216 protein-coding genes and 7 tRNA genes (2 of these 223 only partly in view) are annotated in these 226,901 nt (G+C 66.4%); 126 read left to right on the top strand and 97 right to left on the bottom strand.

The features are described 5' to 3' along the window. Positions 1-371: the 3' end of a malate synthase A gene (gene aceB, locus ABUA37_RS09890; RefSeq protein ID WP_349899012.1), read on the top strand. The gene continues 1,243 nt to the left of window position 1, outside the view; 371 of the gene's 1,614 nt are visible here — the last part of the coding sequence; its start codon lies beyond the left edge, outside the window; it ends in the stop codon at positions 369-371. Here the strand turns inward: aceB and ABUA37_RS09885 are convergent. Continuing rightward, on the bottom strand, positions 368-805 hold the full coding sequence (locus tag ABUA37_RS09885) for an Lrp/AsnC family transcriptional regulator (RefSeq protein WP_349899010.1): 438 nt from the start codon (positions 803-805) through the stop codon (positions 368-370). The two genes, aceB and ABUA37_RS09885, sit on opposite strands and share 4 nt — an antisense overlap. Positions 806-997: 192 nt before the next feature. On the opposite strand from ABUA37_RS09885, the gene ddaH reads away from it, so the two are divergent. Continuing rightward, positions 998-1,861 (top strand): dimethylargininase, encoded by an 864-nt coding sequence (gene ddaH, locus ABUA37_RS09880; protein WP_349899008.1) that lies wholly within the window; start codon positions 998-1,000, stop codon positions 1,859-1,861. Positions 1,862-1,933: 72 nt separating this feature from the next. Here the strand turns inward: ddaH and ABUA37_RS09875 are convergent, their stop codons facing one another. Next, positions 1,934-2,422: a GNAT family N-acetyltransferase gene (locus tag ABUA37_RS09875; protein ID WP_349899006.1), complete on the bottom strand. Its 489-nt coding sequence runs from the start codon at positions 2,420-2,422 to the stop codon at positions 1,934-1,936. Between the two features lie 71 nt (positions 2,423-2,493). Between ABUA37_RS09875 and ABUA37_RS09870 the strand changes: the two genes are divergently transcribed. After that, on the top strand, positions 2,494-3,510 hold the full coding sequence (locus ABUA37_RS09870; RefSeq protein ID WP_349899004.1) for a Gfo/Idh/MocA family protein: 1,017 nt from the start codon (positions 2,494-2,496) through the stop codon (positions 3,508-3,510). A gap of 16 nt (positions 3,511-3,526) precedes the next feature. On the opposite strand, the gene ABUA37_RS09865 is transcribed toward ABUA37_RS09870, so the two are convergent. Further along, positions 3,527-4,246, bottom strand: a complete 720-nt coding sequence (locus tag ABUA37_RS09865) for a FadR/GntR family transcriptional regulator (RefSeq protein WP_349899002.1) — start codon at positions 4,244-4,246, stop codon at positions 3,527-3,529. A gap of 100 nt (positions 4,247-4,346) precedes the next feature. After that, entirely contained in the window at positions 4,347-5,954 is a 1,608-nt protein-coding gene (locus ABUA37_RS09860; protein WP_349899000.1) for an MFS transporter, read from the bottom strand. A 57-nt stretch (positions 5,955-6,011) separates the two neighbouring features. Between ABUA37_RS09860 and ABUA37_RS09855 the strand changes: the two genes are divergently transcribed. Further along, a complete protein-coding gene (locus ABUA37_RS09855; protein ID WP_349898998.1) occupies positions 6,012-6,608 on the top strand; it encodes a TetR/AcrR family transcriptional regulator in 597 nt (198 codons plus the stop codon). On the opposite strand, the gene ABUA37_RS09850 is transcribed toward ABUA37_RS09855, so the two are convergent. Then, the gene (locus tag ABUA37_RS09850; protein WP_349898996.1) at positions 6,582-7,814 is read right to left on the bottom strand and encodes an alpha-hydroxy acid oxidase; all 1,233 of its coding nucleotides are present in this window, start codon (positions 7,812-7,814) and stop codon (positions 6,582-6,584) included. The two genes, ABUA37_RS09855 and ABUA37_RS09850, sit on opposite strands and share 27 nt — an antisense overlap. Further along, on the bottom strand, positions 7,807-8,544 hold the full coding sequence (locus tag ABUA37_RS09845; RefSeq protein WP_349898995.1) for a FadR/GntR family transcriptional regulator: 738 nt from the start codon (positions 8,542-8,544) through the stop codon (positions 7,807-7,809). The genes ABUA37_RS09850 and ABUA37_RS09845 overlap by 8 nt, the downstream gene beginning before the upstream one ends. 200 nt (positions 8,545-8,744) lie before the next feature. Between ABUA37_RS09845 and ABUA37_RS09840 the strand changes: the two genes are divergently transcribed. Then, positions 8,745-11,006 carry a glycoside hydrolase family 3 N-terminal domain-containing protein gene (locus tag ABUA37_RS09840; protein ID WP_349898993.1) on the top strand — a complete coding sequence of 754 codons (2,262 nt, stop codon included), beginning with the start codon at positions 8,745-8,747 and terminating at the stop codon, positions 11,004-11,006. Between the two features lie 138 nt (positions 11,007-11,144). On the opposite strand, the gene ABUA37_RS09835 is transcribed toward ABUA37_RS09840, so the two are convergent. The 8 genes from ABUA37_RS09835 to ABUA37_RS09800 all read right to left on the bottom strand — a co-directional run bounded on the left by ABUA37_RS09835 (position 11,145) and on the right by ABUA37_RS09800 (position 21,198). Next, positions 11,145-12,569, bottom strand: coding sequence for a rhamnulokinase (locus tag ABUA37_RS09835; protein ID WP_349898991.1), 1,425 nt, complete (start codon positions 12,567-12,569; stop codon positions 11,145-11,147). 96 nt (positions 12,570-12,665) lie between these two features. Beyond that, complete coding sequence (locus tag ABUA37_RS09830; RefSeq protein WP_349898989.1) at positions 12,666-14,756, bottom strand: bifunctional aldolase/short-chain dehydrogenase; 2,091 nt, start codon at positions 14,754-14,756, stop codon at positions 12,666-12,668. 34 nt (positions 14,757-14,790) lie between these two features. Beyond that, positions 14,791-15,957 (bottom strand): L-rhamnose isomerase, encoded by a 1,167-nt coding sequence (gene rhaI / locus ABUA37_RS09825; protein WP_349898987.1) that lies wholly within the window; start codon positions 15,955-15,957, stop codon positions 14,791-14,793. Further along, positions 15,954-16,337 (bottom strand): L-rhamnose mutarotase, encoded by a 384-nt coding sequence (locus tag ABUA37_RS09820; protein ID WP_349898986.1) that lies wholly within the window; start codon positions 16,335-16,337, stop codon positions 15,954-15,956. Before ABUA37_RS09820 ends, rhaI begins: the two co-directional genes overlap by 4 nt. A gap of 112 nt (positions 16,338-16,449) precedes the next feature. Further along, positions 16,450-17,493 carry a rhamnose ABC transporter substrate-binding protein gene (gene rhaS, locus ABUA37_RS09815; RefSeq protein WP_349898985.1) on the bottom strand — a complete coding sequence of 348 codons (1,044 nt, stop codon included), beginning with the start codon at positions 17,491-17,493 and terminating at the stop codon, positions 16,450-16,452. An 84-nt stretch (positions 17,494-17,577) separates the two neighbouring features. Then, the gene (locus ABUA37_RS09810; protein WP_349898983.1) at positions 17,578-18,624 is read right to left on the bottom strand and encodes an ABC transporter permease; all 1,047 of its coding nucleotides are present in this window, start codon (positions 18,622-18,624) and stop codon (positions 17,578-17,580) included. Further along, positions 18,617-19,648 (bottom strand): ABC transporter permease, encoded by a 1,032-nt coding sequence (locus ABUA37_RS09805; RefSeq protein ID WP_349898981.1) that lies wholly within the window; start codon positions 19,646-19,648, stop codon positions 18,617-18,619. Before ABUA37_RS09805 ends, ABUA37_RS09810 begins: the two co-directional genes overlap by 8 nt. Beyond that, entirely contained in the window at positions 19,645-21,198 is a 1,554-nt protein-coding gene (locus ABUA37_RS09800; protein ID WP_349898979.1) for a sugar ABC transporter ATP-binding protein, read from the bottom strand. Before ABUA37_RS09800 ends, ABUA37_RS09805 begins: the two co-directional genes overlap by 4 nt. A 185-nt stretch (positions 21,199-21,383) precedes the next feature. Between ABUA37_RS09800 and ABUA37_RS09795 the strand changes: the two genes are divergently transcribed. Continuing rightward, entirely contained in the window at positions 21,384-22,391 is a 1,008-nt protein-coding gene (locus tag ABUA37_RS09795) for a LacI family DNA-binding transcriptional regulator (RefSeq protein ID WP_349898977.1), read from the top strand. A 9-nt stretch (positions 22,392-22,400) separates the two neighbouring features. On the opposite strand, the gene ABUA37_RS09790 is transcribed toward ABUA37_RS09795, so the two are convergent. The 4 genes from ABUA37_RS09790 to ABUA37_RS09775 all read right to left on the bottom strand — a co-directional run bounded on the left by ABUA37_RS09790 (position 22,401) and on the right by ABUA37_RS09775 (position 25,849). After that, entirely contained in the window at positions 22,401-23,120 is a 720-nt protein-coding gene (locus ABUA37_RS09790; protein ID WP_349898975.1) for a FadR/GntR family transcriptional regulator, read from the bottom strand. 77 nt (positions 23,121-23,197) lie between these two features. Beyond that, positions 23,198-24,502: an MFS transporter gene (locus ABUA37_RS09785; RefSeq protein ID WP_349898974.1), complete on the bottom strand. Its 1,305-nt coding sequence runs from the start codon at positions 24,500-24,502 to the stop codon at positions 23,198-23,200. Positions 24,503-24,507: 5 nt separating this feature from the next. Further along, positions 24,508-24,924: a MarR family winged helix-turn-helix transcriptional regulator gene (locus ABUA37_RS09780; protein ID WP_349898973.1), complete on the bottom strand. Its 417-nt coding sequence runs from the start codon at positions 24,922-24,924 to the stop codon at positions 24,508-24,510. Between the two features lie 58 nt (positions 24,925-24,982). Next, positions 24,983-25,849: an IclR family transcriptional regulator gene (locus tag ABUA37_RS09775; protein WP_349898971.1), complete on the bottom strand. Its 867-nt coding sequence runs from the start codon at positions 25,847-25,849 to the stop codon at positions 24,983-24,985. A gap of 106 nt (positions 25,850-25,955) precedes the next feature. Between ABUA37_RS09775 and ABUA37_RS09770 the strand changes: the two genes are divergently transcribed. The 15 genes from ABUA37_RS09770 (at position 25,956) to ABUA37_RS09700 (ending at position 40,070) form a co-directional block, all read left to right on the top strand. Beyond that, the gene (locus ABUA37_RS09770; protein ID WP_349898970.1) at positions 25,956-26,630 is read left to right on the top strand and encodes an ABC transporter permease; all 675 of its coding nucleotides are present in this window, start codon (positions 25,956-25,958) and stop codon (positions 26,628-26,630) included. Further along, positions 26,623-27,654 (top strand): ABC transporter ATP-binding protein, encoded by a 1,032-nt coding sequence (locus ABUA37_RS09765; protein WP_349898969.1) that lies wholly within the window; start codon positions 26,623-26,625, stop codon positions 27,652-27,654. The genes ABUA37_RS09770 and ABUA37_RS09765 overlap by 8 nt, the downstream gene beginning before the upstream one ends. A 50-nt stretch (positions 27,655-27,704) precedes the next feature. Then, positions 27,705-28,427, top strand: a complete 723-nt coding sequence (locus ABUA37_RS09760) for an ABC transporter permease (protein WP_349898968.1) — start codon at positions 27,705-27,707, stop codon at positions 28,425-28,427. Positions 28,428-28,533: 106 nt separating this feature from the next. Further along, positions 28,534-29,475: a glycine betaine ABC transporter substrate-binding protein gene (locus ABUA37_RS09755; RefSeq protein ID WP_349898967.1), complete on the top strand. Its 942-nt coding sequence runs from the start codon at positions 28,534-28,536 to the stop codon at positions 29,473-29,475. Further along, the gene (gene fae, locus ABUA37_RS09750; RefSeq protein ID WP_349898966.1) at positions 29,475-29,984 is read left to right on the top strand and encodes a formaldehyde-activating enzyme; all 510 of its coding nucleotides are present in this window, start codon (positions 29,475-29,477) and stop codon (positions 29,982-29,984) included. Before ABUA37_RS09755 ends, fae begins: the two co-directional genes overlap by 1 nt. 64 nt (positions 29,985-30,048) lie before the next feature. After that, positions 30,049-30,987 carry an NAD(P)-dependent oxidoreductase gene (locus tag ABUA37_RS09745; RefSeq protein ID WP_349898965.1) on the top strand — a complete coding sequence of 313 codons (939 nt, stop codon included), beginning with the start codon at positions 30,049-30,051 and terminating at the stop codon, positions 30,985-30,987. Continuing rightward, positions 30,984-32,480 carry an NAD-dependent succinate-semialdehyde dehydrogenase gene (locus ABUA37_RS09740; RefSeq protein ID WP_349898963.1) on the top strand — a complete coding sequence of 499 codons (1,497 nt, stop codon included), beginning with the start codon at positions 30,984-30,986 and terminating at the stop codon, positions 32,478-32,480. Before ABUA37_RS09745 ends, ABUA37_RS09740 begins: the two co-directional genes overlap by 4 nt. Positions 32,481-32,482: 2 nt before the next feature. Beyond that, a complete protein-coding gene (locus tag ABUA37_RS09735) occupies positions 32,483-33,259 on the top strand; it encodes an SDR family oxidoreductase (RefSeq protein ID WP_349898962.1) in 777 nt (258 codons plus the stop codon). A 49-nt stretch (positions 33,260-33,308) separates the two neighbouring features. Continuing rightward, complete coding sequence (locus tag ABUA37_RS09730; protein WP_349898960.1) at positions 33,309-34,772, top strand: FAD-binding oxidoreductase; 1,464 nt, start codon at positions 33,309-33,311, stop codon at positions 34,770-34,772. Between the two features lie 4 nt (positions 34,773-34,776). Beyond that, positions 34,777-36,240, top strand: a complete 1,464-nt coding sequence (locus ABUA37_RS09725; RefSeq protein WP_349898958.1) for an FGGY-family carbohydrate kinase — start codon at positions 34,777-34,779, stop codon at positions 36,238-36,240. Positions 36,241-36,305: 65 nt separating this feature from the next. Then, positions 36,306-37,190, top strand: a complete 885-nt coding sequence (locus tag ABUA37_RS09720; RefSeq protein ID WP_349898957.1) for an alpha/beta fold hydrolase — start codon at positions 36,306-36,308, stop codon at positions 37,188-37,190. 7 nt (positions 37,191-37,197) lie between these two features. Then, positions 37,198-37,626 carry an HIT family protein gene (locus ABUA37_RS09715; RefSeq protein ID WP_349898956.1) on the top strand — a complete coding sequence of 143 codons (429 nt, stop codon included), beginning with the start codon at positions 37,198-37,200 and terminating at the stop codon, positions 37,624-37,626. A 68-nt stretch (positions 37,627-37,694) separates the two neighbouring features. Then, positions 37,695-38,744 carry a lipoate--protein ligase family protein gene (locus ABUA37_RS09710; protein ID WP_349898955.1) on the top strand — a complete coding sequence of 350 codons (1,050 nt, stop codon included), beginning with the start codon at positions 37,695-37,697 and terminating at the stop codon, positions 38,742-38,744. Positions 38,745-38,796: 52 nt separating this feature from the next. Continuing rightward, positions 38,797-39,084, top strand: coding sequence for a hypothetical protein (locus ABUA37_RS09705; protein WP_349898954.1), 288 nt, complete (start codon positions 38,797-38,799; stop codon positions 39,082-39,084). Positions 39,085-39,218: 134 nt separating this feature from the next. After that, complete coding sequence (locus ABUA37_RS09700) at positions 39,219-40,070, top strand: DNA-methyltransferase (protein WP_349898953.1); 852 nt, start codon at positions 39,219-39,221, stop codon at positions 40,068-40,070. A 3-nt stretch (positions 40,071-40,073) separates the two neighbouring features. Here ABUA37_RS09700 and ABUA37_RS09695 read toward each other — a convergent pair whose 3' ends face one another. Further along, positions 40,074-40,469, bottom strand: coding sequence for a RidA family protein (locus ABUA37_RS09695; protein ID WP_349898951.1), 396 nt, complete (start codon positions 40,467-40,469; stop codon positions 40,074-40,076). Positions 40,470-40,571: 102 nt separating this feature from the next. Here ABUA37_RS09695 and ABUA37_RS09690 point away from each other — a divergent pair, with 102 nt between their 5' ends. Together ABUA37_RS09690 and ABUA37_RS09685 are read left to right on the top strand one after the other, a co-directional pair. Continuing rightward, the gene (locus tag ABUA37_RS09690; protein ID WP_349898950.1) at positions 40,572-40,952 is read left to right on the top strand and encodes a Fe-S oxidoreductase; all 381 of its coding nucleotides are present in this window, start codon (positions 40,572-40,574) and stop codon (positions 40,950-40,952) included. Positions 40,953-41,085: 133 nt separating this feature from the next. Next, entirely contained in the window at positions 41,086-42,420 is a 1,335-nt protein-coding gene (locus ABUA37_RS09685; protein WP_349898949.1) for an MFS transporter, read from the top strand. Here ABUA37_RS09685 and ABUA37_RS09680 read toward each other — a convergent pair. The 6 genes from ABUA37_RS09680 to ABUA37_RS09655 form a co-directional block, all read right to left on the bottom strand. Then, complete coding sequence (locus tag ABUA37_RS09680) at positions 42,417-43,418, bottom strand: LacI family DNA-binding transcriptional regulator (RefSeq protein ID WP_349898947.1); 1,002 nt, start codon at positions 43,416-43,418, stop codon at positions 42,417-42,419. The two genes, ABUA37_RS09685 and ABUA37_RS09680, sit on opposite strands and share 4 nt — an antisense overlap. 208 nt (positions 43,419-43,626) lie before the next feature. After that, entirely contained in the window at positions 43,627-44,667 is a 1,041-nt protein-coding gene (locus ABUA37_RS09675) for a LacI family DNA-binding transcriptional regulator (RefSeq protein WP_349898946.1), read from the bottom strand. Between the two features lie 6 nt (positions 44,668-44,673). Further along, positions 44,674-46,110, bottom strand: coding sequence for a GH1 family beta-glucosidase (locus ABUA37_RS09670; protein ID WP_349898945.1), 1,437 nt, complete (start codon positions 46,108-46,110; stop codon positions 44,674-44,676). Continuing rightward, on the bottom strand, positions 46,110-47,000 hold the full coding sequence (locus tag ABUA37_RS09665; RefSeq protein ID WP_349898944.1) for a carbohydrate ABC transporter permease: 891 nt from the start codon (positions 46,998-47,000) through the stop codon (positions 46,110-46,112). Before ABUA37_RS09665 ends, ABUA37_RS09670 begins: the two co-directional genes overlap by 1 nt. Beyond that, positions 46,997-48,097 carry a carbohydrate ABC transporter permease gene (locus ABUA37_RS09660; RefSeq protein WP_349898943.1) on the bottom strand — a complete coding sequence of 367 codons (1,101 nt, stop codon included), beginning with the start codon at positions 48,095-48,097 and terminating at the stop codon, positions 46,997-46,999. The genes ABUA37_RS09665 and ABUA37_RS09660 overlap by 4 nt, the downstream gene beginning before the upstream one ends. Positions 48,098-48,162: 65 nt before the next feature. After that, entirely contained in the window at positions 48,163-49,488 is a 1,326-nt protein-coding gene (locus ABUA37_RS09655) for an ABC transporter substrate-binding protein (RefSeq protein ID WP_349898941.1), read from the bottom strand. A gap of 291 nt (positions 49,489-49,779) precedes the next feature. Here ABUA37_RS09655 and ABUA37_RS09650 point away from each other — a divergent pair, with 291 nt between their 5' ends. Further along, positions 49,780-50,580, top strand: a complete 801-nt coding sequence (locus ABUA37_RS09650) for a M15 family metallopeptidase (protein WP_349898940.1) — start codon at positions 49,780-49,782, stop codon at positions 50,578-50,580. A 56-nt stretch (positions 50,581-50,636) separates the two neighbouring features. On the opposite strand, the gene pgm is transcribed toward ABUA37_RS09650, so the two are convergent. Beyond that, on the bottom strand, positions 50,637-52,274 hold the full coding sequence (gene pgm, locus ABUA37_RS09645) for a phosphoglucomutase (alpha-D-glucose-1,6-bisphosphate-dependent) (RefSeq protein WP_349898938.1): 1,638 nt from the start codon (positions 52,272-52,274) through the stop codon (positions 50,637-50,639). Positions 52,275-52,444: 170 nt separating this feature from the next. Here pgm and pheA point away from each other — a divergent pair, with 170 nt between their 5' ends. Genes pheA through ABUA37_RS09630 form a run of 3 tightly spaced genes read left to right on the top strand, consistent with a single transcriptional unit; the run spans position 52,445 to position 54,161 of the window. Beyond that, positions 52,445-53,416, top strand: a complete 972-nt coding sequence (gene pheA / locus ABUA37_RS09640; RefSeq protein WP_349898937.1) for a prephenate dehydratase — start codon at positions 52,445-52,447, stop codon at positions 53,414-53,416. Then, positions 53,416-53,877, top strand: a complete 462-nt coding sequence (locus ABUA37_RS09635; protein WP_349898936.1) for a hypothetical protein — start codon at positions 53,416-53,418, stop codon at positions 53,875-53,877. The genes pheA and ABUA37_RS09635 overlap by 1 nt, the downstream gene beginning before the upstream one ends. Further along, positions 53,874-54,161, top strand: a complete 288-nt coding sequence (locus ABUA37_RS09630) for a hypothetical protein (protein WP_349898935.1) — start codon at positions 53,874-53,876, stop codon at positions 54,159-54,161. Before ABUA37_RS09635 ends, ABUA37_RS09630 begins: the two co-directional genes overlap by 4 nt. Here the strand turns inward: ABUA37_RS09630 and ABUA37_RS09625 are convergent. Beyond that, the gene (locus tag ABUA37_RS09625) at positions 54,158-55,126 is read right to left on the bottom strand and encodes a diacylglycerol/lipid kinase family protein (RefSeq protein WP_349898934.1); all 969 of its coding nucleotides are present in this window, start codon (positions 55,124-55,126) and stop codon (positions 54,158-54,160) included. The two genes, ABUA37_RS09630 and ABUA37_RS09625, sit on opposite strands and share 4 nt — an antisense overlap. Positions 55,127-55,168: 42 nt before the next feature. Here ABUA37_RS09625 and serS point away from each other — a divergent pair, with 42 nt between their 5' ends. From serS to ABUA37_RS09600, 5 genes are all read left to right on the top strand, one after another. Further along, a complete protein-coding gene (serS, locus tag ABUA37_RS09620) occupies positions 55,169-56,434 on the top strand; it encodes a serine--tRNA ligase (protein ID WP_349898932.1) in 1,266 nt (421 codons plus the stop codon). Beyond that, complete coding sequence (locus ABUA37_RS09615) at positions 56,434-57,246, top strand: HAD family hydrolase (RefSeq protein ID WP_349898930.1); 813 nt, start codon at positions 56,434-56,436, stop codon at positions 57,244-57,246. Before serS ends, ABUA37_RS09615 begins: the two co-directional genes overlap by 1 nt. Positions 57,247-57,381: 135 nt before the next feature. Next, a tRNA-Ser gene (locus ABUA37_RS09610) sits at positions 57,382-57,466 on the top strand. Positions 57,467-57,511: 45 nt separating this feature from the next. After that, complete coding sequence (locus tag ABUA37_RS09605; RefSeq protein WP_349898928.1) at positions 57,512-58,759, top strand: LCP family protein; 1,248 nt, start codon at positions 57,512-57,514, stop codon at positions 58,757-58,759. A gap of 6 nt (positions 58,760-58,765) precedes the next feature. Next, positions 58,766-59,833: an acyltransferase family protein gene (locus tag ABUA37_RS09600; RefSeq protein WP_349898927.1), complete on the top strand. Its 1,068-nt coding sequence runs from the start codon at positions 58,766-58,768 to the stop codon at positions 59,831-59,833. On the opposite strand, the gene ABUA37_RS09595 is transcribed toward ABUA37_RS09600, so the two are convergent. Then, positions 59,830-59,955, bottom strand: coding sequence for a hypothetical protein (locus ABUA37_RS09595; RefSeq protein WP_349898926.1), 126 nt, complete (start codon positions 59,953-59,955; stop codon positions 59,830-59,832). The genes ABUA37_RS09600 and ABUA37_RS09595 overlap by 4 nt on opposite strands. A gap of 192 nt (positions 59,956-60,147) precedes the next feature. Between ABUA37_RS09595 and ABUA37_RS09590 the strand changes: the two genes are divergently transcribed. After that, a tRNA-Ser gene (locus tag ABUA37_RS09590) sits at positions 60,148-60,237 on the top strand. 92 nt (positions 60,238-60,329) lie between these two features. On the opposite strand, the gene ABUA37_RS09585 is transcribed toward ABUA37_RS09590, so the two are convergent. After that, a complete protein-coding gene (locus ABUA37_RS09585) occupies positions 60,330-61,163 on the bottom strand; it encodes an alpha/beta fold hydrolase (RefSeq protein WP_349898925.1) in 834 nt (277 codons plus the stop codon). Positions 61,164-61,307: 144 nt separating this feature from the next. On the opposite strand from ABUA37_RS09585, the gene ABUA37_RS09580 reads away from it, so the two are divergent. Then, positions 61,308-61,380 (top strand) — tRNA-Arg (locus ABUA37_RS09580). A gap of 158 nt (positions 61,381-61,538) precedes the next feature. Here ABUA37_RS09580 and ABUA37_RS09575 read toward each other — a convergent pair. Then, positions 61,539-62,147 (bottom strand): DUF3761 domain-containing protein, encoded by a 609-nt coding sequence (locus ABUA37_RS09575; RefSeq protein WP_349898924.1) that lies wholly within the window; start codon positions 62,145-62,147, stop codon positions 61,539-61,541. A 426-nt stretch (positions 62,148-62,573) separates the two neighbouring features. Further along, entirely contained in the window at positions 62,574-63,143 is a 570-nt protein-coding gene (locus tag ABUA37_RS09570; RefSeq protein ID WP_349898923.1) for a TetR/AcrR family transcriptional regulator, read from the bottom strand. Between the two features lie 82 nt (positions 63,144-63,225). On the opposite strand from ABUA37_RS09570, the gene ABUA37_RS09565 reads away from it, so the two are divergent. After that, entirely contained in the window at positions 63,226-64,653 is a 1,428-nt protein-coding gene (locus ABUA37_RS09565; RefSeq protein ID WP_349898922.1) for an MFS transporter, read from the top strand. 261 nt (positions 64,654-64,914) lie between these two features. On the opposite strand, the gene ABUA37_RS09560 is transcribed toward ABUA37_RS09565, so the two are convergent. Beyond that, complete coding sequence (locus ABUA37_RS09560; protein ID WP_349898920.1) at positions 64,915-66,879, bottom strand: MDR family MFS transporter; 1,965 nt, start codon at positions 66,877-66,879, stop codon at positions 64,915-64,917. Positions 66,880-67,034: 155 nt separating this feature from the next. On the opposite strand from ABUA37_RS09560, the gene ABUA37_RS09555 reads away from it, so the two are divergent. Genes ABUA37_RS09555 through ABUA37_RS09545 form a run of 3 tightly spaced genes read left to right on the top strand, consistent with a single transcriptional unit; the run spans position 67,035 to position 69,770 of the window. Continuing rightward, the gene (locus ABUA37_RS09555; protein ID WP_349898918.1) at positions 67,035-67,955 is read left to right on the top strand and encodes a pseudouridine-5'-phosphate glycosidase; all 921 of its coding nucleotides are present in this window, start codon (positions 67,035-67,037) and stop codon (positions 67,953-67,955) included. 1 nt (position 67,956) lies between these two features. Beyond that, positions 67,957-68,814 (top strand): carbohydrate kinase family protein, encoded by an 858-nt coding sequence (locus ABUA37_RS09550; protein ID WP_349898917.1) that lies wholly within the window; start codon positions 67,957-67,959, stop codon positions 68,812-68,814. A 47-nt stretch (positions 68,815-68,861) separates the two neighbouring features. Continuing rightward, positions 68,862-69,770: a hypothetical protein gene (locus ABUA37_RS09545; protein ID WP_349898915.1), complete on the top strand. Its 909-nt coding sequence runs from the start codon at positions 68,862-68,864 to the stop codon at positions 69,768-69,770. A 5-nt stretch (positions 69,771-69,775) separates the two neighbouring features. On the opposite strand, the gene ABUA37_RS09540 is transcribed toward ABUA37_RS09545, so the two are convergent. Beyond that, a complete protein-coding gene (locus ABUA37_RS09540; protein WP_349898913.1) occupies positions 69,776-70,231 on the bottom strand; it encodes a MarR family winged helix-turn-helix transcriptional regulator in 456 nt (151 codons plus the stop codon). A gap of 351 nt (positions 70,232-70,582) precedes the next feature. On the opposite strand from ABUA37_RS09540, the gene ABUA37_RS09535 reads away from it, so the two are divergent. Beyond that, on the top strand, positions 70,583-74,425 hold the full coding sequence (locus ABUA37_RS09535; RefSeq protein WP_349898912.1) for a P-loop NTPase fold protein: 3,843 nt from the start codon (positions 70,583-70,585) through the stop codon (positions 74,423-74,425). Between the two features lie 652 nt (positions 74,426-75,077). Here ABUA37_RS09535 and ABUA37_RS09530 read toward each other — a convergent pair. From ABUA37_RS09530 to ABUA37_RS09485, 10 genes are all read right to left on the bottom strand, one after another. Further along, positions 75,078-75,683, bottom strand: a complete 606-nt coding sequence (locus ABUA37_RS09530; protein WP_349898911.1) for a PadR family transcriptional regulator — start codon at positions 75,681-75,683, stop codon at positions 75,078-75,080. Positions 75,684-75,780: 97 nt separating this feature from the next. Then, complete coding sequence (ligM, locus tag ABUA37_RS09525; RefSeq protein ID WP_349898910.1) at positions 75,781-77,193, bottom strand: vanillate/3-O-methylgallate O-demethylase; 1,413 nt, start codon at positions 77,191-77,193, stop codon at positions 75,781-75,783. Between the two features lie 63 nt (positions 77,194-77,256). Then, positions 77,257-78,138, bottom strand: coding sequence for a formyltetrahydrofolate deformylase (purU, locus tag ABUA37_RS09520; RefSeq protein ID WP_349898908.1), 882 nt, complete (start codon positions 78,136-78,138; stop codon positions 77,257-77,259). Continuing rightward, positions 78,138-78,944, bottom strand: coding sequence for a methylenetetrahydrofolate reductase (locus ABUA37_RS09515; RefSeq protein ID WP_349899315.1), 807 nt, complete (start codon positions 78,942-78,944; stop codon positions 78,138-78,140). Before ABUA37_RS09515 ends, purU begins: the two co-directional genes overlap by 1 nt. A gap of 187 nt (positions 78,945-79,131) precedes the next feature. After that, positions 79,132-80,337, bottom strand: coding sequence for an MFS transporter (locus tag ABUA37_RS09510; protein ID WP_349898906.1), 1,206 nt, complete (start codon positions 80,335-80,337; stop codon positions 79,132-79,134). Between the two features lie 71 nt (positions 80,338-80,408). Further along, positions 80,409-81,902, bottom strand: coding sequence for an aldehyde dehydrogenase family protein (locus tag ABUA37_RS09505; RefSeq protein ID WP_349898905.1), 1,494 nt, complete (start codon positions 81,900-81,902; stop codon positions 80,409-80,411). A gap of 144 nt (positions 81,903-82,046) precedes the next feature. After that, positions 82,047-83,003, bottom strand: coding sequence for a VOC family protein (locus tag ABUA37_RS09500; RefSeq protein WP_349898903.1), 957 nt, complete (start codon positions 83,001-83,003; stop codon positions 82,047-82,049). Between the two features lie 30 nt (positions 83,004-83,033). Beyond that, positions 83,034-84,098 (bottom strand): PrpF domain-containing protein, encoded by a 1,065-nt coding sequence (locus ABUA37_RS09495; RefSeq protein ID WP_349898902.1) that lies wholly within the window; start codon positions 84,096-84,098, stop codon positions 83,034-83,036. Positions 84,099-84,106: 8 nt separating this feature from the next. After that, entirely contained in the window at positions 84,107-84,820 is a 714-nt protein-coding gene (locus ABUA37_RS09490) for a 4-carboxy-4-hydroxy-2-oxoadipate aldolase/oxaloacetate decarboxylase (protein WP_349898900.1), read from the bottom strand. Next, positions 84,817-85,572, bottom strand: coding sequence for a PIG-L deacetylase family protein (locus ABUA37_RS09485; RefSeq protein WP_349898899.1), 756 nt, complete (start codon positions 85,570-85,572; stop codon positions 84,817-84,819). Before ABUA37_RS09485 ends, ABUA37_RS09490 begins: the two co-directional genes overlap by 4 nt. Positions 85,573-85,713: 141 nt before the next feature. Between ABUA37_RS09485 and ligM (ABUA37_RS09480) the strand changes: the two genes are divergently transcribed. Then, entirely contained in the window at positions 85,714-87,120 is a 1,407-nt protein-coding gene (gene ligM / locus ABUA37_RS09480; RefSeq protein WP_349898897.1) for a vanillate/3-O-methylgallate O-demethylase, read from the top strand. A 66-nt stretch (positions 87,121-87,186) separates the two neighbouring features. Here ligM (ABUA37_RS09480) and ABUA37_RS09475 read toward each other — a convergent pair whose 3' ends face one another. After that, positions 87,187-88,557: an aminomethyl transferase family protein gene (locus tag ABUA37_RS09475; RefSeq protein WP_349898896.1), complete on the bottom strand. Its 1,371-nt coding sequence runs from the start codon at positions 88,555-88,557 to the stop codon at positions 87,187-87,189. Between the two features lie 97 nt (positions 88,558-88,654). After that, the gene (locus ABUA37_RS09470) at positions 88,655-89,311 is read right to left on the bottom strand and encodes a GntR family transcriptional regulator (RefSeq protein ID WP_349898895.1); all 657 of its coding nucleotides are present in this window, start codon (positions 89,309-89,311) and stop codon (positions 88,655-88,657) included. 97 nt (positions 89,312-89,408) lie between these two features. Between ABUA37_RS09470 and ABUA37_RS09465 the strand changes: the two genes are divergently transcribed. Further along, positions 89,409-90,173, top strand: coding sequence for an NAD(P)-dependent oxidoreductase (locus ABUA37_RS09465; RefSeq protein WP_349898894.1), 765 nt, complete (start codon positions 89,409-89,411; stop codon positions 90,171-90,173). Positions 90,174-90,180: 7 nt separating this feature from the next. Here ABUA37_RS09465 and ABUA37_RS09460 read toward each other — a convergent pair whose 3' ends face one another. Both ABUA37_RS09460 and ABUA37_RS09455 read right to left on the bottom strand, forming a co-directional pair. Continuing rightward, complete coding sequence (locus tag ABUA37_RS09460; RefSeq protein WP_349898893.1) at positions 90,181-91,293, bottom strand: 5-methyltetrahydropteroyltriglutamate--homocysteine S-methyltransferase; 1,113 nt, start codon at positions 91,291-91,293, stop codon at positions 90,181-90,183. Between the two features lie 39 nt (positions 91,294-91,332). Further along, on the bottom strand, positions 91,333-92,214 hold the full coding sequence (locus ABUA37_RS09455; protein ID WP_349898892.1) for an IclR family transcriptional regulator: 882 nt from the start codon (positions 92,212-92,214) through the stop codon (positions 91,333-91,335). Between the two features lie 266 nt (positions 92,215-92,480). Between ABUA37_RS09455 and ABUA37_RS09450 the strand changes: the two genes are divergently transcribed. From ABUA37_RS09450 to ABUA37_RS09430, 5 genes are read left to right on the top strand one after another with little or no spacing between them, the layout of a single operon-like run. Continuing rightward, complete coding sequence (locus ABUA37_RS09450) at positions 92,481-93,263, top strand: ABC transporter ATP-binding protein (RefSeq protein ID WP_349898891.1); 783 nt, start codon at positions 92,481-92,483, stop codon at positions 93,261-93,263. Next, a complete protein-coding gene (locus tag ABUA37_RS09445) occupies positions 93,250-93,960 on the top strand; it encodes an ABC transporter ATP-binding protein (protein WP_349898889.1) in 711 nt (236 codons plus the stop codon). The genes ABUA37_RS09450 and ABUA37_RS09445 overlap by 14 nt, the downstream gene beginning before the upstream one ends. 3 nt (positions 93,961-93,963) lie before the next feature. Then, positions 93,964-94,845, top strand: a complete 882-nt coding sequence (locus tag ABUA37_RS09440) for a branched-chain amino acid ABC transporter permease (protein WP_349898888.1) — start codon at positions 93,964-93,966, stop codon at positions 94,843-94,845. Beyond that, on the top strand, positions 94,845-95,930 hold the full coding sequence (locus ABUA37_RS09435) for a branched-chain amino acid ABC transporter permease (RefSeq protein WP_349898887.1): 1,086 nt from the start codon (positions 94,845-94,847) through the stop codon (positions 95,928-95,930). The genes ABUA37_RS09440 and ABUA37_RS09435 overlap by 1 nt, the downstream gene beginning before the upstream one ends. 22 nt (positions 95,931-95,952) lie before the next feature. After that, a complete protein-coding gene (locus ABUA37_RS09430; protein WP_349898886.1) occupies positions 95,953-97,221 on the top strand; it encodes an ABC transporter substrate-binding protein in 1,269 nt (422 codons plus the stop codon). An 80-nt stretch (positions 97,222-97,301) separates the two neighbouring features. Here the strand turns inward: ABUA37_RS09430 and ABUA37_RS09425 are convergent, their stop codons facing one another. Then, positions 97,302-98,051: a winged helix-turn-helix domain-containing protein gene (locus ABUA37_RS09425; RefSeq protein WP_349898885.1), complete on the bottom strand. Its 750-nt coding sequence runs from the start codon at positions 98,049-98,051 to the stop codon at positions 97,302-97,304. Positions 98,052-98,361: 310 nt separating this feature from the next. Then, positions 98,362-98,997, bottom strand: a complete 636-nt coding sequence (gene upp / locus ABUA37_RS09420; protein ID WP_325518691.1) for a uracil phosphoribosyltransferase — start codon at positions 98,995-98,997, stop codon at positions 98,362-98,364. 26 nt (positions 98,998-99,023) lie between these two features. On the opposite strand from upp, the gene tadA reads away from it, so the two are divergent. Next, entirely contained in the window at positions 99,024-99,491 is a 468-nt protein-coding gene (tadA, locus tag ABUA37_RS09415) for a tRNA adenosine(34) deaminase TadA (RefSeq protein ID WP_349898884.1), read from the top strand. A gap of 15 nt (positions 99,492-99,506) precedes the next feature. Here the strand turns inward: tadA and ABUA37_RS09410 are convergent, their stop codons facing one another. After that, positions 99,507-100,469 carry a cation diffusion facilitator family transporter gene (locus ABUA37_RS09410; protein ID WP_349898883.1) on the bottom strand — a complete coding sequence of 321 codons (963 nt, stop codon included), beginning with the start codon at positions 100,467-100,469 and terminating at the stop codon, positions 99,507-99,509. Between the two features lie 75 nt (positions 100,470-100,544). Between ABUA37_RS09410 and proC the strand changes: the two genes are divergently transcribed. After that, positions 100,545-101,381 (top strand): pyrroline-5-carboxylate reductase, encoded by an 837-nt coding sequence (gene proC, locus ABUA37_RS09405; RefSeq protein ID WP_349898882.1) that lies wholly within the window; start codon positions 100,545-100,547, stop codon positions 101,379-101,381. Positions 101,382-101,388: 7 nt separating this feature from the next. Here the strand turns inward: proC and ABUA37_RS09400 are convergent, their stop codons facing one another. After that, the gene (locus tag ABUA37_RS09400; RefSeq protein ID WP_349898881.1) at positions 101,389-102,060 is read right to left on the bottom strand and encodes a potassium channel family protein; all 672 of its coding nucleotides are present in this window, start codon (positions 102,058-102,060) and stop codon (positions 101,389-101,391) included. Then, the gene (locus ABUA37_RS09395) at positions 102,053-103,477 is read right to left on the bottom strand and encodes a TrkH family potassium uptake protein (protein ID WP_349898880.1); all 1,425 of its coding nucleotides are present in this window, start codon (positions 103,475-103,477) and stop codon (positions 102,053-102,055) included. Before ABUA37_RS09395 ends, ABUA37_RS09400 begins: the two co-directional genes overlap by 8 nt. A gap of 85 nt (positions 103,478-103,562) precedes the next feature. Here ABUA37_RS09395 and ABUA37_RS09390 point away from each other — a divergent pair, with 85 nt between their 5' ends. Both ABUA37_RS09390 and ABUA37_RS09385 read left to right on the top strand, forming a co-directional pair. Further along, positions 103,563-104,102 (top strand): ArsR/SmtB family transcription factor, encoded by a 540-nt coding sequence (locus ABUA37_RS09390; protein WP_349898879.1) that lies wholly within the window; start codon positions 103,563-103,565, stop codon positions 104,100-104,102. A 124-nt stretch (positions 104,103-104,226) separates the two neighbouring features. Next, positions 104,227-104,421 carry a helix-turn-helix domain-containing protein gene (locus ABUA37_RS09385; RefSeq protein ID WP_349898878.1) on the top strand — a complete coding sequence of 65 codons (195 nt, stop codon included), beginning with the start codon at positions 104,227-104,229 and terminating at the stop codon, positions 104,419-104,421. A gap of 68 nt (positions 104,422-104,489) precedes the next feature. Here the strand turns inward: ABUA37_RS09385 and ABUA37_RS09380 are convergent, their stop codons facing one another. Beyond that, positions 104,490-105,431 (bottom strand): J domain-containing protein, encoded by a 942-nt coding sequence (locus ABUA37_RS09380; RefSeq protein ID WP_349898877.1) that lies wholly within the window; start codon positions 105,429-105,431, stop codon positions 104,490-104,492. A gap of 104 nt (positions 105,432-105,535) precedes the next feature. On the opposite strand from ABUA37_RS09380, the gene ypfJ reads away from it, so the two are divergent. After that, complete coding sequence (gene ypfJ / locus ABUA37_RS09375) at positions 105,536-106,429, top strand: KPN_02809 family neutral zinc metallopeptidase (protein WP_349898876.1); 894 nt, start codon at positions 105,536-105,538, stop codon at positions 106,427-106,429. 26 nt (positions 106,430-106,455) lie between these two features. On the opposite strand, the gene ABUA37_RS09370 is transcribed toward ypfJ, so the two are convergent. Both ABUA37_RS09370 and ABUA37_RS09365 read right to left on the bottom strand, forming a co-directional pair. After that, complete coding sequence (locus tag ABUA37_RS09370) at positions 106,456-106,617, bottom strand: hypothetical protein (protein ID WP_349898875.1); 162 nt, start codon at positions 106,615-106,617, stop codon at positions 106,456-106,458. Positions 106,618-106,748: 131 nt separating this feature from the next. Then, on the bottom strand, positions 106,749-107,495 hold the full coding sequence (locus ABUA37_RS09365) for a helix-turn-helix transcriptional regulator (protein ID WP_349898874.1): 747 nt from the start codon (positions 107,493-107,495) through the stop codon (positions 106,749-106,751). A gap of 166 nt (positions 107,496-107,661) precedes the next feature. On the opposite strand from ABUA37_RS09365, the gene ABUA37_RS09360 reads away from it, so the two are divergent. Continuing rightward, a complete protein-coding gene (locus tag ABUA37_RS09360) occupies positions 107,662-108,996 on the top strand; it encodes an MFS transporter (protein WP_349898873.1) in 1,335 nt (444 codons plus the stop codon). A gap of 71 nt (positions 108,997-109,067) precedes the next feature. Next, complete coding sequence (locus ABUA37_RS09355) at positions 109,068-109,451, top strand: RidA family protein (RefSeq protein ID WP_349898872.1); 384 nt, start codon at positions 109,068-109,070, stop codon at positions 109,449-109,451. Positions 109,452-109,492: 41 nt separating this feature from the next. Here ABUA37_RS09355 and ABUA37_RS09350 read toward each other — a convergent pair whose 3' ends face one another. From ABUA37_RS09350 to ABUA37_RS09340, 3 genes are read right to left on the bottom strand one after another with little or no spacing between them, the layout of a single operon-like run. Further along, positions 109,493-110,224, bottom strand: coding sequence for an IclR family transcriptional regulator (locus ABUA37_RS09350; RefSeq protein WP_349898871.1), 732 nt, complete (start codon positions 110,222-110,224; stop codon positions 109,493-109,495). A 7-nt stretch (positions 110,225-110,231) separates the two neighbouring features. Continuing rightward, on the bottom strand, positions 110,232-111,797 hold the full coding sequence (locus ABUA37_RS09345) for an N-acyl-D-amino-acid deacylase family protein (RefSeq protein ID WP_349898870.1): 1,566 nt from the start codon (positions 111,795-111,797) through the stop codon (positions 110,232-110,234). Between the two features lie 24 nt (positions 111,798-111,821). After that, the gene (locus ABUA37_RS09340; RefSeq protein ID WP_349898869.1) at positions 111,822-113,108 is read right to left on the bottom strand and encodes an alanine racemase; all 1,287 of its coding nucleotides are present in this window, start codon (positions 113,106-113,108) and stop codon (positions 111,822-111,824) included. Between the two features lie 175 nt (positions 113,109-113,283). On the opposite strand from ABUA37_RS09340, the gene ABUA37_RS09335 reads away from it, so the two are divergent. Next, positions 113,284-113,916 (top strand): bifunctional 4-hydroxy-2-oxoglutarate aldolase/2-dehydro-3-deoxy-phosphogluconate aldolase, encoded by a 633-nt coding sequence (locus ABUA37_RS09335; protein WP_349899314.1) that lies wholly within the window; start codon positions 113,284-113,286, stop codon positions 113,914-113,916. Beyond that, a complete protein-coding gene (locus ABUA37_RS09330; protein WP_349898868.1) occupies positions 113,916-114,323 on the top strand; it encodes a rhodanese-like domain-containing protein in 408 nt (135 codons plus the stop codon). The genes ABUA37_RS09335 and ABUA37_RS09330 overlap by 1 nt, the downstream gene beginning before the upstream one ends. Before the next feature lie 73 nt (positions 114,324-114,396). Here the strand turns inward: ABUA37_RS09330 and ABUA37_RS09325 are convergent, their stop codons facing one another. Further along, positions 114,397-115,083 carry a response regulator transcription factor gene (locus ABUA37_RS09325; protein WP_349898867.1) on the bottom strand — a complete coding sequence of 229 codons (687 nt, stop codon included), beginning with the start codon at positions 115,081-115,083 and terminating at the stop codon, positions 114,397-114,399. Continuing rightward, on the bottom strand, positions 115,080-116,300 hold the full coding sequence (locus ABUA37_RS09320) for a sensor histidine kinase (protein ID WP_349898866.1): 1,221 nt from the start codon (positions 116,298-116,300) through the stop codon (positions 115,080-115,082). The genes ABUA37_RS09325 and ABUA37_RS09320 overlap by 4 nt, the downstream gene beginning before the upstream one ends. A 109-nt stretch (positions 116,301-116,409) precedes the next feature. Here ABUA37_RS09320 and ABUA37_RS09315 point away from each other — a divergent pair, with 109 nt between their 5' ends. The 5 genes from ABUA37_RS09315 (at position 116,410) to ABUA37_RS09295 (ending at position 122,778) form a co-directional block, all read left to right on the top strand. Beyond that, positions 116,410-117,474: a hypothetical protein gene (locus ABUA37_RS09315; RefSeq protein ID WP_349898865.1), complete on the top strand. Its 1,065-nt coding sequence runs from the start codon at positions 116,410-116,412 to the stop codon at positions 117,472-117,474. Between the two features lie 65 nt (positions 117,475-117,539). After that, entirely contained in the window at positions 117,540-119,000 is a 1,461-nt protein-coding gene (locus tag ABUA37_RS09310) for an efflux RND transporter periplasmic adaptor subunit (protein ID WP_349898864.1), read from the top strand. Beyond that, entirely contained in the window at positions 118,997-119,674 is a 678-nt protein-coding gene (locus ABUA37_RS09305) for an ABC transporter ATP-binding protein (RefSeq protein ID WP_349898863.1), read from the top strand. The genes ABUA37_RS09310 and ABUA37_RS09305 overlap by 4 nt, the downstream gene beginning before the upstream one ends. Further along, positions 119,671-120,903, top strand: a complete 1,233-nt coding sequence (locus ABUA37_RS09300; RefSeq protein WP_349898862.1) for an ABC transporter permease — start codon at positions 119,671-119,673, stop codon at positions 120,901-120,903. Before ABUA37_RS09305 ends, ABUA37_RS09300 begins: the two co-directional genes overlap by 4 nt. Positions 120,904-121,062: 159 nt before the next feature. Further along, entirely contained in the window at positions 121,063-122,778 is a 1,716-nt protein-coding gene (locus ABUA37_RS09295; RefSeq protein WP_349898861.1) for a phospholipase C, read from the top strand. Positions 122,779-122,932: 154 nt separating this feature from the next. Here ABUA37_RS09295 and ABUA37_RS09290 read toward each other — a convergent pair. From ABUA37_RS09290 to ABUA37_RS09280, 3 genes are all read right to left on the bottom strand, one after another. Beyond that, positions 122,933-123,005, bottom strand: a tRNA-Phe gene (locus ABUA37_RS09290). Positions 123,006-123,056: 51 nt separating this feature from the next. Next, positions 123,057-123,130, bottom strand: a tRNA-Asp gene (locus tag ABUA37_RS09285). A 21-nt stretch (positions 123,131-123,151) separates the two neighbouring features. Then, positions 123,152-123,224: transfer RNA gene (locus ABUA37_RS09280), tRNA-Glu, on the bottom strand. A gap of 193 nt (positions 123,225-123,417) precedes the next feature. On the opposite strand from ABUA37_RS09280, the gene ABUA37_RS09275 reads away from it, so the two are divergent. Next, a complete protein-coding gene (locus ABUA37_RS09275; protein ID WP_349898860.1) occupies positions 123,418-124,737 on the top strand; it encodes a peptidoglycan DD-metalloendopeptidase family protein in 1,320 nt (439 codons plus the stop codon). 131 nt (positions 124,738-124,868) lie between these two features. Continuing rightward, entirely contained in the window at positions 124,869-126,194 is a 1,326-nt protein-coding gene (locus tag ABUA37_RS09270) for a peptidoglycan DD-metalloendopeptidase family protein (protein ID WP_349898859.1), read from the top strand. Positions 126,195-126,304: 110 nt separating this feature from the next. Here the strand turns inward: ABUA37_RS09270 and ABUA37_RS09265 are convergent, their stop codons facing one another. Next, the gene (locus tag ABUA37_RS09265) at positions 126,305-126,796 is read right to left on the bottom strand and encodes an inorganic diphosphatase (RefSeq protein ID WP_349898858.1); all 492 of its coding nucleotides are present in this window, start codon (positions 126,794-126,796) and stop codon (positions 126,305-126,307) included. Positions 126,797-126,839: 43 nt separating this feature from the next. On the opposite strand from ABUA37_RS09265, the gene tilS reads away from it, so the two are divergent. Then, positions 126,840-127,919 (top strand): tRNA lysidine(34) synthetase TilS, encoded by a 1,080-nt coding sequence (gene tilS / locus ABUA37_RS09260; protein ID WP_349898857.1) that lies wholly within the window; start codon positions 126,840-126,842, stop codon positions 127,917-127,919. A 4-nt stretch (positions 127,920-127,923) separates the two neighbouring features. Then, entirely contained in the window at positions 127,924-128,475 is a 552-nt protein-coding gene (gene hpt / locus ABUA37_RS09255; RefSeq protein WP_349898856.1) for a hypoxanthine phosphoribosyltransferase, read from the top strand. Positions 128,476-128,635: 160 nt separating this feature from the next. Here hpt and ABUA37_RS09250 read toward each other — a convergent pair whose 3' ends face one another. Continuing rightward, positions 128,636-128,923 carry a GIY-YIG nuclease family protein gene (locus ABUA37_RS09250; RefSeq protein WP_349899313.1) on the bottom strand — a complete coding sequence of 96 codons (288 nt, stop codon included), beginning with the start codon at positions 128,921-128,923 and terminating at the stop codon, positions 128,636-128,638. Between the two features lie 305 nt (positions 128,924-129,228). On the opposite strand from ABUA37_RS09250, the gene ftsH reads away from it, so the two are divergent. The 12 genes from ftsH (at position 129,229) to ABUA37_RS09190 (ending at position 139,782) form a co-directional block, all read left to right on the top strand. Next, positions 129,229-131,226 (top strand): ATP-dependent zinc metalloprotease FtsH, encoded by a 1,998-nt coding sequence (gene ftsH / locus ABUA37_RS09245; protein WP_349898855.1) that lies wholly within the window; start codon positions 129,229-129,231, stop codon positions 131,224-131,226. Between the two features lie 16 nt (positions 131,227-131,242). Further along, the gene (folE, locus tag ABUA37_RS09240) at positions 131,243-131,893 is read left to right on the top strand and encodes a GTP cyclohydrolase I FolE (protein WP_349898854.1); all 651 of its coding nucleotides are present in this window, start codon (positions 131,243-131,245) and stop codon (positions 131,891-131,893) included. After that, complete coding sequence (gene folP / locus ABUA37_RS09235; protein WP_349898853.1) at positions 131,890-132,789, top strand: dihydropteroate synthase; 900 nt, start codon at positions 131,890-131,892, stop codon at positions 132,787-132,789. The genes folE and folP overlap by 4 nt, the downstream gene beginning before the upstream one ends. After that, on the top strand, positions 132,786-133,151 hold the full coding sequence (folB, locus tag ABUA37_RS09230) for a dihydroneopterin aldolase (RefSeq protein WP_349898852.1): 366 nt from the start codon (positions 132,786-132,788) through the stop codon (positions 133,149-133,151). The genes folP and folB overlap by 4 nt, the downstream gene beginning before the upstream one ends. Then, a complete protein-coding gene (gene folK / locus ABUA37_RS09225; protein WP_349898851.1) occupies positions 133,148-133,675 on the top strand; it encodes a 2-amino-4-hydroxy-6-hydroxymethyldihydropteridine diphosphokinase in 528 nt (175 codons plus the stop codon). The genes folB and folK overlap by 4 nt, the downstream gene beginning before the upstream one ends. Continuing rightward, positions 133,675-134,157 carry a DUF3180 domain-containing protein gene (locus tag ABUA37_RS09220; protein WP_349898850.1) on the top strand — a complete coding sequence of 161 codons (483 nt, stop codon included), beginning with the start codon at positions 133,675-133,677 and terminating at the stop codon, positions 134,155-134,157. Before folK ends, ABUA37_RS09220 begins: the two co-directional genes overlap by 1 nt. A 19-nt stretch (positions 134,158-134,176) precedes the next feature. Then, positions 134,177-134,659, top strand: a complete 483-nt coding sequence (locus ABUA37_RS09215; RefSeq protein WP_349898849.1) for a PH domain-containing protein — start codon at positions 134,177-134,179, stop codon at positions 134,657-134,659. Continuing rightward, a complete protein-coding gene (locus ABUA37_RS09210) occupies positions 134,656-136,203 on the top strand; it encodes a PH domain-containing protein (RefSeq protein WP_349898848.1) in 1,548 nt (515 codons plus the stop codon). Before ABUA37_RS09215 ends, ABUA37_RS09210 begins: the two co-directional genes overlap by 4 nt. Then, positions 136,200-136,913 (top strand): Rossmann-like and DUF2520 domain-containing protein, encoded by a 714-nt coding sequence (locus tag ABUA37_RS09205; protein WP_349898847.1) that lies wholly within the window; start codon positions 136,200-136,202, stop codon positions 136,911-136,913. Before ABUA37_RS09210 ends, ABUA37_RS09205 begins: the two co-directional genes overlap by 4 nt. A gap of 50 nt (positions 136,914-136,963) precedes the next feature. Further along, on the top strand, positions 136,964-137,824 hold the full coding sequence (gene panC, locus ABUA37_RS09200) for a pantoate--beta-alanine ligase (RefSeq protein ID WP_349898846.1): 861 nt from the start codon (positions 136,964-136,966) through the stop codon (positions 137,822-137,824). A gap of 166 nt (positions 137,825-137,990) precedes the next feature. After that, positions 137,991-139,436, top strand: coding sequence for a lysine--tRNA ligase (gene lysS / locus ABUA37_RS09195; RefSeq protein WP_349899312.1), 1,446 nt, complete (start codon positions 137,991-137,993; stop codon positions 139,434-139,436). 169 nt (positions 139,437-139,605) lie between these two features. Continuing rightward, a complete protein-coding gene (locus tag ABUA37_RS09190; RefSeq protein WP_349898845.1) occupies positions 139,606-139,782 on the top strand; it encodes a hypothetical protein in 177 nt (58 codons plus the stop codon). Positions 139,783-139,788: 6 nt separating this feature from the next. Here ABUA37_RS09190 and ABUA37_RS09185 read toward each other — a convergent pair whose 3' ends face one another. Continuing rightward, positions 139,789-140,763: a pirin family protein gene (locus ABUA37_RS09185; RefSeq protein ID WP_349898844.1), complete on the bottom strand. Its 975-nt coding sequence runs from the start codon at positions 140,761-140,763 to the stop codon at positions 139,789-139,791. Between the two features lie 52 nt (positions 140,764-140,815). Between ABUA37_RS09185 and ABUA37_RS09180 the strand changes: the two genes are divergently transcribed. Continuing rightward, the gene (locus ABUA37_RS09180; RefSeq protein WP_349898843.1) at positions 140,816-141,472 is read left to right on the top strand and encodes a HutD/Ves family protein; all 657 of its coding nucleotides are present in this window, start codon (positions 140,816-140,818) and stop codon (positions 141,470-141,472) included. A 67-nt stretch (positions 141,473-141,539) separates the two neighbouring features. Here ABUA37_RS09180 and ABUA37_RS09175 read toward each other — a convergent pair whose 3' ends face one another. The 3 genes from ABUA37_RS09175 to ABUA37_RS09165 form a co-directional block, all read right to left on the bottom strand. Next, positions 141,540-141,764 (bottom strand): helix-turn-helix domain-containing protein, encoded by a 225-nt coding sequence (locus ABUA37_RS09175; protein ID WP_349898842.1) that lies wholly within the window; start codon positions 141,762-141,764, stop codon positions 141,540-141,542. Positions 141,765-141,894: 130 nt separating this feature from the next. Next, on the bottom strand, positions 141,895-142,527 hold the full coding sequence (locus ABUA37_RS09170) for a hypothetical protein (RefSeq protein WP_349898841.1): 633 nt from the start codon (positions 142,525-142,527) through the stop codon (positions 141,895-141,897). Further along, a complete protein-coding gene (locus ABUA37_RS09165; protein WP_349898840.1) occupies positions 142,527-143,162 on the bottom strand; it encodes a hypothetical protein in 636 nt (211 codons plus the stop codon). Before ABUA37_RS09165 ends, ABUA37_RS09170 begins: the two co-directional genes overlap by 1 nt. 451 nt (positions 143,163-143,613) lie before the next feature. Here ABUA37_RS09165 and ABUA37_RS09160 point away from each other — a divergent pair, with 451 nt between their 5' ends. From ABUA37_RS09160 to ABUA37_RS09145, 4 genes are all read left to right on the top strand, one after another. Next, entirely contained in the window at positions 143,614-146,097 is a 2,484-nt protein-coding gene (locus ABUA37_RS09160) for an ATP-dependent Clp protease ATP-binding subunit (RefSeq protein WP_349898839.1), read from the top strand. Between the two features lie 92 nt (positions 146,098-146,189). Next, positions 146,190-146,690, top strand: coding sequence for an amino-acid N-acetyltransferase (locus ABUA37_RS09155; RefSeq protein ID WP_349898838.1), 501 nt, complete (start codon positions 146,190-146,192; stop codon positions 146,688-146,690). A 13-nt stretch (positions 146,691-146,703) separates the two neighbouring features. Beyond that, a complete protein-coding gene (locus ABUA37_RS09150) occupies positions 146,704-147,306 on the top strand; it encodes a hypothetical protein (RefSeq protein WP_349898837.1) in 603 nt (200 codons plus the stop codon). Between the two features lie 133 nt (positions 147,307-147,439). Beyond that, a complete protein-coding gene (locus ABUA37_RS09145) occupies positions 147,440-147,841 on the top strand; it encodes a TraR/DksA family transcriptional regulator (RefSeq protein WP_349898836.1) in 402 nt (133 codons plus the stop codon). Between the two features lie 9 nt (positions 147,842-147,850). Here the strand turns inward: ABUA37_RS09145 and radA are convergent, their stop codons facing one another. Further along, on the bottom strand, positions 147,851-149,218 hold the full coding sequence (radA, locus tag ABUA37_RS09140; protein ID WP_349898835.1) for a DNA repair protein RadA: 1,368 nt from the start codon (positions 149,216-149,218) through the stop codon (positions 147,851-147,853). A 25-nt stretch (positions 149,219-149,243) separates the two neighbouring features. Then, on the bottom strand, positions 149,244-150,002 hold the full coding sequence (locus tag ABUA37_RS09135) for an SGNH/GDSL hydrolase family protein (RefSeq protein WP_349898834.1): 759 nt from the start codon (positions 150,000-150,002) through the stop codon (positions 149,244-149,246). Between the two features lie 187 nt (positions 150,003-150,189). On the opposite strand from ABUA37_RS09135, the gene ABUA37_RS09130 reads away from it, so the two are divergent. Next, a tRNA-Ser gene (locus tag ABUA37_RS09130) sits at positions 150,190-150,279 on the top strand. Positions 150,280-150,480: 201 nt separating this feature from the next. Beyond that, positions 150,481-152,259, top strand: a complete 1,779-nt coding sequence (locus tag ABUA37_RS09125; protein ID WP_349898833.1) for a sensor histidine kinase — start codon at positions 150,481-150,483, stop codon at positions 152,257-152,259. A gap of 39 nt (positions 152,260-152,298) precedes the next feature. Here ABUA37_RS09125 and ABUA37_RS09120 read toward each other — a convergent pair whose 3' ends face one another. Continuing rightward, positions 152,299-153,168: an NmrA family NAD(P)-binding protein gene (locus ABUA37_RS09120; protein WP_349898832.1), complete on the bottom strand. Its 870-nt coding sequence runs from the start codon at positions 153,166-153,168 to the stop codon at positions 152,299-152,301. A 79-nt stretch (positions 153,169-153,247) separates the two neighbouring features. On the opposite strand from ABUA37_RS09120, the gene ABUA37_RS09115 reads away from it, so the two are divergent. After that, positions 153,248-153,808 carry a TetR/AcrR family transcriptional regulator gene (locus ABUA37_RS09115; RefSeq protein WP_349898831.1) on the top strand — a complete coding sequence of 187 codons (561 nt, stop codon included), beginning with the start codon at positions 153,248-153,250 and terminating at the stop codon, positions 153,806-153,808. Here ABUA37_RS09115 and ABUA37_RS09110 read toward each other — a convergent pair. Next, positions 153,743-154,363 (bottom strand): TetR/AcrR family transcriptional regulator, encoded by a 621-nt coding sequence (locus ABUA37_RS09110; protein WP_349898830.1) that lies wholly within the window; start codon positions 154,361-154,363, stop codon positions 153,743-153,745. The two genes, ABUA37_RS09115 and ABUA37_RS09110, sit on opposite strands and share 66 nt — an antisense overlap. An 85-nt stretch (positions 154,364-154,448) precedes the next feature. Between ABUA37_RS09110 and ABUA37_RS09105 the strand changes: the two genes are divergently transcribed. Both ABUA37_RS09105 and ABUA37_RS09100 read left to right on the top strand, forming a co-directional pair. Next, positions 154,449-155,417 carry a zinc-dependent alcohol dehydrogenase family protein gene (locus tag ABUA37_RS09105; protein ID WP_349898829.1) on the top strand — a complete coding sequence of 323 codons (969 nt, stop codon included), beginning with the start codon at positions 154,449-154,451 and terminating at the stop codon, positions 155,415-155,417. 64 nt (positions 155,418-155,481) lie between these two features. Then, positions 155,482-156,057 (top strand): MarR family winged helix-turn-helix transcriptional regulator, encoded by a 576-nt coding sequence (locus tag ABUA37_RS09100; RefSeq protein WP_349898828.1) that lies wholly within the window; start codon positions 155,482-155,484, stop codon positions 156,055-156,057. A 3-nt stretch (positions 156,058-156,060) separates the two neighbouring features. Here the strand turns inward: ABUA37_RS09100 and ABUA37_RS09095 are convergent, their stop codons facing one another. The 10 genes from ABUA37_RS09095 to ABUA37_RS09050 all read right to left on the bottom strand — a co-directional run bounded on the left by ABUA37_RS09095 (position 156,061) and on the right by ABUA37_RS09050 (position 167,534). Further along, positions 156,061-156,525: a MarR family winged helix-turn-helix transcriptional regulator gene (locus ABUA37_RS09095; protein WP_349898827.1), complete on the bottom strand. Its 465-nt coding sequence runs from the start codon at positions 156,523-156,525 to the stop codon at positions 156,061-156,063. Continuing rightward, positions 156,522-157,757, bottom strand: coding sequence for a 2-hydroxyacyl-CoA dehydratase family protein (locus ABUA37_RS09090; protein WP_349898826.1), 1,236 nt, complete (start codon positions 157,755-157,757; stop codon positions 156,522-156,524). The genes ABUA37_RS09095 and ABUA37_RS09090 overlap by 4 nt, the downstream gene beginning before the upstream one ends. Further along, entirely contained in the window at positions 157,754-158,857 is a 1,104-nt protein-coding gene (locus ABUA37_RS09085; protein ID WP_349898825.1) for a 2-hydroxyacyl-CoA dehydratase family protein, read from the bottom strand. Before ABUA37_RS09085 ends, ABUA37_RS09090 begins: the two co-directional genes overlap by 4 nt. Continuing rightward, positions 158,854-160,098 (bottom strand): CaiB/BaiF CoA transferase family protein, encoded by a 1,245-nt coding sequence (locus ABUA37_RS09080; RefSeq protein ID WP_349898824.1) that lies wholly within the window; start codon positions 160,096-160,098, stop codon positions 158,854-158,856. Before ABUA37_RS09080 ends, ABUA37_RS09085 begins: the two co-directional genes overlap by 4 nt. After that, the gene (locus ABUA37_RS09075) at positions 160,095-161,261 is read right to left on the bottom strand and encodes a CapA family protein (protein WP_349898823.1); all 1,167 of its coding nucleotides are present in this window, start codon (positions 161,259-161,261) and stop codon (positions 160,095-160,097) included. Before ABUA37_RS09075 ends, ABUA37_RS09080 begins: the two co-directional genes overlap by 4 nt. Next, the gene (locus tag ABUA37_RS09070) at positions 161,258-162,106 is read right to left on the bottom strand and encodes an alpha/beta fold hydrolase (RefSeq protein WP_349898822.1); all 849 of its coding nucleotides are present in this window, start codon (positions 162,104-162,106) and stop codon (positions 161,258-161,260) included. Before ABUA37_RS09070 ends, ABUA37_RS09075 begins: the two co-directional genes overlap by 4 nt. Continuing rightward, positions 162,103-162,948 carry an ATP-binding cassette domain-containing protein gene (locus tag ABUA37_RS09065; protein ID WP_349898821.1) on the bottom strand — a complete coding sequence of 282 codons (846 nt, stop codon included), beginning with the start codon at positions 162,946-162,948 and terminating at the stop codon, positions 162,103-162,105. Before ABUA37_RS09065 ends, ABUA37_RS09070 begins: the two co-directional genes overlap by 4 nt. Beyond that, complete coding sequence (locus ABUA37_RS09060) at positions 162,945-164,945, bottom strand: dipeptide/oligopeptide/nickel ABC transporter permease/ATP-binding protein (RefSeq protein WP_349898820.1); 2,001 nt, start codon at positions 164,943-164,945, stop codon at positions 162,945-162,947. Before ABUA37_RS09060 ends, ABUA37_RS09065 begins: the two co-directional genes overlap by 4 nt. Next, positions 164,942-165,883, bottom strand: coding sequence for an ABC transporter permease (locus ABUA37_RS09055; protein ID WP_349898819.1), 942 nt, complete (start codon positions 165,881-165,883; stop codon positions 164,942-164,944). The genes ABUA37_RS09060 and ABUA37_RS09055 overlap by 4 nt, the downstream gene beginning before the upstream one ends. A gap of 70 nt (positions 165,884-165,953) precedes the next feature. After that, positions 165,954-167,534: an ABC transporter substrate-binding protein gene (locus ABUA37_RS09050; protein WP_349898818.1), complete on the bottom strand. Its 1,581-nt coding sequence runs from the start codon at positions 167,532-167,534 to the stop codon at positions 165,954-165,956. A gap of 115 nt (positions 167,535-167,649) precedes the next feature. Between ABUA37_RS09050 and ABUA37_RS09045 the strand changes: the two genes are divergently transcribed. Further along, positions 167,650-169,047, top strand: coding sequence for an alpha/beta hydrolase domain-containing protein (locus ABUA37_RS09045; protein WP_349898817.1), 1,398 nt, complete (start codon positions 167,650-167,652; stop codon positions 169,045-169,047). A 12-nt stretch (positions 169,048-169,059) separates the two neighbouring features. On the opposite strand, the gene ABUA37_RS09040 is transcribed toward ABUA37_RS09045, so the two are convergent. After that, entirely contained in the window at positions 169,060-169,656 is a 597-nt protein-coding gene (locus tag ABUA37_RS09040; protein WP_349898816.1) for a TetR/AcrR family transcriptional regulator, read from the bottom strand. A 106-nt stretch (positions 169,657-169,762) separates the two neighbouring features. Between ABUA37_RS09040 and ABUA37_RS09035 the strand changes: the two genes are divergently transcribed. The 5 genes from ABUA37_RS09035 to ABUA37_RS09015 all read left to right on the top strand — a co-directional run bounded on the left by ABUA37_RS09035 (position 169,763) and on the right by ABUA37_RS09015 (position 174,285). Continuing rightward, on the top strand, positions 169,763-171,022 hold the full coding sequence (locus ABUA37_RS09035; RefSeq protein ID WP_349898815.1) for an MFS transporter: 1,260 nt from the start codon (positions 169,763-169,765) through the stop codon (positions 171,020-171,022). 109 nt (positions 171,023-171,131) lie between these two features. Next, positions 171,132-172,550, top strand: a complete 1,419-nt coding sequence (locus ABUA37_RS09030; protein WP_349898814.1) for a ferredoxin reductase family protein — start codon at positions 171,132-171,134, stop codon at positions 172,548-172,550. Continuing rightward, entirely contained in the window at positions 172,547-173,029 is a 483-nt protein-coding gene (locus tag ABUA37_RS09025; RefSeq protein ID WP_349898813.1) for an FMN-binding protein, read from the top strand. The genes ABUA37_RS09030 and ABUA37_RS09025 overlap by 4 nt, the downstream gene beginning before the upstream one ends. Next, positions 173,022-173,798, top strand: a complete 777-nt coding sequence (locus ABUA37_RS09020; protein WP_349898812.1) for an FAD:protein FMN transferase — start codon at positions 173,022-173,024, stop codon at positions 173,796-173,798. The genes ABUA37_RS09025 and ABUA37_RS09020 overlap by 8 nt, the downstream gene beginning before the upstream one ends. Before the next feature lie 25 nt (positions 173,799-173,823). After that, the gene (locus ABUA37_RS09015; RefSeq protein WP_349898811.1) at positions 173,824-174,285 is read left to right on the top strand and encodes an SRPBCC family protein; all 462 of its coding nucleotides are present in this window, start codon (positions 173,824-173,826) and stop codon (positions 174,283-174,285) included. 48 nt (positions 174,286-174,333) lie between these two features. Here the strand turns inward: ABUA37_RS09015 and ABUA37_RS09010 are convergent, their stop codons facing one another. After that, a complete protein-coding gene (locus tag ABUA37_RS09010; RefSeq protein ID WP_325516570.1) occupies positions 174,334-174,462 on the bottom strand; it encodes a hypothetical protein in 129 nt (42 codons plus the stop codon). Between the two features lie 228 nt (positions 174,463-174,690). On the opposite strand from ABUA37_RS09010, the gene ABUA37_RS09005 reads away from it, so the two are divergent. After that, on the top strand, positions 174,691-174,867 hold the full coding sequence (locus ABUA37_RS09005) for a CsbD family protein (protein ID WP_349898810.1): 177 nt from the start codon (positions 174,691-174,693) through the stop codon (positions 174,865-174,867). A 59-nt stretch (positions 174,868-174,926) separates the two neighbouring features. Here the strand turns inward: ABUA37_RS09005 and ABUA37_RS09000 are convergent, their stop codons facing one another. Next, a complete protein-coding gene (locus tag ABUA37_RS09000) occupies positions 174,927-175,556 on the bottom strand; it encodes a DedA family protein (RefSeq protein WP_349898809.1) in 630 nt (209 codons plus the stop codon). Positions 175,557-175,558: 2 nt separating this feature from the next. Continuing rightward, a complete protein-coding gene (locus ABUA37_RS08995) occupies positions 175,559-176,329 on the bottom strand; it encodes a hypothetical protein (protein ID WP_349898808.1) in 771 nt (256 codons plus the stop codon). Positions 176,330-176,693: 364 nt separating this feature from the next. Between ABUA37_RS08995 and ABUA37_RS08990 the strand changes: the two genes are divergently transcribed. From ABUA37_RS08990 to ABUA37_RS08980, 3 genes are read left to right on the top strand one after another with little or no spacing between them, the layout of a single operon-like run. Continuing rightward, on the top strand, positions 176,694-178,523 hold the full coding sequence (locus ABUA37_RS08990; protein ID WP_349898807.1) for a glycosyltransferase family 2 protein: 1,830 nt from the start codon (positions 176,694-176,696) through the stop codon (positions 178,521-178,523). Beyond that, positions 178,520-179,263 (top strand): HlyD family efflux transporter periplasmic adaptor subunit, encoded by a 744-nt coding sequence (locus tag ABUA37_RS08985; RefSeq protein WP_349898806.1) that lies wholly within the window; start codon positions 178,520-178,522, stop codon positions 179,261-179,263. Before ABUA37_RS08990 ends, ABUA37_RS08985 begins: the two co-directional genes overlap by 4 nt. Beyond that, positions 179,260-181,248, top strand: coding sequence for a glycosyl hydrolase (locus ABUA37_RS08980; RefSeq protein WP_349898805.1), 1,989 nt, complete (start codon positions 179,260-179,262; stop codon positions 181,246-181,248). The genes ABUA37_RS08985 and ABUA37_RS08980 overlap by 4 nt, the downstream gene beginning before the upstream one ends. Positions 181,249-181,305: 57 nt before the next feature. Here ABUA37_RS08980 and ABUA37_RS08975 read toward each other — a convergent pair whose 3' ends face one another. Continuing rightward, entirely contained in the window at positions 181,306-182,085 is a 780-nt protein-coding gene (locus tag ABUA37_RS08975) for a DNA-formamidopyrimidine glycosylase family protein (protein ID WP_349898804.1), read from the bottom strand. Between the two features lie 254 nt (positions 182,086-182,339). Between ABUA37_RS08975 and ABUA37_RS08970 the strand changes: the two genes are divergently transcribed. The 4 genes from ABUA37_RS08970 to ABUA37_RS08955 all read left to right on the top strand — a co-directional run bounded on the left by ABUA37_RS08970 (position 182,340) and on the right by ABUA37_RS08955 (position 185,126). After that, entirely contained in the window at positions 182,340-183,368 is a 1,029-nt protein-coding gene (locus ABUA37_RS08970) for a hypothetical protein (protein ID WP_349898803.1), read from the top strand. Positions 183,369-183,489: 121 nt separating this feature from the next. Beyond that, positions 183,490-184,197, top strand: a complete 708-nt coding sequence (locus tag ABUA37_RS08965) for an ABC transporter ATP-binding protein (protein WP_349898802.1) — start codon at positions 183,490-183,492, stop codon at positions 184,195-184,197. Continuing rightward, positions 184,190-184,948 carry an ABC transporter permease gene (locus tag ABUA37_RS08960; protein WP_349898801.1) on the top strand — a complete coding sequence of 253 codons (759 nt, stop codon included), beginning with the start codon at positions 184,190-184,192 and terminating at the stop codon, positions 184,946-184,948. Before ABUA37_RS08965 ends, ABUA37_RS08960 begins: the two co-directional genes overlap by 8 nt. A 28-nt stretch (positions 184,949-184,976) precedes the next feature. After that, positions 184,977-185,126: a type II toxin-antitoxin system YoeB family toxin gene (locus tag ABUA37_RS08955; RefSeq protein WP_407075374.1), complete on the top strand. Its 150-nt coding sequence runs from the start codon at positions 184,977-184,979 to the stop codon at positions 185,124-185,126. A gap of 2 nt (positions 185,127-185,128) precedes the next feature. Here ABUA37_RS08955 and ABUA37_RS08950 read toward each other — a convergent pair whose 3' ends face one another. Then, on the bottom strand, positions 185,129-189,826 hold the full coding sequence (locus ABUA37_RS08950; RefSeq protein WP_349898800.1) for an Lhr family ATP-dependent helicase: 4,698 nt from the start codon (positions 189,824-189,826) through the stop codon (positions 185,129-185,131). A gap of 107 nt (positions 189,827-189,933) precedes the next feature. Here ABUA37_RS08950 and ABUA37_RS08945 point away from each other — a divergent pair, with 107 nt between their 5' ends. After that, positions 189,934-190,338 carry a low affinity iron permease family protein gene (locus ABUA37_RS08945; RefSeq protein ID WP_349898799.1) on the top strand — a complete coding sequence of 135 codons (405 nt, stop codon included), beginning with the start codon at positions 189,934-189,936 and terminating at the stop codon, positions 190,336-190,338. A gap of 27 nt (positions 190,339-190,365) precedes the next feature. Here the strand turns inward: ABUA37_RS08945 and ABUA37_RS08940 are convergent, their stop codons facing one another. Next, a complete protein-coding gene (locus ABUA37_RS08940; protein WP_349898798.1) occupies positions 190,366-190,992 on the bottom strand; it encodes an alpha/beta hydrolase in 627 nt (208 codons plus the stop codon). Between the two features lie 97 nt (positions 190,993-191,089). On the opposite strand from ABUA37_RS08940, the gene ABUA37_RS08935 reads away from it, so the two are divergent. Continuing rightward, positions 191,090-191,632 carry an NUDIX hydrolase family protein gene (locus tag ABUA37_RS08935; protein ID WP_349898797.1) on the top strand — a complete coding sequence of 181 codons (543 nt, stop codon included), beginning with the start codon at positions 191,090-191,092 and terminating at the stop codon, positions 191,630-191,632. Between the two features lie 277 nt (positions 191,633-191,909). Here ABUA37_RS08935 and ABUA37_RS08930 read toward each other — a convergent pair whose 3' ends face one another. Beyond that, complete coding sequence (locus ABUA37_RS08930) at positions 191,910-193,424, bottom strand: DEAD/DEAH box helicase (protein ID WP_349898796.1); 1,515 nt, start codon at positions 193,422-193,424, stop codon at positions 191,910-191,912. A 267-nt stretch (positions 193,425-193,691) separates the two neighbouring features. Further along, positions 193,692-194,306, bottom strand: coding sequence for a DUF1684 domain-containing protein (locus ABUA37_RS08925; RefSeq protein ID WP_349898795.1), 615 nt, complete (start codon positions 194,304-194,306; stop codon positions 193,692-193,694). A 109-nt stretch (positions 194,307-194,415) separates the two neighbouring features. Here ABUA37_RS08925 and ABUA37_RS08920 point away from each other — a divergent pair, with 109 nt between their 5' ends. The 4 genes from ABUA37_RS08920 to ABUA37_RS08905 are packed head-to-tail and all read left to right on the top strand — an operon-like array spanning position 194,416 to position 197,449. Continuing rightward, positions 194,416-194,718, top strand: coding sequence for a DUF427 domain-containing protein (locus tag ABUA37_RS08920; RefSeq protein WP_349898794.1), 303 nt, complete (start codon positions 194,416-194,418; stop codon positions 194,716-194,718). A 29-nt stretch (positions 194,719-194,747) separates the two neighbouring features. After that, on the top strand, positions 194,748-195,284 hold the full coding sequence (locus ABUA37_RS08915; protein WP_349898793.1) for a 2-phosphosulfolactate phosphatase: 537 nt from the start codon (positions 194,748-194,750) through the stop codon (positions 195,282-195,284). A gap of 9 nt (positions 195,285-195,293) precedes the next feature. Beyond that, on the top strand, positions 195,294-196,226 hold the full coding sequence (locus ABUA37_RS08910; protein ID WP_349898792.1) for an ABC transporter ATP-binding protein: 933 nt from the start codon (positions 195,294-195,296) through the stop codon (positions 196,224-196,226). A 2-nt stretch (positions 196,227-196,228) separates the two neighbouring features. After that, positions 196,229-197,449 carry an ABC transporter permease gene (locus ABUA37_RS08905; RefSeq protein WP_349898791.1) on the top strand — a complete coding sequence of 407 codons (1,221 nt, stop codon included), beginning with the start codon at positions 196,229-196,231 and terminating at the stop codon, positions 197,447-197,449. Positions 197,450-197,452: 3 nt separating this feature from the next. Here ABUA37_RS08905 and ABUA37_RS08900 read toward each other — a convergent pair whose 3' ends face one another. Then, a complete protein-coding gene (locus tag ABUA37_RS08900; RefSeq protein ID WP_349899311.1) occupies positions 197,453-199,354 on the bottom strand; it encodes an APC family permease in 1,902 nt (633 codons plus the stop codon). 139 nt (positions 199,355-199,493) lie between these two features. Here ABUA37_RS08900 and ABUA37_RS08895 point away from each other — a divergent pair, with 139 nt between their 5' ends. Continuing rightward, entirely contained in the window at positions 199,494-199,946 is a 453-nt protein-coding gene (locus tag ABUA37_RS08895; protein ID WP_349898790.1) for a hypothetical protein, read from the top strand. 10 nt (positions 199,947-199,956) lie between these two features. On the opposite strand, the gene ABUA37_RS08890 is transcribed toward ABUA37_RS08895, so the two are convergent. Beyond that, positions 199,957-200,562, bottom strand: a complete 606-nt coding sequence (locus tag ABUA37_RS08890; RefSeq protein WP_349898789.1) for a CGNR zinc finger domain-containing protein — start codon at positions 200,560-200,562, stop codon at positions 199,957-199,959. A gap of 21 nt (positions 200,563-200,583) precedes the next feature. Between ABUA37_RS08890 and ABUA37_RS08885 the strand changes: the two genes are divergently transcribed. Then, positions 200,584-201,000, top strand: a complete 417-nt coding sequence (locus ABUA37_RS08885) for an SRPBCC domain-containing protein (protein WP_349898788.1) — start codon at positions 200,584-200,586, stop codon at positions 200,998-201,000. A 56-nt stretch (positions 201,001-201,056) separates the two neighbouring features. Further along, complete coding sequence (gene argG / locus ABUA37_RS08880) at positions 201,057-202,499, top strand: argininosuccinate synthase (protein ID WP_349898787.1); 1,443 nt, start codon at positions 201,057-201,059, stop codon at positions 202,497-202,499. 50 nt (positions 202,500-202,549) lie between these two features. Here the strand turns inward: argG and ABUA37_RS08875 are convergent, their stop codons facing one another. Continuing rightward, positions 202,550-203,005 carry a SprT-like domain-containing protein gene (locus tag ABUA37_RS08875; RefSeq protein ID WP_349898786.1) on the bottom strand — a complete coding sequence of 152 codons (456 nt, stop codon included), beginning with the start codon at positions 203,003-203,005 and terminating at the stop codon, positions 202,550-202,552. 74 nt (positions 203,006-203,079) lie between these two features. Here ABUA37_RS08875 and ABUA37_RS08870 point away from each other — a divergent pair, with 74 nt between their 5' ends. Together ABUA37_RS08870 and fdxA are read left to right on the top strand one after the other, a co-directional pair. After that, a complete protein-coding gene (locus ABUA37_RS08870; RefSeq protein WP_349898785.1) occupies positions 203,080-203,760 on the top strand; it encodes a helix-turn-helix transcriptional regulator in 681 nt (226 codons plus the stop codon). Between the two features lie 61 nt (positions 203,761-203,821). After that, positions 203,822-204,172, top strand: coding sequence for a ferredoxin (gene fdxA, locus ABUA37_RS08865; protein WP_349898784.1), 351 nt, complete (start codon positions 203,822-203,824; stop codon positions 204,170-204,172). 34 nt (positions 204,173-204,206) lie between these two features. Here the strand turns inward: fdxA and ABUA37_RS08860 are convergent, their stop codons facing one another. Then, the gene (locus tag ABUA37_RS08860) at positions 204,207-205,355 is read right to left on the bottom strand and encodes a PQQ-dependent sugar dehydrogenase (protein WP_349898783.1); all 1,149 of its coding nucleotides are present in this window, start codon (positions 205,353-205,355) and stop codon (positions 204,207-204,209) included. A 241-nt stretch (positions 205,356-205,596) separates the two neighbouring features. Next, complete coding sequence (locus ABUA37_RS08855) at positions 205,597-206,457, bottom strand: spermidine synthase (protein ID WP_349898782.1); 861 nt, start codon at positions 206,455-206,457, stop codon at positions 205,597-205,599. An 84-nt stretch (positions 206,458-206,541) separates the two neighbouring features. Between ABUA37_RS08855 and speB the strand changes: the two genes are divergently transcribed. The 15 genes from speB to ABUA37_RS08780 form a co-directional block, all read left to right on the top strand. Further along, entirely contained in the window at positions 206,542-207,567 is a 1,026-nt protein-coding gene (gene speB / locus ABUA37_RS08850; RefSeq protein WP_349898781.1) for an agmatinase, read from the top strand. 283 nt (positions 207,568-207,850) lie between these two features. Further along, the gene (rpoB, locus tag ABUA37_RS08845; RefSeq protein ID WP_349898780.1) at positions 207,851-211,351 is read left to right on the top strand and encodes a DNA-directed RNA polymerase subunit beta; all 3,501 of its coding nucleotides are present in this window, start codon (positions 207,851-207,853) and stop codon (positions 211,349-211,351) included. A 39-nt stretch (positions 211,352-211,390) separates the two neighbouring features. Further along, positions 211,391-215,272, top strand: coding sequence for a DNA-directed RNA polymerase subunit beta' (locus tag ABUA37_RS08840; RefSeq protein ID WP_349898779.1), 3,882 nt, complete (start codon positions 211,391-211,393; stop codon positions 215,270-215,272). A gap of 250 nt (positions 215,273-215,522) precedes the next feature. Next, on the top strand, positions 215,523-216,176 hold the full coding sequence (locus ABUA37_RS08835) for a hypothetical protein (protein ID WP_349898778.1): 654 nt from the start codon (positions 215,523-215,525) through the stop codon (positions 216,174-216,176). Positions 216,177-216,369: 193 nt separating this feature from the next. Beyond that, positions 216,370-217,998, top strand: a complete 1,629-nt coding sequence (locus ABUA37_RS08830) for a GspE/PulE family protein (protein ID WP_407075373.1) — start codon at positions 216,370-216,372, stop codon at positions 217,996-217,998. 49 nt (positions 217,999-218,047) lie between these two features. Then, positions 218,048-219,493, top strand: a complete 1,446-nt coding sequence (locus ABUA37_RS08825) for a type IV pilus twitching motility protein PilT (RefSeq protein WP_349898777.1) — start codon at positions 218,048-218,050, stop codon at positions 219,491-219,493. Further along, positions 219,493-220,722, top strand: coding sequence for a type II secretion system F family protein (locus tag ABUA37_RS08820; protein ID WP_349898776.1), 1,230 nt, complete (start codon positions 219,493-219,495; stop codon positions 220,720-220,722). The genes ABUA37_RS08825 and ABUA37_RS08820 overlap by 1 nt, the downstream gene beginning before the upstream one ends. 153 nt (positions 220,723-220,875) lie before the next feature. Continuing rightward, complete coding sequence (locus tag ABUA37_RS08815; protein WP_349898775.1) at positions 220,876-221,313, top strand: type IV pilin protein; 438 nt, start codon at positions 220,876-220,878, stop codon at positions 221,311-221,313. A 79-nt stretch (positions 221,314-221,392) separates the two neighbouring features. Beyond that, positions 221,393-221,827, top strand: a complete 435-nt coding sequence (locus ABUA37_RS08810; RefSeq protein ID WP_349898774.1) for a type IV pilus modification PilV family protein — start codon at positions 221,393-221,395, stop codon at positions 221,825-221,827. Between the two features lie 70 nt (positions 221,828-221,897). Next, positions 221,898-222,422 (top strand): hypothetical protein, encoded by a 525-nt coding sequence (locus ABUA37_RS08805; protein ID WP_349898773.1) that lies wholly within the window; start codon positions 221,898-221,900, stop codon positions 222,420-222,422. Then, the gene (locus ABUA37_RS08800; RefSeq protein WP_349898772.1) at positions 222,422-224,194 is read left to right on the top strand and encodes a hypothetical protein; all 1,773 of its coding nucleotides are present in this window, start codon (positions 222,422-222,424) and stop codon (positions 224,192-224,194) included. Before ABUA37_RS08805 ends, ABUA37_RS08800 begins: the two co-directional genes overlap by 1 nt. 1 nt (position 224,195) lies before the next feature. Beyond that, positions 224,196-225,011, top strand: coding sequence for a prepilin peptidase (locus ABUA37_RS08795; RefSeq protein ID WP_349898771.1), 816 nt, complete (start codon positions 224,196-224,198; stop codon positions 225,009-225,011). Between the two features lie 11 nt (positions 225,012-225,022). Continuing rightward, positions 225,023-226,072, top strand: a complete 1,050-nt coding sequence (gene pilM, locus ABUA37_RS08790; protein ID WP_349898770.1) for a type IV pilus assembly protein PilM — start codon at positions 225,023-225,025, stop codon at positions 226,070-226,072. Beyond that, positions 226,069-226,743 carry a hypothetical protein gene (locus ABUA37_RS08785; protein WP_349898769.1) on the top strand — a complete coding sequence of 225 codons (675 nt, stop codon included), beginning with the start codon at positions 226,069-226,071 and terminating at the stop codon, positions 226,741-226,743. Before pilM ends, ABUA37_RS08785 begins: the two co-directional genes overlap by 4 nt. Next, positions 226,740-226,901, top strand: the start of a protein-coding gene (locus ABUA37_RS08780; protein ID WP_349898768.1) for a hypothetical protein. 537 nt of this gene lie beyond the right edge of the window; only the first 162 of its 699 coding nucleotides appear in the window; its start codon is at positions 226,740-226,742; its stop codon lies off the right edge, out of view. The genes ABUA37_RS08785 and ABUA37_RS08780 overlap by 4 nt, the downstream gene beginning before the upstream one ends.

Raw genomic sequence — 226,901 nt, 5'->3', positions numbered from 1 at the left:
TGACGGATGACGGCGTGCGGGACAACGTCTCGATCGCCGTTCGCTACATCGAGTCGTGGTTGCGCGGTGTCGGTGCGGCCGCGATCGACAACCTCATGGAGGACGCGGCGACCGCGGAGATCTCGCGCAGCCAGGTCTGGCAGTGGATCCACAAGAACACGGTGACTGCCGAGGGCACGCAGGTGACGCGCGAGCACGTCGAGGAGCTGCTCGCTGACGTGATCGAGGGATTCCCTCGAAGCGATGGGGACCGGCTGGACGACGCCGTCGAGGTGTTCCGGATGGTCGCGCTGCAGGAGGAGTTCCCGGCGTTCCTGACGATCAGCGCCTATTCCCGATTCCTGGTGACGGAGAACGCGACCGTCGGTTAGTCGTGAGTGCGGTGGATGAGCTTCGACAGCACGATCGAGCTTCGAGTGTGATCGACGTTGGGCGCGAGCCGCACGCGCTCCAACGCGTTCTCGAGGCTCGTGATGTCGCGGCTGCGCATGTGCACCATGGCGTCGGCACTGCCAGAGACAGTGCCGGCGTCCACCACCTCGGGCACACCGGCGAGGATGCGGCGAAGCTCCTCCGGTGCAACAGTGCCGCGGCAGAAGAGCTCCACGTATGCCTCGGTGGCGAGACCGTCGACCGAGGGGTCGACCTGGATGGTGAAGCCGCGGATCACCTTGTCGGCCACGAGCCGATCCACCCGCCGTTTCACCGCCGAGGCGGAAAGCCCGATCACCTCGCCGATGTCGCCGTAACCGGCGCGTGCATTCTGGCGGAGGAGGTCGATGATCCCGTAATCAAGGCTGTCCATGCCGTCACTCTATGGCGTTTCATTGTGCCCCGGCCAGCATCGACGCAGTTTTAATGCGCCTTGTGAAGAGAAACCCGAGTTGAGTGCGTGCGACACTGGAAGAGGCGTCCCGTTGTCGGGGCTTTCGAGTGACCTGGTCCGCCTCATCCCCGCCGGCCGACTGGTCAGCGATCTCCAGCCGAAAGAGCAGCCATGACGAACACTCTCACCGACAACCAGAAGGCCGCACCCGCGCGTCGCGCAAGCAAGCGCAGCGTGCTGATGTGCAGGCCGGACTTCTTCACCGTGAGTTACCGGATCAACCCCTGGATGCATCCGGAAGACCCGACCGACACGAGTCTCGCGGTCAAGCAGTGGACCGTGCTCTACCAGACCTACCTCGACCTCGGTTTCGACGTGCAGCTGATCGACCCGATCGAGGGACTGCCCGACATGGTCTACGCGGCCAACGGCGGCTTCGTGCTCGACAACATCGCCTATGGCGCGAGCTTCACCTACGCCGAGCGCCAGCCGGAGGGGCCCGCCTACATGGACTGGTTCCGCGCAAACGGCTACGAGGTGCACGCCCCAGAGCAGATCAACGAGGGCGAGGGCGATATCCTCCTCGTCGGCGATGTCATTCTGGCAGGCACCGGCTTCCGCACCGCGACGGCAAGCCACGAGGAGCTCGGCAAGCTGTACAAGCAGGACGTCATCACCCTCGAGCTCGTGAACCCCAGCTTCTATCACCTCGACACGGCCATCGCCGTGCTCGATCCCTCGCCGGAGGCCGGAGAGAAGGCCAACATCGCCTACCTCCCCTCCGCGTTCAGCGAGTCGAGCCTCGAGATTCTGCGCGAGCGCTATCCCGACGCGATCCTCGTCACCGAAGAGGATGCCGCCGTGCTCGGCCTCAACTCCTACAGTGACGGCTACAACATCGTGATCGCCGACCGCGCCAAGGACTTCGAGCGCCAGCTGCGCGAGCGCGGCTACAACCCGATCGGTGTCGACCTCTCCGAGCTCCTGCTCGGTGGTGGCGGAGTCAAGTGCTGCACGCTGGAGCTGCGCCGCTGAGCGTGTTCAGTCGCTGAGCTTGTCGAAGTGCGTCGGTGCGGTGCCCTTCGACAGGCTCAGGGAACGTAGGGCTCAGTCCTGCGCGCCGAACCAGACGTAGCGCAGGTCGGGCTGCTTCTCTTCGTTCCTGCTGCCGGCGTTCTGCTCGGCGATGACGAACCCGTGCCGCTCGTAGAAGCGCTGCGCCCCTGCGTTGGTGGCAAAGGTGCGCAACTGGAGGCCATCCGGGCGTTCCCGCTTGGCCAGTTCGATGAGCCTCGAACCGATGCCGAGTCCGGCCGCCTCCGGTCGCACGTACAGCTGGTCGATCCAGTCCTCGTCGAGCACGAGAAGCGCGAGAACGTGACTGCTCTCTGCCTCGGCGATCCAGACGTCGCAGTGCGGGATGAGTCCCGTCTCCACCCAGCGTTTGATCTCCTCGTCGGAATGGACGGCCGCGGGGATGGCGCCGATGGAGGCCTCGCGCGAAAGGATCAGCACCTCGGCTGCGGCTACCGCGTCTGCGGCGCTGGCCCGGCGCAGATCAACTGAGCCCGCCTGCCAGGCCACGGTGTCCGTCATCCTCTTATTGTCCGTCGGTCAGCGCGCGAGCGCTCGCCCCAGTTCGCGGGGGCTGCTCCTAGGCTGGGCGCATGACCTCACTCCCGCAGCCCCGTGTCACTCCGCTTCGAGGGGGGCCGGTTCTGCGCTGGGGTGTGCTCGCGCCCGGCGAGATCGCGAGGGACTTCGTGACGACCCTGCACTCGAACACCGACCAGCGAGTGCATGCCGTCGCCTCACGCTCCGCCGAGCGGGCGGCGACGTTTGCGGCGACGCACGGCATCCCCCGCAGCTACGACGCCTACGAGCAGCTGGTTGCCGATCCGGCCATCGACGTCGTCTATATCGCGGCTCCGCACAGCGAGCATCGAACGCTCGCGCTGCTCGCGATCTCGGCAGGCAAGAACGTGCTGATCGAGAAACCCATCGCCGTGACCGCGTCGCAGGCCGAAGAAATCGCTGCGGCAGCGGCATCCGCGGGGGTATTCGCCATGGAGGCCATGTGGTCGCGCTATCTTCCCCAAGCGGATGTCATCGCGCAACTGCTGGAAGCCGGAAGGCTCGGCGACGTGCAACTCGTGTCCGTCGACCTCGGCTGGCAGTTCCCCTTCGACCGCGCCGCCCGCATCTTCGAGCCGAAGCTCGGCGGAGGAGCGATGCTTGACGCGGGTGTCTACAGCCTCTGGTTCTCGCAGTTCGTGCTTGGCGCGCCGAAGACAGTGCTCGCCACCGGCAGCCTCGCGGCCACCGGCGTCGATGCCCAAAGCGCTGTGGCACTAACCTCGGCGAGCGGCGCGCAGGCCTCGATCACCACGAGCATCCTCGTCAACACCGCGGGGCTCGCCTCGATTTACGGCACGGATGCTCGGCTCGAGTTCGAGAGCGGCTTCGTGTTCCCGGCGCGCTTCCGCCTCGTGACCGCCGATGCGGAGCTCAGCTGGCGAGACGAGTCCGGGCTTCAGGGTCGCGACGGCCTCGCCTGGGAGGCGGTCGCGCTCGCGAACTACGTCGCCGAGGGCAGAAAGCAGTCGCCCGTGCACTCGCTCGCCGACTCCATTGCGCTCATGCGCACGATCGACGAGGTTCGAGCGCAGCTCGGCGCCGTGTGATGCGCGAGCACCGCGCTCAGGGGGTTTCGGAGACGAGCTTCGTGCGGTTGTAGAACCCGGAGATGTGCTCGTCCATCAGCTGGGCCGCGAGCTCGCCTTCGCCCGCGTCGATCGCGTCGACAATTCCACGGTGCTGCGCGCGCAGCCTTGCGGCCGTCGAGAACCAGTTGCTCAGGTCCTCCTCGCTCGCGAAAGCTCCCTCTTCGAGCGAGCGGCGGATGCCGGTCATCACCGCGGTGATGACCTGGTTGCCCGAGGCCTCGGCCAGTGCGAGGTGGAACTTGCCGTCGAGAACGAGGAATTCGCGGGGCTTGAGCTCCAGGTCGTCCATCGCCTCCAGCAATTCGTGGACGAGAGTGAGGTCGACGGCATCGCGACGTTCAGCGAGGTCCTTCACCGCGGCGCATTCGAACAGCAGACGGGTGCGCGCCATGTCGGTGGTCTTGAAGCCCTGTGCCGCGACCTGCAGGCGCATGAGCGCGCCGAGCCCGCCCGTCGGCGAGGCCAGCACGATGCCCGTCGAGCCGAATGTGAGGCTCGGGCGCACGCTGATGAGACCGAGAACCTCGAGAACTCGCATCGCTTCGCGCACCGAACGCCGCTTCACGTGCAGGTGCGATGCGAGCGAACGCACCGAAGGGATGCGGTGGCCAGCGCGCACCGAACCGGCCGCCAGCCTGTCTTCGAGCAGTTCGACGACCGACATCCACTCGTGTGCGGCCCCGTTGCCATCCATTGTTGTCCCCCAGAGTGTCGCTACCGACACGTTGCAGACAGCTTAGGGAGCACTCTCGAAGCGCGGAAGGCCCCACTTCGCGCCACGTACGGGGCTCGTGTTAGGCGGTCACGTCCTCAGAACGGGCCACCGAACGGGTGCCTGAACGATTGCGCTCGCCGAGCGAGAGGGTGGCGAACCAGCCGATGACGAGGAACCCGGCGGCCGAGTATGCGGAGAGGCGAGCGGCATCCGAGAAGGCGATTCTCGCCTCCTTGGCGACATCCGCCGTCTTCTCGTTGTCACCGAGACCGGGAATTGCGGCACCCGCGCTGTCGACGACGAGGTTCAGGAACTTGTCCTGCACCGGACTCGGCAGGGTTTGTGTGTCGAGTCGTGCGCCGAGGCCGGAACCGAGCGAGCTGAACAGGATGGTGCCGAGGATGGCGATGCCGAGAGCCGAGCCGATCTGCCGCGCGGTGCTCTGCGTGCCGGACGCCTGGCCGCTCTGCTCGACGGGAACCTCTGCGAGAACGACGCTCGTCACCTGGGCGCTCGTGAGGCCGATGCCGATGCCGTAGACGAACAGGGCCGGAGCGAGCGCGAGCCACGAGGTGTGCGGGTTCAGCACCACACCGATGGCGACGACGCCCGCGATCTCGAGGATGATGCCCAGGCGCACGATGGCGATCGGCGACATGCTCTTCGACAGCCCACTCACCATGCCGCTGGCCAGGAAAGAGCCGACCGCGAGGGCCAGCAGAAGCAGGCCAGCGCCGAAGGCGTCGAAGCCGAGCACGTTCTGCATCCACATCGGCAGCACGAAGAGCACGCCGAGCTCGCCAAGGCTCACCACCATGGCGACGAGGTTTCCGTTGCGGAACGAGGGGATGCTGAAGAGGTCGAGCGCGATCATCGTGCTCTTGCCCAGTCGCCTGCGGCGGTTGGCCCAGAGCACGAACAGCACGCCGGAGGTGATGCTGAGCGCGAAGAACAGGGGAATGGGCGAGAGCGTGAGCGGCCAGTTCCAGTCGCCGAACGCCGCCTTGTCAGTGGCGAGCCACCAGCCGTAGCTGCGACCCTCGATGAGGCCGAACACGAGGGAGCCGGCCGCGAGGACGGACAGGAGCGCGCCGACGACGTCGAGCTGGCCCGCCGAGCGGTCGCGGGATTCCGCGATGGTGAAGAGAACACCGACGACGACGAGGATGCCGAACGGCACGTTGACGCCGAACGCCCAGCGCCAGGAGAAGTCGGCGGTCAGCCATCCGCCTAGCAGCGGGCCCACCGCGGCCATACCGCCGATGACCGAACCCCAGATCGCGAAGGCGATGGCGCGATCCTTGCCGCGGAACGTCGCGTTGATGATGGAGAGCGTGGTCGGCAGCACCATCGCGCCACCGACGCCCTGGATGACGCGGGCGAAGATGAGCATGTCGCCGTTGGGTGAGACGCCGGCCAGGATCGACGCGAGCGTGAACACGGTGACGCCGAGCGCAAGCAGCCTGCGGCGCCCGATGCGGTCTGCCATGGTGCCGAAGAGCACGAGCAGCGCGGCGAAGACGAGCGTGTACGACTCTTGCACCCATTGCACCTGTGCGGAGTTGATCTTCAGTTCGTCGACGATGGACGGGATCGCGACGTTCACGATCGTGGAGTCGACGATGATGAGCGAGATGGCGATGCTGATAAACAGCAGGCCAATCCAGCGGGTGCGGGTCGAAGTCATTCGCCCATACTAACCGACACCATGTCGGTATCTTGCCGCATGCGTGATAATTGGTTTATGCCGAAGATCAGCGCTCCGACGGTCGCGGTGCACCGCGAGCGTCAGCGAGCCGCGCTGGTCGCCGCCGCGGAGGCGGAACTGATCGAGCACGGGGTCGCCTCCGTGACTCCGGCAGCCGTCGGCAAACGAACGGGCCTCGCGCGCAGCAGCGTCTACGAATACTTCGGTTCGGCATCCGATCTGATCGCCGAGGTCGCCGTCTCGGCCTTTGAGCAGTGGGGCTGCGAGATGGCTGCGTCGCTCGCCTCGAGCGCGCCCGGCATCGACAGGCTCGTCGCCTACGTGCGCCACACCCTGCGGATGGTCGCGGAGGGCAAGCACGACATCGCCGAGGCGCTGCAGGGCGTGACCTTTTCAGACGAGCAGAACCTGCGTTTCATGCAGCTGCATCGAGAGCTCATGAACCCGGTGAGCGATGCCGTGCGGGAACTCGGACTCTCCCAGCCGGAGCTGCGTGTCGAACTGATCCAGGGCGTCGTGGATGCGGCAACCCGGCAGGTTGCGCGGGGTGCGGACCCGACCCTCGTCTCCGACTACGCGATCGCTCTGCTCACCGGAGCAGACTGGTTAAGCGAGCGGAACGAGTCGCTGTAGCTGCGTCACGTGGCCAGGCTCAAGCTCTTCGAGCGAGTTCACGCCGAGCAGGCGCATGGTGCGCTCGAGCTGCGTCCTCAGGATCTCGATCGCGCGGTCGACGCCCTCGCGTCCGCCTGCCATGAGCCCATAGAGGTAGGCGCGACCGACGAGGGTGAAGCGTGCGCCGAGGGCGATCGCGGCGACGATGTCGGCGCCAGACATGATGCCGGTGTCGAGCAGGATTTCGGTGTCTTTTCCGACCTCACGAACGACCTGCGGCAGCAGGTGGAACGGGATCGGCGCACGGTCGAGCTGGCGCCCGCCGTGATTGGAGAGCAGGATGCCGTCGACGCCCATGGCCGTGAGCTTGCGGGCGTCATCCAGGTTCTGCACGCCCTTGACGACGAGCTTGCCCGGCCACTGGTCCTTGATCCAGGCGAGGTCCTCGAACGTCACCGTGGGGTCGAACATGGTGTCGAGCAGGTCGGCGACGGTGCCCGACCAGCGGTCGAGGGAGGCGAAGGCGAGCGGCTCGGTGGTGAGGAAGTTGATCCACCACGCCGGCCGCGGAATCGCGTTGACGATGGTCTTCGGCGTGAGCGACGGCGGGATGGTCATGCCGTTGCGGGCATCCCTCAGCCGTGCGCCGGCGACGGGAACGTCGACCGTGACGAGCAGCGTGTCGAAGCCGGCCTTCGCCGCGCGATCGACGAGCGCCATCGAGCGGTCGCGGTCCTTCCACATGTAGAGCTGGAACCAGTTGCGGCCGTGCGGGTTGGCCGCCTGCACGTCCTCGATCGCGGCGGTGCCCATCGTCGAGAGCGAGAACGGGATGCCGGCTGCGGCAGCCGCGGATGCTCCGGCGATCTCGCCCTCGGTCTGCATCATCCGGGTGAAGCCGGTGGGTGCGATGCCGAACGGCAGCGCGACCGGGGCGCCCAGCACATCCCATCCGGTGGACACGGTCGAAACGTCGCGCAGGATGCTGGGGGAGAACTGGATGTCTTCGAAGGCCTGACGGGCGCGCGCGAGCGAGATCTCCGCCTCAGCCGCGCCCTCGGTGTAGTCGAAGGCCGCCCGAGGGGTGCGGCGCTGGGCGATGGTGCGCAGGTCGTAGATCGTCAGAGCCTCCTCGAGGCGACGCGTCTTCGCGTTGAACTCCGGCTTTTTGAACTTCATCAGCGGAGCCAGGTCGCGTGGGCGGGGGAAGCGGCGGTCAACCATGATCGGGTCTTTCGGTGTGGTGGGTGGTGGTGAGGTGTGTCTCGGCGTAGTAGCCGGAGATGTGGTTGTGCACGTGTTCGGTGGCGGTGGCGCGGTCGCCCGCGACGATGGCTGCCAGGATGGCGCGGTGCTCCGATCGCAGTCGGTCGACCGTCGCCGTCCAGTCGGGCAGGCCCGCAGCCCCCTCGAGCACATAGCCCTCAATCGACGAGCGCAGGCCGGTCATCATGGTCGCGACGACCTGGTTCTCGGATGCCTCGGCGAGGCTCAGGTGGAACTGGGCGTCGAGCGCCAGGAACTCGGCCTGCGTGAGACGCGAGTCGTCCATCGCGCGCAGCAGCCGCTCGGTCGGCGCGAGGTCGATCGTGTCGTTGCGTTCTGCGAGCTCGCCGACCACGGCGGTCTCGAGCAGCAGTCGGGTGCGCACGATTTCGCCGACCTGGAATCCGCGCGCGGCCACCTGCATGCGCATGAGGGCGCCGATCGCGTTCGATGGCGAGGCGATGATGATGGCGCCGGACTGCGGGCCGGACCCGGTCTGGGTGCGAATGAGCCCGAAGACCTCGAGCACCCGCAGGGCCTCGCGAACGGAGGAGCGGCCCACGTTCAACTCGGTGGCGAGCGCTCGTTCGGGCTGCAGGTGGTCGCCCGGCGCGAGTTCGCCCGAGAGCAGCCGGCCCTCGATGGAGTCGAGAACGATCTTCCAGGCGCGGGCCTCTGCATCCGCCATGTTCCTCGCCCTTCGTAGACTGTGGTCAGACCACTTGGTCTGACCACAGCCTACACCCGGGCGGTGAGGTGCGATGCCTGGCGGGTGTCGGCGCAGCTCGCGCGGGGGTGACCCTGCTGGGGTAGCGTCGTAGTCACACGCAGGCAGCGACGTCGCGGAGGTTCGCGGCGCATCCACCCACGCACGAAAGCTACCGACACATGACCGACGCATACCGCGACGCAGAGCTCCCGATTGAAGAGCGCGTCGCCGACCTCCTCTCCCGGCTCACCCTTGAGGAGAAGGCCGGTCAGCTCTCGCAGTACTTCCATTTCGGGGAGGTCGAGGGACCGGATGTTGACGTGCACCCCGACCAGCAGGAGGCGCTCGGACTAGACCCTCACATGGTGGAGAACGCCGTCGCTCGCGGCGGCGCAGGCTCGGTGCTGTTCGTCAAGGAGGCGGCGCTTGCCAACAAGCTGCAGCGCCTCGCGGTGGAAGAGAGTCGGCTCGGGGTCCCGCTGATCTTCGGCTTCGACGTGATCCACGGCATGCGCACGATCTTCCCCGTGCCCATCGCGCTCGCCGCGAGCTGGTCGCCGAAGACCATCGAGTCCGTCCAGTCCGCCGCCGCGCGCGAGGCTCGCGCCCTCGGCATCCACTGGACGTTCGCGCCCATGGTCGACATCGCTCGCGACCCGCGCTGGGGTCGCATCATCGAGGGGGCGGGCGAAGATCCCGTGCTCGGGGCCGCGGTCGCCGCCGCTCAGGTGCGCGGCTTCCAGGGCTCGTTCGGTGCGGAGAACGTGCTGGCCGGTCCGAAGCACTTCGCCGGATACGGCGCGGCGCGTGGGGGTCGCGACTATGAGGAGTCCGACATCTCGGATTCGGAGCTGTGGAACGTGTACTTCCCGCCGTTCCGCGCGGGCGTCGAGGCCGGTGCCGCAAACATCATGGGCGCCTACATGGACCTGAACGGCGTCCCGGCCTCCGCGAACCGCTGGCTGTTCACGGATGTGCTTCGCGGCGACATGGGCTTCGACGGCTTCGTCGTGTCGGATGCCAACGCGGTGCAGTCGCTCGAGGTGCAGCACTTCGCGAAGGACCGCACCGATGCGGGCGTTCGCGCGATCAAGGCGGGCCTCGACATGGAGATGTGCATGGTCGACCCGGCGTTCTCCCGCCTGCCGCAGGCGGTGGCCGACGGCCTCATCACCGAGGCCGAGATCGACGTGGCCGTGCGCCGCGTGCTCACCGCCAAGCTCCGCCTCGGACTGTTCGAGAACCCCTACGTCGACGAGGTCACGAGCGAGACGATCCTCGGTGGCACCGAACAGCGCGAACTCTCGCGGGCCGCGGCCGAGCAGACATTCGTGCTGATCAAGAACGACGGTGCGACCCTTCCGTTGCGAGCGGATGCGCTGAACTCGGTCGCCGTGATCGGTCAGCTGGCCGACAGCAAGCGCGACACCCTCGGTCCGTGGATCTTCGCGCAGGACACCGAGGAGACTGTCACCATCCTGGACGGACTACGAGGTCGGCTCGGGGGTGACGCGAAGGTCGCGCACGCCCCAGGCGCCAGCATCCCGGAGCGCGTCTTCACCTCAATGTTCGACCGAATGGACGACACCGTTCCGCACACCCCAGCGGACTATGACGACGATGCAGAGATCGAGCGCGCGGTGCAGCTCGCCGCCGACTCCGACGTGGCCATCGTCGTCGTCGGCCAGCGGCAGAACCAGATCGGCGAGAAGGCATCCGTCTCCACGCTCGACCTTCCCGGCCGCCAGCAGGAACAGCTCGAACGCATCGTCGCCACCGGCACTCCCGTCGTGCTGCTCGTCATGTCGGGCAGGCCACTCGACCTGCGCTGGGCGAGTGAGAACGTGCCCGCGATCGTGCAGGTCTGGTACCCGGGCACGCGTGGTGGCGAGGCCGTGGCATCCGCCCTGCTCGGCGACATCTCGCCCGCTGGACGCCTGCCGTTCACCTGGCCACGACACGTCGGCCAAGTGCCGATGGTGCACTCGCACTACCGCTCCTTCCAGCCGGATGAGAGTGGCGAGCGCTACTGGGACGAGCCGAGCACGCCCCTCTACCCCTTCGGCCACGGGCTGTCGTACGCGCACTTCGAGTACTCGAACCTGCGCCTCGATCGCTCATCGATCGGCATCGGCGAGACGGTGACCCTCTCCGTCGACGTCACCAACAGCTCCGACCGAGACGCGGATGATGTGGTGCAGCTCTACATTCACCAGCGCTACGGAACGTCGTCCCGACCCATTCGCGAGCTCAAGGGCTTCGAGCGTGTCTCGGTCGCCGCGGGATCGACGACCTCGGTCAGCTTCACGCTCGGCCCGGGCCAGCTGCGGTACTGGAGCGCGGTGACCCGCGGCTTCGTGCAGGACATCACGACGATCGACCTGTGGGTCGGCGGCAGCTCGGAGGCCACCCTGGCCGCGGTGCTCGAAGTCACCGCCTGACACCGCCGCGGCGCCCTGCGTAAGTCAGCACCCTGCATAACTCAGGCTGTTTGCGCGTGAGTTCGCCGGCGCTGCCGGAAATCTCGGGGTCCCGTGCGCGGCGCCGCCAATCTGCCTGAGTTACGAAGTGATCGCGGGTCAGCGCGCGGGCTGCGGCGTGAACGCGACGGGGCGGAAGGCCGCCGCGACGAGAGCGCGCAGCGTTTCGAGGTCTCCGCGCACCGCGCCCTGGGCGCGCGCCTGCACGAGCACATTACCGATCGCGGTCGCCTCGACCGGGCCGGCGAGCACCACAAGGCCGCTGCGGTTGGCCGTGAGCTGGCAGAGCAGCTCGTTCTGCGAACCGCCCCCGACCAGGTGGATGACCGAGACGCGCTTTCCCGACAGCTCTGAGGCGGTGTGCACGGCCGTGGCAAAGGCATCCGCAAGGCTCTCGAGAATGCAGCGCACGAACTCGGCTCGGCTCTGCGGCACAGGCAGCCCGCGCTCGGTCAGCCACTGCGCAATGCGCGTCGGCATGTCGCCCGGGGCCAGGAAGCGCTCGTCGTTCGCGTCGAAGAGTGGCACGGTCGAGGTGACAGCGGCGGCCGCGCCGAGCAGCGCGCCCAGGTCGATGGGTGCGTCCTCCCGTTCCCACGCGCGCACTGACTCGCTCAGTAGCCACAGCCCCATCACGTTGTGCAGAAACCGCATCCGGCCGTCGACGCCCCCCTCGTTGGTGAAGTTCGCGAGACGGCTCTCCTCGGTGAGCACGGGTTCGTCGAGCTCGACACCGACAAGCCCCCAGGTGCCGCAGGAGATGTAGGCGAAGTCGTCGGTGGTCGCGGGAATGGCGACGACCGCGGATGCCGTGTCGTGCGACCCGACGGCGGTCACCGACACCGCCAGTCCGGCCCCGATCTCGACGGCCACCCCCGGCAGCAGCCCGCCGACTGTGACGCCGGCACCCGTGAGCGCGGGGAACATCGCACGCGGGAGCCCGAGGCGCGCGACGAGCTCGTCGTCCCAGTCGCCGGTGGCGAGGTTCAGCAGCCCCGTGGTCGACGCATTGCTGCGCTCGGCCCGATGCTCGCCGGTGAGCCATAAGTTCAGCAGGTCGGGCACGAGCAGAAATTCGTCGACGTCGCCCAGACGCCCCGAGAGGCGGTCGGCCGTCAACTGGTACAGCGTGTTGAAGGGCAGGAACTGCAGCCCGTTGCGCGCGTACAGCTCGGTGGGGCTGACCACGCCGTGAACGGATGCCACGGCGGCCGCAGTGCGCTCGTCGCGGTAGTGGAACGGCTCGGCCAGCATCCGCCCGCCGCTCAGCAGCGCGTAGTCGACGGCCCAGGAATCGACGCCGATACTGAGCACGCCGGGCTCTTCGCGCAGGGTGGAGGCGAGGCCGCCGATGACCTGGCGGTAGAGACCGGTGATGTTCCAGTGCAGGCCGTCTAGCGCCGTCACGGGCCCGTTCGGAAAGCGCGCGACTGGCCGCAGACTCAGTTCGTTGTGGCCGACGTAGCCGAGCATGACCCGCCCGCTCGTCGCGCCGAGGTCGACCGCCGCGACCGCGCTAGTCATTCCCAGGCCCAATTTCACGTCGACGGCTGCCGTTTGTCGCGAGGGCTGTCGTTCGAACAGCGGCCCTCGCGACAAACGACAGCCTTCGGGAAGTGGTCATCGCAGGAAGGCCGCCGCGACCCCGGCATCCACCGGGATGTGCAGCCCGGTCGTGTGGTCGAGGTCGGAGGAGCAGAGCACGAACACCGCGTTCGCGACGTTCTCCGGCAGTACCTCGCGCTTGAGCAGCGTGCGCTGCGCGTAGTACTCGCCGAGCTTCTCCTCCGGCACGCCATACACGGCGGCTCGCTTCGCACCCCAGCCTCCGGCGAAGATGCCGGAACCGCGCACCACCCCGTCGGGGTTGATGCCGTTGACGCGCACGCCGTACTCGCCGAGCTCCGCCGCGAGCAGTCGCACCTGGTGCGCCTGATCAGCCTTGGTCGCGGAGTATGCGATGTTGTTGGGCCCGGCGAAGACCGAGTTCTTCGAGGAGATGTAGACGATGTCCCCGCCGAGCTTCTGGTCGATCAGGACCTTCGCGGCTGCACGGCTGACGAGGAACGAACCCTTGGCCATCACATTATGCTGCAGGTCCCAGTCGGCGACCGTGGTCTCGAGCAGCGACTTGGAGAGCGAGAGTCCCGCGTTGTTGACGACCAGGTCGAGTCCGCCGAACGCGAGAACCGCGGCGTCGACCGCGGCCTGCACCTGGCGCTCGTCGGTGACATCCGACTGGACGCCGATCGCGACATCCGTGTTCCCAAGCTCGGCCGCTGCAGCCTGCGCCTTCTCCAGGTCGAGGTCGGCGATCACGACGCAGGCACCCTCCGCGGCGAGACGCGTCGCGATGGCCTTGCCGATACCGGATGCCGCACCCGTGACGAGCGCAACGCGCGATGCGAGCGGCCTGGGCTTCGGCATCCGCTGCAGCTTGGCTTCCTCGAGCGCCCAGTACTCGATGCGGAACTTCTCGCTCTCGGGAATGGGCGCGTAGCTCGAGATGGCCTCCGCGCCGCGCATCACGTTGATGGCGTTCACGTAGAACTCGCCAGCGACGCGCGCGGTCTGTTTATTGGCGCCGTAGCTGAACATGCCGACGCCAGGGATGAGCACGATGAGCGGATCTGCGCCGCGCATCGCGGGTACGGGCGCTTCGACAAGCTCAGCGACCGATTCGTTCCCTGAGCCTGTCGAAGGGCCGTTGGCAGCAACCCCGCGTTCGTAGTACGCCTGGTAATCGGCGCGGTACTGCTCGTGCAGCTCCCGCAGTCGCGCGATCGTCTCTTCGACGGATGCCGCCGCCGGCAGGTCGAGCACGAGCGGCTTCACCTTGGTGCGCAGGAAGTGGTCGGGGCAGCTGGTGCCGAGAGCTGCGAGGCGGGGGTGCTCGGAGCGCGACAGGAAGTCGAGCACGACCTCGGCATCCGTGAAGTGCCCCACCTGTACCCGGTCGGTGGAGACCAGGCCCCGCAGCGTGGGTGCGATCGCTGCCGCCTTCGCGCGACGCTCTGGCTCCGTCAGAGCGCTGTAACCATCAAGGACGGTTCCGAAGGGGTCGGTGTCGCCGTGCTCGCGAATGTAGGCGTCGGCGGTCTTGATGATCCACAGGCTATTCGCCTCGGCCTCATCGGAAGTCGCACCCCAGGCGGTGATTCCGTGGCCGCCGAGAATGCAGCCGATCGCCTCCGGATTCTCCCGCTTGATCGCCGCGATGTCCTCGCCCAGCTGCCAGCCGGGCCGACGCCACGGCACCCAGACGACCTTCTCGCCGAAGGCCTTAGCGGTGAGCTCCTCGCCGTCGACCGCGGTCGCGAACGCGATGCCAGAATCCGGATGCAGGTGGTCAACGTGCGCCGCATCCACGAGCCCGTGCATGGCGGTGTCGATTGACGGCGCGGCCCCGCCCTTGCCGTGCAGCACGTAGTCGAAGGCGGCCACCATCTCGTCTTCGCGCTCGACCCCCGGGTACACACCCGAGAGCGCGCGCAGGCGATCGAGCCGCAGCACGGCGAGGCCCTGTTCGGTGAGGGTGCCGAGGTCTCCGCCCGAGCCCTTGACCCAGAGCAGTTCCACCGGTTCGCCCGTCACGGGATCGGTCTCCGTGCCCTTCGCCGAGGTGTTGCCGCCGGCGTAGTTGGTGTTGCGCGGGTTCGCTCCGAGGCGGTTGCTGCGGGCGATGAGTTCGGCTGCCGTGGGGTTGGTCATGGTGCTGTTCCGTTCTGTCGACGAGGTCACGAGATCACGCGCCCCAGCTGGCCTGCTGGCCGCCGACGCGATCGGCGGCGATAGCGGCCTGGTATCCGGATGCCGCATAGGCAGCCATCGGATCTCCAGCCAGCCCGCGGGACTCGCGCCACTCCGCGAGCTGCGGGCGCACATCCGTGTAGAAGGCGTCCATGAGGATGCCGTTGGCCGCGAGCACGTCGTTCGCGGCCTGGGCGGCGGCGAGCGCCTCGGTATCGACCAGCAGCGCCCGCGCGGTCATCTCCTGCACGTTGAGCACGGAGCGGATCTGCCCCGGAATCTTGTCTTCGATGTTGTGGCACTGGTCGAGCATGAATGCCACATCGCCGCCCGTGCCGTAGCCGCCGCCACGGATCACCTCGTACAGGATCCTGAACAGCTGGAACGGATCTGCTGCGCCGACGATGAGGTCGTCGTCGGCGTAGAAGCGTGAGTTGAAGTCGAAGGAGCCGAGTTTGCCGAGGCGAAGCAGCTGCATCACGATGAACTCGATGTTGGTGCCCGGCGCGTGGTGGCCGGTGTCGAGGCAGACCATCGCCCGTTCGCCGAGGGCCGCCACCTGCGCGTAGGAGGTTCCCCAGTCGGGAACATCCGTGTGGTAGAAAGCGGGCTCGAAGAACTTGTACTCGAGCACGAGCCGCTGGGATTCCCCGATGCGCTCGTAGATCGTCGCGAGCGACGCCGCGAGTCGATCCTGGCGTGCACGGATGTCGCCCTGGCCCGGATAGTTAGTGCCGTCCGCGAGCCAGATCTTGAGGTCGCGGGAACCCGTGACGTTCATGATGTCGATGCACTCGAAGTGGTGGTCGATCGCCTTCTGACGGACGGCGGCATCCGCGTGGGTGAGGCTGCCGAACTTGTAGGCGTCGTCCTGGAAGGTGTTGCTGTTGATCGTGCCGAGTGCGACGCCGTGGTCCTCCGCGAAGCGTCCGAGCGCGGCGTAGTCGTCGACCTTGTCCCACGGGATGTGCAGGGCGACCGTCGGAGAAAGTGCCGTGTACTTATTGACCTGGGCGGCATCCGCGATCTTCTCCTGTGGGGTGCGCGGTGTGCCGGGCGTGCCGAAGACCTTGAACCGTGTGCCCGAGTTGCCGAACGCCCAGGAGGGGAGTTCGATGGCCTGCTGCTCGAGCAGGGGCGTGATCGAGGCGAACGTGGTCATGGTTCTGTCCTATTCTCTGTGGTGCTGGTGAGGTCAGCGCTGGCGGATGTCGCCAACTGCTCCTCAAGGTTGAAGATCTCGTCGAGTACGAGAAATCCCGTGTCGGGTGCCTCGTCGCCGAGGTCGTCGAAGAACTCGGCCATCTCGCTCTGCCATCTGGCGTTGACCTCGGTGGCCGCCATACCCGCCTGCGCAGTCTCGAGCGAAGGGGTTTCGAAGTATCCGATGAGCAGGCCATCCGGGCGCAGGAAGATCGAGTAGTTGTGCCATCCGGTGGAGGCGAGGGCGTGCAGCATGTCGGGCCAGACGGCCGCGTGGCGCGCGCGGTATTCGTCGATGCGCGCGGGCTTCACCTGCAGTTGGAAGCAGACTCTCCGCACTGTGCTCCTCTTCCTTCACTCGTCAATGCTGTGGTCTGTGGTGCCGGGCCAGCAGCGTTGCCTGCTTGGCAGCGTGCTGGCCCGGGTCGTGCTGGACTGCGGTGAAGCGGGTCTAGAAGTTGAACTTCGAAATGTTGTCCTTCGTGAAGGTGTACGGGTCGCCGAGAAGAACGGTGCCCTTGTCGCCGACCGTGAAGCTGCCGAGGGAGCCGGCCTTGAAGGTGTCGCCCTTCTTGCCCGTGATCGTGCCATCGATCAGCGCCTTGGCCGCGTAGGAGGCCAGGTAGCCGAGGTCGGCCGGGTTCCACAGTGCGAACGCCGTCACAGTGCCGTCGTTCACGTAGTCGCGCATCTGGTTAGGGGTGCCGAGACCGGTGAGCGCGACCTTGCCCTTGAAGGCAGACGTGGACAGGTAGCGAGCTGCTGCCGCGATGCCGACCGTGGTGGGAGAGACGATGCCCTTGAGGTTGGGGTGGGTGGAGAGCAGTGCTGCCGTCTTGTCGAAGGAGGTCTGGTCGTCGTCATTGCCGTAGACGGTGTCGACGAGCTTCACACTGGGGTGATTTGCTGCCAGATCCTTCTTCATCAGGTCGATCCAGGCGTTCTGGTTCGTCGCGTTCGCCGAGGCCGACAGAATCGCGATGTCGCCGGCATCGCCGATCTCCTTGGTGATCAGGTCGACCTGGATCTTGGCGATGCCTTCTGCGGTCGCCTGGTTGATAAAGATGTCGCGGTACTTCGCATCCGTATCGGAGTCGAACGTGACGATCTTCACGCCGGCCTGCTTCGCCTGGGTGAGTGCGCTGCCGAGCGCGGTCGGGTCATTGGCCGAGAGGACGATCGCTCCGACCTGCTGCTGCGTCAGCGTGTTGATGTAGCTGACCTGAGCGTCTGCGGTTGCGGTTGCGGGACCGACCTCTGCGTAGGTCCCCTTGAACTCCTTTATCGCCTTCTCGCCACCCTTGTCGGAGGTGTCGAAGTAGGCATTGCCGAGGTTCTTAGGCAGGAAGGTGATCTTGTAGTTGTGATCGCCGCCCGACTTGGCGCCTGTAGTGCCCCCGCTGGAACAGCCGGTGGCCACGACCGCGAGGGCGACGGCGGCTGCCGTCAGGCTGAGGGCGCGAGCAAGAGTCTTGCGCTTGGTGTGAAACAACATCTCTGTTCTTCCTTTCGATTGATGGTGCTGAATCGTTTCAGATTCGGCATCCTGTGCAGGTTGCGCTCCTGTGCACGAGAGCGTCTATTTTCTTGCCGGATGGCTCCTCGGTCGCAATCGCCGAAACCAGACAAGAAACTGTGGGGCGAGCACTGAGGCGATGAGCAGCGCGCCGGTGATGATGTTGATTGCGTCCGAACTCACGTTGGCCAGGCGCAGCGAGCTCTGCAACACGCCGATCAGAAGCACGCCACCGATCACTCCGTGCAGAGCACCCTTGCCACCGAAGATGGAGACTCCGCCCAGCAGCACGGCCGCGATGATGGCGAGCTCGAGCCCCATGGCATTGTCACCGCGGGCGCTGCCGTAGCGCAGCGTCCAGAAGATGCCGGCGAGGGCCGAGACTACTCCGGTGAGAAGGAACGAGATGAACTTGCTGCGGTTCACTCGCACGCCGGAGAAGAGCGCGGTGTCTTTGCTGAGGCCAAGCGCGAAAAGTCCGCGGCCGAAGGCGGTGAAGTGCAGCAGAATCGCAAAGATGACGATGAGCGCTACCACGAGCACCATGACGACCGGAATTCCCGACGTTCCGAATCGAGCCTGTGCGAGGTTCTGCCAGAACGGCGGGAACGTCGTGACGGCGGTGGTCCCCAGCAGTCCGACGGCGATTCCGCGAAACAGCGCGAGCGTACCGATCGTCACCGCGAGAGAGGGTAGCCCGGCGACGGTCACGAGGAACCCGTTGATCGTGCCCGCCAGGAGTCCCACCGCAAGACAGCTCAGCATCGCGAGCTCTATCGGCATCCCGGCTTTGGTGAGCACACCGAGCAGGACACTGCTCAGCCCGATCGTGCTGGCAACCGACAGGTCGATTTCGCCCGTGATGATCACGAGCGTCATCGGCAGGGCGATCATGAGGATGGGCGTCGCATCCAGCAACAGAAAGCCGAGGGTTGTCGTCGTGCCGAAGTAGGGAACTACGGCGGATGCGATGATCCACACGACCACGACTGAGGCGAGGATGGCGATCTCCGGCGTGAGCAGCCAGCGCTGCCAGAGCGGTCTGCGGTAGTCCGCGAGGACACCGTGGCGTGCGTTCTCGACGTTGAGTGAGATGGCGGGATTAGTCATGAGAAACCTGCCGTTCTGAGACCAGCCGTCTGGACAGTCGTACCGCGAGCACGCGGTCGAGCACGATCGCGCCGATAATGAGAACGCCGACGACGGCCTGCTGCCAGAAGTCCTGAATGCCGAGGATCGGTAGGGCGCGGTTAATGGTGAGCAAGAGGATCGCGCCGATGGCCGCACCATAGACGGTTCCGCTGCCACCGAAGATCGCGACCCCGCCGATGACCGCAGCACCAACCGCTTGAAGCTCCAGTCCGCTTCCGGTCTGCGAGTTCGTCGTGCCGTAGCGGGCGGCGAAGAGCACGCCAGCCAGCCCCGAGAGGGCACCGCAGAGTACGAAAGCGACCAGCAGGCTGCGTTTGACGTTGAGGCCATAGAGCTCGGCGGCATCCGGGTCTGAACCGATCGCGTACATTTCTCGTCCGCCGCGCTTGTTCCGCAGGTACCAGCCCGCAGCCAAGGCCACCACAACCGCGATGATCGTCAGGTAGGGAATGAACAACAGCGAGTTCGTGCCGAGCGCCAGAAACGGGCGGGGCATGTCGGAGGAGTTGATGCGGTTGCTGCCCGTCCACACGACGTTGATGCCGCGATAGGCATACAGGGTACCGAGCGTGATCACGAGCGCCGGCACCCTGCCGAACGCAACCAGTGCACCGTTGACGAGTCCGAGGAGCGCACCGAGACCGAGTCCGGCGAGGAACACGGCACCGATCGGAATCCCAGGGATGTCGATGAAGAGTCGGCCCGTGAGGTAGGCGGTGAGCCCCACGACGGAGCCGACGGAGAGATCGACATTGCGCGTGATGATGACAACGGCCTGGCCTACGGCGAGCAGGATGAGGATGGACGGCGTCAGGAGCAGGTCGCGGAATCCGTCGGAACTGAACAGGAAGCTCGGGTTTACGGCAGTCGTGACAGCCACCACGACGACAAGAGCCACGAGGATGCCGGTCTCCCGTGCGTGCAGGAACTGCTGCAGGACACGCGTGGCGGTGTTCGGCTTCGCACCGGCGGTCGTGGTCATCGGCTCGAATCCTCGTTTGGTGCGGAGCCAGCGGTCGTCGCCGGTGTGTGAGTCGCGGCGTGCATCACGGACTCTGCCGTCGCATCCGCCCGTGCGATTTCGGCCGTGATCACGCCCTCGTGTACGACGAGCACGCGATCCGCCATGCCGAGCACCTCCGGCAACTCGGACGAGATCATGAGGATCCCCATCCCGCGGCCTGCCAGTTCGGAGATGAGCCTGTGCACCTCAGACTTGGTGCCCACGTCGATGCCGCGGGTTGGCTCGTCGATGATGAGCACGCGCGGATCCGTGGCCAGCCACTTGCCGAGCACGACTTTCTGCTGGTTGCCTCCGCTGAGCGTGCCGGCGAGGGTGTCGAGTGCGCTCGCCTTGAGCTGGAGCCTTGATGCCCAGACCCTCGCCGACTGATTCTCCGCCCGCGATGTGAGGATGCCGAATCGGCTGAGCGCTGCTCGAAGCGGAAGTGTGGTGTTGCGCGCGACCGTTGACTCGAGGATGAGCCCCTGCTTTCGACGGTCTTCCGGTACGAGCCCGAGGCCGAGCAGCATGGCCTTGGCTGGCTGATGCTTCGGGACTCGCCTGCCTTCCACGGCGACCGTGCCGGAGGTGTAGTTGTCAACGCCGAAGACGGCGCGCGCGATCTCGCTGCGACCGGCGCCGACGAGACCGGCCAGGGCGACGATTTCGCCGGAGCGCACTGTGAAGCTCACGTTCGTGAACACACCGGGGGAGGTGAGTCCGTCCACCCGCAGGAGCACCTCGCCGATCTCGGTCTCCTGTTTAGGGAACAGTTCCGTGACGTCGCGGCCGACCATGCGGCGTACGATCTCCTCCTCCGTGACGTCAGCAGTGGCGTCCGTGGAGATGTACTGCCCGTCACGCATGACGGTGATGGTGTCGCTGAGCGCAAAGACCTCGTCGAAGCGGTGTGAGATGAAGACGATGCCGCGGCCCTCGTCACGCAGACTGCGGGTGACAGCGAAGAGGCGTTCGACTTCCACGCCGCTGAGCGCAGCCGTCGGTTCGTCCATGATGAGCACTCGGGCGTCGAGCGAAATGGCCTTCGCGATCTCGATGAGTTGTTGGTCGGCGATGGAGAGTCCCTCGGCGGGGCGGTCGAGATCAACGTGCACCGCGAGGCGTTCGAAGATCTGTGTGGCTTCGAGATGCATGGCGGCGCGGTCGATGCGACCGAAGCGATCCGTGGGCTGGCGGCCCATGAAGATGTTTTCGGTGACCGAGAGGTCGGGAAAGAGCGTCGGCTCCTGGTAGATCACGGCGACGCCGGCCGCCTTAGCCTCCGCGGTAGAAGCGAAGTCCACCGGCTCACCCCGCAGCAGGAACTCGCCGCGGTCGCGCTGGTAGAGACCGGCGATGATCTTGACGAGGGTGGACTTGCCCGCGCCGTTCTCTCCGACGAGCGCGTGGATCGAGTTCATGTCTACTCGGAGGTCTGCGGAAGACAGCGCGACGACGGTGCCGAAGGACTTGGCGACGTCGCGGAGCTCGAGAGCCGCCGGGCCGATAGCGCTAGGAGTCGTCGGCATGCTGTGGGAATCCTCCTCGTTGAGGTGATTGAATCGTTTTAATTGCGATTGGACAGAACTCTATGTCCGGTCGGTCACCGACGTCAAGCCCGACTATGAATCGTTCCACGGCTGTGACACGATGTGCCTGTTACTGGCATCATTCAAGAAGCGCGCGGGTCAAACGTCAGCGGAGAGGCAAGCACATGTCGGTGAGTGTCAAGGATGTCGCTTCCCTGGCTGGCGTATCCGTCGGCACGGTGTCGAACGTTCTCAACCGACCCGAGAAGGTGACCGAGTCCACCGTAGTGCGCGTTCGTGAGGCGATCGCCGAGCTCGGCTTCGTGCGCAACGACGCGGCACGGCAATTGCGCGCCGGCCAGAGCAAGTCGATCGGCCTCATCGTGCTCGACGTGCGCAACCCGTTCTTCACCGATCTCGCCAGGGGAGCAGAAGATGCTGCGGCGCTCGCGGGCCTTTCGGTCATCCTCGGCAACAGCGACGAGAAGGCCGATCGCGAAAGCGCCTACCTTGACCTTTTCGAGCAGCAGCGGATGCACGGGGTCCTGATCTCCCCGTTCGGTGACGTCACACAGCAGCTGGCCAGGTTGCGGGAGCGCGGCATCCCCGCGGTGCTAGTCGATCGCACCAGCGGCGGCACCGCGTACAGTTCCGTCTCCGTGGACGACGTCGCAGGGGGAACTCTCGCCGTCGAGCACCTCATCGCGCAGGGTCGTCGATCCATTGCCTTCGTCGGCGGTCCGATGCAGATCCGCCAGGTGGTCGACCGGCTCGAGGGCGCGCGCAGGGCGAGCGAGAAGCATCCGGATGTCACGCTCGAGGTGATCGAGACCGCCGCGCTCAGCGTGATCGAGGGCCGCGCTGCCGGCAGGGCCATCCTCGATCGTGAGGCCGCCGATCGCCCCGACGCCGTGTTCGCGGCGAACGACCTCATCGCCATGGGAGTGCTGCAGGCGCTCAATATGCAGGGCGCCGTGCACGTTCCGCACGACATCGCCCTCATCGGGTACGACGACATCGACTTCGCAAGCGCGTCGGTTGTGCCACTCTCCTCGATCCGACAGCCGAGCGCGCTCATTGGCAAGACGGCGGTGGAGATCCTCATCCGCGAGGCCGAAGACCCGTCGCTCGCACCCCAACAGGTCGTGTTCCAGCCCGAGCTCGTGGTTCGAGCATCGACGGTCGGTGGCTGAGCGTCGAACTCAGTCGCGATACGGCGTGCTCGGCACGAGATGGGCGTCGGAGTAGTAGTTCGAGATGTGGTTGTGGGCACGTTCTGCCGCAAGCGGACCGTTGCCCTCGATGATGGCCATCGCGATGCCCCGGTGTTCCGATCGCAACCGCTCCACGAGCGTGGCCCAGCCCACCATCCCGAGCGCGCCCTGGAGCGCGTAGTTCGCGATCGATTGGCGAAGCCCGGCCATCACGGCGGTGACGACCTGGTTGTCTGCGGCCTCTGCGAGCGAGAGGTGGAACTGAGCGTCCAGCGCGAGGAATTCGCCCTGAGTGAGTTCCGGCGCCTCCATCGCATCGAGAAGCTGGGTGATCGCGGTCAGGTCGACGGTGTCGGTGTGCGCGGCGAGCTCCTTCACCACTGAGGTCTCGAGCAGCAGCCGGGTGTTCACCACATCCGCCACCTGGATGCCTCGCGCCGCGACCTGCAGCCGCATGAGCGAGCCCATGCCGCCCGAGGGCGATGCGACGATCACGGCCCCGCTGTCGTCGCCACCGTCGTTGCGCACGAGCCCCAGCACCTCGAGCACGCGCAGCGCCTCGCGCACCGAGCCGCGGCGCACCCCGAGGGTCGACGCGAGAGCGTGCTCGGGAGGGAGGCGATCGCCCGGGTGAAGCCGGCCAGACAGCATGTCCTGCTCGATCGATTCGAGCACCACACCCCACGCGCGCGGATCCTTACGCTTCATGCCGTTTCCCCCCGGATCGTCAGTTCGAGCAAAGCCTACAACCCGCCGTGTAACCCGCTGCAAGCCCCCTTTAAGCGTCAGCTCTTGTCGGTGGCCGCCTGCGCTGCGGCCAGCGCCTGCCGGGCCGCCTCGGCATCCCGAGACGCGGCGTGGCTGAGGCTGAATCGGTGCGCGGCGTAGTGCACGCGAAGGCCGCGGTACTTCACGAGCCAGTACAGCCCCACGAGAACCGCCGCCACACCGGATGCCGCAGCAACTCCCAGCCCCCAGCGCGGCCCGAACTGGTTGGCCACCCAGCCCACGATCGGAGCGCCGATCGGGGTGCCGCCCATGAAGATCGCCATGTAGATCGCCATCACGCGCCCTCGCACTGCCGCGTCTGTGCCCAGTTGCACGGCACCGTTGGCGGTCGTCATGAAGGTCTGCGCGGCAACGCCGACGGGAATGAGCGCGAGGGCGAAGAGCCAGAAGCTCGGCATCACGGCCGCGGCTGCGCAGAACGCACCGAAGGCGGCGACCGCGACGAAGAGGTAGCGCATGCGCGGGGTCTCGCGGTTTGCCGAGAGCAGCGCGCCGGTGACCGAGCCGATCGCCATGATCGAGGAGAGAACGCCGAATTCCGCCGCACCGGCATGGAACTCGACCTTCGCCATCGTGGAGATGAAGATCGGGAAGTTGAGGCCGAAGGTGCCGATGAGGGAGATCATCACGAGGATCACGAGGATGTCCGGCCGCTTCCAGACGTAGCGGAACCCCTCGGCGAGATTGCCACGGCGTCGCACTGCGCGCGGCATGGTGCGCAGCTCGCCCGTCCTCAGCATCATGAGCGAGGCGAGGACGGCGCCGAATGTGACGGCGTTGATCAGGAACACCCATCCGGTGCCGATGACGGCCATGAGCAGGCCGGCCACGGCGGGCCCGATCATCCTGGCGACACTGAAGGAGGCGGAGTTGAGGGCGACCGCGTTGGAAAGATTGCGGCGCCCCACGAGCTCCGAGACGAAGGTCTGACGGGCGGGCGAGTCGAAGGCCGCCGCGCATCCGAGCAGCAGCGCGAACACGTAGACGTGCCACAGCTGCACGAGGTTCGTCACCGTGAGCACACCGAGCAGCAGCCCGAGAACGCCCATGGTCGCCTGGGTGACCATGAGGATCTTGCGCTGGCTGAAGCGATCGGCTGCGAGTCCCGTGATCGGCAGCAGGAGCAGCTGGGGGCCGAACTGCAACGCCATCACGATGCCGACGGCAAACGCGTCGTCGTGGGTGAGCTGGGTGAGCACGAGCCAGTCCTGGGCGGTGCGCTGCATCCAGGTGCCGATGTTTGAGACGATCGCCCCCGCCGACCAGACGCGATAGTTGTAGCCGGCGAGCGAACGGAACATGGAACTCACTGGTCGGCGAGCTCCTGCAGAATCGGTGCAGCCTGCTCGAGAATGCGGCGCTGCTCCGCGGTGAGCGCGTTCAGACGCTTGGTGAACCAGGCGTCACGGCGGCGACGGGTCTCCTTGACGAAGCCGCGGCCCGCATCCGACAGATCGAGCGTGATCTTGCGGGCGTCGTCCTCGGCGGTGGCGCGGGTCACGAGTCCGGCACTGACGAGAGCACTCGTCGTGCGGTTCATGCTCGGTGGCGTCACCCGCTCGCGTTCGCTCAGCGATCCGAGCGTCTGTGGGCCGTGGTTGGCGAGTTGGAACAGTACGGAACGCTGGCCCTCGGTCACCTGATCGTCGGCTTGCATGGCCCGGATGCGTCGGGCCAGCCGCTGGATGACCAGCCGCAGTTCGGGAGAGTTATCGCGATTCACGAATAGTTAGCTTAGCAAATTAGCAAGGCTAACGGATCGACCGTGGTTCGACGAGACGTCAGGCTCGCTCCGCCGCCGAGGTGTCTCCCAGTTGCTTCGACAACTCCTGGGCGGCGGATGCGACGAAGTGGCCGAGCGTGTCCAGCCGATTGCCTATCCGCATCTTCGGGGCGCTCACGTTGATGGCCGCCACGATGTGTCCGTTCAGATCGCGAACCGGGGCGGATGCCCCGACGACGCCGGCCTCGAGTTCCTCATCGAGCGTCGCGAATCCGCGTGTGCGAATTCGTCCCAGCTCCTCGAGGAGGCTTTCAAAGTCCCGCACGACGGCTTTGTCTTCCGGCGGCGTGCTCAACACCGAGAGCCCGATGCTGGCCATTTCGGGATCCGTCGCACCGACGATGGGGCGATCCCGGCCGTGCTCCTCGTACCACCGAGCCAGGGATGGTCTGTCCCAGTCGCTCAGGAGCACGCGACCCGACGGCGTGCGCCACGCCGCCGTGGTCACGCCTTCCCAACCAGTGGTGCGAAACTCGTGCGGACTCAGCTCGCTCAGAATCGTCAGCACGTTACCGCCGCGAAGCACGCACAGGTGGGTGGTCTCCCGGGTGGACAGCGCGATCCTGCGTAAGAGGGGCCGCGATTCGGAGACGAGACGGCTGTCGCTTGTTCGGGCGGCCAATGAGTAGAGGCGGGAACCGAGGCTGTAGCTGAGCGTCGACTCGTCCCGGTCGACGAGACCCGCATCGGCCAGCGTGGCCAGCGACCGAGAGACCACGGCCTTGTCCCTGCCGGTGAGCTGGGACACGCGCACCACCCCGAGACCGCGATTCTTCATCGCCTCGGGACCGCCGAGCAGCTCGAGGATTTCGATGTCGCGGGCAAGTCCCGAGCTATTTCTTCGCGGTTCCGCTGACTGTGCCATCTCCATACCGTAACCCGTCGTTGCCATATGGCCAACACCCATTGTCAGAGTGGCATCACATGGCCCTATGGTGGGTGCAGCAAAGTCCACTCGATGGAGAGAAGGGATGGTCATGGACACAGGCTTTAGTTTCGACAACCTGATCTTGTTTCTGAACGACCGATGGTCCGACATCCTCGACCTGGCACTGCAGCACATTGCCGTCGTGGCGATCTCGCTCGCGATCGCGCTCGTGATCGGTGTTGTCATCGGTGTTCTCGTCTGGAACAAACCGATTTCACGGGCCATGGCCCTCTCTGCGGCGGGAATCGCCATCACGATCCCCTCCCTCGCCCTTCTCGCCCTGCTGTCGCCGCTTCTCGGGCTCGGGTGGGGCCCGACCGTCGTGGCGCTCGTCTTCTATTCCCTGCTCCCGATCATCCGCAACACGGTCGTCGGGCTTCGAGAGGTGCCAGCCGACGTGCTCGAGTCGGCGCGCGGTATGGGAATGAGTCGCACGAGGGTCATGCTCACCACCCAGCTGCCCATCGCCTGGCCGCTCATCGTGACCGGGGTTCGCGTTGCAGCGCAGCTCACCATCGGCATCGCTGCGATCGCCGCCTACGTGGCGGGTCCGGGGCTGGGCCAGTACATCTTCACCGGGCTCTCGTCGATCGGTTCGAGGAACGCGATCAACTATGCGCTCACCGGTACAGCAGTGATCATCGTGCTCGCGCTGCTCGTCGACGGGGCGTTCATCCTCATCAGCCGCTACACAACCTCAAGGGGTCTTCGTGCATGAAATAACTGACACCGGCTTTCTGACGGCTATTTCGCAGCAGTCTGCTGGGGTGAGCATCGAACTCGATGCTGTGACCAAGATCTATCCGGGGCAGCCGGCGCCCGCGGTCGAGAACTTCTCCATGAGCATCCAGCCGGGGGAGCTCGTCGTCTTCGTCGGACCGAGCGGGTGCGGCAAGACCACGACGATGAAGATGATCAACCGGATCATCGAACCGAGCTCAGGCAGCATTCGGATCGACGGCAAAGACGTACTCTCGCTCGACCCGAACCAGCTGCGGAGGCACATCGGATACGTCATCCAGCAGGTTGGACTGTTCCCGCATCGCACGATTCGGGAGAACGTGGGCACCGTGCCGACGCTGCTGGGTTGGCCCAAGTCCCGCGTGCAGGAGCGCGTCGACGAACTGCTTCGCACGGTCCAGCTAGATCCCGACACGTTTGGGTCGCGATTCCCGCGACAGCTCTCGGGAGGTCAGCAGCAGCGAGCCGGCGTGGCCAGGGCGCTCGCGGCGAACCCGCCCGTCATGCTCATGGACGAGCCGTTCGGCGCCACTGACCCGATCACCCGGGAGAAGCTGCAGGCAGAATTTCTCAGGCTGCAGGCCGAGCTCGGGAAGACGATCATTTTCGTCACCCACGATTTCGACGAGGCCATCCGCCTCGGCGATCGCATTGCGGTGATGAGCGAGCGAAGCCAGATCGAGCAGTTCGACACACCCGCCAACATCCTCGCTGCGCCGGCGAACGACTACGTCGCCTCATTTATCGGGCAGGGCGCCGCGATCAAGCGGTTGACGCTGATCCCTGTAACTCAGCTTCGCTTGCGTCCCGAGGTCGTCGGTGCGACGGCTGCTGTTCCCGCGGATGCGTCCGTGCGCGACGCGCTGGATCTCCTCGTACTGACCGGCGGGTCAGCCATCAACGTCACGGATGTGGACGGCCGGGTGATGGGTTCTCTCGATCACGCCGCCATCTCTGATGCGCTCGGCGTACGAGCCGTTGCCCCTGGTGATCCGAAATGACGGCGGCAATCAATCTGGAGCAGGCCCGTTCCTCTCGCAGCAAGGAGCGCGTGGCAACAGCCATCCGCTGGGCCGCCGCACCCGTGCTTGTCACGGTCGTACTCCTGGGCACCTGGCTCTGGGTCGGCTCGCTCAAGCTCGACTCCATTGAGATGCGCACACTCAATCCCGAATACATCACCGCTCGCATCCGCGAGCACCTGGTCTTGAGCGTCGTCGCCTCCGCGCTCGTGGCCGTCCTGGCCATTCCAGCCGGCATCCTGGTGCATCGGGCCAGTTCGCGCACCTTCAGGGCCGTTGTTCTGGCGATCGGCAACATAGGTCAGGCCACGCCGGCGATCGGTGTCGTCATCCTGCTCGCTATCGCCTGGCAGACCGGGTTTGGCACGGCCATCGTGGCCCTTGTCGCTTACTCCTTCCTGCCGGTGCTCCGAAACACGATGACCGGTCTCGAGCAGGTGGACTCGGACGTGCGCGAGTCCGCGCGCGGCATGGGAATGACCACGGGTCAGGTGTTGCGCCGCATCGAACTTCCGCTCGCATCCCCGACGATCCTGGCGGGATTCCGTACCGCGCTCGTGTTCTGTGTCGGTGTGGCAACGGTGGCGACCTTCATCAACGCGGGCGGTCTCGGCGACATGATCGTCAACGGACTGAAGCTTCAGCGGTTCCCGGTTTTGCTCGTCGGTGCCGTACTGGTCGCGGCCATCGCCGTGCTGATCGACTGGCTGGCGGGAATCGTCGAAGAGATTGTTCGCCCTCGAGGGCTCTGATCGGTGCGAACTCACCCCACTTCACCACAGCAGTACCAACCCTGCATCACCCGTATCGCGGCAGCCCAACTTCGTGCTCCGCAATCACAACGAAAGAGGAAGATCCATGATCAAGAAGAGGCAATTTTCTGTCATCGCGATTGCTGCGGCAGCCGCGCTGGTGTTCACGGGATGCGCGAGCACTCCGGCGGCTACAGGCTCAGGCGGGAAGAACGCAGAGCTCAAGGGGCTCTCGGGTGACATCGGCTCGAAGGACTTCTCGGAGCAGTACATCCTCGCCTACCTCACGACCGACCTGCTGAACGCACACGGTGCTTCGTTGAAGGCGAACACCAAGCTCGTCGGCTCGCAGAACGTGCGCCAGGCGCTGGAGAACAAGCAGTTCGTGGGCTACTGGGAGTACACGGGCACTGCGTGGATCACCTACCAGGGCAACACCGCGCCGATCACCGATCCGCAGGAGCAGTTCGCCGCCGTCAAGAAGGCGGATGTTGCGAAGGACATCGCCTGGCTCGACCCTGCGCCGCTCAACAACACCTACGCGTTCGCAGTGCGCTCTTCCGAGGGCAAGAAGCTCGGCGTCACCAGCATGAGCGAGGTTGCCAAGCTGCCGAAGAAGGACCAGACCTTCTGCATCGAGAGCGAATTCTCGACTCGCGATGACGGCTGGCCGGGACTCAAGAAGGCCTACGGCATCGATGTGCCGGACTCCAACGTGAAGTTGCTCGACACCGGTCTGATCTACACCGCAACTCAGAAGGGCGCCGACTGCAACTTCGGTGAGGTCTTCGCAACCGACGGCCGCATCAAGGCGCTCAACCTCACCGTGATGAAGGATGACAAGAAGTTCTTCCCGGTGTACCAGGGTGCGTTCTCCATGCAGGCAGCAATCCTGAAGAAGTACCCGGCCATCACGGACATCCTGGGCAAGCTCTCGCCGTTGCTCACGACCGAGCAGATGCAGAAGCTCAACGCGGAGGTCGACGTCGACGGCCGCGACCCCTCCAAGGTCGCGGAAGACTTCCTCAAGAGCAAGGGCCTCATCTGATGTCCTCGGCCACCGCACTGCACATCGGAGAGAGCTTCGTGGGCGACGGAGTCAACGCCGCCCACATCAACATCGTGTTGGGCGAGCGGAACGGACCTGCCGGAGCGGCCTGGGCCACAGCGCTCGCCACGCCGAGCGCCGGCCACGTGCCTTTCGTCGCGGTGCTGAAGCCCTCCCTTCCCGTGAAGCCCATGACCCTGTTCGTCACGAAGTCCGCACCGGTGGACGATGCGCACGGCGTCATGATCTGGGGCCCCGCGCAAGCGGGAGTCGCAGCGGGCGTTGCGGATGCGGTGGCCGACGGCGTCATCCCGGAGTCGTACACCGACTCTCACGCGCTCATTGCCGCGGTCTGGGTGAATGGCGGCGCCAATGACGCAGACGAGGTCTATCGGAACAATCGTCTCGCCACGGCGACGGCACTGCGCAACGGAATGACCGGCGAGCCCGCGCTCGATCGCATCCTCGAAGCGCGCCACGCGCCATCCAACCCCTTCTATACCGCGTAGCCCGTCTATACCGCTCGGGAAATACGTCGCCATCCGCGACAGAAAGCACCACGAAAGAATGAACATGACAACACAGCCGCTTCCAACAGTCGGATTCGTCGGGCTGGGAAGCATGGGCACGGGAATGACCCGCAACCTGCAACAGGCGGGATATCCCCTCGTGGTCAATGACCTGCGACCGTCGGCGGCAAGCGAGCTCGTGGCCGGCGGCGCGAGCTGGGCCGCCACCGCAGCCGAGGTTGCGTCGGCGAGTGATCTCGTCATCACGATGCTGCCGACACCCCGCCATGTTGCCGATGCCGTGTCTGGTCCGGGTGGCATCCTTGAGGGCATTGCGGATGGCGGAACCTGGATCGACATGTCGACGTCGGTTCCCGAGGTAGCGAACGCCGTGCGCGCGTCGACCGAGTCACGCGGCCTGCACATTCTCGATGCACCGGTGAGCGGAATGTCCGTCGGTGCGGCGAAGGGCATGCTGCAGATCTTCGTCGGCGGCGAGGCAGCGGATGTCGCTCGCCTGCGACCCGTGTTCGAGGCGATGGGAGACCCGGAGCGCATCCTGCACGTCGGAGCTCACGGCACCGGGTATGCCGTCAAGCTGATGATCAACCAGCTCTGGTTCTCGCACCTGGTCGCGACGGCCGAGGTGTTGGCCGTTGGGGTGTCGGCGGGAGTCGACCTCGGTGTACTGCGTGACGCGCTCGTGGCGAGTCCGGCGAACAGCAACTTCGTCGAGCACGACGTGCTCTCCATCCTCGAGCACGGCGACTACGACGAGGGATTCGCGCTGGCACTCGCGTGCAAAGACCTCGGCCTCTCGATCGACCTCGCACGCTCTGTCGGCATCTCCGTCGAACTCTCGGCGATCGTCGAGCAGGTGTATCGCAGGGCCCGTAACTCGCAGGGCGACCGCGCGGGCGAGATGGCTCCATTCGCACTGTACGAGCAGATGGTGGGCGGCCCCATGCGGCTCGGCACCGCCGAGGAGGTCACGACACGATGAGCGAACCGACACCGCAGGCCGAAACCGAGCTGCTGGCGCGAATCAACACCTGTCTGTATATAGGTGGTCGTTGGCGTGACTCCTCCTCGGGCGCGACGTTTGCCGTCACCGACCCGTCGACCGGCGCGACACTCGCCGAGGTGGCGGATGCAACCCCGGAGGACGGCGACGCCGCGCTCGCCGCAGCGCATGCCGCCCAGTACGAATGGGCGAAGACGCCACCCCGGATGCGCGCAGACATCCTGCGCCGTGGCTTCGATCTTGTCACCGAACGTGCCGAGGACTTCGCGCTGGCCATGACGCTCGAGATGGGCAAGCCGCTCGCCGAATCGCGTGGCGAAGTCGCCTACGGGGCCGACTTCCTGCGCTGGTTCTCCGAGGAGGCGCCGCGTATCTCTGGCCGGTACTCGACCGCCCCGGATGGAGCGAACCGGCTCTTGGTCGTCAAGCGTCCCGTCGGGCCGTGCCTCTTCATCACGCCTTGGAACTTTCCGCTGGCGATGGCCACTCGCAAGATCGCGCCCGCCGTCGCGGCTGGGTGCACCATGGTGCTGAAGCCGGCCGCTCTCACACCGCTCACCGCGCTGCTTCTCACACAGACGCTGGAGGAGGCCGGACTGCCCGCGGGTGTGCTGAACGTCATTCCGACCACGAGAGCCGGAGCCGTCACGGGTCCCCTCATCCGGGATCACAGATTGCGCAAGCTGTCGTTCACCGGCTCGACCGAGGTCGGGCGCAGGCTGATCGCGGATTCCGCGGAGCAGGTGCTGCGCGTCTCGATGGAGCTCGGTGGCAACGCTCCGTTCATCGTCTTCGAAGACGCCGACATTCCCGCGGCGGTCTCCGGCGGAATCCTCGCGAAGATGCGCAACGGCGGCGAGGCCTGCGTGGCTGCCAACCGGTTCCTCGTGCACGAGTCGGTCGCCGAAGAGTTCACGGCGGCGTTTGTCGAACGGATGCGCGCGTTCACCGCGGCGCGCGGAACACGAGCGGATTCGACCATCGGACCCCTCGTCGACGAGTCCACCAGAGACAAGGTGTCCTCGCTCGTTGAGGGAGCGGTGGAGGATGGCGCCCGCGTCGCGCTGGGCGGAAACTCCATACCCGGCCCCGGGTACTTCTACGAACCGACCGTGTTGACCGGCGTGCCCGCGAACGCGCGAATCCTCGATGAGGAGATCTTCGGCCCGGTTGCGCCGATCACCACCTTCAGCACCGAGGCCGAGGCAGTGAGGCTCGCCAACGCCTCACCCTTCGGGCTAGTGTGCTTCGCGTACACGCAAGACCTCAACCGTGCGCTCCGCCTCGCTGAAGAACTCGACACGGGGATGCTCGGGATCAACGCCGGGGTCGTCTCGAATCCGGCGGCGCCATTCGGCGGAGTCAAGCAGTCAGGACTTGGCCGCGAGGGAGGACTCGAGGGCATCGATGAATACCTCGAAACCCGCTACGTCGGCATCGCCGATCCGTTCGCCTCAATCGGCCAGGAGTGAGCATGGACATCACCGAATTCGGCACCGACTTCTTCTCGCTCGCGGGCAAGCGCGCGATCGTCACGGGCGGCAACTCGGGACTGGGGCGGGCGTTCACGCTCGCCCTTGCCTCCGCTGGTGCCGACGTCTTCGTGCCGAGCCTCGCGGATGACGACGGCACGACCAGGGGCCTCGTCGAGGCGCAGGGGCGCAGATACGAGTTTCTCGCGGCCGACATCACCGAAACCGGCGTTCCGGCTCGGGCGATTGCGCGCTGCACCGAACTTCTCGGAGGAGTCGACATCCTGATCAACTCGGCGGGCATCTGCCTGCTCGATGACGTCGTCGCGTTCGACCGGGACAAGTGGGATCCGATGGTGGCCGTGAATCTCACGGCCGCGTTCGAGTTCGCGCACGAGGCCGCCAGGGTGATGATCGATCAGGGCTCAGGCAAGATCATCAACATCGCTTCGCTGTTCTCGTTCCTCGGTGGGCGCATGTCCCCGGCCTACGCCGCGACCAAGGCCGGCATCGTGGGGCTCACCAAGGCATACGCGGATGAACTCGGCGAGAAGGGAATCCAGGTCAACGCGATCGCGCCGGGTTATTTCGCGACAGCGATCACCGAGCAGACCAGAGAGGATGCGGCGGCCAGCCAGCGCATTCTGGAGCACGTTCCCGCGGCACGGTGGGGCGACCCGGCCGACCTGATGGGCGCCATCGTCTTCCTCGCCAGCCGCGCCTCCGACTATGTCAATGGCCACACGCTCGTGGTCGATGGCGGCTACCTCACGCGCTGAGTCGCAGCAGCAAACCACGTCAGCTTTCATCCACTCATCCAGGAGCATCATGTCCGCATCCCGATCACCCCTCAGCCGCGAGCAGATCGTCTCAGCCCTCGCAGGCCTCCTCGGCACCGATCACATCGACACGGACGAACGCGCGCTGCGCGAGGCCAGCGTCGATCGATTCAAGAAGTACACGGCCGCCCACGACATCTTCGACGGCCCGTTCCCCGCGGCTATCGCGTATCCACGGTCGTCGGACGAGGTGGCTGCGACGCTCCGGTTTGCGAACGAGAACCTCGTCGCCGTTGTGCCGCGCACAGGGCGCACCGCGACCGAGGGCGGCCTCGAGACCGTGATCGCAGACTCGATCGTGCTCGACGGTTCGCGCATGGATGCCATCCTCTCGATCAACGCTGTCGACATGATGGCGACGGTGGAGTGCGGTGTTCCCCTTCAGGTTCTTGAGGATCGGCTCCGCGAGCAGGGCCTGACCACGGGCCATTCGCCTCAGTCGAAGCCGCTCGCACAGTACGGCGGCCTCACCGCGACTCGCTCGATCGGCCAGTTCTCAACCCTGTACGGCGGCATCGAAGACATGGTCGTCGGTCTCGAGGCGGTGTTCCCGGATGGCACCATCAGCAGGATCAAGAACGTTCCGCGCCGAGCGGCTGGGCCCGACATCCGGCACATCGTGGTCGGCAACGAAGGCGCGCTGTGCTTCATCACCGAGGTCACGATCAAGGTGTTCCGATACCAGCCGGAGAACAATCGTTTCTTCGGTTTTTTGCTCGATGACTTCGGCCAGGGCGTCGACGCCCTGCGCGAGCTGATCACGGCGGGGTACCGACCCTCGATCTGCCGCGTGTATTCGCCGGAGGACGCGCGGCAGCACTTCGCCCACTTCTATGCCGGCAAGAGTGTCGTCGTGCTCATGGCGGAGGGGCCAGCCTCGATCACCGCAGCAACGGCCCAGGCCATCGAGGCGGTGTTCGCATCCCGTCCCCACGAGCGGGTGGAGACGAGTCTCATCGAGAGCTGGTTCGGTCGCCTCAATTGGGACCAGGCGGCGATCGATGCCGAGCGCGCCGAGATGGTTGCGAACGCGCACCTCGGTTACACCACCGAGGTCTCCGTGGACTGGTCTCGGGTGAACGATCTCTATGAGTCGGTCATGCGGAGGGTGCGCGAGGAGTTCCCCCGAGCGTCCGATCTCACCATGCTCGGTGCGCACTCGTCGCACAGCTACCAGACCGGCACCAACCTCTACTTCGTCTACGACTACGACATTCATTGCGAACCGCGTGAAGAGATCACCGAGTATCACGAGCCCATCAATGCGATCATCGTGGAAGAGGCGCTCAGGCTGGGAGGCTCAATGGTGCATCATCACGGCATCGGTAAGTACCGCACCGGGTGGACCGAGGTTGAGCACGGGAGCGCCTACTCGATGTTGCGCACCCTGAAGACCGCCTTCGACCCGAACGGCATCATGAACCCCGGCACCATTTTCCCGTTGAAGGACTGAGCAAGTGGCGGCGTACGTCGTAGCGATCGACAACGGTTCGCAGAGCACCAAGGTGTCGATTGTGGATGCCGACGGGCGCGTCCACGCGAGCGCGCGGGTCGGGTTGCGACCGTACCTGCATCCTGCGCCGGGCCACGTCGTGCATCCGGGCGACGACGTGTGGGAATCGATCGCGTCGGCCTGCCGTCTCGCGCTCGACCGTTTCACGGGCGACGCATCCGAGATCGTGGCCGTCGGACTCTGCACCATTCGCTTCTGCCGTGCCATCCTCGATGCCGACGGCCAGCTTGCAGAGCCGATGCTCAGCTGGATGGACTCGCGCGTGGGACGACCGTTCGAACCCAGCGATGCGCAGGCGACGTACGTGACGACCTCGTCCGGATACATCACCCGGAGGCTGACCGGTGCGTTCAGCGATGCCGCGGCCAATTATCAGGGCGTGTGGCCGATTGATCAGAACACCTGGCGCTGGTCCGACGATCCGCAGGCGTATCGAGACACGGGGATGACCCGCGCGATGCTCTTCGACCTCGTCGATCCAGGTTCTCCCCTCGGGATGGTGACGGCGGAGGCCGCAGCGGCAACGGGCATTCCCGAAGGCATCGTGGTCTATGCGACGGCCAATGACAAGGCGGTCGAGGCGCTCGGCTCGGGACTTCGCGGTGAGTCGGAACTCGTGCTTTCGCTCGGTACCTACGTGTCGTCCATGACGATCGGGGACGGATCGGCGAGTGCGGATGCGTTCTGGGTCAATTTCGGCTCACGACCCGGTCAATACCTCTATGAGAGTGAGGGCATTCGACGCGGCATGTGGACTGTGAGCTGGTTTCGCTCGCTTCTCCAGGCCGAGGCGAATGACGCGGAGCAGGAGGATGCGCTCGGGGATCGGCTCTACTCCCTCGAGGAGCGGCTCAACGAGGGTGCAGCGTCCGTACCCCCTGGCAGCGGCGGGTTGATGACGGTGCTCGACTGGCTTGCGCCCGCGAACGCGCAGTATCGGCGCGGGGCACTCCTCGGTTTCGATGGCAGCCAGGGTCGGTTCCATATCTACCGTTCGATCCTCGAAGGCCTCGCGTTCACGATGGCCGACCACGCAGCGGCGATGGAGACCGCGCTCGAACGCCGATTCGACAGCGTCATCCTGAGCGGCGGAGGTGCGCGCTCCCAGCTGATCGCTACCATCATCGCGGATGTCTTCGGCCTGGTTGTGAGGCGGGCAGAGACGGACGACGCGGCGGGCATGGGCGCGGCGATCTGTGCTGCGGTCGGGAGCGGCATGCATCCGTCCTGGGACGAGGCCATCACCAGAATGGTGCGTTACGCGCCTCCCGTGGAGCCGTCGCAGAACCGCGCTGCCGCGTATTCCCGACTGCACCGCGTGCACACCGGACTGCGGGCTAGAACGGATGGGCTGTTCGAGTGGATGACGACGGAACTGCAGTCTCGGGAAGAGCCGGCGCCGGACTGATTCCGAGCACCGGTCGCCGTACACTGGGCCATCGGCATCTTCGCCAGGCAGAGCAGGGAGACATCGTGATCCAGTTCACGGCGGCACGCCAGGACCGCAGCTTCGTGGATGCGCGCGGCGTGAAGGTGCACTTCTACCAGTGGAAGGCGGGCAAGCCGAGGGGGGTCGTGCAGATCGCGCATGGCCTCGGCGACCACGCCGTGCGCTACGAGGAACTCGCGCAGAAGCTCGTCACGGCCGGCTTCTCCGTCTACGCCGACGATCACTACGGCCACGGGCAGACCGGCCTGGGGCAGTGGGCCGGCGACAGCACGAAGCTCGGCAGGCTCGGGCCCGGCGGCATGCGCGGAACCGTAGAATCCGTGCGCGAGCTCACCGACATCATCCGCTCGGAGAACCCCGGCGTCCCCCTCGCGTTACTCGGACACAGCTGGGGCTCGATCATCGCGCAGAAGATCGTGAATCGGCACTCGGGCGAATACGACGCGCTCGTGCTCACCGGCACCGCCTATCGCACGCTTCGCCACATGAACGGTGGCGACCTCAACGCCAAGCACGCCCACCTCGGCACGACGGGCAACGAATGGCTCAGCCGGGATCCGGCCGTCGCGCGCGCGTTCCAGGATGACGAGCTCACCTTCACGGCGCGAGCGCTCCAGCTCTTCGGCCTGTTCGACAGTCTGCGGCTGCTCGGCCGGCCGGCACGCGACCTCCCCTCCGATCTTCCGGTGCTCATCCAGATCGGAAGCGACGATCCCTTCGGCGGCACCGAGAGCGCCGAGCTGCTCGCACAGAGCTACCTCACGCGCAGTGGGCTGAGCGACGTCGAACTCATCGTCTACGAGGATGCGCGGCACGAGATCTTCAACGAAACCAACCGCGAAGAGGTGTACGCAGACACGATCGCCTGGCTCAAGGATCGACTGGGCGCCGGGCGCACGAACGCCTGAGCGCTCGATGGCCAGCATCTTCACCGACATCATCGAGGGTCGCGCCCCGGCACGGATGATCTGGACGGACGATCGTGCCGTCGCGTTCCTCACCATCGAGCCGCGTCAGCCCGGCCACACCCTCGTGGTGCCGCGCCTCGAGGTGGATCGTTGGCTCGACCTGCCTGAGGAGTTGATGGCGCACCTCATGTCGATCGCCCACCAGATCGGTCTGGCCCAGCGCCAGGAGTGGAGCTCCGACCGGGTCGGACTCATGATCGAGGGCTACATGGTGCCGCACGTCCACGTGCACATCTGGCCGTCCTGGTCGCCGTTCGAGTTCCATCCGACGGGCATCGACCGTGCTGCTCGCCCGGCCGCACTCGACGAGGCCGCTGTGCGTCTGCGATCACGCTTGCGCGCACTCGGACACGGCGATCGGGTGCCGCCGGAATAAGCTGGTTCCGCGGCCCCCGCGGGTCGAGCCTGTCGAGACCTCGCCGCCGCATAACCAGAGGGAGCACCATGCACGGCGAGTACAAGGTTCCAGGCGGAAAGCTCGTGGTCGTCGACCTCGATGTCGTCGACGGCGTCATTGCGAACTTCCGGCTCGCCGGCGACTTCTTCCTCGAACCCGACAGCGCGCTCGAGCGCATCGATTCGGCGATCAACGGTCTGCCAGAATCCGCGGATGCCGCCCAGCTCGCGTCCGCCGTGCGGCAGGCGCTGCCCGAGGGTGCGACCCTGCTCGGCTTCTCGCCAGAAGCGGTCGCCGTCGCCATCCGTCGTTCTCTTGCTCACGCGACGAGCTGGCGCGACTACGACTGGCAGCTCATCCATGGCGAGGCCTACGCCCCGGTACTGCAGATGGCGCTCGATCAGGTGCTCGCCGAGGAGGTCGGCGCGGGTCGCCGCAAGCCCACCGTGCGCATCTGGGAGTGGAACGAACCGGGCGTCGTCATCGGAAGCTTCCAGTCGGTGAAGAACGAGGTCGACATGGAGAACGCCGATAAATACGGCTTTCAGGTCACCCGTCGTATCAGCGGGGGCGGCGCCATGTTCATGGAGGCCGGCTCCGTCATCACCTATTCGATCTACGCACCGACCGACCTCGTGCACGGGATGACGTTCGCCGACTCCTACGCCTTCCTCGACGAATGGGTCATCACCGCGCTCAAGTCGCTCGGAATCGACGCGTTCTACCAGCCGCTCAACGACATCACGAGCCCGAAGGGCAAGATCGGCGGAGCAGCCCAGAAGCGCCTCGGCACCGGCGCGGTGCTGCACCACGTGACGATGAGCTACGACATGGACGGCGACAAGATGGTGCAGGTGCTGCGCATCGGTCGCGAGAAGATGAGCGATAAGGGCACCAAGAGCGCCAATAAGCGGGTCGACCCGCTGCGCAGCCAGACCGGCCTGAGTCGTGCCGAGATTATCGAGCGCATGGAGTCGACGTTCAGGGGTCTCTACGGCGCGACCGCCGACGAGGTGACCGCGGACGAGCTCGCGAAGGCCCAGACGCTCGTGGATGAAAAGTTCGGCACGGCCGAGTGGCTCTACCGCGTTCCCTGAGAACACGCACGGTTACGTCGGGATTGTCCCCCGTACGGGTTACCCTTAGCTCGTGAACTGGTGGGTCTTCGGGGGTGTCGTCGTCGGAATCCCGGCGCTGTTCTTTGTGCTGCAGAAGCTCAGGCTGATCGACCTTTCCGGCGCCACCGGCAAGAAGAGTTCGGCCCACGGCGGAGGGCTGATGGGAATCGGCGACGAGGTCTTCGCGCCGGCCAGGCACGAGGCCGCGCTCGAGCTCGACCGCCAGACCAGGATGCCGGCTCCGGCGCCGCTCGCCGGTGATGGCGACAAGGGCATCTTCAACGGCAAGGTCACGATCGACGTCTCCCAGCGCGACTAATCAACCCGCTCTACGGGCGGACCCGCGCACAGGTCGTCGGACATCGAGCCGAAGGCGGGGGCGTGGTGGGCCTCTATGGGCGGAGCCTTCGGCTCGATGTCCGACGACAACCTCGGGGATGGGACAATGGCCCTATGCCCACAGACTGGTCGCCCACAGGAGCCGACCGAGTCATCCAGGGTGACAATCTCAAGGTGATCGCCGGGCTGCCCAGTGCCTCGTTCACCCTCGTCTACCTCGATCCGCCGTTCAATACCGGCCGCAGCCAGGCGAGGCAGTCCACGACGAGCGTGCGCAGCGCATCCGGAACGATCAAGGGGTTCAAGGGAGAACTCTACGAGCGCATCCGCGGCGACCTGATGAGCTACGACGACAGCTTCGACGACTACTGGACCTTTCTCGAACCGCGGTTGGCCGAGGCCTGGCGGCTGCTCGCCGACGACGGCACGCTCTACCTGCACCTCGACTACCGCGAGGCGCACTACGCGAAGGTGCTGCTCGACGCGCTTTTCGGCCGGGAGAGTTTTCTCAACGAGATCATCTGGGCCTACGACTATGGCGGGAAGTCCAAGAGCAGGTGGCCGGCAAAGCACGACACGATCCTCGTCTACGTGAAAAACCCGAGCGGCTACTACTTCAACTCCGAGGAGGTCGACCGCGAGCCGTACATGGCGCCGGGCCTCGTCACGCCGGAGAAGGCCGCGCGCGGCAAGCTGCCGACGGATGTGTGGTGGCACACGATCGTCTCCCCGACGGGCAAGGAGAAGACCGGCTACCCGACGCAAAAGCCGCAGGGGATCCTGCGCCGCATCGTGCAGGCCTCGAGCCGTGAGGGCGACTGGGTGCTCGACTTCTTCGCGGGCTCGGGTACGACCGGGGTCGTCGCGGCCGCGCTCGGGCGCCGTTTCGTGCTCGTTGACCAGAGCCCGGATGCGATGGCCGTCATCCAGAAGCGCCTCGCCAAGGCGGGCGTCGACTTCCAGTGAGTGTCAGTCGATGACCGCGACCGCCTCCACCTCGAGCCGGATCCAGTCGAAGACGAGTCCGCTCACCTGAACGGCGGAGCTGGCCGGCGGTTGCGCGGTGTTCACGAAGCTGTCGCGCACCTCGCGCACGGCCGGAAAGTCGGCCATGTCGATCATGAAGTAGGTGAGCTTGACGACGTCCTCGAAGGTGGCTCCCACGGCCGCGAGGGCGTTGGAGAGGTTGGTGAAGACCTGATGGGCCTGGGCTCTCGTGTCGTTCCGCCCCACGATCTCGCCCTCGGGAGACAGCGCCACCTGCCCAGAGAGGTAGATCGTTCTGCCGCCGGAGGTCTCCGCGACGTGGCTGTAGCCGGACGGCGCGTGAAGCGAGGCGGGGTTGAGGAATCGTGGTGCTGACATTGCTCTCCGATCGACACTGGTGCGGGGAGGTGAAGCTGCCATCATCGTATCCAGTCCGCTGTCTGAACGCCGAGTCGCCCGTTTCGTTACGGTAGGAAGACCATGACTGCCGCCCGTGTGACCAAGACCGTTCTGCTCGACTCCCCGATCAGCAGGGCGGGCTACACCTACGCCACCGCGGTCGGGATGGCCTGGGGTTTCATCTGGAGCACCGGCCACATCGAGCGCCGGAACGGCCTCGTCGTGTTCCGCGGGATGCCGAAGTGGGCGTTCGGTCGGGGCGGCTCCTGCGTCGGAGGTACCTACCTCACCGACGACAACGTCACGGATGACGTGCTCGAGCACGAGGCGGTGCACAAGTCGCAGTGGGCGCGCTACGGCATGCTCCTGCCGCTGCTGTACTTCGTCGCCGGCCGCAATCCGCTCAAGAATCGCTTCGAGATCGAGGCAGGCCTGGAAAAGGGTGGCTACCTCTCCCGCTGAAGTCCGGGGGTTCTTCCGGCACCTGTGGAACAGCAGATGGCCAGACCTCACGCAGCGGGGTATTGCGGGATGTAATGCGACTTATAGCCCAGATAATGCTGTCGAATGGGCGCGGCCGTTCTACGGTTGAGTGATGGCTCCAGACGCTGCTGACGCAGACACCGCGACGGCGCCGATTCCTGTTCTGCTGAAGCCGCCGCGCTGGCGCGACTCCTTCATTTCCCTGCGCATCCACAACTACCGCCTGTACGCGATGTCGCAGTCGATCTCGTACACCTCGGTGTGGATGCAGCGCATCGCGATCGACTGGCTCGTCTTCGAGCTCACCGGGAGCGTCACCGCGGTCGGCATCACCGCAGCTCTGCAGTTCGGCCCGATGCTGCTGTTCGGTCCATTCGGCGGCGTCATCACCGATCGCTTCAAGAAGCGCCCGACCATGATCACCACGCAGACGATCGGCGTCATCCTGTGCGGCGTGCTCGCGGCCCTCGTGTTCACGGGCGTCGTGCAGGTCTGGCAGGTCTACCTCACCGCGTGCCTCCTGGGCTTCGTAGATGTCGTCGATCAGCCCGCGAAGAAGGTCTTCGTCAACGAGATGGTGGGCCAGCGGCACCTCAGCAACGCCATCAGCGTGAACGCCTCGATCTGGCACCTCGGCGGATTGCTCGGCCCAGCCATCAGCGGCGTCATGCTCGCGCTCGTGGGTGCCGGCTGGGCGATCGGCATCAATTCGCTCGCCGGATGTCTCGTGATCGTTGCGCTGCTCGCGATGCGCAAGTCGGAGCTGCTGCCATCCCTCGTGGTTCAGCAGGCGAAGGGGCAGATCCGCGAGGCGCTGCGGTATGTCCGCTCGAAGCCGTCGATCTTCTGGCCGATGGTCATGCTCGCCTTCGTCTACACCTTCGGCATGAACCTGCCGGTGCTGCTCGTGGCCTTCGCCGATAGCGTCTTCCACTCGGGTGCTGCCGGATACGGTCTCTACAGTTCGGCCGCGGCGGTCGGTGCGCTCGTCGGCGCGGTCGCCTCGACCAGGCGCATCACCTTCCGGCTGCGCTTCATCGTCTTCTCGGCCGGGCTGTTTGGGCTGACCCTGATCCTCACGGGCATCGCGCCCGTCCTGAGCGTCTTCCTCGTGGCACTCGCCAGCATCGGGTTCATGCGCATGCTGTTCTCGACCACGGCGGAGGCGGTAGTGCAACTGTCGTCCAACCGCATAATCCGTGGTCGCGTCATGGCGCTGTACTCGATGGTCGCGGTCGGAGGTCAGGCGCTCGGGAGTCCCGTGATGGGATGGCTGGCCGAGGTCGTCGGAGCGCGCGGCGCCATGGCGATCTCGGGTGTCGTGCCGTGTCTGGCCGCCATCGTCGTCGCGGTACTGCTCGCCCGATCCGGCCGGCTGTCGCTGCGCTTCAGGTTGCGCAGGCACTCGAGGCTCATGAGCATCGAGCCGCGCGGCCAGTTCGGCTAGGCCGAGTCGCGAACGATGAGCGTCGTGGCGATCGTCGCCTGCTTGTCGACGTCGCGCCCTTCGATGACGTCGATGAGCATCTCGGCAATCCGCGCGCCGTGGAGGGTGGTGGGCTGTTCCATCGTGGTCAGCGGTGGTTCGGCGTTGATGGCGAACTGATCGTTGTCGACGGTGGTGATGCCGACGTCGGTCGGAACGTTCAGTCCGGCGTCCCGCAGCACGGTCAGGGCGCCCGACGCCATCTGCGACGACGCGATGAAGATACCGTCGAACGGCACCTCCTGCTTCAGGAGGCGCCGCATCGCATACACGCCGCCCACGGGGGTGAAGTCCGCGGATTCGATGGGGCCGGGCGTGAGGCCGGCGGTCTCGAGCGCGGTTCTCCAGCCGGTGACACGGTCGACCGCTGCCACCATGTTTTGCGGGCCAGCGATGGTGGCGATGCGCGTATGGCCGCGTTCGATGAGGTGGCGGGTGGCCGTCGCGCCAGCGCCGACGTTGTCGACGTTGATGTAGCAGGCCTCGTCGCTGTCGATGCCGGTCGGGCGACCGGCAAAGACCACCGGCACGGACTTGCTGAGCAGCAGGTACGAGCTGTCATCCGAATGGTGGGAGATCACGAGCACGCCATCCACGTTGCCATCCTGCAGATAGCGCATGGTCTTCTCGGACTCGGCCGGCGAACCGATCAGAAGGTTGAGCACGTAGTCGGTGTCTTCAAGAAAGGCGGCGGCGCCCTGGATGACAGCGGGGAAGTACGAGTCCGCGAAGAACTTGCTCGCCGTCTCCGGGATGACCAGGGCGATCGAGTAGCTGCGCCGCTTGCCGCTGACACTGCGCCCACGGTCGGGAACGTAGCCGAGTTCGGCTATCGCGGCGGTCACGCGATCGACGACGACCGCCGGCACCTCGCCGGAGGCATCGAGCACCTGCGCCACGGTCGAGCGGGAGACGCCCGCGCGTTCGGCGACCATCTCGAGCGTCGCCGTGGGATCCACAGTGCGCTGATCCCGTTGATCGCCCCGCGCGGCCGATGCTGGGCGTGATCTTCCCCCGGCGCGAAAAAAGTTTCGCATCTCTGGCCGTTCCCCTCTATTGCTGCTGCGCGTCGTTGTCGCTTACTAGACACTAACGAGACGACAACGTTTGTAATAGCTCCGGGTTGCCCCCAGTGTACGTGTCGCGCCGACCGAGTGCCGCTCGATGCTAGGCGGAGTCGCGAATGACGAGCGTGGTCGCGATAGTGGCGTGCCTGTCAACCGGGCGGCCCTCGATGATATCGAGGAGCATTTCGGCCATCTTCGCGCCCTGTTGCTGGGTCGGCTGCTCGATCGTCGTGAGCGGCGGAATGGCGTTGATCGCGAAATAATCGTTGTCGACTGTCGTGACGCCCACATCCGCCGGAACCGAGAGCCCCGCCTCGCGAAGCACGCCGAGTGCTCCGGATGCCATCTGGGCGGAGGCGACGAACAGCCCATCGAACGAAGCATGCTGCTGCAGCAGGCGGCGCATGGCATCGGCACCGCCGACGGGTGTGAAGTCGCCGTATTCGATCGGACCGGGGGTCAGCTTCGCGCCGGTCAGCGCCGAGCGCCACCCGGCGATGCGGTCTGTTCCAGCGGACATGTCTTGCGGCCCGGCGATGGTCGCTATTCGGCTGCGGCCCCGCTCGATGAGGTGGCGCGTGGCCATCGTGCCAGCCTCGACATTGTCGATGTCGACGTAATACGCCTCATCGCTGTCAGACCCGGCCGGCCGGCCACCGAAGACCACCGGCATCGAGCTGCCGAGCTTCAGGTATGAGCCATCATCACTGTGGTGGGAGAGCACGAGCGCACCGTCGACGTTGCCCCGCTCGACGTAGCGCAGCGTCTTCAGTTCGTCACCGGGAGAACCGATGAGGAGGTTGAGCACGTAGTCGCTCGCACCAAGAAAATTGGCTGCCCCCTGGATCACGGCCGCGAAGTAGGGGTCCGAGAAGAACTTGGCGGTGTTCTCGGGGATCACCAGGGCGATCGCGTAGGTGCGCCGGCTTGCGAGCGACCTCGCGGCGCGATTGGGAACGTAGCCGAGTTCGGCGATCGCCGCGTTGACAATCGCCACGACATCCGCCGTGACCTGCGGGGAGGAGTTGACGACGCGCGAGACCGTCGAGCGCGACACTCCCGCGCGGGCGGCGACCATCTCGAGCGTGGGGGCGGACGTCACGGCCAGTTTCGCCTCCTCGGGCTGCGTTACCTCGAACACCACAGCTTAGGACGTAGCCTCGCTTCGGTTCGCGATGATCCTCGCGTACTCACGGCCGCTCTCCTTGACCGTGCGCACCTGGCTGTCGTAGTCGACCCTAACGAGGCCGAAGCGTTTCGCGTAGCCCCAGGCCCACTCAAAATTGTCCATGAGCGACCAGTAGAAATAGCCCTTGACGTCGACGCCCTGGTCGATCGCGTCGAGGATCGCGCCGAGGTGCAGTCGCAGGAACTCCGCCCGCTCCTCGTCGTGCACCACTCCGTCCTCGGCCACGACGTCGTTGTAGGCCGCGCCGTTCTCGGTCACGTAGAGGTCGACCTTCGAGCCGGTGTAGTCATCCTTCACCCGGCGCAGCAGTCGGGTGAGGCCCTCCGGCTGCACCTCCCAGCCCATGGCCGTCACGGGGTAGCCGCGCGGATGCCAGAACACGCCGTCCGTGTCGGGGAACGGCGACGCCTTGGGCCGTGCGCTCGGCGCGGCGGTGGTGATCTCCGGCACCGTCGGCGGGTGCGCGCTCAGCGCCTCGCCGTGGTAATAGTTGACGCCGAGAGCATCGATCGGCGTCGAGATGATCGCCAGGTCGCCCGCCTGCACAACGTCTTCAAAGTGGTGCTGCGCCAGGTCCTCCAGGATGTCCGCCGGGTACTCTCCGCGGAAGATCGGGTCGAGGAAGAAGCGGTTGAACTGGCCGTCGATCTTTCTCGCTGCCTCGACATCACCGGCATCCGTCGGATCGAGCGGGTCGGCCACCGTGAGGTTCAGCGTGATGCCGAGCTTGAGGTTGTTGTCGCGCGCCCGCAGTTCGTTCACCGTGAGGCCGTGCGCCAGCAGCAGGTGGTGCGCCGCGACCATGCCGTCGCGCTTGTTCTGGCGCCCGGGCGCGTGCTCGCCGCCCGTGTAGCCGAGGAAAGACGAGCACCAGGGCTCGTTGAGCGTCGTCCACGCGTCGACCCGGTCACCGAGCCGGTCGTGCACCGCGAGCGCGTACTCGGTGAAGCGCTCCGCGGTCTCGCGGTTGGTCCAGCCGCCCCGCTCCTCGAGCGCCTGCGGAAGATCCCAGTGGTAGAGCGTCAACCACGGCTTGATATCGTTATCGAGCAGTTCGTCAACGAGCTTCGAATAGAAGTCGAGACCCTTCTCGTTCACGGCCCCGCCGTCGGGTCGCACCCGAGCCCAGGAGGTTGAGAAGCGGTAGGTCTGGATGCCCAGGTCGGCCATGAGCTTCACGTCGTCGGCCGAGCGGTGGTAGTGATCGCAGGCCACCTCGCCGCTGTCTGCTCCCACCACGGCGCCGGGCAGGCGACTGAACGCGTCCCAGATGGAATCGGTGCGGCCATCCTCGTGGGCGGCACCCTCGATCTGGTACGCCGCCGTTGCGACACCGAACAGGAAGTCTTTCGGGAAGGTGCGGTTCACGTTGCCTGCCTCTTTCACGTCGGTCATCAGCCTTTCACCGCCCCGGCCATGATGCCGGAGACGAGTTGCTTACCTGCGAGCACGAACAGTACCAGCAGTGGAATCGTCGCCATCACGGCTCCTGCGAGCACGATGGAGTAGTCCACGTACTTCGCGGACTGCAGTTGACTCAGGGCCACCTGCAGCGTCGGGTTCTGTGGCACAACCAGCAATGGCCAAAGATAGTCGGTCCACGCCGTCATGAACGTGAACAGAGCGAGAATCGCCATGGCGGGTCTCGCGGCGGGAACTCCGACGTGCCAGAACGTGCCCAGCATCGTGGCGCCGTCCATGCGCGCGGCCTCGATGAGCTCATCCGGAATGACATCGAGCAGGTACTGCCGCATGAAGAACACACCGAAGGCGGTGACGAGCGTGGGCACGATGACCGCGCCGAGCGTTCCCGTCCAGCCGAACTGCTTCATCAGCATGAACAGCGGGATGATGCCGAGCTGCGTCGGCACGGCAAGCGTGCCGATGACGAAGACCATGAGGCCCTCACGCCCGCGGAACTTCAGCTTCGCGAATGAGTAGCCGGCGAGGGTGGAGAAGAAGACGACGGAGACCGTGATCACGCTGGAGACGATGATGGAGTTGCCAAGCGCGAGCCAGAACGGCACCGTGTCGAGAACATCCGCGACGTTCTTCCAGAACAGGCTTCCAGGCAGGATGGGCGGCCACTGCGCGCTGAGCACGCTGCTCGGGCTGCTGCCGGCGATGTACGACCACCAAAGTGGATACGCGCCACCGACGAAGATGACGATCAGCACCGCGTAGGTGAACCACCCCGGCCGACGGTCGATGCCCATCGACCTGCGCCGCGGCGCCCTGTTCTGTGTGGTTGCGGCAGGCGCCTGCTTGGTCGCGATCGCGCTCATGACTCTCTCTTCGCGTCGTCGGCCGCCGGTGCGGCGGGAACAGTGGATGTGGATCCCGCGGCCAGCGCGCGATCGGCCTCGTAGGCCGCGAGCCGCTTCGACGCCCGTCGCCGACTCACCTTCGCCTCGGTCGTCGCGATGCGCTTCGAGATCAGGAAGTTGAGTACGCCGATGATGACAATGAGCAGGAACAGCAGCCACGCGATGGCGGATGCCTTGCCGAAGTTCTGCCGGTTGAAGGCCATGTCCCAGAGGTAGAGCACCGTGGTCTGGTACTGGCGCTGCGGTCCGCCCGGCGTCGCGCTCGTCGCGTTGAACAGCTTGGGTTCGGTGAAGATCTGCAGGCCGCCGATGGTCGCGGTGATGATCACGAAGATCATGGTGGGCCGGATGCTCGGCAGCGTGATCGAGAAGAACCGGCGCATCGAGCCCGCTCCGTCGAGCGAGGCTGACTCGTGCACGTCGCGCGGCACGGCCTGCATCGCGGCGAGAAGGATGAGCGCGTTGTAGCCCGTCCACCGCCAGTTGACCATGCTGGCGATCGCAATGTGCGAGGGGAACACGTCGGTCTTCCAGGCCACCGGGTCGATGTGGAAGGCCGTGAGCACGTTGTTGATGAGGCCGTACTTCTCATCGAAGGCGCTCGAGAAGATCAACGTCACGGCGACCGGAGTGACCACGTACGGCAGCAGCACGCTCATCCGCCAGAAGGTCTTGGCTCGGATGTTCTGGTCGAGGATCGCCGCGAAGAACGTCGCGGCGATCAGCTGCGGTATCGCCGAGAGCAGGAAGATGCTCATCGTGTTGAACAGCGACTTCCAGAAGAACGGATCGGCCATCTCGGCCGCGTAGTTGGCGAAGCCGACCCAGTCACCGGGTCCGGTGAGCAGGTTCCAGTCGTTGATCGAGACCACGAAGGTGTAGGCCAGCGGGAATAGCCCGATGAGGGCGAACAGGATGAAGAAGGGTGCGATGTAGAGGTACGGGGATGCCTTGACATCGAGGCGGTTGAGTCGCTGCCTGAGGGTCAGCACGTCGGTTTGCCGCGCCTCGGCCGCGGCAGAACGCTGCTTCCGAGAGGTGAGTGTGGATGTCATGGGCTTTGTCTCCGAGAGGGTGAGGCCCCCGGTCGTGAAGACCGGGGGCCTCGGGTGAAGAGGTGCTACTTGTTGATGACGAGCTGCTTGAGCAGGTCCATGGCGTTGGCCCAGGCCTTGTCGCCGTTCGCCTTGCTCGAGTCGAGCAGCTGCACGGACGGGCCGAACACCTGTGACTGGATGACCGAGTCATCCGGACCCTTGAACTGAGCGACGACACCCTTGGCGCGGGAGGCGAGGATCTCGCCGACCGGAGCGTCGTTGAAGAACTTCGACAGCTCGTTCGGGCCGGTCACGCCTGGCTCGGTCTGTCCCTTGAGCGTGCTCGGGAACGTTCCGGCCTTCTCGAAGGCCTTCGTCTGCTGCGCGGGCTCGGTCAGCCACTCGGCGAGTGCCGCGGCCTCCTTCGGGTGCTTCGACGTCTTCGGGATGGTCAGGAAGCTTCCGCCCCAGTTGGCTGCGCCGCCGGGGAACACGTCGGCGAAGTCCCAACCGGAGGTGGCGTCTCCGCCGCCCTGGGTGACGCCGCCCTTGACGTTGCCGAGCATCCAGCCCGGGCAGATCATGGTCGCGAAGCTACCGTCAAGGAATGCCTTGCCCTTGCCCCAGTCCCACTGGGTCTGGTTGGAGGACTGACCGGACGTGGTCGCCGCCGCGAGCTTGGACCAGAGGCCCTTCAGCGTGGCGTTGTTCTGCACGTTGAGCTTGCCATCGGAGGTGTAGTAGCCCTCCTTCTGCTGGTTGACCATGGCGTTCCAGATGAATCCGGACTGGTCGTAGAAGGCCTTGCCGGTCTTCTCCTTGTACTCGGCGCCGACCTTGAAGTAGTCGTCCCAGGTTGCGTCTGCTCCGCCGAGCAGCTTGGCGACACCCTCGCGGTCGCTCGGCATGCCTGCAGCGGCGAAGAGCTTGCTGTTGTAGCAGAGTCCCTCCGGGCCGATGTCCGTGCCGTAACCGATGATGCGGCCGTCCTTATCGGTCATCTGAGCGACCTTCCAGTCGACCCAGCGGTCCTTGATCTTGTTCATGCCGTAGTCGCGCAGATCTTGGAACTGGTCCGAGACCTGCATGACGGCGCTCAGCCATCCCTCTTCGGTGGCCTGGATGTCGGGGAGCCCGGCGCCGGCGGCCTGCTTGGTCTGCCAGTCGGTCTTGGCGTTGTCACCGGTGTCGATGTTCGTCGCCTTGATGGTGATGTTCGGGTGGGCCTTCTCGTACGCCTTGTAGTTGGCGTCGAGACCCATGGTGCCGAAGGTCGTGATAGTGAGGGTGATGTTCTCGTCGGAGCTGCCGCCGGTGGTGCCGCCGGTCGAACATCCGGTTGCCAGCATGGCGATGGCCGAGGCCATGGCGATGCTTGCTGCGAGGGTGGTGCGTCGTGAAAGTTTCACGGTCACTCCTTTGTGTGCGTGGATGGGGGACGATCGATGGGAGCGCTCCCAAATCCAACTGTGGGAGCGCTCTCAGACAATCGCGGTCAGACTATACAGATCACGAGAGCGAAGTCAACGCGGTCGTGGGAGCGCTCTCAGATGATTTCGCTTTCAGGAACCCCTGCGCACGGCGCCGGGCCGGTGAATACGGGCGAGGAGCCGTTATCAAGACGTGACGTTGGAATCCTGAACCGTGGCGCTCGTTGGCGTGCACCTCGGCGTGATCGCGGCCCAACTATCATCATCAGCATGCCCTCAGCGCGAGCCTCCCGTCCGGTCGTCGCGCTGGTGGCCGCCTCGCTCGCGCTCACGCTGACCGGCTGCGCACCCGACAGGGTCCCGGTGCGGCAGGCCAGCGCCTCCGCGTCCGACAGTCCCTCCGCGTCGGTCACCCCGTCGCCCGCGCCGCCGGTCGACAAGCCGAAGTCGTTCTTCAACAAGCACGCGCTCTCGATCGATGACCCGACGAGCATCTGGGTGGTCGCAGACAAGCTCAGACAGCTCAAGCCCGCGAACTACGTACCGCCGGATCTCGTGCAGACCCCGGTGCCACACCTCAACCCACCGACGCTGCGGGCGGCAGCAGCGGATGCCATGGTTGCGATGTTCGCGGCGGCCAAGGCCGAAGGCGCCGGCGGCATGCAGTTGCAGAGTGCATACCGCTCCTACGCCGTGCAGGTGAACGTCTACAACGGCTATGTGCGCAGCGCCGGCCAGGCCGGCGCGGACGCGCAGAGCGCCCGACCTGGCTTCAGCGAGCACCAGACCGGCCTGGCGGCAGACATCAGCGCCCAACCGCTCACGTGTGCACTCGCTGCCTGCTTCGGGCAGACGCCGCAGGGTAAGTGGCTCGCGGCCAACGCCTATCGCTTCGGCTTTCTGCTGCGGTATCCGGCAGACAAGGTCGCGGTGACCGGCTACATGTACGAGCCGTGGCACTTCCGCTACATCGGTGTGGAGCTCGCCACCGAGATGCACGAGACGGGCTTCACGACGCTCGAGGAGTTCTTCGGCCTGCCGCCAGCGCCGGACTACGCGCACGCTCGCTGAGCTTGTCGAAGCGCCGTGCGACAGGCCCAGGGGCGGGATCGTGCCCTTCGACAGGCTCAGGGACCGCTCAGCGCGGCGTCCACGATCGTCTTCGCCTCGGCCTGCACCCGCTTCAGGTGCTCGGGGCCGAGGAATGACTCCGCATAGATCTTGTAGACATCTTCGGTGCCGCTCGGGCGCGCCGCGAACCAGGCGTTGTCGGTGACGACCTTCACGCCGCCGACCGCCGCGCCATTGCCGGGCGCCTCGCTGAGCTTGGCCGTGATCGGGTCACCCGCGAGCTCGGTCGCGGTGATCGCGGAACCGTTCAGCTTGCCGAGGGCGGCCTTCTGGTCTTTCGTGGCCACGGCATCCACCCGCTGGTACGCGGGGTCACCGAACTCGGCGACCAATTGCGCGTAGAGCTGCGAGGGCGTCTTGCCGGTCACGGCGAGGATCTCGCTCGCGAGCAGGGCGAGCAGGATGCCGTCCTTATCCGTCGTCCAGACGGTGCCGTCCTTGCGCAGGAAGCTCGCGCCGGCGCTCTCCTCGCCACCGAAGGCGACCGAGCCGTCGATGAGTCCCGGCACGAACCACTTGAAACCGACAGGAACCTCCCAGAGGCGCCGACCGAGCGAGGTGGCGACCCGGTCGATCATGCTGCTGGAGACGAGTGTCTTGCCGATGGCGGCATCCGTTCGCCACTCTCGCCTGTGCGTGTAGAGGTACTGAATCGCGACCGCGAGGTAGTGGTTGGGGTTCATGAGGCCGCCGTCGGGCGTGACGATGCCGTGCCTGTCGGCATCCGCGTCGTTGCCGGTGAGAATCGCGTACTCGTCCTTGTGCGCGAGCACGGAGGTCATGGCCGAGGCGGAGGACGGGTCCATGCGGATCTTTCCGTCCCAGTCGAGCGTCATGAATCCCCACTGCGGGTCGACGAGCGGATTGACGACCGTGAGATCGATGCCGTAGCGCTCCGCGATGAGCTGCCAGTAGTGCACGCTTGCACCGCCGAGGGGGTCCGCGCCGATGTGAAGGCCGGCACGCTTGATCGCGTCCATGTCGATGATGTTGGCCAGGTCATCCACGTAGTTGCCGCGGAAGTCGTAGGTCTCGACGGCACTCGGCTCCGCGAACAGCACGTCTCGATTGCCGTTTGCGATGAGCTCGTTGGCGCGCTTCGCGATCCAGCTCGTGGCGTCGCTGTCGGCGGGCCCACCGTGCGGCGGGTTGTACTTGAAGCCGCCATCGCGGGGCGGGTTGTGGCTCGGCGTGATGATGATGCCGTCGGCCTGGCCCCCGCTGGTCGAGCCTGTCGAGACCCCGCCGTTGTACTTCAGGATGGCGTGGCTGAGCGCGGGGGTCGGCACGAAGTCGCCGAACTCGTCGACGAGCACGCGCACCCTGTTGGCGACCAGCACCTCGAGCGCGGTCGTCTCCGCGGGCTGGGAGAGCGCGTGGGTGTCGCGGCCCATGAAGAGGGGTCCGGTGATGCCCTGGCTCGTGCGGTAGTCGACGATCGCCTGAGTGATCGCTGCGATGTGGGTCTGGTTGAAGGCCCGGTCGAGCGACGAGCCGCGGTGGCCGGAGGTGCCGAAGACCACCTTCTGCTCGGGGATCGTCACGTCGGGCACGAGGTCGTAGTAGGCGTGAATGAGTTGCTTGACGTCGATGAGGTCGGATTCCTGGGCCGGTTTTCCTGCGCGCTCGTTCATCGTCCCAGTCTTCCATCCGTGCCCGCTCGCTGTGCATAACTCAGGCAGATTCACGGATGCGGCGCCCGCGCGCCGGGATTCGTCGCGCTGGCGAGGCCGCAGCCTGCGTTCTGCAGGAGTTATGCGGCGGGAGAGAGGGCGCCGGAGTCGCTAACCCATAAACTCGGCGTATGCCTGAGCACTCGAGCGCCAACGAGACGTACAGCTATCTCGGGCCGGCCGGTACCTTTACCGAGGCCGCGCTCACGCAGGTGGCCGCCGCGGCGGGCAAGCCGTGGCGTTCGGTCAACAACGTCGGCGAGGCGCTCGACGACGTGGTGGAAGGTCGCTCCGTCGCGGCCATGATCGCGATCGAGAACTCGGTCGAGGGCGGCGTGAGTGCGACCCAGGATGCCCTGGCCACCATCCCGAATCTGCGCATCATCGGCGAGTACCTCGTTCCCGTGAACTTCGTGCTGGTCGCCCGACCGGGAACGACCCTCGCCGACGTGAAGGTCATCAACGCGCATCCGGTCGCGTACGCCCAGTGCCACCTGTGGGTGGATTCGACGCTGCCGGAACACGGGCACATCCCGGCGAGTTCGAACGTCGCGGCAGCGGCCTCGCTCTTTCCCGCGCCGGGTTCCGTGGGCGGCCCGCTGGCCGACGCCGCGATCGCGCCGCCAGGAATCACCGCGCATCACGACCTCGTCGTGCTCGCCGAGAACATCGGCGACAACCCTCACGCCGTCACGCGCTTCGTGCTCGTGGGGCGCACCGCCTCGACCCCCGCGGTCACCGGCGCGGACAAGACGAGCATCATCGCCGAGCTGCCCGACGACCGCGCGGGCGGCCTTCTCGACATGCTCGAGCAGTTCGCCACCCGCGGCGTCAACATGAGCCTGCTTGAATCGCGCCCGATCGGCGACAACCTCGGTCGCTACCGCTTCGTGATCGACCTCGACGGGCACATCCTCGAGGAACGAGTGGCGGATGCCCTGCTCGGCCTTCGCAGGTTCAGTCCGAACGTCATCTTCCTGGGTTCGTATCCCCGTGCGGACGGCACGCCGGTCGTCTTCGACCAGCGCTACCGCGACGAGGTGTTCACCGAGGCACGGGACTGGTTGCGCGGGCTGATCACCGGCGAACCGGAGGGCCAGTAATGGCAGAGCCGACGTTCGACCCGCGGTTCGATCCGGCGTTCCAACGCGGCTATGAGCCCTCCCTGCATGCCCAGAAGGCACCGCGCTCGCGGCCCAGGGTGGATCCCATCGGCGAGCCGCCCGCGTCACCCGAGGTGGTGCAGGCCGAGGAGCCCTCCGTGGAGATCCCGCTCGCGGAGCCTCCGCAGCTGCGGCGCGGCATCAACCCCTACGTCGTCGTCCTGTGGGTGATCGGCGTGGTCTTCACGCTTGGCGGCCCCGCATTGTCGTTTAGCGCCTATTTCTTCATGGTGGGTGGTTTCTCTGCGGGCCTGGTGCAGAGCCAGGGGCTCCAGCTGCTGTTCGCGTACGGCTCTGCGATCGGAATCCCCATGTTCACGGTGGGCCTCGCCACGATCGCGGGTGTCATCTTCTTTTCGGCCTGGCGTTCGTGGCAGCGTCGCAATCGCCCGGCGTCATGACCCGTCACGAAAAGGCCCTCCTGATCGTTGCTGCGGTCCTCCTGCTCGCTGCCTGGGTCTTGTGCAGCGACGTAAATCCTCCGCAGACCGCCAGTACGAACGGTGAGCTGCCGATAGACCATGTGCTCTGGCAATTCCGACAGCAGATGGCACCCCCGCTCGCGCTCGTCGGGCTGGCCTGTTGCGTGAGCGTACTGTTCATGCGCGCCGTGCGCTGGCAGCAGACGCCGATGATTCCCGCCGCGGACGAAGAGCCCGAACAGGAAGAGCCTGCGCAGGGCTAGTCAGCTACCTTCACCGTGAGCGCTCCCGCATCCACCCAGGTGCGCACCGACTGTGCCTCGCCGAACTCGTCGCCGTCGAGCTGGAACTCCTGCGGCTCCGTCACCGCGATGCGCAGCGAGCGTGCCTGAAAGTAGGTGACGTCCTTGACGTCTTTCGAGAGATCGATGATCTTGCGCCCGACGGCCGACTTGCGCAGCACGCCGTTCTCCCAGGTGACCTTGTTCCACACGCGCAGCCAGCCGAACTTTCCCTGGGGCCGCAGCGCTGCGATGTCGAGCAGACCGTCATCCGGCTTGGCGTCGGGAATCAGCAGGATGCCGCCCGGCAGCGTGCCGCAGTTGCCGATGATGATGGTGTGCACGCTGAGCTGCCGCTCCGGGCGATCATCCACGCTGTAGCGCAGCCGAACCGGCTTCAGGCTCGGGAGCGCGCGCACTCCGGCGTCGACGTAGGCCAGCCATCCGACGGCCTTCTTGAGCTTGGAGTCGGTCATGGCGATCATCTTGGCGTCGAGGCCGAGGCCCGCCATGACGAGGAAGACGTTCTCCTCCGTCGTGCCGTCGGGGCGCGTGATCTCGGCGATGCCGAGGTCGATCGTGCGATCGGCGCCGGTGAAGGCGGCCTCGATCGAGTCCTCCATGCTGTTTAGGGGCAGGTTCAGGTTGCGGGCCAGGAGGTTTCCGGTGCCGGAGGGGAGCAGCGCGATCGGAACGCCGCTGTCGCGCAGGCCCTCGGCCACGGCGCGCACCGTGCCGTCACCGCCCGCGGCGATCACGACATCCGCACCGGCGTCGATCGCGCGTCGCGTGGCTCCCTGGCCCCAGTCATCCTCACTGGTTTCGAACCAGTGGGTCTCGCCCCAGCCGCTCTCCGCTTCCGCGTGCGCGATTGCCTTCTCCAGTTTTCGCATGTCGACCTTGATCGGATTGAACACGATCGCGGCCCGCCGCTCGGACGCCGTCACCCAGCCAACGGTACGGCATCCGGCGCCGAATAGACTGGAGCGGTGATTGATCCCCAGCTGCTTCGCGAGAATCCCGACGTCGTACGGGCATCCCAGATCGCGCGAGGAGCATCGGCGACGCTCGTCGACGACGCACTCGCCGCCGATGTCACCAGGCGCAGCGCGATCTCCGAGTCCGAGAGCCTGCGGGCCAGCCAGAAGACGCTCGGCAAAGAGGTTGCGGCTGCCAAGGGCGACGACAAGGCGCGTCTGCTGGCCGAGGCGCAGTCGCTTGCGGCCCGGGTCAAGGAGCTCAGCCAGGCGGCAACGGATGCCGAGGCCGAGTTCTCCAAGCTCGCCGGCTCCATCGCCAACCCGATCATCGACGGTGTCCCCTCCGGCGGCGAAGACAACTTCGTCACGCTACGCGAGGTCGGCGAGAAGGCGAGTTTCGACTTCGAACCGAGGGATCACGTAGAGCTCGCCGAGGGCCTCCGCGCCCTCGACCTGGCCCGCGGCGTCAAAGTCTCCGGCAGCAGGTTCTACTTTCTCCGCGGCATCGGAGCCCGCCTCGAGATCGCGCTCATGAACTTCGCCCTCGACAAGGCGCTCAGCGAGGGGTTCGAGCCGCTCATCACCCCGACGCTCGTTCGGCCCGAAATCATGGCGGGCACGGGCTTCCTCGGCGAGCACTCCGACGAGATCTACTATCTTCCGGCCGATGACCTCTATCTCACCGGCACGAGTGAGGTCGCGCTCGCCGGCTTCCACTCCGACGAGATCCTCGACGTCTCCGGCGGTCCGCTGCGGTACGCCGGCTGGTCCACCTGCTACCGTCGCGAGGCCGGCTCGGCGGGCAAGGACACTCGCGGCATCCTGCGCGTGCACCAGTTCAACAAGCTCGAGATGTTCAGCTACGTGCTGCCCGAGGATGCCGAGGCCGAGCACGAGCGGCTCGTCTCCTACCAGGAGTCGATGCTGCAGGCCTGCGAACTCAGCTATCGCGTGATCGACGTCGCCGCCGGGGACCTCGGCTCCAGCGCCGCTCGCAAGTTCGACATCGAGGCGTGGGTGCCGACGCAGGGAACGTATCGAGAGCTCACCTCCACGAGCAATTGCACGACCTACCAGGCCAGACGGCTCGACATCCGCTATCGCACCGAGTCGGGCAAGACGGCGCCGGTCGCGACGCTGAACGGGACGCTCGCCACGACCAGGTGGCTCGTCGCCATTCTCGAGACGCATCAGCAGACCGACGGCTCCGTGCGCGTGCCCGCTGCTCTTCGCCCCTACCTCGGCGGCCTCGAGGTTATGGAGCCGGTTGCTTGATGGCTGAGCAGCAGGCGGAACCGTGGCTGATCGCGCTCGACATCGACGGCACGGTCATGCTCGAAGACGGCGAGATCACGCAGCCGGTCATCGATGCCGTGCAGCACGTGCGCGACCTCGGTCACGAGGTCATGCTCGCGACCGGGCGATCCGTGTCGATGACGCTGCCCGTGCTCGAGCGATTGGGCATCTCGCCGCACTACGTCGTCTGCTCTAACGGCGCGATCACCCTCGGGCGCGACGCGTCGGCGCCCACCGGGTACGCCCGGGTGAAGGTCGACTCCTTCGACCCCACCGAGGTGCTCACCACGGTGCGGGCGAGCCTAGAGGGGGCCAGCTACGCCGTCGAGGACGAGAGCGGGCTGTACCACTACAGCGGCTACTTCCCCGATTCCACGCTCGGCGCGAGCAGCGTGAAGGCGGAGTTCGACGAGCTGCTCGGTATCGAGGCGACCCGCGTCGTGGTCATTTCGCCCGGGCATGCGATTGAGGACTTCCTGCAGATCGTCGAGCGCATGGGCCTGCGCAAGGTCACCTATAACGTCGGCTGGACGGCCTGGCTCGACATCGCCCCCGACGGGGTCAACAAGGCGACCGCGCTCGAGCGGGTTCGCGAGTGGCAGGGCATCCCGCGCTCGCGAGTGATGGTGGTCGGCGACGGTCGCAACGACATCGACATGCTGGTGTGGGCATCTGAGCAGGGCCGGGGTGTGGCCATGGGCCAGGCTCCGGATGAGGTACGTGCGGTGGCGAACGCGAGCACCGGCACCGATCTGGACGACGGTGTCGCGCGGGTTCTCGCAGGGTTTTAACGGCTGGAACCGTTCATAATCGGATGTCGGAGCGGCAACTCCGGGTGCGCCTCGCGCCGTATTCCGCCGGAGTGCGCGGTCGTATGTCATCATGTGCCCGAGTAACTGCGGTTACAATCGTGCCTTGGGTCTCCGGGAGGGCTGTCCGAGTGGCCGATGGAGCCAGTCTTGAAAACTGGTGGGCGGAAACGTCTCGTGGGTTCGAATCCCACGCCCTCCGCACGCGTCAACTACCAACGGCACCAGGGAACGAAAGGAGCATCTCGTGAGTGAGCTCCGTCCGCGCTCTAATCGAACCTCCAAGCCAGCGGGAACCGCTCGCCACGGCAGGCTGAAGAAGAGCAATCCGTTCCTCACCCTGCTGAAGTTCCTTTCCGCCGGCCTTGCCGTCGTGCTCATCAGCGGCGCCGCGGTTGCCGGCATCTCCCTGACCCAGATCAACAGCAAGATCAAGACCGTCAAGCTCGTGGGTGAGAAGGAAGGACCCCCGCCGGCGCTCGGCTCCTACGAGGGTGGGTTCAACATCCTGCTGGTGGGAAGCGACAGTCGCAAGGGCAGCGGCGAGAAGGGGCCCTCGAGCGAACTCAATGACGTCAACATCCTGCTGCACGTCTCGCAGGACCAGAGCAACGCCGTCGCGGTCAGCATTCCGCGCGACATGGTCGTGCCGATTCCCGCTTGCCCGCGCGAAGACGGCAAGGGCAACTACCACTCGATGGCCGGCCAGCCGATCAACGTCACCCTCTCCTATGGCGGCCTGCCGTGCACCGTCCTCACTGTCCAGAAGCTCACGGGACTCGACATCCAGTACGCGGGTCTGATCACCTTCGAGGGCGTCATCAACATCTCCACCGCAGTGGGTGGCGTTCCCGTCTGTGTCAACGGTCCGTTCCACGATCACTACACGGGACTCACGCTGCCAGCTGCGGGCACCTACAACCTGTCGGGCCACAATGCGCTGATGTTCCTGCGCAGCCGTCACGGCGTCGGCGACGGAAGCGACCTCGGCCGAATCAGCTCTCAGCAGGTGTTCCTCTCCTCGCTCGTGCGCACGGTGAAGAGCAACAGCACGCTCACCGATTTCGGCAAGCTCTTCAAGATCGCGACGGTGGCCTCGGAGTCGATGACCCTGTCATCCGGCCTCAAGAACCTCAACACGATGGTGTCGATGGCGCAGGTGCTGAAGAAGCTGCCGCTCGACCACATCCTGTTCGTGCAATACCCCGGTACGACCGGGGGCACGGGCCTCTACGCGGGCAAGGTGCAGCCGACGACCTCCGTCGCGAACGCCCTGTTTGCGAAGATCAAGGACGACGAGGCGTTCTCGGTCAAGGCCGGTAACACGGGTGTCGGATCGGTCGTCGACCCCAACGCCCCGACGCAGCCGACCGCACCCACGGCGAGTCAGTCACCGGATGCCGGCGCCACCGACCCGGGGACGAATGCTCCCGTGCTGCAGGGCGTGCTCGGGCAGTCGGCGGCGGACTACACCTGCTCGAAGGTGAACAACTAACCTCCGGTGGACAAGCTCACCGAGGTCGCGAGACGCAACAACAACTTCGACGCACTGCGGATCGCGGCCGCCATCGCCGTGATCATGGGCCATGCGACCGACCTTCGCGGACATCCGGAGAACCTGGCGGTGGTGCTGGGACTGCCGGTGAGCCAGCTCGGCGTTGCCGTGTTCTTTGTGATCAGCGGCTATCTCATCACCGGCAGCTGGCAGCGGCGTCCACACCTCCCGCGCTACCTGACCAGCAGGGTGCTGCGGATCATCCCCGGCCTCGCGCTCGTGACCTTCGCGGCTGCATTCATCCTCGGCCCGATCGTGACCTCACTCTCGCCGCAGGACTACTTCGGCAGCGGAGAGACCTACGCGTATCTCCGCAACGCCGTGCTGCTTCCCAACTACGTGCTGCCGGGCGTCTTCGGCAACAACCCTTACCCGCTCGCGGTGAACGGTTCGCTGTGGACGCTTCCTGCAGAATTCGCCTGCTACCTGGTTGTGCCCGTGCTGGGCTGGCTGCCGCGGCGGCTGCGAGTGCCGGCCTGGGTACTGTTCGGTGCCGCATCCGCGGTGCTCTCAACGATGCACCTCGACTTCTTCGGCGCCAGGGTCGAGTCGGCTGCCGCCATGTGGGTCTTCTTCGCCGGTGGAGCGCTCGTGCGGCTGGCACTGCAGCGAAAGCGACTGCGACTGGATGTTGCGGGCGGGCTGCTCATCGCGTGGCTCGCGATCGTGGCGCTCTTGCCCCAATACGGGCTCGCGATCGCGTGGATTGCCCTGCCCTACTGCGTTCTCGCCTTCGGCGTGCAGTCCACTCCGGTCCTGCGTCACGCTTCGCGGTACGGCGATCTCTCCTATGGGCTCTACCTGTGGGCGTTCCCCGTGCAGCAGACCATCGTGCACTTCTTCGGCGTGCTGCCGTGGATGCCGGACGTGACCATTGTCACGCTCATCACGGCGATTTTCGCGTACGCGTCGTGGCACGTCGTGGAGCGACCCAGCATGGACGTGGCGCAGCGGTTGCCGTGGTCACGCGAGCCGATCGTGAAGCCCGAGCCGGTGGGTATCAGCGAAGCCTAGCTGCGCACCTGGCGCCGGTGACCGATGAGCGAAACGATGGCCAGGGAGATGATGACGGTGACGGCGGCGAGGCCCACGATCATGATGCCGAGGGTGCCGGGGTCTGTAGCTGAAATTGACATGGGGGTGCCTGTTTCGGGTGTGTGACGTCGTCCAGATCGGGCCGGGATCGTCGGGTAACTTCCGGTTCTGGGGACAGTTCTGACCCTACTCGGCGGCCCGTTCGAGCGACAAGAACCGCCGGCTCCCCAGTCCGGGGGTGGACCGAATCGGCTATGCAGAAATGCTCCGCTATGATTGCTGACGAACTACCGGGAGTCGTCGCATAGTTCGGCCTAGTGCACCACCCTGCTAAGGTGGAGAACCCTTTTTGGGTTCCGTGGGTTCAAATCCCACCGACTCCGCTCACATCGCTGTACTCGATAAAACTTCTCGCCCTTGCCCTTCGGCAGGGGCGTTTTTCGTCCCCGCGAGTTGCGTCACGTCGCGGCCGCAGTCACTTCGCGAGGAAGGCGAGCAGCACCTCGTTCACCTCCGCGGCGTGGGTCCACAGGAGGCCGTGCGGCGCACCCTCGATCTCGACGTAGTCGGCATTCGGCAGGAGCTTCGCGAAGGGTCGTCCGGTCGAGTCGATCGGCAGGATGTTGTCGGCCGTGCCGTGCACGATGAGCGCAGGCACATCCACCTTGGGAATGTCGCCGCGGAAGTCCTCCAGCCACGTCGGTACGACCGCCGAGGCAGCGAACCAGGATGACCCGGCCGCGACGTTCCAGCTGTTGCGTAGGGCCGCGTCGCTGATGCGAGAACCGAGGGTGTCATCCGTGTTGTAGAAGTTCTTGAAGAAGCTGTCGAACCAGGCGAAGCGATCTGCGGTCGCGGCGGCGAGGATGTCGTCGAAGACGCTCTGCGCTACGCCGTGCGGATTGCCGCTGGTCTGCAGCAGGTATGGCTCGAGCGAGGCGAGGAACGCGGCCTTGGCCACGCGGCCGGAGCCGTAGTTGCCGAGGTAGCGGGCGACCTCGCCCGTGCCCATCGAGAACCCGATGAGCACGACGTCGCTGAGGTCCAGAGTCTCGAGAACGGTGTTGAGGTCGGCGGCGAACGTGTCGTAGTCGTAGCCGATCGTGGGTTGGCTTGACTGGCCGAAACCGCGGCGGTCGTAGCTGATGACGCGGTAGCCTGCCTCGAGCAGGGCGGCGGTCTGGCGCTCCCAGGAGCGGCCGTCGAGTGGGTACCCGTGGATGAGCACGACCGGCTGGCCGGTGCCGTGATCTTCGTAGTACAGATCGATGTCGGTGCTGTTCTCTCGGCCGACGGTGATGAATGACATGCCCGTTCCTTTCGCCAGAATTCGGATCGCTGTGAGATCCACTTAACTCCCGCTCGGCGGGAAGGGGAATGCCTGCTTCCCAGACAGGCGAGCGGCACCCGCAACCGCTGGTATAGTCATCTGGTTGGGTTTTGCCCAGCAGTTGCGCCCGTAGCTCAGCGGATAGAGCAATTGACTACGGATCAATAGGCCGGGGGTTCAAATCCCTCCGGGCGCACTTTCCGAAAGCCCCGTAATCCCCGTGATTGCGGGGCTTTTTTTCTCACGACGGCTCGGGGCTCCATACAAGAACTGCTCGAGCGATGGGAAGGCAGGATCGTCGCGCAGGATGACGCACTCGACGTGCCTAAACCAGTACTGCGCGTGCGGGAAACTTTAGAGCCAGGCTGCTACGCCGCCATGCGACGAGCAAGTCCCTCGTCGAGATTGACTGAAACTATATGTGCCGTCCTTGCACTTCGCTGTTGCGCCGCTTGGAGCGTTCGTAGCGCTCATCGGGCGACACACTGTGTTGCCCGCGCTATTGACATACGTCCCGTTCGTGCAAGTCGCGGGAGGTGGAGGGGGAGGAGGTGCTACGTACGTTCCGACCGTCGTCACCTGGGCCACTGGCGGGGTTGTGACTGAGTCGCTCTGGAGAACTCTGTTCGTTTCAACGCCGTCCGCATATGTGACGAGATAGTTCTTTGTCTCAACTCCTTCGACCCCGACCGTGGTAATGGCGGAGGTTCCCGCTGCCAAGGATGCGCTATCGACGGTCGTGGACTCGAAGGGGACCGCAGCGGTTTCGGCGATGAGCTCGGTCGTGACAACAGGTGTCGGCGTCGGTTTAGGCGTGCGCGTGGGCGCGGTTGTGTGCGTCGGTGAAGCGGAAATTCCCGCTGTCACGTCTGCAGGAGCGACCTTGACGGGATGGGCCGCCCCGAAAGCCGCGGACGCGCCGAGAAGAATCGCGAACGCGACTCCCACGCTGAGGGCTCCCATGGAACGCTTCCGAGGCAGTCTGAGCCAAGTGCGCCGTCGGAAGATCAACCCGTAGGTCGCTGTGACCAGCATGACAAAAGCGACCATAAGGAGCATTGACCACACGCCGCCCGACGCGAGGCTGATCAGTGCCAAAAGGACAGTGGCTACGATCCCGATCCGTGTCGTCAGGGGCAATTTGCGGAGACTGCTAAATCGTCGCCGCGGCTCGGGTGAGGCCGGAACACTCATAGAATTCCTCGATTATCGTAGTATTCCCCAAGTATGTACGGCCTCACCGCTAAGAATCTCGCCCCCATTTAGGGATGGGCATATAGCCAAGTCGATCGCCGTGTCGTGTGGTTTTTGCTTCCCAAGGCGTCGAGCCCGATGGAAGACCTCACCGCCGCCGCGCGAGCAGGGAATGCGGACGCGCGTGTGGGCGCGCTATGACCAACCGCGCCGCAGCCGCGCGAAGATATCCTCGAGCGCTACTCTGGGGGTCGCCGAGCGGCCCGCGAGCTGCGGTGCCTCCAGGATGAAGCGGGCGAGCGGCCGCACGATATCTTCACCCTGAGGGCTCAACTCTTCCAGCAGTACCTCGGTGAGAACGTCTTCGCACTCCACCCAGCGCCGGCGCGCGTACTCGACGAGTACGGGCGTGACTCGGATGATGTCGAGGACCTTTTGTGTCTCATCATCGACGACGCCACCGAAGGGACCTCGGCTCTCGATGAACCGCTCGATGGCGTCCAGCGCATCCGTGCCGGTCGGGCGCTCGCGAACCGCCGCCGCGAGCGCGGCGGCGCGGTTCTCGGATCCGCCGAAGATGAGCGCTTGCTTACCGTCCGGAAAGTGCGCGAAAAGCGTAGTCACCGCCGTATCCGCCTCCGCAGCGACGTCGGCGACGGTGACATTGTCGTAGCCGCGCTCCCGGAAGAGGCGGCTCGCGGCATCCGACAGCGACTTGCGGGTGGCCGCCTTCTTGCGATCCCGTCGACTCATGACCTCGGGCATGTGCCCAAGCATAGCGGCAACCTGGCGCAACTACTTATTCATAGTGATTGCAAAACACTAGTGACTATGGTTATGTGGTCGCATGTCAACAGAACCCGCAACCGTGTCCGCCCCAACGGCCGCCTCTTATTCGCGCGCACTCGTCTGGATCACGCTCGCTCTCGTACTCCTGGCGGACGCGCTCGATCTGATCGACTCGACCGTCACGACCGTTGCCGCACCGACCATCGCTCGCGACATCGGCGGCGGTGAGCTACTCATCAAGTGGCTTGGCGCCTCCTACGCACTCGCCCTCGGCGCCCTCCTCGTTGTGGGCGGCCGGCTAGGTGATCGCTATGGCCAACGGCGGCTTTTCCTCATCGGCATCGCCGGTTTCACCCTCGCGTCTCTCGCCTGCGGGCTCACGGCCACCCCCGCGCTGTTGATAGTTGCTCGCGCCGTGCAGGGCGGGTTCGGCGCATTCCTCATTCCGCAGGGGATGGCGATCATGGTGCGCACTTTCCCGCGCTCGGCATTGAAAACCGCGTTCAACGTGTTCGGTCCGCTGCTGGGGCTCGCTTCGGTCGGCGGCCCCGTGCTCGCGGGTCTCATCATCAGTGCGAACATCGCCGGACTCGGATGGCGCCCGATCTTCCTCATCAATGTCGTCCTCGGCACCGTCGGCTTCGTGGTGGCGCTGTTGCTGCTGCCGAAGGTCGAGGCAGATCGCACGGTCAGGATCGACGGCCTCGCTGCCGCAACCCTCATTGTCGCGATCTTCGCCCTCATCCTCGGTCTGACCGACGGACCCAGCACCGGATGGGACGGCTGGTCGATCCCAGAAGTGGGGATCGGCGTGGTGTTCTTCGGGCTCTTTGTACAACGACAGCGCAGCTCGGTCGATCCTTTGCTCAAGCCAGCCCTGTTTCGCAACCGCGGGTTCGTGTTCGGGCTGATCATCGGGCTGGTCTTCTTCGCGGTCACGACCGGGCTGCTCTACGTCGTCTCGCTATACATGCAAGACACCCTCGGTGCCGACGCCCTGCATGCCGCGTTGACCCTGCTGCCCATGATGTTCGGGCTCATCATCGCCTCCTTCGTCAGCGGTGCGCTGATGGAACGGCTGGGACGCTGGCTGGTCGCGATCGGGTTCATGCTCTCGATAATCGGTGCAGCTTGGCTCTTGATCCTCATCCTCGGCCAAGGCGCGGCGACCTCTCTGTGGGAACTGAGCCCGCCGGTCTTCATCATGGGACTCGGGATGGGTGCGGGCTTCGGCACGATCTTCAATTTCGCTCTGGGCGACGTTGCCGACGATGAGGCCGGCAGCGCCAGCGGTTCGATGGAAGCCGTGCAACAGCTTGCCAGCGGCATCGGTGCAGCACTCGTGACCTCCCTGTACTTCAACGTCGCCACTCCCGGCAGCCCACAAGCAATGGTGTTCACCATCGGCGTCGTGCTCGCGCTCACGATTGTGTGCCTACCGCTCGTCGCGCTGCTTCCCAGGGAGGCACGCGCGGAGGAACGCTGAGGCGTAGCTACGTCAAGCACCTCGTGGCGAACGACGAATCCACTCCGCCACGCAGCAGCAACCGTCGCCGTTGCCCGTCTAAGACGGAAAAGAGCCCCCGGCGTCACGCCGAGGGCTCTTGACCGCATGAGGGCTAGCGGCCCTGCAGGATCGTGTTGAGGTCCACGCTGCGGAGGATTCCGGGGTTCCGCAGGCGCGATCGAGCCAAATCTGGCAGTACGCGGTGAGCGTCGTCGCGCGATGGGTGGTAAAGATCCGACGCTAGTGGGTGAGCGCGCGCTCGCCCTCTGCGTCGCGGTCGGCTTCGTCCGCCGCGTCGGTCTCGGCCTGCGCGTTCGCCGCGTGCGCGTCGTCCGCGGCCTCCTGCAGCGCCGACTTCGCCCTGAGCGGTGGAGTCTTGAAGAACAGGGCGAGCACGAAGGCGAGCAACACGACCCCGAAGGCGAGCCAGTAGATCAGGATGGTGGACTGGGTGAATCCGGTGAGGAACGGTTTCGCGAGCCTCACATCCGCGCCCTTCAGGAACGAGGTGTCGTTGATTGCGCTGCTGCCGCCGACAGACGAGTCGCCCTTCGCTTCGCTGAGCTTCTTGGCGATCGTGGGGGTCGCCTTGTCGAGAACCTGGCTGCGCACCTTCGCGTTCGAGAAGTCCAGCGGCTGGGCCGGAACCTTCGCGTCGGCCACATCCTGCGGCACGCCCTGGGCTACGAGAGCCTGAACCCCGGCGGCGTGTGCCCCCTGCTGGGCGCCGTTCTCGACCCCGGTGACGATCTTCGTGTAGATCAGGTCCATGATGGCCTTGTTCTCGGGCGCGGTTGCCACGCTGGGCGTCGTCGCTGCATTCAGGGCGCTGCGCAGGGTCGGCGTATCCGACAGGGACGTCTGGATGTTCAGCGGCATGATCGTGAACAGCAGCGACAGCATGACGGCGGTACCCAGCGTTCCACCGATCTGGCGGAAGAACGTCGAGGCGCTCGTGGCCACGCCCATGTCACGAAGGCCGACGGCGTTCTGGCTGGCGATGGTGAGCGTCTGCATGAGCTGGCCGAGCCCGAGGCCGATGAGCAGCATTCCGCCCGCCACGAACAGGAACGGCGAGTTGTACTGCAAGAAACTGAGGTAGAGGAAGCCGGCTGCCATCAGCCCGGTACCGAGGATGGGGAACATTCGGTACTTGCCGTTTCGGGCGATCAGCTGGCCCGAGCCTATCGAGGCGATCATGAGTCCGAGGATCATCGGGAGCATCTGGAATCCGCTCTCGGTGGGAGTGGACCCGAGAACGATCTGGAGGTACAGCGGCAGCGTCATCATCGCGCCGAACATTCCGAAGCCGACGAGCACACCGATGATCGTCGCCATAGAGAAGGTCTGCGAGTGGAAGAGTTTGATCGGGATGAGCGCGTCGTCCTTCATCCGGATCTCGATCAGGATGAACGCGATGATCCCCGCGACACCGATGGCGTAGCACAGGATGGCGGCCGGGCTGGTCCAGCCCCAGGTCTGGCCCTCTTCGGCGATGAGGAGCAGCGGAACGAGTCCGACGATGACCGCGGTCGCGCCCCACCAGTCGATGCGAACAGACGTTCCGTGAATCTTGGGCAGGTGAAGGAACTTGAGGACCATGCCGAGCGCCGCGATGCCGATCGGAACGTTGATCAGGAACACCCAGCGCCATCCGGCGATCCAGAGGATCTGGTCGGTTCCGGCGAAGACTCCGCCGATGAGCGGGCCGAGCACGCTGGAGACGCCGAAGACGGCGAGGAAGTAGCCCTGATACTTGGCGCGCTCGCGCGGGGCGAGCATGTCGCCCATGATGGCGAGCGGCATCGACATGAGGCCTCCGGCGCCGAGGCCCTGCAGCGCACGGAATCCGGCGAGTTCGACCATCGACGTCGAGAACGACGACATGATCGAACCGAGGATGAAGATGCCGATGGCGAAGAGGAACAGCGGGCGCCGGCCGAAGATGTCGGAGAGCTTGCCGTAAATGGGCGTGCTGATCGTGGAGACGATGAGGTACGCCGTGGTCACCCAGGCCTGAAGGCTGAGGCCGTGCAGGTCATCGCCGATGGTGCGGATCGCCGTTCCCACGACCGTCTGGTCGAGCGCGGAGAGGAACATCCCCGCCATGAGCCCGAAAATCACGAGCAGGATCTGGCGGTGCGACATCACTGCCGCGGCACCCGTCGAAGCAGGTGGCGCAGACACGGAGGTTGATGCTGACATTCGTCCTCAATACACAAAAAGTAGGGAGCGCAATTGTTGCGCAGGGGTGCAAAGTTACACCGCTTAGACGACAGATTCGGCCGATTCTGGCACTCAGAGGCCGCATATCGCCACAGGCGAACATTGGCGAGGTTCGCGGCTACGATGACGAGACCATGACCTCACCGATCATCGTCTCCGACGCCGTTGCTCTGGCCCTCGCCGAGCACCGTCCCGTCGTGGCACTCGAGTCCACCATCATCTCCCACGGGCTCCCGCGGCCCCGGAACTTCGAGGCCGCGAAGGAGTTCGAACAGATACTGCTGGATGCGGGAGTCACCCCCGCGACGGTCGCCGTGCTCGACGGCGTCCCCCGCGTCGGGCTGGATGCCGAGGGCGTGCGCCGCATCGCGGACGAGGAACTGGCGAAGGCGAGCGTTCGCGACCTTCCGATCCTTGCCGCGGCAGGCGCATCCGGAGCAACAACTGTCGCCGCGACCGCGCACCTCGCGGCCCTCGCCGGAGTGCGCGTCTTCGCGACCGGCGGCCTCGGCGGAGTGCATCGCGGCGCGAGCAGCACCTTCGACGAGTCGGCCGACCTCTCGACCCTTGCGGTCACGCCGATCACGGTCGTGAGCGCCGGCGTGAAATCGGTGCTCGACATCGCGGCGACGCTCGAGCGACTGGAGACCCTCAGCATTCCCGTGGTCGGCTACCGAACCACGAGGTTCCCGAGCTTCTGGCTGAGCGAGTCTGCCCACGAGCTGGACTGGTCGGTCGACTCGGCCGAGCAGGTCGCCGCCATCATGAAGAGCCAGGATGAGCTGGGTCACGGCCAGGGCATCATCGTTGCGAACCCCGTTCCCCACGAGCAGCAGTGGAACCCGGAGGAGCACGACCGCGTTCTGGTCGAGGCACTGGCCGCGGCGGACCGGGCGGGCATGCACGGCAAGGCCGTCACGCCGTTCCTGCTGAGCTACATCGTCGGCGCATCGGAGGGGCGCAGTCTCGAGGTCAACCTCGACCTCGCCCGCAACAACGTGCGACTCGCCGCCCAGATCGCGACCGCCTGGTGCGCGCTGAAGAGTCACGGCTGACGTGAGCGGGCGGCGCATCGTCGTCTTCGGTGATGTCATCGACGACATCGTGGTCGTTCCGAGCGGGCCGGTCAGGGTCGACACCGACACGCCATCGTCGATCCGGCATCGACCCGGTGGCTCGGCCGCGAACGCCGCGGCCTGGCTCGGGGTCGCCGGCGCCGGGGTCGACTTCGTCGGGCTCGTGGGCGAGGGTGACGTCGAGCGGACAGCGCACCTGGCGGCGCATCCGTCTCTCCCCACCGGCGCGATCGTGGTGCTCGTCGACGGCCAGAACCGTTCCATGCTCACCGAACGTGGAGCCAACGCCGCTCTCGGTCCCGACGACGTGACGGATGCGCTGCTCGACACCGCCGCGTTCGTTCACTTCTCCGGTTACAGCGTCTTCGCGAGCGCCGATCCGCAGTCCTTTCGGAGGCTCATCGACCGTGCGACCTTCCGCGGGGTGGCCGTGTCTGTCGACCCGGGTTCGGCCGGCTTCATCGCCGACTACGGTGCCGATCGATTCCTCGATGTGATCGCCGGTGCCGCCATCCTCTTTCCGAACCTCGAGGAGGGGCGCGTGCTCACGGGCCACCATGAGCCCGAAGAGGTGGCCTCGGCGCTGAGCGAACGTTTCGACGTGGTAGCGCTCACCCTGGGCGAGACCGGTGTGATGGTCGCCGAGCGCGACCGGGACTGCCGCTACACCCGCGCGAGCACGGTCGAGATCGTCGATCCGACTGGCGCCGGCGACGCCTTCTCCGCCGGCTTCCTGGCGAGTTGGCTGGGGTCGCGCGACCTCCAGCGAGCCGCGGATGCCGGCGTCGCTCTGGCGGCGCGCGCCGTGGCGATCACGGGCGGTCGCCCTGCCTACTAAGGGGTCGGGACGGTACGCTGAGCGCAGGGGAAGGAGGTTTGTGTCTCATGTCCACGGACCTTCCAGAGGGGGACGATGTCGCGCGCATCCGCGTCGACAAAACTCGCGTGCTCGCGCTCGTCGCGAAACTGGCAGCTGAGCGCGGCATCCGCGTGCTTGCCGTGGGTGGACCGGTATTCGCGGCACAGGGCCTGATCTCACCGCGCCTCTCGCGATCGGCCTCCGTCATCGTCGACATCGCGACGTTCGACGACTTCATGACGGCGGTGCTCGAATCCGGTTGGCGGCTCTCGCCCCTGGTCAGGCGGCCGGCCATGCTGCCGAGCGTCGTTCTCGTGCTGCAGCATCCGGATCACGTCGTGAAGCTGGACGTTTACACCGCCTTCCCTGGCTTCTACATCGAGCCGAAGCGCGCCTTCGCCATCCTCTGGTCGCGGCGCCAGGTGCTCACGCTGCACGGCACGAAGGTGCAGATTCTCGATCGCCTGTCGATGGTGATCATGGCCGTGCACGATCGGCTCGGACCCCAATCCTGGAGCGCGAAGGAGCACAGCTACGATCGCTACCTGATCGAGCAGTTCCGACTGGCGCTGAAGCCGCAGGAACGCAAGGAACTGCTTGCCCTCGTGCAGGCGCTCGCCGCCGTCGAACCGATGCGGCCGTTGCTCGGCGCCCTCGGCCTCGATGCGGGGGAGATCACCCTGCCGAACGAGGTCTATGCGCGCTGGCGACTGAGTGTTCCGAGCGCCAGTCCCGCCGTTCGCACGCTCCTCGCCCTCGTCGAGTGTCCGCCGCAGCGCCGACTCGCACAGTCACTGCGGGTCATCCGGCAGTCCCCGGGCACCGTCGCGAGCGCCCTGCTCGGGTCACCGAGGGCGCTGTGGCTGATCGCGACCTCCCGACGCCGAATGCGCGCGGTGTATCGCGGCATCAAGTCGAAGGAACTGCCGAGCTGAGCAGTTCAGCAGGCCTGCTCGCCGGGAGCAGCGCCCGCTCGCAGCTTGTCGCACAATCGTGTGAGCGTCTCGAGTTCGTCTGGGTTGAGCGCGCCACCCACCCTCTCGTTGATCGAGCGGATGTGGCCGACGGCCGCGCGACGGAAGAGTTCGAAGCCCTGGTCGGTGAGTTCCACCACGATGCTTCTCGCGTCATCCGGGTCTGGCAGCTTCGCCACGAGTCCGCGTGCCGTAAGCCGGTCGATGAGCCTGCTGACGCTCGGCTGGGTCAGCAGGATGTCACGGTTGAGGTCGCGCATTCTGAGACGCCGATCGCTCTGCCGCGACAGCGTGAACAGCACGTCGTACTCGGTGAATGAGACATTGTCGATCGGAAAGTCAGCGCCGAGACGGCGCATCACGGAGACCTGTGCGCGGAAGAGTGCTTCCCAGGCGGCGACGGCCGTGGCGCGCTGCTTCATCGTGGAGCCCTCTGCATGGGACAACTCTAGTAATTCGTCGCCTTAACAGGATTGAGGGCCGGCTTCAGAGGCTAGAAGCCGACCCTCTCCCTTGCACCAAGAGTGTCCTGCAATCACATTCCGCAGAAGCTGCCACAGCAAACAACTTCCGCTCTTGAACTATATAACGGTGAGGTAACGGACCGCTAGTTATGAAACTGTTATTTTTCTGAGAGCTTTGCCGTGGTGGAGGCCGCAACTTGGACCGAGAAGATTTGCCGCTCGCTATAGCCAACTCGACGAAGCCGGCGCTCGTGAAGGGCACCACGACGAATCCCCAAACTGTCGCATCCAGATGGGATGATGTCTCACATGCTCACCGATGATGCCAAGTCGGACTGGACGCCGTGGTTCTTTCCAGACGTTCCTGTCTCCACGGAAGAAGCCGATTCGTTCGGACACCGTGATCTCGCCAATAACCTCGAGACGGCCATCCGGTTCAACCAGGGTCGGGTGATGATCGGGCTGCTCGGCGGCTTCGGTGTCGGCAAGAGCAGCGTCATCCGGCTCCTTGAGGGAAGGCTGGCAGGCGACCGGACGGTGCTTCGGATATCGGCGGAGCGACACGAGATCCCCGTGTTCCATCGGGCTTTCGTATTCGCGTTCGCCGAGGCCGTCGAGCGAGCCAGGCTGCTCAGCCGCGATAAGATCGAGACCGAGCTGGAGGTCCTGAGCTACTCGTCCACCCATCAGTTGACCGACTGGCGGCTCTCACCCGCCGTGCGAGTGCTGTCGCGGCTTGTCGGAAAGATCGGCAGTTCGCTCGCACGCCGTGCGCTCGCTCTTAGCGGCCTCGCGGCGGTCGTTACTGTCATCCTGTTCGTCGTGCTTCTGGGGTTCGGCGTCCCGGTCGCCCAGGAGATCTGGACCTGGCTGATCGGTCTCCTTGCCGTGGCAACCGCAACTCCGGTCATTGCGGTGCTCATCAGCCTGGTGAGCGGTCACGGACTGGCCGCGCTCGGCTCGGCGATCAAACCCGGCATAGTCAACCGCCTCCGCCCCCGCGTCGAAGCAGCAGACGAATACGAGCGGGTCTTCGCCAACCTCGTTCAGCTGATCCCGGAAGAGATCGTGATCGCGATCGACGACGTCGACCGCCTGAGCGCGAAGGACGTCCTGCCCGCGCTCAACGCCATCCGGAGCTTCCAACTGACCTGCGCGCGGCAGCCAGCATTCATCGTGAGTGCTGACGAGGAAGTCATAGCGCGGGCGATCCGGGAGTCGAGCCCGTCGCTTGCGGGCGTCGGAGATGGTGACGATGCGATCGTGGCCGAGTACCTCAGCCGACTTTTTACGCACCGTCAGCAGATGCCGCCTCACGCCTTCGCCGACCTCCGCGCCTACGCTCGACAGCTCCTCACATCGCCGCCGCATCCCACCCTCGGCAAGCTCGCTCCGGATCTCGACTCCATCATTCAGGTGCTCGTGTACGACGGCGTCAAGAACCCGCGGCATGTGATCCGCCTCGTCAACGCCTTCCTCGCGGACTACCGCTTGGCGACCCTCCGCGAGCAACGATCCGGCGTCCAGTCGATGAAGGACGGAACCGTGACCGGTAACCCGAAGGCGCTCGCCCGGCTCGCGGTCCTACGCCTCGATTTCCCTCGGTTCTACCGCGTGTTCGCCACGGACACGCCGCTCCTCATCCGGATCGAGGACGTCGCCCGAGCAGATGCCGAAGATGACACTGCCAAAGCGATCGCTGAGAAGATCGGTATCAGTGACCCGGAGGGGGCGGAGTACAAGGCGCTTGAGGCGTACGTCGCTCGGACCGCCGGATGGGTCGAGGACGTTGACGACCTCCTGCCCTTCATCTACCTCGGTCAGGACGAAATCGACCGAGCTGTCGGAAGCGCCACGGCGCGACGGGTGAGATCCATCCTTACCAACGGTCTCACCGCGGACTTCCTCGCCTACCTCGACGAGCCATCCGAAGAGGAGGACGCCGCTGGTGCCTTCGCTCTCGTCCGCTCCACCGTCGAGGAACTCACCGGCCCAGAGCTCAGCAATGCCTTGACCGTGCTCGACGGAGGCGCCGCTATGACGAGCGCGGAGAAGTGGATGCCCGGCCTCGCAGAATCCTTCGCAACCTCGGTCAAGCGCGCACCGGCACCTGATCTCTCCGTCCGAGGCCTGTCGCGCCTCGCCGCTGCAGCTTCGGGGGCTCAACGGACGACGATCCTCGATGTGCTTCTTGGCCGAGGCCAGTCTGATCTCACCTGGAGCCTGGCGCTCATTGAGAACCGACCTGCGATGGACCCTGCCATCGGCGGCTCCGCCCAGATGAACAGCCGCATTGAATCAGCGCTTGCTCTCTTGGGGCATTCCGGCGACGTCACCCAGTTGGCTCAGATCGGATCCGCCGTGACGGACTCCTCGAACTCTGCGGTGGCGACCGCAGCGCTACGCGCGCACCTCGAGGTGCTCGCTCGCGAACAGGACGCCACCGAGGATATCCGGGCGACAGTCGCAAGGCTCACCCCGGTGGCTGCGCGTAGCCTCTCACTCCCGACTGTGGTCCAGGTACTCGGCAAGATGATCAGCGAGCCGGGTTCGGTCAGCTCCGCGGTCGCGTTCGACGTGCTGAGCGCCATGGACCTGACCGACCCGAAATCCCTCGCGGGACTCGGCTTCGACATCGCCCTCAACTCGGTTTCTACCGATGACTTCGTGGACGGTGTGGACGAAGACTACTTGGCCGGGTGCGCGCCGGTTCTGCTTGCCGCTCTCAAGCACAGCAGCAAATGGACCCGTCCGGTCGATGGCGAGAAGGTGCCGCTTCCCCGCGCGGTGGCGCAACTGTTGGCTCTCGGAACACAGCAATTCAGTTGGATCGATGGTTTCACCGAGCCGCTTTCAGCCTCGCTTCGCGCGTTTCCAGCTGAGCTATCGCCCGTCGTCGAAGTCATCGCGAGGGCCTTCGAGAACTACACCACTCAGTCCTCGCCGCAACGGGAGTGGGACCTAATTGTCTCGACGCTCGACGAGCTCCAAGCGACAGATCGTCAGCTCCTCATCGACACCTTGGTGAGAATGCTCGGCAGCGACGATGACGCTGTGCGGGCGATCGCGGTGGGCAAGTTGCCAGCGTTCCTCAGAACTGTCAATGGTGCCGCGTCGGCCGATGCGATGGCAGCGTCCCTCGAATCCGGTCTCACCCGCACGACGGCGCACCTCCTCGACGCGCTGGAGGTCCTGCTGGATGCGCCGGGCGTGGCCGTGGCGCGCCAGCAGTCAGTCGCGCAGAACATCGCCAACATTCTGCTGCCCTACCCTGCAGTGCGCCCGGCAGGGATCGCTGCCCTTTGCTCCATCTCCTGGCAGCCGGCGGTGAGGCTGCTCGTCGCCCAATGGCTGGCGGGGTATCCCGCCGAGATATCGAAGGATCAGGTGCTCGAGTTCGCACGTCCGATGGAGCCGCTCGCCGCGCCGCCCGTCTTCGCCCCGGTTCTCGAGAATGCCGCCGCCGCGGCTCTCTCAGAGGGGGATGCGCGCACGGCTGCCGCGGCGGTGGGCAACCTCTCGCCCGCCCTGACAGCGGCGGTAGCGGTGCAATCCACCGACGCGATTGACGGGGCGTTGCGGGCGTGGTTGCACGACCTCGTCGGGCAGCGGGACGAGGCGATCGACGCCCTGTTCGCGGTCGTCGGCGACGAAGCGCTCGACCCGGCGACGGTGAAGCGGGTTGTGGCTGCCTACGCGGAATCCGACCAGGAGGCGTTCGACGCACGGGTTATAGCGTTGGTTCAGGACGAATTGGTCGAGCATATCCGATCAGTGAGCGGGCGCGGATGGACACTCTTGCTCGAACGCGCGGGCGATGGTGTCGTCGACGGAGTCGCTGACGTCATCGTCGCGGCCTGGACGAGCGGCTCGTCCAGCGACGTCGTCGCAACCGCGGGACCCGGATCTGCGGCGGCATCGATGAGTCAGCTCGATGTGAAATTGTCGTCCCAGATTCCGACGGCGCTGCAGCGTTGGACCGTGGCGACGCCCAACGACGCAGCTGCCGCGGCCCTGGGCGCGATCGCGCGGGTGGGGACGCAGCTCGCAAAGGCTGCCCGGCGAGAGCTTGACCGCCCAGGTCCGCGCAAGAATGCCGCCTCACGTGCCGCATTCCGAAAGGCCAAGAGCGCGTTCGGCCTGAAGGTCTGACGAGCCATGCATCGGCTGTTTCGTCCCCGCGCGAGGCCGAAGCCTCAGTCCAGCCGCCATGCGAGAGGCCGGGCTCAATTGACCGCGGCCGCTCTGGATAGTTCAAATCGGTCCCATCTATCCAGATCTAGCCTGAGCCTCGACAAGTGCTCGAACTTCTTTTGCCGGCTCTGGACCCTTAGATCTTCTTAAGGCGATCACTGGCGGGTGGCGGGCGCCGGCAAACACGGATCGGCACTCGGATCGACCGCGGCGATGGTCAATCGCGATGCTTCGGCAGCGGATAGTGCTTGCAGTTTCGAGTCGCGCGGGGTTGCTTGATGCACCTCGACCGACCTCCATCCTGGCGGGCTATCTAGTCAAGCTGCTTGCCGAATACGACCTTCGGTTCCACGCCGCCGCAGCGCTGTGGCCGCGTACTCGAGCGTCCAGAGTCGGCGCCATCCCGTCCCCGTGGCAAATATGTCGCGACCGTCTCCCGCGAGTAGCTGGTGCCGGCTCCTGCAGCCAGCCATAGCTCCTCGCCGAGAACCCGCCAGGCTTCGATAGTTCACGCCCGCAGGAGATGACAATTTGCGTGGGACGGATTCTACTTAGAACGTGTCAAACCGTCGGGAAAGGTCCTGATGGGTCTCGCTCGTCGTGACAACCTTTAGTGGACCGGCTCTGAATCCGGGGAACCCTCGAGCCCATCGACGAGTTCCAGCCCGCGCTTCGCCCAGGCGATTTCGCCGCGAGCTCGATCGCACAGGCCCTCATAGGCAAAGTGCTTGAAGGCCACGGTGCGGTCGCGCTCCGCGGGCTCGGTCACGGCGAGCCGTCGCATGAGCATGGGGTTGGTGCGGGTGTCGATCCGATGCAGTTCTCCCTCCCACTGAGCGAGCTCGCCCTCCCACTGCGCAATGTGCGCGTGGAGGAACGCGCGTGCCTCCTCGGGCTTCGCGGCCTCGAGGTAGGAGGCACGCAGGTGGGCGGGGTCGCGTACGCGCTGGTAGTCGAGCGGCGTTCCCATCCAGTCCAGGAAGGCGCGGTGCCCCGCATCCGTCACGTGGTAGACGCGACGCGTTCCGCGCTGACCGCGCACCTGCTCCTCGCCCTCGACGAGCCCCTCGCGCTCCATCTTGCGCAGCTCGGGGTAGATCTGGGAGTCCGGCGCATGCCAGACGTGCCCGACCGAGAGCGAGAACTGCTTTGCGAGGTCGTAGCCAGACACGGGACCGACGCGCAGGATCGCCAGGAGGGCGTAACGCAAACTCACGACGTGCTCCGTTTCGAAGAAATAAGGAGAGGGGGCCCGCCCGCACGCGGGCTCACGGCCCGGGCGCGGCGAACCCCCTCAAGCCTAGGGGTGGGTTCTACTCCCCCTTGTAGCCGGTGCGCCATCCGCCGTGGTAGCTCGCGCGGGCAACCGTGGAGTACGGAACGGGGCTGACGACCGCGCGAACCTCGGTCTGCTCGTGCGGCTCGACCGAAGCCTTCTTGGTGCCGCCATTCGGCTCGCCCCAGACGACCCTGAGCTCGGTGCCCTCGGGAACGTCGGGGTTGACGGTGGCGAGGGAGAGCCCGCGGCGCTCGTTCGAGCTGTAGCCGGTGAACATCGAGTACCCGACGACGGTTCCATCGGAGTCGACGACCGCGTCGTAGTTCGCCGAACCGTAGTTCGCGAGCGGCAGGTCGAAGAACTTGTAGTTCGGTCCGTCGACGTTCAGCAGCGAGGTCCAGACCTTGCCGAGGTCCTCGGCATCCCAGGCCAGCGTGACCTTCTTGCGCTGCGAGGCCGGATCGACCTTCTCGAGCGCGTCGCGCCCGATGAAGTCGTGGTCGAACTTGACGAACGAGCCGTAACCGAGCTCCCAGGGCGTGAGGTAGTAGTCCTCGATGTTGTCGGAGACGAAGGAACCGGCGAGCGTTCCCGTCGCCTCGTATCCATCGGCGGGCAGCCACTCGCGGTAAGCACGCTCCGCCTCGCCCGTGTAGATGGCGGGCAGCGGCGAGGGAATCCAGCCGGACTCGAGCGTGTTCGACGGGTAGGCCCGCGAACCGACGGGCAGCAGTCCGAACTCGGCTCCGGCTTCGACGATCGCGGTCCAGAGGCGGTCGTGGTCGGCGTACGGCCCCCAGATCTCGAGGCCGGGTGCGCCGGCCATTCCGTGACGCAGGGTGCGCACAGTCGTGCCATCGATCGTCATGGTCGACATCGTGAAGAACTTCAGTTGCTCGAGCGGGCCGCCGTTCAGCTTCTCGATGACCTGCCACGCGTTCGGTCCCTGGATCTGGAAGCGGTAGTACTGCCGGCTGACCTCGTGGCCGTATGGGCGCGACGGTGAGCGGCGGTCGACGGTGACCTCGAGGTTCCGATATCCGCCGGTCTCACCGTGGAACATGAGCCAGTTGGATGCGGGCGACCGGCCAACGTAGGTGTATTCGTCCTCGGCCTCGCGGAACAGGATGCCGTCACCGATAACGTGTCCGGCGGCAGTGGTCGGCACATACTGCTTGGCCTTGTCCACGGGGAAGTTCGCGACCGAGTTGATCGCGGTGTCCGAAATTAACTTGATGGCGTCGGATCCCTTGAGGAAGACGTTGTCCATGTGGTGCGACTGGTCATAGAGCACCGCGGTGTCGCGCCAGGCCTTCTGCTCCTTGATCCAGTTCTGGAAGTCCGCAGGGACGACCGGATAGATGTAGGAGCCGATCTGGGAATTGCGCAGAAGATCGACCGGGTTTCCGGCCTCGTCGATGACTTCCTGCAGATTTTTCGCTGCCATGGGTGAACCTCTCTGTTCCGTGAGGCGAGCCGGACGGTCCGGCACGCGGGTCTTGTCGTGCGTTTAGAACACGATCGTTTGATTGCCGTGCCGGATGATGCGGTCCTCCGCATGCCATTGCACGGCACGGGAGAGCACCGCCCGCTCGACGTAGGCGCCGCGAGCCTGAAGCGCCGCGGCATCCATCGAGTGGTCCACCCGGGCGACGTCCTGTTCGATGATGGGTCCCTCATCCAGGTCTTTGGTCACGTAGTGCGAGGTGGCGCCAATGAGTTTCACGCCGCGCTCCTTCGCCTTGCGGTACGGCGCCGCGCCGATGAACGCGGGGAGGAAGGAGTGGTGGATGTTGATGACGGGCACCCCGACCTTCTCGAGGAAGTCGTCGGAGAGGATCTGCATGTAGCGGGCCAGCACGACGAAGTCGACGTTGCCGACGAGGAGGTCGATGATCGCATCCTCGGCCGCCGCCTTGTCGGCACCCTGCGATGGCACGTGGAAGAACGGCACTCCGAAGGAGCGAACATCCTCGGCAGTATTGGTGTGATTGGAGATCACCATCGGGATGGTGACCGGAAGCTCGCCCCTGCGGTGGCGCCACAGCAGTTCGAGCAGGCAGTGGTCCGAGGTGGAGACGAGGATGGCCATGCGCTTCGGCACGGACTGGTCGGTGAGCACCCACTGCAGGCCGAGCGGTGCGATGGTCTTCTCGAGATCCGCCTCGATCTCGGGCATCGCCGCGCTCAGGTCGCTGCGGTGGAAGACAACGCGCTGGAAGAACGCGCCGCCGTTAGCGTCGTCGGAGTACTGGTCGAGCGAGACGATGTTGCCCTGGTTGCGCGTGATGAGGGCGGTCACCGCGGCGACGATGCCGGGCGCATCCGAGCCGTGGACGATCAGGCAGGCGCGGTCCTTCAGCGCCTCGGAGTGCACGGTCAGCAGGCCCATCAGCTCTGCCCCGCGTTGTAGTCGTGCACCCACTGGGCCGTCGCTCGCAGGCCGCCGAAGGTGTAGAAGTGCAGTTTGACCTCGCCCGAGCGTGGGTCGGATGCCAGCAGGCTCGACAGGTCGGTGACGAACTGGTCCGGGCCTGCGGTGCCCATGAGGTTGGTGAGGGAGAAACCGTACTTCTTCACGATCATCGCGTTCGCGCCGATGCCGAAGCGGCGAGCGAAGCCGAGCAGGCGCCTGATGCCGGCCGGTCCGGGTGTTCCGATTCTGATCTCGGTGGTGATGCCTCGGCCGCGCACCTGCTCGATCCACGCCATGACGGGGTCGGTGTCGAAGGCGAACTGGGTGAGGATCACCGCATCCAGCCCCTGTTCCTTGAGCGCCGCCGACTTGTCTTCGAGCGCGGGCCAGAGCACGTCATCCTTGATATCCGGATGTCCCTCCGGGTACCCGGCGATGCTCACCTCACGCACGCCGAACCTCTGCAGCACGCCGCTGCGGATGACGTCGAGCGAGCTGCCGTACGGACCCTCCGGCTCGGCCGGATCTCCGCCGACGGAGAACACGTGCTCGGTGGCATCGACCTCCTGCAGGCGGCCGAGGAACTCCTCGAGCTGGGCCTCGGACTGCAGGCGCCTGGCGGAGATGTGGGGAACGGGGATGAAGCCCATGTCTTTGACAGCCTTGGCCGCCGCGACGCGCATCTCCAGGTCTTCGTTGCCGAGGAAGGTCACGTTGACCTTGGTTCCCGCGGGAATGACGTCGCGCGCCTCCTCGAGGCCGGGGATGTCTTTGCCGGTCATCTCCACCGAGAAGTTGCTGGTGAGATCGAGGGCAGCCGCCCTGTTCGGGACTGGATTCGAGTGTGCCACTGATCGAGGTCCTTTTCGCTGTCAGCAGGAGTGCATCGTCGCAATCCTCGCTTCCACAGTACCTATGTGCATAGGGAATGTCTATAGTCATCCTCGTCGCGGCGAGGCCGCCGGACGCTCAGCGCTCGAGCACGTACCGATCGCCGCCCACGAGAATGCCGGTGATGGCCTGCCCCACCATCGCGACCAGCAGGAGGCCGAGCGACCAGGCCCAGGTTCCCGTCGACGCGTGCAATGATCCGAACAGTACGGGCCCGGCTGCGGCGACGATGTAGCCCACCGACTGCGACATTCCGGAGAGCGCCGCCGCCGTATCGTGCTCGCGAGCGCGCTGCGCCATGAGCGTGAGCGACATGCTCAGCGAAGCACCGGAGGAGAGTCCGATGCACGCGATCCACAGCAGGAGCGCCTGCGGCGCGAAGAGCAGCCCCACCACGCCGACGACGCCGAGAGAGGGGATGACCCCCGGGATCACTCGGCGCGCACGGCCGCGCAGGAGGAGCGGAAGGAGGAGCGACCCCGCGATCGAGAAGAGCTGAAAGGTCATCACGTCGACGCCCGCCACCGCCGCGGAACGTCCTAGCGAGGTCGAGATCGTCGCGAGCCAGGTGACGACCATGTAGAAGATGGATGCCTGGAATGCCATATAAGCCGCGACCAGCCAGGCGACCGGGTCGGTCCAGATGCCCGTGCGCGAATGGGGACCGGAGGGCCGGATCGCCGGCTCGATGCGCGATGTGCGCGAGGCCCACACCCACGCCGCGATCGCGAATGGCAGCAGGATCCCTCCGATCGCGAGGAGCGAGAAGCGCCAGCCGGCCGGGTCCTGCGGCCAGGGAAGGTGGGAGGCCGGCACAGCGAAGCCGGAGGACAGGGCACCGAAGCCGCCGAGCAGCGCGGAGTAGACGGCTGTCATCCCGGCAACGTGCCCGGCGAAGCCGCGCTTCACGACGGCGGGCATCAACACGTTCACGATGGCCAGGGCGAGCCCGAGGAGGGCGGTGCCGATCCACAGGTTGGCCACCGGCCCGGGCAGTGACCGCACGGCCGTGCCGACGGCGAGGGCCACGAGGGACCACAGCATCACCCGCGACATTCCGAAGCGGCGGCTCAGTCGCTGTGCGAACGAGGAGAAAATGCCCCAGGCGAGAAGTGGCACAGAGGCAACGAGGCCGAGCGTGCCGGCGGACATCCCGGTATCCGAGCCGATCTGGGAGAGGAGCGGCCCGATCGCCGTGACCGTTGGCCGCATATTGGCGGCCACGAGGCACACGGCGATCAGCAGGAGCAGGCGGGGCCGCAGTTCTGCCTTGGGGTCGTCCATTCTCGCCTCCACGAGTTGATTGTCGGCGAGGGGGCGGGCCGCGCGGGTTGATCGCGCGCGGCCCGTCCCGGTCAGTGCGCCATGGCGTTCAGGGCATCAGCGTCGATCGTCGCGATCGAGCGGGTGTCCTGGAACGCGCGGATGCCTTCGATCCCCTGTTCGCGGCCGAATCCGGACTGCTTCATCCCGCCGAACGGGGCCCGAAGGTCGAGTCGCGTTGCGCCGTGGTCGTTGACCCAGACGTAACCGCAGACCAGCTGCGATCCGACCCGGTTCGCGGCCTCGGGCGATGCGGTCCAGACGGAACCACACAGGCCGGCCCAGGTGTCATTCGCGGCGGCGATCGCCTCCTCCTCGGTGTCGAAGGGAATGATCGGGATGACGGGTCCGAACTGCTCCTGGGTGACCACGCGCAGGGAGGGGTCGGGGTTCACCACGAGCGTCGGACGCACGAAGTTACCGCCGGCCAGGTCTCCGCCGGGCAGGGTGCCGAACTCGCGAACATCCGCCCCGGCATCTTTGGCCTCCTGGATGATCTCGTCGACGAACGCCTTCTGGGCCGGCTGGTGCAGCGGGCCCATCGTCGTTCCCTCGTCGAGGCCGTAGCCGAGCACGACCTGCTCGAGCCGGCTCGAGAGCCCCGCGACGACCTCGTCGAGGCGCGAGCGGTGCACGTAGACGCGCTTGGCGTTCATGCAGATCTGGCCCGTGGTGTCGTAGATCGCGGCGTAGAGCCTGTCGAGGTGAACGTCATCGAGGATGGCGTCTTCGAGGAAGACCGCCGCATCGTTGCCGCCCAGTTCGAGCGTCACCCTGGTCAGGTTCTTCGAAGCCATTTCCATGATGCGCTTGCCGCCGGCAACGGAGCCGGTGAAGCAGACCTTGTCCACATCGGTGATGAGCGCGGTCATGTTCTTGTCTTCACCGGTGATGATGTTGAGCACTCCGGCCGGCAGCTTCTCCGCGATGCGCTGCACCATGCGCGTGATCGCCAGTGGCGTCGTGGGCGGCGGCTTGACGATGCTCGTGTTGCCAGCGAGCAGCGCGCCCGGAAGCGCCGCGCCCAGAATGGCGATCGGCCAGTTGAATGGCACGATCACCGTGACGACGCCGAGCGACTGGTAGCTCACCTCGGTGGCGACCGGGATGTTCCCGGGTATGACCGGAAGGGTGTGGCTCGAGTCGACCTGGTCGGCGATCATGAGCGCGAGGTTCCAGCGGATCTCGAAGACGAGGGCGTCGATCCAGCCCTCCATCCGGATCTTGCCGTTCTCCTGGGAGAGGATCGCCGCATCCGTGTCTCGGTCGTCGGCGATCCCTGCGATCGCCTCGGCCATCTTCGCGGCCCGTTCCTTCGCGCTCAGCGCTGACCAGGCGGGATATGCCGCGCGTGCCGCCGCGACGGCGTCGGCAACGTCCGCCGGTGTCGCGGATGCCGCCTCGCCGACGATCACTGCCGGTTTGCCCGGATCGGCTACCCGCAGGGTGTTGTCCGTGTGCCGGACTTCCCCGCCGATGAACAGCCCCGTACGCACGGATTCCACCGTGCCCACTGCTTCTGACATTCGATATGCCACCTCTCGCCTAGTGCGGATCTGCTCTGATCCGCCGTGGATCCTGTCTGGATCGCTTTGGTGTCCGGGCCCAACACCCGGGCTACGCCCTCATCCAATCACCTATGCGTACGAATAGGTATGGTCGATGCTGATCTATTGCTCCACCACCGGCGTTCCGTGCGTGTGGAAGGTTTCGATCGTCTTCATTCCCCAGGCCTGGCCCTTCTTGCGCTCCTCCTCCGACCACTCCACGACGGGCTGGTCGGGGTCGAGCAGCAGGCGAGCTCCCGCGTTGGCGAACTCGATGCGGTTGCCGCCCGGCTCCCAGACATAGAGGAAGAAGGTCTGGTTGATCGCGTGCTTGTGCGGGCCCGACTCGATGTGGATGCCGTTCTCGAGGAAGATGTCGGCGGCCTTCAGGATGTCTTCCCTCGTGTCGGTCGCAAACGCTACATGGTGCAGGCGGTTGCCGTGCTTCGTCCAGTCGTCCGAGTACACGACGTCGTAGGACTTGAGGCTGAAGTGGAACCACCACGCCGCAAACTTCCCCGAGTTCAGCCGGATCCGCTCCGACTCGCGCATGCCGAGTGCCTTCGCGAGGAACTCGCCGTTCGCCTCCACGTCCTTCGCCAGGTAGTTGATGTGGTCGAGGCGGCGCGCGTTCACGCCGCGGCCGGGGAAGGCGGAGGCTTGGTTCTTGAGCGCGGGCCTGTCGTCATCGCCCGCGACGTAACGTTCCGTCTCGTAGTAGACGCCCATCGAGTGGCCGTCCGCGTCGTGGAACATGAAGGTGGGTCCGGTGCCGACCTCGCCGTCGACCCAGCCGTCGCCGAACCCTGCCGCCTGAATCGCGGCGACTCGTCGTTCGAGCGCCTCCTGCGATGAGGCGCGGTAGGTGGTGCGGCCGACGCCGGCGGCATCCGAGGCTGTGAGCTTGATCGTGTACAGCTGGTACTCGTCCCAGGCGCGCAGGTACACGGAGTCGCCGTGTTCCGCGACCACGCGCATCGCGAGGAGGTCGCGGAAGAACCACAGGCTCTTTTCCGGCGTGGGAGTCAGCAGTTCGACGTTGCCGATGTGGGCAAGGTCGAATGAAGCGGAGTCGGTCATGAAACTGTCCTCTCTGACAGGTGATGCTGGTTAGGTGCGTGGACGCGGAAAGACCGTGCCCTCAAAGATCTTGCGAGCGGTGCGAAGCGAGGTGGAGCTCGCCCGCCAGGTGCCGCCGTCGTCCTGCCATACCCGCACCTTCGCCGGGAAGGTGCCGGTGGGGTGCTCGATGGGGTAGGTCTCCGAGGCCGGAACGGCGGCGAAGTCCGAGCCGACGGCGCCCGGGATGGTCACGCCCGCGGCGACGGATGCCGCCATCAGCACGCCGATCGAGGTGTGCACTCGCGAGGGGATGAAGGCGCGAGTGCTCACGACGCCGCCGCGGCGCGGTGGCGAGAGCAGGAACATCTTCGGAACGGTCTGCGCGGAGACATCGCCGAGTCCCATCATGCGTCCCGCCGCCATCCGGATGTGCTCAAGCTTGTCCTTCAGCTCGGCTCGGCCCTCGACCTCCGCCGGCGACTCGTCGCCGCTCACCCCGAATTCGTCGGCGCGCAGCAGCACGACGGGCATCCCGTTGTCCACCAGCGTGGCGCGGTGTCCCTCGATCTCGTCGGAGGCGTTGCCCGTGGGCAGCAGGGGCCGATCGCCAGCCGACATCTCGAGCTCGATCGCGCCAGCGGTTCCGGGAACCCCTGCGATCGCCGCCGTGCCGTCGTAGTCCGGTGCGCCGTCGATCACCGCGAATCGTGCCGTCGCCGCATCCCCGGTATTGATCATGCGGATGCGCACACCCGCCTTCGCGTTCGCGGCATCCACGAGCCCGCGCTCGAGAGCGAACGGGCCGACGCCCGCGAGCAGGTTGCCGCAGGTCTGCGCGTCGCTCACCACTGGCGCATCGACCACGACCTGCAGGAAAAGATAGTCGACGTCGAAGTCCGGCTCGCTCGAGCGTGACAGCACGGCAACCTTGCTGGTGAGCGGATGAGCGCCGCCGAGGCCGTCGATCTGCGCTGGGTCGGGGCTCCCCATGATGCGCAGCAGCAGGTCGTCCCGCTCTGCGGCGTCCGCGGGAAGATCGGACGCGAGAAAATAGGCGCCCTTGGAGGTGCCGCCCCGCATCAGGATGCAGGGTATGCCCGTCGTCACGGCCATCTCTCCTCCTACTCCGCGAGAAACTCGTTCTCGGTGAGGTAACGCACGCCGAGGTCGGCGAGCACGGGGCGCAGCTTGTTGCGATCGAGGCTGAGTTCTCCGGCCTGATATGAAGCTCGCGAGGCCGTCTCCTTGGCCACTCTGGCATCGGATGCCGAGAGTACGCTGGCCGCCGAGGCTCGCGGCACGCACAGCACGCCATCGTCGTCGGCAACGATGATGTCGCCCGCGCGCACGACGGTGCCGCCGACGGAGATCGGAACGTTCACCGACCCCGCGGTCGCCTTGACGGTGCCCTGCGCGTTCACCGCCGCGGACCACACGGGGAAGCGCATCCTGCGCAGATCGACGACATCCCGCACGCCGCCCGTGGTCACGAGCCCGCGCACGCCACGGTGCTGAAGTGCCGTGGCGAACAGCTCGCCGAACGAACCGTCCGGGGATGGGGAATTCGTCGTGACGACGAGGATGTCGCCCTCCCGGCACTGCTCGACCGCAGCGTGGATCATGAGGTTGTCACCCGGCCAGTTGAGCACGGTGACGGCCGAACCCGCGATGCGCGCACCCTCCTGGATCGGCCGCACGGCCGCCCCGACGAGACCGCTGCGACCCATCGCCTCGTGCACCGTTGCGACGCCGTGCACGCCGAGGGCATCGATGATCGCGGCATCCGCTCGTTCGATGTCGGTGACGACGAAGCCGGTGCGGTTCACCTCGTTCATTCGAGCACGCTCGTCACCTGGGGGTAATAGCGCATGTAGGCCTCACCCATCGTGTTGGCCGGCAGCCCGAGGTTCGGTCCGGCGTTGCGCTTGACCTGCACACCGCGCCGAACGGCGAGGGAGGTGTAGTACTCCCACATGTGCTTCTGCGCGGGCAGGCACTCCATCGCCTTCTGCTTGAGCGGGAAGGCCTCGGTGATGTCGAGCAGCAGGTTCGGCTTGAAGTCGCACTGCTCTGGCTGGTGCGGCTCGAAGAAGAAGACCGGAGGAGCGCCGATGATCTCCTCCTTAGTGGGGGAGGAGCCGTCGGCGTTGGTCACGCCGATCGCCTGGGCGAGCACCCTCGCCTGCAGCGCCATGCGTGCCGCGGCCGGGTGATCGCCGTTGTATGGATCGACGAGCGGGTGGGTGAGCACGATGCCGGGCTGCACGCGCCGGTAGACATCGACGAGCTTGTCCACCATCTCGGGCGACTCAAGCAGGGGGTAATCACCGGCATCCAGAAACTCGATCTCGGCACCCAGGGCGGATGCCGCTGCCGTGGCCTCGTCACGCCGGATCGCCTTGATCTCGTCGAGCGTCTTGCCCTGCAGCCACTGGCTCGCGGACTCGCCGCGCTCGCCGTAGGACACGCAGACGACGACGGCCCGCTCGCCCCTCATGGTCGCGGCGGCGATGGCCCCGCCCGCGCGCCAGACGAAGTCTCCGGCGTGGGCGCTGACGACGAGCAGGGGGGTGGATGCGTGTGCCATGGGACTCAGAGAACCACACCCTGGCGCAGTGGTCAAGATTATGGTTACAATTTTGTCTACTCAAAAATCACTCTGCGCATAGGTACATCTGTAGTACCGTCGGGAGCGAGACCGCTGGACAACGACGTCGGAGGAAACGACATGGCACGCAATCTTCAGGACCTGCTCGATGAGACCGGCGACACCGTCGGCATGCTGCGCAACTCGCAGCTCGGCACCTACATCTACCCGGTGGTCCCGGCCGAGTTCACCAACTGGCGACGCGAGCAGATCGCCTGGCGTGAGACCGCCGTTCTGTTCGACCAGACCCACCACATGGTCAACTTCTTTATGTCCGGTCCGGATGCGCTCAAGCTCCTGAGCGACACGGGCATCAACAGCTTCGCCAACTTCCCGGTCAACACGGCCAAGCAGTTCGTCCCGACCGCCTCGAACGGCGGCGTGATCGGCGACGGCATCCTGTTCCGTCTCGACGAGGACGACTACGTCTACGTCGGCCGCAATCCGGGAGCCAACTGGCTGCAGTTCCACGCGGAAACCGGCGGCTACGATATCGAGACCCGTTACGACGACCGTTCCCCGTCGCGTCCCTACGGCGCCGCGGTGCACCGCGAGTACTACCGCTTCCAGATCCAGGGTCCGAACGCGTGGCAGATCATCGAGAAGCTCAACGGTGGAGAGCTCGAGAAGGTGCGCTTCTTCCACATGGGCGAGATGACCATCGCCGGCGAGCGCGTTCGCACGCTGCGCCACGGAATGGCGGGAGCACCGGGCCTCGAACTGTGGGGCCCCTACGAGCAGCACGGCAAGATTCGCGACGCGATTCTCGAGGCCGGCCGCGAGTTCGGTATCGAGGCCTGCGGCTCTCGGGCATACTCCTCGAACACTCTCGAGTCCGGCTGGATCCCCTCGCCGCTGCCGGCGATCTACTCGAGCGAGGCCGAGCGTGCCTACCGCGAGTGGCTTCCCGACAACGGCTACGAGGCGATCAACGCGCTCGCCGGCTCCTTCGTCTCGCCGAACATCGAGGACTACTACCTGAACCCCTGGGAACTCGGCTACGGCTCCTTCGTCAAGTTCGACCACGACTTCATCGGCCGCGATGCGCTCGAGAAGATCGACGGGGATGCCCAGCGCAAGAAGGTCACGCTCGCCTGGAACGACGAGGATCTCGCCAAGCTCCTCGCGACGCCCATCAACCGCGAGGGGCGGGGCTACCAGGTCTTCGACCTGCCGAACGCCAACTACGGTTCGTCGAACTATGACGCCATCATCGACGCCAACGGTGACACCGTCGGACTTTCGCTGTTCACGGGCGTCACGGCGAACGAGAAGCGCGGGCTGTCCCTCGCCACGGTCAACCCGGATGTGCCGATCGGCGCGGAGGTGCGCGTGGTCTGGGGCGAGCCGGATGGCGGTTCTCGAAAGACCACCGTGCAGCCGCACGACCAGCTCGAGGTGCGCGCGATCGTCAGCCCCGCGCCCTACGCCGTCACCGCTCGTGGCGAGTACCACGGCGGATGGCGCACGGGCGCGACCGCGGTCTGAGCGAAGTGAGGGCCAGCTGCCCGGTCCATCGACCGGCCAGCTGGCCCTCTCGTTTAGCCGCGGTGCTCAGGCGTTCGAGCGATACACCGTTCGCGCGTAGTCGTGGTACGGCGCGGGTGCCACCGTCGCACGGATGCGCATCTGCCGGTGCCGCGCATCCACCGAGTCCTTGCTCGAAATCGGGTCTTCGCCCCAGACGAGCTCGACCTCCGTACCGTCCGGGATGCCGACGTCGAGTGTCGCGAGCGACATGTACAGCTGGTCGTAGGCGACGTAACCGGCATCGGTCGAGATGCCCACCAGCTCCCCCTCCAGCCTGACCTCGTCCATCTGGTACAGGCCATAGCGCGCCTTCGGGAAGTCGAGGTACTTGCCGGGGACGCCCGGCTCTACCTGGGAGCGCACGACGGCGGCGACGTCCTCGGAGTTCCAGATGAGCGTGACCTTGTGCCTGCGCGGCGACGCGGCCAGTTTCTCGAGGGCCTCACGGCCGTGGAAGTCGTGGTCGAAGCGAACGGAACGGCCGAGGCCGAGATCGTGCGGCGTCATGTAGAAGTCGTGGATGTCGGTCGAGTAGAGCGAGCCGCCGATCGAGCCGGCGCGATCCGCGGGCAGCCACTCTCGATACTCCGCGAAGTCATCGTCGAAGATGGCCGGGAACGGCGTCGGCACCCAACCTGACTCGAGCGGCGACGACGAGTAGGCCTTCGCCCCCACGCGCCGGATGTCGTGCTCGGCCCCGGCATCCATGATCGCGTTCAACACGACCTCGTTGTCAGCCCACGGCCCGAAGAATTCGAAGCCGGGCTGGCCGGCCATCCCGTGGCGCAGCGCCTTGACCGCGCGACCGGCGATGGTCACATCCGCGATGTGGAAGAACTTCACGTCGGGCACCGGGCCGCCGAAGACCTTCTCCATCACGATGTCGGCGTCGGGCCCCTGCAGTTCGTAGCGGTAGAACGTCGGCGGTCCCTGGCGCATGTGCGAGTTGGGGTCGAGCCGCAGGTGCACGTCCTTGCCTGCGGCCTGCGACTTCTCGACGTTGAAGCGCACCCAGTCGATGAGCATGTGGTGCCCGACGAGCACGAGCCCCTCCTCGCCCTCCGCGAGGTAGAAGAGGATGCCGTCGCCGATCAGGTAGCCGTCCTTGTTGACCGAGATCAGCTGCTTGGCCACGCCCGGCCGGAACGTCGCGAAGGTGTTCGGCGAGATCGACTCCAGCATCGGGATGAGGTCGTCGCCCCACAGGAACAGCTGGGTCATGTGATGTGACTGGTCCATGAGCGCCACCGAGGTGTTCCAGGCGCGCTGTTCGTCGCGCCAGTTCGTGAACTCGGGAGCGACCGGGAAGGTGAACGCCGGCCAGTTCTGGTTGCGCAGCAGCTCGACCGGACTGCCGACCCTGGCGATGGCCTGAGCGAGTGATTCTGATGTCATGATGCACCTTTGTTCGAGGGGTGCGATCAGGCTAAGACGGTGGCGGAGGGTGTGTGCTCGCCGATTCCGTTGATCGGAATTCCGCCGCGGCCCGGGGTCAGATGGCGCGGAGGGCAGCGATCACGCTGCGCAGGTGGTCGCGAACCGAGCGCTCGGCCGCCTCCGGATCGCGAGCCACGATCGCGTCGATGATGGCCGCGTGCTCGAGCACAGAGACCTTCGCTCGCGGGGGCCGCGACGACAGCTGGAACTGGTGCCGAACACTCTGGGCGTGCAGGCGGGCGAGCACGGATGACGCCGTGCTGTGGCCGCTCAACTCGCGGATGCGCAGGTCGAGCAGCCGGTTCAGTGCCGAGTACTCGATGAGGTCTCCTTCGGCGACCGAGGCGATCATCCGAGAGCGAAGCCGAAGCAGCTCGTCGGCCTGATCCTCCGTGAGGGATTCCGCACTCTTCGCCGCGCAGAGTCCCTCGACGCCTATGCGCACCTCGAGAATCTCGATGGCCTCCTCGACGGAGATGGCCCGAACGCGCGAACCCTTGTTCGGAAGCCGCTCGACGAGTCCCTCGTTCTCGAGATTGAGCAGCGCGGTGCGAACCGTCGCCCTGCTTGCCGAAAGTGTCGCGCTGAGGTCGGCCTCGATGAGTCGCTGGTTCGGCGCGTAGGTGCCGCGGATGATCGCGTCCCGAATCACATCCGTCACCGACTGATCCGCGGCTGTGTCGCTGATCGCCTGCTGGGTGGTGATCGACATCATGGCCTCCTCTTGGGCGGGCCGGGCACGATCCGCCCTCGACTCAAGCCACTATTGTCTACAATACAGAGGCGGATGCGTCGGTTGGGAGATCACAATGCGCGTGGCGGTGCTGGGTCTCGGCGAGGCGGGACGGATCTACGCCACCGACCTGGTGGCCAGGGGAGTGACGGTTTCTGCCGCCGATCCCTTCGTGGCCGATGCCCCCGCCGGGGTGCGTCACGCGGCGCGGATTGCCGACGCGGTGAGCGATGCGGAGATCGTCCTGAGCCTCGTCGGTGCGAGTGCCGCCGAGAGCGTGCTCGGCGAGGCGCTTCCCGCCATGGCGGCATCCGCGATCTTTGCCGACATGAACACCGGCGGCCCGACCGAGAAAAAGCGACTCGCGGCAGCCGCAGCTGCCGCCGGCATTGACTTTGTGGATGTCGCGATTCTCGCGCCCGTGCCCCGCGCCCGCCTCGACACCTCGCTGCTGCTGAGCGGCTCGGGTGCATCGCGGCTCGAGCCGCTGCTGTCGCAGCTGCAGGTCCCGGTCACGGATGTCGGCCCCGATGCGGGCACCGCAGGTGGCCTCAAGCTGTTGCGCAGCGTGTTCATGAAGGGACTCGCCGCCCTCGTGTTTGAGAGCGTCGAGGCAGCAGATGCTGCGGGCGTGCGCGACTGGGTGATCGATCAGATCTCCTCGGAGCTCGGACCGGATGGCCGCGCCTTGGTCGAGCGACTGCTCGAAGGCACGGTGCAGCACGCCGTGCGCCGCGAGGCCGAGATGCACGACGCCCGCGACTATCTCGAATCGCTCGGAGCGGACCACGCGATGACGGATGCGACCCTGCACTGGTTGAGCGCGATCGCTGCTCGCTAGCCGGGGGTCATCCCCAGACGGACTCCGCGATGGCTACGGTGGCGTCGATCTTCGCCCACTGCTCGTCCGGCGTGAGCACGTTACCCTCCTCGGTCGACGCGAAACCGCACTGCGGGCTCAGGGCGAGTTGCTTGAGCGGCACGATCGTCGCGGCCTCGTCGATCCGGCGGCGAATGTCGGCGGGATCCTCCGGCGTGCCGGTCTTCGTGGTGATGAGGCCGAGCTCGACCACCTTGTCACCCTCCGGTAGGAAGCGCAGCGGTTCGAAGCCACCGGCGCGCTCGCTGTCGTACTCGAGAAAGTAGCCGTCGAACACGGTCTCCCCGAGAAGCTGTTCGGCGACCGGCTCGTACCCGCCGGATGCGATCCAGGTGGAACGGAAGTTGCCGCGGCACACGTGGGTGGTGACGACGAGGTCTTCCGGCTTGTCTCGCAGCGAGGCGTTGATGAGGGCCGCGTACTGCTCCGCGAGCTTGTCCGTGCGCATGCCGCGTGCGGCCGCCTTCTCGAGCTCGGCGTCGGAACAGAGGTAGGCCCAGGCGGTGTCGTCGAACTGGAGGTAGCGACATCCGGCGTCGTAGAAGGCCTGAACGGCAGCGCGGTAGGTGGTCGCCAAATCCTCGAACAGGTCGTCGTGCCCGTCGTAGGGTGACGACTCGAACGCGCTCGGCTCGAGCCGGAAGTCGAGGACCGTGGGGGCCGGGATGCTGAACTTGGGCACCACGCCTGCCTCCTCCGCCACCGACTTGAGGAAGGTGAAGTGGCTCAGCATGGGGTGATCCGCGGGAAAACCGACGGTGCCATCGAGGTGCAGCCCACGGGGTCGCGTCTGCACGCCCTGGAACTGGATGCCATGGTCGAGTTCGACGACGCTCACGCCGTCGAGCATCCCGAAGAAGTCGAAGTGCCACCAGGAGCGGCGGAATTCGCCGTCGGTGGCAAGCTGCAATCCCGCTTGAGCCTCGCGAGCGACCAGTTCGCGGATGGCGGCGTCTTCCACTCTGGCGAGCTCCGCGGCGTCGATCTGACCGGCGGCGAATTGGGCGCGAGCAGAAACGACCGGCTCTGGGCGCAGGAAACTGCCGACGATGTCGGCACGGAACGGAGGGTTCACTGACATGGTCGAGAGTTTACGCTCGGGGCCTCTCCGGTCATCCGCTCATGTCCCCGCTTTACGCGCCGCGGATGGCTCCCCCATCGACTCGAGGTATTCCATCGAGCGTAGGGAGGAATTCACGAGCGGCCGGAAGCGACCTCCGGGCGTGGCGCCGAGCTGGCCGGCGGGAAGGTAGGCGGCACGCATCGCGGCCGAGATCTCCGTCGCCGCGCGAGTGAGGAGCTCGACGTGCGGCAGGGTGGGAGCGTCGTCGTTCGCCACGACGACGCCGATGGCGGCGATCACATCGTGGTGGGCACCGTAGATCGGCACGGCGATGCCGCGCGACTCCTCGTGGATGTGTCCGCCGCACACCGCCCAGCCATCCGCTCGCACCCGGGCAAGCGCGGAGCGCAGCTCTCTCTCATCGACGAGGGTGTGCGCGGTGTAGCGGTGCCGAGGCAGCGCGAGTGCTGCCTCCACGATCTCGGGTTCGGCGTGCGCCAGCAGCACGAGCCCGCTCGACGAGGCGTTCAGGGGGATGCGCCCGCCGACGAGGGTGGCATTGACGACGGCGTCTCGCGCGGAGAGTCGCTCGAGGAAGAGCGTCTCCAACCCACTCAGCACAGCGAGTTGGGCGTGCTGGCGCACTCGCGCGTGCACGGCCTGCAGGTATGGCCGCGCGAGCTCTCGCAATCCGAGCGCACCCGGCGTGCGGCAGGCCAGTTCCCACAGGCGCACGCCGAGACGATAACTCCGGTCCGGCAGGCGCTCGAGCAGTCCGGTCTTCTCGAGCTCCGCGACGATGCGGTGAGCCGTGGACGGCGCGAGGCCCGATCGATCGGCGATGGCCGTGAGGCTGAGAAACGGGTCCGCCGCCTCGAAGGCGTCGAGCACCCGCAGGTGCTTGCTCAAGACGGATTCGCCGTCGGAACCCCGCGCCATGTCGACTCCCTCGTCGTGTTCCGCGCGTCGCGCGAACCTCCGCTCACGCTACCGGTATTTCCGTTGAACCGAATCCCGGCATCCCGCGGTGTTGCCGGCGTGCTTGGATCTCGCCTGACGCCTGCGTTCCGCATTACGAACGGGCATCGATGGCGAAACTCGGTCCAAAATCGTTGACAATCTCGTCTTCGATCTCTAGCGTCATGCAGAAGCGGCCGAAAACAGCCGCAGTCCCCAGCAACGTTGCGACCAGGGAGAGGACACGGATGGCTGCCCGCCTGAGTCTCAAAGACGTGAACCTCAACTTCGGCGGAATCACGGTGCTCGAGGATGTCACCCTCGAGGTCGAACCGAACGCGATCTTCGGTCTCGTCGGGCCAAACGGCGCAGGCAAGACCTCCCTCTTCAACTGCATCAGTGGTCACTACACGCCCACGAGCGGATCGATCATGATCAGCGGGGAGGAGGTGCTGGGCCTCGCACCCTCGCACCTCGCGTCCCACGGACTCGCTCGCACGTTCCAGCATCCGGCCCTGCAGTTGAAGGCGACCGTGTTGGAGAACGTGCTTCTGGGCGGCCACACCCACCTGCCCGGCGGCCCGCTCGGATGGTCGGTTCGCACTCCGCGCACCCGTCGCGCCGAGCGAGAACTGCGTACCGAGGCGCTCGGCCTGTTGGAGCGGGTCGGCCTCGGATGGGCGGCGAACGTCGCTGCGGATGAACTGAGCCATGGCCTGCACAAGAGCGTCGAACTGTGCCGAGCCCTGCTCATGCGACCCGCGCTGCTGCTGCTCGACGAACCGGCAGCCGGACTCTCGCACGGCGAGGTCGAAAGCTTCATCGACACGATCAAGCGGCTGCGTGACGAGGACGACATCACCGTCGTGATCGTCGAACACCACATGGGGCTCATCTCGGCGCTGACCGACCGTGTCGTCGTGCTTGACCACGGGCGCACGCTCATGGATGGCACCGCGGCGGAAGCGCAGGCCGACCCGCGAGTGATCGAGGCCTACCTCGGGAAGGACGCGACCGATGGCGCTGCTTGAGCTCGTCGACGTCACGGCGGCGTACGGCCGGGTGCAGGTGCTCGAGGGCATCTCCCTGGAGGTGCCGGAGGGCGGAGCCGTCGGCATCCTCGGTGCGAACGGCGCGGGAAAGACCACCACGCTTCGAGCGATCAGCGGCACCGTGCGTGCGGGCGGAACGATTAGCTTCGACGGCCGCAGCATCCGGGGCATCGGGCCCGAGCGTGTGGCCGCGCTCGGAATCGCTCACGTGCCCGAGGGTCGCGGCACGCTGGCACAGCTCACCGTGCGCGAGAACCTCCTCGTCGGCGCCTACCTTCGCAAGGATCGCAGAGCAATCCCGGGTGACATCGACTACTGCCTCGAGCTGTTCCCGCAGCTGAAGAACCGCATCGCCTCAAGCGCCGCGGCCCTCTCGGGCGGCGAGCAGCAGATGCTCGCCGTGGCGCGCGCGTTCATGGCCAAGCCCCGATTGTTGCTTCTGGATGAGGCGTCCCTGGGTCTCGCGCCCGGCACCGCGAAGACCGTGTACGAGGCGATCGGCCGACTCCGCAGGGAGTCCGGAATCGCCATGCTGATCGTTGAACAGAACGCCAATCTCGCCTTCACCCTCGTCGATACGGCCACCGTGCTCGAGACCGGACGCAATGCCCTCACCGGCACGTCCGCCGAGCTCAAGGGCATGGACGAGATCCGACGCGCTTACCTGGGAGGCTGACGGATGGGTACATTCCTCCAACTCATCGTCGACGGGCTGTCCACCGGCTCGATCTACGCGGCCCTCGCGCTCGCGATCGTGCTGGTGAACCAGGCGACGGGCCTGATCAACTTCGCTCAGGGCGGCATGGCCGTGCTCAGCGCCTACATCGCCTACGTTCTGGTGCAGCTCGGCCTGCCACTGCTGCTGGCGATCGTGGTCACGATCCTGCTGTCGTTCGTGCTCGGCGCGGTCATCGAGCGCACGCTCGTGCGGCGGTTCGAGCGCGGCGATCCCGACACTGCCGTTGTCGCAACCATCGGCATCCTGACGCTCGTGACCGGCATCTGCGCCTGGCTCTGGGGCTACAACAACCACCAGTTCCCCTCCCTCTTCCCGCTGTCGAGCATCAACTTCCTCGGCGCCGTGATCAGTTGGCGCTCGCTCGGCACCTTCCTCGTGATCGTCGCGATCATGGTCGTGCTGCAGCTGCTGTTCATGAAGACCAAGCTCGGGCTCGCACTGAGGGCGGTTGCCACGAACCCAGAATCCTCCGCCTTCTCCGGGCTTCCCGTGGGCCGGCTGCTGATGGTCGGATGGGGACTCGCGGCGTCGCTCGGCGCGGTGGCCGGAACGCTCGTGGCTCCGCAGCTGACGCTGACGCCCGGGATGCTCGATACGGCCCTGATCTACGCGCTCGCCGCGGTCATCCTGGGCGGCCTGACCAGCCCGGTCGGCGCCGTGGTCGGGGCGTGGCTCATCGGGATTCTCGAGAACCTCGCGGCCGTCTACGTGTCGTTCATCGGCTACGACCTGAAGGTCGCCGTTCCGTTCATCCTGATCCTGGTGATCCTCATCTTCCGTCCGCAGGGCCTGTTCGGCCGGAAAGTTGTGGCGCGCGTCTGATGGCAACGACAAAACTGGCAAAGACCGGGCAGCGCGGGGGATTCTCCTCGATGCTGCAGAACCCCTGGGCGCGCTGGGGCCTCATCGCTCTGGTGGTGGTGTTGCTGCTCGTGCTCCCGCTCGCGCTGCCGCAGTTCGCGAATCAGACCCTCATCCGCATCGGTGTCTACGCTGTCGCCGTGCTCGGCCTGAACATCGTGATGGGCTACGCCGGCCAGGTGCACCTCGGCCAGATCTTCTTCCTCGGTCTTGGCGCCTACGTCACCGCCTACGGCGTAGTGCACGGCTGGAACATCGTGCTTGTCTTCGTCGCCGCCATCGTCATTCCCGGCGCGGTGGGCCTGCTGATTGCCCTCGCCGCCGCACGACTCGGTGGGCTCGCGATCGCCATGGTGACCATCGCGCTGCCGATCGTCGGCGTGCCGCTGGCCAAGCGCTTCTCCGACATCACCGGCGGCTCGCAGGGACTGTCGGCGAGGTTCTCGGATGCGCCCGACTGGTCGGGGCTGTACGACGACCAGTGGCAGTTCTACATCGTTCTCGTGATCTGCGGCCTCTCGTACATCGTCGGGCGCAACTTCGTTACCGGCAAGTACGGGCGGGCGCTCGCGATCGTCAAAGAGAACGAGGCAGTGGCCTCCTCGATGGGCGTGTCGCCCTACCGCTACAAGGTGCTCGCGTTCACCGTCGCCTCGCTGTTCGGCGGCGTGAGCGGATTCCTCTACATGGTCGCGGTGCAATACACCTCTCCCGAGACGCTCGGCTTCGGGCAGTCGATCAGCCTTCTCGCCGCCATGGTGATCGGTGGCGCCGGCAGCATCGCCGGGTCCCTCATCGGTGGTGCGTACTACGTGCTCGTGCCGCAGCTTGCCAACGCGGTCGACCCGAACCTCACCACGATCAGCCAGGGCGTCATTCTTCTCGTGGTGCTCTTCCTGCTGCCCGGGGGGCTCGTCAGCCTCGTCCGGCAGATCCGCAGGCGCACCCGCCGCACAGAAGACAGGTCACCGCGCACGGCGGTGCCGAACCCACAGACGGCTTCGGTGCCGAGTTCCCACGAGGACTCTTCACCGAAGAATCACTGAAAGACAGAGAGGCAAGGACAGCATGAACATTCGAAAAAGATCACGCGGCTTCATAGGCGTCGTCGCGATGACCTCGGTCGCGGCGCTCGCGCTCACCCTCACGGGATGTTCGCGCGAGGGTGGCGGAACCACCTCGAGCAATGGAGCCAAGGCGAGTCCCGGAATCACTGACACGTCGCTCACCTTCGGCATCACGAGCCCGCTGACCGGTGCAACCGCAGGTCCGGGAAACTGCACCGTGGATGGCGCGCTCGCCTACTTCGGAGTGAAGAACGACGAGGGCGGCATCAAGTTCGGCGACGGCAAGACCCGCAAGATCAACATCAAGGCGTACGACGACGGCTACGACCCGCAGAAGGCCCTGGCGAACTTCCAGCAGATGGTCTCGGATGGCGTCTTCGCCGCGGGCCTCGGCCTCGGCACGCCGACCAACCGTGCCTGGCGTGAAGCCGCGATCAGCGAGAAGGTTCCCCAGGTGCTCGTACAGACCGGAGATCCGATCTTCAGCGACACCAAGCAGAGCCCGGAGCAGATCGGACTCGTGCCGACCTACTCGCAGGAGGGCGAAGCGTTCGGCCAGCTGCTCGCCGGCTCGTCGGAGAAGCACACCGTCGCGGTGCTGTACCAGAACGACGACTACGGCAAGGGCTACGTCGAGGGACTGGAGTCAGCGCTCAAGGGTTCCTCGAACGTGACGATCGTCAAGAAGCTGAGCTACGAGGCGACCGACACCTCGGTCGACGCGCAGCTCACGGAACTCGCGGCCACCAAGGCCGACGTGTTCTTCGACGCGATGTCGATCACCCCGCTGGTGATCTCGGCGCTCCAAAAGGCGCAGCAGCTCAAGTGGCTGCCCAGCTGGTTCCTCCCGTCGAACACGTCGAGCCCGGTCGCCATCCTGCAGCCCGGCGGCGGTTCTGCGTTCCCCGGGATCTACTCGGTCGCGTTCTCCGAGTCGTCTGCGAGCCCGGTGTTCCAGGCGAGCGAGCCCGGCAAGGCGTTCCTTGCCGCGATCGCGAAGTACACCAAGCAGTCCGGTGTACCCGCCTTCCCGCACTGCGTGTGGAGCTGGATCGGTGCCGCCACCCTCGAGCAGGCGTTCACGAAGATGAAGGAGCCGACGCGTGACTCGTTCATGAGTGCGCTGCGCAGCATCAAGGGCTTCGAAGCCCCGTTCATGCTGCCCGGTTCCACCATCGACACCACGGTTGATGGCAAGCCGGCCGTGGCCAAGGTGCAGGTGCAGAAGTACAACGGCAAGGGTTACGCCACCGCGGAAAAGTGGGGTTGATCTAACCCAACCGTGACGAAGGCCGGGGTGATCTGCGGATCACCCCGGCCTTTCGCATGCCCGCTCGCTGAGCGGTGCGCTTAGAAGATGTCGGGGCTGGGGGCGCTCGCGTGCCGCACCGAGACATCCGCGTGACGGTCGAAGCGATAGCCGACACCGCGCACCGTGCGCACGATGTCTTCGTAGGCGCCGAGCTTCGCGCGGAGGCGGCGAACGTGCACGTCGATGGTGCGCTCATTCGGCGCATCGTCGTCGCCGACAGACCAGAGCGACGCGATCAGCTCGGCGCGCTCGATCGTGCGGCCCTCGCGAAGCACGAGGTACTGCAGCAGCTCGAACTCCTTATAGGTCAGCGCTGCCGCCTCGTCATCCAGGATGAGGCGCTTGCGTGACAGGTCGACGACGACACCGCCGCGGCGCAGTTCCTCTTCCGGCTCGGACTGCTGGCGGTGCTTGGCGAGAGCGGAAGGGTCCTGCAGGGCAAGCCGGACGACATCCACGTCTCGACCGCCGGCCCCCTCGGGGGCGAGCGCGACGGCAGCGTAGGTCTCGGCCGTCGGTACGAGTTCGCCCGTGAGCTTCTTCAGCGCCTCGACCAGGTGGCCCAGGTCGGTGCCGGCCGCGGCGGCCTTCAGCTCATCGACGCCGACGTAGAGCACGAAGCCGCGTGCCTCGGTGCCCGAGGGCACCGCCCGCAGGCGTGGGGCGTGTGGTGCGGCATCCGGAGCGGGCGCCACGGGCTCGGCCGTCGGCTTTGCCGCGGCGAGATGACCGGCTGCGGCGTGCTGAACCGTGGACGGACGAACGAGATCGGTGGTTGCAAGAGACATCAGTGAATTCCTTGTATGGGGTGAAGGGCCTCTAATGATGAGGGTGTGATCCTTCGGTACTGCGGGTCGTGCGGGTGCGGATGCCGTTCGCTATGAGGAGCGACGTCCGGGAGCATCAGCCGCGACAGCGCAGCAGAGGCTCGACAAGGATTGGCCGATTAGGCACACATTCGACAACACGCGACAGCGCTGCGCGGCATCATCATGCCGGCATCCCCACGGTCCTCATGAGAGGTCAGGGCGCGCGAAGCGATAGTCATAGACCCAACTATCCGACAGTGTGACGCCGTATGTCAAGCGACGGGAGCGGTTACTCGACCGTGCCGTAGAGGCGATCGCCCGCGTCACCGAGGCCGGGAACGATGTAGCCGAGCTCGTTGAGCCGCTCGTCGAGCGCGCCGAGCACGATGGTCACGTCGCGCCCCGCGGTCGCCTTTTCCACGGCAGCGAGCCCCTCGGGAGCACCGATGAGGCACACCGCGGTCACGTCCACGGCGCCGCGTTCGAGCAGGTAGTCGATCGCTGCGATGAGCGAGCCGCCGGTGGCGAGCATGGGGTCGAGCACGAAGCACTGGCGGTTCGAGAGGTCGTCTGGCAGACGCTCGGCGTAGATCGTCGGCTGCAGCGTCGACTCATCGCGCACCATGCCGAGGAAGCCGACCTCCGCGGTCGGGACGAGCTTGACCATGCCCTCCAGCATCCCGAGCCCGGCGCGCAGGATGGGGACGACGAGCGGTCGCGGCTGGCTGATGGCGAGCCCTTTCGCGAGTGAGACCGGTGTCTCGACGGTCACCGGCTCCACGCGCACATTGCGGGTCGCCTCGTAGGCCAGCAGGGTCACGAGCTCCTCCGCCAGCGCACGGAACGTAGGCGACGGAGTGGTCTTGTCGCGTAGCACCGTGAGCTTATGGGTGATGAGCGGGTGGTCGGCAACGTGGACTCGCATAGGCTCAATCTACTTCAGGAGGTGCGATGCCCGGTCATGTGCAGGAGCAATACAAGGCGTGGATGCTCGCTGCGGTCGACGACGCCCGTCGCGCGGTCGAGACCGGCGACGTTCCGGTCGCGGCTCTCGTGCTCGATGCCGAGGGGGTGCTGATCGGCCGTGGACGCAACGAACGGGAGAAGACGGCGGACCCCACCGCGCACGCCGAGATCCTCGCCATTCGTGCGGCCGCCGCGGCCCGGGGTGACTGGCACCTCGAAGACGTCACGCTCGTGGTGACCCTCGAGCCGTGCGCGATGTGTGCCGGGGCGATCCTCAGCGCACGTATTCCGCGCGTGGTGTTCGGGGCCTGGGATGACAAGGCCGGCGCTGCGGGAAGCGTGAACGACCTGCTGCGCGATCGACGGCTTCCGCATCGGGTCGAGGTGATCGCGGGTGTCGAGGCAGAGGCTTGCGGAGCGGTGCTGAAGGAATTCTTCGAGGCGCGTCGATAAGTCGACAGGAACGAGCTAGTCGGAGGCCTTGATGATGATGGCCTCCGTGCTCACACTGCCGTCGGCGCTCGCCACATAGACGTCGGGCTCGATGAAGATGACGCGCGCGATCGGAACGGCCTCGCGAATTCTGGCCTCGAGGGAATTGATCGCGGCAGCGACATCCGCGAGCTTCTTCTTGCTGGCGAACGCGACCTTGGCGCCGACGAGCAGTTCGTCTGGCCCGAGGTAGAGCGTGCGCATGTGGATGAGCGCCTCGACCGAGTCCTCAGCGTTGATGGCGTCGCGGATGAGCACGACGTCGGCCGGCCGTGCGCCTTCGCCGACGAGCAGGCTCTTGGTCTCGATGCCGAGAACGACGGCCACCAGCACGAGCAGGGCGCCGATGAACAGGGTTCCGATGGCGTCGAAGACGACGTTGCCCGTGATCACGGAGAGCCCGACGCCGAGGAACGCAAAGACGAGGCCGGTGAGCGCCGCAACGTCCTCGAGCAGAACCACCGGCAACTCCGGCGCCTTGGCATGTCGGATGAACTGCAGCCAGCTGTCTTTACCGCGGGAGTGGTTGGACTCCTTGACCGCGGTGCGCAGTGAGAAGCCTTCGAGGCCCATCGCGATGAGCAGCACGAGCACCGGCAACCACGCGTTCTCGAGCGCGTGCGGATGCTGCAGCTTATTGACTCCCTCATAGATGGAGAACACGCCGCCGACGCTGAACAGGATGATCGATACCACGAAGGCGTAGACGTAACGCTCCCGGCCGTAGCCGAAGGGGTGCTCCGTGTCGGCGGCCTTGCGCGCGGCCTTGCCGCCGCGCAGCAGCAGCAGCTGGTTGCCGGTGTCGGCGAGGGAGTGCACGCCCTCTGCGAGCATCGAGGCCGAGCCAGAGAAGAACCACGCGAGGAACTTCGTGAGCGCGATGCCCAGGTTGGCGAGCATCGCCGCAATGATCGCTTTGTTCCCGCCAGAAGTGCTCATGCACCAATCCTAGGATGTGCACAAGGCCCCACCCCCGGTTGGGCGCTCGCGGCAACTTGGGGGCAGGATTGGACGATGCAGACCACTTTGCCAGCCATCTCCATCCTCGGCGCGGGCTCCATGGGTGGGGCGATCCTCAGCGGCCTGTTGCAGCCCGGTGTCACGGTCGAGGGCAACATCCGCGTCACGAACCGCACCGAGCAGAAGGCGGCGCTGCTGCGGTCGGATGCCGTGCTCAGCTACGCCACGGAGCAGGACCCCGCCGCGAACCTCGCCGCGGTCGCGGGCGCCAGAGTTGTGATCGTCGCCGTCAAGCCGCAGATGGTGCCGCAGTTGCTGCAGGAGATCGGTGCCGCTCTCGACCCGGGCACGGTCGTCGTGAGCGTGGCGGTCGGCGTGACGATTGAGACCTTTGAGGCTGCCCTTCCGGAATCGGTTGCTGTGCTGCGCGCGATGCCGAACACGCCGGCGATCGTCGGGCGCGGGGTCACCGGCCTGAGCGCCGGTACCCGGTCGAGCGCCGAGGACCTGGCGCTCGCATCCGCACTGTTCGGCACGGTGGGCGAGGTCGTCGTAGTGCCGGAGTCGAAGATCGATGCGCTCAGTACCATCTCTGGCTCCGGTCCCGCCTACGTCTTCTACCTGATCGAGCAGCTCACGCGCACGGCGATCGACCTGGGTTTCAGCGCCGCCGAGGCCGCCACCATGGTGAACGGAACGTTCCTCGGTGCCGCGGAACTCCTCGCCGCATCCGGGCGCTCGCCGGAGGAGTTGCGCCGTCAGGTGACGAGTCCCAAGGGAACCACCGAGCGCGCGATCGCCGAGCTCGAACAGGGTGGGCTCAAGGAGCTGTTCGATCGGGCGACTGAGGCGGCGCTCGCGCGCGCCCGGGAGCTAGCCGCGGGCGCCTAGCGACCGGTTAGGCCTGCAGGGTCGCGAACTTCTCGATGTCGGCCGACTTGCCGCTCACGATGATGAGGTCGTGGTTGGAGACCACCGTGTCCGCCGTGGCATAGGTGAACTCCGTTCCGGGAGACTTCACGCCGACCACCGTGACGTTGTACTTCTTGCGGATGGCGGACTCACCCAGCGTGATGCCGCGAATCGCCTTGGGCGGATACATCTTCACGATCGCGAAGTCGTCGTCGAACTCGATGAAGTCGAGCATGCGACCGGACACGAGATGCGCGACGCGCTCGCCGGCCTCCGCCTCCGGGTAGATGACGTGGTTCGCGCCGATGCGGGCGAGGATTTTGCCGTGCGACTGGCTGATCGCCTTCGCCCAGATCTGCGGAATCTTGAGGTCGACGAGGTTCGCCGTGATGAGCACACTCGCCTCGATCGATGAGCCCACGGCAACGATGGCCACGGAAAAGTCCTGGGCGCCGATCTGACGGAGGGCATCGATGCTGCGGGCGTCGGCCTGCACCGCATGGGTGACCCGCTCCGACCACTTCTGCACGAGGTCCGCGTTCTCGTCGATGGCAAGAACGTCGCGGTCGAGCCGGTCGAGTTGTCCGGCTGCGCCGGCACCGAAGCGTCCGAGGCCGATGATGAGCACGGGGGCGTCGTGGGGAATGCGCTCAACCAACGATGGGCCTCTCTTCTGCGTTGCGGAACAACTGCGGGCGCTCGCTGGCCGCCAGGGCCGCGGCGAGAGTCACTGTACCAACTCGACCTGCCCACATCGTGGCTGCCAGGATGAGCTTCCCCGAGTCGGGCAGCGACTCGGTGAGCCCGGTGCTGAGACCGCAGGTGCCGAAGGCGGAGATGACGTCGAAGAGCACGTCCTGCAGCGGGGCCTTCGAGACCTCCATCACGGCGATCGTCGCGACCGCAACGATGGTCGCTCCCCACAGGACGACGCTGACGGCGAGGCGCAGCACATCCGTGGGGATGCGGCGGCCGAATGCCTGCATGTCGCCGTTGCCGCGTGCCTCGGCCACCGCCGCGAGGAACAGCACGGCGAGGGTGGTGACCTTGATGCCTCCGGCCGTGGATGCCGAACCGCCGCCCACGAACATCAGCATGTCCAGGACGAGCAGGCTTGCGCCGTGCATGTCGCCGATCGGCACGTTCGAGAACCCGCCGGAGCGGGACATGATCGAGAGGAACGTCGCCGTCATCGGACGATCGATCGCGTCCTGGCCCCCGAGCGTCGCCGGGTTATTCCACTCGAGCGAGTACAGCACGATCGCACCGAGCACGATGAGCGCGACGGTGGTGACGAGCGTGAGCTTCACGTGGATGGACAGGCGGCCCGGCATGCGGAACCGCCTCGCCAGGGCGAAGATCACCGGGAACCCGAGGCTGCCGACGAAGACGCCGAGCGCGATTGTGCCCAGCATCCACGGGTCTGTCGCGAAGTCGGCGAGGCCGGAGGTGTGCGGCACGAAACCGGTGTTCGTGAAGGCCGAGGTCGCGAAGTAAAAGCTCTCCCAGACGGCATGCCACGGATCCGCGCCAGCGAGCAGCAGGCGTGGGATGAACATGGCGGTGAGCACGATCTCGATCGCCAGCACGCTGATGGCGACGGTCGCGAGCAGGCCACCGATCTCACCGAGTCGGATGGCCTGCGACTCCGACACCGGTCCGACGTGGATTCGACCCGCGTTCGAGTCGCTCGCGGCCATGAGCCGCGCGCGCAGCCCGAGCTTGCGCGAGACGATGAAGCCCAGCATGCTCGCGAGCGTCATGACGCCGATGCCACCGACCTCGAGACCGATGAGGATGACGACGTTGCCGAACGTCGACCAGTGCGTCGCCATGTTCACGGTGTTGAGACCCGTGACGCAGATGGAGGAGACGGCCGTGAAAAACGCGTCGACGATCGGAGTGGGCGTGCGGGATGCCGTGGCTATCGGCAGCGACAGCAGGGCTGTGAACACCAGGATGAGCGTGGTGAAGATGAGGATCGCGAATCGTGCGGGGGAGGATGCCGCGAACCGATCGATGAGGTCGCGCAGCCTGGAGAGCACGGTACCTCGCGGGGCGCGCTTGGTGCGCATGATTCCCCTCGCTTTCCAGCATCGTCAGCGTCGTTGCGGCAGCTTGTCATGGTACTCCAGACGACCGTGCAGGTAGCCTGTTGAAATGGCTGACATTTTCGATGTGATCGCGGACCCGACGAGGCGTGACCTGCTGCAGGTGCTTCTGGAACGTCGGGTCGCATCCGACTCGGAATCGCACGGCCGCGGCGGCGAGATCAGCGTCGGTGAGATCGTGGAGAAGCTCGGACTCAGCCAGCCGACCGTATCGAAGCACCTGAAGGTTCTGCGTGATCACGGTGTCGTGCACGTTCGCGAGGAGGGCCAGCACCGCTACTACGCGCTCGACCCGGTCCCTCTCGAGGAGCTCGAAGACTGGGTCATTCCGTTCCTGAGTGCAGACTTCGGCGCAGACGACGACGGAACCGCGGTGTTCTCGGCATGGTCGGGAGTGCAGGTTCCCGCCCCGTTGCGCCGGGCGGCAGACACCCTGCAGCATCCGGCCGAGGCGGGCGCCGCGGTCGGTCGCAAGGTCGCGGAGGCGTCGTTCCAGACGGTGAATGCGCTGCACGATGCATCGCAGGGAGTGGAGCGCCGCGTGATCGATCCGATCAAGAAGAAGCTCGGCAGAAAAGACGGTAGGTAATCCCGCCGTCTGGCCCCTTGCCAGTGAGTCTCATCTGCCCCTAAAGTGACAATTCAGCACTCCAGTAACATCGGTGGGGTGCACGAGGTCCCGCACCTGCACGGGACGCTAGGGGCTCCAATCAATGGCACGCGATCTTTCTGAGGTGCGATTTCTCACAATTGCTGAGGTCGCGGACATGATGCGTGTGTCCAAAATGACTGTGTACCGCCTGGTGCACGCCGGCGAACTGCCCGCCATCCGATTCGGTCGCTCGTTCCGAGTGCCCGAATCCGCAGTCGAGGCGGCCATCGACACCCACATCGCCGACGTCGGCTAGCGTCGTTCGCCCGATTTGTCGTTCCCTGAGCGTGTCGAAGGGACACGACCGGCTCAGCGACCGTGCTCTCAGACGAAGCGGATGGACGCCTGCAGCCGGGTGCGTATGTCGAAGAGCTCGTTGCCGCCGATGGGTGCTTCGCCCGGAAGCCCCGTGCGCATGAAATCGGGCAGCCTGGACTGCTGAACCAGCACCGAGGGGATGCCCTTCACGCGCCCGAGCAGGGTGAGCGACTCCTCGGTAGCGTCATCCGGCACCGTGATGGCCAGTGCCGTGAAGCGCACGCGCGCCGGACGTTCCACCGACTTCGCGCGAGCGGCCAGGGAGTGGAACGGTCGCTCGCCGTCGATCGCCTCACCGATCAGCTCGCTCTTGCGCACTCGCACGGGCGCGCCCCAGTCCTCGGACTGCACGGCGAAGAGTCCGGCGGGGCCGAGCACGACGTGATCGAGCTTGCCCGCATCCGTCTGAACGTCGTGCCAGACCGTGTACGCGATGCCGAGCCCCGACAGCGCGCGAGCCGAGGCCTCCTCGGCCAGGGCGTCGGCGAGCAGGTGGCGCAATTCCCGCGGCGCCGAGCGCACGAGCGCGGGGTCGTACGGGTCGTCCAAGGTGGCGCCCCGGCCGACCCACTCGCGGATGGTGGTCAGGTACCGCTCGCGGTTCCAGCCACCCGGATGTCCGTAGGAGCGGGCGGACGGCCGCGAATCCCTGAAGGTGCGCGGCGCTCGCTCCTCCCACGAGTTCTCGCGTGATGCGGCGCCCGCCCCGGCGGGCCGCGACCCGCTGCTGGGCGCAGAATGGCCGCGGTCGTAGATGGCGCGGCTCGCGGGGGTTCCGATTCGCTCCCAGGCGCGCTGCACGGCGTGGAAACGGGCGTCGGAGCCGCCGGTGTCGGGGTGCGCCTCGCGCAGCATCCGCCGGTATGCCTTGCGCAGTTCCTCGGTGCTCGCCGAAGCGCTCACGCCGAGCACCTCGTACGGCGTCGCCGCGATGGGGCTGTCAGGCATGGGCATACTTTCGGGTCGAGATGAACAGTATCGAGGGTACTTGCCCGCCATGCGAGTGTGCTTGACCCTGCCGCTCTCGCAGCTTTGGATGCCAGAGTTGGAGTATGAGCTTCAACGACGGCGCGAATATCGGTTCCGGCAGGGCCGGCAGGGCCGGCAGGCGCGGCCGCACGGGCGTCGCGGTGGGCGGCGGCGGAGCGCTGCTGGTCATCGGGCTGTTCGTTCTCTCACAGTTCCTCGGGGTCGACCTCACCGGACTCGCCGGTGGTGGCGGCGACTCGGGAAGCGGCACCTCGCAGCAGCTCGATCAGTGCCAGACCGGAGCGGACGCCAACGCGAGCCTCGACTGCCTCGTCAAGGGAACCGCGGCCGCGCTCGACGCCTACTGGGTCGACGAGTATCCGGCGCTCAAGGCGGGCGCCTACCACTCGCCGGCCCAGGGCGTGCAGCTCTTCACCCAGTCGACGAGCACCGGATGCGGCACCGCCTCGAGCGCCGTCGGCCCGTTCTACTGCTCGGCCGACCAGAACATCTACCTGGACACCGACTTCTTCGCCGAGCTGCGCGACCGCTTCGGCGCGAGCGGAGGCCAGCTGTCGGAGATGTACGTGATCGCGCACGAGTGGGGCCACCACATCCAGAACCTCGCGGGCGTGATCTCGCGAGCGAGCGATGGTGACACGGGGCCGACCTCGAACTCGGTGAGGCTCGAGTTGCAGGCCGACTGCTACGCCGGCGCCTGGGTGGGCTCCGCCTCTACCGTGCAGGATTCGGGCGGCACGCCGTTTCTCAAGCCGGTGACCGATGCGCAGATCCGCGACGCACTGAGTGCCGCATCCGCGGTGGGCGACGACCGCATCCAGGCCGCGAGTGGTCAGGTTCGTCCGGAGACCTGGACGCATGGCTCAAGTGCCCAGCGTCAGAAGTGGTTTCTCGCCGGGCTTCGCGGGAGCGCGACGTCGTGCGACACCTTCGGCGTAGGCGCTGGCGCGCTTTAGCCGACGATGTCGTCACGCCGCTCGTATCAGCTGTTGCTGCTCGAGCCCCGTCTGATGAAGCCCCACAGGGCCGTGATGATGAACAGCACGATGCCGATGATCGCGAGCCAGAGCAGGCTCTTGATCGCGAAGCCAAGGATCGCCAGTACTGCCCAGATGATGAGAAGAATGATCACAAGTGCCAACATTCTTCGATGCTACGACCGGGCGGGCGCCGCTACCAGGGCTGGCGACGGCGGCCGAACTCCGCTATAGGAGTACGATCACGCTCGAGAGTGACGCCCGCGGTGCGTGAGACGATGCGAACGGCGCGACGGTTCTACTCGGCGCTCGCCTGCGCATCCTGGTTGCGGGCCTCTTCGAGGTAGGCGTAAGCCGTCACGCGCGAGATCCCGAGTCGAGCCGCGATGCTTTCGACGCCCTTTCGCATCTGCAGCGCGCCCTGTTGGTCGAGCTTGGTGAGCACCGCGATCCGATCGTCGCGGCTCATCTGGCCCACCGGTTTACCGATCTCGCGGATGGCATCCGTCACCATGGCATCCATGACCGCGAGGAGGTCGTGGCCGAAGAACTCGTTCGGCTGATCCTGCGGAGTGGACGGAGCCTTGGGTAGCAGGACGTCGAGCAGGTTGCGGGCCTCCTGGATCGCGCTGACGTCGAAGTTCACGCAGAGGGCGGCGATGATTTTGCCCTCCGGATTGCGGAAGTAGACCGAGGAACAGCGCAACTGGCGCCCGTCGCTGGTGAATCCCTGGTATCCGAACGCGTTGTGGTCAGCGCCCTGATCGTGCAGCACGCCTATCCCGAGGCTCGACGAGGGGCCTCCCACCTGCCGCCCCGTGATGTGCCCGTTCTCGATGGCCACGATGGTGTGGCCGAGATCTGGATTGGGAGCGGAGAGGTCATGAAGGACGACCTCGCACCCGGGACCTGCCGCAGCAGCCATTCCGTGCATGACGGGCCGGAAGACGCTGAGGATTTCTGCGACGGAGTTGTACGTGCCCATGTGCGCCAACTGGGGCGGAGGTGTGGCCGACAACGGTGGTGCCAATTCTTCCTGGGTCATCAGCCCACCATAATCCGGGAGCTGCTGCGCGAAGCGAGCGAACAAAATGTTAAGCCCATAGACACATTGTTCGCCTTGGTGCTAGCTTATGCAATGGTCACGCCGCGAAACCTGCTCAGGGCGATGCCACAACCCACATCTGCACCCAAGGGCAAGGAGGCTCTCATTGGTCCAGGCACAAAACACTCCCACGACGTGGGCATCGTCAACCACACCGAAGCAACGCCGCATGGTCGCGGCGGGGGCGATCGGCACGCTCATGGAGTACTACGACTACTACCTCTACGGTCTGGCCGCAGCCGTCGTCTTTCCCGCGGTGTTCTTCCCGAATGACAATCCGGCGATAGCCACCCTCGAATCCTTCGCGAGCTTCGCCTTCGGATTCTTGCTGCGACCGATCGGTGGAATCTTCTGGGGCTACATCGGGGATCGCCTGGGCCGGAAGCCAGCGCTCATGGCCACGGTCATCGGCATGGGACTCTGCACGGCGGCCATCGGCCTGACGCCAGGCTACGCATCCATCGGGGTGGTTGCCCCGGTTCTGCTCCTGCTCTTCCGGCTGCTGCAGGGCCTGTTTGTCGGCGGCGAAATGGGAGCGGCTGCGGCCCTCGTCATCGAGCATGCTCCGGTGGGGCGTCGCGGTCTCTTCGGGGCGCTCCTTATCTCGGGAGCGGGAGTCGCGAACGTTGCGTCCGCCGGTCTCATGGCACTTCTCGGTGCGGGTTCCGCGGCGTTCTTCATGGGCTGGGGCTGGCGCATCCCGTTCATTCTTGCCCTCGTGCTCGCGGTGATCGCCGTGATCCTGCGGTCGAAGCTCGAGGAGCCGAAGGAGTTCCAGGAGCACACCGAGTCGATCGAGCTCGGAAAGGTCAAGCGCACGAACCCGCTCGTGGAGGCTCTTCGCCACCCGAAGAATGCCATCCTCGGTATCCTCATCGGGCTGCCGCAGAGCATCGCGGGCTACATCGTGCTCACCTTCGGGCTCGCGTTCCTGGTCTCCAAGGGCACGCACGCGCAGGTCGGCTTCATCGGCACCATGATCGTGGGCGTGCTGCAGATCTTCGCCGCACCCTTCTGGGGATGGGTCTCTGACAAGGTTGGTCGCCGCAGGTTCTACATCGCGGCCGCCATCGCGTTCGCGCTCCTTCTCTATCCCGCATTCGCGCTGTTCAGCACGGATGTTGCCGTGCTGATCTGGCTCGGCATGATCGTCGGCTTCGTCATTCCGGGTGTGGCGATGCAGGGCACCCTGCAGACCCTGCTCACCGAGATGTTCGATGTGGAGGCGAGGATCACGGGCGTCAACATCGGCTACCAGTTCTCGAACATGCTTGGCGGGTTCGCACCTCTCATCGCTACGGCACTCTCGCTGGCGTTCGGTTCTATCTGGCCGATCATCGTCTTCGCGGCGGTCGTCGTTCTGATCGGCGTGATCGGCACGGCGTACGCTTCCTTGCGGCCGGACGTGGAAAACGCCGGTCGCCTGCACGAGTTGAGCTGAGTGTGGCGGCCGGCCGGCTCTGTCGGCCGGCCACCGCATCCAGCCTCACGGAAAAGAAGGAGAAACATCCCATGGCGAAAATCGCCGTCCACACCACGAACGCACCGCAGCCTGCTGGCCCCTACAGCCAGGGAGTGGAGGCGAACGGGTTCTTCTACACGGCTGGCTTCGGGCCGCAGGATCCGGCCACCGGTGCCGTCGCCGATTCGGTCGGCGACCAGACCCGGCAGGTGCTCCGCAACGTGCAGGCGGTACTCGCCGAACGCGGGCTGACAACGGATGACTGCGTGAAGACGACGGTGCACCTCGCCGACCTGGGGCAGTTTGCCGAGTTCAACGAGGCCTACGCGGAGTTCTTCTCCGAGCCATTCCCCGTGCGCACGACGGTCGGCTCGCAGCTGGCGAACATCCTCGTCGAGATCGACGTCGTCGCCGCGCTTCCCGCCAACAAGTAGCGCTCGAGAGTCGCGGCGACGGGCCGTCTACGGCTCTCGCGTCAGCCGAGTTCCAGCGCGATCTGCGCGGCGGTCTGCTGCATCACCGGAATGCGCGGCTTGAGCTGTTCCAAGTCGAGCTTCATACGGATGGCGGTGATGGAGAGCGCGCCGACGACGCCCGCCGAACTCCGGATCGGCACGGCAATGCAGTTCACGAAATCCTCGAACTCGCCATTGTCTGCGGCCCAACCGCGCTCGGCAACGGCATCCAGTTCGGTGTCCAGGGCCTTTCGCGTGGCGAGGGTCGTGGCCGTGTGCTTCTTCCAGACCGTGTCCGCAAGGATCGCGTCGCGCCTGCTCACGTCGAGACCCGCGAGGATCGCCTTACCCACCGCGCTGCAGTGCGGCCGCACGGGGGAGCCGATGCGCGAGTACATCCGCACCCCGCTCGCGTCTTCGATCTTGTCGACGTAGACGATCGAGTCCTCCATGAGCGCCGCGAGGTGCACGGTGTTACCCACGAGCGCGTGCAGCCTTCGCAAATGGCCGTACGACGCCTGCCGGAGGTCGAGGTTCTCGAGGGCGGCCTGCGCGAGGGTCGCCAGATGGAGCGCGAGAGCGTACGTTCCGTCTTTGCGGCGCCGGGCGTAGCCGACCTCTTCGAGCGTCTGGAGTTCGCGGAACATGGTCGAGCGGTGCAGCTCGAATTCGGCCGCCAGTTGCGCCACCGTCTTCGGCTGCGCGGCGATCGAGTCGATGATGCGGGCGGCCCTCTTGACGCTCTGTGACATGGCTCCCCTACCGAACGCGTTCCCGCTTGAGGCCGCGGCCCGGGGCGCTGCTCAGGAGGCTCCCCTGGGCGAGCACGCGTTCCCCGGCGACGATCACGTCATCGATGCCGATGGAATCGCGCAGCGGATCATCGTAGGTCGCGGTGTCGGACACCGTGAGCGGGTCCACAACGATGAGATCGGCCACCCAGTCCGGAGCAACCTTCCCGCGCCGAGCGAGGCCGAATCGCGCCGCCGGCCGTGCTGAGAGGTGACGAACCGCATCCGACCAGGACCAGGTCTTCGTCTCGCGCACGTACTCGCGCAGGTAGCGGGCGAAGGTGCCCCGCGCTCGCGGGTGCGGGTGTGCGCCGATGAAGATGCCGTCGGAACCGCCCATGTGATCGTCGCGCGAGAAGATCTGCGCGAGCTCCGCCACCGTGCGCTCGTGGCGCACCGACATGACCGCGTTGACCTCAAGGCGGGATGCCGCGAGCACATCGAGTGCAAGGTTGATCACGTCCGTGCCCGCCCGCTCTGCCGCCGCCTCCAGGGTGAGCCCGTGCGTCCAGGCGAATTCCGGTGCCGCGACATGACCGAGCGTGATCATCGACGGCCAGTCGACCCCGAGACTTGCGCTGCGTTCGACGACGGGGAACCACTCGCGGCGCAGTCGCTGCCGTTCCGCCGGATCCGTGATGACCTCGACGACGGTATCGACCGGGAGCACGGACAGCTCCGGTGGCAGCAGCGGCATGCCGAGCAGCGTGCAGCCGCGGCCGTAGGGATACGCGTCGAAGGTCGCGTCTACGCCTGCGCGGCCGAGCGCGTCGAGTTGCTCGTGGACGATGCCGGCCTGCGCGTGAAAGTGCGAGATGTGCACTCGGGCGCCGGATGTCGCGGAAATGGTCGCGATTTCCTGAACGCCCGCCGCCGAGTTGTCTTCGTATCCGCCGCGCATGTGCGTGACGTAGATCCCGTCCGCCTGGGCCACCGGCACGCAGAGGGCGGCGATCTCGTCGGCAGCGGCGAAGATCCCCGGAACGTAGTCGAGGCCGGTCGAGAGGCCGACGGCACCATCCCGCATGCCCTGCTCCACGAGCGCGATCATTTCGGCGCGCTGCTGTTCGTCCGCGGGGGTCTTCGACCTGCCGCACACCTCCCAGCGCACGGTACCGGCCGGGACGAGATAGGCGACGTTGAGCCGCGAGTGACCCTCGACGGCCGCGAGATACCCGGCGACACCGCCCCCCGAGTAGCGCGGATGATCGCCATTGATGGCGGCGAAGTACTCCCGCGCGTATGCACCGTTCCCCGGGGCGTATGAGACGCCGTCCTGCCCGGCTATGGCGGTCGTCACGCCCTGCTTCAGCAGCGACTGCTGCACGGAATCGTGCTCGACGAGCCCATCGGCGTGCGAGTGCGCGTCGATGAACCCCGGCAGCACGAAGCGTCCGCGACAGTCGATCACCTCGTCGTCCGGGCGAACGTCGACCTCGCCCACCTCGGTGATCGTGGTACCCACCACGGCGACGTCGGCACGTTGCATTTCCTCGGCATCGACGACCGTTCCGCCGCGCATCACCAATCGCATCCCTGGCCCCTTTCGCACGTGCGGTTAGAAGAACGTGCGCACAAGGTCGACTACGCGGTCGGAGTCCTGCGAGGCCACGACAGGCAGATAGTGCCATTTGTCGAACGTGGTGCACGGATGCGACAGACCGAGCGCGACGACCGAGCCGAGTGCGACATCCTGGGTCGTCAACCGCAGATAGCTGTGCTGGTCGTTCATGCCGCTGATCGAAGCCTCGCTGAGGGTGGACCATTCGCCTCCGAGGTCCTTCGCCACCCGGCGCGGAATCGGAAGTCCCTCGTCGAAGGGGAAGTCGCGCTTGCCGCCGTCGAGCAGGGCGAGACCCGGTTCCGGATGCGATACCACCCGGGAGATTCCGATCATCGCCGAGCGCAGTAGCCCGGGCGTCACCCTGCCGCGCGAGTCGTCCAGCGGCGAGATCTCGCGATAGAAGCCGTCGTCATGCACGATGTACGCGCCGCTGCGGAGCGTCCACAGAGTGTGAGGGTCGGCGGCGATCGCACCGGCGAAGACCTCGGCGACCAGGTCGAAGTACGCGCTTCCGCCCGCCGTCACATAGATGTCGCCGGCATCGTCGTAGAGCTCGCGCAGCGCCTCGTGCACTTCGAGTTGTTGCTCCAGGTAGGCCCGCACTGCATCGGTCGATGCGGGTGAGCGGTCGTGTCCGAGGCTGCCCTCGTACCCGGCGACGCCGGCCAGTCGAAGGACGTCGGAGCTCGCCGCCCTGCGCGCGATCTCGATGGCTTCCGACAGGCTGCGCGCCCCGGTTCGGCCCCCCGCAGCGCCGACCTCGACGCAGACATCCACGGGTCGCGGCGTGCCTGCCTCGCGGAGCACGCGCTCCATCTTCTCGATCGTGGCCACCGAGTCCGCCCAGCAGACGAATCGAAACGTGGGATCAGCGAGCTCGGCGGCCAGGTATCGCAGCGAGCGCTCATCGATGACGGCATTGGCGAGCATGATCGAGTCCAAGCCGAACGTGCGCGCCGTTCGCACCTGCCCCATCGTCGCGAGACTGATGCCGATACTCCCGGCGTCGAGCTGTCGCTGCCACAGCGCGGGGGACATCGTGGTCTTGCCGTGCGGCATCAGTTTGAGTCCGCGCGAGGAACTCCAGGCGGCCATCGTGGCGATGTTGTTCTCGATCGCCTCGTTGTCGAGCGCCACGATCGGCGTCCAGAATCCCGAGAGCCGAGGCTCGCTCGCCAGAAACTCCGTCACGGTCATTCCAAACGCCCGCCCCGGCAGACCCTTGTCGCGCGCTGACAAGCGCTCGTTGCCCAGTTCATCCAAACCCAGCGCACGCGCCATGGTGCCTCCCCAGTGATTTCGGATGCGGGTGAACGAAGCGATCGCCCGCACCGCATCCTCCAATAGTAGGTCCGCCGCGCGCGAGTGCTGTGCAACTGGTGCAACATGGGTTGCAGAGCCCGCACCAAGAGATCCATAGTTGACGAGGACCACCGAAGGAGAGGCTGCACACCGCATGCTCGATAACTCGCAATTCAGCAGCATTTTCAACGCGACACCGCTCATGGCGATTTTGCGGGGCCTTGGCGCGGAACGCAGTCTTGCCGTGGCCACCACGGCCTGGGACCTCGGCATCGATGTCGTCGAATTGCCTCTGCAGACCCCGGATGACCTCGAGGCGCTGCGCGTTGTCGCTGACGCCGGCCGCGAGCGCGGAAAGGTCGTCGGCGCCGGCACGATCGTCTCGGTCGAGCAGGTGCGGGACGCGGTTGATGCGGGGGCGCAGTTCACCGTCAGCCCGGGCCTCGATCTGGCCGTGGTGCGGGCATCGTCCGACGCCGGCCTGCCGCCGATGCCGGGCGTCGCGACGGCGAGCGAGGTTCAGCTCGCGCTGGGGGTGGGCCTCACGTGGCTGAAGGCGTTTCCCGCATCCGTGCTCGGCACCGCCTGGATCAAGGCGATGCACGGGCCGTTTCCGCAGGCGATATTCGTCGGAACGGGCGGCATGACCGCCGCGAATGCGGGCGAGTTCCTGCGAGCGGGCGCCCGCGTCATCGCCGTCGGCTCGGCTCTCGAAGACCCATCGCAACTGCCCAGGCTTGCGGCGCTGCTCGAGAATCGTGAGCCATCCGATGGGGGCGCGCGGTAGTGGCCTCCGCCAGCGAGCTGCTCGCCTTCGTGGATGCCAGGCTCGCGTATGACATCGACACCGTCGCGGCGTCGCACGCTCAGCGGGACGGCAGCGCCCTGATCGTCGATACGCGCAAGCAACACTCGTGGGACCAGGGCCACATAGCGGGAGCTCTGCATCTGCCCACGACGGGCCTCGATGACGGCGTCTCCGTTCTTCCCCGGGACCGCACGCTCGTGCTCTATGGCTGGGGGCCAGGCTGCAACGGAGCCACCCACACCGCGCGCTACCTGCTCGAGCGGGGTTTCGACGTGCGTGAGCTGATCGGCGGCTACGAGTACTGGGTGCGGAACGGCTTTGCGGTGGAGCGCGACGGCATCATCACGCACCAGACGCCCGATCCACTCGTCACGGCCGAACACTGAGTAACTGCGCCCGGCTGAACGCCCTTGGCCGAGACGCGCGACCTACTGATCCGCAGGGTGGCTGGGGCACGACTCACCCCGTCACCCAGTGCGGCTTCAGAAAGCCGCTCTCGTAGGCGAACATGACGGCACCCACGCGACTTCGCGCGCCGACCTTGGTGTAGAGATTTGCCAGGTGCGTCTTGATCGTCGCTTCGCTGAGGAACAGCCTCTTGCCGACTTCGCTGTTGCTCAGTCCCTGAGCGACGAGTGTCAAAACGTCGCGCTCCCGCTCGGTGAGTGCCGTGAGCCGACCGAGGTATTCCGCGGAAACGGATTCGGCCGGGGTGAGTCGAGCGCTGCGTTCCAGGAGCACACGCGTCATGGCCGGGTCGATCAGCGCGTCGCCTCGTGCTGCGCTGCGCACGGCCGCCGCGAGCAGGTCGGGCCCGGCGTTCTTCAGCAGAAAACCGGATGCTCCTGCGCGCGCGCTCTCGCGAAGGTACTCGTCGTCGTCGAACGTCGTGATCATGAGTACCGCATCGGCACTGCCTGCGTCGAGGATGCGCCGGGTCGCTTCGATGCCGTCGATGCCGGGCATCCGGATGTCCATGAGCACGACATCGGGCCGGAGTTGCGCGGTGATCGCGACGGCGGCCAGCCCGTCGGTCGCCGTGCCGACGACCTCAACGTCGGCTTCTGCCTCGAGCATCAGCCGGAACCCGGTGATGATCACGGGTTGGTCGTCGGCGATGACGACCCGGATGGTGGGCCGGGTCACGCGAGTACCGGATTCCCGATTCGAGGCAGCACGGCACGCACAACCCACCCGCCTTCCTTGCGAGGTCCGGCCGAGAGCTGACCGCCGACGGCGCGTGCGCGTTCCCGCATGCCCCGAATGCCGTTCCCGGCATGGGCGCGTGGCGTCGATTCCCTGCGGTGGCCCCGATCTTCCACGCGCACCTCGATGTCGCTTCCCGTCGACGCGAAACTGACGCAGACCTGTTCGGCGTCGGAGTGCAGCAGAACGTTGGTCAATGCTTCCCGCACTATCCGCAGCACTGCATCCTGCACGACCTCGGTGGTCCCGTCGACCTCACCCGTCACAAGCACCTGACGACCACTCGTCCCGAGACGATCGACCAGCTCCTGAAGGGCGACTTCGAACGGCACGGCGGTACTTTCAGCGTCGGGCTGTTGATGCAGCACCTGCACGACCCGCCGCATCGCGGCCAGCGCCTCGTTTCCCTCGACGGCGATCGAGCGAACCGTGGTGCGGAGGTGCGTGGGGTCGCGATCGGCAACCCGGTCCGCCGCCTGCGCGGTCACGACCATGGCGGCGACATGGTGCGCGACAACATCGTGGATGTCGCGAGCGATCGCCGTGCGCACCTCCATTGCCACCCGCTCGCTTTCCGAAGCGCGCAGGACGATGAGTTCGGCGTTCTGCCGGTTGAGATCCTCGGCGATCTGCTGCTGCCGGTGCACGGCCTCTTGCTGGCGGTGCACGGCGTACCCGAGCGCGACGATCGAGGTGACAGTGACGGCGAGCATGACGTCGGTGGAAGGCTGCGGCCAGGAATAGCGATCGGGTATGAGATCGCCCATGACGATGTACGACAGCAGATCGTGATTGACGACGAACGGTATGGCGATCGCGAGGACAGGGATGACGAACCACTTGGTGGCGCCGAACTGTGCCGCGCGAAACGCGACGAGGGCGAGGGGAACGATTCTCACGTCGGGTGCGACGTAGGTCCAGATCAACGGCAGCGCGGCGACGCCGGCCACCACCAGAAGCGTGGATTTCGGGGCCAGCCGTGAGAGCGGCCACGCGGCAGCGGTGGTGATCGCCACGTAGAGGTAGTCGACCGGGCTCAAGGGGAACCACACCGTCGACATCGTCGCGAACATCACGGACAGGGTGAGTGCCAGCCCCATCGCCGCGATCATGACGTCGCGCACGAGCGGCGAGCGACGCGTGAGGAAGTGGGCCACACCGTTACGTTACGCGCCGGTGCACGAGGGGCACCTCATCCGTTGGGTGGAGTGCATTCCACCGTTTCCCCGATGGTCGGGTGCTCATCCGGAGCGAAGGCTGGGAACCATGAAGAGCAACCATCGAAGTCCGCACCGCGCCCTCTTGCTCGGCGGCTCCATCCTTGTCATCGCGAGCCTTGCGGCCTGTTCGAGCCCGGACACAAAGAGCCCGTCGTCCGTACCGACTGTCGGCGCGGGTGCCACGAAGACCGCAGAAACCGCGGTGCTGCCGCTGGACGCCTACATGAACAGCCTCACCGGCCTCTCCGGCAGCCTTGCCGACATCCAGGAGCAGGCCTATCACAAGGATCTCAAGCGCGAGGAACTCATTGCCGCGTGCATGCAGAAGGACGGGTTCTCGTACACGCCCCACGCGGTCAAGCGAACGGAGACCACCGGACAGGTTGGGCCACAGCAGAGCGACCTCGACTCCACGGCATGGGTGCAGAAGTACGGCTACGGAGACGTCTACACGCCCGAGGGCGCGACGGGTGCGATAGATCGGGCCCAGGAAGCGGCCGGTTCGGCCAAATTGTCTGGAGCAACTGCCGCACATGACCCCAACTCCCAATACCGGGCATCCCTTTCCGCTGCCGAACGGAAGGCGTACGACGAGGCTCTGAACGGCACGGAGGCCGCAAATCTCTCTGCGAACGTGGACTGGCAGAAACTCGGTTGCAGCGGTGAGGCCCTGCACAAGGTGCCGAATGAGAACGTGATCATGGGAAGCGCCCAGGGCAAGGCAGTGGAAAGTGCCATGGAAAGTTTCTATAACGGCTACTCGAGATGGCCCGGTGTCGCCGAGGCCGAGAAGGCGTGGGCATCGTGCATGGCCGACAGCGGCTACGCCGGCTATCACGCCCAGAGCGAGCCATCCTTGCAGTTCGCGGGGCGGAACAACGCGCTCTGGGCGAGTGTGAATTCGGACAGCCAGCCGACGACAACCGCGTTGGATGCCCTCGCCAAGGCAGAACGGACCGTCGCCCTGGCAGACCTCAACTGCCGCCAGAAGACCCATTACAGCGGCACCCTGCGAGCCATCACCATCAAGCAGCAGAACCAGTTCATGGCGGACAACAAGGTCGCACTGGACGCCCTCAAGGCGACGGCGACCCAGTCGGGATCCAAGTGATCACGAGACGGCTTTGGCCCCAAGAATGGTTGCGCAGAAAGTGGCCGTTCCGAAGCTGGACAACGATGTTCCGACGCGGTCGGGCGATCTGGATCGGAGCTGCTGCGGGAGCTGTGCTCCTCATCGCCGGGCTTCTCGTCGGCCACTACGCATTGCCGACAAACGCCGCGGGCACCCCGCCGAACGCGGGGCTCATCACGGTGCCGGTGAGCTATGGCCGCCTTCAGAACGTCGTCACTCTTCGAGGCCAGGTCGGCTACGCGAATTCTCTCGACGTGACGGTGGACACGTCGGCGCTGACCGGCACTCCCATCGTCACCGGCCACGTGCCTCAGGTCGGGGCTCAACTCGCCCCGTTGTCCGTCGCCCTCGAAGTCTCGGGACGCCCACTGATGGTGTTGCCAGGAGCGTTGGGCGCCTATCGCACGCTGAAATATGGGATGACCGGTGCGGATGTCGTGCAATTCAAGCAGGCGATGCGGGCGGTCGGCCTCGAAGCCGGCGACCCGGCAAACCCGGTCTTTGATGAGACCGCAGCCCGTTCGATCCCCACGCTGTACGCAAAGATCGGCTACGCCCCGCCCGCGGCAGCTGACGGTATCTCAGACGCGGTGTCTGCGGCCCGCGCCGCAGAACAGTCGGCTGCTGATGCCCTGACCGCGGCCCGGAACGACCTGTCGGATGCCTCGGCCGGACCAACGGCGGTAGCGGTGAGGCAGGCGGATAACTCGGTCAGGAGCGCACAGCGCGCGCTCGACGCCGCCAAGTCCGCGACTCCCACAGATGCGAATGACATCGCCAATCTTCAGGATGCCCTGGATCTGGCAACGATGGAGCGTCGGGCGCTTGATGTCGCCCCGAACACGAGCGCCCAGCGACTGGCCGTGGTATCGGCGACCAGGGCTCTGGCTCAAGCTCGGGCCGACCTCGCGCTCGCTCGCCAGAATGCCCTTCCGGTGCTTCCGCTGAGTGAAGTGCTGTTCGTTCCACAACTGCCGGTGCGCGTCGACAAAGTCGGTGCCCATCAGGGTGTACCGCTCAGTGGTAGCGCCATGACGCTGTCGGGAACGACGGTCGCCTTGACGGGCTCGGCCGACGTCGGAGACGCCAAGCTCCTCAAGACAACGGATGCCGCGACTTTCGCTCTGCCGAGTGGGGGGAAACACGCGGCGACGGTGACGAGCATCACGCCGGGCGCGACTGCCGGTGATCGCCCGACCATCACTCTCACCCCGGCGCCCCTGGACGCGCAGCAGGTCACAGAACTGGCCGGACAGAACGTGAAGGTCGAGGTGCCCGTGGGCGCGACGAAGGGTGCGGTGCTCTCGGTGCCGGAGGCCGCGCTCTCCGCTGGTCCGGGAGGGGAGACTCGAGTGCAGGTGGTGGACGGAGATCCTCGGAACGGCGCGAAGGCCGTGACCCGCCTGGTGGTCGTTGATACCGGGCTGGCCGCGGATGGCCAGGTTGAGGTGACGCCGAAGAGTGGCGAGCTCCGCAAGAAGGATCTCGTGGTGATCGCCCGATGAGCGAACTCCTCGTTGAGCTTCGAGATGTGACCCGCTCATTTCCGGGTCCACCGGAGGTCCAGGCGCTACGCGGCGTCAACCTCGCCATCGAGCGCGGCGACTACCTTTCCATCGTGGGGCCCAGCGGCTCGGGCAAGTCGACGATGCTCAACATCCTCGGATTACTCGACAGGCCCTCCGTCGGCGAGTACCGCCTCGAAGGCGTCTTGACCAGCACCCTCGACGAGCGTTCCCGCGCGGCCGAGCGTGCGCATCGCATCGGCTTCGTCTTCCAGGCGTTCCATCTTCTATCCCGCCGTACCGTGCTCGAAAACGTCATGATGCCGATGCTCTATAACGGCACCCCTCGCGCTGAACGGGAGCCGCGCGCGCTGGCGGCCCTTGAACGCGTCGGACTGGCAGAGCGATCCTCGTTCCTGCCGAACTTTCTCTCCGGGGGTGAACGTCAGCGAGTGGCGATCGCGCGCGCTCTGGCGAGCCGCCCCAGCATCCTTCTGGCGGACGAGCCGACCGGCAACCTCGACCAGTCGACCGCGGGCGAGATCATGGCGCTCTTCGAAGCGCTGAACGCCGAGGGCTTGACGGTTGCCATCATCACCCACGACGTCGAGGTGGCGCACCGCGCATCGCGGTCCGTTCGGATCAGTCGCGGTCGGCTGAGTGAGGTCGCATGAAAGGCGGGGCTCGGTCCGTTGACCGATTCAGGTTCTCGGATGCCGTGGTGGAGGCCACCGCAGACATCAACGCCCGTCCGGTGCGGCTCATCGCAACGGTGGTCGGAACCATCCTCGGTGTGGCAGCACTCGTGGCGACCCTCGGCTTCGCACAGACCTCCGCCGTTCAGATCGCACACCAATTCGCTGCGCTCGCGGGACGTCAGGCGATCGTCAGTCCCATGACCGTGCCCGGACCGAACGGTACGAACATCCCGGTGACCCAGCTGGACTGGGATTCCGCAACCCGGATCGGGCGGCTGAGCGGCGTCGACGACGCCGCACTCCTATCCAAGATCTCGCTCGGCGACAGTGTTGTCTCGGCTGTGACCGTCGATGACCCCTCCGCGCCCATCCTGGAGCAACCGGGGGTGTATGCGGCATCGCCCGGAATCATTCACACCGCCGGAGCGTCCATGGTCGCCGGGCGGATGTTCGATGGCGGGCACGACCGCCGTGGGGCTCGGGTCGCAGTGATCAGCGAGCGTGCCGCCAAGCGACTGGGCGTCGGAGCGATGGGGTCGCAGCCCTCGGTCTTCCTGGGCGGGATGGCCTATTCGGTGCTCGGGATCTACGACCACGCGAAGTACGACGGCGACCTCCAGGACGCAATCATCATCCCCTCAACAACCGCACGCACCGAGTTCGATCTCGCTGCGCCGGACGAGGTGATGGTGAAGCTGGCCGTGAACACCGGACCGATTTTCACCAGGCAGGCGCCGATCGCTCTCTCCCCCAACGACCCCACCGAGATCGCGGTGTCTGCGCCGAGTGGAGTCTCGGGTCTGCAGAAGAGCGTGCAGGGCGATGTCAATCTCGTCTTTGTCATCCTCTCGGTGGTCGTCTTGCTCGCCGGTGGCTTTGGCATAGCGAACGTGACGCTGCTCTCGGTCGTTGAGCGAACCGCCGAGATCGGACTGCGGCGTGCGGTCGGCGCGACGGCGAGGCAGATCGCCGCGCAGTTCGTCGTCGAATCTGCCGTTCTCGGGCTGCTCGGTGGGCTGCTCGGGGCAGCCATCGGCGTCGTCTCCATCGAGGTCTTCGCGCTCGTCCACCACTGGGCGGTGGTCACGAGCCCCGCCATCGCGTTCGGCGGAGTGATGCTCGGCGCTGTGGTCGGGTTGCTCGCAGGAGGTCTCCCCGCGCGGAGGGCGGCCAGAATCGAACCCGTTGATGCGCTGCGCGGGTGAACTCGGCCACCCCCGGTCATCCCACGTTTACCCCGAGTCGAAGTCTCGGGTTTACCCGCGCTTAAGAAGGGAGCCCTAGCGTCACGCTCGCATGAGTTGCGGTACTCACGCGAAGCCGACGGCCTGTCGGATCCGAACAGCAAGTGATTGGATGAAATCATGCCCCATCTACTAAGAGCATTCGCTCCGAGGCGCATACTGACCGCTGCGGCCGCGGTGGCGCTCGCGACCATGGTGGGCTCCCTGCTGGGCGTCGCGTCCACGGCATCGGCCACGCCCCACTCGTTCCCCTCGCACACCGCAACTCCGATCAAACACGTTGTGGTGATCTTCGGCGAAAACGTCTCCTTCGATCACTACTTCGCCACGTATCCGAAGGCAGCGAACACGCAGGGTGAGACCCAGCAGGGTTCGGGCATCGCGGTGGCGCCGTTCACCGCCTCGAAGGATACTCCCGCGGACATCAACACGCTTGCGAGCGCGAACCTGCTGGCCCCGAACAATCCGAACACGATCCAGCCCGCGCGTCTGTCGCCGATGCAGGCGGTCACGTGTGATCAGGATCACAACTACACGGCCGAGCAGAACGCGTATAACAACGGAGCGATGGACAAGTTCGTGGAGTTCACGAGCCGTGACGCCTGCGGCACGAACCAATTCGGCCGGCCGGGCCTGACCATGGATTACTACGATGGCAACACGGTCACCGGGCTCTGGAACTACGCGCAGAACTATGCGATGAGTGACAACCACTTCAGCACGGTCTTCGGGCCGTCGACGCCCGGAGCAATCAACCTCATTTCGGGCCAGACCCACGGAGTCAAGGAATTCACCGCTACCGGCCAGGCAGTGACGCCCTCCGACAGCGACTACACGGTGCGAGCTCCGGATGCCAACGGAGTCGGTACTATGATCAACGACCCCGACCCGGTCTACGACGACTGCTCCAACTCCAGCCACAGCAAGGCGAACAACCTCGCTGGAATGACGGGCAAGAACATCGGTGACCTGCTCAGTGCGAAGGGCGTCAGCTGGGGCTGGTTCCAGGGCGGATTCGCTCCGACGACCCCCGCATCCGGTTCTACGCCGGCCGCCTGCCTGGCGAGCCACACGAACGCTGCGGGAGCGACGGTAGTGGACTACTCACCGCACCACCAGCCATTCCAGTACTACGCGTCCACGGCCAACCCGCACCACGTTGCACCGGCCAGCGATGCGGAGATCGGACACAACGGGCAGGCCAACCACCAGTACGACCTAACCGAATTCACCAAGGTTGTCGACACGAACAACCTGCCGGCGGTGTCCTTTCTGAAGGCCTCGGAGTACCAGGACGGGCACGCTGCCTACTCCGACCCGATCGACGAGCAGAACTTCATCACGACGACGGTCAACCGCATCCAGAAGTCAAAGAACTGGGACAGCACTGCCGTCGTTCTGGCGTATGACGATTCAGACGGATGGTACGACCACGTCGCAGCCGCTGTGAAGAACTCGTCCAACTCCGCCGACGATGCCGCGTGGTGCCTCAACGCGGCCGCGGCCGGCGTTCCCATGGCGGGACGCTACGTCGACCGCTGCGGACCCGGTCCGCGCCAGCCGCTCCTGATCGTCTCCCCGTTCGCGAAGAAGAATTTTGTGGACCACACGCAGACCGACCAGACCTCGATCCTGCGGTTCATCGAAGACAACTGGGGCACCGGCCGGATTGGCGACGCCTCGGCGGATGCCGCAGCGGGCTCGTTCAGCGCCATGTTCAACTTCCACCACGAGCGCAAGGACAAGGTGCTGCTCAACGAGCAGACCGGCGCCGTCGCCACGATCATCCACGGGAACAACGGCCACGGCCACGAGGGCCACGGCCAGGACGACTAACACGTCGCTGAAGGGGTCTGAACCGAGCGCTGCGCGGTTCAGACCCCTTCAGCTTTGTCGCGTGCCGGCGCCGTGGTGCACTGCCAGAGTGCGGCGTCCGCGTTCGTTTTTAACGAGAAAAGGCCACCCACGGTAGAAGCCCGTAGATGGCCAGTGGCTCCGACCGGCGTCGATCCGGTGACCTTTCGATTTTCAGTCGAACGCTCTACCAACTGAGCTACAGAGCCCTGCACTTGTGCAGAAGGCACGGCCGTCTGGCGAGAGATGACCGTGCCTTGCGACCCTGACCGGACTTGAACCGGCGACCTCCGCCGTGACAGGGCGGCGCGCTAACCAACTGCGCTACAGGGCCTAGCTATAAAAAGTGTTTTTGTGACCCCAACGGGATTCGAACCCGTGCTGCCGCCGTGAAAGGGCGGTGTCCTAGGCCACTAAACGATGGGGCCATGAAGAAACATCCTTCATAGCTACCGAGGAACAAGCATAAGGGTGGCACTGCCTTTTGCCAAACGCGCGTTCAGGCGGGCACGGCATCGAGGAGCGCGGGCGCCCACAGGATGGAAAAAGCACCACTCCGGATGCGCAACCGCGTGATCCGCTCATCCGCGGGTACGTTCAACTCGTCATTGAAAGTTCGCAATGCCGGGCGATCGGGCCGGTGTTGCCAGTGGTCCGGGCGGCGCCATGGACGACCGGCGTTCCAGCCGGGGTTGGGGAACGATGAAGCACCTGCCGGGAACTCTCAGCATCCGTGGGAAGCGGCGCCTCAGCGGGCTGTTCGCCTTCGTCGCCATCCTGGGAATGTTCGCGACCGGGGGCGTGGTCGCGGCTCCCGCCGCGTGGGCTGCCGATTACCCGAGCTGGAATGACGTGCTCGCCGCTCGCAACAACGAAGCCGCTGCGAAGGTAGAGGTGGCCAAGGTGCAGGCCTCGCTCGCCGCCCTCGAGGCTGCCGTGGCCTCCACCCAGGCGGAGGCGGAGAAGAAAGGGCAGGCGTACCAGGATGCCCAACTCAAATTCGACGAAGCAGCATACAAAGCGGAGCAACTGAGCACGCAGGCGGAAGCCGCCCGCACGCAGGCGGCCAAATCAAAGCTCCGAGCCGGCCAGGTCGCATCCCGACTCTCTCGCTCCGGCGGCGAAAACCTCACCGCCACCCTCCTGTTCAGTGGCGAGAACGCGGATGACCTCCTCTCCCAGCTCGGGCTCGCGAGCAAGGTGTCCGACCAGTCAGAGGGTCTCTACAGCAAGGCCGTGCAGGATCAGAACACAGCCCAGTCGATGACGGACCAGGCCAATGTTGCCAAGGCCGCGCTCCAGGTGCTCGCGGACCAGGCTCGAGTGGCGCAGGAGGCGGCGCAGGCCGCTGCGGATGCCGCTGCCGCAGCGCTCGCGGAGCAGCAGGCCAACAAGGCGAGGCTCGATGCGCAGCTCGCGACTCTGCAGTCGGACCGCGTGCACGCCGAGTCGGAATACGTCGCCGGGATCAAGGCCCAGTGGGGCGATCTGGCCGGTCTTGGCGCGGGCCAGATCAGCGCGACCGGCTGGGCACGCCCCTCGGGCGGCCACCTCACCAGCGGCTTCGGTCCGCGGGTGTCGCCCTGTTCCGGCTGCTCGTCCTATCACGCCGGGGCCGACCTCGCGCCAGGGTGCAACGCGCCCATCTTCGCCGCGCACAGCGGCACCGTGATCTACGCCGGACCGTTCGGCGGCTACGGCAACTTCGTGCAGATCTCCAACTCAGACGGCAGCGGCATCTCCACGGCGTACGGCCACATCGTCAACGGCGGGACGATGGTGCACAACGGACAACAGGTCGGAGTCGGCCAGCAGATCGCGCGAGTGGGCAGCACGGGCAGGTCCACCGGATGCCACCTGCACTTCGAGGTGCGCTTCAACAACGTGGCGCGCGATCCCGTCTCGTACATGCGCTCGCAGGGCATCGAACTCGCCAACTGACGCCGGCGACACCTACGTCGCCATCTAACGCGCGCCCGCCTCCTGACGACAGTTAGCCAGAGGAATTATCGCCGCGCTCTGGCCAATTCGCGATGCGACGGCTACTGTGGCAGATGTTAACAGTGTTACCGGTGTTACTTGGACCGGGCACCGTGGCGTTTCGGGGGAACATGGACAAGGCACTCATCGCGGGTACGGACCTGCGCTTCGACAGGGCGGCGCTGCGCCGGCTGTATGTGAGCGTGGCTGTGATCGTGGTACTGATCGCGGGGGCGATCGTGGGCCAGCCGACCAGCGCATCCGCCGCGGGATACCCGAGCTGGAGCGATGTGCAGGCCGCGCGCCACAGCGTGGCAGCCAAGCAGGCGGAGATCGCCCGACTCGATTCCCTGATCGGTTCGCTCACGAGCGAGGTCGCTGCCGCGCAGGACCTCGCCAATAAAAAGGGCGCAGAGTTCCAGGCGGCCCAGCAGAAACTCGATGAAGCCGGCTACAAAGCAAACGAGCTGAAAAAGCAGGCGGATGCCGCCAAAGAGAAGGCGGACAAGTCCAAGCAGTACGCGGGCCAGCTCGCGGCGCAGCTCGCCAGGGTCGGCGGCGGAGACGTCAGCACCAGCCTGTTCTTCAGCGGAGACGACGCGAAGGACCTCCTCGCGCAGCTCGGCCTCGCGAGCGTCGTGAACGACAAGTCGGCCTCGATCTACGAGAAGGCCGCGCTCGACGAGAACACCGCCCGCGCTATGGGTAATCAGGCCACCGTGGCGCAGGATGCGCTCAAGGTGCTTGCCGCCGACGCACAGACCGCGCTCGATGAGGCGAATGCCGCATCCGACAAGGCTGCCGCCGCGCTGCAGGCGCAGGAAGCGAACAGGCCGAGGCTCGAGGCCCAGCGCGCGAGCCTTATCGGCAACGTGCAGATCACCGAGGCGAGCTACAACGCCGGGGTCGCGGCGGCCGCTGCTGCCGCCGCTGCGGCTGCCGCGGCCGCGGCTGCCGCTGCCGCGGCGCATCCGCCAACGACGACTCCCGCGGGCAATGTCGTGAGCTCCGGTTGGGCGCTCCCCGCCCGCGGCCCGATTTCGAGCGGCTTCGGCTCACGCGTCGCACCCTGTAGCGGATGCTCGTCATTTCACGAGGGCACGGACATCGCCGGCGGCTGCAACGCTCCGATCTACTCCGCGCACGCGGGAACGGTCGTCTACGTGGGGGTGTACGGCGGCTACGGCAACTACATCCGGGTCGATCACGGCGGCGGAATCACTACCGCCTACGGCCACATCGTCAGCGGCGGCACGCTCGTGCACCGGGGGCAATCGGTGGGCGCCGGGCAACAGATAGCCAGGATCGGCAGCACCGGCAACTCCACCGGGTGCCACCTCCACTTCGAGACGCGCGAGGGCGGCATCGCGACGAACCCCGTGCCGTTCATGGCAGCCCGCGGCATCCGACTCGGCTAGTCGGCTCGCCGCTCCGCTACGCGGCTCCCCGCGCCAGAAGCATCGGGCGCGCGGAAGCGCTTACTGGCGCACCGAGATGCGCGCCGCGGGAAGCGTGACTCGGGAGGAGGTCAGTGACCCTCGGCCTTGAGCTTCTCGAAGCCCGCCTGCACGATGGCCTCGGCCTCTGCCGCGTTGCCCCAGCCCTCGGTCTTGACCCACTTGCCGGGCTCGAGGTCCTTGTAGTGCTCGAAGAAGTGCTCGATCTCCTTGCGGGTGTATTCGGGGATGTCATCGACATCCTGAATGTGGGCCCAGCGCGGGTCCTTCGCCTGCACGGCGATGACCTTCGCGTCTGAACCGCCGTCATCCGTCATGTTGAAGACTCCGACCGGGCGCACGGAGACGCCGACGCCGGGGAAGAGCGGGTAGTTGAGCAGCACGAGCACGTCGACCGGGTCGCCGTCGAGGCCGAGGGTGTTCTCGAAGAAGCCGTAGTCGGTCGGGTAGACGAACCCGGTGAAGAGTTCGCGGTCGAGGTAGACGCGGCCGGTCTCGTGGTCCACCTCGTACTTGTTGCGACTTCCCTTGGGGATTTCGATGACGGCGTCGTAGGCGGCCATGTGCGTGCTCCTTGTTCTGTGGTTGCTGGAATAACGTTACTGGATGACGACTCGGCCCAGACTGACGCCCGCGATCGCCGAGGTGCGACGTGCCGTGCGTGGTGCGGCATCTGCCGAGCAGGTTTCGGGAAATGGGTGTATTCGTCCCGAATGGGGCAACGCGTCGGCCCATTCGGGACGAATTGGCCCCGATTCCGGCGCGCCGCTCGTGCTGGTGGCGCTCAGCGGCGGAGCTGACTCGCTCGCACTCGCCGGTGCCACGGCGTTCGAGGCACCACGGGCCGGGTGCCGGGCTGGAGCCGTCATTGTCGACCACGGGTTGCAAGAGGGGTCGGCGGATGTCGCAGCCAGGGCTGCAGACCAGGCACGTTCGCTGGGGCTCGACCCCGTCATCGTCAAGCGGGTCGAGGTGGGGAGGGCCGGCGGCCCGGAGGCGGCGGCGCGGGACGCGCGCTACGCGGCGCTCGCCGAGGCCGCGGCGGAGACGGGCGCCACGCGGGTGCTGCTCGGGCACACGCTCGACGACCAGGCCGAGACGGTGCTGTTGGGGCTCGCACGGGGAAGCGGGGCTGCGAGTCTCAAGGGCATGGACTCGAGTGCCGGGCTGTATCTGAGGCCGCTGCTCGGCATCCGTCGTTCGGTGACCCGGCAGTTCTGCGCTGACTCGGGCCTCGAACCGTGGGACGACCCGCAGAACGACGAGGAGCGGTTTCGGCGGGTGCGGGTGCGCAACTCGATCCTGCCCGTGCTCGAAGCGGAGCTCGGGCCTGGCGTCGCGGAGGCTCTCGCGCGCACGGCGACCCAGCTGCGCGAGGACAGCGACGCGCTCGACCACTTCGCCGAGGAGATCATCGAGGAGCTTGCCGAGCACGCCGAGGCCGGCATCGCGCTCGCGGTGAAGGCGCTCGAGGCGAACCCACCCGCGCTGCGCCAGCGCATCATCCGTCTCGCCGTCGCCGCGGAGTTCGGGGTGAGTCTCAGCCGAACACAGACGCTCGAGGTCGCGCGGCTCGTGACCGATTGGCACGGCCAGGGGGCGCTCGACCTCCCGGGCATTACTGTTAAACGCGAGGGGCACCTGCTGGTGTTCTCCGCAACCACCTCACCTCACCGGGAGCCCTAGACCCATGGAATTCAGCGACATCGCGGACGACCTCAGCAGCACGCTCCTCACCGAGGAGGAGATCCACGCGAAGATCGCCGAGCTCGCCAGGCGCATCGAGGAGGACTACGCCGGTCGCGAGATCCTGCTGGTCGGGGTGCTTCGCGGTGCCGTGATGGTGATGGCCGACCTCGCCCGCGAGCTCACCATCCCTCTCGAGATGGACTGGATGGCGGTCTCCTCCTACGGCTCCGGCACGCAGTCGTCCGGCGTCGTACGCATCCTCAAGGACCTCGATTCCGACCTGCACGACCGCAACGTGCTCATCGTCGAAGACATCATCGACTCCGGGCTCACGCTCTCGTGGCTGCGCACCAACCTCGAGAGCAGGGGTGCGGCATCCGTCGAGATCTGCGCTTTGCTTCGCAAGCCGGATGCCGCCAAGGTCGCCGTCGACGTCAAGTACGTCGGCTTCGAGATGCCCTCCGCATTCGTGGTCGGCTACGGACTCGACTACGCCGAGAAGTACCGCAACCTGCGCGGCATCGGGGTGCTCGCGCCGCACGTCTACCAGTAGCCCGCCGCCGCGGCAGTTACGCGCTTCGCAGGTCGAACGTCTTCCCGCAGGTCGAGCCCGTTCCGCAGGCCGAGCCCGTTCCGCAGGTCGAGCCCGTTCCGCAGGTCGAGCTTGTCGAGACCTCACCGACGAGTTACTACTTCCCGAGCAGTCCGCCCGCTCAACCCTCTGAAGCGCCTTCGGAGCGAGACCGGCTCAATGCCGGAAGGTCCCCCAGTCGTCCCTCGATGAGCGCGAGTCGTTTCGCGCGACCCCAGCCCTGTACCTGCTTTTCGCGGAGGTACGCCTCATCGATTCGATCGAAGTGCTGCGCGAAAACCAGTGCCACGGGCTGGCGTTTGGCCGTGTACGTGCATCCGAATCCGGCTTGGTGTTGCGCGATGCGCGACTCCAGGTCGCCTGCGCTGCCCACATAGAGCGAACCATCGCCGCATTTGAGGATGTACATGTGTGGCATGGCGACAGAATGGCGGCTTTCAGAACGGCGCGGCCGGTGCAGCTGCGCAACTGTGGATAACTGCCGGCGGTTGTTCGTTGGTGAGGTCTCGACAAGCTCGACCTGCGGGACGGGTTCGACCTGCGGGACAAGCTCGACCTGCGGGAGGGGTCGACCTGCGGAATGGGCTCGCCCTGCGGCCGACCGAGGGCGCATTACGCCGCCAGCAAACATGCAGTGGCCGCCCAGCCCTGGCGCGATACCCTTGCAACCACATTCACCGTCAGAAAGGTGCCGGGCTCGACTCCCGGAACACTATGGATTTCAAGCGCTTTCTCAAGGGCCCGCTGGTGTACATCCTGCTGGCCGTTGTCGTCGCGTCGGTGGGCTTCAGCCTGCTGAGCAGTTCCGGTTTCAAGCAGATCTCCACGCAGGATGGACTGAAGCTGCTCTCGAGCGACAAGGTCGCATCCGCCAAGATCGTGGACAACGAGCAACGCATCGACCTCACCCTGAAGGCCGCTGGCACCCAGGGCAAGCAGGTGCAGTTCTACTACGCCGCGGCGCGTGGGCCCGAGGTCGTCGACGCGGTCAACACCTCGAGCGCGAAGTTCAACGACGAGGTCGACAAGGGCAACTGGTTCTCGTCGACCCTGTGGCTCATCCTGCCGTTCATCGGCATCGGCCTGATCTTCTGGTTCCTGCTCTCCAGCATGCAGGGCGGCGGCAGCAAGGTCATGCAGTTCGGCAAGTCGAAGGCCAAGCTCGTCTCCAAGGAGACCCCGAAGGTGACCTTTGCGGATGTCGCGGGAGCCGACGAGGCGATCGAGGAGCTCGAAGAGATCAAGGACTTCCTCAAGGAGCCGGCGAAGTTCCAGGCCGTCGGCGCGCGGATCCCGAAGGGCGTGCTGCTGTACGGCCCTCCCGGAACCGGTAAGACCCTGCTCGCTCGCGCTGTTGCGGGTGAGGCCAACGTTCCCTTCTACTCGATCTCCGGATCAGACTTCGTCGAGATGTTCGTCGGCGTCGGCGCGAGCCGGGTGCGCGACCTGTTCGCTCAGGCCAAGGAGAACTCGCCTGCCATCATCTTCGTCGACGAGATCGACGCCGTCGGGCGCCACCGCGGCTCCGGCATGGGCGGCGGTCACGATGAGCGCGAGCAGACCCTCAACCAGCTCCTGGTCGAGATGGACGGCTTCGACGTGAAGACGAACGTCATCCTGATTGCCGCGACGAACCGCCCAGACATCCTCGACCCCGCACTGTTACGCCCCGGTCGCTTCGACCGCCAGATCGGCGTTGACGCGCCCGACCTGCTCGGCCGCAAGCAGATCCTCGAGGTGCACGGCAAGGGCAAGCCGCTCGCCGCCGGTGTCGACCTCGAGGTCGTCGCCCGCAAGACGCCCGGCTTCACCGGTGCAGACCTGGCCAACGTGCTCAACGAGGCCGCGCTGCTCACCGCCCGCTCGAACGCCCAGCTGATCGACAACCGTGCCCTCGACGAGGCCATCGACCGCGTCATGGCCGGGCCGCAGCGCCGCACGAGGGTCATGCGCGACCAGGAGAAGCTCATCACCGCGTACCACGAGGGCGGTCACGCCCTCGTCGCTACGGCGATGCGCAACACCGACCCCGTGACCAAGATCACGATCCTGCCGCGCGGCCGTGCCCTCGGCTACACGATGGTGCTGCCGCTCGAGGATCGCTATTCCGTCACGCGCAACGAACTGCTCGACCAGCTCGCCTACGCGATGGGAGGCCGAGTCGCCGAGGAAGTGGTGTTCCACGACCCGACGACCGGGGCATCCAATGACATCGAGAAGGCCACCGCCACCGCGCGCAAGATGGTGACCGAGTTCGGGATGAGCGCGAGCATCGGCTCCGTGAAGCTCAGCTCGGGCTCCGGCGAGATGTTCCTCGGCCGCGACATGGGCAACCAGCGCGACTACTCGGAGCGCGTCTCGGAGCAGGTGGATGACGAGGTGCGCGCGCTCATCGAGAACGCGCACGACGAGGCGTGGAAGGTGCTCAACGAGAACCGCGCGATCCTCGACACGCTCGCGACCGCGCTGCTCGAGAAGGAGACGCTCGACCACATCCAGCTCGAAGAGATCTTCAAGGACGTGAAGAAGCTGCCGGAGCGCCCCCAATGGCTGTCGAGCGACAAGCGTCCGATCTCGAACAAGCCCCCAGTGGCCATGCCTGCAAAGGCCCCGATCGACGGCGACCTGGTCGACGGCGACGTGCAGTCGACCCCGCAGAAGAAGACGCGCGCACCGAGGCCGCGAAAGCGTCCCGATATCGCGACCGCCTAAGCACCGAAGGGGATCCGTGTCCCGCAAGGAATCCGCGCCAGCCAACGACGGCGGGACGCGTCATGCCCCGTGGCAGGGCATCGACCGCGGGCGCATCGAGGCTGCCGTTACGGAGATCCTTGCCGCGATCGGCGAAGACCCCACTCGCCCCGGCCTCGTCAACACTCCGGAGCGCATCGCCCAGGCGTACAGCGAGTTCTTCGAGGGACTCGCGGTTGATCCGCTGAGCCACCTCACCGGCAGCGCCGAGTTCCCGGAGGGATCCGACGAACTCGGCGAACTCGTTCTGCTGCGAGACATCGACTTCCGCTCCGTGTGCGAGCACCACCTTCTGCCGTTCACGGGGGTGGCGCACATCGCCTACGTTCCCCGCACGCGCATCGTGGGCCTCGGCAAGCTCCCCCGGGTCGTCGAGACACTCGCCGCGCGCCCGCAACTGCAGGAGCGACTGACCGAAGAAATTGCGGATGCCCTGCAGGAGGGCCTCGACCCGCTCGGTCTGCTCGTCGTGCTCGACGCCGCTCACGCCTGCGTCTGGTCGCGGGGCGTACGTCAGTTGAACAGTTCCACCGTCACCATGGCCACGCGCGGAACCCTCTCAGAGGCGACCGAGCGAAGTGAGGTCATGGCGCTCATCGGCTCGGCGCGCAGCGAGGTCCAATCATGAGCGTCGAGGGATCGAACCAGCCGCAGTTGACCCCGGGTCGCTCGCGCACCCCCGCCGTGCTGCGCCGCCGCGCGCCCGCGAGCGCGACCGCGCCGGTGATCATGGGCGTGATCAACATGACCCCGGACTCCTTCAGCGACGGCGGCGAATACAACCGGCTGGATGTGGCGGTCGCGCGAGCGGTCGAACTCACCGAGGCCGGCGCCCGTCTCATCGACGTCGGCGGGGAGTCCACGAGGCCGGGGGCCCAGCGCATTCCGCTCGATGAGGAACGGCGTCGCGTCATCCCCGTCATCGAAGAACTGGTGCGGCGCGACATCGTCGTTAGCGTCGACACCATGAACGCCTCAACCGCGCTCGCCGCCGCCGAGGCCGGTGCCCGGCTGATCAACGACGTCTCCGGCGGACTCGCCGACCCCGCGATGGCGAGAGTCGCGGCCGAGACCGGCCTGCACTTTGTCGCGATGCACTGGCGCGGACCCAGCGACACGATGCAGTCGAACGCGGTCTACAACAACGTCGTGCGCGATGTGCGCACCGAGCTGAAGCAGCGCGTCGCCGAGCTGATCGTGGCGGGCGTCGACCCCAACCGCATCATCCTCGACCCTGGTATCGGCTTCGCGAAGAACGCCGAGCAGAACTGGCTCATGCTCGGGCACCTGCGCGAGCTCGGCATCCTCGGCTATCCGCTGCTGCTGGGCGTCTCGCGCAAGCGATTCCTCGGCGACCTGCTGCCCGAGGGCGCGCCGGTCAAGGATCGCGACCGCCCGACCGCGGTGATCAGCGCGCTCGCGGCCGAGGCCGGAGTCTGGGGAGTACGCGTGCACGACGTGGCGGGCACGCGGGCCGCGCTCGACGTGTGGAGCGCGATGCACGGGAATGGAGCCGGGCTATGACCGACGATCTGTTGACTTTGACCGGCCTGCGGGCATCCGGGCATCACGGCGTCTTCGCCGAGGAGCGCGAGAACGGCCAGGACTTCTTCATCGACGTGACGGTGACGCTCGACTTCGCGGCGGCGGCCGAGTCCGATGACCTCGAGCAGACCATTCACTACGGCGTGCTCGCCGAGGAGATCGTCGCCGCGGTGGAGCGCGATCCGGTCGACCTGATCGAGACCGTGGCGCAGCGCATCGCCGACGTCGTCCTCGCGCACAAACCGGCCAAGCAGGTCACGGTGACCCTGCACAAGCCGAGCGCGCCGATCACCGTACCGTTCGCGGATGTCTCGGTCACGATCACCAGGAGCCGCCCGTGAGCTCGCGCGTCGTCATCGCCTTCGGCAGCAACCAGGGTGATCGCGAGGCCACCCTGAAGGCAGCGGTGCTCGATGTCTCGGCGATCGACGGCGTGACCGTCACCGCCGTGTCCGGGCTGGTGGAGTCGCACGCGGTCAAGCTCGCCGGCGTCGACGAGACCGCACCCAGTTACCTGAACGGTGTCGTGCTCGCCGAGACCACTCTCACTCCGGAAGGGCTGCTCGACGAGCTGCAGCGCATCGAGCTCGAGCACGGTCGGGTTCGGCTGGAGCGCTGGGGTGACCGCACCCTCGATCTCGACCTGGTTGCGGTGATCGAGGCCGACGGAACCTGGCTGCAGCAGGCAAGTGAACGGCTCGTGCTGCCGCATCCGCGGGCGTGGCAGCGAGCCTTCGTGCTCGCGCCCTGGGCGCAGCTGGATGCCGAGGCCGAGATCCCCGGGCACGGCCGCATCACCGAGCTGCTGGCCCCCATCGCGCACACGGTCTGGCCGTACGAGTCCGCGCCGCTGGGAGCCGAGTGATGAAGCGCACCCGTGTGAGCACCCTCGTGCTGCTCGGAATCCTCGGCACCGTGAGCGGAGCGTTCATCGAGACGCTGCTCGCCTCGGGCGGCCGGGCGATCATCATCCCGGAGGCTGGGCTGCCGGTGGCGCTCGTCGCAATCGCCGTCATCGTGATCCTGCTCGCGGTTCCCGTGTGGCGGTTTGCCCACGGCAAGTCCAGGGCGCCGGTCGATCCGTACTACGCGACCAGGGTCGTGATGCTCGCCAAGGCCTGCGCGCTGAGTGGCTCGTTACTCACCGGTCTCGGCCTGGGCATGACGCTCTACGTGTTGACGCGCTCGGCGATGCCGAGCGCCGGGTCGATCGGGCTCGCGGTGGCTACGCTTATTGCGTCCGGCATCCTGCTCGCCGCGGGCCTGATCGCCGAACACATGTGCGTCATCCCCCCGGCAGGCCCGGACGACGACGATGACCGGAAGCCCATCCGCGTCAGGCCCTGACCCGAACGCAAGGATCACCGTGAGCAATCGACTGGAACTGGCCGACGTCAGCTGGCGCCGCGTATCGCCCAAGCTCGTCTGGGTGGAGCTCGCCGGCGGTGCCATTGTCACCCTCGTCGCCATCGCGATCGCCGTCGGCATGTGGATCCTGCAGGCGTGGGTACCTCTCGTCATCGTGGGCGTGTTCGCGATCGGCACGATCGTGAAGCTCGCGATCACGCCGCGACGCGTGCGCTCGATCGGCTACCAGTTGCGCGACGACGACCTGCTGTTCCGCCGCGGAATCATGTGGCAGCGCTTCGTCGCTGTGCCCTACGGGCGCATGCAGCTCATCGACATCAACCGCGGGCCGGTGGCGCGCGTGCTCGGCCTGAGCGAGCTCAAGTTCGTCACCGCTGCGGCGGCGGCCGGAGTGACGCTTCCCGGGCTGACCGCGGCGGATGCGGACGAGCTTCGCGACCAGCTCGTCGCACTGGCGGAGAGCCGCCGGGCCGGGCTGTGACCGAGGTACCTCCGCAGGAGGCCGTGGTCGTGCCGCCGGTGGCCGCGGCACTCACCGACGGCGAGTGGCATCGACTGCATCCGGCATCCCCGCTGCTGAGGGGTGGCATCGCGCTCATCGCGATCCTGGGCGTCGTGATCGCGAACCTGCGCGAACGACTCGTCTCGCTCTTCATCCCTCGCTTCGACGAGGGCGGCGATCCCGTCGACTACGTGCTCGAACACGGACTGGTGTTGCAGGCGCTCATCGTGATCTTCGTGCTGCTGATCGTCTGCATCGCGGCCTTCTACCTCTCCTGGCGCATGCACACGTTCCGCATCACCAACGAGGTCGTGGAGGTTCGATCGGGCATCCTGTTCCGCACGAATCGCAAGGCCAGGCTCGACCGCATCCAGGGCATCAACATCGTTCGACCGTTCTTCGCGAGGCTGTTCGGCGCGGCGAAACTCGAGGTCAACCAGGCCGGACAGAACGGCAACCTGCAGCTCTCCTACCTCGGTTCGAGTGCAGCGGATGACCTCCGCCGCGAGATCCTGCGCCTCGCCTCCGGCACACGGCTGGCCGAGCAGCGCGCGGCGGCCGCCACTCCGCAGGGACTCCTCGATCGCCGAGTGGCCGAACTGCTCGCCCCGGAACTCGACCCGGATCTCGCCCCACCGGAGTCTGTGGTGAAGATCCACCTCGGGCGCCTCGTGGGCTCGATGGTGTTCAGCGAGAGCACGGTCATCCTGGTGCTCGCCCTCATTGCCGGTGGCATCTGGATCGGCGCCACCGGCAAGTTCTACGCGCTCATCTTCGCGCTGCCGAGCCTGTTCGGTTTCTTCAGCTTCTACGCGCGCCGCTTCACAAAGGCGCTGCGCTACACGATCGCAGGCACACCCGACGGGGTGCGCGTCGGCTACGGTCTCTTCTCCACGAGCAACGAGACGCTGCCCCCTGGGCGCATCCACTCGGTGCAGGTTCGCCAGTCGCTGCTGTGGCGGCCCGCGGGCTGGTGGGAGGTTCGAGTGAATGTCGCCAGCCACTCCTCGAACAAGGGCGCGGACGGACGTGCGAACACGACCATCCTGCCGGTGGGCAGCTTCGACGATGCCGCGAGGGTGGTTGCGCTCGTGCTGCCCGGGTTCACGCTTCCGAACTTCCCGCACGTCGGTGCGGATGACGGCTTCACCAATTCGCCTCGCCGCGCCGCGTGGTTGCGCCCGTTCTCCTGGCGCCGCAATGGTTTCGCCACCGCACCCGACTGGCTGCTGCTTCGCCGCGGCGCCATCTGGAGGCAACTCGTGATCGTGCCGCAGCCGCGGTTGCAGAGCGTTGCGCTCAGCCAAGGGCCGCTGCTCAGGATGCTCGGCCTCGCCGCCATTCAGCTGCACACGGTGGCCGGCCCGATCCGCGCCGAACTGGGCGCCATCGATCGGGATGCCGCCCTCGCCTTCTTCGGTCAGGTCGCGCAAGAGGCGGTCGCCTCGGCCCAGCGCGACACCTCGCATCGGTGGCGCTCGGGCGAGGGACAGGGACTGACGCCCGACGGGATGGCGGTATGAGCACGCAGGAACGCTCGGGCCGGCTCGGTGTCGGCATCGTCGGCGCGGGACTCGTCGGCCCGGTCATCGGGGCGGCGCTCGCAGGGGCGGGCCACGCCATCGTCGGCATCTCGGCGATCTCGGAGGCCAGCAGGGAACGCGCGGAGGCCATGCTGCCCGGCGCTCCCATCCTCGAGGTGCCGCAACTGATCGAACGCAGCGAACTCGTCGTGCTCGCGGTGCCCGCGGGAGAACTGGTGCAGCTCATCGAGGGACTCGCCGCGACCGGCGCCTGGCAGCCCGGGCAACTCGTGCTGCACACCGCGGCGGAGTTCGGCACCGCGGTGCTCGCGCCCGCCATGGCGCAGGGCGTGATTCCGCTCGCCGTGCATCCGATCATGTCGTTCACCGGCACGACCATGGACCTCAGCCGCATGGTCGACAGTTTCTTCGCCGTCACGGCTCCCGCTCCCGTGCTGCCGATCGGCCAGGCCCTCGTCGTGGAGATGGGTGGCGAGCCGATCGTGGTGGAGGAGTCGAACCGGGCCGCGTTCGCCGAGGCGATCTCGACCGCCGTGAGCTTCTCGACCGCGATCGTGGATCAGGCCACCGGCATCCTCGCCTCGATCGGGGTGGATGCGCCGGGCCGGGTGCTCGGTCCGCTCGTGCGCTCCTCGGTCGAGAACGCGCTGCGTCGAACCGCCGGACCGCCCGACGTCTCGCTGCTCTGACTCTCCTCGGCGAACAATCGGCAGGCGCGGCGGCCCGGTAACATCGGGGTGTGCCAGTTGCCGTAGCCGAGACCATCGCCGAGTTGCGCGCACGGCTCGCGGATGCCAGGGCCGCGGGGCAGAGCATCGCACTCGTTCCGACCATGGGTGCGCTGCACGCCGGGCATCTTGCGCTCGTCGCGCGTGCCCGCGAGGTGGCGGATGTCGTGGTCGTCTCGATCTTCGTCAACCCGCTGCAGTTCGGCCCGAGCGAGGATCTCGATCGCTACCCTCGCGACCTCGACGCCGATGTCGCCAAACTCGCCGGCGTCGATCACGTCTTTGCGCCCTCGGTCGACGAGATCTACCCGGACGGCCCCACCCAGACGCGCGTCGTCGCTGGCGAGGTCGGCGGCCTCTATGAGGGCGCGGCGCGGGCCGGACACTTCGATGGCGTGCTCACGGTCGTGAACAAGCTGCTCAACATCGCGGCCCCCGACGTCGTCGTCTTCGGCCAGAAGGATGCGCAGCAGGTCTTCCTGGTCAAGCGCATGGTGGCAGACCTCAACCTTCGGGTCGCGGTCGAGGTGGTGCCGATCGTGCGCGAGAGCGACGGCCTGGCGCTGTCCAGCCGCAATCGGTACCTCTCCGCGAGCGAGCGCGCGGCAGCGCTGGGGCTCTCGGCCGCGCTGGCTGCCGGGGCTGCATCCGCTGTCGGTGGGGCGGATGCTGTGCTCGAGGCCGCGAGGTCGTCGCTCGCCGCGCAGCCGCCCGCCTCGCAATCACTCGTTAAACTGGACTACCTGGTCGTCGTTGATCCGCAGACGCTGCTCGCTGTCGATGCTGGTTATCGCGGTCGGGCCGTCGTGCTGGTCGCCGCGACCGTCGGAACGACCAGGCTGATCGACAACGCGATCATCCAGCTTGGCTGACGCCCAGCTCTTTCCTCATGCAGACCCCTCGAACCGAGAGCGCGAACAGATGACCACACCACCGGCACACGAGGCCGAGAGCGAGGCCACGGCTCTCGACATCGCCCGCGAGGACGCGGAGGCCCTGGAGGCCGAAGCGGCGTTCGAGGCCGAGGCCTCGCAGCAGATGCAGGTGCGACTCGGCAAGCGCGATCGCCTCATCGAGTCCGGGGCCGGCGCCTACCCCGTGTCGCTGCCGATCACGACGACGATCACCGAGACCCGTGCGCGCTTCGGCGAGCTAGAGCCGGATGCCGCGACCGGCGAGATCGTGGGCCTGGCGGGTCGCATCGTGCACCTGCGCAACACGGGCAAGCTGTGCTTCGCCTCGCTGCAGTCCGGAGACGGATCCCGCATCCAGGCCATGGTCTCCCTCGCGGTCGTCGGCGAGGAGTCGCTCGAATCGTGGAAGGACCTCGTCGACCTCGGCGACCATCTCTTCGTCTCGGGCGAGGTCGTTGCGAGCCGCCGCGGCGAGCTCTCGGTCATGGTGAAGGACTGGCAGATCGCCACCAAGGCGCTTCGCCCGCTGCCCAACCTGCACACCGAACTCAGCGAGGAGACCCGCGTTCGCGCCCGCTACCTCGACCTCATCGCCCGCGAGGGTGCCCGCCAGATGGTGCGCAGCCGGGCGGCGTCCGTCGCGTCCCTCCGCAGCACCTTCGCCGCGCACGGGTATGTGGAAGTCGAAACGCCGATGCTGCAGACCATGCATGGCGGGGCATCCGCCCGGCCGTTCATCACCCACAGCAACGCCTTCGACACCGAACTGTTCCTGCGCATCGCCCCGGAGCTGTTCCTCAAGCGCGCCGTGGTCGGCGGCATCGAGCGGGTCTTCGAAATCAACCGCAACTTCCGCAACGAGGGCGCAGACTCCACGCACTCGCCCGAGTTCGCGATGCTCGAGGCGTACCAGGCCTACGGCGACTACAACCAGATGGCCGACCTGACGCAGGAGATGATCCAGAACGCCGCGATCGCGATCGGCGGCAGCACGGTCGTGACCTGGGCCGATGGCAGCGAGTACGACTTCGGCGGCGAATGGGACCGCGTGAGCATGTACGAGTCGCTCAGCGCAGCATCGGGCCGGTCGATCACCACCGAGACTCCCGTGGATGAGCTGGCCGCCTTTGCGGACTCGCTCGGCATCGAGGTGAAGCAGGCCACCCACGGCAAGTACGTCGAGGAACTGTGGGAGCACTTCGTGAAGGGCGACCTCGAGCGGCCCACCTTCGTGATGGACTTCCCGGTCGACACCTCTCCGCTCGTGCGCGATCACCGCTCGAACCCCGGCATCGTCGAGAAGTGGGACCTCTACGTGCGCGGCTTCGAGCTCGCCACCGGATACTCCGAGCTCGTCGACCCCGTCATCCAGCGCGAGCGCTTCATCGAGCAGGCCAAGCTCGGCGCTGCCGGCGATCTCGAGGCCATGCGGCTCGACGAGGAGTTCCTGCGCGCACTTGAACACGGCATGCCGCCGTCGGGCGGCATGGGCATGGGCATCGACCGGCTGCTCATGGCGCTGACCGGGCTCGGCATCCGCGAGACCATCCTGTTCCCGCTGGTGAAGTGAGGATGCCGTGAGCGATCAGAAAGATCCGCGCAAGATCACGACCAACCGGTTGATTCTCTGGGTGCTCGTCGGCGGCTTCGCGCTGTACCTCATCGGCAGTGGAATCGTGGGGATCATCACGAAGTAGCCGCGGCAGCGACCATCCAGCCTCAACCCGTATCCTTGGTGCGTGGACACATTCTGGGACAGCTGGTTCTTCGTGCTGTTGCCGACCATCCTCGTCGGTCTGATCTTCTGGTTCATCATGCGCGCCGTGATCCACGCCGACCGCACCGAACGCAAGGTCTATGCCGCGATCGAGGCCGAGGAACGCGCGCGGCTCGGCCAGCCCGCTCCGGAGAAGTAACCGCCGCTACTCGCGCGGCCGTAGGCGCACGTTCGGCATCTCGGGCGCAGGCAGCGGCCTGCCGTCATAGCCGCGCACTGCACCGAAGCGGCCAGCTGTGGTGCCGCCGGCCACGACATCCGACTGCCACTGGGCGCGGAACTGCACGATCTCCTCGTGGCTGCGGCCGATGAAGTTCCACCACATCACGATGCTCTCGCCGAGCGGTGTTCCGCCGATGAGCAGCGCCCGCACCGGCGTCGCGCCCGCCTCGAGGCGCAGAGTGGAGCGGCCGGTGCCGAGGTAGCCAAGGTGCGACACCTCAACCCGCTCGCGCTGCACGGTTGCCTCGCCGGCATCCACCAGAACGCCGTGCTCGAAGTCGAGGTCGATCGGCAGGTCGACGGATGCCCCGGCCGGCAGGTCGATTTGCGCACCCACGATCGGGCTGAACGCCGTTGCCGGGGAGAGCTCGCCGAGCAGGGACCCGAGGAAGACCCGCACCGTCGCCGCGCCGAATCGCACGGGTACGGGAACGTAGTGCTCGAAGAGCGGAGCCGTGTGCCTCGTCGCATCGGGGAGGGCAACCCAGAGCTGGGCGCCGTGGAGCGTCGTCGTCTGCGGGGTCGATACCTCCGAGTGCTGGATGCCTCGCCCCGCGGTCATGAGGTTCAGCTCGCCCGGCCGCACCATCGCGTGGTGGTCCGCACTGTCCCTGTGCTCGATCTCGCCGGCGAACAGCCAGCTCACCGTCTGCAGCCCGGTATGCGGATGCGGCGGCACGACCATTCCCCCGGTCGCGGCCACGTCATCCGGCCCGTAGTGGTCGACGAAGCACCACGCGCCGATGAGCGACCTGCGCCGCTGCGGCAGCGTGCGCCGCACGCCCATCGCGCGCGGCCCGCCGAGCGGAACGTCGCGCGGCTCGAGGATGTCGACGACGGCACCGTTGCCGACCGGGTCGCAGACCAGCTCGAGCGGATCCTTCTCCAGGTTGCTCATGCCGGGAGCCTAGCCGGGTGCCCCGCGGGACGAAAGAAGGGAGGATAGGGGCATGGATTACGGCGTGCGAGTGCTGCGCTTCGCCGACTATCCGGTGGTGCCGTGGCGCAACGGCGGGGGAGTGACGCGCGAGGTCGCGGCCTCCGCGGTGGCGATGGCGAGCGCGAATCGCGACCCCGGCGGCGACCTGCCTCCCGTACCGGCGCCGACACCGGCCTGGCGCATCAGCATGGCCACGGTCGATTCCGAGGTCCCCTTCTCTGATTTTGGCGGACGCACGAGACTGTTGGGCGTCGTCGAGGGTGACGGGCTCGAGCTCACGGTGGACGGGCGGATGTCGAGGCTGCGACCCGGGGAGAAGTTCGGTCTCTTCGCTGGTGGGGCACCGGCATCCGCTCGACCCTTGGGCGGTGCGAGTCTCGACCTTGGCCTCATCTTCGATCCGGCTCGTGCTCGCGCGGAGCTTCTGCCGATCGGCGCGGGGGAGCGCGACATCGTGGGGCTGATCTGGTTCGTGGTCTCGCTCGTCGACGGGCTCGAGCTCGCGCTCAACGGCAGCCCCGCGGCCACGCTCGGGCACCGAGACACCGCGGCGCTCGACCTCCGCACCGCGCCGATCGCCCGGTTGTCGCTCGCAGTGCCGACCGCTGCGGCGCCCGTCGCCCCCGCATCCACCCCGGTCGCCTACCTGATCTCGATCGCCTCCTGAGCGTCCGCTCCCTCCGAGGAAAAGCGGGGTGGGCCGTGTCGTGTCGAAGCGAGTCCGGATGTCGCGGTCACTCGGTAGACGCGCGCACCAGCAGTTCCCCGACTTCGCAGTCGAGGGCGTCACAGATGGCGATGAGCGTGGAGAAGCGGATCGCCTTGGCGCGGTCGTTCTTGAGGATCGAGAGGTTGACGATGCTCAGGTCGACCAGCTCGCTCAACCGGGTCAGCGTCATCCCGCGCTCCTCCAGCAGCTCATCGAGCCGACAGTGGATGCCCGTGAGTTCCTCGTTCACGCTCGCGCCCTAACGTGGGCTCCCATGCGCATCGGCTCCGCAGTCACGCGAATTGCGCCGTACGGCTCTTCCCCGGCCTCGTGAACCGCCAGTTGACGCAGCTCAGTGAGCGCAAGCCCGCGCGACACCATCAGACGAGGCCTTCCGTGTCACGTTGCAGGCGCTCGCCGTAGCGGACTACGACAGCGAGCAGAGCGATCGCTGCACCGACCAGCAATGGCATCCAGTCAGCCGGGACGATGGCGGTGGGCATTATGAGTGTGTTCGATGCGGCGGTGGTCACTTCGACGAAAGCGATCTGTTGTGCAATGAGCAGAGCGGCTCGGGAAAGTGTTCCGCCGAGTCCGATGACGATGGCACCAGCGATCAAGCTTCGTGAGAGGTTTCTGCGGAAGGCGAGACCCTGCGAAGCACTCTTCGCGAACCCGGTGACGAGTACTGCGACTGCGATGCTGACCACTGCACCGAGCAATACCCCGAGCGTGTTCCACGCGTGTGGCCACCAACTGAATGCAGATGAAGAGAACGTCGCCTCGCGGAAGTAGCCGAAAGCATCCGGGGCAATGGATGCAGGGGTTGCGGTGGCGTCGGTTGAAAGAACCGGGAAGGTGAACGCTTGCGAATTCGAACCGATGAAGGTGAGTGCCACAAAAACGGAGAGGAGGTTCCAGCCAATGAAAAGTACTGCACCCAGGGTCAGGATGCCCCGGGCGAATGCGAGCGGCCCTCTGATGGGGACGGGTTGTTCATTCGCTTGTGCCATCAGACGAGTCCTTCCGTGTCGCGCTGCAGGCGCGTTCCCACACGAAACGCCATAGCCACGATGAGGAGCACCGCACCACAAGCGAGCGGGACGATGTCGACAGCGATTGCGGAACTGGGCCGGCGCCAGCCATTGTTGTGCACATCGACCGCTATCGTGGCGATCATCTCTTGTCGGGAAAACCACGAGAACAACTGGGCGAGCGCGCTGCCGACGATCAGCGCGGCGCCCGCGCCTCCAACCCAGCGGGTAATGCTTTGGGAAAAGGGGATTCCGCGGAACAGCCGGATGCACAGCAGCAGGACCGCCACCGTCACCGCGATCACCGCGAGGGCGGTGGTTGCTTCTGATGCCGCGGCCCAGAGTCCGGCGAAGTGGGCATGGTACGCGTCCCACTTCGCAACGTAGCCGCTCGAATCGCTTACGGCGACTGAGCCGTTGTCAAGCAGAAACAAGGGTAGGGATGCTTCGAGCGACTTGTCGGCGGCAGTTGTCGCCGCACTCGACCAGTTGGCATCCCGCAGCGGCGACAGCAGGAACACGACCGCACTGACGAACCGAACCGCCATCCAGCCGATCGCCATGACAGCTCCAGCTGCGACTGCTGCCGACACAATCTTCTCCATCGTCTTCATCGGGTGCCCTCCAGATTGTCCAGCGGGCATTCGAGAGATTTCCGAGGCGTTCATGGTTCCCTTTGCAGCCGTGACAACAACGATAATCGTTAACATAACGACTATCGATAACCGTCACAACATCCGCTGGCGTCGGGATGGGAAGGATCGCGCAGAAAAGGAGGAGAAACCGTCGTTGCGGCCGCAAAAGTTCCTCCTTTGCGTGCGGATGATGGCGAACGTCCATCTTTCTGGTCACCCAACGTAGAGACCCGCAGTAGATGCCCGGCCGGGGCACCCGCCTTGGCCATCCGACCCCACCGCGCGGGTGCTCCAGCGACGAGAGGCCCGCCGAATGTGGCTGCACCCCGAGGCCGGTCACGCCTAGGGCGAACACTCGCCAATTGCCCGGCTGGCCTCGTTACTCTCGATGTATCGGCACCACACCGCCACGGTGCCTGAGGAGTCAGAAATGTTCGAAAGATTTACCGACCGAGCCCGTCGCGTGGTTGTCCTTGCCCAGGAAGAGGCAAAGATGCTCAACCACAACTACATCGGCACCGAGCACATCCTGCTCGGCCTGATCCACGAGGGCGAGGGCGTCGCCGCGAAGGCTCTCGAGTCTCTCGGCATCTCCCTGGATGCGGTGCGCGAGCAGGTGCAAGACATCATCGGGCAGGGTCAGCAGCAGCCGACGGGGCACATCCCGTTCACCCCGCGCGCCAAGAAGGTGCTGGAGCTGAGCCTGCGCGAGGCCCTGCAGCTCGGCCACAACTACATCGGCACCGAGCACATCCTGCTCGGCCTCATTCGCGAGGGTGAGGGCGTTGCGGCACAGGTGCTCGTGAAGCTCGGAGCCGACCTCAACCGCGTTCGTCAGCAGGTCATCCAGCTGCTCTCTGGCTACCAGGGCAAGGAGCAGGTCGCCGTCGGCGGCAATGACCAGACCACCGCGCAGGCCGGCTCGCAGATCCTCGACCAGTTCGGGCGCAACCTCACGCAGGCCGCACGCGACGGCAAGCTCGACCCGGTCATCGGGCGCGAGAAGGAGATGGAGCGGGTCATGCAGATCCTCTCCCGCCGTTCCAAGAACAACCCGGTGCTGATCGGTGAGCCCGGCGTCGGCAAGACGGCCGTCGTCGAGGGCCTCGCCCAGGCGATCGTTCGCGGCGACGTGCCGGAGACGCTGAAAGACAAGCAGCTCTACACGCTCGACCTCGGGTCGCTCATCGCCGGCAGCCGCTACCGCGGTGACTTCGAGGAGCGCCTCAAGAAGGTCACCAAGGAGATCCGCACCCGTGGCGACATCATCACCTTCATCGACGAGATTCACACCCTCGTCGGCGCCGGTGCCGCAGAGGGCGCGATCGACGCGGCCAGCATCCTGAAGCCGCTGCTCGCCCGTGGTGAGCTGCAGACGATCGGTGCGACCACGCTCGATGAGTACCGCAAGCACTTCGAGAAGGATGCCGCGCTTGAGCGCCGCTTCCAGCCCGTGCAGGTGCACGAGCCGTCCCTGCCGCACACCATCAACATCCTCAAGGGACTGCGCGACAAGTACGAGTCGTTCCACAAGGTGTCGATCACGGATGGCGCGATCGTCGCCGCAGCGAATCTGGCCGACCGCTACGTGGCCGACCGCTTCCTGCCCGACAAGGCCATCGACCTGATCGACGAGGCCGGCGCTCGCCTGCGCCTGTCGATCCTCTCGGCACCGCCGGAGCTGCGCGAATTCGACGACAGGATCGCGGACGTTCGCGGCCGCAAGGAAGCCGCGATCGAGGACCAGGACTTCGAGAAGGCCGCATCTCTTCGCGACGAGGAGAAGAAGCTGCTCGGTGAGCGCCTGCGTCTCGAGAAGCAGTGGAAGAGCGGGGAGGCCGGTTCGACCGGAACGGTGGACGAGGGAATCATCGCCGAGGTGCTCGCGTCGGCCACCGGCATCCCGGTGTTCAAGCTCACCGAGGAGGAGACCGCGCGCCTCGTCTTCATGGAGAAGGCCCTGCACCAGCGCGTCATCGGTCAGGAGGAGGCCATCTCCTCGCTGTCGAAGACGATCCGTCGCACGCGCGCCGGACTCAAGGACCCGAAGCGCCCCTCCGGTTCGTTCATCTTCGCTGGCCCCACCGGTGTCGGTAAGACCGAGCTGGCCAAGGCGCTCGCCGAGTTCCTGTTCGACGACGAGGATGCGCTGATCTCGCTCGACATGAGCGAGTACGGCGAGAAGCACACTGTCTCCAGGCTGTTCGGTGCCCCTCCCGGGTTCGTCGGCTTCGAAGAGGGTGGCCAGCTCACCGAAAAGGTGCGCCGCAAGCCGTTCTCCGTGGTGCTGTTCGACGAGATCGAGAAGGCTCACCCCGACATCTTCAACTCGCTCCTCCAGATTCTGGAAGAGGGACGACTGACGGATGGCCAGGGTCGCGTCGTCGACTTCAAGAACACCGTGATCATCATGACCACCAACCTCGGTACGAAGGACATCACGGGCACGCCGATCGGCTTCACCTCGGCCTCCGACACCGCCACCGGCTACGACCGGATGCGCGGCAAGGTCGTCGAGGAGCTGAAGAAGAACTTCAAGCCGGAGTTCCTCAACCGCGTCGACGAGACCATCGTGTTCCCGCAGCTCAACGAGGTGGAACTGCTCCAGATCGTGGACCTGTTCATCAAGCGGCTTTCGGACCGCCTGCTGGACCGCGACATGACCGTCGAGCTCACCGTCCCCGCGAAGGAGCAGCTCATCAAGATCGGATTCGACCCGACCTTGGGTGCGCGACCGCTGCGTCGCGCGATCCAGCGCGAGGTTGAGGACCGACTGAGCGAGCGCATCCTGCAGGGTGAACTCAACGCCGGAGACCACGTGCACGTGGACTTCGTCGGTGGCGAGTTCGTGTTCACGACATCACTGCAGCCGGGTCGCGAGGTCGAGGAAGCGGTGGCGGCCGTCGAGGCCTAGGCCAAGCATCAAGAGGGGCGCGACGGGCAACCGTCGCGCCCCTCTTTCTTTCCCCGCCCGGGGTGTGAAGTGCGTGCACGTAGGATTGAGGCGTGAGTTTTACCGTGCGGCCAGCCCGCACCTCAGACGTGCCGCAGGTGCAGGCGCTCATCGAACCACTGGTTCAGCGCCGCATCCTGCTCGGCAAGGATGCGGTGGTCTTCTACGAGGCGATCCAGGAGTTCCGCATCGCCGAAGACGAGAACGGCACGCCCATCGGATGCGGTGCGCTGCACGTCATGTGGGAGGACCTCGGCGAGGTGCGCACCCTCGCCGTCGTACCGGAGTGGCTGCACCATGGCGTGGGTCACGCGCTCCTGGCGCAACTGGAAGCGGATGCGATCGAGCTCGGACTGAGCCGACTGTTCTGCCTCACCTTCGAGGTCGACTTCTTTCAGAAGCACGGATTCTCGCCCATGCTGGAAGACGCGATCGATCCGGTCGTGTACTCGGAACTCGTGCGTTCCTCCGATGAGGGCGTCGCAGAGTTTCTGGATCTTGCCCGAGTGAAGCCCAACACGCTCGGCAATACCCGGATGCTGAAGCGCCTGTAGCTACTCTGGGGGCATGTCGACGTTCAAAAACCCCGTCGGCCCCCAGTCCAGCAAGGTGTACTGGCGCCGGCGGCTCATCGTGGCACTCGGCGTGGTCGCCGTCATCGTGATCATCATCCTGATCGCCGTGCGGCCGGGATCTGCTCCCGCGAAGAAGGCCACGGCATCCGCAACCCCGACGTCGCACGCCACGACGGCCGTGGCGAAGGATGGCGACGCGTGCGCGCCCACGAGGATCAAGCTCGAGGCGATCACCGACAAGACGACGTATGCGGCGTCCGAGAAGCCGAAGATCTCGATGCGCATCACGAACATCGGCACGACGGCCTGCACCATGAACCTCGGCTCGACCCAGCAGGAACTCAAGATCACGAGCGGCAGCGAGACCTATTGGGACTCGAAGGACTGTCAGACCGCCCCGGTCGACTCCGCGCAGGTGCTGAAGCCCGCCGCTCCGCTTACCACGCAGGCGATCGAATGGGACCGCACACGCTCGTCCACGACCACCTGCAGCGCGAGCCGGCCTCCGGTGCCTGCGGGCGGTGCGAGCTACCACCTCACGGTGAAACTCGGCGACATCACCTCGAAAGACACCGCGCAGTTCCTGCTGAACTGACTCGACTGTCGCCCCACTGCGGAGACGCGGGCTGGGCGTTGGCTGGAGTAAAGCTGGGCGTCGGATGTGCGTTTAATGGTCTCACCCTCGGGCCCGCGTTCGTGAGATAGACTCCCCCGAAAGGGGGTAGACCATGACGACGACACCCGTTGTTGAGCGACCGCAGGCAAAGTTGACCGCGCGGCAGGTGGCCAAGCTACGAGCCAGGCTGGTTGACGATCTCGAGCAGACTCGCGACCTTATTTCGCAGTTGATGGTAGACCTCGAGGAAATGCGATCGTCCAGGCAGGATGTCGCTACCGACGATGAGCACGACCCCGAAGGTCCCACCCTCGCGTTCGAGCGTTCGCAGGCGAGCGCCGTGCTCAACGACGCGCGCTCACACTTCGCAGGGATCGAGGACGCCCTGCTTCGGGTGGACGGCGACGACTACGGCGTGTGTGAGAACTGCCACGAACGCATCCCGTTCGGGCGCCTGGAGGCGCGACCGTACGCGCTCTACTGCGTGTCCTGCGCCGAGCGCGCCGAACGCTGACGTTTCGGTCTAGAAGTCGGGAACGTCGACGCGCTCCTGGCTCGCGAAGGCGAGCCTGAGCGCCTCTCGAAGGTGCCCGCTGTGCGCGTCGAGCACGGTAGAGAATCCCAGGCGCGCGGCCTCTGAGGCGCGCCGCTTCTCCTGGGTGACCGGCCGGATCTCTCCGGCCAGGCTGATCTCGCCGACCGCTGCGAGCGTCGCGGGCAGTGGCTGGTCGCGGAAAGCGCTCGCGATCGCCAGCGCGATGGCGAGATCGGCGGCGGGCTCTGTGAGCCGGATGCCGCCCACGGTCGACACGTAGACATCCGCCCCACTGAGCGCCATTTTCGCTCGCCGCTCGAGTACGGCGAGCAGCATCGCGACTCGCGAGGAGTCCACCCCGTTGACGACCCGGCGCGGCATCGGCGCGCTCGACTTGACGATGAGCGCCTGTACCTCGACGGGGAGCGCGCGTCGACCGTCGATCGAGACGGCGACGCAGGTGCCGCTCACGGGAACGGGCGTGCGGCCGGGCATCGAGCTGCGGGAGAGGAACAGTCCGCTCGGGTCGGCGACCTGGGCGATGCCGTCGCCCGTCATCTCGAAGCAGCCGACCTCATCCGTGGGCCCGAAGCGGTTCTTGTGCGAGCGCACGAAGCGCAGTGCGGTCTGGCGGTCGCCCTCGAACTGCAGCACGACATCCACGAGATGTTCGAGCAGGCGCGGGCCGGCGATGGTGCCGTCCTTGGTGACGTGACCGACGAGCAGCACCGGCAGGTTGCGGTCTTTCGAGACGCGGATGAGCGTGGAGGCGACCTCGCGCACCTGCGCCGGGCCGCCCGCGAGGCCATCGGTGAGCGAGCTCGAGACGGTCTGCACAGAGTCGACGATGACGAGCTGCGGATCAACCTGGTCGATCTGGCCGAGGATCGTGGCGAGATCGACCTCAGCCGCGAGGTACAGGGTGGGTTGCAGGGCTCCGGTGCGCTGGGCGCGCAGGCGCACTTGGCTGGCAGATTCCTCGGCGGTGACGTAGAGCACGCGCATGCCGCCGGCTGCCGCGCGCGAGGCGACCTCGAGCAGCAGCGTGGACTTGCCGACGCCGGGCTCACCGCTCAGCAGGATGGTGGCGCCGGGAACGATGCCGCCGCCGAGCACGCGGTCGAACTCCGCGATGCCGCTCGGCCAGTGCGCAACCGAGTCCGACTCGATCTCGGTGATGGGGCGCGCGAGTCGAGCGTCGCTGATGTGCACGGCCTTGACCGACCTGACGATTCCGGTCTGCTCGCCGGCCTCGACGACCGTGCCCCAGGCCTGACATTCGCCGCAGCGGCCGGCCCACTTGAGGGTCGTCCATCCGCATTCTGTGCAGCGGAAATTGGACTGGACCTTGGGCATAGGGCCAGCTTAAGCGAGACCCCCGTCAGTCGTCGTTCGGCGTGGAATCTGCAGCCGGAACGCGCCTGTCGAGGAGGGGAAGGAACGCGGATGCCCATACCCGGTAGCCGCGATCGTTCGGGTGAAAGAAGTCTGCCGCGACCTGGTTGAGCGCGTAGCGCGCGCCGCCCTGCCGCCGGGTCGCAGCGTAGAGCGGAGCCACGTCGAGCCCGAGTTCTTCGGCGACTCGATGCACTATGCCGTTGGCGATCCTCACGTTCCGCTCGGGTGTGCCGAAGTAGAAGGCGGGAACATCGGCGACGATCGCGTGCCTCGGCAGCGCGGAATACAGTTCGCGCAGCTCCCGCTCGAAGCGAGCAGCGTCGAACGCCGCGATGTCGTTCGCTCCGATCGACACGGTGAGCACATCCGGGTGCAGCCGCCGCAGCTTGGGCAGCTGGCTCGCGAGCGCCTCCCGAAGGCGCGCGCCAGATTGGCTGAGGTTCACCACTCGCACGGGCCGGCCGGTGCGAGAGCGAAGGTGTGCGGCGAGCATTCCGACGTAGCTGCGGCCCGGCCTGCTGGCGCCGATGCCCTGCGCCGCCGAATCGCCGACGGCAACGTAGAGCAGCTCGCCCGTCTTGCGCTCCTGCTCGTGCCACCACTTGGCATTGACCGGGATAGCCGCGGTGAGCCGGATGACGGCCGCACGCCGGCGACGCAGCACGAGCGTCCGCGCCACCAGGCCCGCCATCGCGGCGAACACGACGACGGCGAGAGCTGCCCCGGCGATCCACCATCCCATCCGACGACCCTACCCAGCCGCATCGCGAGACCGCCGTGTGCATAACTCAGGCAGAACGCGGCCCGAGCCGCGCACATCCGCTGATCAGGTCGAGATCGGCGCGTTCTGCCTGAGTTATGAAAAAGCCATCGGATGCGCGAGGCGGCCTGGGATGAACCCGCGGTCGCCCTGTACTAAGATCGTCCGCGGTACCGTGTCCGAGCGGCCGAAGGTGCAACTCTCGAAAAGTTGTGTGGGTGAAAGCCCACCGTGGGTTCAAATCCCACCGGTACCGCCATTTTTCTCATTGCGCTGCGCGTCGTCACAGACGACGACCGAGTTCGCGCAGGCCGGCCGCTGCACGCGCTCCTTCCGTTTCCGTGCCGGTTCTGACCCCCTGATAAGCGTCGCGCATGCCGTTCTGAGACATGTAGTATCACTTGATCGGTTCGGGGGAATCATGGTCGGTATTGACGCGCACAGCAGGGGTGCGCGTGTCGTGGGGACACGGGGTCGGGCGCTTGGTGCGCCCTCGGTCGGTGGCGGCTTTGTGAGCCGCGCCATCCGTGTGCTGATCGTCCTCACCGTGCTCCTGAACCTCTTGTACTTCGGCATACTGCTGCTCCCGGGCGACCCGGCGAGTTCGCTCGTCGACGTCTGGCTGTCGCTCGTCGTGCAATGGGTGCCGGTCGGTGTCTTCTGGCTCGTCGCGGCGCGAACGCATTTCGCCAGGTGGGAGGTGATCCTCGCCGCCGCGGGCATGACGTCCAATGCCTTTGGTGAGACCTTCTATGCCGTGGCGATGGACCCCTCGGGTCACCTCGCCTCCCCCTCGTTCGCCGACCTCGGGTATCTGCTCTATTACCCGTTGATGGGAGCTGCCCTCATCGTGCTGGTGCGGCGCCAATCGCGCAAGCTGACCCGCGCGGTGCTCTTTGACAGCACTCTCGCGGTGCTCGGTTCGGCGGCTGTCCTGGCGGTCATTCTCGACCCGGTCTTCGCGGATGCGACAAGCGGAACCACTTTTCTCGACGGCGCGATCGGCGCGCTGTACCCCCTCTTCGATCTTCTTCTCGTCGCCGTCGTCGTGGGCATCTCCGCCTCCCCGGTCTTGCGCATAGGGCCCCGCTGGCAGTTCCTCGTTCTCGGGTTGCTTCTCTTCACGGGTGCGGACATCGTCTACGCCATCCTCAATCACGACGGGACCTACGCGGCCGGCACCCCGCTGGATGCCACTTGGACCGCCGCTGTCGCCTTCACCGCTCTGTGGGTTGACGGCGTGGACCGTCGTCCGAGTGAGGCGCCAACCGCGGCCCGGAACACTCGGCTCCTGTCCGTTCCCGCGATCGCGGTGCTCGCCGGTCTCGGCGTGCTCCTCATCGGCACCCAGACGTCCGTTCCCACGGTCGCCCTGATCCTGGCCAGTGCGGCGGTCGCTCTCTCGGCCGTGCCCGTCATGTTTCGTCAGGCCAACCTGGTCCGCCTGCTCGAGGGCCGGGAACAGGTGGTCGAGCGACTGGAACAGCTCGACAAATCCAAGAGCCACCTCATCGAGGCCGTGAGCCACGAAATGCGCACGCCCCTGACCTCCATCCTGGGCTACCTGGAACTGGTGCTGGACGGAGCACGAGGCCACGTCAGTGAGGACGCCAAGGACATGCTGCGGGTCGCCGACCGCAACGCTCGTCGTCTTCAGAACCTCGTCGGCGACATGTTGATGATGACAACTCTGGAGTCGCGCGGTCGGACGACTATCACTGCACCCGTGGAGATCTCCCGGGTACTCCGTCGCGCGGCGGAGTCGCTGCGTCCCTTTGCGAGCTCACGAGGGGTGGATGTCACCGTCGTCTGCGATGAGTCGGTCGTCGTCGAAGGTGACGAGGCCGAACTCGAACGTGCGTTCACGGATGTGATGGAAAACGCGGTGAAGTTCACGCTCGGGAAGTCGCCGGTTCGGGTCGAGGTCGCAACGTCGAGTGAAGGTGCATCCGTGGTCTCGATCGCCGTGACGGACACCGGTATCGGCGTCCCGGCCGCGGAGATCCCCTACCTCTTCGACCGCTTCTTCCGCGCAACGAACGCCCGCGACAACGTCGTGCCCGGAACGGGTCTGGGGCTCGCCATCGTGAACGGAATCGTGGAGGCACATCGGGGAGCGGTTTCCGTCGCCTCCGTTCTCGGCAAGGGCACGACGGTCAGCATCACGCTTCCGGTGCATCAGGGCGAAGGCGTTCGGGCCGATGCCGTGCGCCGGTGGCGGACCCGCCGCCCGCGCTGACCCGGAGCTACTGGATCGTGCACAATCCGGCCGTGCGAGTCAGCTGGCCGGGGCGAGCACTTCTCGGCACCAGGTGCGGAAGTCGGTGGCTGCTATGGTGGCCACCGCCCAGTCCGCGTCGTAGATGCCGGCATCCTGAGCGGCGAACATCTCGAGGGTGTCTGCGACGGCCCGATCGCTCGCGCCGCGCGAACGGAGCATTCCCTCGAGGTCGGCCATCGTCATCCGCTGGTAGGCGACGGGCAGGCCGAGTTCCTCGCTCATCACCCGCGCGATCTCATTCGGAGTGAGGCGGTCGGGCCCGAAGACGGGCAGGTTCTGCTGCCCCGACCAGCTGAGGTCGCCGAGCAGCTCCGCGGCGTGAGCGGCGATGTCTCGCGTGGCGATCATGGCGAGCGGCTGGTCGGCAGCGCAGGTCAGAGAGAAGGCGCCGTGCTCGCGGATCGCTCCGAGCTGGCCGAGGAAATTCTCCATGTAGAAGGGGAGCGACAGCGCGCGATACGCGGCTCCGGATGCGGCCAGCTCGGCATCCATCGCGAAGGCGGCCGAGAGCACGCCGGCCGGCTGCTGCCATCCGTGGCCGGCACTCGTCGCCGAGACCACATGCCCAACACCGTGGCGACGGATGGCCGCGGCCGCGGCGCGCGCGAACGTGACGTAGTGCTTCTCCGCGCTCGGTGCGGCCGGGTTCGGTGGGACGAGCCAGAACATTCCGTCTGCGCCGGGTAGCGCCGCGTCGAGCACGGCCGCATCCGCGTGGGAGCCCTCGACGATGTCAACTCGCGCGCGCACGCTCGCATCGAGCTGCGACGCGTCGCGGACGATGACGCGCACGTCGACTCCTCGTTCGAGCAGGTTGGTGACGAGCTGGCTTCCGATGCGACCCGTGGGCGTGGTGACGACGATCATTGTTCCTCCGTAACATGAAACTGAATTCCGGTTCCGAATATAACCACGGATGAGCGGGTCGTCAACTAAAGTCGGTTGCATGAGTGCTCCCGAACGATCGCTGCGCGCGGATGCCCGCCGCAACCGGGAGTCCGTGCTCGACGCCGCGAGCGAGCTGTTCGCTCGCCACGGCGACGGCGTGCAGATGGAGGAGATCGCCGGGAAGGCGGGCCTCGGGGTGGGCACGCTCTACCGTCACTTCGCCGACAAGCGAGCCCTGCGAGCGGCGATCATCGGCCGTCGCTTCGAGGCCGTGACCGACCTGGCCCGGGCGGCGGACCGGCTCGACAGCCCCTGGGCGGCGTTCGAGGCTCTGCTCTACGGCTACCTCGAGTCGGTGGCACCCGACGCCGCCTTCCGCCTCGCGATCCTCAGCCCGGACGAGCCCTCCTGGGCCGACATCGACACGGAGAAGAACGCGTTCGGGGCGATCATCGAGCGCATCGTTCAGCGCAATGTCGATGCCGGCCTGCTGCGTGCCGACTTTCGCGCGGGCGACTTCATTCTCATCACTCGGGGTGCGATGGCGAACATGTCAGGGGGCGATGACTGGCGGCGCCACGTCACGCTTCAGCTCGAGGGCATCCGCGGCGCTCGCTGAGCGGCTGAAGCCGTCGATCGCGAGCCGGGCGAAGCGCCGGGCGGCCGCTTCGCGAGCTGAGGGGACGACGGATGCGAGTCCGCGGCCCGCATGCAGCACCAGCACGAGGTCGTTGATGACGAAGTCGGAGCGCAGCCGCCCCTGCTGCCGCGCGCGCTTTGCCAGCTGGTCCAGCATCCCGAGCAGTTCGCGGCGGTGCGCCGAGAATGCCGCAGCGGCGGGGTCGGCGGACATGAACGCGTCGACGAAGCCGCGGTTCTGCACGTTGAGTGCGGTGAGTCGTTCGATAACCGAGGTGAACCCGTGCCAGGCATCGGTGGCGGCGCAGCCGTGCTCGACGATTGTTCTGCAGGTCAGCAGTTCGGCGGCGAAGGCCTCATCGATGAGCGCCTGCTTCGTGGGGAACCTGCGGTACAGCGTCGCCGGGCCGACCTGGGCGTGGCGGGCGATCTCGCGCATCCCGAGATCGAGGCCGCGTTCCGAGAAGAGGGCGCGCGCGGCGGTGAGGATGCGCTCACGGTTCTCCTGCGCGTCGACGCGGAGCAACTGAGGCAAAGGCGATCCCGTCATTCTCACTTCGGCTGAGCGGACGGGGGCGTCCACTACCGTCTGAGAGTACCGCAACGAGAGGGAGGCCGCAGTGCGCGCGATCGCAATTCAGGAGTTCGGAGACCCGAGCGGGATGGCGCTCGTCGACGTCCCCGAGCCGACGCCCGGCGCGGGGCAGGTGCTGGTGCGCACCGCGGCGATCGGAGTCGGCGGAGTCGACGCGATGATCCGGCGCGGAACCCTCGGCTCCGAACATCCCCGGGGCATGGTCCCCGGTAGCGAGGTCGCCGGCACGATCGTTGCCGCGGGCGACGGCGTCGACGCATCCTGGATCGGTCGGCGGGTGTGGGCGTTCACGGGCATCGCCGGCGGATACGCGGAGTGTGCGACGGCGCCGCTCGACGACGTCGTGCCGCTGCCGGAGAACCTCTCCTCGATCGATGCCGTGACACTCGGCAGCGCCGCGCCAGTGGCCCACTTCGCGCTCGCCCACGCGCACTTCGCGCCCGGTGAGTCGGTGCTGGTGCGCGGTGCCGCGGGCAGCATCGGCATCGCAGCGGTGGAGCTGGCCGTGCGGGGCGGGGCGTCCGTCGTCGCGGTGACCACGTCATCCGCCGAGCGTGGGCGGAAGTTGCACGCTTTCGGCGCCACTCGGGTGCTCGATCGCGCCGGAAATCCCTCCGACGAGGCGAGCGGTGCCAGCCCACTTTTCGATGTGATCATCGACATCGTGGGTGGCGCCGAGCTGCCCGCGTTCGTCGATCGGCTGGCCCCCAACGGCCGTCTCGTGCTCGTCGGTGCGGTCGCAGGCTTTCCGCCAGCCGAGTTCGGGATGCGGTTGCTCCAGTCGTTCCAGCAGTCCCGCTCCATCGCGACCTTCAGCCTCGCCACGATCGCGCGGGAGCGGCTGGTCGCCGCCCGCATCGAGCTCTTCGAGGCGGCCGCGCGAGGCGAACTGCACGCCGTCGTGCACGCCATCCTGCCGCTCGATCAGGCCACCGAGGCGCACCGCATGATGGACCGCGGCGAGGTCGTCGGCCGCGTCGTTCTCACGCCATGACGTGATGCGTCTGGGGAGTGTGGTGTGCACCGGTCGGCACGCACAAGAACGGTAGATTATGGGGGTGGACAACGGCGCTCGACTCGATCAATCGACCGCCGACCCCGCCGTCACCGTCGCCCGTCGGCATCGCGCCACGGCACCTCGAGACGCGGTCGGTCGACTGGAGTGGATCACGCAGCGACTCGCGCGCGCTCTGCAGCGTGCTGTGGAGCTCGTCGCATCCGACAACGACATCACGGTGCCGGAGTACCACCTGCTCCTGGCGACCAGCGACGATCTCGGTCGATCCAACGCCGAGATCGCGCGCCTCATGTTCGTGACCCCGCAGTCGGCCAATCGGGTGCTCGCGGGGCTCGAACGTCGCGGATTTGTCGTGCGCGCGGGGGAGGCGTCGCGTGGCCGCACACGCAACACGGTGCTGACGCCCGCGGGGCGTGCCGTGCTGGAGGAGTGCACCAAGCGCATCGAAGACATCGAAGCGCGCGTGATGGCGAGCCTCGATGACGATCAGCGCAACCTCATCCTGCCCGCCCTGCTGCGAGCCGCCGAGACGCTCGCGGGTGGCTACTTCGGCAGCGTCGAGGACGAGCGCCGGGCGAGCGAGAATCGTCGTGCCGCCCAGGCGGATCTCGAGTAGCGCCTAGCGCGGCCAGCCGCCGCCGAGCGCGAAGCGGCAGAACTGCAGCGCCTGTCGCAACTGCTCGATGTCGCCGTCGGGCAGGGCGGAGACCATCTGGCCCTCGATCCACCCGACGGTGGGGCGCAGCCGCCCCAGCAGCTCCTGCCCCGCGTCGGTGACGGTCAGCAACTGGCGCTGGTGGTGCGAGGGGTCGCGCGTGCGGTCGATCAGGCCGCTGTCGAAGAGCTCCGTCGTGACCGTCGACATCGACTGGGCCCGCACGAAGGAGTTCTTGGCGAGTTCGGCCGAGGTGAGGCCCGGGCGGCGCTCGAGCACGGTGAGCGCCGTGTACTGCGTCACGGTCAGCCCGACCTCGCGCGTCACCGATTCGAGCCGCGCGCGAATGGCGAGCTCGACCTGCTTGATGAGGTAGAGCAGCGTGACGGCGTCGCCGGTGCCGGGCGGTCGCAGGATGTCGGCGGTCACCGCGGCAGGTCCGTGATGAAGGCGCTGATCGATCGCTCGACTGCCCCGAGGTCCAGTGTGCGCGGGTCGGCGTTGCTGGCGCGGATCTCGAGCACGGGGATGCCCGCCTCCTCCAGCGCGAGAGTGATGAAGGACGCCCCAGGCACGTCGTCGGCGACGAGGTGCACGACCCCGTCGACCCCGTGGCCCTTGGCCTCCTTCACGTACCATTCCGGCGCGAGCGGAGGCGCGTAGAGCAGGTCGGTGATGCCGACGAAGCGGGCGGCGAGCGTCTCGATCGCGTCGTCGCCGTAGCGGATGTAGCCGTCCGCGGCGATGGCAAGGTACATCGACCAGACGAAGACCGCGCCGAACTCCTCCTCAAAGCGGCGGTACATCGCGGTGTCGCTCCACAGTCCGCGCCCCACCCACATGAGCCGCGTGCGTTCCTCGGGTGCGACCGTGGAACCCGCACCGATCATGGCCGCAACCTCGTCGCGGAGGGCGAGTGCGGCATCCCGGCCCCACTCGCTGCCCCGGTGCCACTGCGGAATCATGACCGCCGGAATCGTGTCTGAGACCCGCACGGGCGTCGGTCGGGCGGCGGCGATGAGGTCGCGCGTCTGCCGGTTGTACTCCTCCTGCTCGTTGATGAGCCGCATGACCCGTTCGAGCTTGTCGAGCTCGAAGGTGCGACCCGTGCGTTCTTCGAGGAACTCGATGAGCAGGCGGTTCTCGGCCGCCATGAGGGCGATCCTGTCTGCCCCGAAGACACGCGTCCACTCGCGCGGTGCGAGCTCCCACCAGTCGCCGTCAGGTGACTCGGCCGCGGTGCGCTCGTAGGCGAAGTACCCGATCGACGGGTCATCCGTCCAGGCCTCGAAGACCTTGCCGGTGGCGTCGCCGCTGAGTTCCGCGATCACGAAGTCCGGCTTCGGCAGGCCGCCCCACGGCGCGTCCTCCGGGTGGAGACCGCGGGATCCGAGCGCGAGCACGTCGTACTGCCTGCTGTCGTCGGGGTAGCCGCTTCTGGCCACGACTTCGAGGCTCGCGGTCGCGGCCTGCTTGGCGGTGACGATGGATGCCCACCACTGGTTGACGACGTAGGGGATGTCCATGGCGCGCAGGATCTCCTGCGGTGCATCCGCGTTCACCAGGGCGAAGATCTCGCCCTCGGCGACGGATGCCTGCAGAGCCGCGAACCACTCGCGCTGGTGTGCCAGCGCGGCCGTCGTGGACTCGAGCCGGGTCATGATGCCGCTCGCAGCGACTCGACAGCGGTCACGATCTGCGCTTCATCCTCGGCCGCATCGCCGCGCAGCATCACCGCGGGCACTCCAGCGAGCCTGCTCTGCAGCCGCCAGTCCCATGCCGGCGCCTCATCATGCGGACGCACCACGCTCAGCAGCCCGCGGGCGCCGGAGGCGAAGATGCCCTCTCGCGTCGCCTGCGCTCGTGCCGCCATGGTCGATGACGCGGATGCGGGTGCCCCGCCCAGGCGGGCGAGCACCAGTTCCCGAAGCAGCGCGTCCCGGTTCTCGTCGAGCCTGGACGGCAGCACGTCGCTCAGGAGGGGGTCGCCCCAGTCGTGATCCTCGCCGACGACGGTCGCGCCCGCGGCTTCGATCGCGCGGTAGAGCTCGTCTCCGAGCGGGGCGCTGCCGGTGAGGAAGACGGGAAACTCTCCCGGGGCCGCGCCGTCCCTCGCCTCGGCCATCGCATCCCGAAGCAGCCCTACCACCTGGGCCGGGGGCAACGAAGCCGCGATCCGGTAGCCGTGCAGTGCGGCCGTGCCACTGAATCGGGCGGCCCGGCGGTGCGTGCGCATGCGTTCGAGCTCGGCGCGCACGACCGAGAGATTGGCGTGGGCGCTCCGCAGCGCGTCGGCCGTGATGGAGGTCGATGCCCAGCGCTCGACGGTGTCCCACATCCGCGCCAGCTGCGTGATGTTGAACGTGATGGTGCTCTCCCTGTGCTGGTGAACCTGGTCCACGAGCTGCACCGGCAGGCCGATGCGGCCTCGGCGACGGAGCTCCTGCAGCGTGTAGTAGAGACGCACCGAGGCGTCGCTGTCGCGGGAGATGAAGAGGCCGGAGAGAAAGTCGAGCTCCCCCGAGAGCACCGCAGCGAGCACGAGCGTGGCCGCGCGATCGATCGCGCGGCCCATGATCGCGTGCGCATCCTCGGTGGGGCATTCGACTGGGGCGATGCGAAACGAATGCGCGCCGGCTGCGGCGATGAGCAGCGAGGGCACGTCGCGCCCCACTATGCCAATGACGGGCCGACCGGATGCCGCGACCGCGGCCGCCCCGGACCGCGCGTCGCGCACGGCCCCCGCGAGTCGCGCCGTCACAGGGCGCCGGCGTCTCTCAGAGCTGCAATGCGCTCGTCGTCGTAGCCGAGGAGTTCGTGGAGCACGGACTCGGTGTGCTCGCCGAGCCACGGTGCCGGACGGTCGAGCGACGTGCTGCTGCCCGAGAAGATGATCGGCACACCGGAGCCGTAGAGCTCCTTGGCCGGGCCGAAGACGGGGTGGCTCAGCTGCTCGACCTCGCCGCGGCTCAGCACCAGCGGGTCGCGCACGGCCTCGCCCGTGTCGCGCACCGGCGCCGCGGGCACCCCGAATTCCTCGAGCCTACGCACGGCCTCGGCGGAGGTGAGGTGCTGCGCCCAGCTCGCGATCATCGCGTGCAGCTCGTCGGCGTTGTGCACGCGGTTGTCGCGGCGGGAGAAGCGCTCGTCATCCGCCATCTCGGGAACTCCGAGCGCCTTCATGACGCCGGAACTGAAGGCATCCGTGGGGCCGCAGAGCGCGAACCAGCCGTCCTGCGTCGCGAAGACGCCGAACGGTGCGAGCCTCGGGACATACGAGCCCGTGCGCAGCGGCATCCCGATGGTCTCGAAGGCGTCGAATGGTTCGCAGGCGACGAGCGAGGTCAGGGTCCCGAGCATCGAGACGTCGACGTGCTGACCCTGGCCGCTGCGCTCACTCTCGAGAACCGCCGCGAGCACACCGATCACGCCGAACAGTGGCGCGACCATGTCCGCGATCGGCAGACCGAATCGCACCGGCGGTTCGCCGGGGCTGCCCGCCGTGAGCATCGTGCCGCTGAGGGCCTGGATGATCGTGTCCATCGCCTTGCCGCTGCCGGGGCCACCCTGCGCGCCGAAACCGCTGATCGAGGCATAGACCAGACGCGGATTGACCTCGTGCAGGGTCTCGAAGTCGACGCCGAGCCGCTTGGTGACGCCGGCGCTGAAGTTCTCGACCACGACATCCGCGGTCTTGGCGAGCTCGAGGAAGACCCTCTTGCCCTCGGGCGTCTTGAGGTTGAGCGTCATGCTCTCCTTGTTGCGACCGCGCAGCATCATCGACACCGACATGTCCTGGTCGCTCGTGCGCCTGGCCTCGAGGCCGTGGTCGCTGTAGTACGGCGCATTGTTGCGCGACGAGTCACCGCCGAGCATGGGGTTCTCGATCTTGATCACCCTTGCACCGAGCCCGGCGAGAAGCAGTGTGGCGTAGGGCCCGGAGAGGGCTGTCGTGAGGTCGAGCACCGTCTTCCCGGTCAGCGGTCGTACGGTGTCGTTCATTCGGTGTCTCCTTGTTTCTGTGACGGATGGATGCGCACCTCGTCGCCCTCCCAGGCGAACTCGGTGTCGAACCCCTCCTCGGCGCTGATGTGCCGGATGTAGTCGATGACGTCGTGGCCGCGCTCGTCGTTGCCGTGCGGCACGGGCCGCGCGCCTTCGTCGATCCAGCACGGGATGATGCCCCAGGCCGGTTCGGCGGCCACCGAGATGTCGAGCACGGCGATGGCCGTGTTGCGGCTCTCGGGGTGGAACGGATACCAGCTGGGCAGGGCGGGGTCGGGTTCGAAGCCGAAGAGCTTGCGGCGGCGTTCGGCCCAGCGGCGCTGCTCGTCCACTCCGGCGGCAGCGGGCGTGAGGGCGTCGGTGACGGTGACGAAATTGCCCAGCCCGTGAAAGATCGCCCTGCCGCGATAGAACTCGACACCGCGCATGATGTGGGCGTGATGCCCGATCACCATGGTGGCGCCGGCATCGACGGCGGCGTGCGCGATCTCGGTCTCGTAGGCGGCCAGCTCCGCTGGCACGTGCACGAGTCCCTTGTGCAGGGCGACGACGAGCACGTCGACCTGCTCGGCAACCGCGGAAATCCGAGCGCGCATCTCGGCCAGGGAGGCGGGGTCGGCGAAGGTGTGCACGCTCGGCGGTCCTCCCGGGTTCGCGCCGATGGCCTCGTAGTGCGAGTAGACGCGCACGTAGGCGCCGCCGGGCCGGCGGCTGGTCGCCCAGCTGTCGCTCGGACCGACGCAGTTGAAGGAGAGCACGCCGATCGTGTGTGCGCCTCGCGACAGGATCACGGGTTCGCTCGCCGCCGCGAGGTCGGCCCCGGCGCCGGTGGTCGCGATGCCCGCATCCCTCGCGGCGGCGATCGTCTCGGCGATGCCCTCGCCGCCGGCGTCACCGATGTGGTTGCCGGCGAGAGTGAGCACGTCGAAGCCGGCGCTGGCGATGACGGCGAGGTGCGCCGGATCGGCCGGCGGTGCCGGCACGTCCACGGTCGCGACGGTGCGCGTGGTGGCGTGCGGCACCTCGAGCTGGCCGATGGTGACATCGGCGGCGCGCAGCAGCGGCGCGGCAGCAGCAAAGAAGGAGTCCGGGTCGGGGCGATCGACGATCAGGTCGCCCACCGCCGCTATGCGCACGGGGCGGGTGGCGACATCCGTCATGAGCGCCTCGGGGGCTGTGCGACGCCGTTGAGCTCGTCGACGAAGACGCGAACCTCGCGTGCGAGGCGCTCGGGCGCCTCTTCGCCCATCATGTGGCCGCTGTCCTCGAACAGCACCGCCTTGGCGCCTCGCACGTTCACGGCCGCCCGCAGCGCCGACTGGGGCGAGATCACCCCGTCGCGCATGGCGGCAAGAATCAACACGGGCACCCGGATGCCGCGATAGACCGCCGCGAGCGCCTCGTCGGTGGTGGCCTCGGGGAATGGTTTGCCCTGGTTGATCTCGGCCTCGTCATCGGGTCGAAGGGCGGCCTCCTCGGCGGCGGCGGCGAAGCGCACCCGCCGGGACTCGATGATCTCGGGGTCGTCGGTCCAGCCCGCCATGTGCTCGAGCATGCCGGTGACGAACTCGGGGTTCTTGCGCTGCTCGATGAAGCGACGACGTCCCTCGGATGATGCCGTGCCACCCTCGCGGTCGTGCGGAGTTCCGACGACCGAGATCAGGGCCTTGAGCCGCTCGGGGTTTCTGCGGGCGATGTGCCAGCCGATTCCGCCGCCGTGCGAGATGCCGGTGTAGATGAAGCGGTCGACGCCCAGCCCGTCTGCGAAGGCGCACACGTCATCCGCCCAGGTGTCGAGCCAGCTCGTCGGCGGGGTGGCCGGATGCGTTGACCGCCCGAAGCCTCGCGCCTGAATCGTGTACACGTGGTACGACGTGGGTTCTTCGGCGAGAAGCTCGGGATACGTGCCGGCCGCGAATCCCATCGCCGAGGACAACACGACCTCGTCGCCCGAACCGAACTCCTCGTACCAGAGCTCACCGTCTCCGACGTTCATCACACTCATTGCTCCCCCTCGTTGCGGCGACGCTGACGTTCTTCTCGCCGAGCGCGCTGCTCGGCGGGGTCTGGAACCGGCGCTGCTGCGAGCAGCGACCGGGTGTAGTCCTCGCGCGGTCGTTCGTAGACCTGCTCGGCCGATCCGAGTTCGACGATGCGGCCCGCCTGCAGAACCGCGATCGAGTGCGAGATGTGGCGAACGACCGAGAGGTCGTGCGAGACGAACAGCAGGCTGAGCCCGAGGTCGCGCTGCAGTTCAGACAGCAGGTTGAGCACCTCGGCCTGCACGGAGAGATCGAGCGCACTGACCGGTTCATCGCAGACGATGAGTCGCGGCGAGAGCATGAGGGAGCGGGCGATGGCGATGCGCTGGCGCTGCCCGCCCGAGAACTGAGCGGGGTAGCGGTGTGCCGCGTCCTCGCTGAGACCGACGCGCTGGAGCAGCATCGCGCCGCGTTCCGTGATCTCGGCCGTGGTCATCCGCTGGCCCCGCGGCACGATGCGACACGGCTCGGCGAGCGTATAGCCGATGGTCTTGCTCGGGTCGAGCGAGCTGTACGGGTCCTGGAAGATCACCTGTCGCTCGGCACCGAGCGCTCGGCGCTCGCCGCGGGACATCCGCGAGATGTCGCGACCCTCGAACAGCACGCGGCCGCTCGTGATCGGCAGCATCCCGAGAATCGCCATGCCCGTGGTGGTCTTGCCGGAACCGGACTCGCCGACGAGTCCCATGGTGGTGCCGGCCGGGATGCTGAAGCTCACGCCGTCGACGGCCCGCTTGCGGCGACGTCCGGTGCCGTGATCGACGACGAGGTCGGTCACCTTGAGGATGGGCTGCGTGTCGGTCACGATTGCACCGCCTCGAGTTCGTCGATGTGGATGCAGCGGCTGGCGCGATCGTCGTCGAGGTGCACCATGGGGATGGGTGCGGGCAGGCAGTCGACCGAGGCCAGCGGGCAGCGTGCGGCGAAATGGCAGCCGACCGGCCACTGGTGCGGCGGCGGAACCGAACCACCGATCGTCGGCAGCGGCTTGCCGGGCTCGGCGCCGTGCGGGTTCGAGCGCAACAGGGCCGTCGTGTACGGATGCCGCGGAGCCGCGAACAGCTCGGCGACAGTCGCGCGCTCCACCACTTCGCCCGCGTACATCACGATCGCGCGGCTGCAGAGGTCGGCGACCACACCCCAGTCGTGGCTGACCAGGATGACGGCCATGCCGGTCTGCTCCTGCAGGCTGCGCAGCAGGTCGAGGATGTCGGCCTGCACGGTCACGTCGAGCGCGGTCGTCGGTTCGTCGGCGATGAGCACCTCGGGCCGGCCGGCGAGGGCCATGGCGATGGCGACGCGCTGCGCCATGCCGCCGGAGATCTCGTGCGGATAGCGGGATGCGACCGCGGGGTCGAGGCGCACGGCCTCGAGCAGCTCCGCGGTGCGCGCTCGGGCACCGGCGCGGCTGACTCGCTCGTGAGCGCGCACCGCCTCGGCGATCTGCGAGCCCACCCGGAAAGACGGGTCGAGCGCCACCATCGGCTCCTGCGAGATCATGGCGATCCGTGCGCCGCGCACCTCGCGCAGTCGCCCGGCAGACATCCCGACCAGTTCCTCGCCGGCCAGACGAATGGAGCCCCCGGTGATACGCCCGTTGCTGCCGAACAGTCCGAGCAGCGCCAGCGCCGTGACCGTCTTGCCGCTCCCCGACTCTCCGACGAGTCCGACGATCTCGCCGGGGAGCACGTCGAAGTCGGCGCGCTGGATGGCGATGGTCTCGCGGCCCGGCGCCCCGAACCCAACGGTCAGCCCTCGAACGGACAGCACGGCGCCCGGTGCGGCCGGAAGCGCCGCCTCCTCGTCCGGGTCCGCACCGGTGACCGCGGGGATGGCATCCGTCTCGGTCAGTGCGTCGGCCGTCACGACCGCTGCGGTCACCGCGGAGGCCGTTCCGCGAGGCGAGCTGTCGGTTCGCGTGCGCGTCGCCGTCGCGAGACCCGCGAGCGTGAAGCGCTCCTGGTTCGCGTCGCGCAGCGCATCTCCGAGGAGACACAGCGCGAGCGTGGTGATGGCGATGATGCCACCGGTCGGCACCAGTAGCCACGGGTCGGTCTGGATGAGCGTGGCCGCCTCGGCGACCATGCCGCCCCAGGTTGGTGCTGGCGGCGGCGGCCCGAAGGCCAGGAAGGCGAGACCGGTCTGGATGCCGAGGGTCGCGGCAGAGAACAGCGTCACCTGCACGAGCAGCACGCCTCGAATCTGCGGCAGAACGTGCGCGGCCATGATGCGCACCTGCCCGAGCCCGGAGACCCTCGCGGCCCCGATGTAGAGCTCCTGCCGCACGGACAGCGCGGCGCTGCGGAACACGCGGATGAATGCCCCGCTCGCGAGCACACCGACGCTCACCATCGCCACGAACATGCTGTTGTCGAAGATCGCGAGTACCGCGAGGGTGATGATCGTGCCGGGGATCGAGAGCAGCACGTCGACGACGTGCAGGATGATGCGGTCGGTGATGCCGCCGACGTAACCGGCGAGAATGCCGAGCGGGATGGCGATGATGAGCATCGACACGACGGCGACGAGCACGCCGCTGAGAGACTCCTGCCCGCCGAACAGCAGCCGGCTGAGCACGTCGCGCCCGAGCGAGTCGGTGCCGAGCAGGTGCGCCGCGCTCGGACCCTGCTTGACGATGCGGAGGTTCTGCGCCAGCGGGTCGTGCGGGGCGATCCAGCGTGCCGCGACCGAGCTGCCGACGATCAGGATGACGACGATGCCTGAGATCACACCGAGCGGCTTGCGCAGCACCCGCTGCACGAGTCCGGCCGACATCGCCCGCGTTCCACTGTTGCGGCTCATCGCACGCGCACCTTCGGATTGAGTACTCCGTAGAGCACGTCGATCACCAGGTTGACGATGATCACGAACAGGGTGAAGAAGACGCCGACGCCGAGCACCACCGGCAGGTCGTGTGACGTGGTCGCCTGGGTGACCATGGTGCCGAGCCCGGGCAGTACGAAGACGTTCTCGACGAAGACCGCGCCGGTGAGCGCGCCGACAACGGTGAGCCCGAGCACGGTCAGGGACGGGAGGGATGCGTTGCGCAGCACGTGCTTCAGCACGATCGAACGCTCGCGAACGCCGGTGGCGCGCAGGACGCGAATGTAGTCGCGAGCGAGCACATCCATCGCGGAGTCGCGCATCTGCTTGGCCACGATGGTGACTCCGCCGAGCGAAAGCGCCGCGACGGGGAGGATGAGCGACAGGAGCCAACCGCCGGGGTTATCACCCAGCTGGGTGTAGCCAGTGGCGGGGAAGATTCGGATGGCGACCGCGAACAGGGCGACCAGGAGGATGGCGACCCAGTAGCTGGGCAGCGCGAGGCCGACGAGGGAAATGGCGTCGAGAAACGTGCCGAGCACTCCGCCGCGCACCGCGCTCAGGAGGCCGAGGCCGGTGCCGAGCACCGCGATGACGAGCGTCGACAGCAGCATGAGCGAGAGCGTCACGGGCACGCGAGCGATGATGAGCCTCAGCACCGGGTCGCCGCTGAACACGGATTCGCCGAAGTCGCCGCGGAAGACGCCGCCGAGCCAGGACGCGTACTGCGACAGCAGCGGCTGGTTCAGCCCGAGCTGCTGCCTGAGCCGCTCGATCGAGTCGGGCGTGGCGTTGGCACCGAGGATCGTGCGCGCCGGGTCTCCCGGAACGAGAGACATGAGGAAGAAGATCGCGATCGAGGAGATCACGATCAGCACAACCGACAGCAGTAGCCGATTGACGATGAGTCGAACCATGGATGCGGTGCTCCCAGAGGGCCCGGCCGGCGAAGGCCGGGCCCCATCGATGGGTGGGTGGAGTTGCCTGCTACTTCGTACGCTTCCAGGCGTACTTCGCGTCAGGCGCCTGTGGCATCGGGTTCGGATTGAGCGCCGATGCGGTCACGTTGGTGATCGTCTTTCCGATCGCGAAGATGTTCTCCGTCGATACCGCCGGAGCGAACACTCCGGCGTCGTTGGCCGCCTTCGTCAGCTTCTCGTAAGCCGCCGTTCGTGCGGACGCACTCGTGCTCGACTGCGCCGCGGTGTAGAGCTCGTTGAGCGACGCGTAGGTGTTGCCGAAGGGGTTGGTGACGCCCGGCTGGGTGAAGTTGGTCACGACCTGTGCCGAGTTCGTGCCGACGACCGGCCAGATGAGCGCGGGGAACTGCTTCGAGAGCGCGCCTTGAATGAACTCGGGAACCGAGTTCTTCACGACCAGGTTGACCTTGATGCCGATCTTGCCGAGGTCGCCCGCGATTGCCTGAGAGATCGTGGTCTGGCTGTCGAGGATGTTCTCCGTCAGCACCGTCAGCTCGAAGCCGTCGGGGTAGCCGCCCTTGGCGAGCAGCGACTTGGCCTTCTTGACGTCGTAGTCGAATCCATAGTTCGCGACGTGACCATCGGTGCCCTTGGCGCCCATCTGCCCGTTCGCCTGCGTGTAGTCGGCGCTGAGGGCCGAGGCGAGTGCGTCACGATCGATGGCCATTCCGATCGCCTGACGCACATCCTCGTTCTTGAGTGCCGGGCTCAGGGTGCCCTGGGTGTCGGCCAGCGTGAGGCCCCAGGTGAAGAAGGGGGCCGTGACGAGCTTGAGTCCGGCGGACTTCACCGCGGCCGCCGTCGTGGGCGAAACACCCGCGAAGTCGACCTGGCCCGTGGTGACGGCGGACGAGACCGCGCTCGGGTCGCCGATCACCTTGACCACGACCTTGTCGAACTGCTGGGCATCCGGGTTGAAGTACTTCTTGTTGCGCACGAAGGTGTACGAGGAGCCGGAGACCGAGTCGGAGGCGGAGTAGGCGTACTGGCCGGTGCCGTCGCTCTGGGTGAGCAGGCTCTTCGGGTCTGAGAGGCCCTTCGGACCGATGATCTGGCCGACGCCCCAGTACTGCGAGAGGTAATACGGCGCATCCGGATAGGCAGACTTGTAGGTGATCACCACGGTGTCGGCATCGGGAGTCGCGATACTGTCGACCGGTCCCGCGTAGCGTGCGTCACCGCCGCCCGCCTTCATCATGTATTCGATCGAAGCCTTCACCGCGGCGGCGTCGAGCTTCGCACCGTCGGTGAACGTGACGCCCTTGCGGATGGTGAGCGTGAGCTTGGTGTTGCCATCCGACAGGGCCCACTTGGTCGCGAGGTCGGGAATGAGCTTGCCGTCACCGGTCTGGTAGATGAGCGAGTCATAGGGTAGTGAGGTGAAGATGGCGCTTCCGCCGGAGCCGCCGAGGGCCGGGTTCAGGCTGATCGGTACGCCGGCGAACTGCGTCGTGAGGGTTCCGCCCTTGCTGCTGGTCGAACCGGTTTTCGACGGGCTGGAAGAACAGGCTGTGGCGCCGAAGACGACCGCCAGGGTGGTGACGGCAACCAGCGCGGTTTTCCACGCGGGTCTGTGTGATGCAGACATGTTGCTCCTTTGCAATGAGTGCGATTACAGAACGACGCGGCTCCGCGTCGAGGATGAAAGTATCAGCTAAGCTGATACTTACGCAATAGGCCCAGCCGTCCCGAGAGGTTACGCAATGACGCGACCCGTTTCCGAGCCGATCCCGATCGGCGGGGGTTCCCTCCCCTTTGGTACCGCCTTCCTACCCGCCCTGAACATGGGCGTCGATCTCTCCCGGTACGGCTACGCGGAGGAAGAATACCTGCTTCGCGGCACCGCGAGCGTGTGGCGCCACGGCGCCAACGGGTCCCACGAGCCGGTGCGCTCCGAGCTGCCGTTCTGCACCAGGGTGCTCGTGCGGCGCCCGGCATCCGGTCGAAGCTCCGGGCTACTGCAGGTCGAACCGCTGCATCCGGATCTCGACTCTGCACTCGTCTGGAACGCCATTCACCCGTGGATCCTGCGCGGGCGGCACAGCTGGATGGGCGTCACCGTGTTCGCGCCCGTCGCGCGCCAGCTCGCGGAGTTCGTCGACCCCGAGCGCTACGCCGAGGTCGACATTCCCGAAGACGGGATGCTCTACGACGTACTGGGCGCGGCGATTCGCTCGGCGATCGCAGGTGATTTCGGCCCGATCGCCGCGGACCGCGTCATTCTGGCGGGCATGTCGGCCACCGGCAGCTTCACGAGGGTGACCCTGCAGGACGGCTTCCACGAGCGGTGGACGCGCGCCGACGGGCGCAGGCTCATCGATGGCTACGTCATCGGCATCTCCTCCGGCGGCGCGGGTGCGGCGGGCTATCCGCCGCTGTCCGCCGAGGATGCCGAGTTGCCGGCCAACGATCGGCGTCGCACCATCGCACCCCGCGATGCCGTCGCGTTCGAGGTGCTGAGCGAGACCGAGGCCGAGACTCACGAGCGGGTGACCCGCGAGGACTCCGACGAGCCCGGATCGCCGTATCGCCTGTACGAGGTCGGTGCGACGGCGCACATCGAGGCGCATCCGAGCGTGCTGACCAACCTGCAGCAGTACGAACGGCGGGGCGGCATTCGGCCGGCCTTCGAGGTGCGGGAGCGTCGCTCCGACGCGCGGTTCGATCTCTATCTTCGCGGCGCATTCGAGGCGATGGAGCGCTGGCTGGTGAACGGCGAACTGCCGCCGCGCGCGGCACGCTTCGAGCACCGCGCGGGTGCCGAGGAACTCGTGCGAGATGCCGACGGCAATGTGCTCGGCGGCATTCGAACGCCGTGGCTCACCGTGCCGACGGCCGCCTATGCGCCGCACAGCACGGCATCCGAGGAGTCGGAGAAGCCGCCGGAGTGGATGCCGTTCGGCGACCCGCAGATGCTGGCTCGCCTCGTCGGCAGCATGCGCCCGTTCCCGATCGCCGAGTTGCGTGAGCGCTATGGCTCGCGCGCCGGCTATCTCGACCGCTTCGCCGCCGCAGTGCGCGACGAGGTGCGTCGCGGCCTGCTGCTCGAGGATGACGCCGAAGAGTTGCTGCGCGAGGCGCCCGAGCGCTGGCGAGGCTAGGCCGCGTTCCGCTCAGACGGTGGGATCGGTGCGCTCGGCCGCTCGGAACAGGTCGTCGACCAGGCCGTCGACCTCCTGCGGCGTGAGCGGTTCCGGGGCGAAGATCGCGCGGTAGGTGATCGGTGAGACCACGTAGTTGATCACCTGATCGGCCGTCGGAACCACCTCGCTGGCGTCCGTGTCGTCTTCCGCCCGCGGATGCACCCGCTCGACGAGAACGGCGGCTTCCTTGCGGCGGTTGATGGTGCAGTCACTCGTGCCGTTGGCCAGGGCGGCTCCGGCCCGCAGCAGGGAGCGGTTCGCAGGCTTGCCGAAGTGCTCCGCGAGCTCGTGCGCCCATCCGCGGATGTCGTCTTCGAACGATCCAGAATCGGGCAGGGCTCGTTCGGGGTCGAGCCGATAGGCCGCCACCTCATTGATGAGGGTGGAGAGGTCGCCCCAGCGCCGGTAGATGCTCGTCGCGTTCACGCCGGCGCGATCGGCGATCAGTGCGACGGTGACGTTTTCTGCTCCGAGTTCCGCGACGAGGGACTCGACGGCCGAGCGCACGGCCGCGACAACGAGCGAGCTTCGCCCGCCGGTGCGCGGAACGCTGGTCTTCTCGGGCATGAATCCATGCTAACGCAAAAAGAGTTGCGATAGCGGAAGAATCGGGTTAGCGTACCTCACGCAACATTTATTGCTTTAGCCACTGATTCTGCTTTTGGAGTGTGTCATGAACGACACGATCGCACAGACGTCCCCCGCACCCTCGCCCACGGAGGCTTCCGTCGGCAGCGGCCCAGAGCGCAGGACGGTCTCGCGGCGACTGGCCTTCGCCGGTTTCTCGGTCATCCTCGTGGTGCTCTTTGCTTCCTCGGCCGCGCCCTCTCCGTTCTTCGTCGTCTACCAGGGCGAGTGGGGCTTCGCCCCCTGGCTTCTGACCTTCGCTTTCGCCGTCTATGCCGTCACGCTGCTCCTCACTCTGCTCACGGTCGGCTCGCTCTCCGATCACGTCGGGCGACGTCCCGTGCTGATCGGTGCGCTCATCCTGGAGGCGCTCGCAATGGTGCTGTTCGCCCTCGCGCCCAACATCGAGACGGTCGTGCTCGCGCGGGCGCTTCAGGGCATCGCCACGGGAGCCGCGACGGGGGCGTTCTCGGCCGCGCTCACCGATCTGGCGCCCCCGCAGAATCGTGCGCTCGGTGCCACCATGAGCGGCCTCGCCTCAGTTGGTGGTCTGGCCGTCGGAGCCATCTTCGCCGGTGTTTCCATCCAGACCGAAGCACGGCCGATCGCCAGCACCTTCCTGGTGCTCGCCGCCCTGTTCGTCGTCGCGCTCGGTTTCGTGCTGGCCGCCCCCGAAACCGTGACTCGGCGGCCGGGCGCGGTGCGCAGCCTGCTCCCGCACGTGGCGGTGCCGTCCCGCGCGCGCACCGAGTTCACCATCGCCATTCCCGTGCTCCTCGCCGGGTGGATGACCGGGGGACTGTTCCTGGGGCTTGTGCCGCAGATTCTGCGCGATGTCTTCGATCTCAGCAGCGGACTCGTCAGCGGAGGCACCATCGCCGTCCTGTCGCTCGTGGGCGTCGCGTCCATCTACGTCAGTCGCCGGATGGCCGGGCGACCGGTCGTCGTCGTCGGATCGCTCGCCCTCGTTCTCGGCGTGAGCGCGGTCGGTGCGTCGATCCTGCTCGGCTCGGTCGCACTGCTCGCCCTGGGCACAGCGGTCACCGGCGTGGGGTTTGGCATCACCTTCGCCGGCGAGATGCGGTTGATCGCGCCCCTGGCCGAGTCGCATCAGCGTGGCGAGCTGTTCGCGGCGATCTACGTCGTGTCGTACCTCTCCTTCGGGGTGCCGGCCATCATTGCCGGAGCCGTCGTGGGCATCTTCCACCTTGTGCCGACCGCGATCGGCTACGCACTGATCGTCGTTGTCAGCGCGGCTGCGGGCGTGATCATCCAGCTCGCGCGGGCGCGTCGGGCCGCTCCATGAGAGATCTCACAGTGGGCGGGGCCCGATTCTCGGGCCTTCAGCCGCCGTACCAAGTCATTCCATAGGATTCGTGCAGCGTGGGTGAAGCGCGTGGTGGTCAACTTTCACCATGTCAATCCAGCAGCTCGCGCCGCCGCCTCGGCCGCGCCAGGCGGCGTCCTCGGGACGGCCGACCGAGCGCTACCGGAGGCGCATGCGTCGTGCCGACCTGCTGGTCGTGATCAGCTGGGTGTCCGTGGCCCTCGTCATCGCACTGTTTCTGTCTCAGAGCATGGCGACCGCCTTCACGACCGCCTCCGACGCGGTCACGTCTCTCGGCATCCTGAGCGGGCTTGTCGGCAGCGACCTGATCCTGATCATGATGGTGCTCGCGGCGCGAGTGCCGATTATCGACCGCACCTTCGGGCACGACAAGGCGATGCTGCTGCACCGAAAGCTTGGTAAGCCGGGGTTCTACCTGTTGCTCGCGCACGGCGCACTGCTGCTCGTGGGCTACGGCATGGCCTCTCGCGTGAACCCGGTTGCCGAGTTCGGGGTGATGTGGGCGACCCTGCCCGACATGCCCCTCGCCTTCCTGGCATTCGCGCTGCTCATCGTTGTGATCGTGTCCTCCCTCGTGGCGGTGCGGCGCAGGTTCCCCTACGAGGTATGGCACGTCATCCACCTGCTCACCTACGCCGCGGTGATCGTCGCCATCCCGCATCAGTTGAGCGTCGGCGGCCTCTTCGTCGAAGGCTCACTGCAGCGCGTCTACTGGCTTGGCCTCTACAGCGTCGTGGCCGGGTTGCTCGTGATCTATCGCTTCCTGCTCCCGATCGTGCGCTCGTTTCGCCACTCACTCCGTGTGCGCCGTGTCGTGCCGGTGGCCGACGGTGTCGTCTCGATCGAACTTTCCGGGCGGCACCTTCGTGAGTTGGGCGCCGCCGGCGGGCAATTCCTGGTGTGGAGGTTCTGGACCGGGAAGACCTGGTGGCACGCGCATCCGCTGTCGCTGTCTGCCGTGCCATCCGAGTCCACGCTGCGCATCACCGTGCGCTCACTGGGCGCGGGTTCCGGCGCTCTGACGTCCCTGCCGGTCGGCACGAGGGTCTCGATTGAGGGGCCCTACGGCATCTTCACCCAGGATGCCCGCACCCGGCCGCAGGCGGTCATGGTCGCGGCCGGCATCGGCGTCACGCCCATTCGCGCCCTGGTGGAGCACGCGGATCTCGCGCCAGGAGAGGCGGTGGTCATCGTGCGGGCGGCGGCCGACCAGCCTCCGTATCTGTGGCAGGAACTCCGCGAGGTATGCGCGGCCAAGGGTGTCGCGGTGTTCCTCGTCGAGGGTTCCCGCTCCCGGGTCGTCGACTCCTGGCAGTCCGCTGACGCGGTGCAGAACGGCTACACGCTCGCCTCGTACGCACCGAATGTCGCGCGCTCCGACCTGTACGTGTGCGGGCCGGCGCGCTGGACAGACCTGGTGATCGAGGATGCTCGCACGCTGGGCCTGGAGCGAGGGCAGATCCACGTTGAAAGGTTCGACTGGTGAGAGTACGAGCGGTGATCGGCGCGGTGCTCGCCTCGGGGGCGGTCATCCTGGGCGGCTGGGAGGTGGGTGCCCAGCACGCCGCCACGGTCGCGACGCCGTCAACCACGCCGAGGTCCACGGGCGCCGCGGCGACCCCCGTGCCGCAGTCGAGCGCGGGTGCGACAGCGTCGGCGTCGGCACCCGCGTCCACGGGAGCGGCCGACGGCACCTACCCTGGCTCGCTCGTCGACACCCCCTACGGCACGGTCAAGGTTTCGGTGACGATTCGCGGCGGTGCGATCTCCGACGTGACCGCGCTCAAGCTGACGGATGACGGCGGGCGCTCCGTGCGCATCAGCCGGGATGCCGCGCCCATCCTCCGCTCCGAGGTGCTCAAGGCCCAGTCGGCGAACGTCGACAGCGTCAGCGGCGCCACGTTCACGACCGACGGCTACCTCACCTCGCTGCAGGCTGCGCTCGACAGTGCACACTTTGGCTGATACCTCGGCGGAGGCGCTGCTGCACCTTCGCTTCGACTCGATGGGAACGGTGGTGTCGGTTTCGGCACGCGCGAACGACGGGCCGGGGTGGACCGACGCCTGCGACGGCGTCGAGCGCGCCTTTCGGATGCTGGACGACCGCTTCAGCCTGTACCGCCCGGAGTCGGAACTGAGCCGTGTCGCCCGCGGCGAGCTCGGCCTCAGCAGCGCGAGCGTCGAGCTGCGCGATGTCTACGCGCTCGCGATCGAGTGGAGGGGCACCACCCACGGCGCCTTCACACCGCACCGTCCGGATGGCGTCGTGGACCTGAACGGCGTCGTCAAGGCGCTCGCGATCGAACGCGCGGGTCACGCGCTCGCGGAGGCCGAACTCGAGGACTGGTGCATCAACGCCGGGGGCGACGTGCTCTGTCACGGGATGGCCGACGCCGGCCGGCTCTGGGCGGTGGGCGTCGTCGACCCGGATGACCGCGGCGCGATGCTGACCTCGCTGGAACTGTTCGGGCAGCATCGGGCCGTGGCGACATCCGGCCTGAGCGAGCGCGGCGACCATGTCTGGCCGAGCGGCCGCGCCGAGCCGCGGTTCGTTCAGGTCACGGTCTTCGCGCCCGACATCGTGACCGCGGACGTGCTGGCCACGGCGATCCTCGCCGCCCCGGCGACGGAACTGGACGAACTGGTGGAGGGCCACGCGGCGGACGTGCTCGCGGTGCTGCCCGACGGCGGACTGGTTGTGACGCCCGGGCTTCGCGAGCGAATCGTGTCGTAGCTTTCGACTGCCATAGGGTTCGAATATGGACAATCGCAGCGCATCTGAATCGATCCTCGTCAACCGCAGACCCGAGGTGCTCTACGGCCTCGTCTCCGACATCACCCGGATGGGCGAGTGGAGCCCCGTCTGCACCGGTGGCTGGTGGGAGGACGAATCGCGCGGCGTCGGCGCCTGGTTCGTCGGCCACAACGAGACGCCCGAGAAGACCTGGGAGACGCGCTCGCAGGTCGTGGCGGATGAGCCCGGTCGTGAGTTCGCCTTCATCGTAGGCGGCGACCGCACCCGCTGGGGCTACACCTTTGAGGCGGTCGACGGCGGAACTCGTATGACGGAGTCGTGGAACTTCCTCCCCGGCGGCGAGGCCTACTTCACCGAGCGCTATGGCGCGGATGCCGAGGCAGAGATCATCATTCGTGCCGAGACCGCGCGCAGCGGCATCCATGACACCCTCGCCGCCATCAAGAAGGCGGCTGAAGCGGCCTGACCTGAAGAGGCGCGGCCCGCACGGGGCGGGCCGCGCCGACCCGTCAGCCTACGCGCCCTTGCGCGGCTTGATGAAGGGGGCGGCTTCTGCCTTCTCCCGCTTCTGGGCCCGCTTGTCCTTCAAAGACAGCTTGGCTTCCTTTTTCGAGTCGTTGCCTCGAGGCGATTTTCCAGCCATGATCACTCCGCTTCCCCAGTTGTACAGATGGCGTGCTTCCGAAGACCATAGCCCATTCCCCTAGGGAAGTCATTTCCTCGCTGATCAGCAAAAATTCCGCACTGTCACACTGTCGGGCTTTGTCAACCCCCTCTGATTCTGCGCGGATACCCAGAACCGAAACCTAGGCTCGAAGAGAACCCGTTGACGGCCGTCGCGGGAACTGTCGAACCGTAGGAGGGGTGCATCATGGGCTTGGATGACAAGGCCGAGAACGCTGCTGAGAAACTCGGAGGCAAGGGCAAGGAGGCCGTCGGCAAGGCGACCGATGACGAAAAGCTGGAAGCCGAAGGCAAGGGCGACCAGTTCAAGGCCAATATGAAAGAGGCCGGCGAAAACGTCAAGGACGCCTTCAAGGGCGACTGAGCCCCACGATCGCGAAGGGGCCCGGCCACTCGGCCGGGCCCCTTCCGTGCGTCAGGACGTCACGCCGTGGCGCGATTGCGCCTCCAGCTGACGATGCCGGCGATGATCGAGGCGAGGATGAAGGCTCCGCCCACGGCGTATGCCGCCGACTTGACCGCCGGGATGCTCGCCGCGAAGTACCCGGTGACCGTGATGAGCACGCCCCACACCAGCGCCCCAACGAGGTTCGCGGCGAGAAACCTGCCGTAGTCCATGCGTGCGATGCCCGCGATGGGCGGAACGAAGACGCGGCCCCAGGGAATGAAGCGAGCGACCACGACGGCCCACCATCCGAGGTTGTCGTAGAACTTCTCGGACTTGATCACGGCGTTCTTGATCCAGCCGCCCCTGCGCCGATCCAGATACGGCCTGCCGTAGTGGCGACCGAGCACGAAGCCGACCTGATCACCGAGGAACGCCGCGATGCCCACGCCTATGGCGAGCACCCAGATGTTGACGCTGCTCGTGCTCGCGGCGACGAGGCCAGCGGCGAAGAGCAGTGAGTCCCCCGTAATGAACGGAATGAAGACGCCGACGAAAAGTCCCGTGCCCGAGAAGACGAGTCCCCACACAATGAGGTAGAAGACGATCGGTCCGAAGGTGTGCAACCAGCTTGCCGCCTGCCCGTCGAGGGCAGCAAGGTGCAGCATTTCTAGCCTTCGGCTTGATCTGCGTGTTCCCGGTCCCGATCCGCGAGGGCGGTCGCACGCTCCGCCAGTCGGCGCTGCACGCTCGCCTGACCATCGTCAATGACCTGCTGGTCGAGCGGCGGATTCTCGTGGTCGTTGCTGCCGTGGTACTTCTCGATGTAGGCATCGAGTGCCGAGCCGCACTCCCAGGATGTGATGAGGTTGTAGCGCGGCTCCGAGCCCGGGTGCCAGGTCGCGTGCCAGAACCGCTGGGTGTCGATGATGACCTGCGCTCCGGCGGGCAGGGGGATGCGGATCTCGGTCGAGGGATCGAAACGCTGTTCGCGGAGCACGAGGCAGGAGTCCGCGTCATCCGTGAGGTTGAAGAAGCCGCGCACGATCCAACCGGAGCCGTCGGGGTTCAGCCGGTTGTTGTCATCCTGGTGCAGGTTGTAGAGGGCGTCGGAGTACGAGTTCGGCTGCAGCTCGATGACGCGGCAGCGACCCACATTCGCCCCGGGTTCCTGCGCGCGGCGGGCGAGGTTCGGCGCCTTGGCGACCTGTGACTCGATCCACACGCCGTCCTTATCGGTGCGGGGTGGCTCCTGGTTCCAGAAGCCGTTGACCTCGATCTCGCCCTTGGCGCTCGCGAGCGGCGCGAAGCGGGTGACGCCGGAGGATTTCCACTCGACGTACTCCAGGTCTTTCCACTCCTGCGGGTCCGCTGACTGGTCGTACCTGTCGAGGATGACGAAGCCCTTTTCGTCGAGAAGTGCCGACTTGACGTAGCTCATTCCGAGCCCCTTCAGCTAAGAGAGCCAGCACGTTTTTACAGGCTCAACTTAGGCAACCCTAACAGTCGGAACGGGTAACATCGCGGCGCCGAGACGGGCCCATTCCGGGCGATTGCTGAGAGAACTCTAATCGCCGAATAGCCTGTGAACGCTTGTCAGCCTTCGGGGGCCCGTGCCTAGTCTGGAAACAGAGCGGACGAGGATGGGCGCCCCTGGAGGCACCGGCCAATTGGGGTTGGCACGGTCACCGAATCCCACATTCCGCTCGCGGGGGAGCTTCCCCCTCTGACGCCAACGACGCCGCTAGTTCAAGACTCGCGACGGGTGCCACTGTGCCCGCCAGAAGGAAATGGAGAACTGCAGCATGACGACTTCCCTGTGGAAGAGCAGCCCCTATCGGGGCCATCGCAGAGGCGAGGAGACACCTCTGCCGCGCAAGCCGGAGAACGGCGCGGTGCACTCGCCCTCCCTGTATCTCTTCGTGCTCATCTCCACCATCGGGATCGTCGCGTACACCGCGTTCCTGCTCAACCCGACGAACCGCGGCGACTGGCTTCCCTACGCGCTCGTCATGTCGGCCGAGCTGTTGCTCGTCGTGCAGGCGCTCTTCGCCATGTGGACGATTCTCTCCGGCGGGCATGACCCACGCAGCTTCACGTTCCATCACGCCCAGGAGCGCCTCTACGACGGCGAGACCATGGACCGTGAGAACACGGCCGACTCGCCCAGGGACTGGCCGATGTTCCTCGGGAATCACCGCATCGGCGTCGATGTCTTCATCACCGTCTACGGCGAAGACCTCGAGGTCATTCGCCGCACGGCAACCGCCGCGGTTGCCATGCGCGGGGAGCACACCACCTGGATCCTCGACGACGGCTCCTCGGATGCGGTGCGAGACCTCGCGGCGGATGTTGGCGCCTGGTACGTGCGTCGCGAAGATCACAGGGGCGCGAAGGCCGGAAACGTGAACCACGCGCTCGGCCACGCCAAGGGTGAGTACTTCGCGATCTTCGACGCGGACTTCGTGCCGAACGAGGACTTCCTTTACGAGACGGTGCCGTTCTTCATCGATGACGACGTCGCCTTCGTGCAGACGCCGCAGACGTACGGAAACATGCACAACCTCGTCTCGCGCGGCGCGGGCTTCATGCAGTCCGTGTTCTACCGCTTCATCCAGCCGGGGCGTAACCGCTTCAACGCCGCGTTCTGCGTCGGCACCAACGTGATCTTCCGCCGCGCCGCGATCGACGAGGTCGGTGGCATCTACACGAAGTCGAAGTCCGAGGATGTCTGGACCTCGCTCATGCTGCACGAGCGGGGCTGGCGATCCATCTACATCCCGGTGACGCTGGCCGTGGGCGATGCGCCGGAAACCGTGGAGGACTACACGAAGCAGCAACTGCGGTGGGCATCCGGTGGTTTCGAGATTCTGATGCGCCGCAACCCGCTGAACCCGCGCCGCAACCTCACGATCGACCAGCGACTGCAATATGCCGTGACCGCCACGCACTACCTGGTGGGCATCACGCCGCTGATCCTCATGATGGTGCCGCCGCTGGAGATCTACTTCGACCTGCGCCCGGTGAACCTCACCGTCACCTGGGTCACCTGGCTGCTCTTCTACCTGGGCTTCTACGGCCTGCAGATCATGCTCGCCATGCACACGATGGGGTCGTTCCGGGTGGAGACACTCGTGCTCGCGACGGTGTCGTTCCCGATCTACCTCAAGGCGTTCATCAACGTGTTCTCCGGCAAGGAGCAGGGCTGGCACGTCACGGGTGCCGTCGGCAAGCGGGTGTCGCCGTTCAACTACATGATTCCGCAGGTGCTCACCTTCGTGTTCCTGTTGCTCACGTCGATCGTCGCGGGCTTCAAGGACTACGGGCACCAGACCTTCACCCTCGCCACCGCGTGGAACGTCACGAACACCGTCGTGTTCGCCGTCTTCATCCTCGCGGCGTTCCGCGAGTCGCACGTGGCACGCCGTGCGCCGGCCAGGGCCCGGGTGTATTCCACCTTCGGCCGCCCGGCCGCGGCGCCGATGCCGCTCCATGCCACCACGTCCGAGGGCGCTCGGCGCTCGCAGCTGCCTGAGCCCGATCTCGTGCCAGCGGGCGCGTTCCGCACCGACGTCCATGACCACGCCGGGGCCGCGAACAGCGCCGACGTCACCAGCAGGGAGATTGCATCATGACCTGGACCAATCGCTTCAAACTCCTGAACGGATTCATCATCGTCCTGGCGATCGTCGCCGCGGCGACCCTCATGCTCAACAAGCGCGAGTCGCAGGTGGCGAGCACCACGGCATCCATCGAGGCGATCTCGTACTCGGTCGGGTCGGACTACGCGGGCACCGTCGTCAAGCAGTCGGTGAAGCAGGGCGACAAGGTCAAGACCGGTGACCCGCTCCTCACCATTCAGAGTGCGAGCCTGATGAGCACCATCTCCACGCTCGCTGCACAGCACAAGACGCTGCCGACGACGACCGCATATGAGGTCGGGTCCGATGGTCTGCTCACACTCATCGCCACGCAGCCCGGAGTCGTCTCGAACGTGCGCGCCACCGTTGGCGGGTTCATCGGCGCGGGTGAGACGCTCGCAACCATCAACCGCAGCAAGTCCCTGTACACGCTCGCGAAGTTCAAGCTCGACCCCTACGACTTCTCGCGCATCGAGAAGGGCGCCGAGGTCGAGATCGTGCTGCCGGATACGCAGAAGATCCTCGGCGAGGTCTCCGTCATCCGAGTGAGCACGGCCGCCGGCCAGGCGAACGCTACCGTCGAGGTGCGCAGCAACGGTCTGGACTACGGAGGTCACGACGGCCTCGTCGAGCCAGGCACACCGGTCACCGCGATCATGCACCTGCGCGACAACGGCCCGCTCTCGGGAGTGACGAACACCTTCCGCACGCTGCTGCTGCAGGTGGGCCTATGAGGGCCGGGCGCGGCGCCGTAGTCATCGCCACCGCTCTCACCGCGGCGCTCCTCGCGGGCTGTGCGACGACCGAGCGCAAGCCCGTCGACAACGGCCACGGGCTCACGGCTGCGCTGTCGAGCATGCCGGAGCGCGAGGTCGGCAAGACGCCGCAGATGCGACTCGCCCACGGGCTCATCCCGCCGACCAATCGGTGGTTCTCCGGCCTCGTCTTCGACAAGCCGCAGCCGGTGTTCCCACTGCCGCTCTCCTTCGCGCTCACCGACACGGGCTTCTCCTTCGGGATTCCCGTCGTACACAGCGGCGCAGACACGATCACGGGCGGCATGCAGCCCGACCTCTCCGTGGATGCGGGGGCGGCCTCGAGCAAGATCGTCGCCTACGACGAGGCCTCGGTCACCATCGACGAGCTGGACTCCGCAGGCACGTCGATCGGCTCCGTCGTCATCGCCGAGGGCTCGCCGCTCGTGAGCTTCACTGCGAAGCAGGACGCGACGCTGAAGCTCCCTCGCCCGCTGACGCGCTCTGGAAACACGTGGAGCGCGAAAGTGCAGGACTCCTACTACGGTCTCGCCACCAAGGGTGAGGTGCAGAAGGACGGCGGTGCCGTCACCCTCGCCAAGGGTCAGTCCGCGGTGTGGTTCGCCGCCCCGAGCGCCGGAAGCGTGGACAGGGTCGCCGCACTCGCGGACCCGCTCGAGTCGACATCCATCAAGCATTCGACCTCGGATAAGAAGGTCGAGACCGCGATCAGCTATCGCAACCGCGGCAATGGCGACACGGCGTTCGTGGCAATGCCGCACCAGAAGGCCGATCTCGATCCTTCCGTGAAGTGCGAGCTGGGCGACTACCCCTCCATCTACGGCACGCTTTCGCTGTGCTCGGGAACGACACTCAAGTGGGCATCGCCGCGCGTCACGGCTGACGACTCGCTGCCGATCGACCGGCTGTCCGCACAGCAGAAGAGCGATCTCAAGGCCCAGGTGGCCAAGGACACGGATGCTGCTCCGCAGTTGCCGACCGACACCTACTTCGGCGGCAAGGCGCTGTATCGGCTTGCCAACCTGCTCGACCTCGCGACCCAGCTCGGGGCCAACGATTCGGCGACGACCCTGAAGAAGCAGTTGGGGACCGCGTTGACGAAGTGGACGGACCCCAAGGGCTGCAAGGGCCGGGATACCGAGTGCTTCGTCTACGACCGCACGATGCGCGGGATGGTCGGTCTCAAGGCGTCGTTCGGCGCCGACCAGTTCAACGACCACCACTTCCACTACGGCTACTTCCTCTACGCGGCGAGCGTCGCCGCGGCCCATGACGCGAAGCTCGCGAAGAAGATCGCTCCGGTGATCAACCTGCTCGCCGCCGACCTCGCCACGAGCAGTCCGTCGAAGAACTTCCCCGTGCGCCGCACGTTCGATGCCTACGCCGGGCACTCCTGGGCATCCGGATACTCGCCCTTCGCGGACGGCAACAACCAGGAGTCGAGCTCCGAGGCCGTCTCCGCCTGGAATGGTCTGGCTTTATGGGCCGGCGTCACGAAGAACGCAGCGCTCAAGGACGAGGCCGAGTGGATGCTGTCGAGCGAGGCCGCATCCGCCAAGGCCTACTGGACGAACTTCGACACCTCGCAGCCGGTGTATCAGGGCTATCAGCATTCGATCGTGCCGCTCAACTGGGGCGGCAAGCGCGACTACGCCACGTGGTTCAGTGCGGATCCCAGCGCCAAGCTGTCGATCCTGGTGCTGCCGATGAGCCCGGTCTCCGGCTACCTCGGCGGTGACCCCGAGCGCATCGAGAGGAACCTCCAGCAGGGCGCTCCGAACGGCTACGACGTGACCCTCGGCGACTACCTGGTCATGTACGCCGCGATGGCGGGGGATGCGCAGAAGGCGCAGGCGCTGAAGGATGCGGAGGCGCTGCCCGATAAGCGCATCGACGACGGCAACTCCCGCAGTTACCTGCTCGCCTGGGTGATGACGCGGTAGCGGTGCTCGCGTCTGGCAGCGCCTCTACCCTCGCGATGGCGCGTCGGCGGATCGCCGTTAGCTCTGGCAGCGCGGACACCAGTACGCGTCTCGCTGCGTGAGCGGGGTTGCGCCGAGCGTGCCGTGCAGGATCGTTGTGCCGCAGCGCCTGCACGGCTTGCCGGCGCGGCCGTAGACCCAGCTCGTTCGGCCCGGCCGCAGGTCGCCGGTGGTGCTGCGGATGGTGCGCTCGCGATTGGCGCGCAGCATCCGGTGGGCGAGCGCGAGCGTTCCGCTCACGTCGGCGACCTCGGCGATCGGTCGCGTCGGCGCGAGGCCGCGCAGGAAGCACAGCTCGTTGGCGTACTCGTTGCCGATGCCGGCGAGGTTCCGCTGGTCCTGCAGAGCAACGAAGACCGGTGTCTCTGGTGCGGCCAGCAGTCTCCGGGAAGCCTCCGCGGCATCCCAGTCGCTGCCCAGGAGATCGGGGCCGAGGTAACCGACGACGCTCTCTTCGGCGCTTCGCGCGACGAGTTCGGTGATGCCGAGCGAGAAGCCCACCGCCTGCCACTCGGCCGTCTCGAGCACGGCGCGTGCCTCGTGAGCGGGGCGTCGCCACGGGGTGCCGTGTCGGTAGAGGTGCCACGCGCCCTCCATCTTGAGGTGGCTGTGCAGCGTGAAGTCGCCGATGCGCATGAGCAGGTGCTTGCCGCGGCTGGCCACCTCGTCGATCGTCTCGCCGCTGAGGTCTGCGGTGGCGAAGGCGGGAACGCGAAGGTCGAACCCGGTGAGCACCTCGCCCTGCAGCGCCGCGTTGAGGTTGTGCGCCGCGAGCCACACGGTGTCGCCCTCGGGCATCGGGCCTCCTCTCGCGGTCTGGCAGAAACCCTAGTCGCCAGCGCTGGGCGTGACCTCGTTGCGCACGTGCTGACCCGGGTGATGCATCCTCTATTCATAACTCAGGCAGTTCGCGACGCTCGCCGCCGCCGAGCCCGCGTTCTCGGTGCGCCGCCGGCCCAGGGCGGCGAATTGCAGGAGTTATGCCATGCGAAGGTCCCCGAGACTGCGCTCGGGCATCCGGTCGACCTCGCGTGGGGGGTTAGAGTCGGCAGATGACGGATGCGACGGGGTCGGATCTTCTGAGCGGACCGCGTGGTCGCCGGGTCTGCCTGTGCCTGCTCGCGTCGACGGAGCCGCAACTGCGGGCGCTCGTGTCGCGCGCGGAGACGGGAAGGGGCGGCTCGGGCATCATTGCTGCGCTGACGGATGTCGTTAGCTGTGCGAGCGAGCGTCTCTTCGAGCGCGCCGAGCTCGCACTCATGACGGCGCTCCTGGAGTCAGTAGACGCGGCACGGTACTGGCAGGAGCCCGACGAGACCGATCGTCTCCTCGCCGATCCGCGAGTCCGGGCTGCTCTTGCGCCGATCGCCGAGGCAGTCGCCGCCTCTCCCGAGACCGCGTGGTGGATGACGCCGCTCGATCGTGAGCGGCAGCGATACGTGCAGTGGCTCGACGAGACGCCCATGGACCCGCCGGCGTTGACCGGGTCGGCCGCACTGCTTGAGCAGTGGAGGGCTCGCACGTTCGCCGACGAACTCCAGTCGCGGGAGCGTCCGCACCCCCTTACGGAGAACGTGTCGGGATACTGGTGGTCGGCGCCTCAACTGGTGCCACTCGTGACCACAACCCGAGCGCTTCCCACGCTCGCCGCGGTCAGGCTCGCGCTCGTCGAAGACAGCTTTGGCTGGCAGCAGGCGCGGGTGTGGCCGCTCCGGCCAGCATCCGACGCTCGCGTCTTCGAGATCACCGGGCCGGATGCCTGGGCCGAGTTGGCGGGCAGGTATCCGCTGGATGTGTCGCTGTCCCGTCGCCACGACTGGTGGAGGGCGACCGGGCACGAGGGCAGCTGGCTGATCCCGGACTGGGCGGCCGTGGCATCCGACTTCGACGCGGTGCACCTCACGGTGTTCGGCTACCTCGCGACCGCGGGCCGAGCCGTTGCCGCAGGCAACTCGCACACAGTGCTCGCCGGATGGAACCCCGACGAGACCCACTGGCTCACAGACGTGCTCGCCGAATCCGGAGCGCCGACCGACTGGCACAGAGAATCGTCAGCGCCGCTCGACTGGATCGCGGTCTGATCCTCGTCAGCATGGGCCGGCGCGGATGTACGCTCAGCCCATGGTTGAGGAAAATCACCCGCCAGAGGCGTCGGTCCTCGCCGTCCAGGACCTTCGCGTGTCTTACGGAAGCAAACATGCCGTGAACGGCGTGAGTTTCAGCATCCGATCCGGCGAGATCTTCGGCCTGCTCGGACCGAACGGCGCGGGCAAGACCAGTTGCCTCAGTGCGATCGAGGGGTTGGTCGTGCCGCGCGGCGGCACGGTGCTCGTCGACGGGATCGATGCGCGCGAGCATCCGTCCGACGCGCGTGGCCGGATGGGCGTGCAGCTGCAGGCGACGAGCTTCCAGCCCGAGCTGAGCATCAGCCAGATTCTCCGCCTGTATGCCGGTCTCTACGGCGTACGGATCTCGCGGGACGAGGTTGAGAGTGCCCTGAAAGCCGCGGGCCTCGCGGAGGAATCCCGCAGACGGTTCAAGCAGCTCTCCGGTGGGCAACAGCAGAGACTCTCGCTCCTGATCGCGACGATTCACGATCCGCTGCTGCTGCTCCTGGACGAACCGACCGCGGGGCTCGACCCCCAGTCGCGGCGTGCGCTGTGGCAGCGCATCGAGCAGGCTCGGGGAGCCGGCCGTAGCATCCTCCTTACGACGCACTCGATGGAGGAGGCTCAGGCCGTCTGCGATCGCGTCGCGATCATCGACAGCGGCGCGCTTCTGACTCTGGGCACCCCGGCGGAGCTGATCGAAAAGCACAAAGTCGATCCGCGCGTGCTCGCCGTCGCGCACGGCGAGGTCACCCTGGAAGACGTCTTCATCGGGCTGACGGGAAGTGAGATCCGTGACTGATCAACCATCGCTAGGCCTCGTGATGGGGTCGCTGCTTCGGGCGGATGGCGCGGTTCTGCTACGCAATCGCACCTCCGGCATCGTGACGGCCCTCGTACCCGTCATCATCGTGGTCGCCACCAGCTTCGGGCAGAAGAGAATTCACACCCTCGGTGGCCCGGACCTGATCATCGGTCTGGCCCTGACGGTGGGACTGATCTCCTCGAGCCTTCTCGGCTATGCCGTGAGCCTGTCGCAGGATCGACAGGCGGGCGTGTTGCAGAGACTGCGGGTGACCCCGGCGCCGAGTTGGATGATCATGTCCAGTCGGCTGGTCATCCAGATCGTCCTCAACCTGGTCGTCGCGGTCGTCGTGGTGATCATCGGGTCGATCGTGCACGGGCTCACCCTGAGCGTGGGGCAGTACGCGCTCGTGCTCCTCATCGCCATTCTGGGCGCGGCCGTCTTCCTCTCGATCGGGCAGGCGCTCGTCGGACTCGTCGACTCCGCGGGCGCGGTCAACGCGATCGGGCGCATCCTGTTCGCCCTGCTCCTGCTGCTCGGTCTGTTCGGCACAACGGGCATCCTCGGCGACACCATCAAGGCGATCGCGGACTGGTCCCCGGTGGGCGCGCTCATGACGCTCTTCGCCGACGCGCTTGCGCTGGCGGCGTGGAGCGGCCAGGACACAAACGCGCTGCTGGCCTGTGTCGTCTACATCGTCGTCTTCGCCTTTGTCGGCATCCGTTGGTTCCGTTGGTCGGTGCGCTGAACCGCGACCCCGTCGGCGGTGACGGACGATCGCGAAGAGGTCGTTATCACCCCGAGCCGTTGAAGCACGGCTTCCACGGTACTGGTCTCGCCGAATCTCCGACGAGCACCGCCTCGTTTACAAGGTCGACGACGGAGAGATTCGCATCGCAGGATGCCGTTATCACTGCGGGCGTTAGGGCTAACCGCGCAGCCGAAGTCCCTGCGGCGTCATGCTGAACCCCGCGGCCGTGAGTGCCGTGCCGAGCGGCGTGCCGATCACGAAGACACCATCCGCCTTCTCGACCTTGAGCCTGCCACCCGATCGACGGATCGTGCTGGCGAGGGATGCGGTTGCCGCAGCCAACGCGGACTCGTCGCTGCCGAAGGTGAGCATCGTCTTGCCGCCGCGTTCGACGTACAGCGTGAGCTCACCATCCACGAGCACCACGAGGGCGCCTGCCTTGCGACCGGGACGATGCCCGCGCTTCTCGGCCTCGGAGGAGTCACGGTCGGTCGGAAGGTTCGACGGCCACGGCAGCGCGGCGCCGTAGGGGTTCGCGGGGTCGGTCGCTGCGAGCGTGATCGAGGTGAGCGGCTCGTTCGAGTCCGGTTCGCGGCTGAAACTGCGCAGGCGGTCCACCGTGGCTCCGGTGGCGAACTGCGCGCCACCGAGACCCTCGACGAAGTATCCACGCCGCGCCCTACCCGACTCCTCGAAGCCGCTGAGCACCTTGTATACGAGCGCGAACCCGCCGCGCACGGACTCACTCACGACCGAACCGCGCGTGACGACGCCGTGGCGTTCGAGGAGCAACTCGGCGGTCGCGAGCGCTCGCACGGTGGGGTCGGCCTCCGCGAGCGGCAAGAGCGACCACCGCCCGGCCGCGCTCGGCGGGCCGGACTGCGACGGCAGCGACGGGCGACCCCTGCCGCGGTACGAACGGCTGCGGGTGACCGCTCGCGGCCTGACCGGCCCTCCGAGATACGACCTCAGCGGCGAGAGTGTGTCGTTCGTGACCAGGCCGCCCCAGACGAGCTCCCACAGCGCGGCGAGCAGCTCGCGATCATCCGTGCTGCCCACGGCCGACGCGAGCTGGCGGAAGAAGTACGCGCCGCCCCCGGCGAGGCTCGCGAGGATCTCGCGCTGCAGCTCCGTCGTCTCATCACCGCTCGGCTCGGCAAGCGTGAGCGGCGCGCTCTCAGCCAGGTGCAGGCTCACCCAGCCGTCGTTGCCCGGCAGGGCCCCACGACCCGACCACATAACTTCACCGGATGCCGTGAGCTCGTCGAGCATGACCGGCGAGTAGTCACGCACTCGCGCCGGCAGCACGAGGGATTCCCACGCGGATGCCGGCAGAGCGACCCCCGAGAGCTGGTCGATCACCTGCACCACACCATCCACTCCCCGCAGCGGCTCGGCCACGTGCTGCCAGGCCGGAAGGAAGCGTCCGAGTGTGGCGGCATCCACCGGCTCGACCTCGTGGCGAAGCGCGGCGAGCGAGCGCGCGCGCAGCCGTCGCAGCACCTCGGCGTCGCACCACTCGCTGCCCGAGCTGCCCGGACGGAACTCGCCCTCGACGACGCGCCGCTGTTGTGCGAGTCGGCGCAGCGTCTCGAGGGCGACGGCGGTGCCGAGACCGAGTCGCTCGGCCACATCGAGCGCGGTGAAGGGACCGTGGGTTCTCGCGAAGCGGCCGACGAGGTCGCCGAGCGGGTCATCGACCGGTTCGATGAACGCGACCGGAACCCCGATCGGAAGCGGCGTGCCCAGGGCATCGCGCAGGCGACTCGCGTCTTCGATCACCGCCCAGCGTTCCGCGCCCGCGATCGTCGCCGCCATGAGGCGGTTCGTGCGGACGAGAGCGGTGAGTTGTGCGTGTAGTTCTGCAGTTTCGCTGGTCGAGCTTGTCGAGACCTCGCCTTGACCATGGAGTTGGGAGATTTCGACGGGCTCAATCAGCGGGGCTGGCGTACTTTGCGCGCGAGCCAGCCAGCTGCGCTCCACAATCTCGTCGAGCGAGAGCGGACCGAGCAGTCGCAGCAGGTCGACCACGCCCTCGATGTCCCGCGCCCGGCGATCGGCGGCGAGTCTCTGCAGCTCGAGCTCCGTCTGCTCGATGACCCCGGCATCCAGCAGCTCGCGCAGTTCGGCGCGGCCCAGCAGTTCGGCGAGCAGGGTGGAGTCGAGGCTCAGCGCGGCCGCCCTGCGCTCGGCCAGCGGCGAGTCCCCCTCGTACATGAAGGCGGCGACGTAGCCGAACAGCAAGGAGCGGGCGAACGGCGACGCCTGCTCGGTCTCGGCTTCGACGATGCGGATGCGACGGCTCTCGATCTCGCCTGCCAGCGTCGTCAGGGCCGGCAGGTCGTAGACATCCTGCAGCACCTCCCGCACTGTCTCGAGCACGATGGGGAAGGTCGGATACCGACTCGCGACGGCAAGCAGTTGGGAGGAGCGCTGTCGCTGCTGCCACAGCGGGGACCGCCTGCCCGGGTTGTACCGCGGCAAGAGCAGGGCCCTGGCGGCGCACTCCCGAAAGCGCGAGGCGAACAGCGCGGAACCGCCGACCTCCTCGGTGACGATCTCGCGCAACTCCTCGGGCTCGAACAGAAAGAGGTCCGCTCCTGGAGGTTCGGCATCGGTATCGGGGATCCGCAGAACCACCCCGTCATCGCTCGCCATGGCCGCGCCGTCGATGCCGAATCGCTCCCGAATGCGCGCGCCTACAGCGAGCGCCCACGGTGCGTGAACTTGCATGCCGTAAGGGGAATGAAGGATGACGCGCCAGTCGCCGAGCTCGTCGCGAAAGCGTTCCACCACGATGGTTCGGTCGGTGGGAACGTGCCCCGTGGCCGCCTTCTGGTCGTTCACGAAGGCGATGAGGTTGTTGACCGCTCGCTCGTCCAGGCCTCCAACTGAGACGCGGGCGCGCACCTCGTCCGCGGAGTGCGTGGACACCTCCCGCGTGAACGCGCCGATCGCGCGACCGAGTTCTGCCGGCCTCCCTATCCCGTCGCCCCGCCAGAAGGGAACCCGCCCCGGCTGTCCGAACGCGGGCGAAACGACGACGCGATCGTGCGTGATGTCCTCGATCTTCCAGCTCGTCGTACCGAGCGCGAAGATGTCGCCCACCCTCGACTCGTAGACCATCTCCTCGTCGAGCTCGCCCACTCGGCCGCCCCCGGTCGCTGAACCTGTCGAAGTGCGGGCGCCGTCCGTCGCCCCCACCATGAAGACCCCGAAGAGCCCGCGGTCAGGAATGGTGCCACCGGAGGTGACCGCGAGGCGCTGTGCTCCGGGCCGTCCCGTGATGGTGCCCTTCACCCGGTCCCAGACGATGCGCGGACGCAGTTCGGCGAACTCGTCGGAGGGATAGCGACCGCTCAGCAGATCGAGCGTCGCCTCATATGCGCTGCGCGGCATGTTCGAGAATGGTGCGCTGCGGCGCACCGTGTCGAACCAATCCTCCACGTCCACCTCGTCGAGCGCGACGGCCGCGACGGTCTGCTGGGCGAGGATGTCGAGCGGATTCTGCGGAATCGCCAGCGCCTCGATCAGCCCGGCCGACATCCGCTCACTCGCGACCGCGGAGTGGAGCAGGTCGGCCCGGTGCTTCGGAAAGATGATGCCACGGGAGACCTCGTTGACCTGGTGGCCGGCTCGCCCGATGCGCTGGAGGCCGCTCGCGACAGACGGCGGCGACTCCACCTGGATGACCAGGTCGACCGCGCCCATGTCGATGCCGAGCTCGAGCGAACTCGTCGCCACGACGCAGCGCAGCCGTCCCGACTTGAGGTCGTCCTCGATCACGGCCCGCTGGTCCTTCGACACCGAGCCGTGGTGCGCCCGGGCGAGCAGGGGCGCCCCGCCCGTGGTCGCGCCCGACTGCCCGATCGACTGCGCCGGGAACGCGGGTTGTGCGCCCTCCGCGTCTCCCGCGGCAGAATCGGTCCCTGGGCTTGTCGAAGGGTCCAACCGCTCCGCATAGATCTCGTTCAGCCGCCCGGTCAGTCGCTCCGCGAGCCGCCTCGAGTTAGCGAAGACGATCGTCGAGCGGTGCTCCAGGATGCGGTCGACAATCTTCTCTTCGACGTGCGGCCAGATCGAACCCTGCGGCGCAGCGCCGGCGGCGGAGCCCTCGAGCGGCGCGGTGGTGCCGAGCTCGGTCATGTCCTCGACCGGAACCACCACGGAGAGATCGAACTTCTTCGTCGACTTCGGAGCGACGATGCTCACCGGTGCGCTGCCGGCCAGGAATCGCGCCACCTCCTCGTGCGGCCGCACCGTGGCCGACAGGCCGATCCGCTGCGCAGGCTCGTCGAGCAGCAGGTCGAGCCGCTCGAGCGAGACCGCGAGATGGGCGCCGCGCTTGGTCGAGGCGACGGCGTGCACCTCATCCACGATCACGGTCTCAACGCCGCGCAGGGTGTCCCGTGCCGCGGAGGTGAGCATCAAATACAGCGACTCGGGTGTGGTGATCAGGATGTCCGGCGGCTTTCGCTGCAGCAGCCGCCGGTCCGGCGAGGAGGTGTCTCCCGATCGCACGCCCACCGTTACCTCCGGCGGCTGCAGCCCCAATCGCTTCGCGGTCTGCGTCACCCCGACGAGCGGAGCCCTCAGGTTGCGTTCGACGTCGACAGCGAGCGCCTTGAGCGGCGAGATGTACAGCACGCGCGTGCGCCGCTGGGCGTCCTCCGGCACCGCCGAGGTGGCGAGCCGGTCGATCGCCCAGAGAAACGCCGCGAGGGTCTTGCCCGAACCGGTGGGTGCGACGACGAGGGCGTGCGAACCCTGGGAGATCGCGTCCCAGGCGCCGGCCTGGGCATCCGTCGGTGCACTGAACGCGCCCGAGAACCACTGCCTCGTTGCCGGGGAGAAGCGCTCGAGTGGGGTGGTCATCCTTCTATCCTCGTGCAGGCCACCGACCGCCCGCGATTCAGGGCGGCGGAGAACACGCCGATACGACTCGCCGCCGTTCCCAAGGAACGCGTGGATATGGTGTGAGCATGTCAAAGCCGCCGATTCTGCCCAGTGAGATCTCAGACAAGGTCGGAGCGTTCGACCGGTTCGCCGAGGGTGCGTCGAGGATCGCCAGCCGGGCGTGGTTCTTCTGCTTCTGCGTGGTGCTCGTGGTGCTCTGGGCGCCGTCGATTCTGCTCCTCCACAGCATCGACACGTGGCAGCTGATCATCAACACGCTCACGACGATCATCACCTTCCTCATGGTCGCGCTGCTGCAGAACAGTCAGACACGCGCCGACCTCGCCGTTCAGCACAAGCTCAACGCGATCGCGGACTCCCTGAGCGACCTCATGGCCGAGCGAGGGCTGGACAAGGATGCCGCCGAGCTGCGCGATGCGGTGGGGCTCGAGCAGCGCGAGAGCACGAGCAACAACTCGGGCAACGACTGAGCCGAGCGCCGAAGCGCCGAAGATTCGCTACGAAGCGGCGCCGCGCAGGAACTCTCCGACATCCTGCAGCTCGCTCGCGTTGACGCCGTGGCCGAGCCCCTCATAGATGCGTTCGGTGAGCCGCGAATGCCCCGGCAGCCACTCGAGGGTGTCGTCGATCAGCCGCGGCCCGATCACCGTGTCTTCGGTGCCGCGCCCCCAGAAAACCGGCGGCCGCAGTGTCTCGAGCTGCGCATCACCGGGGTGGATGCCGCGGGCGACGAATCCGCCGAGGTTGACGCCGCGGCCGAAGCGCTCGGGCGCCAGTCGCAGCAGCTGCAGCACCATCACGCCGCCCTGCGAGAACCCCAGGATGTCGACGCTCGTGCAATCGAGACCGTCGAGCCAGTGCAGCACCGCGTTCGCCGCCTCGTCCACGCTCTCGAGCGAGGGTGCGCCGCCGATGAAGTCGGACTGCTCGAACCAGGCGAAGCCCGGGCCATCGCGGAGCGGTGCACGAACGGATGCGATCACCGGCTCAAGAGGAAGCAGCGGCGAGAGACCAAACAGGTCGCTCTCGTTGGAGCCCTTGCCGTGCATGAGCACCAGGAGCGGCCGACCGGCACGGTCCCGCTCCGGTGCCGACCACTGAACCGCATTCGCGTCTAGCTGCATCACCCCATACTCGCACCAGGCCGCCGTCGTGAGGCAACGCGACCACGCAACGCGCCCCACTTCGCGCGCCCGACCCCGCCGCGCGAGAGAATGGAGCATGAGCTCCGTTGGCACCCCAGATCCCAATTCCGGCTGGCTCTCCGATGAGGAGCTCGCCTCGATCCGCGGCCGGCTCCCGCTACTCTACGTCGAGGGCGTGCCGGTGCGCGTCGACGGTCTCGGCAGGGTGATCGAGGTCGGGATGCTGCTGCGAGCATCCGAGACCGGTTCCATCACACGCACCCTGGTCTCCGGTCGCGTGATGTACGGCGAGACCCTGCGCGATGCACTGTTCCGCCACCTCGAGAAGGACCTCGGTCCCATGGCCTTCCCGCTGCTTCCCGCAAACCCCGTGCCGTTCGCCGTCGCCGAATACTTCCCGTTCCCGGGCGAGAGCCAGTACACGGATGTGCGCCAGCACGCGGTCTCACTGGCCTACGTCGTTCCCGTCACGGGCACCTGTGATCCCAGGCAGGACGCACTCGAACTCACCTGGATGACACCACGGGAGGCATCATCCGACGCGATCGCCGCCGACATGGAGGGCGGCCGCGGTTCCCTCGTGCGTGCAGCGCTCGCCTCGGTGGGCATGCTCCACTAGCGCTCCCGCGCCGCTCGACTCACCCACGCTCGCGCGCTCCGGAGCCCGCCCCAGAGCCAGCCCCCTCTCCGCCCACCGCATCGTCCTCGCGCGCGTCGACCCGTTCCATAACTCCTGCAGAACGCGCGACCGGACAGGGCGTTCGGGACGCCTCGCCCTGTGCCGACGCGAATTGCAGGAGTTATGAAAATTGTGGGTGGAACTTCTCCGCTAGCGCGCGGGCACGGAGACAGCAATGGCCCCCGCTCGAGTGGGAGGGCCATTGTTCCAGCTGCGGTCAGCGACCGCGGCGACGACCGCCACCCTGCGACATGCCCACGAGCCCGCCGCCGGAGCCCGCGCGACCGGCGCCGCTGGAGCGACCGCTGCCCGCGCGAGGTGCACCGGAACGCGGTGCGCTCGAGGAGCCCTCGCCGCTGGCCGTGCTGTAGAAGTTGCGCGATCCGCCGCTGCGCTCGGAGCGAGGAGCCCCGGATGCCGCACCGTCGCGAGCGGCGCGCTTGCGCTGCGCGTTCGCGCCCTGTGAGCGTCCGCCACCGGTGCGCCCGCCCTGCGACTGGCGCGAGCGGCCACCGCCCTGCGGCTGGACCGCCGCGCGCGGAGCCGGCTTGACGTACGCGGCGACCTCGCCCACGAGCGCCGCCACGGCATCCGAGGTGGCGGTCACGTGCTGCGGAACGACGCTGATCTCCGCCTTGCGCAGGAGGGCGGCGGTGTCCTTGCGCTGCGTCGGCAGCACGAGGGTCACGACGTCACCGGCGCTGCCGGCACGCGCGGTGCGGCCGGAGCGGTGCAGGTACGCCTTGTGCTCGGCCGGCGGGTCGACGTGGATGACGAGTTCGATGTCGTCGACGTGAACGCCGCGGGCCGCGACATCCGTGGCCACGAGAACGCGCGACGTGCCCTCGGCGAATGCGGCGAGGTTGCGGTCGCGCTGCACCTGCGAGAGGTTGCCGTGCAGGTCGACGGCCGGGATGCCGGCATCGGTCAGCTGGCGCGCGAGCTTCTTCGCGTGGTGCTTGGTGCGCATGAACAGGATGCGGCGGCCGGTGCCCGAGGCGAGCTTCTTGATGAGCTCGTTCTTGGCGTCGACCGAATCGACCTCGAACACGTGGTGGGTCATGGCGTCGACGTGCGAATTCGCGTCGTCGACGGAGTGCAGCACCTCGTTGTGGAGGTACTTGCGCACGAGTTTGTCCACGCCGTTGTCGAGGGTCGCGCTGAACAGCATGCGCTGGCCGGAGCCTGGCGTCTTGTCCATGATGCGGGTGACGACCGGCAGGAAGCCGAGGTCGGCCATGTGGTCGGCCTCGTCGAGCACGGTGATCTCCACCGCATCCAGCGTGACGAAGCCCTGCTTCATGAGGTCTTCGAGGCGGCCGGGGCAGGCCACGACGATGTCGACGCCGGCCTTGAGCGCCACGACCTGGCGCTGCTGGGAGACGCCGCCGAAGATCGTGGTGATCTTCAGGCCGTAGGCCTCGGCGAGCGGCTCCATCGCGTGGGTGATCTGGGTGGCGAGCTCACGGGTCGGCGCGAGCACGAGGCCGAGCGGGCGACCCGGGCGGCGCTGGCCGCCGGCGAGCGATCCACCGAGGCGCGCGACCATGGGGATCGCGAAGGCGAGGGTCTTGCCGCTGCCGGTCTTGCCGCGGCCGAGCACGTCGCGCCCGCCGAGGGTGTCGGGCAGGGTGTCTTCCTGAATGGGGAAGGGGGAGTCGATTCCCTCCGCCGCGAGCTTCGCTACGAGAGGAGCGGGCACGCCGAGCGTGCCGAAGGTTGTTTCAGACATAGGGATTGTGTGGTGCCTTTCGGGCATCGGATGTTCGGAGCGCGGGGTCACGCATCGAACCGTGGCGAGAGTGACGGTGGTCACAATCGATCGCCGGAGAAAGTGTCTACGAACCGATCTGATTTCGGTGAGGAGAGAAAGTCCTTCGATACGGCGCCGGGGCGCCTACTCAGGACAAGCGTTCAACGACGCAGGGAGTTCAAGCGAACTCGCAAGTACAACCACCCTAGCAGTACGCCGCTGCGGCTGCCCGCGTTGGGTCTCCCGTCAGTACTCGCCGGCGTAGAGCTCGCCCACCGGGATCTCGACGCCCACCGTGTTGCTCGGCGGCGCAAGCGGGCACGCCCACGCTGGGTCGTACGCGCACGAGGGGTTGTAGGCGAAGTTGAAGTCGATGACCAGGGAGTTCGGCAGCTCGCCCGGCCCAAGGTCCGCACCCTTGATGGTGTCGAGCAGGTAGCGCCCACCGCCGTAGGTACCCCCGGGTTGCCCAGCCAGCGCATCCTTCACCGGAACGAACAGGCCGCCACCGTAGGTGGTCAGTCGCCACACATCGAGGGAGCCGACGTCGGGCACCTCGACGCGAGCCAGGCGCTCGAATGGCACCACTCCGTCCGTTCCCGTCTCCACCTCGAGCCGTTCCGGTTCGGCCTCGAGCAGCTCCAGTTCGAAGCGCCAGGCCGGGTCGTACGGTGCGACCGACAGACCGACGAAGGTGCTCCGCTCATCCGGCAGCAGCGGGGTGGCCGAATGCGCCGAGAACAGTCGATCGCGCCCGGTTCGCCACAGCTCGTGTCCGATGGCGGGATCGCCCGCCGCGCGAACCGATGCGTACAGTGCAAAGACGTTTCGTCGCCAGTCGACGACCTCGAGTGCTGTCATCCATCAACGCTATCTCCGCCCCGCCCTTTTCGCCGCTCGGCGAAGGTGGTCCGGGCGGGAATTCGGCCACAGAGCGTAGCGTTGTGATGCACGAGGAAGAGGAGAAACCATGAAGGCAGTATTGGGCGACACGGTTGTCGCAGAAGCACCCAAGGAAGATCTCATCTCCATCGAGGGCAACTGGTATTTCCCGCCGTCGAGCGTGAAGAGCGAGCTGCTTGTCGAGAGCGCGACCCCGTACACGTGTCCGTGGAAGGGCGAGTGCCAGTACTTCAGCGTGAAGGATGGCGACGCGCTCCTGCAGGACCGCGCCTGGAGCTACCCGCACCCGTACCCCACCTCGTTCGAGCGCGTCGGCAAGGACTTCAGCAACTACGTGGCCTTCTGGAAAGAGGTGAAGGTCACGGAGTAACACGGGCCGGTCGCCAATAGCATGGCACGGTGAGTTCACCGCACGACCAGTCCCACTATCAGGTCCGCTTCGACTGGGGCCTCGCCGGCATCCAGACCATTGCGACGGATGCCGACGCCATTGTGCTCGTTGACGTGCTGTCGACGAGTCCCCAGCTTTCGATCCCGGATGGGCCTGCCGCCGTCATCGAGGGCGGCTTCCGCAATCGCACCGCCGTCGCGCGCTGGGTGCTCGACCGCCAGGCCGAGAAGGGTGACCGCGTCTTCGTCGCCGTGATCGCCGCCGGTGATGTCCGGGACGACGGCACCATCCGTTTCGCCGTCGAAGACCTCCTTGCGGCTGGGGCGATCATCGATGCTCTCGCCACCGCCGGCATCGACTTCGTCTCCCCAGAGGGCGCCGCGGCCTGCGCGGCGTTCACGGGTCTCCAACGGGCGATCGCGCACCTCGCCACGGCATCCTCGAGCGGTCACGAACTGACCGCTGCCGGTCGCGGCGACGAGATCGCGGCCGCCACGCAACTCGATGTCGAAGCACAAGTTTTTTCCGTGCCCAGAACCCCGTAGCGTTGAGCGATGCAGACTTCCGCAGAAGCGCTCGTCCACATCGACCACTTCGCCATGAGCTTTGGTAAGACCCGCGTCATCGACGACCTCTCCTTCGACATCAACCGCGGCGAGACCTTCGGCTTCCTCGGCAGCAACGGCTCGGGCAAGACCACGACCATCCGCGCGCTGCTCGGCATCTACCAGCCCACGGCGGGCATCCTGCACATCGACGGCAAGCCGTTCAAGCCAGAAGACGGCAACAGCCTCGGCTACCTCCCCGAGGAACGCGGGCTCTACAAGAAGGAGTCCGTGATCGACGTCATGGTCTACTTCGGGCGACTGAAGGGGCTCACCCATCAGGCCGGGAAGGACTGGTCGATGTCCTACCTCGAGCGCGTCTCCCTCGCGGACAAGGCCGCCATCCGTCTCGACAAGCTCTCGGGGGGACAGCAGCAGAAGGTGCAGCTCGGCGTCACCATCATGAACAAGCCCGAGCTGCTCATCCTGGATGAGCCGACCAAGGGTTTCGACCCGGTGAACCGCCGCCTGCTCATGGACATCATCGAGGACCAGAAGAAGGCCGGCGCCACCGTCATGATGGTCACCCACCAGATGGAGGAGGTTGAGCGGCTCTGCGATCGCGTCATCCTCCTGAAGGACGGCCGTGCCGAGGCGTACGGCACCATTGACGAGGTGCAGGACCAGTACGGCGGAGCGATCATCCGGCTGCGGCATTCCGGCGGCGCCATCCCCCCGTCGAAGCACTACGAGATCACCCTCCAGCAGGCGAACTATGCGGAGCTCGCGATGACGGATGATGCAGACGAGTCGGTCATCCTGCGCGAACTGGTCGACGCGGGAGTGCAGGTGCGCCAGTTCACCACGAGCAAGCTCTCGCTCGACGACATCTTCGTGCGCGTCTACGGCGAAGAGACCGCCAATCGCAACGAGGGGGAGTAATCATGGCCCAGCACAACCTGCGCGTCGTCATGGGGTTCGAGGTGCGCCGCACGCTCACCACGAGGCGATTCTGGATCTCGACCCTCGTGGTGCCCGTCGTCATCGGCATCGTCTTCGCCCTGATCTTCCTGAGCAACTCGTCCACGTCGAGCAGCGTCGACTCGCAGAAGAATTCGAAGCTCGCGTTCTCCTACAGCGACGCATCCGGTCAGATCAATGACGCTATCGCCACCCAGCTCGGGGGCACCAAGGTCACGGATGCCGAGCGAGCGATCGCCGAGGTCAAGTCCGGCAAGCTCGACGCCTACTTCGACTATCCGCAGAACCCGGCCAAGCAGGCGGTCAAGGCCTACGGTGTGGACGAGGGCATTTTCGCCAACGGCAAGTACTCATCGATTGCGACCCAGCTGCTGCAGCTGAGCGCGCAGCAGAAGATCGGTTCTCCAGAGCTGGCCTCGCTCGCCCAGGGGCACGTGGATGTCACCTCCGTCACCTACAAGGACGGCCAGGTCGCCGGTGGCTTCAGTGCGCTCATCCCGCCGCTGTTCTTCCTGCTGATCTTCTACGTGGTCATCCTGCTGCTCGGCAATCAGATGCTCTCGAGCACGCTGGAGGAGAAGGAGAACCGGGTCACCGAGATGATCCTCACCACGGTGAATCCGACGACGCTCATCGTGGGCAAGATCGCGTCGCTGTTCATCATCGGCCTGGTGCAGGTGCTCGTCTTTGTGCTGCCGGTCGTCATCGGCTACCTGTTCTTCAGGGAGTCGCTCGCCCTACCCGGCTTCGACCTGTCGACTCTCAGCTTCGATCCGCAAAAGATGATCGTCGGGGCGCTGCTGCTCATCGGCGGCTTCGTGCTCTTCACCGGAACGCTCGTCGCGATCGGCGCGGCCATGCCGAGTGTGAAGGATGCCGGGGCCTTTTTCGGCATGATGATGGCGCTGATCTTCGTTCCGTTCTACATCGTCACCCTCATCGTGAGCGATCCGAGCGCGTTCATCGTGCAGGTGTTCACCTACTTCCCGTTCTCTGCCCCGGTCACGGCGATGCTGCGCAACGGCTTCGGTTCGCTCGAGCTGTGGCAGTCGGCGATCATCATCGTCGAGCTGTTCGGCCTCGGCTACCTCGTGCTGCGACTGGCCGTGCGCCTGTTCCGCTTCGGCTCGATCGAGTACACCCGCAAGGTCTCGCTCAAGACGGCCCTGGCCCGCCAGAAGTAGCGTTCAGCTGACGTGCACGGTGGGCCGCCGCTTGACCTGCGGCTCGGTCTCGCGCAGCACTTCGCGGGTGACCGGCCCGATCTCGCCGCTTCCCGTGACGAGGAACTTGAACATGTTCGAAATCGGATTGCCTTGGGTCCACTCGAGGTACACGTCGGGCACGGTGCCGGTCTGATCCCGGATCTCCAGTAGTACTGCCGCGATGCTGTTCGGGATGTTGGCGCTGACGACCCGCAGCACCCGATAGCCGTATTTCGTCACGCCCCGCACCACGAGGTCCTCCTCGAAGTCTGAGGAGTCGGAGGGGTAGACCTCGAGAAAGATGACCGGTGTGCGTGACGGGATGTGGCTATAGCGTCGCTCGTCGCGGAGCTTGTTGTGGTACTCGGCCTTGACGTCATCACCCGGCTCATGGGCGACAATCTGCACGGCGTCGTAGGACTCGGCATCCTCGGTCACGAAGCGGAGCGCATCCTCGTCCAGAGTGACCGAGGTGGCACGCAGCTGGAACGAGCGCCGAACGCGCGACACGATCGACACCGTCACGATGCCGACGATGAACAATGCAGCGATCCTCACGCCGTCGGGCCGCTCGATCACGTTGGCCACGGTCGTGTAGACGAAGATCACCGAAATCACGCCGAATCCGATGGTGCGCCACAGCTGTCGCTTGCGCCTGGCCGAGAGCGCGACGGCGACGGATGCCGAGGTGATCAGCACCAGAACGCCGGTCGCGTAGGCCCCGCCCTGCGCATCCACGTTCGCCTGGAACACGAGGGTGATGGCGAACGCGATCGCGATGAAGACGAACACGAGGGGTCGCACGGCGCGAGTCCACTGCGGTGCCATTCCATACCTCGGCAGGTAGCGGGGCACGAGGTTCAGGAGCCCCGCGAGCGCCGAGGCTCCGGCGAACCAGAGGATGCAGATGGTGCTGACGTCATACACGGTGCCGAACGCCGGCCCCAGGTATTCGTGGGCGAGGTATGCCAACGCCCGACCGTTGGCTGAGCCTCCCGGCTGGAACGCCTTCTGCGGGATGAGCAGCGTCGTGACGAGGCTCGAGCTGATGAGGAACCCGCTCATGATGACCGCCGCCGTGGTGAGCAACCGTTTGGTGCCGCGGATGCGCCCTGCCGGATTCGCGTCGGTGTCGTGTGGTCCGCCATGCACCTGTGGCATTACTGCGACCCCGGTCTCGAACCCGGAGAGGCCGAGCGCAAGTTTCGGAAACACCAGCAGTGCGATGCCCACCATGCCCAACGGATTGCCGTGCTGGGCATTCAAGGCGCTCCACCAGTCCGTCACCAGGGTCAGATGTTCCGCGGCATGCCCTATCGCCACGACCACGACAACGAGGTTCAGGATGAGGTACACCGACACCAGAGCGACGGCTACTCCGATCGCATCCTTAAAGCCGCGCAGGAAGACCGCGCCCAGAAGCGTGATCAGCAGCAGGGTCACGAGCACCTGGTTGCCGTGCAGCCATGCAGGGGCGAAAGGATTCTCGATCGCGTGTGCCGAAGCATCCGCCGCCGAGAGGGTGATCGTGATCATGAAGTCTGTCGCTGCGAACCCGAGTAAGACGAGCACGAAGAGCTTGCCAGCCCACCAGGGCAGCAGCTTCTCCAGCATGTGGATGGAACCGGAACCACGCGGGCTCTCCGCGGCCACCCTGCGATAGACGGGCAGCGCCCCGAGAAGAGTGAGCGCCACCAGCACGATGGTCGCGATAGGGGAGAGCAGGCCTGCGGCGAGAGCGGCGATCGCTGGTTGGTAGCCGAGGGTGGAGAAGTAGTCGACGCCGGTGAGGCACATGACCTGCCACCAGGAGCGGGTCTTTTCCGCGGTCTGCGCGTGAGGGCCGACGTGGGATCCGTGCGGGTCGACATAGCCCTGCAGCATCCAGCTGCGGAACGAGCCGCGCGCCGGTTTCAGTGTGCTCACTTGCACACAGTACGGCAGATGTCGACGGGTGGTTCTGCCCCGTGCCGTCCCGGTTTTCGGTGATGTGGGTTCCGTGGCCGAGCATAGGCTGGAGGCTGTGAACAGAACCGCAATTCCCTTCCTTGTTATCGGTGGAATCAGCATCATCGCGGGAGGTATAGTCTCGGCGGTTGCGGCGGCATCACCCAGCTACACCTCGTCCTGGGCTGTCGCCTACATAGTGCTGGTCGCTGGCGTTGCCCAGCTGGTTCTCGGTATCGGACAGGCGGAGCTTGCGTCGACTCAGCCGTCGGCACGAGTGATTGTGGGCGAGGCCGTGGCGCTCAACCTGGCGAACATCGCCGTGCTCGTGGGCACGCTGGCGGTGATGCCCGTGCTGAGCTATGTCGGCGCTGGCCTGTTGGTCATCGCGCTCGTGACTTTCGTCTGGGCGGTGCGGGGCAACCATTCTCGCAACCGGTGGCTGCTGTACGCGTTTCGCACCATCGTGGTGATCCTCGCCGTGACCGCCCCGATCGGCCTCGTGATCGCACGCTCACGTATGGGCTGAGGTGTTTGGCTCAGGCTCCCGTGCCGCGCGCCCGGTGCGCCCGCACCTTCGCGCGGTTGCCGCAGCGCTGCATGGAGCACCAGCGGCGGTTGTTGCTGCGCGACTCGTCGTAGAAGACCAGACCGCAGTCATCCGCTGCACACTGACGGATGCGGATGGCCGACGCCGTGCCGAAGAGTGCGACCGCCTCGCGCGCCATCGCCGAGAGCGCCTGGCTCGCGCGGGCGCGGGTGCGTCCGGCCTGGCGACTGCCGCCGGGCAGGGCGGGCGGGATGTCCGGGGTCGCCGCGAACAGGTTGATCACGTCGACGTCGTCGCGGCCTGGTTGCTCGAGACGGCTGGTTGCGGTCGCGAGACGAGCGATTGCACCGCGCAAGGCCTGCGCATCGACGAGATCGCGGTCGGTGACGGTGCCGTCGATTCCGGTGAACCGCTCGCTGAGCCAGCTCGCGAGGTCATCCGGTGTGTGCAGCCGCTCCCAGGCCGGGTTGTCTCCCATCGCCCCGGTGTAGGCGAAGTCGAGCGCGAGCGATCCGGAATCGAACCACCATCGGTGGCCCTCGCCGGTCGTGAACCACTGCCCCGTCGGGGCGATTTCCGTGGAGGTCTGGCGCATGTAACCAATATAGTGAGTTACATGCCGAGCGCAGCAATGAGTACGGGCCACACCAGGGACGCGGGCTGGGAGGTCGGCGTGCGGCAGACCGTTCCCGCTCCGTTGCCGGTCGTGTGGGAGTTCCTGCTCGGGGAGGGGGTTCCGCTCTGGCTGGGCGAGACGACGCTCCCGCGCGAGAAGGGCGCGGCCTACGAGACCGCGGATGGCGTGGTCGGCACGGTGCGCAGCTACACCGAGGGGTCCAAGATCAGGCTCGGCTGGCATCCGAACGACTGGCCGCACGAGACCACGCTGCAGCTCACGGTCAAGGAGGTTGCGACCGGCACGACCATCGGCATCCACCACGAGAAGCTTGCCGATCGAGATGAGCGGCGCATGATGCTGGGCCACTGGAAGTCCGTGATCGCCGACCTCGCCGACGCGGTCAATCACCTCTGAGCGCGGACTCCGCCGGCGCGAATCGAGGCGGGTCCGCTTGTCCTAGGGTTATGGGTATGTCCAAGGTCTTGAGCAAGCTTCCCGTCGGCGAGCGAGTCGGTATCGCGTTCTCCGGGGGTCTCGACACCTCCTGCGCGGTTGCCTGGATGCGCGAAAAGGGCGCCATCCCGTGCAGCTACACGGCAGACATCGGTCAGTATGACGAGCCGGACATCGACGCAGTGCCCGACCGCGCCAAGGCTTACGGCGCCGAGATCGCCCGCATCGTGGATGCCCGCAGCGCGCTCGTAGAAGAAGGCCTGGTTGCCCTGCAGTGCGGCGCGTTCCACATCCGCACCGGTGGCAAGACGTACTTCAACACCACGCCGCTCGGCCGCGCCGTCACGGGCACGCTGCTGGTGCGAGCCATGAAGGAGGACGATGTCGACATCTGGGGCGACGGCTCCACCTATAAGGGCAACGACATCGAGCGCTTCTACCGCTACGGACTCATGGCCAACCCGCGGTTGCGCATCTACAAGCCGTGGCTCGACGCCGACTTCGTGGGAGAGCTCGGCGGCCGCACCGAGATGAGCGAGTGGCTCGTCGCCCGCGGCTTCCCCTACCGCGACTCCGCCGAGAAGGCCTACAGCACCGACGCGAACATCTGGGGCGCCACCCACGAGGCCAAGCGCCTCGAAGAACTCAGCACCGGGCTGGACATCGTCGACCCGATCATGGGCGTCGCCGCCTGGCGCGACGACGTCGAGATCGAGCCAGAGGTCGTCTCCGTCCGCTTCGAGGCCGGGCGCCCCGTCGCCATCAACGGCGTCGAGTTCACGGATGCGGTTGCCCTCGTCCTCGAGGCCAACGCGGTCGGTGGTCGTCACGGCCTCGGCACCTCGGACCAGATCGAGAACCGCATCATCGAGGCCAAGAGCCGCGGAATCTATGAGGCGCCTGGCATGGCGTTGCTGCACATTGCCTACGAGCGACTGCTCAATGCGATCCACAACGAAGACACCGTGGCCAGTTACCACAACGAGGGCCGCAAGCTCGGGCGCCTCATGTATGAGGGGCGCTGGCTCGACCCGCAGTCGCTCATGCTGCGGGAGTCGTTGCAGCGCTGGGTCGGCTCGGCCGTGACCGGCGAGGTCACCCTGCGCCTGCGCCGCGGAGACGATTACACGATCCTCGACACCACGGGCAGCGCCCTCAGCTACCACCCCGACAAGCTCTCGATGGAGCGGGTCGGCGACGCCGCGTTCGGCCCGGGCGACCGCATCGGGCAGCTCACGATGCGCAACCTCGACATTGCGGACTCGCGCTCACGCCTGGAGCAGTACGCGGCATCCGGTCTCATCGGCGGTGCGACGGCAGAACTCGTCGGCCGCCTCGAGTCCGGTCACGCCGACAACATTATGGACCGCACAGAACCGACGGATGCGGAGGCCGACGCGCTCGAGCGCGCAACCGACGTTGCCTCGGAGGGCGCGGCGTTCGACGCCGGTACCGACTGACCCGGTTCGGTCGCGGAGCCTTCGGCGCGTCTTCCGACTGCGCATCACGATTACCGCACCCGGCGCTGCTGCCACGTGATCGCGTGCGCGGGATCAAACCGCTTCGAGCACTTTCCGCAGGCGAGCGCCCGGGTCGGCTTGCGATACCGGTAGTGCAGGTGGCCGGCGGGACACGTGCCGACCCAGGGCGCGAGCTCGTTCGCGATCGCGCCGTCGTGCAGCCGCTTGCCCTCGTAGCCGAGGTCCGCGGCAACCGTCTTCCACTTAGGTCCGTGCCCCGCGCGCGACCCGGCCATTGCGTGGGCAACCTCGTGCAGCAGCACCTGGTGGATCTCGTCATCCTCGTACCGGCCGGCGAGGTAGCGCGAGACGCTGATGCGGCGGTCGGTGTAGTTGCAGAGGCCCGCGCGAGTCTTGGCATTGTCGAAGCCGAACGACCATGTCGGCTCGAGGTGCAGCGCGATGAGCGCGTTCGCCCAGGTGCGCACTCGATTCAGGTCTGCCACGCCACGACCCTAACCCCGGCATCCGACGTCACGAAGTTGGCGCATCTTTAAGCGTATGGCGGTAGTTTAAAAGGATGGTCGAAGACAGAGGTGTCGAACAGCGTCACGCCGCGCTCGCCTCTCAGAGCCGGCGAGCCGTTCTCGACCTGCTCTCCGCGGCGCAGGAGCCCATGGATGCCGCGGCCATTTCCGCGGGCATCTCCCTGCACATCACGACCGTGCGCTTCCATCTCGAACAGCTCGAGCGCGCCGAACTCATCCATCGGGAGCCCTCGCGCGGCGGCCAGCGCGGTCGCCCCCGCGTGCTGTTCAGCCTCACGCCGGTCGCCCGCAGCGATGAGGGCCACAGGCAACTCGCCGAGGTACTCGCCGACGCGCTCTCCAGTGATCCGGATGGCGGCAGGGCTCGCGCGGTCGCGGCGGGCGAGCGCTGGGCCGACGCGAACACCGCAGATCTCGAGGCAGGACCGGATGGCGACGTCGTCGCTCCGCTGGTGACGGTTCTCGAGCGACTCGGCTTCGATCCTGCGCTGCGCGGCGCGGGCGACGACCGGATGATCGATCTGCTGGCGTGCCCGTTCCGCGATACTGCGGCCGCGCATCCGGAGGTCGTGTGCTCGGTGCACCGCGGACTGATCCAGCGCACGATCAGCACCTTCGGTCGCGAGGGTGACCAGGCGGGGCTGCTGCCGTTCGTCGAGCCGGAGCTGTGCCTCGTTCCCCTGCACCTCGGGCACGCGACGAACGATGCATAAAAAGGAGTAATCTGCTTTTAATAGCCGCGAGTCGTGTCGGCGGGGCAGGAAGAGGGCCAGAGTGACCTACGTCATTGCAGAACCGTGCATCGATGTCATGGACCGGGCGTGTGTCGATGAGTGTCCGGTCGACTGCATCTACGAGGGCGGCCGCTCGCTCTACATCAACCCGGACGAGTGCATCGACTGCGGCGCCTGCGAACCCGTGTGCCCGGTGCAGGCGATCTTCTACGAGGATGATGTGCCCGAAGAGTGGACGCCTTTCGTTCAGGACAACGACACCTTCTTCGCCAAGCCACTCCCCGGGGCGACTGTGGCGCTGGGTTCGCCCGGCGGAGCCGCGAAGCTCGGACCGACCGGCACAGACACGGAGCTCGTCTCCAGCTACGCTCCGCTGGCCGACCGCCAGTAGTCCACCGTCGTTCCCTGAGCCTGTCGAAGGGTAGCTAACCCTCCCGCAGCGGTGCCAACTGCACCTGCAGCAGTTTGTCGTCGCCGGCCTGCGGGCGACCCCGGCCATCCGTGTTGTTCGTCAGCATCCAGATCGTGTCGCCCGGGCCGGGGATGACATCGCGGATGCGTCCGTACTCGTTTGCGAAGTAGTCGACCGCATCGAACCGCTGCCCCGGGTAGATCACCCACAGTCGCCTGCCGCCGAGCGCCGCCATGAACAACGTGCCGTCTACGTAGGCTAGGCCGCTCGGGCTCGCCTCCGAGGTCTTCCACTGCTGCACCGGGTCGATGAAGCCGTCCTTCTTGCCGATGCCCTCCACGGTGGGCCAGCCGTAGTTGCCGCCCGGTTCGATGCGGTTCAACTCGTCCCAGGTGTTCTGGCCGAACTCGGCCGCCCAGAGCTGGTCCTCGGCGTCCCAGGCGAGGCCCTGCGGATTGCGGTGCCCCATCGAGTAGACGAGCGAGCCGGGCGTCGGGTTGTCCTTCGGCACGGCGCCGGTGGGCGTCATCCGAAGGATCTTGCCGTTCAGCGAGGCAGGATTCTGTGCGTTCGCGGTGGTCGTGGCGTCGCCCACCGTGGCGTAGAGCATGCCGTCCGGCCCAAACTTGATGCGCCCGCCGTCGTGGTTGCTCGCCCGCTTGAGCCCGGTGAGCACGCTCTCCTGCGCGCCGAGCGAGTAGCCGCCGGCCGCTCCGAGCAGCGGCATCCGCACGATGCGATTGTCGGATGCGGTGGTCAGGTACGCGTACAACCAGCTCTTGCCGGTCGACGAGGCCGCTTCCTTCGCGTTGCCCTTGAGCCGAGCCGCCCCGAGCACCTCGATGCCCAGCAGCCCGCCCTCTCCGCTGTGCACCACCCCGGGTACCGTGCCGACCTCGCGCAGCGCACCACCCTGCTTTAGCTCGCGAATCGTGCCGCTGTCGCGCTCGCTGATCAGGGAGGATCCGCTCTTCAACCGCACGACTGACCACGGAGCGGCCAGCCCCTGCGCGAGCACGGTCGGCGTTCCAACGGGTTGCACCGGTCCCGCACTCGCCGTGGGCCTGGGCGTGGTCGACGCGGACGCGGACGGTCGCGCGGTCACCGTCGGCGCGGCAGTGCCCGTGCATCCGCTGAGCGCGAGCGCACTGCAGAGCGCCAACGTCGCGATTCGCCTAGTCCCTGTTCGCACGTCTCGCCTCCCGCCTCGTATCTAGCATTGCCGACCGCGCCGTAGCTCGCCAGCTTCAGCCCACTCTTATTGCGAGACCAGTCTGTCGTTGGAGAGCGCGCCGAAGGCGGGGGCGTGGTGGGCCTCTATGGGCGGAGCCTTCGGCGCGCTCTCCAACGACGCCACCCCTACGGAGCCTGCGGTGCGATCCACGACGACACCACGACAAACATCAGTCGTGCCGCGTCCCCACCTGAAACACATTCTTCGACGGTGGCGGCGACTGGATGGCCGTGGCGTCGGTCACGACGGACGCCCCCGCCACGAAGTCGCGCAGTTCGTCGCCCGCAACGAGCTTCGACGGATGCGGCCCTCCCGCGAGCAGGCGCGGCAGCCACTCGAGCGGCAACTCGGTGGCCGAGCCGACGAGCACGATGTTGCCGAAGCGACGCCCCTTGAGAATCTGAGTCTCGGCGAGCGCCGCGGCGTGACCGGTCGCGGCGAGGAGCGTCGCGGCCTGGCCGCGCGCGAAGGCGAGGCCCGGCCCATCCGCGACGTTCGCGACGATGACGCCGTCGGGCTGGAGCAGCGCGACCGCCTCTCGATAGAACTCGATGCTCGTGACATGCGCGGGTGTTCTGGCTCCGCTGAACACGTCGACGACGACGAGGTCAACTGTGCCGCGCAGGCCGCCGGGCAGCTTGCCGAGCACCTCGCGGGCATCCCCGTGCCGCACCCTGATGGACGCCTGCTTCGACCACGGCAACTCGGCCCGCACGAGGTCCACGAGCTCCGTCTCGAGCTCGATCACCTGCTGTCGGGAGCCCGGCCGCGTCGCCTCGATGTAGCGGGGGAGGGTGAGCGCACCGGCTCCCAGATGCACGGCGGTGATCGGACCATCCGGCAGCTGGTCGATCACGTGCCCAATGCGCTGCACGTACTCGAAGAAGAGCTGGGTCGGGTCCTCCAGGTTCACGTGCGATTGGGGAGTGCCGTCGACCACGAGCGTGAAGGCGCCGGGTACCCAGCGGTCGGGCTCGATGACGGCGCGGTATCCGCTGTTCTTCAGGTGAGCCGAGGGGTATTCCTTCACCCCTTGATCATCCCATCCGGGGGTGGCTTCGCAGTGGTCGTCTGGCTACATCCCACGCCGGGCGCTCGCGGGTATGGTCTGAGAATGAGCAATGAAGCCCAGCGCCCGGCACCCGTCAGAAGCCTCCCCGCCGGAATGCGCACGCAACTCGACGCATCCTCTTTTCAGGGGCCGGCCACCTTCGGGATGCGCCCCCTGTTGACCGAGCCGGAGCAACTCGACGCGTGGCAACCGGATGTCGCGATCGTCGGTGCCCCGTGGGACGACAACACCACGAATCGCCCCGGTGCGCGCTTCGGACCGCGCGCCATGCGGGCGAATGCCTACGACCCTGGCACCTACCATCTCGACCTCGGCATCGAGATGTTCGACCACCTCGAGGTGATCGACTACGGCGACGCGATCATGAGCCACGGCATGTGGGAGGCCTCGAAGGATGCCATCCACCAGCGGGTGGGGGAGATCGCCAGCCGCGGCATCATCCCGATCGTTCTGGGCGGCGATCACTCGATTACCTGGCCCGCAGCGACGGCCGTCGCAGAGCACCACGGCTTCGGCAACGTCGGCATGATCCACTTCGACGCCCACGCAGACACGGCCGACCAGATCGACGGTAACCTCGCCAGCCACGGCTCGCCCATGCGGCGCCTGATCGAGTCCGGCGCTATCCCCGGCCACAACTTCATCCAGGTCGGGCTTCGCGGATACTGGCCGGGCGAGGAAGACCAGAAGTGGATGCGCGACCACGGCCTGCGTCACCATCCGATGCAGGAGATCTGGGAGCGCGGCGTCAAAGAGGTGATGAAGGATGTCGTGGCCGAGGCCCTTGACGGCACAGACGCGATCTACCTCTCCATCGACATCGACGTGCTGGACCCGGCCTTCGCGCCGGCAACGGGCACCCCCGCCCCCGGGGGCTTCGCGCCGATCGACCTGCTGCGCGTCGTGCGTCAGATCGTGCTCGACACCAACGTCGTGGCGATGGACGTGATGGAGGTTGCCCCCGCCTACGACCACGCGGATGTCACGATCAACAACGCGCACGGCCTCATCTGGGAGACCCTCGCAGCCCTCGCCTACAAGAATCGGGCCGCCGGTCGCTCAGACTGACGGTCGGTCGCTGAGCTTGTCGAAGTGCCCCCGAAACTGGGCGAACGCCGTGTTTATACTCGCTTTTCCGGAAATGGTCAAGAATCGAGTAGACAACGCCGTTTCGGCGACCTATAGTTGTTCTTTGCGCTCCCAGGAAATCTTTGCCTTCATATTGCGGTCGGCTGCGCGTGCCACGACGGTTCACTCCTCTGGCATATCCCTATGAGGTTCTGGCGAGCCGAGTCATCCATATATCACCGACTGTAACCGGGCTTGTCGAGAGCCCCCGGAGGTTATTTCCTTGGCTGCTGCGCGCAACGCATCCACCACAAAATCCAAGTCTCCCAAGAACGGTCGCTCTGCTGAGCGGCTCTCGTTCGCCAAGATCACCGACACCCTCACGGTTCCGGATCTTCTGGCGCTGCAGACCGAGAGCTTCGACTGGCTGGTCGGCAACGACATCTGGAAGGAGCGGGCTGCCGCAGCGAAGGCTGAGGGTCGCCAGGACCTTCCGTCGCTGACCGGTCTCGAGGAGATCTTCGAAGAGATCTCTCCGATCGAAGACCTCGGTGAGACGATGCAGCTCTCGTTCACCAACCCTTTCCTCGAAGAGAAGAAGTACTCGATCGACGAGTGCAAGGAGAAGGGCAAGACCTACGCGGCGCCCCTCTACGTCGAGGCCGAGTTCATGAACCACCTCACGGGTGAGATCAAGACTCAGACCGTGTTCATGGGCGACTTCCCGCTGATGACCCCGAAGGGCACCTTCGTCATCAACGGCACCGAGCGTGTCGTCGTGTCGCAGCTCGTGCGTTCGCCCGGTGTGTACTTCGACCGCGCGCAGGAGAAGACCTCCGACAAGGACATCTACTCCGCTCGCATCATCCCGAGCCGTGGCGCCTGGCTCGAGTTCGAGATCGACAAGCGCGACCAGGTCGGCGTACGCATCGACCGCAAGCGCAAGCAGTCCGTCACCGTGTTCCTCAAGGCCCTCGGCCTCACGAGCGAGGAGATCCTGGAGGAGTTCAAGGGTTTCGCCTCGATCGAGCTCACCCTCGAGAAGGACAGCATCCTCACCAAGGAGGAGGCGCTCAAGGACATCTACCGCAAGCTGCGTCCGGGCGAGCAGGTTGCCGCCGAGGCCGCGCGCGCGCTGCTCGACAACTTCTACTTCAACCCGAAGCGCTACGACCTCGCCAAGGTTGGTCGCTACAAGATCAACCGCAAGCTCGGCATCGACGAGCCGCTGACCAACTCGGTGCTGAGCCGTGAGGACATCCTCGCGACCATCAAGTACCTGGTCGCGCTGCACGACGAGCAGACCACGATCAAGGGTGTTCGCGACGGCAAGCCGGTGGAACTCCGCCTCGACGTGGACGACATCGACCACTTCGGCAACCGCCGCATCCGCGCCATCGGTGAGCTCATCCAGAACCAGGTGCGCACCGGTCTCTCCCGCATGGAGCGCGTCGTCCGCGAGCGCATGACCACGCAGGACATCGAGGCGATCACCCCGCAGACCCTGATCAACGTGCGCCCCGTCGTCGCCGCGATCAAGGAGTTCTTCGGCACCTCGCAGCTGTCGCAGTTCATGGACCAGAACAACCCGCTCGCGGGTCTGACCCACAAGCGCCGCCTGAACGCCCTCGGCCCAGGTGGTCTGTCACGTGAGCGTGCAGGCGTCGAGGTGCGAGACGTTCACCCCTCGCACTACGGCCGCATGTGCCCGATCGAGACCCCTGAAGGCCCGAACATCGGTCTGATCGGTTCGCTCGCATCGTTCGCGCGCATCAACTCCTTCGGTTTCATCGAGACCCCGTACCGTCGCGTGATAGACGGCAAGGTCAGCGAGAAGATCGACTACCTCACCGCCAGCGAGGAAGACGAGTTCGTGGTGGCCCAGGCCAACGCGCCGCTCACGGCCGACTTCCGCTTCGCCGAGCCCCGCGTGCTCGCGCGCAAGAAGGGCGGCGAGGTCGACCTCTTCCCGATCGAAGACATCGGCTACATGGATGTCTCCCCGCGCCAGATGGTGTCGGTCGCGACCTCGCTCATCCCGTTCCTCGAGCACGACGACGCAAACCGCGCGCTCATGGGCGCGAACATGCAGCGCCAGGCCGTTCCGCTGCTGCGCAGCGAGAGCCCGATCGTCGGAACCGGTATGGAGGGCTTCGCGGCCATCGACGCCGGTGACGTTGTCATCGCCGAGAAGGCCGGTGTGGTCTCCGAGGTCTCCGCTGACGTGGTCACCATTCAGCTCGATGAGGGCGGAACGCAGGAGTACTACCTGCGCAAGTTCGAGCGCTCCAACCAGGGCACCTCGTACAACAACCGGGTCATCGTCAGCGCCGGCGAGCGCGTCGAGGTCGGCCAGGTCCTCGCAGACGGACCGGCCACCGAGAACGGCGAGCTCGCGCTCGGCAAGAACCTCCTCGTGGCGTTCATGCCGTGGGAGGGTCACAACTTCGAAGACGCGATCATCCTCAACCAGAACCTGGTGAAGGATGACGTGCTCTCCTCGATTCACATCGAGGAGTACGAGGTCGACGCGCGCGACACCAAGCTCGGCAAGGAAGAGATCACCCGCGACCTGCCCAACGTCAGCCCGGAGCTCCTGGCCGACCTGGACGAGCGCGGCATCATCCGCATCGGTGCCGAGGTTCACCCCGGCGACATCCTCGTCGGCAAGGTCACGCCTAAGGGCGAGACCGAGCTCTCGGCCGAGGAGCGCCTGCTGCGCGCCATCTTCAACGAGAAGAGCCGCGAGGTTCGTGACACGAGTCTCAAGGTTCCCCACGGTGAAGAGGGCACCATCATCGGTGTCAAGGTGTTCGACGCCCAGGATGGCGACGACGAGCTCGGCTCTGGCGTCAACCAGCGCGTGGTCGTCTTCATCGCCCAGAAGCGCAAGATCACCGAGGGCGACAAGCTCTCCGGTCGTCACGGCAACAAGGGTGTTATCTCGAAGATCCTGCCGGTGGAGGACATGCCGTTCCTCGCCGACGGAACTCCGGTCGACATCATCCTCAACCCGCTCGGTATCCCCGGTCGCATGAACTTCGGACAGGTTCTTGAAGTTCACCTCGGCTGGGCCGCCATGCAGGGCTGGGATGTCAAGGGAAGCCCCAAGTGGGCCGCAAAGCTCAACGAGGAAGCGCTCTCGGCTGCTCCAGGCACCAAGGTCGCGACCCCGGTGTTCGACGGCGCCGCGGAGATCGAGATCGAGGGACTCCTCGACTCGACCACGCCGACCCGCGATGGTGTGCGACTGATCGACTCCACCGGAAAGACGCAGCTGTTCGACGGTCGCTCCGGCGAGCCGTTCCCGCAGCCGGTCTCGGTCGGTTACATGTACATCCTGAAGCTCCACCACCTCGTCGACGACAAGATCCACGCTCGTTCGACCGGACCGTACTCCATGATCACGCAGCAGCCGCTGGGTGGTAAGGCGCAGTTCGGTGGCCAGCGCTTCGGTGAGATGGAGGTCTGGGCGCTCGAGGCATACGGTGCCGCGTACGCGCTGCAGGAGCTGCTCACCATCAAGTCCGACGACATCCTCGGCCGGGTCAAGGTGTACGAGGCGATCGTCAAGGGCGAGAACATCCAGGAGCCGGGTATCCCGGAATCCTTCAAGGTCCTGATCAAGGAGATGCAGTCGCTGTGTCTGAACGTCGAGGTGCTCTCGGCCGACGGCACCGCAGTCAACCTGCGTGACACGGATGACGAGGTCTTCCGTGCGGCGGAAGAGCTGGGCATCAACATCTCAACCCGGTTCGAGTCCTCGTCGATCGACGAGATCTAGAACCCGACCAGACTTTCGTTTCAAGGAGAGAAGAAAACATTGCTCGACGTTCACGCGTTTGACGAAATCAAGATCGGCCTTGCGACCGCGGAAGACATCCGTCACTGGTCGCACGGTGAAGTAAAGAAGCCAGAGACGATCAACTACCGCACGCTCAAGCCGGAGAAGGACGGCCTCTTCGGAGAGCAGATCTTCGGCCCGAGCCGCGACTGGGAGTGCTCGTGCGGTAAGTACAAGCGAGTGCGCTTCAAGGGCATCGTGTGTGAGCGCTGTGGCGTGGAGGTCACCAAGTCCTCCGTGCGTCGCGAGCGCATGGGTCACATCGAGCTCGCGGCCCCCGTCACCCACATCTGGTACTTCAAGGGTGTTCCGAGCCGCCTCGGCTACCTGCTCGACATGGCGCCGAAGGACCTCGAGAAGGTCATCTACTTCGCCGCCTACATGGTTATCTCGATCGACGAGGAGGGCCGTCACGCCGACATGCCCGGTCTTGAGAACGAGATCCGCCTCGAGATCAAGACCCTCGAGGGCCAGCGCGACTCCCGCATCGCCGACCGCCTGCAGAAGCTCGAGGCCGACCTCGCCGCCCTGGAAGAAGAGGGTGCCAAGGCCGACCAGAAGCGTCGCACCAAGGACGGCGCCGAGAAGGAGATGGGCCAGGTTCGCAAGTCCTTCGACGAGCAGATCGCCCAGCTCGAGCGCGTGTGGGAAGACTTCCGCACCCTCAAGGTTGGCGACCTCAAGCCCGAGGATGCCGTGTTCCACGACCTCCAGGACCGCTTCGGCATCTACTTCGAGGCTCACATGGGCGCCGAGGCGATCCAGAAGCGCCTGCAGGCCTTCGACCTCCAGACCGAGAGCGACGAGCTGCACGACCAGATCGCCAACGGCAAGGGACAGAAGAAGATCCGCGCCATCAAGCGCCTCCGGGTCGTCAACTCGTTCCTGCAGACCGGCAACTCGCCGGCCGCCATGGTGCTCGAGGTCGTCCCGGTCATCCCGCCGGAGCTTCGCCCCATGGTGCAGCTCGACGGTGGGCGATTCGCGACCTCCGACCTCAACGACCTCTACCGTCGTGTGATCAACCGCAACAACCGTCTGCGTCGACTGCTCGACCTCGGCGCCCCCGAGATCATCGTCAACAACGAGAAGCGGATGCTGCAGGAGGCCGTCGACGCACTGTTCGACAACGGTCGTCGTGGTCGTCCGGTCACGGGTACGGGTAACCGCGCGCTGAAGTCTCTGAGCGACATGCTCAAGGGCAAGCAGGGTCGGTTCCGCCAGAACCTGCTCGGCAAGCGCGTCGACTACTCCGGCCGTTCGGTCATCATCGTTGGTCCGCAGCTCAAGCTGCACCAGTGTGGTCTGCCCAAGCAGATGGCGCTGGAGCTGTTCAAGCCGTTCGTGATCAAGCGCCTGATCGACCTCAGCCACGCGCAGAACATCAAGAGCGCGAAGCGCATGGTCGAGCGCAGCCGTCCGCAGGTGTGGGACGTGCTCGAGGAGATCATCCGCGAGCGCCCCGTGCTGCTGAACCGCGCACCAACCCTGCACCGCCTGGGCATCCAGGCCTTCGAGCCTCAGCTCGTCGAGGGTAAGGCCATTCAGCTTCACCCGCTCGTGTGTGCCGCGTTCAACGCCGACTTCGACGGTGACCAGATGGCAGTTCACCTGCCGCTGTCCGTCGAGGCGCAGGCCGAGGCGCGCATCCTGATGCTCGCGTCGAACAACATCCTCAAGCCGTCGGATGGCCGCCCGGTCACCCTGCCTACGCAGGACATGATCATCGGTCTGCACCACCTGACCACGCTCAAGACGGATGTCGTCGGCGAGGGCCGCGCGTTCGCGTCCGTCGCCGAGGCGATCCTGGCGTTCGACCAGCACACGCTGGACCTCAACGCCAAGGTGCGCATCCGTCTCGACAACCTGCACTTCGCCGAGGGCGAGGAGCCGGAGGGCTTCGTCGAGGGTGAGCGGTTCCTGCTCAACACCACGCTGGGTCGCGCGATCTTCAACGAGACTCTGCCGGCCGACTACCCCTACATCGAGGCAGTCGCCGACAAGGGTCAGCTCTCGCTGATCGTCAACGATCTCGCTGAGCGCTACCCCAAGGTGGAGGTCGCAGCAGCACTCGACCGCATCAAGGATGCCGGTTTCCACTGGGCCACTCGCTCAGGCGTGACCGTCGCCCTGTCGGACGTGCTGACGCCGCCGAACAAGCGCCAGATCATCGAGGGCTACGAGAAGCAGGCCACGAAGGTCCAGACCCAGTTCGAGAAGGGCCTCACGACCGACGCCGAGCGTCGTCAGGAGCTCATCGAGATCTGGAACAAGGCAACCGCCGAAGTCGCCAAGGCGATGGAAGACAACATGCCGTCGAACAACAACATCAACCGCATGGTCACCTCTGGTGCTCGTGGTAACTGGATGCAGGTTCGTCAGATCGCCGGTATGCGTGGCCTCGTGTCGAACCCGAAGGGTGAGATCATCCCGCGTCCGATCATCTCGAGCTACCGCGAGGGACTCTCGGTCGCCGAGTACTTCATCGCGACCCACGGTGCCCGCAAGGGACTGGCCGACACCGCTCTGCGTACAGCAGACTCCGGTTACCTCACCCGTCGACTCGTCGACGTCTCGCAGGATGTCATCATCCGCGAAGACGACTGCGGTACGACCCGTGGTCTCGACCTCCTGGTCGCGACCGCCGATGAGAACGGCGTGCTCGTTCGCGACAGCAATGTCGAGAACTCGCTCTACGCTCGCAGCCTCGCGGAGGATGCGGTCGACGCGAAGGGCAACGTTGTCGCCAAGGCCGGTGCCGACATCGGTGACGTCCTGATCCAGGAGCTCATCGACGCCGGGATCACCCACGCCAAGGTTCGTTCGGTGCTCACCTGTGAGTCCGCGGTCGGTGTGTGTGCTGCCTGCTACGGCCGCTCGCTCGCGACCGGCAAGCTCGTCGACATCGGTGAGGCCGTCGGTATCATCGCGGCCCAGTCGATCGGTGAGCCCGGAACGCAGCTGACCATGCGTACCTTCCACACCGGTGGTGTGGCATCCGCGGATGACATCACCCAGGGTCTGCCCCGCGTCACCGAGTTGTTCGAAGCTCGCACCCCGAAGGGTGCGTCCCCGATCGCCGAGGCCGCTGGAAAGATCACCATCGAGGACACGGATCGCAGCCGCAAGCTCATCCTGACCCCCGACAACGGTGACGAGCCGATCGCCTACCCGGTGCTCAAGCGCGCGACTCTCCTCGTCGAGGATGGCCAGCACGTCGAGCTCGGACAGCAGCTGCACGTCGGTGCTGTCGACCCGAAGGAAGTTCTGCGGGTTCGTGGTGTTCGTGCGGTTCAGATCCACCTCGTCAGCGGTGTGCAGGGTGTGTACCGCTCGCAGGGTGTCCCGATCCACGATAAGCACATCGAGGTCATCGTTCGCCAGATGCTCCGCAAGGTCACCGTGGTCGACCACGGCGACACCGGGCTGCTGCCGGGTGAGCTCGTCGATCGCCTCCGCTACAACGAGCTCAACCGCTCGGTGCTGACCGAGGGTCGCAAGACCGCTTCGGCCCGCCAGGAGATCCTCGGCATCACGAAGGCGTCGCTCGCGACGGAGTCGTGGCTCTCGGCCGCGTCGTTCCAGGAGACCACGCGTGTTCTCACGCAGGCCGCCATGGAGGGCAAGTCCGACCCGCTGATGGGCCTCAAGGAGAACGTGATCATCGGAAAGCTGATCCCCGCCGGGACCGGCCTGCCGCGGTACCGCAACGTGTCGGTCGAGGCGACGGAAGAAGCCAAGGCCGAGCGTTACCCGAACCGCATCTTCACCGATGACTCGTCGTTCAGCGAGTCCGACCTGAGCTTCGTCGACTTCGACAGCTTCTCGTCGGATGACTACACGCCGGGAACCTACAACTAACAACTACGTTCCCTGAGCCAGTCGAAGGGAACAACGAACGGCCCGCCACCTCACCGTGGCGGGCCGTTTGCCGTCTGTTGGGATAATGATTCACATGAGTGCGACAGAGCTGGCCGCGAAACTGCAACCGGGCTCGGCCGTGCGGTGGGACCGGCTCGAACGCGCGGCGTTCGCTGCGCATCCGGAGGTACTGGAGGAGCGACGGTCCGTTCGCGGCCGAATTGGTCGGAGCTATTGGAACCTGATCTGGATGGGTCCGCTCGTGCTCGTGTACCTCGCCCTCTACCTCGCGCCGATCTGGGGTTACGCCGCGATTTACAGCGGTCCGATTGCCTCGGCTGCGCCCGATCCGGACCCGGCGCAGGCGATCCCCGTTTCGGGCTTCTTCTACCTGTGTACCTTGGCCCTGCTGCTCATCAGCTTGGTGCACTGGCTGATCACGGGCCGCAAGCGCAATGGGTTCTATCAGGTGCAGGCATGGCTGGCCCTGGTGTTGGGTGTCCTGACGGCGTTGTCAGTGCGAGTCAAGGGGGAGCGGGATGCCGTCGAAAACTGGCAGAGCTGGACGGCCATCATCCTCTCGGTCGCGGCCTTCGCGGCCATCATCCTCATCGTTCATCTGGTCGTGAATCTCTCTCGCATCAATCGCGGTGAATCGACTGAAGTTTCTGGTGTGATGAGTGAGCTTCCTCCGGACAAGGTTTCGCTGTTCGGCCAGCGGCGTGAACGGCTGGCGCGGCTGTCTGAAGTCGACCAGACCGCCATCGCCAGCGACATCCACAAGGCCGTAGAAGACCTCCGGGCGCGCGGGCTGATTTCAGAGGCCGAGGCACAGCGTGCGAATGCAGCGGAGCTTGGTGCCCTCGCATTGCGGATGCCGAGGACACCGGCCCGCACTCGCTGACCGTGCCGTCGGCACCGACTTGTACCCCTATATCGCGGGTATGGTGTAACCCGCCCACGGCGAGTTATCGTTAGCTCTCTGGGGGGATCCAGGCAGTTGTTCTGCGTCGGGATGTCCTGCAGCCAGTGAGACCTTGAGGGGGGTGAGCTTCACTGTGGCGTCTGTGACCGAAATTCTGATCATTCGCGGCCTCATGCCGATCGAAAGCCTCGACATGGCGATGGGCGGCGTGCTCGACGACGACGCTTTCGTGCACTCGCTTCTGCAGGAGGGTAAAGTCACCGAGGCGCAGGTCGCCTCCGCGCGCGCGGCCAATGCCGGGCTTCCCTTCGTCGAACTCGTTGACTATCCCATCGATCGCACGGCCGTTGCGCTCGTGCCCGCCGCACTCTGCAAGCGGCACGAGATCTTGCCGATCTCCGTCGCCGGCGACAACCTCGTCGTCGCCCTGGCCGACCCGGGGGATGTCTTCGCGCTCGACGACGTGCGCGCCGCAACCCGGATGCGCGTCAACGCGGTCGTCGCGGAGCATCAAGATCTCCTCGCCGCGATGGATCGCTTCCTGCGGGCGGACGGTGAACTGAGCGACCTCACGAGCATGATCGAAGAGGAGGCGCAGCCGTCCTCCGACGTCGTCCTGGCCTCGGACGCGATCGAAGACGATGCGCCCATCGTGCGCTTTGTGAATCTGCTGATCAGTCAGGCCATCCAGGATCGCGCCTCAGACATCCACATCGAACCCGCGGAATACGACCTCGGGGTGCGGTACCGCATCGACGGCGTGCTGCATGAGATGCAACGAGCACCCAAGAACATCCAGAACGGCGTGATCTCGAGGCTCAAGATCATGAGCGACATCGACATCGCCGAGCGTCGCAAGCCGCAGGACGGCCGCATGTCGGTCAGCCACGGCGGCCGCAAGATCGACCTTCGAGTCGCGACGCTGCCCACGGTGTGGGGCGAGAAGGTCGTCATGCGAATCCTCGACAACTCGAGCTCGCAGATGGCGCTTAGCGACCTGAACCTCCTCGAGCGCAACCTCGACGCGTTCCAGCGCTCCTTCACCAAGCCCTACGGCATGATCCTCGTCACCGGTCCGACCGGCTCGGGCAAGTCGACGACCCTCTACACGACGCTCCATTCGGTCTCCAGGCCAGAGATCAACGTCATCACGGTCGAGGACCCGGTCGAATATCGGATGCCCGGGGTCAACCAGGTGCAGGTCAATCCCAAGGCGGGCCTCACCTTCGCGAGCGCGCTGCGATCGATTCTCCGTTCAGACCCGGATGTGGTGCTCCTCGGCGAGATCCGCGACCACGAGACGGCGCAGATCGCGATTGAGGCCTCGCTCACCGGCCACCTCGTGCTCTCGACTCTGCACACCAACGATGCGCCGAGTGCCGTGACGCGACTCACCGAGATGGATATCGAGCCGTTCCTCGTGGGCTCCGCGCTCGACTGTGTCGTGGCCCAGCGACTCGCTCGCAGGCTGTGCGAGCGCTGTCGCGAGCCGTACCAGGGCGACAGAAACGACCTCATCAACCTGCGCGTCGGTTTCAATCCAGAGCTTCCGCCGCCGACGCTGTTCCGTCCGATCGGCTGCGCCACCTGCTCCAACACGGGCTATCGGGGACGCATCGCGATCCACGAGGTGATGCTTGTCACGGAAGAGATAGAAAGACTCGCCGTGGGCCGTGCATCGAGCGCCGAAATCGGCCGGGCCGCGCGAGAGCAGGGGATGCTCACGCTGCGCGAAGACGGTTGGGCAAAGGCTCAACTCGGACTCACCTCGATCGAAGAGATCCTTCGGGTGGTGGCCTGATGTTCCGTCGCAGAGACTCAGTAGTCCAAAGAAACAAGGGGATAAAGGCGTGAACGATCCGAGGTACGAAATACCGGTCACACCGGGCGGCGAGTCCCAGAGCCTGCGGCCCAGTTACGCCGCGCCGCCGAGCGACCCGACCGTTGAGTCCTTGAACTTCCCGCCGCCGACCGTGCCATCGGTGCCCTCTCAGCAACCCGTGTACGTTCCCACTCCCGTGGACGAGTCAGCGGTCTTCTCGCCGATTCCGCCGGAGTCCCAGGCGCCAACGCTGAGGCCACGCGGCCATGCGGACATCCTGGGCGGTGCGCCCGAGCAGTTCGTGCACGCCTCGGCGCTGCCGGGCGCGGGTTCGCAGAGCCCCCTGATCGACGCGGATCCCGACCTCGTGACCGCGCTGCAGGAGGTCGTCTTCAGCGGCGCATCCGACCTGCACATCACCAACAACGCGGTGCCGATGCTGCGGGTCGACGGCTCGCTGCGCCCGATCACCGAAGACGTGGTGTGGAATCGGGCCAAGGTCACGGCGGCCCTGCTCAGCATCCTCACGCCGCAGCAGCAGGAGACTTTCGCCACCGAGCTCGAATTCGACTTCGCCTACACGATCTCGGCCAACGCTCGCTTCCGCGTGAATTTCTATCAGCAGCGTGGTGCGATCGGCGCCGCCTTCCGTCTGATTCCCACGGAGATCAAGGCGCTCGAACAGCTGGGCGTGCCGGATGCGGTGGCCCGCTTCGCCACCCTGGCGAGAGGCCTGGTACTCGTGACCGGCCCAACCGGCTCAGGTAAGTCCACGACGCTCGCCGCGCTGATCGACCTCGTCAACCGCACGCGCGCCGACCACATCGTCACCGTCGAGGACCCGATCGAGTTCCTGCACGGCAACCAGAAGTCGCTCGTCAATCAGCGCGAGGTCGGCTCAGACACGCACAGCTTTGCGAACGCGCTCAAGCACGTGCTGCGGCAGGACCCCGACGTCATCCTCATCGGTGAGCTTCGGGACCTCGAAACGATCTCCGTCGCGCTCACCGCGGCCGAGACCGGGCACCTCGTCTTCGCGACCCTGCACACGCAGGATGCGCCCCAGACGATCGATCGCGTCATCGACGTGTTCCCCTCGCACCAGCAGGGGCAGGTGCGAGCCCAGCTTGCAGCAACTCTGCAGGGCGTCGTCTGCCAGACACTGGTCAAACGAGCGGGCGGCAAGGGGCGCGCCGTGGCCACCGAGGTGCTCATTGCGACTCCCGCGGTGGCGAACCTCATTCGGGAGGGCAAGACCTACCAGATCCCTTCCGCGATGCAGGCTGGCCGCGAGCTCGGCATGCACACCATGGATCAGCACCTTGCGGAACTCGTGAACTCGGGTGACATCACTCAGGAGGCGGCGCTTGAGAAGGTGCACGACGTTGAGTCGTTCAAGCGTCTCGTGCAGGGCGGCCTTGCCGGGGCGCCCAGCTACAGCTTCGATCAGCAGCGGATGGGTGGAGGCTACTAGTGTCCACCGCACTCACCTTCGCGTACACAAGCCGGGATGCCGGCGGGAAGATCGTCAAGGGCAAGATGGAGGCCCAGAGCGAGTCGGTCGTCGTATCGCGCCTGCGCACCATGGGGCTGTCGCCGGTCAGCGTCTCGGAGACCAAGGCCGGCAGTGGTCTCAACATGGAGATCAAGATCGCGGGTTTCGAGAAGCCGGTACCGCTCAAGGACATCGCCGTCATGAGCAGGCAGATGGCGACCATGGTAGGGGCCGGCCTGTCGTTGCTTCGCGCGCTGACGATCCTCACCGAACAGACGGAGAACAAGCGGCTCGCACGCGCACTGGATGCGATTCGCACTCAGGTCGAGACCGGCACGTCGCTGTCGGACGCGTTCGCGAAGCATCCGCGGATCTTCCCACCACTGATGATCCACCTGATCCGGGCGGGTGAGACCGGAGGCTTCCTCGACAGCTCGCTGGAGTCGATCGCCGGCACCTTCGAGGCGGATGTCAAACTGCGATCGACCATCAAGTCCGCCTTGACCTATCCGGTAGTCGTTCTCGTCATGGCGCTCGTCTCGGTGGTCGCCATGCTCATCTTCATCGTTCCCGTGTTCAAGAAGATGTTCGCGGACCTCGGTGGCCAACTCCCACTACCCACTCAGATTCTTGTGGTCATTTCCGAGAACATGGTCTGGGCGGGCCCGCTTCTTCTCGTTGTCGGCGTCGGCTTCGCAATCTGGTGGAGGGCGAACAAGCACACTGACAGGGTGCGCAGCATCGTCGACCCGCTGCGCCTCAAGCTGCCCGTCTTCGGGCTGCTCATGCGCAAGGTCGGCGTCGCCAGGTTCACGCGCAATTTCGCCACCATGACTGGGGCCGGCGTGCCGATCCTGCAGTCTCTAGGCATCGTCGGCAATACCTCCGGCAACTGGGTGATCGAACAGGCTCTCCTGCGGGTGCAGGATGCCGTGCGCGGCGGACGTAATATCGCCGAGCCGCTGGCCGAACAGGGCGTGTTCCCGGCCATGGTCACCCAGATGATCGCGGTGGGTGAAGATTCCGGCTCGCTGGAGCAGATGCTCAACAAGATCGCGGACTTCTACGACGAGGAAGTGCAGACCACGACGGAGCAGCTCACCTCGCTCATCGAGCCGCTCATGATCGGTGTGATCGGCGTCATCATCGGTGGCATGATCATCGCGCTCTATATGCCGATCTTCACGATCTACAACGAGATCCACTAGCCCGTCCGGCCCCTCGAATTGGGGGTGTGTTAATGCCCGATGTGCCCTATTTGCGGGAATTGCGGTTACCGGCATCCTGGATCAGGATTCAGTTGGGGGCATTGCAATATTGGGGGCCACCTGTCCGAATCTCTGAGCAGGAATGGAAAAAAAATGATTAGTGCAATTCACAAGTCAATGGCCGCCAAGCGCGATGCCATCAAAAATGAGGAGCAGGGCTTCACGCTCATCGAGCTGCTGGTGGTCGTGCTGATCATCGGTATCCTCGCCGCGATCGCTATCCCGGTGTTCCTCAACCAGCAGAACTCCGCCAAGGACAGCGCGGCACAGTCCGACCTGACCAATGCGAAGGTCGCCATCATTCAGCTCGCCGCCAGCAACAACGGCGATGCATCATCCGCAACCTTGGCGACGCTGCAGGGCCAGGGCTTCGCGCAGAGCAGTGGTACCGGAGCGTTCGTCGTCTTCGCCACCGCCGCCGGCAAGTTCTGCATGAGCGAGGCATCGTCTACCGGAAAGATCTTCAAGATCACCGACGCCACCACCGTGACCAAGGTCGACGGTCCGGCCTGTGCGACTGCCGCAGGCTAAGCAATGACACTTGGGGGCGTCGCGTACAGCGGCGCCCCCACCTTTTAATATCCGTATAGCTTGGGAAGGGGTCGGATACATGCCAGAAAGCATCACCCCGCGCCCCTCCTCGACCGACGCAGGATTTAGCCTCATCGAGATCGTGGTCTCGATGTTCATTCTCGCCCTGCTCGCGATGGCGCTGATCCCGCTCCTCATCCAGGGGATGAAGGCTTCCGCAGCGTCGGCGGCAGTCGCGAGCGCGACGCAGTTGGTCAATAGCCAGCTCGACATGGCCCGCTCGCAGGCGTCAACGTGTTCCGGATTGCAGGGGGCTCCTTCCGTTGCCGTAGGCGCACCCAGCACCTACCGTGGCGTACCGCTCCAGTTGAATGTGACGCCGGTCGTGTGTCCGACGCCCGCACCGACGGCGACGAACCCGAGCACCGTCAGCTACACGGTCAAGGTCGTACGCAGCGACACCGGCCAGACTCTCGCCACGGCATCCACTCTCATCTACGTCAACGGTGGTTGAGATGCGGCGCGGGGGAGTGAACACGAAGTCGGACGAGGGGTTCACCCTCATCGAATTGCTGGTGTCTGCGATGCTGATCGTTCTGGTGCTCAGCGTCGTGGGCGGCCTCATGATCAGCACGACGTCGACCGAGGCAATCGTCAGGACAGTGACGTCGGCCACCAGCTCGGGCCAGCTCGTCTCCCGCTCGGTAACGACGGGGATCCAGAATTCGGGCAACTCTTCCAGCACGGCGGCACCATTCAAACTGACGGCCCCGTCGGGCAATGACCAGATGCTCACAGCTCTCAAGGTGGGTTCGGCGGCAACAATCACCTACCAGTGCGTGGCCTGGTACTACTCCGCTACCGAGCGCAGCGTTCGATATACAACATCAGGGGCGGCCATCCCGGTGCCCTCTTCTGCCACGCTCGCGACCTGGACTCTGCTGTCCACCGGAGTTTCGCCGCTCTCCGGAACGGGTATCTTCGCCCAACAGGGCAGCAAGGGTGTCACTCTTTCGTTCAAGGAAGACGCGGGCAAATCTAATGCAGTCGTATTTCAGACTTCGGCGACCAGCCGCACCGGCCTGACGGGAAATATCGCATGTTTCTGATGAATATGGTGAGTTTGTCGCGGCGGCTCCGCAGCGCGGAACGGGGCGCGGCCATGATCGCGGTCATCGGGCTGATGCTGGTCGGAATGGTGGTGACGTCGCTCATCCTGTCCTCGATTGTCAGTGGCTTCGGTTCGACAACTTCCACGAGGGCGGGAGTGCAGTCGCAGGCTGCAGCGACCGCGGGCGTCGATGTCGCGCTCGCCGCGCTCACGACGGGCACCTCCTGCTCTCCGACGTACACGAGCTCGACGGCGCCGACCTACACGGCATCGCTGAGCTACACCACCGCTTCCTCGGTGACGAGTGCCACGGCCTGGGTCGCCGGATGTCCCACCGCCGACGCCCAGTTCGTCAAGATCACCTCGGTGGGCGCTGCGCTATCGAAGGGTGTTGCCGGCAACAGCACGGGAAACACCAAGTCGGTCGAGGCAATCTACAACCGCGCGGTAGCCAGCCCTCCGATCGGCGTGTCCGGCCCCGCCATCTATTCCTACTCGTCTCAATACTTCGGCGGCTCGGGCACCTTGGTCTCACAGGACGGCACGAATGACGCGAACGTCATGGTGAAGACCGGCGACGTGAGCTGCAGCGGAGGTGCTGCGTCGCAGGGAGACCTGGTTGTCAACAACGGCAACGTCACGTTGAGCGGATCCTGCGGTGTTCTGGGCAACCTGTGGGCCTCGGGAACGGGAAAGGGTGCCATCAAGCTTTCGGGCGGCGTCAGCGTCGGGGGTAACGCCATCGGCTCCTCGCTGACGGTCAACTCGGGCACGATCAACGGGAGCACTTGGACGACGGGAACGACCTCTCTCTCTAGCGCCGTGGTAGGCGGCGGCGTCACAGTGACGGCGGGTGCGTTCAGCTCGGGAGGCAGCAACGCGATCGGCGGAGACATCTGGTCGTCGGGAGCGTCCAACGTGACGAACGGTGACGCGGTCAAAGGCAATGCAACCGCGCAGACGCTCGCGCTCACCGGGGGAAATATCGGCACCTCCACCTCCAATCGCGCCTGGGCTCGCGGATCGGTGACCGGCGTCAGCTGGTACTCGATCAACGCGGCGTTGACCGCGAAGTCCGTGCAGTCGGGAGTGACCGCGCAGGGCGGAGTCACCGTCGTTCCCGCCGGTCCCGGCCCTGGTCCCGCAGCACAGCCGACTCCGGCCGCGCCCACGGTGCCCAACTGGATTAACTTCGCCTATTCGCAGAGCGACTGGGCTGGCTTCTCGCAGTACAACCTCGGCACCAACTGCGACTTCGACGCCCTCACCGCCGCTGTCAACAGCTTCGCGGGTGGCAAGGGAATCATTGATGCACGCGGGTGCACGAGTCCGCTTGTCGAGTCGACCTATCAGCGCCTCATCCTGAACAACGATCTCGTCATCATTTCGACCCTTGGCTTCAGCCTGGGCAATGGGGGCGGGTTTACCTCCGACGCCCCGCACAAGCTGTGGCTGATCACCCCCGATACGACGTCCGAGTCGCCGACGTCGCCCACCTGCCCAGCCGGATCAAGCGTGAATGTTACCGGCGCCTTTTATTTCAGCCCGAACCTTTCGACGATTATCTATTCGCCGTGCAAGGTCTACATCGGTTCCGGCATTAACTTCTACGGGCAGGTCTTCGCGGGGGGTGCGAGCGTCGATGGCAACGCCCATCTCTATTACACGCCGGTGGGCCTCCCGGGCTATGACCTGTCGACGGGCGCAAGTTCAGCCACACCTCCGCCCAACCCATGGACCCCCGTTTCCCTTCGTAACATTGGCGGGTAGTGTGCCGGTGCTCGTAGGGGTTTTCGGCCTGTTGATTGGGTCGTTTCTCAATGTGGTGATTTACCGAGTGCCGCTGAAGAAGTCGATCGTGTCTCCACCGAGCGCGTGCGGCAACTGCGCACACCCTATCCGCTGGTACGACAACGTTCCGCTCCTATCCTGGGTCATACTGCGGGGCAGATGTCGGGACTGCGGCAGCCGAATCTCCGTTCGCTACCCGCTGGTCGAACTTGGCGTTGCGCTCTTCTTCGCGATCGTTGCGGTGATTTTCGCCCCGGCGGTCACGAGCGCGCCAACGGCGCAGGCCGCGGGTGCAGCCGCTCTCGTGCTCGTTGCCTACCTTTACCTCTCGGCGGCCAGCGTTGTTCTCGCGCTGATCGACCTCGACGTGCGCCGCCTTCCGAACGCGATCGTGCTGCCTGCATACGTCGTCGGAGCGCTGCTCTTCGCAGTCGCGGCGATGCTTTCCGGCGACTTTGCGCCCATGCTCCGTTCCGCGATCGGATGCCTGGCACTCGGCCTCGCGTACCTGCTGATGGCCCTCGTCATTCCCGGCGGAATGGGTTTTGGTGATGTAAAGCTGGCGGGTGCGCTCGGGCTGTTTCTCGGCTGGGCGGGGTGGGGGGCACTCGTTGTGGGGTCCATCGCAGCGTTCCTGCTCGGTGGTATCTTCGGGATAATTCTGATCCTTGTTCGCCGAGGGGGCCGCAAGACGGCGATACCGTTTGGCCCCTGGATGCTCGTGGGGGCGTGGATCGGCATTGTGGCAGGAAACGCTGTGTGGGATGCGTACTTGGCACTTTTCGGATTGGTCTAGGGGGGAAATAGATGGGTTCCACGATTGTCGGTATAGACATCGGCAGCACCACGCTACGCGCGGTGGAGGTGCAGGGCGCGGCGAAAGCCAAGCCGCTCATCACCCGGTATCACGAGATTGCGCTTCCCGAGGGTTCCGTGCGCAGGGGCGAGGTGCTCGAAGTCAGCACGGTGGCCGATGCGCTGAGGAAGTTGTGGGTGGCCGGCGGCTTCAAGAGCAAGGACGTCGTGCTCGGCATCGGGGGCCAGCGGGTCTTCGCCCGTGACCTGGCCGTGCCGCGCGCCCCGCTCGCCGAGATCAGGGAGTCCCTCTCTTTCCACGTGCAGGAGCTCCTCCCGGTGCCCGTTGACGACGCCATCCTCGACTTCTACCCGATCTCCGAAGACATCGGCGCCGACGGCCCCGTGGTCAACGGACTCCTTATCGCGGCGATCAAGGAGGCGGTTACGTCCAACGTCGCCGCGGTGACCCAGGCCGGGCTGCACCCGGTTCACGTCGACCTCATCCCCTTCGCTCTCACCAGGGCGCTCTCTCCCATCAGCTCGAACACGGGTCTCTCTGTGCTCATCGGAGTCGGCGCCAACACGACCAATGTGATCATCGCCCAGGGAGGGGTTCCGCTTTTCGTGCGAATCCTCGCGTCGGGCGGCGATGACATCACGAGGTCGATGACCGCCACACTGCAGATCGATGCCGTGGAGGCGGAAGCCCTCAAACGCCAACTGGGTCTCGCATCCATTGACGTGCCGCTGGAGCAGCGGCCCGCGGTCGAGATCATCTACGCCGTCGTCGGCGAGCTGTTCAACAGCATCCGCAACACGCTCAACTACTTCCTGTCCACCAAGCGCGGCGCCCATCTCGATCGGGTGATCGTCTCGGGCGGAGGAACGCAGCTCGCGGGGTTCACTTCCGCGCTCGCCGAGATGATCGGGCTGCCCGTGGCACATGCCGACCTGCTCGGAGGAACGCCACTGGCCCGTGGAGTGTCCGCGAGCACTGATTCACAGCAGCAGGATGCCATGTCCACGGCGTTCGGACTCGCCCTGGGGACGAGCGCATGAGCGGCAAGAGTGCGAAGCGTGCCGAGCTGATCCTCGGGGGCGAGCCGCGAGTCTTCCTGCTGCCCCCCGAAGCGGCACTGCGGGAAAAGGCTCGAGGCATGCGGCGGCTCTCGCTGCTGCTGTTGGTTCTCCTGCTCGTGATCGTCGGTGCAGGCTACGGCTATGCGTTCCTGCGGAACTCTCAGGCACAGGACGCGCTCGCCGCGTCTCAGGCCGAAACCAACTCGATCCTGAGTCAGCGCAAGGAATACGCGAAGGCCTCCAAGGTGGCTTCGTTAGTGACCGGCGTTAACGATGCGAAGACGCTCGGTGCGTCCACCGAGGTGCTCTGGGCGGGGCTGATCGATGCGGTGCGCTCCTCGCTTCCCGCGGGTGCAGTGATCCAGTCGGCAGATATGAAGGGGCGCGCGCCGTGGGAACCGGAACTCGTTCCGGCCGGCCCGTTGCGCGAGCCTCGGGTTGCGACGCTCACGATCGTCATCTCGAGCCCCACGATCCTCGATGCGACGGCGATCGTGCGCGCTCTCGTCGATGTTCCGGGCTTCGCGGATGCGACCCCCGACTCCGTCACGGAGGCGAGCGGCACCTACAGCACGACGGTCACGCTCAACGTCAACGAGAAGGCACTTTCCGGCCGATTTGCGAAGAACACGACGGGGGCATCGAAATGACCGGAAATCGCCTGTGGATGCTCGGTGTGTCCGTCGCCGCGGTGGTGATCCTGGTATTCGGTTGGTTGTTTGGCATCTCGCCAACTCTCACTCAGGCGGGGATCGCAGCCAGCCAGGCCCAGTCGACGGACGTGCAGAATGCAGCACAGCGAGCGGCA

The organism is Parafrigoribacterium soli, from assembly GCF_040227235.1.
In the GTDB taxonomy this organism is placed as follows: Bacteria; Actinomycetota; Actinomycetes; order Actinomycetales; family Microbacteriaceae; genus Parafrigoribacterium_A; species Parafrigoribacterium_A soli.
The sequence above is the reverse complement of the archived record's forward strand: the minus strand, read 5'-3'. Positions and strand labels throughout refer to the sequence as shown.

Bases quoted from the DNA above. Each gene is read 5' to 3' on its own strand.
- ABUA37_RS09885 (WP_349899010.1), bottom strand. From the start codon at position 805: ATGGACAGCCTTGATTACGGGATCATCGACCTCCTCCGCCAGAATGCA.
- ddaH (WP_349899008.1), top strand. From the start codon at position 998: ATGACGAACACTCTCACCGACAACCAGAAGGCCGCACCCGCGCGTCGC.
- ABUA37_RS09875 (WP_349899006.1), bottom strand. From the start codon at position 2,422: ATGACGGACACCGTGGCCTGGCAGGCGGGCTCAGTTGATCTGCGCCGG.
- ABUA37_RS09870 (WP_349899004.1), top strand. From the start codon at position 2,494: ATGACCTCACTCCCGCAGCCCCGTGTCACTCCGCTTCGAGGGGGGCCG.
- ABUA37_RS09865 (WP_349899002.1), bottom strand. From the start codon at position 4,246: ATGGATGGCAACGGGGCCGCACACGAGTGGATGTCGGTCGTCGAACTG.
- ABUA37_RS09860 (WP_349899000.1), bottom strand. From the start codon at position 5,954: ATGACTTCGACCCGCACCCGCTGGATTGGCCTGCTGTTTATCAGCATC.
- ABUA37_RS09855 (WP_349898998.1), top strand. From the start codon at position 6,012: ATGCCGAAGATCAGCGCTCCGACGGTCGCGGTGCACCGCGAGCGTCAG.
- ABUA37_RS09850 (WP_349898996.1), bottom strand. From the start codon at position 7,814: ATGGTTGACCGCCGCTTCCCCCGCCCACGCGACCTGGCTCCGCTGATG.
- ABUA37_RS09845 (WP_349898995.1), bottom strand. From the start codon at position 8,544: ATGGCGGATGCAGAGGCCCGCGCCTGGAAGATCGTTCTCGACTCCATC.
- ABUA37_RS09840 (WP_349898993.1), top strand. From the start codon at position 8,745: ATGACCGACGCATACCGCGACGCAGAGCTCCCGATTGAAGAGCGCGTC.
- ABUA37_RS09835 (WP_349898991.1), bottom strand. From the start codon at position 12,569: ATGACTAGCGCGGTCGCGGCGGTCGACCTCGGCGCGACGAGCGGGCGG.
- ABUA37_RS09830 (WP_349898989.1), bottom strand. From the start codon at position 14,756: ATGACCAACCCCACGGCAGCCGAACTCATCGCCCGCAGCAACCGCCTC.
- rhaI (WP_349898987.1), bottom strand. From the start codon at position 15,957: ATGACCACGTTCGCCTCGATCACGCCCCTGCTCGAGCAGCAGGCCATC.
- rhaS (WP_349898985.1), bottom strand. From the start codon at position 17,493: ATGTTGTTTCACACCAAGCGCAAGACTCTTGCTCGCGCCCTCAGCCTG.
- ABUA37_RS09810 (WP_349898983.1), bottom strand. From the start codon at position 18,624: ATGACTAATCCCGCCATCTCACTCAACGTCGAGAACGCACGCCACGGT.
- ABUA37_RS09805 (WP_349898981.1), bottom strand. From the start codon at position 19,648: ATGACCACGACCGCCGGTGCGAAGCCGAACACCGCCACGCGTGTCCTG.
- ABUA37_RS09800 (WP_349898979.1), bottom strand. From the start codon at position 21,198: ATGCCGACGACTCCTAGCGCTATCGGCCCGGCGGCTCTCGAGCTCCGC.
- ABUA37_RS09795 (WP_349898977.1), top strand. From the start codon at position 21,384: ATGTCGGTGAGTGTCAAGGATGTCGCTTCCCTGGCTGGCGTATCCGTC.
- ABUA37_RS09790 (WP_349898975.1), bottom strand. From the start codon at position 23,120: ATGAAGCGTAAGGATCCGCGCGCGTGGGGTGTGGTGCTCGAATCGATC.
- ABUA37_RS09785 (WP_349898974.1), bottom strand. From the start codon at position 24,502: ATGTTCCGTTCGCTCGCCGGCTACAACTATCGCGTCTGGTCGGCGGGG.
- ABUA37_RS09775 (WP_349898971.1), bottom strand. From the start codon at position 25,849: ATGGCACAGTCAGCGGAACCGCGAAGAAATAGCTCGGGACTTGCCCGC.
- ABUA37_RS09770 (WP_349898970.1), top strand. From the start codon at position 25,956: ATGGTCATGGACACAGGCTTTAGTTTCGACAACCTGATCTTGTTTCTG.
- ABUA37_RS09755 (WP_349898967.1), top strand. From the start codon at position 28,534: ATGATCAAGAAGAGGCAATTTTCTGTCATCGCGATTGCTGCGGCAGCC.
- fae (WP_349898966.1), top strand. From the start codon at position 29,475: ATGTCCTCGGCCACCGCACTGCACATCGGAGAGAGCTTCGTGGGCGAC.
- ABUA37_RS09745 (WP_349898965.1), top strand. From the start codon at position 30,049: ATGACAACACAGCCGCTTCCAACAGTCGGATTCGTCGGGCTGGGAAGC.
- ABUA37_RS09740 (WP_349898963.1), top strand. From the start codon at position 30,984: ATGAGCGAACCGACACCGCAGGCCGAAACCGAGCTGCTGGCGCGAATC.
- ABUA37_RS09735 (WP_349898962.1), top strand. From the start codon at position 32,483: ATGGACATCACCGAATTCGGCACCGACTTCTTCTCGCTCGCGGGCAAG.
- ABUA37_RS09730 (WP_349898960.1), top strand. From the start codon at position 33,309: ATGTCCGCATCCCGATCACCCCTCAGCCGCGAGCAGATCGTCTCAGCC.
- ABUA37_RS09715 (WP_349898956.1), top strand. From the start codon at position 37,198: ATGGCCAGCATCTTCACCGACATCATCGAGGGTCGCGCCCCGGCACGG.
- ABUA37_RS09710 (WP_349898955.1), top strand. From the start codon at position 37,695: ATGCACGGCGAGTACAAGGTTCCAGGCGGAAAGCTCGTGGTCGTCGAC.
- ABUA37_RS09700 (WP_349898953.1), top strand. From the start codon at position 39,219: ATGCCCACAGACTGGTCGCCCACAGGAGCCGACCGAGTCATCCAGGGT.
- ABUA37_RS09695 (WP_349898951.1), bottom strand. From the start codon at position 40,469: ATGTCAGCACCACGATTCCTCAACCCCGCCTCGCTTCACGCGCCGTCC.
- ABUA37_RS09690 (WP_349898950.1), top strand. From the start codon at position 40,572: ATGACTGCCGCCCGTGTGACCAAGACCGTTCTGCTCGACTCCCCGATC.
- ABUA37_RS09685 (WP_349898949.1), top strand. From the start codon at position 41,086: ATGGCTCCAGACGCTGCTGACGCAGACACCGCGACGGCGCCGATTCCT.
- ABUA37_RS09670 (WP_349898945.1), bottom strand. From the start codon at position 46,110: ATGACCGACGTGAAAGAGGCAGGCAACGTGAACCGCACCTTCCCGAAA.
- ABUA37_RS09665 (WP_349898944.1), bottom strand. From the start codon at position 47,000: ATGAGCGCGATCGCGACCAAGCAGGCGCCTGCCGCAACCACACAGAAC.
- ABUA37_RS09660 (WP_349898943.1), bottom strand. From the start codon at position 48,097: ATGACATCCACACTCACCTCTCGGAAGCAGCGTTCTGCCGCGGCCGAG.
- ABUA37_RS09650 (WP_349898940.1), top strand. From the start codon at position 49,780: ATGCCCTCAGCGCGAGCCTCCCGTCCGGTCGTCGCGCTGGTGGCCGCC.
- pgm (WP_349898938.1), bottom strand. From the start codon at position 52,274: ATGAACGAGCGCGCAGGAAAACCGGCCCAGGAATCCGACCTCATCGAC.
- pheA (WP_349898937.1), top strand. From the start codon at position 52,445: ATGCCTGAGCACTCGAGCGCCAACGAGACGTACAGCTATCTCGGGCCG.
- ABUA37_RS09635 (WP_349898936.1), top strand. From the start codon at position 53,416: ATGGCAGAGCCGACGTTCGACCCGCGGTTCGATCCGGCGTTCCAACGC.
- ABUA37_RS09630 (WP_349898935.1), top strand. From the start codon at position 53,874: ATGACCCGTCACGAAAAGGCCCTCCTGATCGTTGCTGCGGTCCTCCTG.
- ABUA37_RS09615 (WP_349898930.1), top strand. From the start codon at position 56,434: ATGGCTGAGCAGCAGGCGGAACCGTGGCTGATCGCGCTCGACATCGAC.
- ABUA37_RS09595 (WP_349898926.1), bottom strand. From the start codon at position 59,955: ATGTCAATTTCAGCTACAGACCCCGGCACCCTCGGCATCATGATCGTG.
- ABUA37_RS09585 (WP_349898925.1), bottom strand. From the start codon at position 61,163: ATGTCATTCATCACCGTCGGCCGAGAGAACAGCACCGACATCGATCTG.
- ABUA37_RS09575 (WP_349898924.1), bottom strand. From the start codon at position 62,147: ATGGGAGCCCTCAGCGTGGGAGTCGCGTTCGCGATTCTTCTCGGCGCG.
- ABUA37_RS09570 (WP_349898923.1), bottom strand. From the start codon at position 63,143: ATGCCCGAGGTCATGAGTCGACGGGATCGCAAGAAGGCGGCCACCCGC.
- ABUA37_RS09565 (WP_349898922.1), top strand. From the start codon at position 63,226: ATGTCAACAGAACCCGCAACCGTGTCCGCCCCAACGGCCGCCTCTTAT.
- ABUA37_RS09560 (WP_349898920.1), bottom strand. From the start codon at position 66,879: ATGTCAGCATCAACCTCCGTGTCTGCGCCACCTGCTTCGACGGGTGCC.
- ABUA37_RS09555 (WP_349898918.1), top strand. From the start codon at position 67,035: ATGACCTCACCGATCATCGTCTCCGACGCCGTTGCTCTGGCCCTCGCC.
- ABUA37_RS09545 (WP_349898915.1), top strand. From the start codon at position 68,862: ATGTCCACGGACCTTCCAGAGGGGGACGATGTCGCGCGCATCCGCGTC.
- ABUA37_RS09540 (WP_349898913.1), bottom strand. From the start codon at position 70,231: ATGAAGCAGCGCGCCACGGCCGTCGCCGCCTGGGAAGCACTCTTCCGC.
- ABUA37_RS09535 (WP_349898912.1), top strand. From the start codon at position 70,583: ATGCTCACCGATGATGCCAAGTCGGACTGGACGCCGTGGTTCTTTCCA.
- ligM (WP_349898910.1), bottom strand. From the start codon at position 77,193: ATGGCAGCGAAAAATCTGCAGGAAGTCATCGACGAGGCCGGAAACCCG.
- purU (WP_349898908.1), bottom strand. From the start codon at position 78,138: ATGGGCCTGCTGACCGTGCACTCCGAGGCGCTGAAGGACCGCGCCTGC.
- ABUA37_RS09515 (WP_349899315.1), bottom strand. From the start codon at position 78,944: ATGACCGGCAAAGACATCCCCGGCCTCGAGGAGGCGCGCGACGTCATT.
- ABUA37_RS09510 (WP_349898906.1), bottom strand. From the start codon at position 80,337: ATGGACGACCCCAAGGCAGAACTGCGGCCCCGCCTGCTCCTGCTGATC.
- ABUA37_RS09505 (WP_349898905.1), bottom strand. From the start codon at position 81,902: ATGTCAGAAGCAGTGGGCACGGTGGAATCCGTGCGTACGGGGCTGTTC.
- ABUA37_RS09500 (WP_349898903.1), bottom strand. From the start codon at position 83,003: ATGACCGACTCCGCTTCATTCGACCTTGCCCACATCGGCAACGTCGAA.
- ABUA37_RS09495 (WP_349898902.1), bottom strand. From the start codon at position 84,098: ATGGCCGTGACGACGGGCATACCCTGCATCCTGATGCGGGGCGGCACC.
- ABUA37_RS09490 (WP_349898900.1), bottom strand. From the start codon at position 84,820: ATGAACGAGGTGAACCGCACCGGCTTCGTCGTCACCGACATCGAACGA.
- ABUA37_RS09485 (WP_349898899.1), bottom strand. From the start codon at position 85,572: ATGGCACACGCATCCACCCCCCTGCTCGTCGTCAGCGCCCACGCCGGA.
- ligM (WP_349898897.1), top strand. From the start codon at position 85,714: ATGGCACGCAATCTTCAGGACCTGCTCGATGAGACCGGCGACACCGTC.
- ABUA37_RS09475 (WP_349898896.1), bottom strand. From the start codon at position 88,557: ATGACATCAGAATCACTCGCTCAGGCCATCGCCAGGGTCGGCAGTCCG.
- ABUA37_RS09470 (WP_349898895.1), bottom strand. From the start codon at position 89,311: ATGTCGATCACCACCCAGCAGGCGATCAGCGACACAGCCGCGGATCAG.
- ABUA37_RS09465 (WP_349898894.1), top strand. From the start codon at position 89,409: ATGCGCGTGGCGGTGCTGGGTCTCGGCGAGGCGGGACGGATCTACGCC.
- ABUA37_RS09460 (WP_349898893.1), bottom strand. From the start codon at position 91,293: ATGTCAGTGAACCCTCCGTTCCGTGCCGACATCGTCGGCAGTTTCCTG.
- ABUA37_RS09455 (WP_349898892.1), bottom strand. From the start codon at position 92,214: ATGGCGCGGGGTTCCGACGGCGAATCCGTCTTGAGCAAGCACCTGCGG.
- ABUA37_RS09450 (WP_349898891.1), top strand. From the start codon at position 92,481: ATGGCTGCCCGCCTGAGTCTCAAAGACGTGAACCTCAACTTCGGCGGA.
- ABUA37_RS09445 (WP_349898889.1), top strand. From the start codon at position 93,250: ATGGCGCTGCTTGAGCTCGTCGACGTCACGGCGGCGTACGGCCGGGTG.
- ABUA37_RS09440 (WP_349898888.1), top strand. From the start codon at position 93,964: ATGGGTACATTCCTCCAACTCATCGTCGACGGGCTGTCCACCGGCTCG.
- ABUA37_RS09435 (WP_349898887.1), top strand. From the start codon at position 94,845: ATGGCAACGACAAAACTGGCAAAGACCGGGCAGCGCGGGGGATTCTCC.
- ABUA37_RS09430 (WP_349898886.1), top strand. From the start codon at position 95,953: ATGAACATTCGAAAAAGATCACGCGGCTTCATAGGCGTCGTCGCGATG.
- ABUA37_RS09425 (WP_349898885.1), bottom strand. From the start codon at position 98,051: ATGTCTCTTGCAACCACCGATCTCGTTCGTCCGTCCACGGTTCAGCAC.
- upp (WP_325518691.1), bottom strand. From the start codon at position 98,997: ATGCGAGTCCACGTTGCCGACCACCCGCTCATCACCCATAAGCTCACG.
- tadA (WP_349898884.1), top strand. From the start codon at position 99,024: ATGCCCGGTCATGTGCAGGAGCAATACAAGGCGTGGATGCTCGCTGCG.
- ABUA37_RS09410 (WP_349898883.1), bottom strand. From the start codon at position 100,469: ATGAGCACTTCTGGCGGGAACAAAGCGATCATTGCGGCGATGCTCGCC.
- proC (WP_349898882.1), top strand. From the start codon at position 100,545: ATGCAGACCACTTTGCCAGCCATCTCCATCCTCGGCGCGGGCTCCATG.
- ABUA37_RS09395 (WP_349898880.1), bottom strand. From the start codon at position 103,477: ATGCGCACCAAGCGCGCCCCGCGAGGTACCGTGCTCTCCAGGCTGCGC.
- ABUA37_RS09390 (WP_349898879.1), top strand. From the start codon at position 103,563: ATGGCTGACATTTTCGATGTGATCGCGGACCCGACGAGGCGTGACCTG.
- ABUA37_RS09385 (WP_349898878.1), top strand. From the start codon at position 104,227: ATGGCACGCGATCTTTCTGAGGTGCGATTTCTCACAATTGCTGAGGTC.
- ABUA37_RS09380 (WP_349898877.1), bottom strand. From the start codon at position 105,431: ATGCCTGACAGCCCCATCGCGGCGACGCCGTACGAGGTGCTCGGCGTG.
- ypfJ (WP_349898876.1), top strand. From the start codon at position 105,536: ATGAGCTTCAACGACGGCGCGAATATCGGTTCCGGCAGGGCCGGCAGG.
- ABUA37_RS09370 (WP_349898875.1), bottom strand. From the start codon at position 106,617: ATGTTGGCACTTGTGATCATTCTTCTCATCATCTGGGCAGTACTGGCG.
- ABUA37_RS09365 (WP_349898874.1), bottom strand. From the start codon at position 107,495: ATGACCCAGGAAGAATTGGCACCACCGTTGTCGGCCACACCTCCGCCC.
- ABUA37_RS09355 (WP_349898872.1), top strand. From the start codon at position 109,068: ATGGCGAAAATCGCCGTCCACACCACGAACGCACCGCAGCCTGCTGGC.
- ABUA37_RS09350 (WP_349898871.1), bottom strand. From the start codon at position 110,224: ATGTCACAGAGCGTCAAGAGGGCCGCCCGCATCATCGACTCGATCGCC.
- ABUA37_RS09345 (WP_349898870.1), bottom strand. From the start codon at position 111,797: ATGCGATTGGTGATGCGCGGCGGAACGGTCGTCGATGCCGAGGAAATG.
- ABUA37_RS09340 (WP_349898869.1), bottom strand. From the start codon at position 113,108: ATGGCGCGTGCGCTGGGTTTGGATGAACTGGGCAACGAGCGCTTGTCA.
- ABUA37_RS09335 (WP_349899314.1), top strand. From the start codon at position 113,284: ATGCTCGATAACTCGCAATTCAGCAGCATTTTCAACGCGACACCGCTC.
- ABUA37_RS09315 (WP_349898865.1), top strand. From the start codon at position 116,410: ATGAAGAGCAACCATCGAAGTCCGCACCGCGCCCTCTTGCTCGGCGGC.
- ABUA37_RS09310 (WP_349898864.1), top strand. From the start codon at position 117,540: ATGTTCCGACGCGGTCGGGCGATCTGGATCGGAGCTGCTGCGGGAGCT.
- ABUA37_RS09305 (WP_349898863.1), top strand. From the start codon at position 118,997: ATGAGCGAACTCCTCGTTGAGCTTCGAGATGTGACCCGCTCATTTCCG.
- ABUA37_RS09300 (WP_349898862.1), top strand. From the start codon at position 119,671: ATGAAAGGCGGGGCTCGGTCCGTTGACCGATTCAGGTTCTCGGATGCC.
- ABUA37_RS09295 (WP_349898861.1), top strand. From the start codon at position 121,063: ATGCCCCATCTACTAAGAGCATTCGCTCCGAGGCGCATACTGACCGCT.
- ABUA37_RS09275 (WP_349898860.1), top strand. From the start codon at position 123,418: ATGCCGGGCGATCGGGCCGGTGTTGCCAGTGGTCCGGGCGGCGCCATG.
- ABUA37_RS09265 (WP_349898858.1), bottom strand. From the start codon at position 126,796: ATGGCCGCCTACGACGCCGTCATCGAAATCCCCAAGGGAAGTCGCAAC.
- tilS (WP_349898857.1), top strand. From the start codon at position 126,840: ATGACGACTCGGCCCAGACTGACGCCCGCGATCGCCGAGGTGCGACGT.
- hpt (WP_349898856.1), top strand. From the start codon at position 127,924: ATGGAATTCAGCGACATCGCGGACGACCTCAGCAGCACGCTCCTCACC.
- ABUA37_RS09250 (WP_349899313.1), bottom strand. From the start codon at position 128,923: ATGTACATCCTCAAATGCGGCGATGGTTCGCTCTATGTGGGCAGCGCA.
- ftsH (WP_349898855.1), top strand. From the start codon at position 129,229: ATGGATTTCAAGCGCTTTCTCAAGGGCCCGCTGGTGTACATCCTGCTG.
- folP (WP_349898853.1), top strand. From the start codon at position 131,890: ATGAGCGTCGAGGGATCGAACCAGCCGCAGTTGACCCCGGGTCGCTCG.
- folB (WP_349898852.1), top strand. From the start codon at position 132,786: ATGACCGACGATCTGTTGACTTTGACCGGCCTGCGGGCATCCGGGCAT.
- ABUA37_RS09220 (WP_349898850.1), top strand. From the start codon at position 133,675: ATGAAGCGCACCCGTGTGAGCACCCTCGTGCTGCTCGGAATCCTCGGC.
- ABUA37_RS09205 (WP_349898847.1), top strand. From the start codon at position 136,200: ATGAGCACGCAGGAACGCTCGGGCCGGCTCGGTGTCGGCATCGTCGGC.
- lysS (WP_349899312.1), top strand. From the start codon at position 137,991: ATGCAGGTGCGACTCGGCAAGCGCGATCGCCTCATCGAGTCCGGGGCC.
- ABUA37_RS09185 (WP_349898844.1), bottom strand. From the start codon at position 140,763: ATGAGCAACCTGGAGAAGGATCCGCTCGAGCTGGTCTGCGACCCGGTC.
- ABUA37_RS09180 (WP_349898843.1), top strand. From the start codon at position 140,816: ATGGATTACGGCGTGCGAGTGCTGCGCTTCGCCGACTATCCGGTGGTG.
- ABUA37_RS09170 (WP_349898841.1), bottom strand. From the start codon at position 142,527: ATGGCACAAGCGAATGAACAACCCGTCCCCATCAGAGGGCCGCTCGCA.
- ABUA37_RS09165 (WP_349898840.1), bottom strand. From the start codon at position 143,162: ATGAAGACGATGGAGAAGATTGTGTCGGCAGCAGTCGCAGCTGGAGCT.
- ABUA37_RS09160 (WP_349898839.1), top strand. From the start codon at position 143,614: ATGTTCGAAAGATTTACCGACCGAGCCCGTCGCGTGGTTGTCCTTGCC.
- ABUA37_RS09150 (WP_349898837.1), top strand. From the start codon at position 146,704: ATGTCGACGTTCAAAAACCCCGTCGGCCCCCAGTCCAGCAAGGTGTAC.
- ABUA37_RS09145 (WP_349898836.1), top strand. From the start codon at position 147,440: ATGACGACGACACCCGTTGTTGAGCGACCGCAGGCAAAGTTGACCGCG.
- radA (WP_349898835.1), bottom strand. From the start codon at position 149,218: ATGCCCAAGGTCCAGTCCAATTTCCGCTGCACAGAATGCGGATGGACG.
- ABUA37_RS09135 (WP_349898834.1), bottom strand. From the start codon at position 150,002: ATGGGATGGTGGATCGCCGGGGCAGCTCTCGCCGTCGTCGTGTTCGCC.
- ABUA37_RS09120 (WP_349898832.1), bottom strand. From the start codon at position 153,168: ATGATCGTCGTCACCACGCCCACGGGTCGCATCGGAAGCCAGCTCGTC.
- ABUA37_RS09115 (WP_349898831.1), top strand. From the start codon at position 153,248: ATGAGTGCTCCCGAACGATCGCTGCGCGCGGATGCCCGCCGCAACCGG.
- ABUA37_RS09090 (WP_349898826.1), bottom strand. From the start codon at position 157,757: ATGACCCGGCTCGAGTCCACGACGGCCGCGCTGGCACACCAGCGCGAG.
- ABUA37_RS09080 (WP_349898824.1), bottom strand. From the start codon at position 160,098: ATGAACGACACCGTACGACCGCTGACCGGGAAGACGGTGCTCGACCTC.
- ABUA37_RS09075 (WP_349898823.1), bottom strand. From the start codon at position 161,261: ATGACGGATGTCGCCACCCGCCCCGTGCGCATAGCGGCGGTGGGCGAC.
- ABUA37_RS09070 (WP_349898822.1), bottom strand. From the start codon at position 162,106: ATGAGTGTGATGAACGTCGGAGACGGTGAGCTCTGGTACGAGGAGTTC.
- ABUA37_RS09060 (WP_349898820.1), bottom strand. From the start codon at position 164,945: ATGAGCCGCAACAGTGGAACGCGGGCGATGTCGGCCGGACTCGTGCAG.
- ABUA37_RS09055 (WP_349898819.1), bottom strand. From the start codon at position 165,883: ATGGTTCGACTCATCGTCAATCGGCTACTGCTGTCGGTTGTGCTGATC.
- ABUA37_RS09050 (WP_349898818.1), bottom strand. From the start codon at position 167,534: ATGTCTGCATCACACAGACCCGCGTGGAAAACCGCGCTGGTTGCCGTC.
- ABUA37_RS09045 (WP_349898817.1), top strand. From the start codon at position 167,650: ATGACGCGACCCGTTTCCGAGCCGATCCCGATCGGCGGGGGTTCCCTC.
- ABUA37_RS09040 (WP_349898816.1), bottom strand. From the start codon at position 169,656: ATGCCCGAGAAGACCAGCGTTCCGCGCACCGGCGGGCGAAGCTCGCTC.
- ABUA37_RS09035 (WP_349898815.1), top strand. From the start codon at position 169,763: ATGAACGACACGATCGCACAGACGTCCCCCGCACCCTCGCCCACGGAG.
- ABUA37_RS09030 (WP_349898814.1), top strand. From the start codon at position 171,132: ATGTCAATCCAGCAGCTCGCGCCGCCGCCTCGGCCGCGCCAGGCGGCG.
- ABUA37_RS09015 (WP_349898811.1), top strand. From the start codon at position 173,824: ATGGACAATCGCAGCGCATCTGAATCGATCCTCGTCAACCGCAGACCC.
- ABUA37_RS09010 (WP_325516570.1), bottom strand. From the start codon at position 174,462: ATGGCTGGAAAATCGCCTCGAGGCAACGACTCGAAAAAGGAAGCCAAG.
- ABUA37_RS09005 (WP_349898810.1), top strand. From the start codon at position 174,691: ATGGGCTTGGATGACAAGGCCGAGAACGCTGCTGAGAAACTCGGAGGC.
- ABUA37_RS09000 (WP_349898809.1), bottom strand. From the start codon at position 175,556: ATGCTGCACCTTGCTGCCCTCGACGGGCAGGCGGCAAGCTGGTTGCAC.
- ABUA37_RS08995 (WP_349898808.1), bottom strand. From the start codon at position 176,329: ATGAGCTACGTCAAGTCGGCACTTCTCGACGAAAAGGGCTTCGTCATC.
- ABUA37_RS08990 (WP_349898807.1), top strand. From the start codon at position 176,694: ATGACGACTTCCCTGTGGAAGAGCAGCCCCTATCGGGGCCATCGCAGA.
- ABUA37_RS08985 (WP_349898806.1), top strand. From the start codon at position 178,520: ATGACCTGGACCAATCGCTTCAAACTCCTGAACGGATTCATCATCGTC.
- ABUA37_RS08980 (WP_349898805.1), top strand. From the start codon at position 179,260: ATGAGGGCCGGGCGCGGCGCCGTAGTCATCGCCACCGCTCTCACCGCG.
- ABUA37_RS08975 (WP_349898804.1), bottom strand. From the start codon at position 182,085: ATGCCCGAGGGCGACACCGTGTGGCTCGCGGCGCACAACCTCAACGCG.
- ABUA37_RS08970 (WP_349898803.1), top strand. From the start codon at position 182,340: ATGACGGATGCGACGGGGTCGGATCTTCTGAGCGGACCGCGTGGTCGC.
- ABUA37_RS08950 (WP_349898800.1), bottom strand. From the start codon at position 189,826: ATGACCACCCCACTCGAGCGCTTCTCCCCGGCAACGAGGCAGTGGTTC.
- ABUA37_RS08945 (WP_349898799.1), top strand. From the start codon at position 189,934: ATGTCAAAGCCGCCGATTCTGCCCAGTGAGATCTCAGACAAGGTCGGA.
- ABUA37_RS08940 (WP_349898798.1), bottom strand. From the start codon at position 190,992: ATGCAGCTAGACGCGAATGCGGTTCAGTGGTCGGCACCGGAGCGGGAC.
- ABUA37_RS08935 (WP_349898797.1), top strand. From the start codon at position 191,090: ATGAGCTCCGTTGGCACCCCAGATCCCAATTCCGGCTGGCTCTCCGAT.
- ABUA37_RS08930 (WP_349898796.1), bottom strand. From the start codon at position 193,424: ATGTCTGAAACAACCTTCGGCACGCTCGGCGTGCCCGCTCCTCTCGTA.
- ABUA37_RS08925 (WP_349898795.1), bottom strand. From the start codon at position 194,306: ATGACAGCACTCGAGGTCGTCGACTGGCGACGAAACGTCTTTGCACTG.
- ABUA37_RS08920 (WP_349898794.1), top strand. From the start codon at position 194,416: ATGAAGGCAGTATTGGGCGACACGGTTGTCGCAGAAGCACCCAAGGAA.
- ABUA37_RS08910 (WP_349898792.1), top strand. From the start codon at position 195,294: ATGCAGACTTCCGCAGAAGCGCTCGTCCACATCGACCACTTCGCCATG.
- ABUA37_RS08905 (WP_349898791.1), top strand. From the start codon at position 196,229: ATGGCCCAGCACAACCTGCGCGTCGTCATGGGGTTCGAGGTGCGCCGC.
- ABUA37_RS08900 (WP_349899311.1), bottom strand. From the start codon at position 199,354: ATGCTGCAGGGCTATGTCGACCCGCACGGATCCCACGTCGGCCCTCAC.
- ABUA37_RS08890 (WP_349898789.1), bottom strand. From the start codon at position 200,562: ATGCGCCAGACCTCCACGGAAATCGCCCCGACGGGGCAGTGGTTCACG.
- ABUA37_RS08885 (WP_349898788.1), top strand. From the start codon at position 200,584: ATGCCGAGCGCAGCAATGAGTACGGGCCACACCAGGGACGCGGGCTGG.
- argG (WP_349898787.1), top strand. From the start codon at position 201,057: ATGTCCAAGGTCTTGAGCAAGCTTCCCGTCGGCGAGCGAGTCGGTATC.
- ABUA37_RS08870 (WP_349898785.1), top strand. From the start codon at position 203,080: ATGGTCGAAGACAGAGGTGTCGAACAGCGTCACGCCGCGCTCGCCTCT.
- speB (WP_349898781.1), top strand. From the start codon at position 206,542: ATGAGCAATGAAGCCCAGCGCCCGGCACCCGTCAGAAGCCTCCCCGCC.
- ABUA37_RS08835 (WP_349898778.1), top strand. From the start codon at position 215,523: ATGGGTCCGCTCGTGCTCGTGTACCTCGCCCTCTACCTCGCGCCGATC.
- ABUA37_RS08830 (WP_407075373.1), top strand. From the start codon at position 216,370: ATGCCGATCGAAAGCCTCGACATGGCGATGGGCGGCGTGCTCGACGAC.
- ABUA37_RS08815 (WP_349898775.1), top strand. From the start codon at position 220,876: ATGATTAGTGCAATTCACAAGTCAATGGCCGCCAAGCGCGATGCCATC.
- ABUA37_RS08810 (WP_349898774.1), top strand. From the start codon at position 221,393: ATGCCAGAAAGCATCACCCCGCGCCCCTCCTCGACCGACGCAGGATTT.
- ABUA37_RS08805 (WP_349898773.1), top strand. From the start codon at position 221,898: ATGCTGATCGTTCTGGTGCTCAGCGTCGTGGGCGGCCTCATGATCAGC.
- ABUA37_RS08800 (WP_349898772.1), top strand. From the start codon at position 222,422: ATGAATATGGTGAGTTTGTCGCGGCGGCTCCGCAGCGCGGAACGGGGC.
- pilM (WP_349898770.1), top strand. From the start codon at position 225,023: ATGGGTTCCACGATTGTCGGTATAGACATCGGCAGCACCACGCTACGC.
- ABUA37_RS08785 (WP_349898769.1), top strand. From the start codon at position 226,069: ATGAGCGGCAAGAGTGCGAAGCGTGCCGAGCTGATCCTCGGGGGCGAG.